Here is a 229781-nt window from a genome sequence, read left to right as displayed (position 1 = left end):
GCATGTTCTCGTCATTGATGATCCACACGCGCGCGTCCTCGCCGGTGAGGGCCGCATGCACGGCGAAGGCCGCGCGGCGCCCGTCGCCCACGGCCCGGGCGATGGAGGCCGGCCCGGCGGACACGTCGCCCGCAGCCCAGACGCCCGGGCGCGTGGTGGCCTGCTGCTTGTCCACCACGATCCAGCGGCGCGGGTTGAGCCCGATGCCGCCGGCGTTCTCGCCGAGGAAGCCAAGGTCGGTCTTCATGCCCACGGCGAAGATGACCGTATCGCAGTCAAGGGTGTGGCTCCCGCCGGGCAGCGGCTCGAAGACCGGACGCCCGGCGTCGTCGAAGCGAAATTCCTTCACTTCATAGAAGTCCACGCCGGTCACCTTGTCGTTTTCCGTGCGGATGCCGGACATGGTGCAGCAGTTGTGGATCTCAACGCCTTCCTTGGCGGCGAGCTCCAGGTCTTCGGCCGGGGCGCGCATCTCGCCGGCCTTTTCGAGGCAGATGACGTGCACTTCGTCGGCGCCGAGGCGTTTGGCCGTGAAGGCGCAGTCAAAGCCCACGCCGCCGCCGCCCATGACCACGACCTTCTTGCCAATCTTGCCGGTATTGCGCCCAAGGGCGGACTCGCGCAAAAACTCCACCGCGCGCACGGCCTTTTCCGCGCCGGGGATGGGCAGGCTGTTCTCGGCCGGCACCCCCGTGGCGACGATGATGGCGTCGAAGCGGTCGCGGATCTCGTCCATGGTGATGTCCACGCCCACGCGGGTGTTGACGTGGGCGCGCACGCCCGTCTCCAGCACGAGGCCCACCTCGCGGTCGACCACGTGGCGCGGCAGGCGGAAGTTCGGCACGCCGTAGCGCGGCACGCCGCCCAGCATGGGCTCGGCCTCGTAGATGGTCACGGCATTGCCGAGCAGCGCGAGGAAATAGGCGCTGGTGAGGCCGGCCGGGCCGCCGCCGATGACGGCCACCTTCTTGCCCGTGGCCGGCCGGTTGCGGAAGAGCACAGCCCCGCGCTCGGCCATGTCGGCGCAGGCGCGCTCAAGGGCGCGGGTGTTGACGGCGCCCTCGAGGTTGTTGCGGTTGCAGGCGCCCATGCAGAAGTGCGGGCAGACCCGGCCGGTGACCCCGGGGAAGGGATTTTTGGCCCTGAGATAGCGCAGGCCCTCGGTGAAATCGCCCTTTTCGGCGAGGGCCTGCATCTTCTGGATGGAATTGCCGGCCGGGCAGGCGCCCTCACAGGGCGAAGTGCGGAACTGTTCCTTCAGGCGCGGCCCCTGGGCGACGGGCTCGCGCAATTCTCGGCTGTACTTGGGAGGCATCTATGAACTCCTTGCGGCAGGGATGGTTACAGGAGCGGCGCCTTGCCCCACTGGAAGCGGGGGCCGTCGGCCTCCTTGATGAGGAGGAGCGGCTTTGCCATTTCGGGATTGAGGCCCGGGAACTCGCGCACGCGGTAGACGCAGCGGCCCGACTCCTTGCGTTCCATGGTGGCCTGGATGGCCAGCTCGCAGACGGCGAGGATGTCGCGGCTCTCGTGGCAGCGCATGAGCTCGCGCAGGCTCGACGCATGCAACCGGTCGGCCTCGCCGGAGAGGAAGCGGATCTTTTCGAGCGCGCGTTCCATGCCCGCCATGGAGCGGCGGAAGCCCATGTAATAGTCCATCACGTTGCGGGTGGCCTGCTCCAGCTCCTCATAGCTCACGGAGTCGCCCACCGGGTCGGCCATGGGCTTGAAGATCTTGTCCTTGACCGATTTCGCCATGTCCTCGTCCACCTGGCCGGCCTCGTTCATGCCGGCGGCGCGCATGGCCGCCTGGCTGCCGGCCTCGTAACCGCCGCACATGGCGCCGGAACAGTAGAGGAAGACGCTGCCGTTGAAGAGGTTGGGCACCGAGGACTCGAACTGGTCNTTGACCGCGATGGCNCCGCCNAAGATGAGNTCGCCGATCTCGACCTCNAGCAGCTTGTGCTGGAAGTCCGTGNNNGTGCAGTCGGCCCAGTCGCCGAAGGTGGCCTTGTCGCCGGGCATGAGCACNTACTGGAGCTCGTGNACNACGGCCGGGTCCACATGGCGCATGTCCATGTAGAACGGCGGNCCCGCGCCCTCCATCTGCTCCTGNAAGGTGCCCTGGATNTGNTTGTTGCGCACGCCGTTNTCGCACATGGGGTCGTANTTGCACATGAAGCGCTCGCCNAGCGCNTTGAGCTCGTGCGCGCCGGAGCTGTTGATGCCGTTCATGCCNGGGCAGCCGNAGCCCTTGGGNAGGAGCGTNGCGCGCTGGTAGGTGTCGAGCTCGGTGACGGCNGCGCCGGCCTCGTAGCCGAGCACCACGCCCGCGCTGGTGTTGTAGGGATACATCCANACGTTNTAGGCGTTGTGCGTGGAATTGTCCGTGCCGCGGGTGGCCGAGCGNCCNTGCGTGGAAACCACGGTNTTGGCGCGGATGATGACATATTCGCCGGTGCGCACGTTCCAGCCGAGGCAGCCGCAGGCCTTGCCGTNGTCGGTGAGGATGCGCATGGCCATGATNCGGTCGAGCACGTTNACGCCGCTCTCGCGCACGAGGCGCGCCATGACGCGCTTGATGGTCATGCCGTTGGAAATGTGNACCCACCAGCGCCCNGGCTGGCCGAAGCCCTGGGTGCGCACATAGGTGCCGTCNGGGTTGCGGCCGAAGTCCACGCCCGCGGCCCCGAGNATGTCGAGGAAGTGCGGCATGTGGTTGTACCAGCCGTTGANGAGCATGGNNGGCGTCCAGCCGTTGAGCGGCTTGGCGTAGAATTTCACAAGGTCGTCGGCGGTGTCGAANGGNTCGCCCTCNTCNTTGAGAACGGCCATGTAGTGATCGTTGCCGCCGCCGATACAGCCCGAGCTCTCGAGCTTGCCCTTGTCGATGATGACGACATCCTGNCCCTGGTCGCGCGCGCCCAGCGCGGCGCCNCAGCCGGATGCCCCGGAGCCGATGACGAGCACGTCGGTTTCNACGAGCGTGCCCAGACTGTGCCTGGTCGTTCTCATGCCGGTATCCTGGTGTGAAGGTGTGCGGACACTTCNTNGNCCGGGCTTGGGCTGGCCCCCCAGCGGGGCCGCCCGGNCTNNNNGANTTTGTGAAGGAAAAATCATACGCCGGNGCTGTATTGTCAAATCAATAAAAATCACGCATTGTGGAAAAAAATCCAACAGGGGGCNCCCCGTGATCGACGAGCTCAANGGCGATTTTCTCCAGTGGCTGCGCGGNTTTTACTGGGTNGCCAAGACGGGCAGCGTGCGCCGNGCCGCNGAGCNCATGCACCGCAACCCCTCNACCATCAGNTANCAGNTCCGCTCGCTNGANGAGGCNCTNAACACCGTCCTCTTCGACCGCTACAAAAAATCCCTGCGNATCACGCCCGAGGGCACCAANCTCCTCGANTGGGCCATCACCACCTTCGAGGCNNTGCANAGCATGCGCGCCTCGGTGGGCAGCGCNGACGGCGAGCTCAAGGGCNCNGTCACNGTGGCGGNGACGCTNCCCATCGCCAGNCTNTCCGTGCCCACNACNGTGGANTTTTTGCGGCGTNACCCCGGNGTGCGAGCTNTCGCTNGAGCGNGGNCTCTCNTCNGANGTNCGNNCNAAGGTNGCCGAATCCCGCGTGGATTTCGGCCTTCTGCCGGTCATCGAAAAACCGGGGGACGACCGGCTCGAAGTGGTGTTCAAGGCGAGGCCCCTGCTCGTCATGCACCGCGANAACCCGTGGAACATCCCGCCCGTGCCNGAAATCGAGGATTTGCGGCGCCTGCCCTATGTGGCNTTCGGCAACGACGAGGACCCGGACGACCTNGGCTGCTGGTGCCGCGATNCGGGCATGGGCGACTTCATNCANAAAAANGCGGCCATCCGCGTCAACAATTACCACCTCATCATGCGCTANGTNTGGCAGCGCCTCGGCGTGGCCNTCATGGACGANCTNTGCCTCCAGGNCACNAATTTNGGCGCCGAGTGGGAGCAGATCGGCGCGCGCCCGCTGGATCATCTCTTTCCCAACCGGCTGTACGGCATCCTTGTGCGCCGCCACAAGCATGTCAGCCCGCAGGCGCAGGCCTTCATCGAGGCCCTGCAGAGTTTCTTCCTCTCCCTGCCCACGCTGGACGCGGAGACCATCTGGCGCAATGCCCGCCAGATCTCGGCCGTTCAGGAGGGCGCCAAAGAAAAGGCCGGGCGCAGGGCCCGGCCTGAGAAACGGGGCGCACGGGAAGGCCGGGCGCGCCCCGTGGACGCCTAGAAGACCGCCACGCCGAGGGTGACGACCACAAGCGCCGTGGCAAGCCATGACACCAGGATGACCACCGGCGCGGTGCGCCAGATGGACTTGGCGTTGGCCCACTCGTTGCCGTGCAAGAGAGCCGCGCTGGCGCTGGCCGCCGGCGTGAGGAAGGCGAAGTGGCAGCCCATGACCACCATCATCAGGGCGAGGTCGGGCGCCGCGCCCGAGGCCTGGCAGTAGCTGAGGACGATGGGCATGAGCGCGATGCCCGTGGCGCCGTTGTTCATCACCTGGGTCAGGGCCGTGGCCACGAAGCCGATGATGATGGCGAAGGTGAGCGGGGTGCTGCCGCTGAAGATGGGCTCCATGGCGTTCATGAGGAAGGCGGTGATGCCGCTGTCCGTATGGGCCATGGCCGCGGCGAGCGGCTGCACGATGGCGAGCAGGAGGATGATGCCCCAGGTGACGCCCGAATCCACCATGATCTTGAAGTTGAGCAGGGGCTTGCCGTCCACCCTGATGGCCGCCATGACCGTGACGAGCAGGATGACGATGCCCGTATTGCCGATGGAGCGCAGGAACTTGGTCACAAAGAAGCCCTTGGGCAGGAAGTTGGGCGCGAGCAGCAGGATGACCAGCAGGAAGAGGAAGACGAGGACGAGCTTCTGCACCCTGTTGAGCTTGAGCGCGCCCTCGGTGTCCAGCTTTTCGGCCTCCAGCTTGAGCAGCTTGCTCATGTCGGGCCGGAAGAGATACTTGCCGAGGAGGATGAAGGCCCCGGAGCAGAGCGCGCAGATGGCGAGCGCCACGAGCATGTAGCTCGCGTAGTCGATGGAGACGCCGCTCATGTTCTCGTAGGCGCCGAGCACGGTGAGCGGCACCTGCTTGAAGGGGATGAGCGACATGCCCACCTGGGCCGCGAACACGATGCCGAAGACCATCATGGTCGGGTAGCCCTCGCCCTTCTTGTAGCCGCAGGCGTCACAGACGCCGTAGAGGATGGACCAGCCGATGATGGCCGCCGGCGAGGCCGAGGTGAGGCCACCGAGGATGAAGATGGAGCCCATGAACACATAGGTGAAGAGCCACGGGCGCCCGGCCAGGCACTTGCGGGTGATGAACCAGAGCGAGATGAACTTGGAAAGCCCGTAATAATTGATGGCGGCGCAGAAGACGAAGATGAAGAACATCATCTGCACCATGGGGTCGCCGAAGCTCTTGTTGAGCAGCTGCCCCGGCTTCATGCCGCCGATGAGCATGAGCGCGAGCAGGCCGAGCAGGCTGGGCCAGACGATCTCGATGAATATCCAGCCGTAGAGCACGCCCAGAAAGATGCCGATGAGGTTCATGCCGAGCGGCGTGAGCGGGCCGAAGGGCGTGAGCTGACCAAAACCGAAGGTGATGATCAGGCAGATGGCCGTGTGCACCAGATACATGGGCGAGAGCGGCTTTTTGGCAGCCGCCGCGCCCGCTTGGGGAACGGTTTTTTCTGTCATGAAGAAGACCCTCGCTGCTTCCGCCCGGGGGCGCCGCCGCTGTCCGCATGACGGGGCGCCGCGCTCCGGGCAATGCGCCGGCCGATGCCCATTCGGCCCTGATTTTGTGAAATCCGTATCATGCCGCAGGGGCTGTTCTGTCAAATCGAAAAAAATCCAATGGTGTTTGATTAAATCAAATACTGCGATGGGCGCCCGCGAGGGGGCGGAAAAAACGCCAGACGGCGCTCTTTCGGGGGGGGGGGAAAGAACGCCGCCTTGGGAAATGAGAGACAAGCGCGCTGAGGGAGATATTCCTTAAGCCCGTCTGGAGCGAAGCGGAAGACGGGTGCCTCCACTGGCGCCCGTCACGCGCGGGGATGCGATGCCATGAAGTCGGCGAGCCACTGGTGCCGCTCCAGCACGAGGTTGCGGCCCTCGGCTTTGGCGCGGCGCACTTCCTCGGCATAGAGCGCCAGCGTCTCGGGCGAAAGCGTCTCCAGCTCGCAGCGCAAATAGCGGCGGAAGATGTCCGAGCCGTTGCGCTGGATGCGGTCGGGGCGCTCCCTGGCGGCTTCTTCCAGAAAGGCGTTTTCCGCATCCGCGATCTCGTCGAGCAGCGGGCTCTCCGAAAGCGGGGGCATGCGGTCGTCCATGCGCGCGTATTTTTCGAGCATGAAGTTGCGGCCGCTTTCCTCGGCGGCGCGGAGGTCGTCGAGGTAGGACTTCAGGGTCGCGTCGTCATGGGTGATATGCGCCATGCGGCGCATGACGCGGAAGGTGTCGGGCCGCTGCTGGCAGTCGGCCGTGCCGCCCTCGTTGGGCGTTGCCAGAAACATGGCGAGCTCGCGCTCGATGATCTCGTTGAGCAGTGCCTCGCGTTCGGGGCTCGTTTTCATGGCAGTCTCCTAAAGATTCCGTTCTTCAGCGAGGGCGCGGCGACAAATGTCGAGATTGGCCGCATAGCCGCGGGCTTCGCGGCTTTCGCCCTTGCCGATGGCGCCGTAGATTTCGAGGGCTTCTTCCAGCGCGGTACGGGCTTCGCGCCATTGGCCGTCCTGCGCGAGGGCCACGCCGAGATTGCCGAGGGAAAAGGCGAGGTCTTCCCGGTCGGGCAGCGTGCGGCGAAAGGCCACGGCCTCCCGGTGAAAACCGATGCCGCCCGCCATGTCGCCAAGCTCTTCATGGATGCGGCCGAGATTGTTGAGGCAGGTGCCCACCTGCTGCGGCACCGGGCCTGCCTGCGCCTCCCAGATGGCCTTGGCGCGCAGGATGAGCGCCTCGGCGCGGGCGAAGTCGCGCGCCCGGTATGGCGCGGCGGAAAGCCGGAAGAGCGCGCCCGCAAGCTCGGGCGACTCTGCGCCGTAGAGCCTTTCGGCGAGCCTCGCCGCCTCCTCCCCCGCGGCCGCGCTTTCGTCCGTGGCGCCCGTTTCCGAAAGGGCGAAGCACAGGTTCTGGAGCACATGGCAGCGGAGCGGCAGCAGGGACGCCTCAGCGCCGTTGAGGCTGCCCGCGGCCTCGCGCAGGGCGGCGATGCCCCCGGCCGCATCCCCGAGGGCCACGCGCGCGCGCCCCAGGCCGTCCAGCGCCAGCGCCCGCAGCCGCACGGCCTCGGGCGTGGCATCCCACGCCCCGGCGGTCAGCGCGCCGAGTTCATCGGCTGACTCCCGGAGCTTGCCCTCGCGCATGAGGTCAAGGGCGCTCCGTACGGCCTGCGCCCGCGCTTCCGAACTTTGCTCTGCCATGGCGCTCAGGCTCCTTCTTCCAGCAGGTTGAGGCGGCGGATGTCCGGCTCCCGCACATGGGCCATGATGGCCGGGCCATGCGCCCAGAGCCACGCGCCCGGGGCGTCGCTCACGCCGATGAAGCGCAGGTGGTCGGCCACGTCGGCGCAAAAGGCTTCCACGGGCTCGGCCGCGGCCATGTCTTCCGGGCCGCGCAGTGGATGGGCGGCAAGGCCGTCCAGCACGCGCCCGAGGGAAGCCCCGAGGAGGGGCAGCTCGCGCCCGACCTTGGGGGCCCACTTGTAAAAGGGCATGTAGCGGCGGTTGAGCAAGAAGACGAGGCCCAAGGCCGCTTCCGCAAAGCGCGCGGCCGCCAGCATGGCCGAAGGGCCGTCGCCGCGGCCGAGGGCGCGCGGTAAGTTGTATTGCCCGGCCTGGGCCGCGAGCATGGCCTTTGTCGCCAGCTTTTTCAGCCAGACATCGCGCGGGTAGTAGGCGAGCAGGGCCTCGCGCCAGGCGGTGAAGCGGCCGTCCGCATCCTCGAACACTTCGCCGCTGGTGGCCGCGGCGAGCCTGTGCTCGGGGATGGCGAGCCACTGGCGCCACGTTGCGGGCGGCGTGTCAAGGCCGGTGAAAAAGGCGTAAAAACCCTCGACGGAAAGCGGGCCCACACGACCCTGCCGCGCCTGAGGGGGAAGGCGCGAGGGATAGCCCGTGAACTGCGCGGGCAACGCCGCGAACGCGCGCTCGATGCGCTCGCCTTCGGCGCGCAAGACCTCCCCGGGCAGCCAGAGGCAGAAGGCGGCGCCAAAATCGTGATCCTGCGAGACGGCATCATCGCAGCCGAGGCATTCCGAGCCCTCGCCCGCGAGGCCGGCCGCGGCCTTTGCCATCACATCCGGCATGGCGGCCACGAGCGCCGGGCGCGAGGCCGTGTAATAGGCGCGCGCCAGTTCAAGGCCTGTCATCTTCTGCGCTCCTTTCCCGCTTTTTGCGGGCCCTGCGCGCCGGCTTGGCGCCCCCGCCGAGGCCGCGCACCTTGCGGAAAATGGTGCTCCTGTCCATCTCAAAATGCCGGGCCAGCTCGCCAATGCTGCCGTAACGCCGAAGGCCCGCCTCGAGCACCTGGGCCTCCACTTCCTTCATGATGCTCTTGAGCGAGCGGCCCTCGATGTCGGGCAGGCGAAAGGGCGCGGGCGCGGTGTCGGGCGCCGGCGTTTCCGGTCGGATGCCCGCGAGGTCGGCGGCCTGGATATAGCCGCCCTTGCAGGTGACGAGCAGGCCCTGGATGAGGTTTTCCAGCTCGCGCACATTGCCCGGCCACGCATAGCCGCGCAGGATGTGCTCCACCTCTTCCGAAAGGCGCGCCTTCTTGTGGAAGCGCTTGCCGTAATAGGTGAGGAAGCCCTGGGCCAGCGGCAATATGTCGGCCTTGCGCTTGCGCAGGGGCGGCAGGGTGAGCACCGCCACCTTGAGGCGATAATAGAGGTCGGATCGGAAGCTGCCGCGCTCCAGCTCCTTTTCCAGGTCCTTGTTGGTGGCGGCGATGACGCGCACGTCCACCTTGCGCGGCACGGTGGCGCCCACGCGCAGCACTTCCCAGTCCTGGAGCACGCGCAAAAGCCGCGTCTGCATGGGCATGGGCAGCTCGCCCACCTCGTCGAGGAAGAGGGTGCCGCCGTTGGCGGCCTCCACGAGGCCGGCCTTGCCGTTCTTGCTCGCGCCGGAGAAGCTGCCCGGCACATAGCCGAAAAGCTCGGTCTCGATGAGGTTTTCGGGGATGCTGCCGCAGTCCACCTTGATGAAGGGGGCGTCGGCGCGGCCGCTCAGGTGGTGGATGTGGCGCGCCATGACATCCTTGCCCGTGCCCGTCTCTCCGAGGAGGAGCACCGTGGCGTCCGTGCGGGCGATGTCCGCGGCCTCGCCGTAGAGGCGCTGCATGGCCTGGCTCTGGAGGACGCGCGGATACTGGATGGCGTCGGGCACCGCCGCGTCGCTGTTGAGGGCCTGGAAGGTTTCGAGCAGTTCCTTCTGGGCGGTCACTTCCTCGCGCAGTTCGCTCAAAACGGTGATGTCGCGGATGATGGTGACGACGTAGACCACCTCGCCGGCGTCGTTCTTGATGGGGTAGCCGTCGAGGATGAGGATGCGCCCGTTGTAGAGATGCTGGACGCTCGCCACCTTTTCGCCGCTGTTGACCACCTTGGCGTTGAGCACCACGTCGAAGATGCCGTTCTGGACCATGTCCTGCACGCGCTTTCCGAGAATGTCCTCCTTGGGGATGCCGGTGAGCTCGGAATGGCGCCTGTTGACAAGAACAACGACACCGCGGGCGTCTGTCACGCAGACAGCGTCGCGGAAGGTGTCATAGAGCTGTTCGATGTAGTCCGTAAGCATGGGGGGGGTTATACATGTATCCGGCCTTGCGGCAAAGCCTTTTTCGGGCCGGGCCGTCCGGGTCTGCGGCCGGCGCGCGGCCGGGCACCCCCTCGTGGTGGAGGGGATGCCCGCCGGCCGTGCGCTAGCCTCCGTAGCCGAGCACCCTGGGAAGCCAGGTGGCGATGGAGGGGAAGAAGGTGAAGATGAGGATGGCCACGGTCAGCGCGCCGATGTAGGGGAGTACGGCCACCGAGACCTTTTCCACGGGCAGCTTGGAGAGCCTGGACGCCACAAAGAGGTTCACCCCGAGCGGCGGCGTGAGCATGGCCACGTTGTTGGTGACAACGAGGATGATGCCGAAGTGGATGGGGTCGATGCCGAGCTTGAGGATGAGCGGCAGAAGCACCGGCACGAGGATGATGATGGTGGCCAGCGTCTCGAGGAACATGCCGAGCACATAGAGGATGGCGATGATGAGCAGGAGCACCACTTCGGGCGTGGTGGAGAAGCCCAGCACCAGCGAGACGAGCTTTTGCGGCGCCTCCTCATAGGTGAGAATCTTGCCGAACAGCGTGCTCGCGCCCACGATGAGCAGCACGCCGCCGCAGATGATGGCGCCCTCGATGAGCGACTTGTAGATGTGCTCCCACTTGAGGGCGCGGTTGATGACGATGCCCACGAAAAGCGCCCACACGATGCCCACGATGGAGGCCTCCACCGGGGTGGCCATGCCCGTGTAGATGGAGCCCAGGATGAGCACCGGCGTCAAGAGGGCGAAGATGCACTTGCCGCAGGTGCGCAAAAAGGTGGGCAGGTGGAAGGGCGGGGCGTCCTTGTCGCCGGCGAAGCCGTTTTTCCTGGCGAGCAAATAGGCCGTGCCGCACATGAGGAAGGCCACGATAAAGCCGGGGATGAAGCCCGCGGTGAACATGGCCGTCACCGAGAGGTTGCCCAGGATGGCGTAAATGATCATCGGGTTGGACGGCGGGATGAGCACGCCGATGGTGCCGCCCGACGAGGCCACGGCCGCCGAGTATTCCTTGGAGTAGCCGTTGCGGATCATGGCCGGGATGAGGATGGTGCCCACGGCGGCCACCGTGCCCGGGCCGGAGCCGGAAATGGCCGCGAAGAAGGTGGAGGCGAGCACCGTGGTGATGCCGAGGCCGCCGTAGGAGCGGCCCACGATCTGCTTCACCACGTCCACGATCTGGCCTGTGATGTTGCCGTATTCCATCAGGGTGCCGGCCACCACGAAGCAGGGGATGGCCAGCAGCGGGAAGAGGTTGAGCCCGTCAAAGAGCGTGTTGTGGATGATGGAGAGCGGCAGGATGTCGCTGCACAGGATGGCGGCGATGGCGGAAATGATCAGGCCCATGAAGATGGGCATGCCGATGAGGAAGCACGCGAGCAGCGCGAGCAGGGCGATTTCAAGCGGCGACATCAGACCATCTCCTCGAANTTGACGAGCTCGCTCATGGTGCCGNCCTTCCAGTGNACNTAGTACTGTTCAATGAGNCGCCAGCTCATGAGCGCGAAGCTGAAGGGGATGATGGCCTCCACCCAGGACTTGACGATGCCGAGNGTCGGGGACATCTCGGGAAATTCCAGCCCGTCGAGGATGACCTCNACGCTGTTGATGACGATGAAGATATTGAAGGCGANCCAGATGGCGTCGCANANGGTGAGNAAGAAGAGGCGCCCNCGNGTGTCGAGNTTCAAAAACTGCGCGGTGATGCGCACATGGATGCGCCGCTTGACGCACAGGGCCGCGCCCACATAGACGGCCCAGATGAAGGAATAGCGCGAAAGCTCCTCCGTCCANGCNAGGGCGGAGCCGAANATGAAGCGGATAAAGACCTGGATGATGAGGCAGANGATCATGAGCCCCACNAGNNAGGCGGAGNNCCACTCCTCNAAATTNTCATAGAACAGTCGCAAAAAGNCCATGTNGACATCCCCCNGGGACTCCGCNCGNCNNCCGNCGGCGGACTGAGAAAGGATGCGCGCGGCCGGGNCNNCCCGGTCGCGCGCGGANNCNNCTCTATTGCACGGGCTGCTGGCCCATGGCCTTGAGCGCGGNGTTCACCATGTCCTTGCCGCCNACCTTGTCNTAGAACTGCGGCCAGGTGGANCGNGCCTGCTTTTCCCACTTGGGNAGGTCNGTGGGGGTGCCCTTCACCATGCCGTGCTCCTCGCACTGCTTGAGGGCGAGCTGTTCCTGCTCGGCGATCCAGTTCCACTCATGNTCCAGCGCTTCCTTGGCGGCGCGGTCNACGAGCTCGCGGGTCTTGGGGTCGAGCTTCTNGTACCACTGCTCGGAAACGAGCAGCGGGCCGGTCCAGAGCAGNTAGGGCACGTCGGTGATGTANTTCTGCACTTCCCAGAACTTCTGGTCGCGGTTCACCGCATGNGGGTTTTCCTGGCCGTCGATGACGCCCTGCTGGAGGCCGTTGAAGGTTTCGGACCAGGCNAGCGGATGCGGCTCAACGCCCCAGGAGCGGAAGGCGGCGAGCTGCATTTCCACGGGCGGNACGCGCATCTTCAGNCCCTGGAGNTCNTCGATGGTGTTGATNGGGTGCTTGGAATTGGTCAGNACGCGNTANCCGCCNAGCAGCCAGCCGAGGGGCCGGGTGCGGCTTTCCTTGGCGATCTGGTCNGCNAGCTTNTNGTTGAATTCCTNNTCGCGGAGCAGNGTCTTGGCGTCATCCGTGGTGGGGAAGAGATAGGGCAGNTAGAAGATGCCGGCCGAGGGCGCGAAGGGCGTGACATTGCCCGTGCTCATGACGCCGAGCTGGATCTCGTTGTTGCGCAGCTGNTTCACGTTGGCCTGNTCGTCGCCCATGGANCCGCCGTAGANGGTCTGGACGGTGATCTGGCCGTTGGAATCGCGCTCGACGATCTCCTTGAACTTGTTGATGGCCGTGGTCATCTGGCTGCCTTCGGGGTTGGCCGTGGCTGCCCGGATGGTCTGCTTCTTGTACTCTTCCGCGCCNGCCGTGCNGACGCAGAGGCCGATGACCGCCAATGCGCAGAGAAGAAGNGAACAGCGTTTCATGGGAACCTCGTTTCGGCCGGTCANTTATCCGCCGGGGGAGGAGGCCGTTCCNGGCCCCGGCGGTTTGTGGGCAGGGGCTATTCGAGGCCGAGCAGCCGGGCCGCGTTGTTGTACATGATGTCCTCNCGCACGGCCGGCTCGAAGGGCAGGCGCTTGTACAGNGCGATCTGCTCCTGAAAATCCATGAAGGGCGCGGCGCTGGCGAANAGCAGCTTGTTGCCGATGAGCGTGTTGGCCGCCTTGATNTAGCCTTCGGAGAAGGGCTGCTCCTCNTATTCCGCCAGGTCCATNTAGACNTTGCGGTTGCGGTGCACCACCATGATGGCGTCGTTCACGAAGGGGTAGCCGCCNTGGCTGATGACGATCTTGAGCTGCGGGAAGTCCGCGGCCACNCGGTCGATGTGNCNNGGGTGGGCGTCGTCCATCACNGCGTCGCGCACGAGGGTGNCCGGNCCGGTGGTGATGACGATGGGCACGTCGAGCTCGCAGCACTTGGCGTAAATGGGNTAGTANNTGGCATGGTTGGCCGGGATGCGCGCGAGATAGGGGTCGATGGCGGCGCCGCGCATGCCNTGNGCNACCACCATGTCGGTGAGGGTGGCGAGCGCGTCCATGCCCTTGTGCGGGTCAAGGCCGGCAAANCCGATGAAAAGGTCGGGATAGGCGGCCATGAGNTCAAGGATGCCGGGATTGCTNGACTTGAGGCCATAGGTGGTCTCGGCNTCGCGGCCGGTCACCACGCCCTTGACCACNCCACACCGGCGCATGTCGGCCACGATCTTCTCGATGGGCTCGGGCTTGGCGCGGTCGGCGAACTTGAAGAGCTCGAACATGGGGCTGAACACCCCGTTCTTGGCGAGCATGCCCNGCACGGCCNCGGGCGTGCTGGGGCGGAAGCGAAAGTCAATGATCTTCNNGGCTNTTCCCTGTNTNNGGCNNGCGCCGNGGCCNGNNGGGGCGGATGGGACGAGCGCGAAGCCCTGTGTGTTTGTTCCTTCCCAAGCAGGATTCATGCCTGTTGTGAAAACGCGAACAATTCCTAAGAAGGCTCGCCACGCAAGTCCGCTCCCGTCGGGGAAAATTCGCATCCCGCGCGGGTTTCGGGGCATACGCAGCCACGACGCCCCCACCCGCGCAGATGCCCATGGCAGCAAAACACTCACCGGCGGCGCAGGTCAACCACAGTACCGCATATTCGTGTAACCAATTGAAATAAATTGCTAAAAATACGAAAGCCCCGTGCCCGGGAGTGGCTTTTTTGCACAAGGGAAGTTTTTTATTTTTCTTTGTGATTCAGGAGGGTTGCTTAATAAAACTGGCTGAATGATGCAAAAAAGCACAAACAGGCAGCCCGAGTGTGGAAGAATGCAACATCCTTCCCGCAGGGGTGCCAACACGGCGCCCCAAAATGAATAAGCGCCCGGGAGGGTGCCGCGGGCGCAAGGGGCGGGGAAGGGAAAGGGTGTTTACTGCGCGATGTCGCGCAGGCGGCGCATGATGTCCTCCACGAGGTTGGCGCCTTCCATCTCGTAGATGCGGCCGAGATAGCCGTACTTGGGCTGGCCCATGCGGTGATAGGTCAAAAGCTCGTATTCCACATTGGGGCGGCGGGGCACGAATTCCCGGATGGCCTGGATCTCGGCCTCATTGTCGTTGAAGCCCGGGATCACCGGGGTGCGCGCCCGGATGGGCAAGAGGGGGAAGTCCTCGCAGACGCGGCGGAAATTGTCGAGGATGCGCGCGTTGTCCACGCCGGTGAACTTCTTGTGCAGCGCGGGGTCGAAACACTTGATGTCGAAGATGAGCGCATCCAGCGAGGCGCAGGCTTCGGCGAGGCGTTCATACGGGTAATAGCCGCAGGTCTCGATGGTTGTCTTGATGCGGCGCCGCCTGGCCTCGCGCAGCAGGGCCAGGGCGAAGTCGGGCTGGGCCAGGGCCTCGCCGCCGGAGAGAGTGAGGCCGCCGCCCGAGCGGTTGTAGAAAACGCCGTCTTCCTCCACCTTGTTGAGCACGGCGTCCACGGTCATGCGCTCGCCGTAGACGCTCTGCGAGCCCGAGGGGCAGGCGTCCGCGCAGGCGAAACACTGCTCGCAGGCGCGCGGGTCAAAGGCGATGAGCCCGTTCTTCAGGGTGAGCGCGCCGCTTTTGCAGGCATTGACGCAGCGCCCGCACACCTCGGCCGTGAGGCAGCGCATGGGGTTGAAGGCGTGCTCGGGCTCGTGGCGCTGCGATTCCGGGTTGCTGCACCAGCGGCAGCGCAGGGGGCAGCCCTTGAGGAAGACCAGGGTGCGGATGCCCTTGCCGTCATGGACGCTGAATTTCTGGATATTGAAGACGATGCCGGTAGTTTGCGCGTCGTTCATGCTCGGGCTCCACAGATTGAACGAAGGGGCGCCCCGGGAGCTGCCGGGCCGGCAATCCGCAGGGCGCAAAAGCGGGGGGAGGCGAACCTCCCCCCGGCTGTTGGGAGGACTAGAAGGCGCTGTGCTCGGTGCGGTCGATGATGTCGTTCTGCAGATCGCGGGAGAGATCGCAGAAGTAGGCGCTGTAGCCGGCGATGCGCACGAGCAGGCTGCGGTAGTTGTCCGGCTCCTTCTGGGCGTTGAGCAGGGTCTGCCGGTTGACGATGTTGAACTGCAGGTGCCACAGTTTGAGGTCGCACCAGGTCCTGATGAGGTTGATGATCTTTTCCGTGCCCTCGTCGCCCTCCACGCACTTGGGCGAGAGCTTGATGTTCAGGAGGCGCGAGGCGCGGTTGGTCATGCCGTAGTTCTTGGAATGATAGTTGGAGAGCAGGACGGCGGTGGGGCCGTTCTTGTCCGCGCCGTGCGAGGCCGAGGAGCCGTCGGAAAGGGCGGTCCAGGCGTGGCGGCCGTTGGGCGTGGCCGAGACCACCTTGCCGAAGGGCACATGCGAGGTGATGGGCACATAGCGCACGTCCACATGGACGCCGCGCTCGCGGGTGCTCTTTTCCGCCTCCACCTGGGTGAAGCGGTCAACATCCTTGGCGATGCTGTCGGCATAGGGGTCGTTGTTGCCGTAGCAGGGGGCGTTGCGCAGCATCTCGCGGATGGGCTCGTAGCCCTTGAAGTCTGCCTTGCAGGCGTCGATGACTTCCTTGAGGGTCAGCTTCTTGTCATCGAACACGAGCTTCTTGATGGCCGCGAGCGAGTCCACCACGGTGCCGTAGCCCAGGAACTCGAAGTAGGAGTAGTCCACGCCGCCCGGGATCTTCTCGGTGTGCAGGTCGAGCATGTTCTCCATGCACAGGTCGTGCAGCACGGAGGAGAAGGGCGCCGCGAAGTGCTGGGGCCGCAGGCGGTCCACCACATGCTGCTGCTGGAAGGCCTTGCGCAAGAGGTTCAGGTGCTGGGTCTTGTAGGCGTCGTAGAACTCTTCCCAGGTCTTGAATTCCAGCGGGTCGCCGGTCTCCACGCCGATGAGCTCGTCGCCGTAGTGGAGCATGCGGCCGTTATAGAGCGTCATCTCGAGCGCCGTGGCGAAGTTCACATACACGCAGCCCGAGGTGTAGGTGTCGCGGTTGGGCATGCGCGTCTCGGTGCAGCCGGAAACGGCGTAGTCGAGCGCCTCGTCCATCGGGCAGCCCTTGACCGTGTTCAGGAAGACCACTTCCTCGTCGTTGATGAGCTTGGGGAAGCCGGAGCCGTCCTTCACGGTCAGCGCCACTTCATAGAGGAAGCGCTCGGGCGAACGGGAGTGGATGCGCGCGGCGAGGTCGGGATAGTTGAGCGGGAACTCGCGCTTGGACTCAAGGAAGAGGTAGGTGAGGTCGTTGGTGGCGTCCTCGCCTTCGCGGGTCTGCCCGCCGATGGTCACGGCCTCCCAATGGGCGTAGCCTTCCTGGAATTCCACGCCCGTGGGGTTGATGTAGAGGTCGATGAACTGGGCCATGTCCACCCACATGCACTCCAGCAGCTCCTTGGCCTGCTCCCGGGTGAGGCGGCCTTCCTCGATGTCCTTCTTGTAGAAGGGATAGAGGTACTGGTCCATGCGGCCGTTGGAGATGATGGCGCTGGCCTTCTGCTCCAGCCGCGAGAACATCTGCACGAACCACTGGCTCTGCACGGCCTCGCGGAAGGTGCGCGCCGGATAGGCGGGCACGCGGTCGCAGACCTCGGCGATCTCGAGCAGTTCCTGCTTGCGCTTGGGGTCGGTCTCGTTGGCGGCCATGTTGCGGGCGAGGTCGGCGTGGCGGCGCGCCCAGATCATGATGGCGTCGCAGACGATGATCATGGCTTCGAGGAAGGGCTTTTTCTCCCACAGGTCGACCGAATTGTTGAGGTCGAGGGTGGCGAGCTTGTCCTTGGCCTCCTGCTGGATGGCGAGCATGCCCTTGGTGATGACCTTCTCGTAATCCGGCACCCACTGGAGGGCCGAGCGGTAAGAGGAGGTCTCGCTGACCACGAACTTGGACTTCAGGCCGCGTTCGTCATGGTAGGTGACGTTGCGGATGTCGGCGGGGAGCACGCGGTTGAGGTGTTCGTGGTAGGTCTTGCCCTCCCAGTAGGGGGCGATGTCTTCCATGACCGTCTTGATGTCTTCCTTGGAAATCTGGAAGGGGCTCTTGTCGCGGTGCTCGAGGTCGGCGAGCACTTCGCGGTAAAAGTCGCCGTCGATTTCGGGATAGAGGATGCCGTAACGGCCGAGCTTGCCCACGCGGCCGGCGAGCAGCTGGTCGGGCGTGATCCAGACCGTGATCTTCTCGGCCACGTTCTTGAGCGCCTTGGCCCAGCGCAGGGTGAGCAGCTCGCCCTCGGTCTCGCGCATGGACTCGGTGAAATACTTGGCCCGCTCCACATCCACATGCGGGAGGGTGAACTGGTTGCGCTCAAGGATCTTGTAGATGCGCTCGCGGCCCTCGCGGTTGACGTTCTTGTTGATGACGCGTTCTTCCTGCGGCGACATGCAGCTGCACTGGCTCATAATGGCTTTCTCCTCAGCAGTATCATCTCTGAATACGAACATCCCGGGCGCTTGTGAGAAAACGCCCATGCGCCTCCTCTAAGCATCAGCCATGCCAAGAGGATAACTTGTTGATTTTTCAGGGAGTATGCAGAAAATTCACCGAAAGTGGGCCGCAAATCCACAGGGGGTGGATGGCAAAAAAACACAAAATTTTGTGAATATCCTTATATTCCCCTATGTTATTTCCTGTAGTGCATTTTTACAACAGTTTTTCTGCAACAGTGCGCCGGATGGGGAGGGCCGGCCCCTCAGGCGGCAAGGCCGCGCACGAGCAGCATGACGGCCGAGAGCGCGATCATGAGCAAAAGCAGGCGCCGGAAGAGCAGGGCATCGACCTTGCGCACGATGGGCACGCTGGCCACGATGCCGAGAATGCCGAACAGGCCCCCCAACAGGCCGTCGCGCAGGATCTCCGGGGTATACAGCCCGGCCGCCCACTGCGCCGGCAAGACGCCGAGCATGGTGATGAAGGCGGCGAGATTGGCGCCGCCGATGGTGTTCTCCTTGCTCCAGTGGCGAAGGTAGGCATAGAGCACGAGGGGCGGGCCGCCCATGCCCACGGCGCTCATCATGATGCCCGAAAGAAAGCCGAAGGGCGCGCTCCACCAGCGGGCGAGGGGCGCCTGTGCCACATGGAGCCGCCCGGAAAGGAACTGCCAGAGGAGAAAAAGTACAAGGCTCGCGCCGGCGGCCAGCAGGAGCAGGCGCGGGCCCGCGTGGTTGAGAAAGGCGTTGCCGAGGGGCACACCGGGAAGGCCCGCCAGCCCGAGGCACACTGTTTCCCGCCAGCGGATATCCCGGCGGTAGACGAAACCGAGCCCGAGCAGGATGGCCGCGCCACTCAGGCAGCCGAACAGGATGGCCTCCCGCGCGGGCATGGCGAGGGTGAGCAAGGGGATGGCGAAGAGATTGCCCCCGAAGGAAGTCAGCCCTGTGAGCAGGCCGCCAATAAACCAGATGGTGTTGAAATAGAGAAAGAGCAGGAGAGTCATGGATGCCTCAACGCGCGTGAAAACACGGCCGCCCCCCGGACAGCCCCTCATGAGGCGGCTAGCGGGAAGCGCCGTTATGTGCGTGATGCCGGGGAGGGGTCTCTTCTTCTTTTTTAATTCGCAGCCTTGAACACGGCGCAGGCGTCCTCGCCGCCCAGGCCCTCGGCCTGTGCTTTTTTGAACATGCCGAGGGCATCCTCGGTGAGGCGCGGCTTAAAGCCCCAGGCCCGGGCCATGGCGCAGCCAAGACGCAGATCCTTGGCGGCGAGGTCCACGGCGAAGCGCGGGCTGAAATCATCGGCCGCCATCCATGGGCCGCGCACATCCATCTGGAAGCTGCGGGCGCCGGTATCCTGCAAAAGGGGCAGCAGGGCGTCAGGTTTCATGCCCGCGGCCTGCCCGATGCGCAAACCCTCGGCGAGCACGGCCAGGTTCGCCATGCCGATCATGTTGCTCAAAAGCTTCACTGCACAGGCCGCGTCCACGTTTTCCACGTCATGCGGCTGGCCGATCTTTTCGAGCAGGGGCCAGAGCGTGCCTACCGCAGCCCTGTTCCCGCCCACGAACAGCGGCTCCTCGCGCTTCATGGCCATCTGCGGCGTTTTTCCCACCGTGGCCTGCACATAGGCCACGCCCTTGGCCCCGGCCGCCGCGGCGAGGCTGTTGGCCGTGGCCGGGTCGATGGTGCTGAACTCGAGATGGATGCTGCCCGGGCCCATGGCCGCATACAGGCCCTCTCCCGTGCCGTTCGCGCCCAGCACGGCCTCGCGCACATGCTCGGGCAGGGGCAGGCAGGTGCAAAGCACGTCGCAGTGGGCGAGTTCCTGCACGCTCGTCGCCACTGTGGCGCCCTCCGCGGCGAAGGCGGCGGCGCATTCGGGGCGGCGCGTGAAGACGGTGAGCTCTTCGCCCGCGAGCAGGATATTCCGCGCCAGCGGCGCGCCCATATTGCCAAGACCGAGGAATGAGAAGCGCATTTCCCCTCCAACAAAGAGCCCGCCCGGCGGCGGGGTTGGCGGCCTTCCGCGGCCAGTTGCGCGCAGGCGCGCACGCTCGCCCACGCGGAGGCAAGGGCCGCATGGGGGCGCGGAAAGCGAGCGAGTTTTGCGCAAACCCATGTGCACTATCCATGCCAGTTCGGGGCCACGTCGGGGACAGTGCGGGCGCCGGCAAGGCGCGATTTTTCCTTTTGCCCCTCCCCCTGGCCTCTTGGCACGGCCTATGCTTTATCCTGTATACCGCGGGTGAAAATTTCCCCGCGCCGGGCAAAAAATTATACAGGGAAACAGGCCGGCCGGCCGGGGGCAAGAGGGAAGAGGCAAGCCCCGGGCCGCACAAACCGGCATGGTTGGAGGAAATATCATGAGCAGCTTTGTGTTTTGTATGATTTTTATACAGGTGAGCATTTTTTTTATAGCCGGCTTTCTCGGGCTCACGTCGCTCTATTATGTGCTGCGTGACCGGCGCCAGGCTGTGGCCCTGTCCGCGCGCAGCGTGAGCCGCAACCGCTTCCGCCAGCGTCGCACCGGCCTTCTGCCTTCGGATCTTTCACTTTCCGGCCGCCCGTAGACGGCCGTGATATAAAGGAGCACCCCATGCGCATGGACGCTGCATACAGTGCCACCACGATGGATACCGGGAGAAGGGCTTTTCTCGCCGCTCCCGCCATGAATACCGATCTCACTCTGGAAGCCATTGACCGCAAGCACGCACGCCGGGAGGGCGCCATGTTTAAGAGCAACGACGCGTCGCGCAGGCTGCGGAGATATACCCTCGGCGCCGCTCTTGCCGTATTGGCGCTGTTCCTGACGCCCGCCCTGCTCGGGCAGCAGTCGGTCGCCGCCGGGCATGCCGCGATGACGCCCCGCATCGAGCAAAGGGCCGCGGCTCCGCAGACCGCTCCGGCGCCCCTTGCGCCGGCCACCGCGGCGCAGGAGGACGCCACGCAGGCCCCGGCGGCTTTTTCGGATGCCCTGGCCGCCGCCCCCGCGGGCGCGCAGTGCAACATGGAAGCCCATTCGTGCAGCGTGCCCAGCGCTGCGGGCGTGCAGGCCCTGAACCCTGGCGAAACGGCCGTTGCCTTCGGTTTTTCGCAGACCATGCGCGGCGCCAGCCATAACGAGCGCCTGTAATATCTCAGGTTTTCGGCACAGATATACAGAAAGGGCCGTCCCTTGGGGCGGCCCTTTCACGTGCGCGGCGCCGGCGGACCGCTCAGTTTTCTTTATGCCCCGCGGCCACCAGGCCGAGCCCTTCAAAAATCTCGTAGATGCCGAAGCCGTACCAGAGCGTATAGAGCACATAAAAGGCCAGAAGCCCGCAGACGAGCAGGATATGCGCGGACATGTCCGCGGGCTCGATGCCGTAGAAGTTGTTGCCCGGCTCGATGGCGCGGGTGAGCACCTGATCCACGGCCTTGGCGTCGGCCACGCGCTGCTGCTTTTGCAGTTCCTGGATGCAGGGCTTGAGCAGATACCACCACGCGGAGGCCACTTCGAGCGCGGGCGCGCCGCCGCTCCTGTCGCTCACGGCCTGTCCGTCATTGCGGTAAAGGAGGTCCGCGTCGTCCGTGGCCGCCAGCAGGATACGGCCGAGATCGCCCGTGAAGGCGAGTGTCGCGCCCTGCGCCTCCACCGGGGATGCCCCGGCACCCGCGAGCAGGCTTTGGGCGAGCGGCGCGAGCCCGGGCCTTTGCAGCGTCACCCGCAGGCTGACCACGCTGCCCATGAGCGGCACTATATCCTCCCGCACGGCCGGTATAAAATAGGAAGAACCCTTGGACAGTTCGTTGAAAGTCTTGTCCGCGTACTGCAGCCCCGTGAGGCGCTGCCCGTGTTCGCCCGGCAAAAGCGGCGTCAGGATGAGCCAGAACAGCACGGCAAAGCTGCCGAGCAGGGCGGTCCCTTTCAGGAAAGGCTTTTTGTTTCTCACAATGCCGGCCATCACGCATCCCCCCGCAGTTTGCCCATGTTCAGGAAGAACTTGCTGCATACCCACAGGCCGAAAAAGGCCACCACCGCCCAGAACACCACATTGCCCACGGCCTCGATGCCGTTGACGAGGGCGCCCGGGAGGCTCAGGAACTCCAGCTCTACCAGCTTCTTTGGCAGTGTGGCGGCGCGGTTGATGAAGCCCGCGATGATGGAGACGGCGTAAAAACCCTTGATCTGGTTCGCCTTGACCACCGAGGTGGTGAGCGCGCCCACCTGGATGCCCAAAAGCGAGCCCAGGAGCATGCCGATGGCGAGCGTGTAAAACACATAGCCGTAAACGGCGTACTGCCCCACGGCCGCGAAGCCAGCGGTGAAGATGATCTGGAAAATATCCGTGCCCACGGTGGTCATGGACGACACACCGAACACATAGACGAACATGGGGAAGGTGACGAAGCCGCCGCCCACGCCCATGATGGCCGCGAGAAAACCCACAAACACGCCGCCGCCGGCGACGATCCATGCGGAGATGCGCCTGCCGCCCGGGGTGGCGTGGCCGTCAAAGGGGATCATGGGCGGCAGGATGATGGCCTGCATTCGCCGCGCGATGCCGGTGAGGCCGGTGTTTTCCGCCGCGCTTTCTGCCTGCTGCGAGGGCGCCGTCCGGCGGCAGCGCAAATAGTCCGTCAGGGCGTAAAAGCCGAGGAAGCCGAGCAAAACCGCATAGATCGAGCTGATGAAAAGGTCGGAGAGCAGGGGATTGAGGTCATAGAGGCCCTTGTTGAGAGCCCCCCCGATGAAGGTGCCCAGAATGGAGCCGGCCAGGAAGCTGAAGGCAAGGCTCATGGAGACATTGCCGAGCTTCCTGTGGATGGCCGTCCCCATGATGGCCTTGGCGAAAATATGGAAGAGGTCCGTGCCCACGGCCAAAATGCCCTTGACGCCCACGGCCATGAGCGCGGGCGTGATGATGAAGCCGCCGCCGGCGCCGATGCAGCCGGTGATGAGCCCGGCGGCCACGCCCACGCCGATGGCCGCGAGGAAGATGGGCAGCGTGTAGAAGGCCGGGGCATAGGCGGCGTGCCCGCCAAGGATCTCATGCGGGTCATACGCCTCCGCGATGCAGCAGAGAAAGATGGGCGCGGCCAGCGCAAGAACGAGGAGCAGCTTCTTGCGGTTTTTCAGGATGGAGGTGGAGACTTCAAAATCCCAGCGGGCATAGGCCGCGCTGCCGGCAAGGAGAAATTCATAGAGTTGTCGCCCAAAACCCATGATGCCAGGCCCTCCCTGCCGCAAATGGATGCGGTGGCGGATTCGCAGGTTTTTTAACGCAAGGGTATGTGCTTTTCATCGCAAGCCTAACAGGCGAAAGGCTTTTTGTCAGCAAGGGGTGAGGGCTGCACGGGACAGGCCTGCGGGATTTTTCGCGCAGGGTATTGATAATTCTAGAAAAAATAAGTTTTGAAATTTCAGGGCTTGCCAGCTGGTCGGCGCTGCGCTGTGGGCAGGGGGGCAAACTGTTGATGTGCCGGTACACGCAGGAGGAAATTTCGGCAATCATCGCCTCGGTCTCGGCGTCGGAAGCCCACGAGTCCTTGATGAACACGGCGATGACATAGTGGCGCCCGTCAGGCAAAAGGACAAAGCCCGCGTCATTGAGGGCCATAAGGCGCCCGTCGGGGTCCCGGTCGCTGGTGCCGGTTTTGTGGCCCAGACTGGCGCCCGTCCCGGCCAGCGGACGGGCCAGCCGGTTCGCGCCAGTGGTGCAGCCAATCATGGTGGCCTTGATGAAGTCATGCTGCGCCGCCGGCAGGATGTTCTCCGTGAGGAAGCGCTCCAAAAGGCGCGCCATGGCGAGCGGTGTTGTCCAGTTATCGCGGCAGCGTGTGAGGTCGGCGTGCATGTCGGCCTCGGTGGCGCTGATGGCGCAGTCACGGATGCCGAGTCCGTGGATATAAGCCTCGGTGTCTTTCACCGAACAGATGCGGTCGAAGAGGATGTCGCAGGCATTGTTGTCCGACTCTTGGAGCGTGAGGCGGAGGAGTTCCTCAACAGGGATGGCGAAGTTTCCCTCCGGGCGTGCGTCTCGCAAAGGACTCCAGGTATTTTGGGGCAAGTCCCTTTTTGTGACCCAAATTTCCGTTTCCAGCGGCATGCCCTGTGCCGCCATCCGGTCGGCCAGCGCCAGGGCCTGATGGAACTTGAACACGCTCATGAGCGGGAAGCGCTGGTCATTGTTGACCGTGACAGTCTCCGTGCCGTCGATGATGACCGCCACCCCGACGGTAGCGGGCATCTTTGCCGTCAGAGTTTCCAGTTGCCGCTTCAGGTCTGTCTCGGCCCGCGGGGCGAGCGGCTGGAAGAGGACGAGCGCAAGCACGAGGAAGAAACGGAACATGACGATTCCCTTGCGGAGTTCTGGCAGGCGTGGCCGGCTTTTCCCGGCCACGCCTGTGAGGGAGGAGAAGCTAGATCTTGTTGGCCTGCTTGCCGTCGAGCCATGCGAAGAGGTTGGCGAAGGCGATCTTGGCCCGCTCCTCCAGCGATTCCTGCGAATAGAAGGCGAGATGCGGCGTCAGGATGATGTGCTTGCAGTGCAGGAGCGGATAGTCGGGCGGCAGCGGCGGCTCCATGTCGAACACGTCGCAGGCCGCGCCAGCGATGGTGCCGGCGTTGAGCGCCTCCGCGAGGGCCTTGTTGTCCACCACCGGGCCGCGCGCGGTGTTGATGAGCAGGGCGGTCTTCTTCATCATGGCAAGTTGCGGCGCGCCGATAAGCCCCTTGGTCTCGGGCGTGAGCGGGCAATGGAGCGAAACGATGTCCGAGCGGCGCAAAAGTTCGTCAAGGCTCACGCTTTCGTCGATGGCCGGGTCGGCGACCGGGCGGCGGTTGTGGGCCAGCACCGTGCAGCCGAAGGCCTTGCAGAGCGCGGCCAGCCGCTTGCCGATGGCGCCCGCGCCGATGATGCCCACGGTCTTGCCCTGGAGCAAATTGGCGCCAAGGCCCGCCTTGGTGCCCCCTTCGCGCACGCGGCGCTCGGCCTCGCCCAGGTGGCGCAAGAGCTGGATCATGAGGCTGATGCAAAGCTCTGCCACGGACTCGTCGGCATAGCCCGAGGCGTTGGAAATGGCGATGCCGCGCTTTCGCGCGTCCGCCACCGGGATATGGTCCACCCCGGTGAAGGCCACGTCGATGAACTTCACGTCCGGCGCAGCCGCCAGCACTTCGGCCGGGAGCGGCATATTGGCGAGCATGAGGACATCCGCGTCCCGCGTCTCGGCCTTGAGCCGCTCCGCGTCGGTGGTTTTCTCAAAGCTGGTGAACTCATGCCCCAGGGCGCGCAGCCTGGCGGCATTTTCTTCCACAAGCTCGGGGGAGCAGCCGAGGTTTTCCATAAGGACGATGCGCATGTCGCTCTCCTTCAGTTGGGGTTGATGGCGTAAAATCTGTCGGCGTAGCCGGCCACGAAGAGGATGAGGATGAGGCACGGCAAAAGCCACGTCAGGTAGAAGCGCAGGCAGCGCGGGAATTTCAGGCCCTGGCCCTGGTCGGCTTCGCCGATGAAGTTGTTCCAGCCCCAGCCGCGGCGCCAGCAGCAGAAAAAGAGGAAGAGGAGGCCGCCCAGCGGGAGCACATTGTTGCTGACGAGAAAATCCTCGAAATCGAGGATGGTGCTCCCCGCGCCCAGGGGCTGGATGCCGGAGAGCAGGTTGAAGCCCAGCGCGCACGGCAGCGAGAGCAGCCACATCACGCAGGCGTGAAGCGCGGTGGCGCGCTTGCGCGGCATGCCCCACACGTCCACGCTGTAGGAGATGATGTTCTCGAACACCGCGATGACCGTGGAGAGCGAGGCGAAGGCGAGGAAGATGAAGAACAGCGTGCCCCAGAGGCGGCCGCCCTCCATGTGCTCGAAAATATTGGGCAGGGTCACGAAGACGAGGCCCGGGCCGGAACCCGGCGCCACGCCGAAGGAGAAGCACGCCGGGAAGATGATGAGCCCGGCCATGAGGCCCACCATGGTGTCGAGACCCATGATCCACAGGGCTTCGCCGGTGAGCGAGCGGTCCTTGGGCTGGTAGCTCCCGAAGATGGTCATGGAGCCGATGCCCACGGAAAGCGCGAAAAAGGCCTGCCCCATGGCCGCGTTGCAGACATTGAAAAAGCCCACCTCGCGGAATTTCTCCAGGTCCGGCATGAGGTAGAAGCGCACGCCGCTCCCGGCGTCGGGCAAAAGCAGGGCGCGGACGACGAGCACCACGAGGATGAGCAGGAGCCCGAGCATCATGCCCTTGACCACGCGCTCCACGCCCCTGCGCACGCCCATGGCGCACACGGCGAAGCCGAGCGCCACGGCCACGCTCATGCCGATGACCTGGGTGGCCGCGTCGCCGAGGGCGCCGTTAAAGAAGGCCCCCACGCCCTCGGGCGTGAGCCCGGCGAGCGAGCCCGACACCTCGAACCAGCAATAGGAGAGCATCCAGCCCGTGACCGTGGTGTAAAACATCATGAGCAGGTAGCTCCCCACAAGCGCCACCCAGCCGAAGCGGTGCCACGAGGTGCCCTCGGGCGCGAGCTTTTTCAGGGCGAGGCCCATGTTGAGGCGCGAGGCGCGGCCGACGGCGAATTCCATGATCATGATGGGCAGGATGGCGAAGAGGAAGAAGATATAGACGAGCACGAAGATGGCGCCGCCAAAGGCCCCGGTGATGAAGGGGAAGCGCCACACGTTGCCGAGCCCTATGGCGCAGCCCGCCGAAAGCAGGAGAAAGCCGAGGCGGCTCCCGAGCATCTCGCGGCCGGCGCGGCCGCCCGTGCCGCTCCCCGCGGCGTTGCTGTCCATGATGGAGTCCCCCCTTGATACTGAAAAGCGGTGCCCGCGCCCTACTGGAGCCTGAGGGCGAAATTGACGGCGAAGCAGACCGCGATGGCGCACATGACGGGCTGCACGTCCCGGAAGCGCCCGGTGAGGGCCTTGAGGCCCACGAAACTCACGAAGCCGAAGCCGAAGCCCGTGGCGATATTGAAGGTCAGCGGCATGGAGATGATGGTCAGGAAGGCGGGCAGCGCCACGGTGAAGTCATTGAAACGGATGCGGCCGACCTCCTGCATCATGAGCGCGCCCACGATGATGAGCACGGGTGCCGTGGCGAAGGCGGGCACGAGGCTCACCAGCGGCATAAGGAAGAGCGAGAGCAAAAAGAGCGCTGCGATGACCACTGCCGTGAGCCCGGTGCGCCCGCCCGCGGCCACGCCCGCGGCGCATTCGAGGTAGCTCGTGGCCGTGGTGGTGCCGAGGAGCGCGCTCGCCATGGTGGCGCAGGAATCCGTCATCAGGGCGCGGTCAAGCCCGCGGATATGGCCGTCCGGCTGCATGAAGCCCGCCTTTTGCGCAAGCCCGATGAGGACGCCCATGTTGTCGAAAAGGTCCACCATGGTGAGCGTGAAGATGATGGAAAAGAGCCCGTGGGAGAGCGCGCCCGGAAGATCCATCTGAAGGAAGAGGCCGCTTGGGAAGAGCGCGCCCGTGCCCTGTGAGAAGGTGGCCGCCGAGGGCGCGGGTGTCACCCCGAGGGCCATGCCGGCCACTGTCACGGCGAGGATGCCGATGATCATGGCGCCCGTGACGCGCAGGGCCATGAGCGCCCCGATGAGGAAGATGCCGGCCACGGCCAGCAGGGTGGCGGGCTGGCTAAGGTCGCCCAGGGTCACGAAGGTGGAGGGCGAGGCCACCACCATGCCGCAATTCTTCATGCCGATGAAGGCGATGAAGGCGCCGATGCCCACCACGATGGCGTATTTCAAGTCCATGGGCACCGCGTCGATGATCATCTGCCGAAGGCGCGTCACCGTGAGCAACAGGAAGATGACGCCCGAGATGAACACCGCGCCGAGGCCCGTCTGCCAGGTGTAGCCCGCGGGCCCGCACACATAGTAGGCGAAAAAGGCCGAGATGCCGAGGCCCGGCGCCACGGCCACGGGAAAGCCGGCCCACAGCCCCATGGCGAGCGTGGCGAGCACGGTCACCCAGACCACGGCGGGCGCGGTCTCGGCCACGGGGATGCCGGCGTCGGCCAGCATGCCCGGCACCACGAAGAGGATGTAGCACATGGCCATGAAGGTGGTGAGCCCGGCCAGGCATTCCGTTTTCACGGTGGTACCGTTTTCGCTGAGATGAAACAGGCGTTCGAGCAGCTGCATGGGGCCTCCGTCAGTCCCGGCGCCGCGCCTGGCGCTCGGGGGTGTCGCCCGCGGGCTCGCGCAGGCGCTGGGAACGGGCGGACTGCGCCGCCCGGGCGCTCATGGCATCAAAAAAGGCGCAGCCCCGGCGGCCGCTCTCCTTGACGTGATAGAGGGCGCTGTCCGCGTCGCCGTAGAGGCTGTCGGGGAAACCCTGGCGGGAGAAGGCCACCCCCACGCTGATGGAAAGCGCGGGCACCCCGTCCTCGGGCTGGCCCAGAATATCGTTGATGGCCGCGATCTTGTCGGCGATGACGCGCTCGATGCCCGGGGCGCGGTCGGAGATGATGACCGCGAATTCGTCGCCGCCCAGGCGGATGCAGAAGTCATCGGCGCGAAAGGCCGTGCGCAAAAGCCCGGCCACGCGCCTGAGGGCCGCGTCGCCCGTTTCGTGGCCGTGGGTGTCGTTGACTTCCTTGAAGCGGTCCACGTCGATGAGGATGAGGCCCACGGGGTGCCCCTCGCTGTTGAACAGGCTGCGCAGGCCGTCGAAGGCGCTCCTGTTGAGCAGGTCGGTGAGCGGGTCGTGCTCGGCCTTGTGGCGCAGCATCCTGTCCTGCTGCTGCTGGAGGGCGAACATCTCGTTATAGGTGCCGGCCAGCTCGCGGAACTCGCGCGCCCCGGCAGGCGCCAGCGGCCGGCCCTCGCGGATGCAGCGGTCAAAGAGCCGGAGCGGCCGGATGACGAGCAGGATGACCATGGCGAAGGTGAGCACCCCGAGCAGCCCGAGCCCCACGAGGGAAAGGCGCTGGCGCGCCAGCACCATGCCGAGCTCGGCGGTGCTCTTCTCCTGCGCCTCGTGGGCTCTCGCGAGCACTTCCTCCTGGAAGTGCGTGACCGCGTTGAAGATCTCCTGCTTGGCCTCGCGGTACTTGCGGTCATAGACCAGTTCGCGCGCATGGCGCACCTTGTCCGCCGGGGAGAGGTAGCGGTCGTCGGCGTTCAGGCGCGCCTCGCGCACCTTGGCCGGAAATTCCGAAAGGTCGAGGTGCGCGCCCTCGGCGGCGAGGCGGATGGCGTAGATCTCGCGGAAGGTGAGGGCGTTGGAGAGGTCGACGCCGGTGTGGATGCAGTTGTGGTCGCCCGCGCGCACATGCTCGCCGGCGAGCTTTTCCAGCGCCTTTTCGCGGCTCTGGGTGGAATCGAGCTCTTCAAAATAGCGGTCGGCATAGTCCTTGTCGAGGGTCTGCACGAAGAGGCGCACCTGCTCGGTGAGATAGTCCGAGCCGCGGCGCACGCGCTGGCCCGCGTTTTCCCAGGAGATGTAGTCCTCCATGGCGTCGGTGGTGGCCTGATACTCCTCGGCCACATGCATGGTGGTGTGGATGAGGAAGACGAAGAACAGCAGCGTCAGGACAAGGATGACACTGCTGACGAACACGAGCCTGAGGCCGCTGTCGTGCGCGTTGCCCCTTGCCGGGGCATGGTTGTCGGTGCCTTGGCTCATGTGGGCTCCTTATCCGAGAAAGCCGCGCACTCCCGTAAAGATGACCTGCGCCGCGATGGCCGCGAGCAAAAGCCCGGTGAGCTTGGCGAGCACCGCGATGCCCGTGGCGCGAAGCACCCGCCCCACCAGGGTCGCCATGCGCAGGAGCAGGAACATGCCGAACGCGGCCAAAAGCAGCGAAAACACGCCGAGTGTGAGCTCGTGCGAGCTCCTGGCCGAGGCGCCCATGACCATCACCGCGCCGATGGAGGCCGGCCCCATGCCCAGCGGGATGGCCAGCGGCACCACGCTGATGTCGCCGTCGGTGTGGACATGGTCGGTCTCGCCGTCGTCGCGCATGAGGGCGATGGCCGTGAGCATGAGCAACACGCCCGAGCCGATGCGGAAGGCGTCCAGCGTGAAGCCGAAAAGCTCGAACAGGCTGGAGCCGAAGAGGTAGAGCACCACGCCGATGACGAAGATGGCCGTGGAGGTCTTGAGCGCGGTCACGTGCTTCTTGCGCGCGTCGTAGTCGCGCGTGTGGCCGAGAAAGGCGCTGAGCACCGCGGGGGGCGTCATGAGCGCGTAGAGCTTGATGCTGGTCCCCACCACATCGCTGATAAGGCCGTCCATGCCGTGTGTGTCCTTTGTGCTTGACCCCTGGGGGCCTCTTTACTGCCGAAGAAAGCCCTGGATGCCCGTGAAGATCACCTGCGCCGCGATGGCCGAGAGCAGAAGCGCGGTCAGCTTTGCCATGACCGCGATGCCCGTGCGCCCGATGAGCCGTTGCACCGGGTCAGCGAGGCAGAGCAGCGCCGCCATCCAGATGGAGGCCAGAAGCAGGCAGAAGGTATCCACGAGCAAATCGTGCGCCCCGGTGGACTGGGCGCCCAGCACCATGACCGCGCCGATGGCCGAGGGGCCCATGCCCAGCGGGATGGCCAGCGGCACCACGCTGATGTCCGCGCCGCGCTGCACGGGCGGGGCCGTGTCGTCGTCGTTCATGAGGGAAATGGCCGTGAGAAAGAGCAACAGCCCCACGCCGATGCGGAAGGCGTCCAGCGTGAAGCCGAAGAGCCCGAAAAGGCTGGAGCCGAAGACCAGCAGCACCTCGCCCACGATGAAGATGGCGAGCGAGGCCTTGCAGGCCACGAGATATTTCTCGCGCTTGGTGTGGCCGCGCATGTGCGAAATGAAGGCGCTGAGCACGGCGGGCGGCGTCATGAGCGCATAGAGCTTGATGGCGAGGCCCACGAGCCGGCCGACGGTGAGTTCTTCCATCATTTCTCCCTGCCGGGCGCGGCGGCGATGCGTTCGGTCCAGCCCGGCGCGCCGGCGGTGTGCAGCCCGTATTTCTTCGCCTTGCGCACCACCGAAGACTGGCTGATGCCAAGGCGCCGCGCGGCCTTGTAGGTGCTGCCCGTCTCGGCGAGGGCAGAGGAGAGCATGTCCCGCTCGAGGCGCTCCACCGCGGAAGTCATGGATTCGCGGGGCGCCGCCGGCTCGGGCAGTTCCTCGGCGGCCTCGCGCATGTAGGAGGGCAGGTCGCCGGGGAGGATGTTCTGCCGCTCGCAGAGCGTGAGCAGGGACTGGATGACGCTCTGGAGCTCGCGCACATTGCCCGGCCAGCCGTAGGCGAGGAAGATCTGCTCGGTGCGCGGGTCAAGCCTCTTGGTGGTGCCGGTCTCCTGGCCGATCTTGCGCAGGAAGTGCCAGGCGAGCAGGAGGATGTCGTCCCGCCGCTCGCGTAAGGGGGGCATCTCCACGCAGAGCACGCGCAGGCGGTAAAAGAGATCTTCGCGGAAGCGCCCCTCGGCCACCATGCGGTCCAGCGGCTTGTTGGTGGCCGCGATGAGGCGCGCGTCGGCCGTGATGGGCTGGGTGCCGCCCACGCGGTAGATGGGCTGGCCGTCCAGCACGTGCAGGAGCTTGGCCTGCATGGGCAGCGAGAGCTCGCCGATCTCGTCGAGGAGCAGGGTGCCCCCCTGGGCCAGCTCCAGCATGCCGCGCTTGCCGCCGCGCGCCGCGCCCGTGAAGGCGCCGCCCTCGTAGCCGAAGATCTCCGATTCCATGAGCGCCGGCGGGATGGCGCCGCAGTTGACGGCCACGAAGGGCTTGTCCGCGCGGGCGCTCATGTCGTGGATGAGCTTCGCCGCCAGCGACTTGCCGGTGCCCGTCTCGCCGAGGATGAGCGTCACGGCCTCGGCCTGCGCGGCCTTGGCGATGTCCTGGCGCACGCGCTGGACGAGCAGGCTCTGGCCGAGCAGCCCGCTCGCCGTCTCGCCCTCCAGCCCCTGGGCGCGCAGGCGGTAGGCCAGCGCCTCCACCTCAAGGTTGGAGAGCTTGGTCTGGAGGTTCTCAAGCTCCGTGATGTCGCGGATGGCCGCGATGACGCGCCAGACCTTGCCGTCCGCGTCAAAGATGGGCGTGCTCGTGTTGAGGCAGCGCTTGCCGTTGGAATAGTCGTCGAAGAGCGTCACCGTATGCCGCGTTTCCAGCGCGCGCAGGGTGACGCAGGTCTTGAAGCGGCCCTCGCGCAAAGGCTCGCTCACGTGGCGGCCCACCACCTCGCAGGCGCGGATGCCGGCGATGCGCTCCATGGCGCGGTTGATGCGCCGGGTCACGCCCTGGCCGTCGATGACCCAGATGCCGTCATGGATGGATTCCAGCACATTGTCGAGCTCGCGCAAGGAGTGGCTGGCCGCCTGCTCGAGGCCGCCGGGCGGCAGCTCCTGCACGGTGAAGCAGCGCAGGGCCGCGTGGCTGCCGCCGCTCCCGTCTCCGGTGTCCGCTTCGCCGTTGCCTTCCTCGCTGCCCGCTTCGTCCGGGGCGCCCGCCTCCCACCAGTGGAGAAGGTAGGTGGAGCCGCCCCCGTGCCGGAACAGGAGGCGCCCGCGCTGTTTCGCGTCCTCGCGGGCATCGCCGTGGCCGTCGAAGCCCTCAAGGGCGCCCTGGCCGAGCCAGGTGGCGAGGGCTTCTGCCGGCGGGCTGCCTGCCGCATCCGTCGCGCCCGTGAGCTTCGCGCCGATGCCCAAAAGCGCGCGCAGGCCGGCATTGGCGTAGAGCAGGCGCCAGCCCGGAGCGCAGACGCCGCCCGGGAGCTGGTCCAGAACGGCGTGGAGGCGGGCCTCAAGGTTGGCGTTGGCTGTCATGGCAGGTTCAGGTGCAGGGGCGCGGGGCCGTCCCCTCTGGCGGGCTCAGCGGCCCAGGGCCGCGGCCTCGTCCACGATCCAGATGAGGTCGCCTACGCGCGGGCGCACGCGCTGGGCGGGCAGCACCGGCTCGGTGAGCAGGTTGAGCGCGTCCGCGAGGGCGGCGTGCTTTTCCGCCCCGGCCACGAGGAACATGCAGAGCCGCGCGTTGTTGATGACCGGCAGCGTCAGGGTGATGCGGTCGGCCTTGCGTTCCGGCACATACACATCGGCCACGAGGCGCCGCTTTTCCTCCGGCTTTTTCACGCCCAGAAGCGGCGAGCCGGGGAAGATGGAGGCCGTGTGCCCGTCCGCGCCCATGCCAAGCAGGATGAAGTCAAAGCGCGGCAGCTGCCCCTCCGCAAGGCCGAAATCCTCGCGGATCTGCGCCTCGTAGCGGCTTGCCGCCTCCACCGGGTCGGCCTCGCCGCGCATGCGGTAGAAGTGGGTAGCCGGCACGTGGGCCAGAAGCTCGCGCCGGGCCATACCGTAATTGCTTTCGGGGTGGTCGGGCCCCACGCAACGCTCATCCACCCAGAAAAAGACCATCTTGTCCCAGGGCAGGCGGTCGGCCCAGTCGCTCTTGGCGAGCAGCTGGAAGAGCGCGACCGGCGTCTGGCCGCCGGAAAGGGCGATGCGAAAGACGCCGCGCTCGCTCACGGCCTCCTCGCAGGCCGCGGCGAAGATGTGGGCGGCGCGCTCCGCCATGGCCTCGGGCGTTTTGTGGATATGGAGCGAGAGATGGATGGAACGGCTGCGGCCCGGCATTGGCGGCTCCTTGCGTTTGGGCGCCCCGAAAAGGGGGCGGCGCAGGGAGTATGCCACAGACCACGGCGGGAGAAAAGCCATTTTTGCCCCGGCCGCGGGGCTGCGCCCGCTTGACATTTTTGCCGAAGCGCCTACCATGGGGCCATCCGAAGCCATCTTTCGGAAGAGTTCCTGCCGACCCTGGAGCTCGACTGTATTGGCGATGTTCCGGCCACGCCGGCCCCGCATGGGGGCGCGCCCCGCCGGAATGCCCGCTTGCGGTGATGTTTCGCCCGCGCGGGTCCGTCGCTTCTCAACGGTCACGGCAGGAACGGAAAATGCTCGCTCCCTCCACTCCTTCTCCCTCTCCCGAGTCCAAGCGCCCGTGTGGCATGGGCGCGGCGTTTCGCGTGCCCGATGGCAATGCTCCACCGCCCTGAGACAGCGCTTTTGCGGCGTTTTCGGGGCTTTCTGTTTTGGCCCCGTGCCCGCAGGAAAAAGGAAAGGACGCTCCCATAACCAATACACCGCAACCGAATCATTAAAAAGAACCAGAAAGGGGACAAATCATGGCCGACATCCGCCTCGCCAAGCCCGCCGCCGGTGCTTCAGAGTCCGTCCAGTGCGCGCCCGACGCCCGTTTCGTCTTCGACTTCCCCACCTCGGACGCCACCCTCGCCCGCGACGGCGACAACCTGAACATCAGCTTTCAGGACGGCTCACGGCTCCAGCTCGAGGGCTTTTATCAGGAATACAACGGCGACAACCTGCCCTCGTTCAATATCGACGGCACCGAAGTGGCCGCGGCGGACTTTTTCGAGGCCATGAACGAGCCCGACCTCATGCCGGCAGCCGGCCCCGGCACGGGCACCGTCGCCAACGGCGCGCGCTTCCACGAGTGGGGCGATTCCGCCCTCACCGGCGGCATCCAGCATCTCGACGGCCTTGACTGGGGCTTCTCCCGCGCTTTCGAGTGGGAGGACCACCCCAATGCCGTGGGCTACACCCACGATGACGACGGCGGCAACAATCCCGTCACCCTCACGCCCGAAGATCCCACGCCCGTGCCTCCCGGCACCCCGGGCATCCCCGGCATCCCGGGCGTCCCGGACGGCGGCGAGCCCGGCAATGCGGGCATCGTGCCCCCCGGCGACGTGCGCCTGGTGAGCGAGGGCGGCCTGCGTGACGGCGATTCCGTCTCGGTCAACGGCGCCATGCGCGTCTCCGCCCCCGACGGGCTCGCCAGCATCGAGATCGGCGGCCAGGTTATCTGGCAGAACGGCCAGATGGTTGGCAAGCCCGAGTTCCACACCGACGAGGGCTATTTCCACAACTTCGCCTATGACCCCGCCACCGGGCGCCTCACCTACACCTATACCCTCACTGAAGCCACGCAGGAGCACGGCCAGCCCGGGCAGGACCACATCGCCCACTCCCTGCCGCTCACCGTGCGCGACACGGACGGCGATGCCGCCTCCAGCAGCATCACCATCATCATCCGGGACGATGTGGCCGCGAGCGTGGCCGACACCAACACCCTCGCCGAGGGCGGGAAGACCGAGGTCACGGGCAACCTGCTCGCCAATGACACTGCCGGCGCGGACGGCTGGATGACCGGCTCGCTCACGCTGACGGACGCCGACGGCAATGCCCTCGGCGCCACGGTGGAGGGCACGTACGGCACCCTGACCATCCAGCCGGACGGCAGCTATACTTACGCGCTCAAGGATGGGTTCAAAGATGACAACGGGAAGGCCGTGCTGCCCGAGGGCGTGGAGGACGAGGTCTTCCACTACCAGGTGAAGGACGCGGACGGCGATGTCACCAGCAACACGCTGACCATTGACCTTGTGAACACGCCGCTTAAGCCGGTCGATCCCGGTTCGGAAGGCCCCAAAGCCACGGGCATCGCGTTCACGCTCAAGGATGGGGACGCCGCGGGCGAGAAGGTAGCGAGCGAGCAGAAGTCCGCCGACCTCTTCGACGGGCCGCAGGACGTGACGACGGTGGTTTTTGCGGCCGACCAGGCCATCACGGTTGAAGGAGCAGCCAATAACAACTTCACATGGACGGGACAGGGCACGGATACGCTGGTCGGCATCAATGGTGACGGCGTGACCCTGACGGTGACCATCGGCGAGGTCAAGCCCGATGGCACGGTGTCCATGACGGCGAGCATGACTGACCCCGCCGGCCATGCTGTGGACAGCGACTCCATCAGCATCACCGGCATCGCCGTGACGGGCACGGACAAGGGCGGAAGCACGGCCACAAACAACAACGTGTCCATCACCATTGAGGACGACGGACCGAGCATAAGAGACGCGCCCTATGAGCTCGCCGGCGTGGACAGCAGGGACGATGTCGCCTTCCTGCAATTCAACACCCCAAACAGCCTCACCTCGTCTGCGAAGTACTTCGAAGATCAGGGCTGGGACTTCAAGTATGTTATGGGAAGCTCTGGCAATCATCCCATATTTGATCCCGAGCACCCCGGGAATTATGCCAGTTATCTCCCGACTGCCAACGCCTATATGGGCACCTATGGCGGCATCCAGATCATTCCCACCTTTGTGGAATACACCTTTACCGAGAACGGGTACACGGTGGATTACTCAAAGGATATCAATAATGCATATAACGGGGGTGCGTCCAAAGCCGACAAGATACTGGCGATGGGGGAGAATGGCCTGACCGTCGGGACGTGGGGAGGAAATTACGATCAAAACGGCTTGAGCATGCCGGATGCGAAGCACTCCGAAGCGCTGGTCTTTGAAAACACCGAAGGCACCATTTATTACGGTACGAATATCGAGTTCGGTGGTCTCGGAGCAGGCGAAAAGGCGCTCATCTGCTTCTATCTCACGCCCAAGAACAACAATGATGACAGCCTGGTCAAGATGGTGGAGATAAGCTCCAAGGATCTCGATGCCTCTGGCAAGATACATATCGCCGTGCCGGACGGCTACACCAAGGTGATCATTTCCGCTGCCCCCGATTCTGTGCACCATACGGCCTCCGCCTTCGGCATCAAGTCGCTGGGCTTCACCCACACCGCGCAGGAATACAAGGGCCAGGTTGACGTTGATTTCGGGGCGGACGGCCAAGCGACAGAGAATGCCATCACCTGGGACTGGAGCCAAGCCGAGCTGAAGGAATTCAACATCCTCACCGGCCCTGATGCGGGGGAATATGTGGCACAGCTGACATCTACCCCAACCACCGTCACGGCGACATTTGATCTGCACGGGCAGACCGTCACCCTGTTTGAAGGCAGCCTCAATCAGGACGGCACCTGGACCATCAAGCAGTTCTACGAGTTTGCGAAGAAGGGTGAGAACACCAAGGCCGACTTCAATGTGACATTCAAGGTCAAGGATGCGGACGGCGACACGGCGAGTCTGGTTAAAAACATCGACATGTCCAACCCGAGCGACCTTGAGCGCTTCCACAATGTGGAAACCGGCTATTACGAAACCGACTGGGGAACCGATTCCAACACCGTGCTGTTTGACAATGCGTATGACCTGCTGCGCGGCCATGAACGCAATGACCTCATGTACGGCAAGGGCGGCAACGACCTGATGCTGGGCGACGGCCTGGACAACGGGGAGGACAGTCCCCTCGGGGAGCTGCTCGATGGCCTTGGTCTCGACGTGGCCTTCAAGGAAGGTATCGGAACCGGGAAGGAGAATATCGGGAACGGCGTGAACAGCCTGGGCCAGAACAAGGGCGTCACCGGCGCCAACAAGGCTGCCTTTGAGCAGGTTCGGGACGCGTTGCTCGATAAGTCGCCCGAAGAGCTGAATGCGCTTATGAACGCAATGGAGAAGGGCGAGCAGGGTAATGACGCGCTTTATGGCGGCGTCGGCAACGACATCCTCTTCGGCGGCGGCGGTGACGACTACCTGGACGGCAACGGCAAGCCGGTGGACGGCTATACGGACAAGGACATGCTGTTCGGCGGCTCCGGCAATGACATCATCGTTTACGACCAGAACGACCTGATCATCCACGGCGGCGACGGTATCGACATCCTGCTGGCGGGCGGCAAGGACGCACCAACCCTTGCGGAAATGATTGAGGGCGGCAAAGACAAGCCGATGGTGGCCGGGGTGGAGGTGCTCATCACTTCCCTGCATACCACCCATGTGGAAAACCTGGGCATCACGAGCCTCGCGTCCCTGGCGTCGTACGGCGTGGTCATTGACGGCAAGAGCCACATCATGACCGTTGACGACCGCTGGACGACAAAGGACGGCGGCAAGACGTTTGAATATGAAAAGGACGGCGTCCATCTCCGCCTTGAGACCAATCTTGACCCGCATAAGGTTGGCGACAAGTATGTCTTCATCGACGCGGCCTATGACAAGAACGGCAAAAGCACCCCGAAGGGAGACGCCGCGGACAATATCCTCTTCGGCGATGCTGCCGCCTTCATCGGCGCGCTTGCGGCCAATGGCTACGGCATTGACGAGGTAAAGACGCATGCCGATGAAATCGCCGCCAACATGCAGACGAACAAGGCGGAGGACACCCACAGCAATGTACACGGTCTCGCGGGCAATGACCTGCTCTTCGGCACCAACGGCACCGATGTCATGATGGGCGACGGGGACGGCACCGATGCGGCGAAGGGACAACTGCGCGACCTTCTTGAAGTCAGCCGGGACAAGGACCTCACTGCCAACGCTGAGGAGCTGGCGGGAAAGACGGCTGACGAGCTGCATACTATTGCGAAGAACCTCGAGGCTGCCGAGCAGGATCTCGAAAAGGGCGCGGGCGGTGACGACACCCTCTACGGCCTTTCCGGCAGCGACCTTCTCCACGGCGCGGGCGGCAATGACCACCTGGACGGCGGCAATGACGATGACATCCTCATCGGCGGTTCCGGCGACGACACGCTCATTGGCGGCGCGGGGGATGACCTCCTCTTCGGCGGCTCGGGCAACGACTTCCTGGACGGCGGCGCGGGCAAGGATAGCCTCTTCGGCGGAAGCGGCAACGACCTCATCGTTTATGACGCCGATGACTACCTCGTGGACGGTGGAACGGGCATCGACTTCCTGCTCTCGGACGGCACCGGGACCCAGCACACGTTGGCGGACATGATAGGCAACTGGCAGAACAGGAATGGCGAGGGCCATGACGACCAGATGCCCATGGTCAATGACGTGGAGGTGATGATCAGGGGCGTGGATACGAGCCTGCAGAACATGGACGCCCTTGCCGCCAAGTATGGCTTCAGCGTGGAAGGCAACAAGCTCATCCTGGGCGACCAGTGGCACAAGGTCGAGGGCAACGACAAAACCACTACCTATGAAAATGGGGATGGCGTCTCACTCGAAACCACGCTGACCGTGGACAGCACCGGCGGCACTGATGCCGGCGAGCAGGCCGCGCAGAATATCGTGTTGAGCAACGGCTAAGAGTGTACAGGCACACGGGGCACCGCGCCCCGGCACCTCAAAAAAAAAAACGGCGGCGCCCTTCCGGGCGCCGCCCTCATATCCCCATGCGCATCCTCTTCATCAGCAACTATTTCCCCGGCGATCTCGGGCCGCTGGCGCGCGAGCTTGCGGCCGCGCCGGAAAACGAGGTGCTCTTCGCCTCCAACCGGCAGCGCAAGGACTTCGCGCTCCCCGGTGTGCGGCGGGTGCGCCTGAAAAACGCCCCGCTCTTCGGCGAGGTGGCCCCGGAAGTGCCCGCCCTGTGGGAGGAGACCGTCAGGCGCGGTTCCTGGGGGCTGCGTTCCCTCACCTCCCTGCGCGAGTCCTGGGGCACGCCGGACATCATCTTCGCCACGCTGGCCGGGGGCGCGGCCCTGTTCGCGCCGCAGGCCTTTCCCGGTGCCTTTCTCGCGGGCTATGCGGAAACCGGGCTCAAAAACTTCGCCCTCCTGCCCGGGGAGGCGCGCCGGGCCTGGACCATCCTGCAAAGCGCGCTCTTTTTGCAGGCCGACCTCTGCTTCGCCATGAGCGAGCGGCAGCGGCGCCTCTTCCCGAGCCCCCTACGGGAGGCCCTAAGCCTCACCGAACCCTGCGTGGATACGGAGCTTTTTTCGCGCGCGGCCGCGCGCCCGTGGTTCGAGGGGCACGAAGCCCCGCCGGACGGCCCACTGCTCACCCTCGACGCCACCGGCCTCGACGGGGCGCCGCTTGCCACCTTGCTGCGCCTCGCGCACGCCGTGCTGCGGTCGCTCCCCGCGTGCCATGCGGTCATGCTGACGGAAAACAGCCGCCTTCGGGAGGCGCTGGAAGCCGCGGCGAACACCTGGGCGGACGGCTGCCGACCGCGCTTTGCGGCGCATGCTTCGCTGCCCTTCGGGCGCTATCGGGATCTTCTGGCCGCGTCCTCGCTCGTGGTCTGCCCCGGGCAGGGCGACGCGGCCGAGCGGGCCATGCTGGAGGCCATGAGCTGCGAGGCCCTGCTCATGGCGCGGCCGGAAACGGCAAATTTTTTGCGCCCCGGCGTCAACATGCTGGAATTTCCGGCCAACGATGCCCCGGCCGCCGTGCTGGCGGCGCTTGAGGCGCGCCCGCGCGACGGCGAACCCGCGCCGCAGGCCCGCATGGCGCGGCGCAATGTGCTCGCGCACTTCAGCGAGGCCGTGGTGGTGCCCCGGCACTTGGCCGGGGTCATGCGCGCGTATGCCGCGTGGAAGAAAGAGCGCGGCGCCTGACGGGCACTTCAGCGCGCCGCGTCGGCTCCTCTCCCGTTATTCCTGAAAAATCGGCAGTTTGCAGAAGCCCACGGGGTGATCGTGCCCCGGGATCTCGCATTTTTGCGTCAAGTCCGCCGTGTCGGCCACATGCAGCACTTCCGCGCTCGAAAGGCCCATGGTGCGCCACACCGGGCGGCAGGTGAGGGGAATGCCGCCGAGCACGGCCTGCCCCTCCGGGCTTTGCGCGTCGAGCTCGATGCTCCAGCGGTGGCTGAAGGCCGCGCCGGGATAGACGGGCTCCGCCGCGTTGAGGTGCCGCGTGAGCACGGGCTCGCCGTGGGCGCCGTAGATGGTGGTGTCGAGGTCCATGTTGTTCACCTGGATGCCGCCCTGGTTCTGCCCGCGCATGAGCACCATGAGCAGCAGGGTCTCCCCGTCGGAGAGCAGGCCGGCCTCGGCCTCGCAGCCCTGGATGGGCAGGATGCTCTCCATGCGCTTCAGCGTGGCCTCGTTCTTGGCAAGGACGATATCCGCCGTGGCCTTTTGCCGCGTGACAAGGGCCGCGCGCAGGATGCCGGCCACCTCGGCGGCATTCACGAGGTGGCGCACCATCCAGCCGTCCGGCCCGCGCCGAAGCTCAAATTCCAGCGGGAAGGCGACCTGGAGCTGGGGGTGCGTGATCTCGGTCCTGATGCGCGCGGTGTCGCCCTTCGTTTCCATAAGCGTGAGCCCGGCCGGGAGCTGCGCGAGAAAATCCGGCGGAAAGAGCACCAGCGGCTGCCGCAGCTTGGCCGCGGCGTCCGGCTCCTCCCCCTTGGCGGGGCCCGCGTCCTTTTCGCGCAGGCGCCGCAGAAGGGCGGTCTGCAACTGCTGGCTCAGCACATGTTCCTGGTCAGGGCCGGCCTTGTAAAAGGGAAAGGCCCCGGCCACGGCGCGCGAAAGCTCCGCGAACAGCGTGCGGAAGTCCACCCGCTTGGCGAGCTCTTCCGTATTGGGCGGCGTGAGCGCCGCCTTGAGCTGTTCCACGGCGTATTCGCTGGTCTGGCGATATTGCCAGGTGCGCCAGCCAAAATAGCCGCCCGCGCCGAGGGCGCCCACGAGCAGCAGCACGGCGAGCAGGGTGACGAGCTTGTGCGCGCGGGCCTTGGCCGCGAGGCCCGAGAGGAATGCGGGCATCATGCCCCTCCTTCGTCCCTCCCGCCCGGGGCGCAGGAGGTGAGCGGTTTGCGCCCGCACTCCAGCACCGGCTCCGGCGCGGAAAGGCGCTCATCCATGCCGCGCCCGAAACGGGCGCCGAGACGCAGGGCCAGCGGAGTGACGCCGCCCGCGGGCCCGAGCGTACAGCGGAACACCGTCCACGCCCCCACCGGGAGCGCCGTGACGAGGCGGCTCCCCGGCGCGAGGGGGCTTTTCGCGCGCCAGGTGTTCACAGGCCCGGCCAGCGTGCCCAGGCTCGCCGTATTGCCGGGCGCGGGGGCGCCCTCCATGCGGCGCAGGGCCCCGCGCACCTCCCACCAGGTGGTGACGTGCCCGGGGAGGCGCGTGTGCGCCACGCGCGCGCAGAGCCCGGCGAGGGAGTGGCGGTTCCAGAAAGTGACGGCAAAGCCGCGCCGGGCCACGCGCCGCGCTTCGGCAAGGGCGGCGGCGAGGCGCCTTGGCTCCCGCAGGTGGAGGAGCACCCAGTCGTAGGCGTCGTCCTCCACGGGCAGGCCGTCGTCCCTGCCGGCCATGACCGTGGCCGCGGGGCAGCGTGTTTGCGCGCGCGCCCGGGAGGCCGGGTCGGCCTCCACCGCGTCCACCTCAAAGCCGCAGCCCCAGAGAAAGGGCAGCACCGCGCCCGTGCCGCAGTTCACGTCCAGCAGGGCCGCTTCCCGGCGCGGCCACGCGGCGAGGGCGCGCTCCAGGAGGCGCAACTGCGCCGCCAGCACGAAGCGGGCGGTCGCCACGTCGCCGGGGCGGGGCGGGGCCGCGCCGGGAGAGGCTGAAGATCGGGCTATGTGGGGCGCGTGAGGGTCGTCCATGTCCTTCCCCGCTTGCGGCTGCGGAGCTCTTCCGCCCCGCGGGTCAATCATACATGGGCAGGAGCTGAAACACAAAGAGCGTATGGCACACGGCCACGAGGATGCCGTAACAGAGCAGCAGCGGCGTGAGCAGCGCACCGCCCGGCGCAGTGTATCCGCCCGGGCTGAAGCGCCGCCGGCACGCGCGCAGCAGCAGCGCCGGCACGATGACCGACCACACCGAAGCCGCGAGGCCGGCCCAGCCGATGGCCGCGAGAAAGCCGTCCGGCCACAGGAGGCCGCAGGCCATGGGCGGCACGAAGGTCACGAGCAGGGTCTTGGTGCGGCCGAGGCGGCTGTCGTCAAAATTGCAGAGGTCGGCCATGTAGTCGAAGAGCCCGAGCCCGGCGCCCAGGAAGGATGTCGCCACGGCGAGCAGCGAAAAGGCCTCCAGCAGGCTGAGCACGAGGCCGCTACCGAGGTTGTGGCCGGCGGCGGCGAGCAGGTCGCCCACGTTGCCGCCCTGTGCGATGACCGCCTTGAAGCCCTCGCGCGGGATGACGCCGTCCGAGGCGGTGATCCACGCGAAATAGCAGGCCAGCGCGATGATGGTGCCGTACCTGAGGCAGGCGTTGATGCCGCGGCCGTCCTTGCCGAGATACTTGACGAGGCTCGGCACCGACGCGTGGAAGCAGAAGGAGGTGAGATAGGTGGAGAGCGCGCCCCAGATGAAGATGGCCTCGCCCCCCGCGCCGCCTGCGTCCAGCAGCACGTCGAGCCGGAGGTGCCGGAACATGCCGCTCATGGAAAAGAGCAGCGCCAAGACCATGCCGCCCATGAGCACGATGGAGAAGCGGTCCACCGCGCGGGAGCTCCACCAGATGCAGGCCGCCAGCAGCAGCGAGAAGATGAGGCTCGTGAGCAGGCGCGGGGGCTCGCTCCCCAGCACGGGCGTGAGCGCGTGCTGCACCACCGAGCCGCCGCCGCTCACATAGGCGTAGACGAGGATATAGAGCACGAAGGCCACGGAAAGGCCGTTGACGGCGCTCCACGCGGGGCCCAGCAGCTCGCGCACGAGGGTGTGGAAACTGTCGCCCGGCTGGAAGTGCAGGTTGACCTCAAGCAGGGCCTGGCTTGAGCGGAACATGAAAAACCAGGAGCCGAAAAGCACCACCATGGACCACGAGTACCACATGCCCGCGGAGATCATGGGCAGGCCGAGCATGCCCGCGCCGATGGCCGTGCCGGCGACCACCATGGTGCCGCCGAAGAGGGGGGAGAATCGAAAGGCCATGGCCGCTCCGTTCAGCAAGGGGGGAGGGCCTGCGGACGCATGCCGGGCGCCGGCGACCGGGGCTCCCCAATGCCCGCATAGTGGCAGAGAGGCGCGGCCTTGGCAAGCCGGGGCGGAGCGCGGCGAACGGGAGAGGCCGGGCGCCAGGGGGCGGAAGCGTCAGTCGTTGCGCGCCGCGGGCTCTGCCGCAAGCTCCAGCACGAGCGCCAGCGCGTCCTCAAGGCTTTCGCCGCCCGTGAGGCGCAGGTGCGGGGCAAGCGGCAGTTCCGCCTTGACCTCGCCTCCGGCCATATGGCGCACATTGCCGGCATACAGGCCCTTGGGGTCGCGCCCGCGGCGCACAGCCTCCGGCACGTCCAGGAATATCTCCACATAGCCGGGCAGGTTGGCGCGGTTCCAGGCGTGGAGCTCGTGGAAGAGCGAAATGGTGGCCACGATGACCGTGGCCCCCTGCCGCGCCAGAAGGCCGGCCAGCCGCGCATAGCTCAGGGCCAGGCGCCGGCGGCTCTCCGCGTCGAAGCCCTGGCCGCTGGCGCCCAGGGCTTCGCGCAGTTCGTCGCCGTCCAGCCGGAGCGAGCCCGGGAGCGCCTGCTGGAGCGCCCGGGCCAGGGTGGTCTTGCCGGCGCCGGAAAGGCCGGTGATCCAGAACACGCGGCCATTTTTCCGGGAAGTTTGCATTTCAGTCCTTGCGGCGCGCGATCCAGGCGCGTGTGGTGTAAGGGATGTGGAGGGTATCGGTGCCCAGCGAGCGCAGATGGGCGGCCAGCTTGTCCACGATGGGGCCGAAGGCTTCGCCCGCCTGGCGCTGGAGCGTGGCGTGCGAGCGCCAGGCCTCGATGGCATCGTCGACGCTCTGCGTCTGCACGGTGGCGCCTTCCACCCTCACCAGATCCTCAAAAAGCCCGGAGGCGGTGATGACCGCCGACTGGTCCTCGCGCCGGGTGCCGTAGCCATAGCCCGGGATGCTCTCGCGGATGATGGTCTCGATGGCTTTTTGCACCGGGTCGTCCAGGTCCCTGTGGTTCCAGAGGCAGGCGAAATACCCGCCCGGCTTGAGCAGGCGGTGGCTTTCGCGCAGCGCCGCCTGCCGGTCGCAGACATTGAACGAGGAGCCGAAGGTCACGAAATCATAAACGCCGGCAGGGCGCCCCGTGGCCTCGCCGGTACCCTTGCTCCAGTGGACGGTGGCGAGGTCGGCCGTACGTTTCATGCCGTTGGCCCGCATGGCGTCATTGGGCTCCACCGCATCCACCTCGCAGCCATAGGCCGCCAGCGGCAGGGTGAGGTGAGCCACGCCGGCGCCGATGTCGCACACCTTGTCGCCCGGCTTGAGGCAGGCGATACGGAACAGCGCCGTGAGCGCGGCCGGGGAATAGTCGGGGCGTTTCAGGTACGCATCCGCCAGTGCCGTGTAATCCCATTCAACCGTCATAGCTTCTCCCGTGTTCCGGCGCCTCCGCCGAAACAGGGAGAACGCCGCCTAGCGTTGCGGTTATTCGAGTATCAGTGTGGCCGCAGCTACCACTGCCGCCAGTCATGCGACCAGGCGCCCCGTGCGAGCGCCTCTTCATAGGTCTTGAGGTCCGTGCCGCTGTCGGCCTCGCACCAGCGGCCGGCCACGGGCACGGCCTCGATGGCGATATTTTGCGCGAGCAAAAGGCGCAGCAGGCCCGTCATGTCCAGCTTGTCCACGGCCTCGGGGCCAAGGGCGGCGCATGCTGCCTCCAGGCGCTCCCAGCCGGCGCGCGAGAAGGAGAGCAGGCCCATGTACTGCCCGTGGATCTCTTCGAGCGTGGCCGCCCTGCCGCCGATCTCGCGCAGGATGCCCCCCTCCTGCCGGAAGGTCTCGGCATCCGAGAGCACGTCTTCAAAACGCAGCTTCCAGAGGGCTTCCCATTCCGTATCGTAGGTGATGGCCATGTCTTCCGTGGCGGTGAGCAGCCTGCGAACATGGTCGGGGTGGTACACGATGTCGGAATAGGAGACGACGAGCCGCTTGCCCCCCCTGGCGAAGAACTCGCGCGCGAAGGCGCCCGCGCACAGCAGGGAGGCGACCATGTTGGTCTCGGCCCAGCGCGGATTCTCCGTGGTGGCGAAGTCGCCGGCGAGGCACTGGGCGGCATAGCCGCGCACCACGAGGATGCGCCGGATGCCGGCGCCGCGCAGGGCGTCGAGCTGCCAGTGGAGGAGGGGGCGGCCGGCGAGCTCCACAAGGCACTTGGGCCGCTCGGCCGTGAGCTCCCGCATCCGCGAGCCGCGGCCCGCGGCGAGGATGACGGCCGCCGTACCGTCGTTCATGGTCATCGTTCTCCTGCTGTCTCGCCGAAACCTCGGCCCAGGCATGCGCGCAGAAGCGCCGTGTCCAGAGGCGCCGGCTGCGCTTCGCGTTCGGGGTGCCACATGACGGCGGCGATGCGGCCGTCCGCGCTGGTGAAGGCCTCCACTGTGCCGTCCGGGGCCAGGGCGAGGGCTTCGAGGCCCGGGGCCAGCCCCCCCCGGAGTATGCCCTGAGCATGGAAGGAATTGACCTCATGGCGCGGGCTCCCGGCAACGGGGCGCGCCAGCTCCACCGCATGCCGCACAGCCACATGCCCGTCGCAGCCTGTGAGCCGGCCGCCCATGAGCAGGTTGATGGCCTGCGCGCCCCGGCACACGCCGAAAACCGGCAGCCCGGCCTCCCGCGCCCAGGCGAAGAGCGCGGCCTCCGTGGCGTCGCGTTCCGGCACGAGGCCCCAGTCCTCCCCGCCCGAAAAAATGAGCCCGGTGAGCCCGGCGCCCGCGGCGAAGCCCGTGATTTCCGCGCCCATATTGGGGAGATAGAGGACCGGCTCCTGCGGAAACACCTGGCGGAGAAAGCGGGGCCAGTCCCGCGCAAGGGCGTCGCGTTCCTCCACGGCGCCCCCGGAATAGGTGTGGCGCATGACGCGCATGGTGATGCCGAGCATCAGCGCGCCTCCAGGATGGCCGCCGCCGGCTTGATATAGAGCGTCTCCGCCGCCTGTGCCATGTCGAACAGCCTTTCGCCCGTGCCGATGGCCGCCGGCAGCCCGTATTCCGCGCAGCGGATGGCCATATGCGAATTGGCCCCGCCGAAGCGCGTCACGAGGCCCGCGATATGGCGGGTGAAGATCCAGTCAAAGCCCGGGTCGGCATTTTCGATGCAGACGATCTTGCCCGTGAGGTCCACATCGCAGGGGCTGCCGGCAAAAAGGCGCGCCACCGGGGCCAGCGCTTCGCCCGTGCCCACGAAATTGGGCGCGGCGCGGTGCTGCGGGGCCACATACACGTCGCGCACCGAGCGGATAAGGTAGCCGAGCTTGAGCCCGGAGGCGCGGGCCAGAAGCTCGCGGTTGGCCGCGACGAGGCGGCCGAAATGCTCCTGGGGCGTTTCGGGTTGCGCGCTGACCGTCCAGTCGAGCAGAGGCTGGATTTCGAAAAAGGAGGCCGCTTCGCGGTCAAAACCGGCGCGCTCGCCGAAAAAGGCGATGATCTCCAGCGCGTCCGAAAGATTGCGGCTGAAGATGAACTTGGCGTGCTCGCGGCCGGCGATGGCCCGGCGCGCATATTCCAGCAGTTCTTCGGGGCTGACGCCGAGCCCGGCTCCGCGCAGCAGGGTCTCGAGGCTCGCGCGTTCGGCCGGGGTGAGCGCAAAGGGCGCGCCGGGTCTCGGGCGTTGTGGGCGGCCGCCCTCCCCGAAGATTTGCGGCCGGTCAAGGTAGCGGGGCGAAAGGATGTCATAGCTGCCGGGCCGCAGGTGCCCGTATTTGCGCATGAAGGCCGCGGCGTCGCGCCGGCCTTCGCAGACATCCTGAAATTCGCGCGAGAGCTCGCCGGAGATGGTGCGCACCGTGGCCTTGAACGTCTGCACGCGCTCAGGCGCAAGCGCGCCGGCCGTCACGGCCGAGCGCAACAGGCTTTCGGCGATGAAGGCATGCCGCGCCAGGATGGAGAAGGGGAGGGTGCCGTACTTGCGGCATTCGGCCAAGAGGGGCGGGAGGTCTTCGAGGCGCCCGGGCTCGGCGGCGCTGACGAAGGGCCGCGCCGCCTGGCGCCCGCGCAGTTCGGCCACGGCGTCCATCGCGCCGGCCAGAGTGCCCGCGGGGGAAAGATCGAGGCAGGCTGCCGTCAGGCGGGTGAGGGCGGCGCGAAACTCCTCCCGGCGGCGCGCCGAGAGCAGCCCGGGATAGCGCGCGTCCAGCGCGGCGTCGAAGTTGAAGTCGAGAGCGGTCTGGGCAATCTCAAACTCGATCTTGTCATGAAACTGCGGGTTGGCCTCCAGTCGTTCCAGCCACGCGTTGACGAGGATTTCGCATGTGCCGGCGTCGAGCCCCGCCGGCAGGAAGGAATTGAAGCTCGCGCGCACATCGATGTAGGGGCGCCCGAAGATGAGCGGCATGAGCTCGGTGGGCGGCAGCGTGCGATAGCCCATGCGCTCCCGCGCCTTGGCCCAGACGCGGCTCGTGATAAGGTTGCGGTAGAGGGAGGCGGCCAGCGGCCGGGGGAGGATGCCGATCATTTCCGCCGGGTTCCAGTCCGGCATCACCCCGAGGATGGAGCGCTGCCCGAAAAGCCCGGGGCACGGGCCGGTGCGGTCGGCCACGAATTCGGCCACGCGCCCGATGCGCGCCGCGGGGATGGAGTCCGGCCATTGGCTCCCGGCGCAGATGGGCCGCACCTGAAGCAGATGAAGGGTATTTTCCGCATCGAGGCAAAACTCGATATCCAGCGCGTCCGTACCGCACAGGGCCTCAAGCCGGCGCGCCAGCCCCACGAAGGCGGCGAGCCGCGGGGAGTCGAAATCGCCTTCCCGTGCCTCGCGGTAGACATAGACCGTCTTGCCCACATGGGTGCCGCCGGTGACGGTGTCGGTCTTGCCGGATTCGTCGTCATAGTTGATGACATACCAGGGCGCGCCGTCGGCAAGGGCGCGGGTCATGATGACCCCGGTGACGGCCGGCTCGCGGATCATGGGCTGCACGAGCACCTGGTCGTCCGGGGCTGCCCCGCCATAGGAGGCGATGACCTGTTCGACCGCATCGACAAAGGCGTCGTCGTCGTCCAGCGGCACATCAAGGCGCGAAAGGAAGGCGCCGGCGCCGGAACAGGCCGCCGAATCCTCCCGCCGGCAGGAGGAGCGCACGGCCGCGCGCAGGCCCGGGGCAGTCCCAAGCGCGGCCACGGCCCCGGCATGCACCGCCCCGGCATCGGCGCGCCACTCCGCCACGGTGAAGGCGAACACCGTGGGGATGTTGAGTTCCGGCCAGCGGGAGAGCGCGGCCAGAGTGTCGGCCTTGGAGGAAAAGGTGAAGGGGGTGGCGCTCATCTCGGGGGGGACGTCCTTTGCACGGCGTTTTCCGAGGGGCCTCTTCAGTGGGCTTTGCCGGATTTGCTCCGGTATTGAGGGATTTGCAGGCATTGCTCTGGAGGGGGAAGCGCGCGTAAGGGCTGCCGATATTTTTTATTCATAGCATGCTGTGGAATAATTTGCAAATATTTCTCCCTGGCGTGGCGGATGCTAGGGCGATGCACCGGGCCGCGGGCCGCTGGCGCTCCAGCCAGGGGGGGTGTGCCAAAGCCCATGACAGCCCGCGGGGCATGCCCCCAGCAGAGTCATGCGGTTTCTTTTATCCCCCCGGCAGGAGGAACGCCGTTTGGACATCCGGGGCGTCCCTCTGGCAAAAAGCATCCAGGCGCTCCAGGAGGGCTTGCGCCAGTGCGAGTCCGTCTGCATCCTTCTTTTTTAACATTTCCAGGATAGCCAGGGAATAGAGTGTCCGGATGTCATGCACATCCACATCTTTATACGAGCGACAGGAAAACTCCTTCCTCAGCAGGTGGCTGGCGGCGCGTTCAATTGCCTCACGGAAATAGAACCCTGCCTCGGGGATGAGTTCATGGCCGGAGTGCAACGCAAGGGCCGTCAGCAACGGACTGAGCGGACTGTGGCACATGAGCGCGCTGGCGGAAATGTTGGGGAGCGCCTCCCTGGGCTGCTGCAGCATGCGCTGGACAAGTTCCGCTTCGCTTTGGACAACGGCGCCGTCACGCTGGATGGTGAGCCAGTCCGGGCGTGGCTTGTCCTCCACGAAGTCGCGGATGAAGCCAACAATATCGTCAAGGGCGGTATCAAAAGGCATTGTCAGCCTTTCACGCCGGTCACGGAGAGCTTTTTCCCAAAAGTCCCTTTTTTCCAGGCACTCCTTGGCAGCACTTGTCAAGCCGGTAAAGGAAGTGGCCCGGAACCCGCATTCCCATGGCACGAAGGCTTGCCGCGTGTTCTCCCCTCGCCCGCGTGAGTTCGTCGGCCCTTTGGGCGAACTCGTGGCCGACGGGTGCGGAGGCAGTGCCCAAGGCTGGAAATAGATCGCCGGACGGAGGGTTGAAAATGCGAAAGACCAGGCGATATGGGACAGGTCAGTCACAAGCAGGGCACCGCGGGCGAAGGAAAAATGCCGTTCTCGGGCCGTGTCAAGGAGAAAGCGGGGCTCGCCGGCAAAAGCCGCGCATATCTCCCGGACCTCGGGGGAATCCAGGTCAAGTTTGTAAGGGCGGAAAATCACGCGGTAGTCGGGGAAGCTGCTGAGAAGCGTCCTCACCGTGCGGACGCCGTAGCGCCTGAGCCGGTTGCCCCCGGAATCCGGATAGGCGCTGCGGCCCACGGGCGCATAGACGATGGCGTCCGGGACGGACCTGGTGGTGCGCAGGCGCTCAGCGAGAACGGCGAGACCGGGATAGCCCACGGGAATGATATGAAAGTTGCCACTACGCCGTGTCCCTGCCGGAGTGGTGAAGCCGGACCAGAGCTTGCTGATGCCGGCCTTTGTGTCTGCGCTCAGAGGAAAGGGCACCATCCAGCCGTCCAGGCCTGCCGATTCGGCCGTGGACCAGGGCAGGTCATCATTCGCCACGCTGAACGCGTGTATACAGCCAAGTATCTTTGCGGTTAGCGGGTATATCGCATTACGTGTATCCATATCGGATATGATGATGGCATTGATTCTGGTGAGTGGGGAGAGATCGGTTTCCGCGAGCACCGCGGTAAGATCGGCCTCAAGCCGGATCTTGTCCACATTTTTCGGGGTGCAAATCGCCAGGGACAGGTAGCCTGCGGCGCGCATACGCGCCGCCAGGGGGTTCATCCAGATGTCCTGTGATACGCTTGTGGTGGAGATGTAGAAGGCTACGACGAAAACGTCAGGAGGAAGTGACGAGAGCGCCACCTGCAGATCTGGGAGCCCATATATAGGTGTATCCTGCATCGTGTCAGTCCCCGGGCGTGGCGCCCGCCCCAGCGGCAAGGATCGAGGCCAGCGCTGTGGAAAAGTCTTGCGTGGCTTGCCAAGAAGAGGAAGCGTCTCGGCCGCAGGCTGTAAGGCAATGCTCATGATTCTGGAAGAACTGTCGGAGCGCGGAGCCGAACTGCCGATCCGAGCGGGCGAAGTCCAGCAGGCCATCATTGGTCAGGGCCACGCAGTCTGCCAGTTTCTGGGCGAACGCATGCCTGCGTGAAATATCCGCACAATAGTCAAGAAGAAGTTCCGGCTCCTGTTCCAGCCTTTGACGAACAATATTCATCGCATTGGTGCGCGAGTGGTGGTCGTACTCACAAAGCACAAATGCCAGCTCGCCCTCGTAGTCGCCCAGTGAAAAGCCATAGTCAGCCGGGTCGCGGAGCAGGACGATGTCCTGCTCCAGCCCGTAGGAAGAGCAAAATTCATATGGACATGGCTTAATGGCGAACCAGGCATCGCCATGACGCAGACGAAGTTTTTTTATAAAACGGACAAAGCTGTTTTCTTTCCTGTACACCAACGATCGCGGTATGGAAAAACCGGGGATGCTCCCTTGGGGGAGCTTTCCCTTTTCCAACAGGGCGAGGAGAGAAAGCAGGCTTCTTTCCGCATTTTCAGGGTAAAGCTCCCGGATGTCGAAAACAAGGAAGTTGTGCATTCGGGGCGCCACCAGGGGCAGGAGTTTCCAGCTCGTGTTCATGTTTGGCGCGTCGAGCAGTGTTTCCGTCATGGTTTTCACATCGGCGCACCCATAGAGCTTGGTCGCGTGCCCTGGGCGGTCGAAGACTCCCGCTGTTGCTTCAGCCCACCAAAGAACGTGAGTGTTGACGACGCTTTTGAGGCGCTCCAGAGGGTCGCGGCTCAGGACGACCAGCGTGCATTGCGGGCTGCAGCGTGCGAGGATCGCGTCCAGGAAGCCCTCGTCCAGGGCCGGGGTATCGAGGATGAGCCCCTTGGCGGTGTGTCCTGGGTTTCGGAGGAATTCCCTAATCGCCTTCTCGCTGATGCCATGCGAAAGACAACTGATGCCGGGCAGCATGTTCGCATAGGTGTGGAAGGCATGGATTCCGGTGCCGTGCGCAGCGAGGACAAGAAAATCAATGGTGTCCATGGGTGGAAGATTCTTTACAGAGGAGTTTTGCCGATACCGCCAAAGGGCGCTTCTGTGCCCGTCGGGCCCCCAGGCTGGGGAGATCTGGATTCCGCTTTCAGTTTTTTCAGGTTTTTCAAAAAGTTGAGCGTGAACTCAGGATATTTTTTGCTGGCCTCGTCCAGAAGGTTCGAGGTGCCGTCCCTGGCCTGAATTTCAAGAAAGTCTGCGAAGACGCCATTGGCCAAGGTGGAAAAGGCGCGAAAATACCTGTTCTTGAAGTGCGCGTTCATGGCCGCATAGGTCTCCAACTCCTCCATACCGTGCTGGCGGCGCAAATTCACATGGGAAATGAAGGAATCGGCATAGTAGGAGGCAGAATGGCGTCTGTAGACGGACATGATTTCCGGAATGAAGCCGATCTTGCCGGTCTCCGCATGAAGGAGGTGCCAGTACCAATCGCCCGGACAAAGGTCGGGGCGGAACCAGTCCGGGAGCCCCTCGCGGAAACGCCAGCGGTAGACCACGGAGTTGGTCTGGATGAGGTTGCCGTTGAGCATGTCGGCCAGATAATACTTCTTGCGGAGGCCCCGCGGGAGCATATGCTGCGGCGGATGAACAAAGGGGGGATACTTCTTGTCCTCAAAAACCGCCAGCACGGGATGAAAACAGAGGGCGCAATCGGGGTTCTCCTCGAGGAAGTCCACCTGTTTCTGGAGCTTGGTCGGCTCTGTAAAGTAGTCATCGCCGTCGCACAGCGCAGCGTATTTTGTCCGGCAACGTGAAAGCAGGCCCCACGTGTTTTCGTAGGGAATGTGCTTTGCCAGCAAGACGGGGCGGATAGAAGGGTGCTTTGCCGCGTACTCGGCAATGATCGCCGGGGTAGCGTCCTCTGAACAGTGGTCGAGAACGATATGCTGGACGGGAAATTCCGTTTTTTGCTCCAGAACGCTATCCATGCATTGCGCGATATATTTTTCCTGGTTATAGGCCATGGTCAATACCGTGAGGAGGGCAGGTTCCTCCGGTTCGCCCACCTGGCGAAATTCCGCAGGCGCATCCTCGCTCAGCACGGTGTAGAGAGCCCGCTGATCCTCGTTGAGGAGGACTTCGTCGTTATGCAGCCTGGCAAGCAGCGCACGCCGCGTTTCCGGCTCAAGCTCGCGGGCGAAGGCTCTTATGCTGGCCGCGTCCGGCGTCGCGAACCTGTCTGCAACAGAGGTTTCGGAAAACCAGGGGGGAATGCCGAGCGAGCCTTGCGGCAGCGCAAGCATTGTTTCGAGGCGAGTCGTTGCTGGCCCGCACTGCTCCAGGTACATGGCCTTGACATCCTCCGGGGTCATGACATCGTTGGCGCGTCCGGCGTCCAAGGCCTGAAGTGACGCCATGAGCTTGGCATCATCGATAGGCGGCCATGCGTTATAGGCGACACTGGGAACCCAGGCAAGGCGCCTCGCCGCATGCGAATGGAGGAAGAGCGACGAATATGGAGTCCCCAAGGGGGCCTCAAGCGGGGCATGCCCGAGGAAATCGGCGACCACATCCAGGAGCGGGAGATTGGCCACGGCCTCCGTGGGCGCCGACGTATCCGCCACAAGGCGGTGGCCCGCGGCGCCAAAACGGCTCTCCATGCCGGTGAGCAGGTCAGGGAGCTGACCGCACAGGGAAACCATGTCCTTATAATATTCTTCGAGCCCTGCGAAATACGAGCCCTTCCACTCACGCCAATGGTATTCAAGAAGAAGTGAAGGGCGCCCCACGATGGTCAACGCCTTCACTTCATGCTGCGAAAAATCGACGCGTTCCTTCAGCGCCTCCCAGGCTTTCGCATGGGCTGTCTCCGAAAAGGTCGGGATAAGGCACAGCACGTCCTTGTTTTTCCCGAGTTCTTCCGCAATGGTGGTGAAATGCTGCTCCTGCAGGGCGCTGAACGTATCCTGAGGGAAATAGGGCCAGAGATGGCGATGAGAGGGGATGAGATCGTTATACGCGTTGTCGAAGGGCGCAAAGACCATACCACGGGCGGCAAGCCGTTCCCGGTTGGCAAGAAGGGCTGCGAAAAGCCATGCCCGTGAGGGGCCCAGATCGGTATAAAGCAACAGACGTCCCATTCATCTCCCCACATGAGTTAGAAGGCACAAGCCTCAGTAAGTAATCATTTGCGGCAGGCGAGCAACATGGTATGCGGAAAAATACGATTATAAAACATCAGGAAGGGGTTGAAAGGCACAGGAGGCGGGTATGAGCAGATAAGCCGCACTTCTGAAAAATATTTTGCAGCAAGCTTCTTCATATCATTATTATAGGTGTAGCATGTCGCCGTATCAACGAAGTCATAGGCATGGCTTGCGCGATCGAATGCCGTGTCTCCTTTTATCGAGTTGTTTTTCGAGAGCAAGAACCAGAGATAGAAGTACCACCTGAAGTGAAGGCGGTGCCCCAAGGGAACGTGGACATGGCGCTCCATGAAGCAATTCTTCGGAGGATAGACATGCAGCGATATCCCCCCTGGCTTGAGCACTCGCGCCATTTCCGCAAATGCGATGTCTAGGTCGAACACATGCTCGATAACCTGCTGCGAAAAAACTATGTCAAAAGTATCGCTCGGGTAGGGGAGATGCCACTTGCCGGACTTAAGCTGATAGTTGGAGACTCCGGCGTGGCCCCGCTCAGCGTCAACGGCCCCCATTCCATCACGGAAAAATTCCCTGAATGGCGCATATTGGGGCGCGATCCGTGGCTCAAGGTCGTAGCCATAGGCATCGAAGCCAAACGCGCGCAGGGCCACGACCATGTGTCCGTCCCCGCAGCCGAAATCGAGAATTTTTTTTCCGGGCGGGAAACGCAGCCCGCTTTTTGAGCAGGTGATAAAAAAATTATGGACACGTGTGCACTTCTCGGCGACGCCGGGCCTGTAAGCCGCAAGGGGATACGGCAGGAGCGTGACGCCCTTTTCCTGGGCGAGGATGTGGTGAAGAAGGGGGGCTCGCCGGTCGCCCGGATGCATGTTGGAAGGAGGATATCGGTAAGGATCAAAGGCGGCGTTGGGTTTCAGCCCGTAATACATGCCCCGGCGCACGTAGTGTTCCAGCGGATCAATGAGCAGGGGCCCACGGACGTATTTGGCGATGTAGAACTCCCGGTCAAAGCCCTTGCTTGTGGAGGCGAGCTTTTTCTTGAGCCAGGGAAGATACACGTGACGGCAGAGCTTCGCATGGCGCCATGTCCAGCGCCAGCCTTTTTGCCGCACAAGTGGCAGGAAATATGCGAACTCCCGGTTGAGGAATTGGGCGTGTATACGTAACTTCGTGAAGATGTTATTGATTTTTTTTGCGTCCATGTATTTTCCATCCTGGTCGCTTGGCGCCATCGTGTTCGCGTCACTCAAGGCCCCGCGAAGGGCAGAGCCCCACCACGGCAGCGTGGGCTTTAGTCCGTCCCCTGGCGCGCAGGCTGCGCCCGTCCCGTCATCAGCGCGTGCAGCAAAGGATTTGTGGGGTCGGCAATGCTCATATACCTGCGGCGATAGAGCGCGGGATCAAAGTCGGGGTTGGGGCGGTAGCCCTTGGTGGCGCCGAAACGGACAAAGTGTTCCAGGGGGTCCATGATTTCGGGGCCGCGTACATAGGTTTTACGGTACCAGTCCCAGTCGAACAGACCGGAGTGGAAGAGGGTCTCAATGGCGGGCTGGACCATGCTTTCCGGCAGGGGAAGGACGGGCAGCGGGCGCCGAGCGGGCACCATGCCACACCGATGCGCGAAAACATAGACGCAACGGGGCACCTCCTGCAGGGATGGGAGGGCAGCCACGATCTCGAAACCGGCCTTGGCGGCGCTTTGCGCCACCTGGAGCATCCCCAGCCGTGGGCTGCGGTATTCCGAAGGTTTCGTCCTTTCGCTCTCAGGCAGTTCCCATTGGGGGGAATACCACCTGTTGCGCGGATTGCCGTTGAACGATGCGTCCACCTGATCGATGAGGACGCATCCTCCCCGCCTGAGCCTACCCGCGCAGGCCTGGAGAAAGTCGGACAGGACAAAGTCCGCATGATAGATCGCGCAGTTGATCGCCATGATCAGGGCCTGCCCGCCGGGAACATGCTCTGGTTCGAGAAGGCTGCCGCGCATGAGGTTCCAGTCCGCGTCCAGCGAATCCGCCATGCCCTTGGCAACGGCAAGGGCCTTGTTGTCCACATCGCTGCCGCCGAGCGCGGTATAGCCCCTTGTGGCGAGCCAGACGAGATTGTTGCCGCTGCCGCATCCCAGTTCAAAGATGGGGGCGTCATGTTCCAGATGGGCGTATATCCAGCCCATGGCCAACTGGAGTTCCCGGCGGTTAAGCCGGTTTTCGGCAGTGCTCACAAACCACGGCTGCGCCTCATGTTGTGCCACGAGGCGCTTGAGCAGCCTGATGTCCCCTTCGTAGTCGAAAGAAGGCATGGGCAACGGTGTTGCCGCGTCCCCCTGCCCCCCTGACGCGAGTGCGGTTTCCAGCCGTTCGAGGCTCAGCGGAAATGTGTCAAACGTACTCCCAGGATAAAAACGGTGATGATGGTATCGGTACCAGATGCCCGGTTCCAGCGTCAACGTTGCCAGCCGCTCTTCCAGATGTACGCCTTCGTCACCAAGCACCCGCAGGCCGAGGACGTTGGCGGCGCGTCTTGTCGCAGCATTGCTTTTATTGAAGGGGGGGACGAAAAAACGGATATTCTTGCCCGGGAAAAGCTCCTGCAGGAGGCGCAGCCCCCGCTCCATTTCCGTCAGTTGTTCCTCATACTCCATGGCCGCATAATTGGTATGGTAAAGCCCGTGCAGAGCGATGTCATCCGGGCTTTCGGCCAGATAGCGCACCAGCGCCTCGTTGTTTTCCAAACGGTACGGTTCGGACAGGGAGCGGATGAGGTCATTGGAGAGAAGGGAAAGTGTGGGCCTGTCCGCATACACGCAATATTTGCCGTTATGCCTGTGCGCATAGTTGCAGAGGCCACGCAGGGTCACGGCGTGCAGCTGGCGATAGCCGCGCCGATGAAAAATATCGCAAAAGCGGGGAAAACAGGACATGTCCGTGTCATAGGCGACATCGTCATTGCGAAAAAGCGGGCCGGCGGTCATCTGGGGTTCTCTCTTTGCTCGGTGGTCATCAGTTTTTAATGCGGCGGCATTTGCCAAGCAGATTGCGCCAGAACCAGGCGGCGCGTTCTTTCCACCATTGGATGCTGTAGGGCATGGGTTGTCCAAAGTTGCGAAACAGCCACTCCCGGCGCGCAGCCGAGGAAAGGCGCGCCATGCTGGCGAAAGGCTCGGCAGCATACCCGTCCATGACCGTATGTCCCTTGCTTGCGGCCATTTCACGAAAGAAATTTTCCCACTGGTCAAATACGGCGCGCCGTTCGTAAAGCCGTTGGCACAGCTCCAACGATTTTTCCCCCATTGCCTCGCGCACCCGGGCGGAGGACATGAGGGGGCGCAGGGTATCGGCAAGGCTTTCCGGGGTGGCATCCGGCGCAAGCACGCCGTTCTCGCCGTGATGCACCAGTGAAGTCATGGCCGGGCAGTCTGCGATCCCGACCACGGGTAACCCGGCCGCCATGGCCTCCACAACGGTGTTGGGAAAGCCTTCGACCCGGCTCGGGAGGCAGTAGATGCTGGCCTCGGCGTAATCCTCGGCCACATTCTCGCGGGAGGGGCGAACTGTCACCCTCGCGTCCACGCCAAGGGACGCAGCAAGGCGCCGGAGCCGCCCGCGCTCGGGCCCCACGCCGACGAGCGAAAGCGTCCATCCCGGAAATTCCGGCGCCAGGAGGGCGAAAGCCCGCAGGAGCGCGTCCGCACGTTTCCCCTTGATGAAGCGCCCCAAAAAGAGGATGGCGGGATTTTTGTGCAGTCCGGCCTGGCTTTCAGCCCGCGCGGCCGTCCCGGGGCAGGCGTTGGGAATGAAGCGCACCTTGCACCGCCACTGTTCGGGTACTGTCTCCATATGCACTGGCAAAAGCTCATGGACGGCATCGGCAGCCGCGAGAACCGCATGCCGCCCCGGCCTGTTCCACGAAACCGCCTCGGTGAAACGCGGATCGGAACGTTCGGAACAGATAAAGGGAATGCCCGTTCCCATGCATGCCAGCGCCCAGAGCATGTGGGTGGATTCTGACTGGAGGGAAAGGAAGACATCGGTGCCCCTGCATTTGAGGAGGGTGCGCACATCCGCGATGGCTTTCTGGCTGCCGCGGAAAAAATCGCGGGACAGATGAATGTATTGCGCGCGCGGATCCAGCGTGAAGGGCGGCGGCTTGTGGTAATCCCTGCAGAGGATGAAGACAGTATGGCCGCGCCGGATCATTTCATGGGCAAGATCAGTGGCTACCCGCTCCGTACCACCTTTGCCTATGCAGAGTGTCAATGCGCCAATGGCGATGGTGAGTTTTTTGTCTATAGCCATTGCTGGAGTCGCCACCTGAAGATATACCAGGCCTCCCGGAGCCTGCCCGCCAGGCTGTCGCAGAGCGGTTGGCCGAAATCGCGCAACGCCCATTCCTGGCGCGCCCGGGAGGACAGGCGCGCCATGCTGGCGAAGGGCTCCCTCGAAAAAGCATCCATGACGGTGGCGCCTTTTTGGGCCGCCGCTTCGCGCAGCATCCCTTCCCAGGCGTCAAACACCGCCGTTTCGGAGAAGCGGGCCATGGATTCGCGCGCCGCGGCCCCCAGGCGCTCACGGAGGGGCGCATCAGCCAGCAGGCGTTCCAGTTGCCCCGCAAGGCTTGAAGCATCCATGGCTTGCGCCAAAAGGCCGTTTTTTCCGTGAGTGATGATATCCGCCACACCAGGGCAACCTGCAAACGCCACGCAGGGGAGGCCGGCTGCCATGCCCTCAAGCAACGCGTTGGGCATGCCCTCCGTTCTGGACGAAAAGCAATAGGCCTGTGCTGATGTAAAATGGGCGGGCACATCGCCGCTCTCACCCAGGAACTGTATCCGGCCTTCAAGATTGTGGCGCCCCGCAACCTGCTTCGCATGGGCGCGGATGAGGGGGCCATCAGGGCCGTCGCCCACAATGTGCAGGTCCCAGTCCGGAAATTTTTGCGCTATCAGGGCGAAGGCATCCACGGCCATGCGGCATTGCTTGAGCGGCTCGTGGAGGCGCCCCAGCCAGAGCAGCGTTTTCCGGGCGCCGGGCGCACCCGCCGGGTCCGCGGCGCGCCCGGGAAGTTTCACGGCGTTGGGGATGGCGCGGGCGCGGCCGCGCAAAAAATCCGGCAGGCTGTCCAGGTAGGAGGGCAGAAGCAGGTGGATGGCGTCTGCGCCGCTCATGGCCGCCAGGCGCCCCTTGCGGTTCCAGAACTCGTTTTCGATGGTCTGCGGGCTGTGGCGTTCGGAATACACATAGGGCACGCCCGAACCGAGCAGGGTCACGGCCCAGACAAGATGTGCGCCGTCGGCCATCGGGCACACGCAGACATCCGAATCGAGCTGGCGAATCCTCTCGCGCAGCTGCTGGACCTTAAGGTTCCTGTCCGTAAACTGGAAGTGGAGCACACGGATGCCTTCACGAAGGGGATAATCCCGGGAGATAGGCCTGGTTCCCTGAAGCGGGGCCGGCACGGGCGCAGGCGGATAACTCATGTCGCGCAGAGCGCGCCACAGGCGATACAGCGGGAAGAGCAGCCGGGGCACCGGCCGCTGGTTCAGAATGGTCACGCGATGCCCGCGGTCGGTCATGGCGTTGGCCAGTGCGGCCACGGCCTTGGGGATACCGCCCCGGATCGTGTAGTTGTTGGCGATAAGGATATGCAAGGAGTCCGCGGCCACGGTGTCAGTTCTCCATCGCGCCGATCTTGAGGGCCGGGTTGCCGGAAAGGCGCGCATTGTCGCCGGAGCCTTTGTAGAGCACGCTGCCTGGTGTCAGCAAATTGCCGCTGCCCATGCGCGCATGTTCGAGCAGGACGGCGTGGGGCCCCAGGTGGTTGCCATCACCCATGCTCGCCCCGCCGAGCACGATGGCGTAAGGCGCAAGAAAGTTGAAATCGCCGATGCGCGCGTCGTGCGAAAGATTGGCGGCGCCATTGATATAGTTGCCGTCGCCGATGACCGCATTGGCATAAACGGTGCAGCCCCGCTGGAACACATTGCCTTCGCCCATGACAGCCGAAGGGCAGATGGCCGTCCAGGGGTGGATGAGGTTCATGAGCCTGGCGCCGCGTTCCTTGAGGTGACGAAAGATGTCCCGCCGAAGGTGCGGCGCCCCGACCCCTATGATGTAAAGCTCGTCTGCGCCGACGGCATGGTCTTCCAGCGGCCCGCGGAAAAAGCCGGAAAGTTCCTTCAGGTCGCCCGCATAGCCCCGCCAGCTCAGAAAGCCGCCAAATTCATAATAGGCGCTCAGTCCTGGCGACGCGGCCTGAAGGTCGCGCAAAATCCAGTAACATTCCCGGGCCGCCCCCGAATTGCCGGCAATGAACACCCCTGGCATGTCAGTAGCGCCCCCCGGCAAGGACAAAGTTCTGCCCGGTTATCCAGCGGGCCTGCTCCGAAAGCAGAAAGGCCGCCATGTTGGCCACATCCTCCGGCTGCCCGAAGCCCAGGGGATAGGCGGCAAGCTGTTCTTCCCGGTAGCCCGGCCCCATCATGGCCTCCGCGGCTGCCTCCATGGGCGTTTCCACGATGCCTGGGGCCAGGCAATGCACCCGGATGCCGCGCGGCGCGAGCTCCTGGCTCATGCTCTTGGCCGCGCAGGCGAGGGCAGACTTGGCGGCGCCATAGAGCAGATGTCCCTTTTCGGGATACACGGCAGAAGCTGAGGTCAAAAAACACATCGCGCCCCCGCGCAGACCCACCCGGCGATCCGCGAAGCCCTTGGCGAGCAGGAGCGGCACATGGAAATTGAGGTCGAAATAGGCGCGCGCGCTGTCGAGCTCATACAGCTGCAGGCTGTCCATGATACCGCTTCCGGCCGCATGCGCCAGGCCGAAGAGTTTGCCGTGTTCGGCGGACAGCGAGCGCAACCAGGCAGGGATGGCGTCCATCTGCGAGGTGAAGTCCCGCTCAAGGCTTATCCAGCGGGCCGGCTCGGCGGCTTGGGCCCTTGCCTCGGCGAGTCGCCCGGCGTCACGGCCGACCGCGAGGACCGTCGCGCCGAGCGCCACGCACTTTTGCGCGATGGCCCTGCCGATGCCTGAGCTCGCGCCGGTGACGAGGATGCGCTGCCCTGGCGAAAACATCAGGCGATGGCTCCAGCCGCAAGAGTGATGAGGTCGGCGGGGGTTGTGCAGTTCTTCAGGTCGTCAAAGGTCACGCGCTTGCCGAAGTGCTTGTCGAAAAACGCGATGAGGATCATGAAGGCCAGGGAGTCCCACTCCTCCATCTCCATAAGCGCCGTGTCTTCGGTGAGCGCGGCGTCAGTCTGGAGCATCTCCTGCAACTGGGCGAGAAACTCTGCCCTTGCCATCATGTTACTGCTAGCTGTCATGACGTGAAATTTCTCCTCGAAGGATTTTTTGCCAGCGCTCAACACGCGCGGCGCGTGTGGGACGGTCCGGATCAGGCGTGAAGTCGAGCGTGGGGGAGCAGTTCCAGTGCTCCAGATCGCATAGGCAGGAGCCCCAGGCAAGGCCGATGCCATAGCCGCACATGAGGATCTTCCCCGGGGACGCGACATGACCGAAGGCGTCGCACAAGGCGGCGGGGATGGACGCCGCGGCGAGGTTCCCGTAGCGCGAAAAGGAGTCACCCGGAGCTTTTTCGGGTGGGAACCCGGCCTTTTCGGCAATGGTCCGCACTATCTGGGTATTCGCCTGATGCAGGATCAGCATCGCTATATCGTCGGTCGACAGGGAGGCATGGTGCAGGGCTGCTTCAATGTGCGGCGGTACCACATCCATGGTAAAGTTGAACACAGCGCCGCCGTCCATCCAGGCATCACCGAGTTGCCAGGGATTGCCCATGGGATCAAGGATGTCTTCCGCGAGAACGGCATTCGCCGCCGCATCGCGCAGCAGCGGGATGCGTGCCTGCCCGCCGGGAGTGATGATGGTCTCGAATTCCTGCCCGTTTGTGCCGAAGCCGAATTGCAGGGGAGGGGCGGTCTCGTCGCGGACAAGAAGGGTCGCACTCCCTCCATCGCCAAAAACGGGGGCCATGACGCGGTTGCGCGGGTCTCGCCCTCCCGCGTGCGCGTCGCCCACCAGGAGGAGCGCCTGGCGGGCAGCCCCGGCGCCCACCAGCGAAGAGGCGATCCATAATCCGTAGACGTATCCGCTGCACCCCTGGTTGACATCAAAGGTGGCGCAGCTTGTGGGCAGCCCAAGCCTGTGCTGGAGCTCACAGGCGGTGGCGGGCTGCTTCCAGTCCGGGCTTTGTGAAACAAAGACCAGGGCGTCAATGTTGTCGATCACGCCGGGCATATCGTTCAGAAGCGCCCGGGCCGCATGGGCACAGAGGTCCGAGGCGGTCACATCCGGCGGGCAGACCCGGCGCCTGTCCATCCCGAGAGTAGCGCGCATACGCGCCACTTTTTTGAGGCTGCCGCCATAATAGGCGGCCTCGTCCTCAAGGCGGATCTCATTGGCAGGCACCGCGGCCCGCAAGCCGGCGATGCGTATGTGGTGCAGCTCGTGGAACATTCTTCCCTCACGGCTTTAATTAATGCAAATTACATGCCCTACCAAAATGTTGTATCAGAGGACAAATTGTCAACTAGGGGAGCCCGGATACGGTTTTTTGGCTTAAAAACTGCCATTGTCTGCGACTTGGGCCAAGTATGCAGACTCGTCGCCGTTGCCTGCGATGGCGGCAGTATAGCTGAGAGGAGTTTGAAGGAAAAGTCTTAATTGCGCGGGGACTTAGGAAAACTTTGTGTGCTTGCGGGGCAGAAATGGCGATTCCGCCGGGCATGGGGAAATGCCCGGAAAACAGGGGACCGAGTAATCGGGGTACTTTACCGACACACGCCACCCGGTTGAGCTGATGGAGTGGGAAAACTCCCCGGCAGCCACTCCGCGGGGTCGCAGCGCAGGGGAAAAATCGGGCCCGTCTGGCGCTGGCGATAGATCGCAGTTCAAGGTAACTGTAAAGTGCCGGGAGGTCATGTGCCAGGGCCGACCGCCTGCGGAGCCCACACCCGAATGGCGCCCTGCCAGGGGACGGGCTTGCGCTCAGGGGCTGCTTTGATATAGTGGCTCTCGCGCATTCCGCGAAAACGCACGGCACGGGCAGGCCCATGCCGGGGAGTGCTGTGCCCGCGCCCGGGGGAGGTCCTGTGGGGGGCGGGCAGCCGCACAATCTTTGCCAAGGGCAGCCATGCGCCGGATCTCCCAGCTACCTGTCATCATGCAGCGCGCCGGAATGCCGGTGCGCTCTGTTGCGCTCGCTCTGTCGGATCTGGCGGCTTTTGTCGGCACCATGTTCGCCCTGCTCATGGCGCGCGCGGCCTTTGGCGGGCTCGACCCGGCCCTCTACCATTGGGTCTTTCCGCTGCTTTTGGTGGCGCCCTTCCTCGGCAGCTCCCTCGGCCTGTATCGGAGCATCAGCCTCCCCCCCCACCGGGAGATGAAGGCCGTCTTTCTCTTTGTCAGTCTGCTTTATGCCCTCATCCTGCTCGTGCTCTTTCTTTCCAAGACGGGCGACCTGTATTCGCGGCTCGTCATATTCGGCGGCTGGGCCGCGACCCTGGTGACCTTGCCCCTGCTGCGCGCCGCGTGCATCCGCATTTTCTCGCGCCTGCCGTGGTGGAGCAGTCCGCTGATCATCCTTGGCAGCGGCGCCCGCGCCAAACGCCTGTGGCACTATTTGCGGCGCCACCCGCAACACGGCCTGCGCCCGGTGGCCATGCTCGACCTCTCCGGCGAGCCGGAAGAAGTGGATGCCCTGCTCGGCGCCGCCGCCCGGAACTGGCCCGGCGGGGTCGCCCTGCTCATGCACGGGGCGGGGGAGCGGCCTTCCGCGGATTATGTCAGTGCGGTGAGCCGCCATTTTGCCAAGGTCCTCGTGGTGCCGGATCTTTCGGCCGGCTTCCGCCGCTATTGGCTCACCCCCTGCGAGCTCAGCGGCGTGACCATGCTCCTGCTCACCCAAAACCTGCATGACTGGCGGCGCCTTGCCGTCAAGCGGGCCATCGACATCCTGTTCTGTATCCTTCTCGCCCCGCTGGTCGTGCCGCTGGGCCTCGTGCTCGCGCTGCTCATCCGGCTGGACAGCCCCGGCTCCCCGCTGTACCGGCAGACGCGTCTCGGCCGGAACGGCCGGCTCATGCATGTCTATAAATTCCGCACCATGGTGGCTGACGCGGACGCGAAGCTCAAGGAATGGCTCGCGCGGGATCCGGAACTTCAGGCCGAGTGGGAGCGCGACCACAAGCTCAAGCATGACCCGCGCATCACCCGCATGGGCCGTTTTTTGCGCAAGACGAGCCTGGACGAGCTGCCCCAGCTGCTCAACGTGGCCCTGGGCGACATGAGCCTCGTTGGACCCAGGCCCATCGTGGGCGCGGAAGTGAAGAAGTACGGGCCTGTCTATGACGAATATCGCCGGGTGCGGCCGGGCGTCACGGGCCTGTGGCAGATCTCGGGCCGCAACAACACGACCTACGCCGAGCGCGTGGCCTTTGACCACTACTATATCAATAACTGGTCGGTCTGGATGGATCTCTGGATACTGGCGAAAACCGTCCCGGTGGTTCTGACCGGCTACGGTGCCTATTGATGGCGGGCGAGCGTGGCAACAGGCTCCTGCGCCGGCTGGACTGGTACGCGGGCATCCCGTTGGCGGCGGTGACGGCGGCGGCGCGCGCGGCGGAACGTCCACGGGCATGCGCGGCCTCGGAAGCGAAGCGCGTGGGCGTCATCTGCCTGGGCGCCATCGGCGACCTCCTGCTGCTCTCCGGGCTTTTGCGGGGCCTCAGACGTCAACTTCCCGGGGCTGAGCTCGAGCTCATCGTTTCCACCGGCAATGCCGAGACGCTGCCGCTCATCGGCGATACGGACGCCGTGGCCGTGTTCAATGTGCGCCATGTGGGCGCCATCGTGCGTCACCTGCGCGGCCGACGCTATGACCTTCTCTTCGACAGCACCCAATGGGCGCGGCTCGGCGCCATCGTCTCCAACCTCTCCGGGGCCCGGCTCACCGTGGGCTTTTCCACGGCCGGGCAATGGCGGGGCCTGGGTTATGACCATGTTGCCACGCACAGCGGCCAGCAGCATGAAAAGGAGAATTTCCTCGCTCTTGGGAGAACCCTCTGGCCGGACTTTTCCGCCGAGCCCGTGCTGTGCCTGCCCGACACGGTGCCGGCGCTGGCCGCGGAGCTGGCCGACGGGCGGCGCCACGCCTTTCTGCATATGTGGCCGGCAGGCTACAAGTGCCATCTCAAGGAGTGGCCGGCGGCGCACTGGGCGCGGCTTGCGCGCGAGCTCACGGCGCGGGGCTTCAGCGTCTGGCTCACAGGGAGCGCGGCCGACATCGAACACAACGACGCCTTTCTTCGCGAGCAGCTGGCCGGCGCGGAGCATGTCCACTCCCTCGCCGGGCGCACCACCCTGCCTGACCTGGCGTGGCTTTTGGCGCGCGCCGACGCCGTGGTTTCGGTGAACACCGGCATCATGCACCTCGCCGCCCTCACGGGCGCGCCCACCGTGGGCCTGCACGGCGCGACCAATCCGCGCCGCTGGGGGCCCGTGGGGCCGCGCTGCGTGAGCCTTTTGCCGTCCAAGGGGCAGCGGGCCTATCTTGACCTGGGTTTTGAGTATCCGCCAGGGGCCGAGCCGGCCCTCGTGCATCTCTCGGTGGAAGAGGTGCTCGCGGCGCTGGCCTCGCTGGGCGCGCTTTAAGAAAGAAAAAATGGCGCCCCACCACACGATGCGGGCGCCATTTCTCATGGCTTCACGGATTTCGCCGCCGTCTCAGTCCAAGCCCATGGCCTTGCCGATCTTCTTGGCGGCGTTCTTGACCTTGGCGAAGGGCGTTTCCTCGCCGGCGCGTTCAAATTCGCGCAAAAGTTCCTCCTGGCGGGCGCTCAGGCGCGTGGGCGTGACCACCTTCACGGACACGAGCAGGTCGCCGCGCTGCTTGCGGCCAGGCCATGGCATGCCCTGGCCCGCGAGGCGCAAAAGCGCGCCGGACTGCACGCCCTTGGGGATGTCCATGCCCAAGGGGCCGTCGATGCCCGGCACCTCCACGCGACAGCCGAGGGCGGCCTGCACGAAGCTGAGCTCCTGGGTGAAGATGAGGTCCTGGCCGCGCCGTTCCCAGCGGGCGTCCTGCTCGACGGTGAGCACCACATAGAGGTCACCGGGGGGGCCGCCATGCCCGCCGGCCTCGCCCTCGCCGCGCACCCGAAGACGCGTGCCGTTGTCCACGCCGGCGGGGATGCGCACCTTGATCTCGTGTTCATCCTCCACGCGGCCTTCGCCCTTGCAGCGGGGGCAGGGCTTTTTGATGATGTGGCCCGTGCCGCCGCAGGCGGTGCAGGGCATGGCGAGCTGGAAAAAGCCCTGGTTGCGGCGCACCTGGCCCGTGCCGTGGCACTGGGGGCAGGTTTCCGGCCTGGTGCCCGGGGCTGCGCCGCTGCCCTTGCAGTCGGGGCATTCCACATGGTGCGGCACGGAAAGGCTGATCTCGTCGCCGTGGGCGGCCTGGGCGAAGCTGATGGTCAGGTTGTAGCGCAGGTCGGCGCCGGCCTGCGCGCGGGAGCCGCGGGCGCCTCCCGCAAAGCCGAACAGGTCGCCAAAAATGTCGCTGAAATGGGCGAAGATGTCTTCGGCATTGCCGAAGCCGCCGGCGCCGCTGCCCTGCACGCCGGCATGGCCGAAGCGGTCGTAGCGGGCGCGTTTTTCCGGGTCGCGGAGCACTTCATACGCCTCGGCCGCTTCGCGGAACTTCACCTCTGCGTCGGCGTCGCCCGGGTTCCTGTCCGGGTGATAGCGCATGGCGAGCTTGCGGTAGGCGTGTCGGATCTCCTCGGTGCCGGCGTCGCGCGAGACGCTGAGCACTTCGTAATAATCGCGTACTGTCATGATCTGGCGTACAGTCCTTGTGGGCGGCGCGACACCGGCGCGCCGTCATCCGGGCTGTCAGTTCCCGGAAGTTGCCTCGTCGCCGTGAGTGGCGGCGGGCGCTTCCCCATCGCTCGGAAGCGGCGTATAGAGCGACTTGTCGTCGGGAAGGATCTTGCCGGCCGCTATCTCGCGCAGCGCGGTGACGACTTCCTTGTTGCGCGAATCCAGCAAGGGCTCGTAGCCCTCACGGTACTGGCGCACGCGCTTGATGGCCATCTGCACGAGCAGGAAACGGTTGTCCACGCGCTCCTGACAATCTTCCACGGTGATGCGGGCCATGCTGCCTCCGTTTGCGGCGGGATCGCGCCGGAAAAATAATGCCGCCCACGGCGTTGTAAAGGGGCGGCCCAGGGCCGGGCATGGTGCGCCGGCCGAAACACGCTACTTTAGACGAGGGCGGGGCGCCCGTCAAGCGCCGCGGCGCAGGTCAAAGCCCTCCGGGTGTGCCCCCACAGGAGCCCCATGGCACGCGAAAAACGAACTTATGCCCAGGAGGTCTGCGTCAAGGCGGCCGGCCTCGCCATGCAGAAGACGGGCATGCTGCGCCCGGGCTGCCGCATCGGCGTGGCCGTCTCCGGCGGGGTGGACAGCTTCGTGCTCTTGAAGACCCTGAAGATCCGGCAGGGCATCGTGCCCTTCCGCTTCGAGATCATGGCGCTCCACTGCAACCCGGGCTTCGAGCCAGATGCCCATGCGGCGCTTTTGCCGTGGCTCGCCGCCGAGGGCATCCCCGGGCACCTGGAACTGACCGACCACGGCCCTGAGGCCCATTCCGAGCGTAACCGCAAGCGCTCGGCCTGCTTCCGCTGCGCGTGGCTCCGGCGCAAGCGGCTCTTTGACCTCTGCCGCGACTACCGCCTGACCCACCTCGCCCTCGGCCACACGGCCGACGACCTCGTGACCACCTTCTTTCTCAACCTCTGCCGCAACGGCCGCGTGGACGGCCTCGCCATGCGCGAGAGCTTTTTCCGCGGCGGCCTCACGCTGGTACGGCCGCTCCTGCTCGTGGAAAAGAAATATGTCAGCGCCGCGGCCCGGCAATGGGGGCTGCCCGTGTGGCGCAACGCCTGCCCGTCGGCCGGGCATACGGCGCGAAGCGAAATGGAGGCCACCCTGCGGCAGCTCGCCGCCGGCATCCCGGACGCGCGCCGCTCCATCCTGCGCGGGCTCACCCGCTGGCAGCTCACGCGGGATACGGCGGGGGAGGCGGCGGAAACTAGCCGTACAGATGGCGCGGCAGCGTCTGATTGAAAAAGTTCTCCAGAGAATCCGCGAGTTTGGTGATGGCGCCGTTGCGCTGCTCGAGGTAGTAGACGGTCTCGTCGTTGGGGAGCATGAGCAGCCGGTCGCCGTCATTGTGCAGATAGAGCTCGCCGATGATCAGCGCCTCGGAGCTGGGCATGACGATGGGCCCGAAGTGCGCCGCGCGCACCGAGAGGCCATTCATGGAGATGGCCGCGCACTGCCGGACGAGCCGCTTGAGTCCTTCGGACAGGCGGAAGTCCAGCCTTTGCTCCAGGGCGGCGATGTCTTCGTCCGAAAGGCCCGGCTCGGCCTTGAGGTCGGGAAATTCGCCGACAGCGGCGAAAAATTCCGGCAGGTAAGCGGCGAGCGCCGTCTTGCCGGCCTCTTCCGCGCTGCCCGGTTTCGGGTCCTGCTGCGTCATGGTGTCCCTCCTGTGGGGAGTGAAAATGCCCCGCAAGCATACACGCGGGCGCCCCGCCTGTCAGCTGCCGCCGGCCCGCCGGGGCGTGATTGACAGGGCGCCGGGCGCCCTCTAGACTGGCGCCCCATGCTCTTCGGCAAGTACCATATCGTCATCTTCAAGGAAGGCCGCAGCGGCAGCCGCAATCTCTACCTGCGCGGCTGGCTCGGCATCGCCGCGTGCCTTTTGGTCGCTGCGGTGGCGGGTTGCAATATCTGGCTGTGGAAGGAATGGCTGGACGCACGCCATCTTGAGGAAGACCTGGCCCAGGCCCGGCGCGTTGCCGAGGAGCAGCGCCGACAGACCGTGAACCTCGCCGAGCGCATCACCGAGGTGAGCCGCGACCTTTTGCGCATCCAGCGCTTCGACTCCAAGCTCAGGCTCATGATGAACATGGAGAAGGAGCCCGCCGAAGTGGGCGACGGGCCCGGCGATTTTTCGCGCACCTATCTGCCCCTGCACCGGCAGGAGCTCGCCGCGCGCAAGATGCAGGACTTTCTGGGCCAGCTCTCCGAGGCCACGCGCCTCGAGGAGGTGCGCCAGCAGGATCTTTTGCGCGCGCTGCGCGAAAACCGCAACATCCTCGCCTCCATGCCCTCCATCTGGCCGGTGACGGGCTTCGTGTCCTCCAGTTTCGGGGGGCGCACCTCGCCCTTCGGCAGGGGCGGCCAGTTCCACAAGGGGCTCGACATCAGCAACCGCATGGGCACGCCCATCGTGGCCCCGGCCGAGGGCACGGTCATCATGGCCGGGCGCGACGGCGCCTACGGCAACAGCGTGGAGATCGACCACGGCGGCGGCATCGTCACCAAGTACGCCCACCTGCAAAGGGCCACGGTCAAGCCGGGCCAATGGGTGCGCCGCGGCGAGGTGCTCGGGCATATCGGCATGACCGGGCGCACCACCGGGCCCCACCTGCACTATGAGGTGCGGCTCAACGGCGTGCCCGTCAATCCCATGCGCTATATCCTCGAATAAGGCCCCCGGCGGAAAATCCCGGCCCCACCTCCTTGCGCGCAAGCCCGCTCGCGCCTATAGTGGCGGGGCGTCCCGGTGCGCCGCGGGGGCACAGGCGCCGGGCAAGACCGAGCCATGAGGAGGTTGACCATGGCAAAGATCGGAGACCTTTCGCTCATCATCAAGCTGATTGCGGGCCTTGTCATCGGCGCCCTGCTCGGCTTTGTGGTCAACGAGCCCATCATGGACGTGGTGGTCTCGGTGCGCCACATCCTCGGCCAGATCATCTTCTTCCTCGTGCCGCTCGTCATCGTGGGCTTCATCACCCCGGCCATCGTGCGCCTCGGCAGGAACGCGAGCAAGATCCTCGTGGCGGCCGTGGCGCTGGCCTACGCCTCCTCGGTATGCGCGGCGCTCTTCTCCATGGTTTCGGGCTATCTCGTCATCCCGCACCTCTCCATCGCCACCGAGGCGGAATCGCTGCGCAAGCTGCCGGAAATGGTCTTCCGGCTCGACATCCCGCCGCTCTTCAGCGTCATGAGCGCGCTCATCACCGCGCTCTTCCTCGGCCTCGGCATCGCCTGGACGCGCGCACAGACGCTGACCTCGCTTTTTGAAGAATTTGAAAAGGTCATCAGCTGGCTCGTGCTGCATGTGCTCATCCCCATCCTGCCCTTCTTCGTGGGCCTCTCCTTCATGGGGCTCGCCTACGAGGGCTCGCTCTCGCGGCATCTGCCCATCTTCGTGACCATGGTGGTGCTCGTCATCATCGGCCAGTTCATCTGGCTCGGCGTGCTCTACGGCATCGGCGGCATCGTCTCCGGGCGCAACCCGTCCCAGGTGTTCCGCTACTACGCGCCCGCCTACCTCACGGCCGTGGGCACCATGTCCAGCGCCGCCACCCTGCCCGTGGCGCTCGAATGCGCCCACCGCTCGCCAGTGCTGAGCCGCACCATGGTGGAATTCATGGTGCCCTTGGGCGCCACGGTGCACCTCTGCGGCTCGGTGCTCACCGAGACCTTCTTCGTGATGACCATCAGCCTTATCCTCTACGGCACCCTGCCGTCCCTGGGCACCATGGTGCTCTTCTGCATCCTGCTCGGCATCTTCGCCGTGGGCGCGCCCGGCGTGCCCGGCGGCACGGTGGTGGCCTCGCTCGGCATCGTCACCGGCATCCTCGGCTTCGACCAGACGGGCGTCGCGCTGCTCATCGCCATCTTCGCCCTGCAGGACAGCTTCGGCACGGCCTGCAACGTCACGGGCGACGGCGCGCTGACCCTTATCCTTGACGGCACCTTCAACCGCCACGGGCAGCTCGGGCCGCTGCAGCACAGCGGCGGGGCGGACGCATGAGCGATCACGCGGCCTTTCTCGACCTGCTCCACCGCGAGGTGGTGCCGGCGCTCGGCTGCACCGAGCCCATCGCCGTGGCCCTGACGGCGGCGCGCGCCGCCGAGGCTCTGGGCGCGCCGCCAGAGCGGCTCGACGTGGCCGTGAGCGCCAACCTGCTCAAGAACGGCATGGGCGTCATGGTGCCGGGCACCGGCGAAATGGGCCTCGGCATCGCGGCCGCGGCCGGCGCCTTGGGCGGCAAGAGCGAGCTCGGGCTGGAATGCCTGCGCGACCTCTCTCCGGAGCTGGCTAGGCAGGCCAAGGCCCTGTTGGCGGACGGCAAGGTGGAGCTCCACCTGCCGGCCGACAACGAGCTCTTGCTCTACTGCAAGGTGGTCGCCCACGGCGGCGGCCACACGGGCGCGGCGGAGCTGAGGGACTCGCACGCCAATATTACCAATGTCTGGCGCGACGACGAACTCGTCTTCTCGGCCGGCAGGGCCGAGCCGGCCGAAGGCGCGGCGGCCGAAGAAGAATGGCCGCTGAGCCTCGCGGCCATCCATGACTTCGCCACCACCACGCCGCTGGAAAACATCGCCTTCATTCTCGAGGCCGCGCACATGAACCGCACCGTGGCGGAGGAGGGGCTTTCGCGCCAGTACGGCCTCGCCGTGGGCAAGAACATGGACGCGCAGGTGCGCCGCCACATCCTCGCCGACGACATGCCCACCTTCGCCGTGAAGCTCACTGCGGCCGCGGCGGACGCGCGCATGGCCGGCGTCATGATGCCGGTCATGAGCAATTCCGGCAGCGGCAACCAGGGCATCACCTGCACCATGCCGGTGGTGGCCTGCGCCATCAGGCTGGAAAAGAGCGACGAGGAACTGGCGCGCGCCCTCATCATGAGCCATTTGACGGCCATCCACATCAAGCACCACCTGGGGCGCCTCTCCGCCCATTGCGGCGCCATGGTGGCCGGCACGGCGGCCGCCTGCGGCATCACCCTTTTGCTCGGGGGCGGCCTGCGCGAAATGGAAATGACCGTCCGCAACATGGTGGGCAATGTGGCGGGCATGATCTGCGACGGCGCCAAGAGCTCCTGCGCGCTCAAGGTGGCCTCGGCCGTGGGCGCGGGCATCCAGGCGGCCATGCTGGCGTTGGAAGGCTCGGCCGTGCCGGGCAACGAGGGCATCGTCTCGGAAGACATCGAGGCCTGCATCGCCAACCTCGGGCGCCTCGGTTCCACGGGCATGCGCGAGACGGACAAGGTCATCCTCGACATCATGCTGCACAAGCAGTGAGGCGGCAGCCCTATTGCCGATGGTTACAGCTTCCCGTGCAAAAAGGCCCCCGCGAGGGGCCTTTTTGCTGACCGGGCTGTGCGCGACCGTACCGGGGCCGGTCGCCCTTAGTGACTGGCGGGGATGCCGGGCGAGCCGATACGCGGCAGCGCCTGCTCCACCACATGCCCCACGCGCAACAAGGTGCTCTCGTCAAAGGCCTTGCCGATGAGCTGGAGGCCCACGGGCATCCCGCTTTCACTGCCAAGGCCCACGGGCAGCGACAGGCCGGGCAGCCCGGCAAGGTTGACCGGGATGGTGTAGGCGTCCATGAGGTAGGCCTGGAGCGGGTTGGTGGCGTGGCTCCCCAGCGGCCAGGCCGTCACCGGGGCCACGGGCGTGGCGATGGCGTCGCAGCCCTCGAGCACGGCGCACCATGCGTCGCGGATGAGGCGGCGCGTTTGCGCGGCCTTGCGGAAATAGGCGTCATAATAGCCCGAGGAGAGTACATAGGAGCCGAGCATGATGCGCCGCTTGACCTCCTCGCCGAAGCCCTGGCTGCGCGATTCCACATAGAGCTCGTCCAGCGTATGCACATCGGGCGCGCGCCGCCCGTAGCGCACGCCGTCATAGCGCGCGAGGTTGGAGCTCGCCTCGGCCATGGCGATGATGTAGTAGGTGGCGCTGGCGATGTCCGTAGGGGGCAGCTCCACGTCCACGAGCTCGGCCCCGAGCTCGCGCGCGCGTTCAAGGGCGGCCTCGCAGGCCTCGCGCACCTCGTCTGCCAGTCCCTCGCCGAAAAAGTCCCGCGGGACGCCGAGACGCACGCCGGCGAGGCTCTTGCCCGCATGGCGTATGGCCAGGGTGAAGTCCTCGTCCGGCTTGGGCTCGGAAGTCGTGTCGCGCGGGTCATGGCCGGCGATGACCGTGAGCACGCGGCCGCAGTCTTCCACCGTGCGCGTGAGCGGGCCCACCTGGTCCAGCGAGGAGGCGAAGGCGAAGAGGCCGTAGCGCGACACGCGCCCGTAGGTGGGCTTGAGGCCCACGCAGCCGCAAAAGGCGGCGGGCTGGCGGATGGAGCCGCCCGTATCGGAGCCCAGGGAGGCGAAGCACTGGCGCGCGGCCACGGAGGCGGCCGAGCCGCCGGACGAGCCCCCGGGCACGCGGCCCGTGTTCCACGGGTTGCGGGTGGGCTTGAAGGCGGAATTTTCCGTGGAGGAGCCCATGGCGAACTCGTCCATGTTGGCCTTGCCGAGCAGGATGGCGCCCGCCTTGCGCAGGCGCTCCACCACGAAGGCGTCATAAAAAGGCACGAAGTTTTCGAGGATGCGCGAGGCCGCCGTGGTGGGGATGCCCTTCGTCGAGAGGGCGTCCTTGACGGTCACGGGCACGCCCCACAGGGGCTGGTCGGCACGGGGGCCCTGCGCGTCCAGCTCCTCGGCGCGGGCGAGGGCGCCGTCCGCATCCACGTGGAGCAGGGCGCCGATAGCGGGTTCCGTGGCCGCGATGCGGTCAAGGCAGGCGCGCACCGCCGCTCGGGCCGTGAGTTCCTTCTTTTGCAGCGCGGCGGCCGCCTCGGTGAGCGTCATTGAGCAGATGTCAGTCGTCATGGAAATGTCCTGCGGGAGATGGCGCGATACTTCAGGGGGAGACTACACGATGCGGGGCACCACGAAATATTCGGTATTGGGCTTAGGCGAATTAGCAAGCACTTCCGCGCGCGTGCGCACGCGCAGGGCTTGGTCGGGCCGCGTGGCGGCCGCATGGGCGAGCGGGCTGTACAGCGGCTCCACGCCTTGCGTATTTACCTTTGAGAGCAGGTCCATGTGGGCGAGAATGCCGCTGAACTGGCGCGCGAACAGGCGTTCTTCCTCTTCGGTCACGGCCAGGCGGGAAAGCTCGGCCATGTGGCGCACTTCTTCGCGGCTCACCTGCCGCGGCTGTTCCTGTGTCATGCTATCCTCTCTGGATCAGCGGCTGCCGGGCAGACGCAGCTTGTAGGAGGGGCGGGGGGTGGTATCGAGCACCGGCGCCCCGGGCGTTGCCGCGGGCGCGGCGACGGGTGTGGCGGCGGGCAGCGCGCCCGGCTCGCCGGTGGTAAGCGCGGGCGTTGCCGGCGCGCCCGGAGCGCCCGGCACCAGCGGATTGCCCTGGGCGTCCACGCTGGGGAGGCCCTGCATGCGCAGGGCGGCGCGCTCGAGCACGGCCGCGCGCGTATCGCGGAACTGCGCCGCATCGAGGGGCTTCATGCCCGAGGGCGAGACCTGGAAGAGATAGAGCTTCTGGTGGGCCACGCCCGCGTCATCATAGGTGAGGGGCGCCATGCCGCGCACCGCGGTGGCCGCACGCTGCGCCATGGCCGTGATCTGCGGCGTGGAGAGGCGCGATTCCAGGGCGAGCGCCGTGGCGAAATTGACGAAATCATAGCCAAGCGCGGTCCAGAAATCATGGCCCTGGCCCTTGAGGGCGCCGGGCGCGTGCTGCGCGTTCCATGCGCCGGGAAAGACCGCCAGGGCGAAATTTTCCGCGCGCGGCACCTGCCTGCCCGAAAGGCCCTGCTCCCAGAGGGTGGTGCCGAGGAGCACCAGGCGGTCCTCGCCGTTGTAGAGCAGGCTCTGGGTGATCATGTCGACGTTTTTCCAGGAGTCGGGCAGGAAGAGCGCTTCAAATTCCGTCTGCGGCACCGGGGTCGAGCTGCCCTCGGCCACCACAGGATTGATGAGCGGCTGCGCCGCGTCGCTCCACGAGGTCGGGTCGGCCGCGTTGTAGGAGGCCTGGCGCAGCGGGATATGCCGTTTTGCGAGGTTTTGCGCGAGGATGCCGGTCATGCGCGTGGCATAGGCGTCGCCCGGGTGGAAGGTGCCGTAGGAGCGGATGCCAAGGTCATCCGTGGCAAAGGCCACGAGGGCGTCGACCTGGTCCTGCGGGCTCGGGAAAAAGCGCCAGGCCCGGGCGCCTTCCTCGCCGGACTTGAGGTTCGGCACGAAGGCGAAAAAGGCGCGCTGCTCAAGGGCGCCGGCTTTCTGCGCCTGTACGTAGGCCGCGTCGCGCAAAGGCCCGCCCACAACCGCGCAGGAGGGGGGGAGCGCGGCCAGCGTGGTCAGCCAGTCCGGGGCCTCGGTATTGACGGTCTCGAGCCGCAAGGCCGCGCCGGCGCCCGTGAGTTCCTGCCGGGCGGCCTCGGCGCCGCGCTTGATTTTGGTGGCGATGGCCGCATAAGGGCCCGAGGCCGGCAGCGCCAGCACCACGCAGGCAGGCTGCGGCGGGGCTACGGGCTCGGGCGCGACAGCGCGCTTGGCGCCGAACGGGAACTGGCAGCCGCAGAGGGCCAGCGCCAGCATGCAGAGCAGCGCGCGGACGGCCGTGGGCTTGCGCACAGGAGCAGAAAACAGGGAAGTCATGGCGCGGGCGGGCATGGCGATTCCTTGTGGACGAAATGTCGAATGCGGACGGCGCACTTTAATACAGGCCGCGCGGCGTGGCAAGCTGCCGGGACTGTTCCTGCCCCGGCATTCACCCCTTGAGAAACGGCCCGTTTACGAACCAAAAAACTCGCTATCAGCGCCTTATACCTCTTGCGGGCCAGCCGATGAATCTGGTGGCGCGACCGGGGCAGAGATGTATGTTCTATGGATTTGAACGGCACAGCCAGCCAGGCCAGTCACCCGTGCGTCGGCAAAACCGCTTGAAGTTGATTTTCTGGCACGATAGGCTGGGAATAGGGCAAACCCTGTAATCGGAGGACGGGCATGGCCAAGACACTCTGGATACGCGCATCGATCAAGGGGTATTCCGTCGCGGGCGAAAAGATCGTTCCTGAGCTGCGCTGTGGCAACTATCACACCGTTGGCGACGCCATCTCTGCCGAACCGCTGAAACTTCAGGATCTGGAGCAGGCAGTCTGCTTCGTCAAGGGCATAGTCAATTCCAGCCAGAATGCGCTAGCCAAGGTTGCCGATGGCTGGGGGCCGCTGGGGCGCGTTTCGACCCGTTTCACCTACAGATATGGCGTCGCCGTTCACAGCATCAGCAATGAGTTTTCCCGTGATGGGGACATTGAATGCGTGATGACCCGGGACGATGCGGAAAAACTGACCCTGCTCTCACAGGGATTTCCCTGCTGCCCCTTCACGCTGCTGCAAATTGCCGAGAAAAATGATTTTGATGTTGAACGCCTCACCGTTCGCGACTTGAAGACCCTGAAAACGGCTGTGGGCACGGTCATTGCCCGGCATGAAGTGGGGATGGAGGAGTTGCGTTTCGATGGCACGGTACGCAGCATGATCACTGGCAAATAAAAGTCAGGAAAGCCTGGTGCTCCGCAACCGGGCGCGGCGCGGAACGCGACATCACCCTCATCCCGACAAAAATGGCGGAATGGAGTTTCCCGTCTCCGTTATCTTGCGGCACATCGCGCTTCGGCTTCCCGCAGGGCGCCCCCAAAAAATTGTATGGAGACTCGCCTGTACCGGCGCCCTTGCACGCTCTGAAAGCTCGGGCTCCAAATGTCCCATACCGTGCCCTCTGCATAAAGAAAGCCTCCCGCTAGCGGGAGGCTTTCTTTATGCCTCGCAGAGGTCGGGCCGTTTTCCCCCCCTCCTCCAAAAATGCTCACCGCGTCAGGGCAGCACAGAGACCTGTTCCTTCAGGCTCTCGGGATATTCGGGCATGGCACCATGTTGGGTGCAGACAAAGGCGGAATAATACACCGCATTGTGATGCGCCCTGGGCACCGAACAGCCTTTGAGCAGGCTCGAAACAAAGACCGCAGAGAAGGAATCCCCGGCGCCGATGGTGTCCGCGACCTGCACGTTCGGCGTCGGGAGGAAGGAAACGTGCCCGGGCGTAAAGACATAACTCCCATTGACGCCGCAGGTGAGCACCAGCACCTTGAGATTATGGCGCCCAAGCAGGAGCCAGCATTTGTCTTTCAAATCAATGCCGGGATAGCCGAACATGCGGCTCACGGCGATGAGCTCCTCATCATTGATTTTCAGGATATTGCAGCGTTCCATGGAGCTTTCAAGGCATTCCGGCGTATAAAAATTCTGCCGCAGGTTCACGTCGAAGACGATGAAGCGGTCATTATCCTGCGGCATGGCGTCCAGAAAGGCGTCGATGGTGTTGCGCGTCACCACGCTGCGCTGCGCCAGCGAGCCAAAGCTGACGGCGCGGGTCTTGCGCGCGAGCTCCTCGATGCGCGGGGTAAAGGGCAGGTTGTCCCAGGCCACGCCTGACTTGATCTCATAGGTGGGCACACCCGTGGGCGACAGCTCGACCTGCACGGTACCGGTGGGGTAGGGGACCATCTCCATGATATAGTTGACTTTCTTTTCGCTCAACTGCTCCGCGATCTCCTCGCCGAGCTTGTCCTCCCCGATGGCGCTGACGGCCCAGGAATCGAGGCCGCAACGGGCGCAGTGATAAGCGAAATTGGCCGGCGCTCCGCCAAGTTTCTTGCCGTCAGGAAGGATGTCCCACAGGGCTTCGCCAATGCCCACAACGATGTCATCATTGGTCATCTGCATGACAGTCTCTCCCTTTTTATACGTTTTGTGAGCGGATCACCATCGTATAACACAGCAGATAGACGGCCCCCGCCGCCATGACGAGGATGGCGCCGGTCTGGCTGGCCAGCATGTCGCTGGCGAATCCCATGGCCAGCGGGAAAAGCGTGCCGCCAAAAAGGCCCATGATCATGAGGCCCGAGACTTCGTTGGCCTCATCAGGCAAACGCAAAAGCGTCTGGGCGAGGATGATGGAAAAGATGTTGCTGTTGCCAAAGCCAATCATGCCGATGCAGATGTAGATGGCGATGCGGCCATCCACAAAGAAAAGGCCGAGAAGCCCCAGTGCCAGCATGGACGCACTGATAAGGAAGAAGAGCCTGGCCGCCATCTTTTGCAGTGCGCCAGCGCCCACAAGGCAGCCCAGGGTCCTGAAGATAAAATAGACGCTCGTGGCGATGCCGGCATCCTCAAGGGCGAGGCCGCAGCGCTCCATCAGGATACGGGGCGCCGTGGTGTTGGTGCCCACGTCGATGCCCACATGGCACATGATGCCGATGAAAGAGAGAATGACGAGGCCCTTGCCGAGCAGCACAAGGCACTCACGAAAGCCGGAGACCTTGTCTGCCTTTTCCTCGGCAATGGGCGTTGCGCCGAGCCAGAGCATGGCGAGCAGCGAGACGCAGGCATAGATGAGGAACAGCGCGCGCCAGCCCAGGCCGAAAGAAGGAATGACGGCGGTGGCGCCCCACATGGCGAGGATGGGCGCCATGAAGGACGCAATGGCCTTGATGAACTGGCCGAAAGTGAGCGCGCTCGGCAGCTTTTTTGGGTTGACGATATTGCTTACCAGAGGATTGAGCGAGGTCTGCATGAAGGCATTGCCGATGCCCAGCAGGGAAAATGCCGCCAGCATGACCCCGAAGGAGCTGCCAAACAGCGGGATGAGCAGGGAGACAAAGGTGATGATGAGGCTCACCAGCACCGTGCGCCGGCGCCCGATGCGGTTCATGAGCATGCTGACGGGAACGGAAAAAATGAGAAACCAGAAAAACACCAGAGAGGGAAACATATTTGCCTGTGAATCAGGCAGGGCCAGATCTTTTTGCACATAATTTGATGCAATGCCCACCAGATCCACAAAGCCCATGGCGAAAAAACAGAGCAGAACGGGAAGAAACTGCTTTATCGGAGTCGTGCGCACGGGTTCAGCCTGTCCCATAGTATCCTCCACTTTTTCCTGCCAGTTGTTCAGACCAGTTATACCTGCATGCCCCTTCCATCCTGAAGTGAAGTGCTGCCCCGCTCCAGCCGCGGAACATGTGCTTACGGAGATTTCGCTCGTTGCCGGGAAAAACGCAGTAGAGAGACACGCTGCGGGCTGGCGCCCACCTGTGCCACATCCAGCGTCCCAGATTAAAAAAAGGCTGTCAAATGTTTTCGGGGCAACGATGTTTGCGGATGTGTCTCTGTTTTGGTGCGGGCAGCGGACTTCGCTGGCGGCGGACCAGAGTGCCTTCACGTGATGGGGAGTGGGGGCGGAGGCGTGGAGAGATTTTGAGCACGCACTGCATACGGCGAAAGCAGAGGGCGGAAAATGTTTGCCGCCGGCTGAAGGAAAGTGATTAACTTTTGGATCCAATAGGTTAGCAACAAAAAGATTATAGGAAAATATTTACAGTGAAAATAGGAAATGCAATAATTCGCAAAAATCTTGTTACCCTCCAAGAAGTTCCGCCCTGCCGCCGGAAAGAAATCTGGGGAAATTGGATCCGACTTCATTGAGCTGAACCGCGAATACCGCGCGAGGATGCCAGGTCTGACCTGACGCCTGATCTCATGGAAGCGGACGCCGCCAGCGACCCTGTTGCTGCACGTTCAGAAACGCCCGCGCAAGACACTGCCGCCGGCGCAAGCACCGGGGGCCATGTCTGCACAGATCCCTCGCACGGGCAGCATGGCAATGGCAACGGCTATGGCCACAACCATGGCGGCGACGCCACTTCCCCCGAGGGGTCGGTCGATTACGGCGGCAAGGTCAACAAGCAGGAGATTTCCTCCAGCGTACATTTCAATTATGGCTGGCTTCCCGAGGGCAATGACAATGCCAAGCATGTGAAAGGCGGCTATGGCGGTGAGGCGTCAGCCTCTCCTTTGGGTGCGGCCAGCTTTGTCTGGCTCGAGCCCGGGCTGGACAAGAAGGGCGAGGAAATGGCCTATAATGACGGCTATTTTGCCTCCTTTTCCTTTGCCCCAGCCTCGGAGCCAACGGGAAGCACCGGCACATTTTACACGGGCAATGGCCAGCGCTGACCGACGGCACTGTTATTGAAGACACTTTCGGCAATACATACAGCATTACTGTCGCGCCTGATGGCAAACTTACCATCAACATAGATCCCGCGGCCCATTCCCAATGGCTGCCTGTGGACCTTTCCGGCCCGGGCGGCTTCACCGTTGATCACAACAGCGATGATCCCGTCCTCGCGGGCGGCGTCCTGCATATCTCGGGCGAAGGTTCTTTTGAAGACACTGCCGACGGCGCCGAAGCCCACTTCCTCCTGCTGGAGATCCAGGACGGCTATTACCCCGACGCCGTTACGCTGATGTTCGAAGGGCGCAGCGTCACCCTCCCGGTCACGCATTACAGCAGCGACGGCCCCGCCAACTACAAGCCTGTAACAGCTCGTCACGGCGGATGACGGGCGCCCGCACATGTTCATGAAGCTCCCGGTGGACGGCTCCTTGCCGAACTCATGGGCGGCGCCACGCTCGAGCGGATGGACGGCATTCAGCTGGATGTGGCCTACCAGACGCGCGAATGTGCCGCCGAAGGTACGGCCCTGCACTTTGCTGCCATTTCCACGGAAGATGTGGAAGCCGTGCGCCAGTATGATGCGGACTGGAACATCGTCAACGATGAACTGCCCTTTGACCGACAGCTCGAAAAGCATGTCCCGGGCCTTGTGGTCATGGAAAACAACATCGCCATCGCCGTTGCCGCCCAGGGCGCCTATGTGTACTGGGACGCGCTGGATTTCGGCGAGGTGAACTTCCGGGGCTTTGTGTTTGAAAATGACCGCCCGGCGGACCATCAGCGCGTGCCCGCCTATGTCATGCACAGGCCGCCCGCAGACAAGGTGCAGCCCTCCCCGGTGCACCCGGCGCTTCTGCTGAGGATGCGGAGAGTGGGCGCGATTTCGGCACGGGCTGGCAGCTCACCGTGCCGGAGCATGTGTATTCCTTCACACTGACGGAAAGCGCGCCCACTCAGGGCCGGGGCGATTTTTACTATCTCCCGGTCACCGTGTGGGCCGGCCGCATGGCTTCCGGCGCCGACGAGGCCCTTTCCGCCTATCGCGTCGTGATGGGCGAGACCACGGAAGGCCGGAAGGGTTTCGTGCTCGTCTTCATCCCGTCCAATGAGGCCTATACCGAGGCGCATCAGGAAAATGCCCCCGAGGGCATCGCCGCCCACACCGACGCGGACTACCGCTTCAGCTACGAGATCGTGGCCTCCCAGTACAGCCCCGGGCGCACGCTCGGGGGCTACAAGCGCTATCTCGGCGAGGACAAGGTCATCCGCATCGACGCCGTGGCCAACCGGGCCGCCTTCCTCAGCGCGGAAACCAATGTACCGGCCAAGCACTTCTCGCTCAGGAACGTGAAGGACAGCGTCAGTTCCTTTGAGCTCGCCGTGGATTTTCATGACATGGATGCCACGGAAGACCATTATGTGCTCGTGGAGATGGTGCCCAACTTCGCCTTCCATTGCGGCAGCGACTATTATCGCCCGCATGGCGGGGGCAATGTGACCGAAACGGACAGCAATGCCATCTACACCCACATTTTTACGGATGCGGGCGGCAACCAGCAGTTCATCCGTTACTGCAAGATCCCGGTGAGCAACGCGGCCATCGACCCGGCCACGGGCGAGGTCACGGTGCACGTGGAGTTCCAGCGCCTGCCCGGCATGCCCCAAACGGCGGACTATCCCAGTTCCGGCATGCTCACCTATGGCGCCATGACCGTGGACAAGACGGCGAGCCGCTGGGATTCCACGGACCCGACCTCGCCCAGCTTCGTCAACCGCAAGGGCGCGGATGGCGAATACAGCTACGACAACAACACTTCGGTCATCATCCGCAACGGCATCGGCGACGGGCGGAAGATACCGGCTTCAATCCGGGCTGGACGCCCCCGGGAACGGGCGGCCGCCTGCCCAACATCGTCATCGGGAATCCGCACGGCACGGGCGAGCCTATCATCAGCACGCCGGACGACCCGCGCTATAATCCCAACGTCGTCCTCCCGGGCCCCAACCATGCCGCGGCCGAAATCATCAAGCCCTGGCTCGTGGTACCGGGCTGGGCGCCGACGCATGACCCGGGTTCGCCCGCTGACCCCTGGGGCATCCCTGCTCCCGACAATCCCTCTACCCCCTGGACGCCGCCGCAGGGTGGCGGAACGCCGGGGCCATTGCCCGACCCGGACGACCCGGCCCAGCTCAATCCCTGGATCGCCAGCCGCGCCCAGGGCCTGGCCATGGAGTGGGTGTTTGAAAACTCCACGCCGTATGGGAATACCGAGGCCGGGCAATATCGCGCCGGGTACTGGCGCGCGGCCATCTATTTTACCAATAACAGGCCCCACGATGCAGCCTGTGTGAAGATCACGGTGCGGGGATCGAGAGTCAGCGGTGTGGGTTCCATCGCCGAGCCAACCCAGTTATTTATACGCATTGACAAATAAATCATAATGAGTGAAAAAAGTGTGTGGGCTTCAGCGCTAACACTATTCGGACTGAAGTTTTCGGCCCGTCCGCATGAGGGAATCTTCCATACTAAGCCACACTCTGCAGCATGATTTTTGAAGCAAGTCAAACTCGTGGTAGATATAATTTATATCAATGCACAGGTAGTTATTCTCATTAAGCAATAGAAGGAGTTTTTTTATGGATAAAAATTTTGATAGAAAGATTTTTGAAGCAGAAGTAGATTTTGATTCGTGGGGATGTATTCCATTTATGGTTCTCAGTAGCCTTATTTTTGCTATAGGCTATCCTATATTGTATTATGCCGCTATAAATTTTGATATTTCACGCTTAGAAGGAATCATATATACTGCACTTGTTGTTGCCATACTCGAGTATTTTGTACTTAAGTATAAGAAAATTGCAAAAGACAACTATTTCGATATTAAAGAGTCTACTACCCCTACAACTTCTTGCCTATGGGGCTACAGGGAAAAAAGACGGATATATTTGAAAGCCAAGCGTCAATTATTGATTGCTGAAACAGCACCCTTTAGTATACTATTTTCTGGATTACTAGCAATATTATCACTTATTACATGCATCCCAACCAATAGGGAACATTTAGTGCTATTAAGAGATATAACACCCTTGGACTATACATTATACTATATTTTTATTGGATTGGTAACTATATTTATTGTTGTACCTGCCATGTGGTATTATATATATCATCTCGGAGCGGATCTCCTTGATTTATATTTATGTAAATACGAGTATAATATTTATGAAAAAGAGAATAATGTATGTAGTACATCATCTACGTGTCCCGTTCAGCCTTTACCAACTATCCGTCAATACAAAAGACATGGATATCCATTTAAAAAAAGATATATAAGAAACATATATAAATTTCGTAAAAAGATATTATAGGGTATTCTTATAAAACTATTACGAAAAATCCAATTTTATATACTTTATTATTCATGAGATTTTAAAATCAAGAGAAATATTTTATGCAGATAATTATATAGCGTGAATATATAAGAACACACCAATGCACGAATTCCTCGCCCTTTGCCGTCGCTACTTTGTATATGCTCTTGTTTTCAGTATGTTCATCCATATCTTGCAGCTCACGTTTTCCATCTACATGTTGCAGGCCTATGACCGGGTTCTCACCAGCTACAACGCCTCCACGCTGTATGTCATCACCTTTGCGGCCGTCATTGCGCTCATGGCGCTGGCCGTGCTCGAATGGATACGCTCGCGGCTGCTCAGCAGGGCAGGCGTGGAATTTGAGCAGCGCCTGAGCTCGTCCATCCTCTAACTTGAGCTGCGCTCGGCCGCTGACCTGCAAAAAGCGCCGGACCGCGGCGAGATACGCGATGTGCAGATCTTGCGCGCCTTCCTTGGCAGCAATGCGGTCTTTGCCTATTTTGATATTCCGTGGATGCCCATCTATTTCGTTCTCATCTTCGTGCTGTATCCGGCCTTGAGCGGGGGGGCCCTCGCCGGCGGTCTGCTGGTGGCGGCTTTTGGCGTCCTCCCCCAAAAGATCGCCCGGCCGAAACTTCAGGGGGCCAATGAGGCCGACCGCCGCGCGGCAATCCTCCTTTCCGGCGCCGCGCGCAATGCCGCCGCGCTCAAGGCCATGGGCATGATGCACGCCATCAGCGCCCGTTGGCACCGGCACAATGCGCAGGTGATGCGCCTGCAGACGCGGGCGAGCCGCCGCGTGGGGCTGATCCATTCCGTCAGCAAGTCCACGCGCATCGGCCTTCAGGTGGTCATTTACGCCGTAGGCGCCTACCTCGCCATCACGCACCAAAGCTAGGCGGCCATCATGATCGCGGCGTCCATCATCATGGGCCGCGCGCTCGCCCCCACCGACCAGGCGATGGCGGCCTGCAAGCAATCGCTGGAGGCGAGGAGCGCGCACAAGCGCATCGTGGCCTCCCTCAAGGCCGCGCAGACGCAGGAAGCCATGCCGCTGCCGTGCCGCACGGGGCCGTGGCCGTGGCGGACATGGCATTTTCGTTCGGTGAGACGGGCATTCTCAAGGATATTTCCTTCCGGGTGCGCCCCGGCACTGCGCTCGCCATCATCGGCCCGAGCGGCTCGGGCAAGTCCACGCTCTGCAAGCTCCTTCTGGGCATCTGGCCTGCGTCGGCCGGCATGATCCAGCTTGACGGCGCCGACATCCGCAGCTGGGATTCGGAAAAGCTGGGCGCGTATCTCGACTATCTGCCGCAGGATGTGGACCTCTTCGCCGGGACCGTGGCGGAAAATATCGCCCGCATGGGCGAAGTGGATGCGGAACAGGTGGTCAGGGCCGCGCAGCTTGCCGGCGTGCATGAGCTCGTCCTCAAGCTGCCCAAGGGCTATGACACGCCCATCGGGACTATGGACAGGGGCTCTCCGGGGGGGGCAGCTCCAGCGCATCGGCCTTGCGCGCGCCCTGTACGGCGCGCCCTGCGTGATGGTGCTGGACGAGCCCAATTCCAACCTGGACGAGGAGGGGAAGCACGGCTCATGCAGTGCCTGAAACGGCTGCGCCTGGCGGGGAAAACGGTCATCCTCGTGGCCCACGAGCCCGCGGTGCTGGCAGCCATGGACGAGATACTGGTGCTGGACGAGGGCGGCCGCATCTAGCTCTACGGGCCGCGTTCCTCCGTCCTGCAGAAGCTCGCGACCTTGCGGCAGCCGCGAGGCATGGGCGCGGGCCAGTCTCTCCCTGTTCGCGGGTTTTGCGCACCTGAACGGCCTTCAGCGCTCGCTCATTGAAAAGGAGAGGGTCGCTGAAGAAGTGCGCCAGGCGGAACTTGAGCTCATCGTCAATGTGCAGATCCAGTTCTTTTTGCTGCTCCAGTCGCGGCGCGACTTGCGCTATGTCCATGAATCCATCCGGCGTATACGCACGCAGCTCGAAGCGGCGGAATCTTTTGTGGATGTGGGGGTGGCGCCGTATGTGAACGTGCTGCAGAACAAGGTGGAGCTCGCGCAGGCCAGGGAACAGCGGATACTCACGGAAAACACCATCCGTACCTGTGAGATCCAGTTGAACCAGTATCTTGGCTATGCGCCGAACGAGAAAGTGACCTATGCCGGCGCTCTGGAAGAGTATCCCCAAAAAGTCGAATAAATGTGGGCACCATCACCGAACTCATCGACGCGCAGGCCCGGCTCACGGAAGCTGAGGTGCGCATAAGCAAGTCCCCGGCGGATTTCCAGACGGCGCGCGCCAGGCTGCTTTTCATCTGGGCGTGAAGAATGTGTCGCTGAAATAGGCAACGCGGGGGGAAGAAGCCTCGCCGGGCAACTGCCCTTCCGGGCGCCACATACACAGTCACTCGTCGCCCGCATCTGCCGCGAGGGACGCGCGGCCGCCCGCGAAGACGACGCGCGCCCCGCCGAAGGCTTCCACATCCGCCGGGTCGTGGGTGATGATGATGGACGGGATGACGAGCTGCGCCAGAAGCTCCCGGATCTCCGCACGCAGGGCCTCGCGCAAGGGCACGTCCAGCGCCGAGAAGGGTTCATCCATGAGCAACAGCCGCGGCGCCGCGTTGAGCGCCCGCGCGAGCGCTGCCCGCTGGCGCTGGCCGCCGGAAAGCTCGTGCGGATACCGCCCGGCGAGGTTGCCGATGCGGAAGCGCCCGAGCATCTCCCGGGCCTCCTCCCGCTCCCGCCTGCCCACATGGCGGGCAAAGGGCCCGGTATGGGCATAGGCCACGTTCTGGAGCACGGTGAGATGCGGGAAGAGGGCGTAGTCCTGCGGCACATAGCCAAGCCTGCGCTTGCGCGCCGGCAGTCGCACGCCCTCCCGGCTGTCAAAGAAGACCGTCTCCCCCACGGCGATGCGGCCGTTGTCCGGCATCATGAGGCCCGCGATGCACTGCATGGTCACGGTCTTGCCCGAGCCCGAAGGCCCGAAAAACACGGCGTTGCGGCAGTCCTCCGGCAAGGTGAAGCGGGCCGTGAGCCGGAAGGGCGCGGGCCCGCGTGAGACCTGCTTTGTGATGTCGACGGAAAGCATCAGCGCAAACGCCATTTGAGCAAGAGTTCCGCCCCGGCCAGCAGGCCCACGCACAGCGCAGAGGTCACGAGGGCGAGCAGGGCCGCGCGCATATCCTCCCCGGCCTGGAAGGCCGAATAAATGGCGAGCGCGAGGGTCTGCGTCTTGCCGGGGATGTTGCCTGCGATCATCAGGGTGGCGCCGAATTCGCCCATGCCGCGGGCAAAGGCCAGCATCACCCCGGCGAAGACGCCGCGCCAGGCGAGCGGCAGGGAAACGCTCAGGAAGACGCGCACTTCGCCGGCGCCGAGGGTGCGGGCCGCGTCCTCATAGCGCGCGTCCACGCTTTCCAGCGCGGCGCGGGCGGATTTGTAGATGAGCGGAAAAATGACCACCGTGGCGGCCACCACCGCCCCCTGCCAGGAAAACATGAGCTGGATGCCCATGTCGGCCAGCGCCTGCCCGAAGAGCCCGCGCCGGCCCACCAGCAGGATGAGATAATAACCTAACACCGTGGGGGGCAGCACGAGCGGCAGGGTGCAGAGCGCGTCCAGCACGGCGGGCAGCGGCCCGCGCCGCCGCGCAAGGCCCCAGGCGGCGAGGATGGCGGTGAGGAAAGCGATAAGGGTCGCCACGCCGGCCACGCGCAGGGAAATGCCGAGCGGCTCCACCACAAGACTGGAAAGGGGATCGTTCATTCTGGCTCTTAAGGCTTGGAGAAGCCGTAGCGGGCGAGCACCTGCTGGCCCTCGGGCGAGAGCACGAAATCGATGAATTCCTGCCCGGCCTTGGGGTTGGCGCCCGTGGTCGCCACGGCTATGGGATAGAGCACGGGCTCATGGTCGCCGACCACCAGGGCGATCTCCACCTTGTTGCCCATCTGCTGGGCGTCGGTGCGGTAGACGAAGCCGGCGTCGGCCTCGCCGCGCGCCACATAGGCGAGCGCCTGGCGCACGCTGGCCGCCAGGACGCATTCCGGCAGCAGCGCCTCCCACAGGCCGACGGCCGTGAGGGCGTCGCGCGTGTAGCGCCCGGCGGGCACGGAATCCGGGTTGCCGATGGCGATGCGCTGCATGCCCTTCAGGTCCTCAAGGCTCGCGGGCTTTTGGGCGCCCTTGGGCACGATAAGAACGAGGTCATTGAGGGCGAAGTTGCGCCGCGTGGCCGGGTCCACCACCTTGGCCGCCACGGCCTTGTCCATGGTCTGCTGGTCGGCGGAGGCGAAGATATCGGCAGGCGCCCCTTCCTCCAGCTGCTTGAGCAGCGGGTTGGAGGCGGCAAAGTTGGTGTTGACCACAAGGCCCGGATGCGCCTTTTCAAAGAGGGTCTTCATCTCGCCAAAGGCGTCCGTGAGGCTGGCCGCCGCCGAGACCGTCATCTCCGCCGCCACGGCATTGACGGCAACGCTCGCCGCAAGGACGGTGCCCGCGACGACGCGGCAAATTTTTTCCACAGGTTTTTTCATGGCGCTCTCCTTGCTGGAAATGGATTTTTGCTGATAGTATCGCGTTGCGGCGCCCGCGCAACATGGGCACACTTTTGACCAAGACGTGCCCATGCGGCAGGGGAAGCGCATGATTCATGACGGCGGAGAGGGAGAAACGGCAACGAGGGAGATTGTGCCGACGGCTGCGCCACAGCTTCCGTGCCCCGCGCCGGGCGCCCCGCCCCCGCGCGGGCTCACCGATGCCGGTCTTGCGGCCGCGGAGCTGTGGCTCGAGGAAAGGCTCTATGCCAAGGCGCAGCCGAGGCTCCGGCATCCGCGCGTGCGGCTCTGGTTCATCTTCATGCTGCTGCGCCATGCGGGCCTCAGGCTGGTGGAGATTTTCCGGCTTCGCGGAGACTCCCTTGATTTCGGGCGCGGCCTGCTGCGCGTGCCCGGGAGCGGGGAAGGCACGACGCGGGAAGTGCCGCTCTCCCCGTCGGTGGCGCGGAAGCTCGGCACCGTGTGGGCCGGCTGGGAGGGACGGGAGCTGCCCCTGCCCTTCCTGTGCGATGCGAGCCGCGTGCGCCGCAACCTCGCCCAGTGCGCCCGGGCCTGCGGCCTCGGACCGGAGCTTTTCACCGCGCGCGAGCTTCGCCGCCATCGGGGCCTTGAGCTCGTGGCCGCCGGCCTCCCCCCCGCGCTGGTGGACATGTTCCTCGGCAGGGAGGCGGCGGAAAAGAAAAGCCTCGTGCGCTTTGACGCGGACGCGGCGAAAGCGCTCCTGCGCGAGCGCATCCAGGGGCATGCGCGCTCGAGCGCGCGCAACCATTTTCGCGGGCGCGTCACCCGGGTGCGCCCCATGGGGCTTTTGGCCGACGTGGCCTTTGCCACGGCATCGGGGCTGGAGGTGCGGGCGCGCATCACGAGCCGCAGCCTCCGTTCCCTGGGGCTCGCCCCGGGCGTCATCGTGAGCGGCGCGGTCAAGGCCTTGTGGATCGAGGTGCATCCGGCGGCCAACGCGGGCACGGCGGCCGAAGAGCTCAACCGGCTTCCGGGAATTGTGGACGCCCTGCGCCGCGAAGACGGCTTTGCCGAAATCCTCATCAGCCTTGACGGCGGGCTCCTCGCCTGCGCCGTGCGCCCCGCCTGTGAAGTGGACTGGCTCAGGGAGCCGGGGCAAAAAGTCGGTATCGTCTTCAGCCCGGCCGCGGTCATCCTGACTGTGGGCTAGGTGCTTCTCAGGAGAACGGGTGGAAATCTTGGAAAGCGCGTGGCCTAAAACAGCCGGGGCCGTGCTCGCCGGCGGCCGCTCCACGCGCATGGGCAGGGACAAGGCGGAAATCGCCCTTTCCGGCGAGACTTTGCTCGCCCGCGCCTGGCGGCTTGTGGCCGGCCTCGTGGCCCCGGCCTGGGTGTGCTGCTCGCAGGCCTGTCCGCGAGCCGGCTATCCATGCCTTTTGGATGAAGAGGAGGAGGAGGGGCCGGCCCGCGGCGTGGCGGCGGCGCTTCATGCGGCGCAAGGGCACGGGGCCCGGCGCGTCCTCATCCTCGCCTGCGACCTGCCTCTGCTGACGCGGCAGCTGCTTGTCGCCCTGCTGGAGGCCAAGGGGCAGCCCGGGAGCCTCGCCACCGTCTACGCGAGCGCGGCCACGGGCAGGGCGGAAATGCTCGTCGGGGTGTACGCGGTGGCGGCGCTGCCGTATCTGCAGGCCGGGCTCGCCCGCGGGGAACGCTCCCTCTTCCGCCTGATTCCCCCGGAGCGGCTCCAGCGGGTGCTCTATCCGCCTTCAGCCGCGCCCCATTTCCTCAACTGTAACGCCGCTGTCGACCTTGTGCGCCTGCAGGAATTGGAGTGCGGCGAATAAACACCATTTTCGTACCTTTTCCAAGGCACAAAAATCCCCTATGACTGTCAAGGCGACTTTTTGCTTTTTTCTGCCAACGCTCCAGCGAGGAAACCAATGCTTCTCGACAGACACGGACGCAGCGCGCGCTATTTGCGCGTTTCCGTGACTGATCGCTGCAACTTCCAGTGCAGCTATTGCCGGCAGCCTGACAGAGAGCGCCCGCTCTCGCACGAGCGCATCCTGCGCTACGAGGAGATCCTGCGGGTGGTGGGCATCGCCGTGGCGGCAGGCATCGGCAAGGTGCGCGTCACCGGCGGCGAGCCCTTCATGCGCAAGGATTGCGACGCCTTTCTCGTCATGCTGCGCAAGCGCTTCCCGGAGCTCACACTGGCCGTCACCAGCAACGGCAGCCTTCTTGCGCCGCATATCCCGCTCTTGCGCGCGCTTGGCGTTTCCTCGGTCAACCTCTCGCTGGACGCCTTCGACCGTGAGCTCTTCGCGCGCATCACCGGCCGCGACGAAGCGCCAAAGGTGCTCGCCGCGCTGGAGGGGCTGCTGCGGGCCGGACTGCGTGTTAAAATCAACGCCGTGGCGTTGCGCGGCGTGACCGACAGCCAGCTGGACGACTTCATCCATGCGGCCATGACCATGCCCGTGGATGTACGCTTCATCGAGCTCATGCCGCTCGGGGGGCAGACCGGCGAAGAGCTCTTCTGGCCCATCGGGGAAGTGCGGGCCGCGGTGGAAAGCCGGGTGCGCCTCATCCCCGTGCCCGAAGCGCCGGCCGGGGCCATTCCCGGGCCCGCGCGGATGTTCGCCCTCAAGAAGGGCCAGGGGCGTATCGGCTTCATCGCCGCCGCCAGCGACCATGCCTGCGGCCGCTGCAACCGGCTGCGCCTGACCAGCGACGGGGCGCTGCGCACCTGCCTTTTTTCCGGCCGCGAATACCGCCTGGCCGGGCTGCTGCGCCACAAGCCCGGCCTCCCTGACGAGCGCATCGCCCGCGTTCTCAACCGGGCCTGCCTCGACCGCCCCTTGGGCGAAACCCTCCTGAAGTCCGGCGCAGCCCCGCCGCGCGGGAAGCGCCCCATGAACGCCCTTGGGGGCTAAGACCGGCAAGCGCCGCGAAACTCCGCTTTTTCCGTAAAAAACAGCGCGCATGGGGGATTTTGATGTTTCCCCCATGCGCGCTGTTTTTATGGCTTATTCCGCTGCAAGCAGCGGCTCTTTATGCTTCCTGCTTCGCCCCCTCCGCACTCTCCCCGGCGTTTTCCGTCACGGGCTCCGCAGCCTTGGGCGCGCCCTCACGGATGTAGAAGCTCCACGTCTTCAGGGCCGCGATAAAGAAGGGGATGGCGCCGAAGATGATGAAGATGAGGTCAGCGGGCATCCTGAGCCAGCCGATGAAGGCCATGAGCGGGCTCTGCGTGAACTCGGGCGAGCGCGCGTGCCAGTAGCCGTTGGCGAACACGTCCCCGAGCTGGAGGAAGCCGGCCGGCAACAGCGAGAGCACGAGCATCAGCAGAAGGCCCACGTTGAAGCCCCAGAAGGAGACGCGCACGTATTTTTCCACATGCGCCCAGCTTTCATCGCTGTTGGCCTGGCGCAGCACGAGCAGGCAGAGCGAGAGCGAGAGCAGGCCGAACACGCCGAACATGGCCGCGTGGCCGTGGTTGGGCGTCAGGTAGGTGCCGATCTCGAAATAGCTCACCACCGGCATGTTGATGAGGAAGCCGAACACGCCCGCGCCCACGAAGTTCCAGAAGCCCACGCTCATGATGAAGCGCAGGGGCCAGCGGTAGCGCAGGGCCATGGCCTGGGCGTAGGGGTTTTCCGTGGTCTTGATGAAGCGGCCCGCCTCCATGCAGAGCAGCACCAGCGGCACGAGCTCCAGCGCCGAGAAGCAGCCGGACATGGTCATGTTGAAGGAGCCCATGCCCGAGAAGTACCAGTGATGGCCGGTGCCGATGATGCCGCCCGTGAGCACGAGGATGCCGTCGAGGAAGATCATGCGGAGGCCCATCTGCTTGGTCACGAGGCCGAGCTCGATGAAGATGAGCGCCACCATGGCCGTGGCGAAGAGCTCGAAGAAGCCCTCCACCCAGAGGTGGATGATCCAGAAGCGCCATGTGTCGACGATGGTGTAGTGCGTCTCGCCCGTGTAGAAGATGGCGGGCAGATAGAAGAAGGGGATGGTGAAGGCCGAGATGAGGAACATGATGGTCAGCGCGCGGGTGGCCTGGTTCTCCAGGCTGGGCCACGCGTTGCGCACCACGAGCACGAACCAGCCGAGCAGCCCCGCGATGAGCAGGAACTGCCAGAAGCGGCCGATCTCAAGATATTCCCAGCCCTGGCTGCCAAGCCAGAAGGTGAGCTTGGGCCAGAGGCCGACCATGCCGCCCCAGTCGCAGAGCAGGCTGCCGAAAATCACCACCGCGAAGGCCGCGAAAAGCAGGTTGGTGAGGTTCTTCTCGCAGTCATATTCCTTGCCGCCGAGCACCCGCGAGAGGAAGAGGCCGCCCACTACGAAGCCCGTGGCCAGCCAGAAGATCATGAGCTGCAAATGCCAGGTGCGCAGAAGCGAACTCGGGAAGATGACGCTCAGGTCAAAGCCGTAGAAGTTGCCCGGATCGGCCCTGAAGTGTGCCACGCCGCCGCCCACGAGCGTCTGGGTGAGTAAAAGCAGCGCCACCACGACGACGAACTTGACGAGCGCCCCCTGGCTCGGGGAAACGAGGTGCCCCGGCACCGCCGGGAGCAGCTTTTGCGCCGCCGGCGTCCAGTCCCACGAGGGGTTGCGCCCGAGCACGAAGAGTGCCAGGCCAATGCCGCCCAAAAGGAAGAGCAGGCTCGCCGCGCTCCAGATAAAGGCCAGCGTGGGCGTGTGGTTGCCCACCAGCGGGTCATAGGGGAAATTGTTGGTGTAGGACACATCCGAGCCGGGGCGCGGCGCCACGCTGGCCCAGGCCATCCACGAGAAATAGGCGGAGAGCTTGCGCAATTCCTCCGGGTCGGTGATGAGGTGGGCCTTGAGGCCGCCGTTGTTCACCGGGCTCGCCAGGTATTCGCGCCAGAGCGCCGGGCTCATCTCGAAGATGATGGCTTCGGCCGGCGTGAAGGTGAGGGTGCCGCTTTTCGCGTCATAGCGGTTCACGCGCAGCTTGCCGGGCACCAGCGCCGTGATTTCATCGCGCTGCTCCTCGGTGAGGCTGTCAAAGGGCTTGCCGTGGATGGAACGGGCAAGCAGGTCGGCCTGGGCCTCGCCCACGCGGTGCAGGGTGAGCGCCGGAAAGTCGGGCCCGAGATAGGAGCCGTGGCCCCAGACCGTGCCGTTGCTCATGAGGCCCTTGTCGAGAAAGACCTCCTGGCCTTCCTTGATTTCCTGCGCCGTGAAGAGCGGCCGGCCGTCCGGAGCCGTCACCTGCGCCGGGATGGGCGGTTTTTCCACAAAGGCGAGGCCCGTGATGGTGAGCAGGATGGTGAAGCCGAAGATCATAATCACCGCGAGGCAGATGATCCACCAGCGGGAGATGCCCGCCGCGCCCTCCTGCGAACGCAATACCTGGCCGAACTGGCCGTTTGTCTGAGCCGACATCAGAATTCCCCCATAAGGTTCCAAAAATTCCCGTTTGACCGGGCAGGCATCCGCATAAACCTGTCCGGCAACTCTTGCAAGTGCCTTGTGAGGGGCGTGGAACAGGAGCGCCGGGCGCCGGCACAGAGGTAGCGCGCGCGAAACCGGGGTTTACAGCAAAAGAACTCCCTTGCGGGCGCCACAATGCCGGTGAGACAGGCTGCCGGGCCTGCTCCTCCTGGCTATTCCGCAGGGAGGCCGTCGGCAAGGTGCTCCTGCTTGCTTACGGCCTCGCCCTTGGCGCGCTCCAGAAATTCCTCCATGGCCGCCCGCACGTTTTCGCGCACGTCGCCGGCTACCACCAGCAGCAGGATGTCGTCTCCGGGCTGGAAGGTGCCCTCGCGGCCTTCGCAAGCGGCGGCGAAGATGCCCGGCCGGCCCTCAACCTCGCGGCGGATGGCCTCGAGTTTATCGCGGTCAAGCGTTATGGAGACGGACGAGACCGCCTCGTGCCCGGCGCGCGACCAGCCGCGCACCACGCCGTTATGCACGAGCAGCATGCCCACATGCTCAGCAAAGCCGGGGCGGCCCTTGATTTCCGCAAGCATCGCATCGACGTTCATCAGCGTTCCTCCTCTTGCGCGGTATTCGTGAAGCCCGCTCCCCCTTGGTATGCCGCCTTGACGCGGATGGCAATCTGGCGGATTTTCGCCGCAACGGCGCTTACGGCCGCTCACCGGGCGAGCGGGAAAAATTCGGAGGGCATATGAAAGAGAAGGAACAGGCCGGCTTCACTCATTTGGACGACGAAGGCCGCGCGCGCATGGTGGATGTGGGCCAAAAGCCCGTGACGAACCGCGTGGCCGTGGCCGAGGCCGTGGTGGAGCTTGCCCCGCGCACGCTCGAACTATTGCGGGAAAAGGCGCTCCCCAAGGGGGACGCGCTGGCCTGCGCGAAAATCGCGGCCATCCTCGCGGCCAAGAACACGGCGAGCCTCATCCCGCTCTGCCACACCTTGCCCCTCGACAGCGTGGACGCGCGCTTCGAGCTTGGCGACACGCCGCCGCAGGTGCGCATCGAGACCGAAGCGCGCTGCACCGGCCGTACCGGCGTGGAAATGGAAGCCATCGTGGCCGCGCAGACGGCGGCGGCGGTGATTTATGACATGTGCAAGGCCGTGCAGCGCGACATCGTGATCAGCCGCGTGCGCCTGCTCTACAAGAACGGCGGCAGGAGCGGCGAATTCCGCGCGCCGGGCTTTGAACGGGCGGTGGAGTGAGAAAGTCTATTCCGAAGGTACAGGTATCCGGCATCGTTGACGGACATTCCATAATTCCGTCTGGAGCGAAGCGAAAGACGGGGGCTAGTGCCGGAAGAATCCTAAAAAATAAGATTTTTAGGTTCCGGCGAGGAAGAAAATAATTTCCGAAGGGAGTGTACTTAAGTACTCGACCGAGGGAATTTTTTTTGACGAAGCCGGAAGCTAAAAGGCTGTTTTTGACGGATACTTTCGGCGTTACTCAGGCAGCACAAGCGCCCCACCGAGGCATGGCACGCCTTTCCCTTACCCCTCACCGCAGTCGGCCGCATCGCCCGCGAGCTTGGCGAGCGCATGGGGCAGCGCGGGCAGGAGCGCGCTAAGATTCTCGCGCACGGCCTTGGGCGAGCCCGGCAAATTGACGATGAGGCAGCGCCCGGCAACGCCTGCCACGGCGCGGGAAAGCATGGCGCGCGCCGTGGCAGCGAGGCTCGTCTGCATCATGGCCTGCGCCATGCCCGGCACAAGGTAGTCCAGCACCTTTTCCGTGGCCTCGGGCGTGCGGTCACGCGGGGAAAGGCCCGTGCCCCCGGTGGTGCACACAAGGTCATAGCCCTGATGCAGGGCGAGGTCCGAGAGCAGGGCGCGCAAAAGCGCAGGCTCGTCCGGCAAGAGATAGCCCCGGCACAGGGCTACGGGCAGCGCCTCCCCGAGCATGCGGCCGATGAGCGGGCCCGCCTCGTCCGCGCGCGCGCCTCGGGCCCCCTTGTCCGACAGCGTGACCCACGCCGCCGCGAAGCTCTGCTTATCCGCAAGGAAGCTGCGCGCTGTTCCGCCCTCAACGGGCTTGAGCGCCGTGAGCATGGGGCAGGAACGCGCTGCTCCCCCGGCATCCTCGAGCCACGCGCGGCCCACGACCCGGAAAAGCGGCTCCCCGGGGGCTTCCGGGGCTGCCAGGGTCCAGCCCGCGCCGAGCGCAGCGGCCGCCCCGCAGAAGGCCGCATCCAAGTGGTGCACGGCTGCGACGTCCCCCGACGCGAGCGCCTTCTCCTCCCCCTGCTGACAGGACATCGGCGTGAAGCGTATTTCCACCTTTCCCCCATGACTTCGCAGAAATTGGCGCATGCGCGCCAGAATGTGGCACTCCACTCTTGTAATTATTTCGCGCCTGAAATACAATAAGCACTGCCGCATATGACCTGCTGCACGTCCCGGCCGGGCGCGTGAAGCCGCGCGCCTGAGGGAGCCCGTTCATGGAAATCGGGGCCTATACCTTTGAGGAATTCCGCACCCTCGCGGAGAACTTTCACGGCTACGCCGCGCCCGGCGTGCTCGTGGGGGCCTACATGGTGGAGTTCGGCAAGCGCCGGCTCCCCGAGGGCACGCTCTTCGAGGCCGTGGTGGAATCCGCCAAGTGCCTGCCGGACGCGGTGCAGCTTTTGACCGCATGTAGCACGGGCAACCAGCGCCTCAAGGTGCTCGACCTCGGCCGCTATGCCGTGACGCTCTTCGACAAGCACACGGGCGACGGCGTGCGCGTGAGCCTTGATGCGGACAAAATGGCCGCATTCCCCGAACTTCACGCCTGGTTCTTCAAGGAAAAACCCAAGTGCGAGCAGGATTCCCGCCGCCTTGAGGCGGAGATCCGCGCCGCCGCCGACAGCATTTGCGAGGCAGAGCGCGTGCGCATAGCCCCGCGCTTCCTCGGGCGGCGTCACGCCGAGGGCATTGTCCGCTGCCCGCTCTGCGGCGAGGCCTATCCCAAGGAGGACGGCCCCATCTGCCGGGGCTGCCAGGGCGAGGCCCCCTATACGGCGCTGGCGGGCATTGAGCACCCCGCGCAGGTGCCCCAACCGGGCATCCGCGTGGTGCCCGTGGAGGAAGCTGTCGGCAAGACGGCGGCCCACGACATGACGCGCATCGAGCCCGGCCAGTTCAAGGGGCCGGAATTTCGGGCCGGGGAACGCATCAACGCGGGCGATGTCTGCCGCTTGCAGAAGATGGGCCGCTTCCGCGTGGCCGTGGTGGACGAGGCCGTGGAAGGCGGCGCGGACGCGCCCGTCCACGAAAATGCGGCGGCCGAGGCCTTTGCCCGGCGCATGGCCGGCCCCGGCATCACCTACGCGCTTCCCCCCAAAGAGGGCAAGATCGACTTCAAGGCCGAAATCGACGGCGTTTTCTGCGTGGATACGGAGCGGCTGTTCCGCTTCAACCTCGTGCCCGAGGTCATGGCCGCCTCGCGCCATGACGGGGCGCGCATAAGCCCCGGGACGAATGTGGCGGGCACAAGGGCTATCCCGCTCTTCATTTCCCGCGCCAATTTCGGCCGCGCGCTCGAGGCGCTGGCGGGCGGCCCGCTCTTCCAAGTGCTCCCCATGCGGCGCGCGAAGGCGGGCATCCTCGTGACGGGCACGGAAGTCTTTCAGGGCCTCATCGAGGACCGCTTCATCCCCGTCATTTCCGCCAAGCTCGCGGCCCTCGGCTGCGAGGTNGTGGCNACGGACATCGTGCCCGACGACCGCGCGAAGATGCTCGAGGCCATAGGGGCCATGCGCGAGGCCGGGGCGGACCTTCTGCTCACCACGGGNGGCATGTCCGTGGANCCGGACGACGTGACGCGCGAGGCGCTCATGGANGCGGGCCTCACCGACGCGGTGCACGGCGTGCCCGTGCTGCCCGGGGCCATGAGCCTTGTGGGGCGCATCCCCGCCGGGGAGCAGGGCGGCGACATGCAGGTCNTGGGTGTGCCCGCCTGCGCGCTCTTTGCCAGGACGACTTTCCTGGACCTCGTGCTGCCGCGCCTGCTGGCCGGGCGGNCCTTCACCCGCGCCGAGGCCGCGCGCATGGGCGAAGGCGGCTATTGCATGGGNTGCAAGATCTGCACATGGCCCAAGTGCCCCTTCGGAAAATAGGCCCCCCGGGCAGGTACGCGGCCCCGGGNCAGCCGGGGCAAAGATTTTCCCGGTTTTCGGTTTTCTCAAGCTTCCTGGCTTTTAGGAGACGCCGCGCACGGACGCGCTGCACGCAAACGGGCCCACGCCCGCACAAGGAGTGCTTCATGGCCGACATCCAGGACGTGCTGAGCGCACGCACCCACTTCAAGTGCAGCCGCCTCCGGGGCGCAAGGGTGGGCTCCGCCGTGTGCCAGTACTGCGCCGTGGGCTGTTCGCAGCTTGCGTTTTTCAAGGATGACGTGCTCATCGACGTGGAGGGCGACCCGCGAAGCCCGGTCAACGAGGGGCGCCAGTGCCCCAAGGGNGCGACCATCTTCGCGCTNAACGACAATCCCTACCGCGCGACCANGCCNCTCTACCGCGCGCCCGGCGCGAAGGAGTGGAAGGAAGTCAGCATCGACTGGATGATCGAGACCATCGCNCAGCGNGCCTGGCACTCGCGCGAGCGCGGCTTNNTGGAGAANGACGAAAACGGCACGACCATCAACAAGGTCGGCAATATCGGCTTTGTGGGCGGCTCGGCCAACGACAACGAGGAGTGCTACCTCTTCCGCAAGCTCATGACCGGGGGCCTCGGCATATTGCCCGTGGAAAACACGGCCCGCTACTGCCATTCCACCACGGTGGCGGCGCTCTCGCCCTCCTTCGGCTTCGGGGCCTGCACCAATCCGCCGCGCGACCTTGTGAACAGCGACTGCATCGTCATCATGGGCTCCAACATGGCCGAGGCCCATCCCGTGGCCTTCCACTGGCCCATGCAGGCGAAAAANAAGGGCGTGCCCACCATCCACATCGACCCGCGCTTCACCCGCACNAGCGCGGCCTGCGACCACCATGTGCCCATCCGNCCGGCCACGGACATCGCCTTCCTNTNNGGNGTNATCCGCTACATCCTTGAAAACGGCCTCTGGTTCAAGGACTATGTGCTCGCCTATACCAACGCCTCCACGCTCATCGACGAGCGNTTCCATTTCGACGACGTGACGGGCCTNTTCAACGGCTGGGACCCGGCCACCAACACCTANGCGCTCGAGCCGGATTCCTGGGACTACCAGTATGANANGAACGCGGACGGCACGCGCGGCAAGCCCNGGCGCGACCCCACGCTNGAGGACCCGCACTGCGTGTTCCAGCTCCTCAGGCATCAGGTGGCGAAATACACCCCCGAGACCGTGGCCGAGATCTGCGGCTGCCGCCCGGCGGANGTCATAAAAGTCGCCGAGTTCATGGGCCGCAATTCGGGCCCGGACAAGACCACGGCCTTCTGCTACGCCACGGGCTTCACCCAACATTCCACTGGCACGCAGATCATCCGCACGGTNGCCATNCTCCAGNTNCTCCTCGGCAACATCGGGCGNCCCGGCGGCGGCATCCTCGCGCTGCGCGGGCATTCCAACGTGCAGGGCGCGACCGACATCCCCACGCTCTACGGGGCNCTNCCCAACTATATCCCCATGCCCGAGGCCANGCCCGGCAACGCCACGCTCGCCGACTACCTCAAAAACGGCCACGGCTTCAGCGCCGCGCGCGACAAGAAGNAAGGCATGTGGNANCTGGAGACCGAGCGCGGCTCCTGGGCGGCGCTNCCNANCTACATGGTGAGCCTGCTCAAGGCNTGGTACGGCAAGGACGCCACGGCCNNGAACGAATACGGCTANCANTGGATGCCCAAGCTCGGCCGCGACGACTCGCTCACCGTGACCATGGAGCGCATCCTGAAGGGCGAGGTGGACGGNCTTTTCGTGTTCGGCCAGAACATCGCCGTCACCAANCCCAATACCGGCTGGGGGCGCGACGCGGTGCGCAAGCTCAAGTGGCTCGTGGTCTGCGACCTCTTTGAAAACGANACGGCCTCGGCNTGGTACGCCGACCCCACGGCCCCNNACGCNGCNAANGACTGCGAGACCGAGGTCTTTTTGCTGCCNGCGGCCACGGTGCTCGAGACGGAAGGCTCNGTCACCAATACCGAGCGGCTCATGCAGTGGCANGAGCGCTGCAAGCCCGCCCCGGGCTCCTGCCGCTCGGACGGCTGGTGGGTCTANCAGCTCGGCAAGGCCTTCAAGAAGCTCGCGCTGCGCTCCGGCGAAGCGCGNGACGCGGGCCTGCGCGCCCTCACCTGGGACTATGACCCGGAACCCGGCAAGGTGAACGCCCANGGNCTNGCCCCCATTCCCGGCGANGTGGACATGGACAAGGTGGCNCTNGAGATGAACGGCTATGACCTTCAGACNGGCGCGCCCTGCCAGGGCTCGAAAGACCTGCGGGCGGACGGCACGACGGCCTGCGGCTGCCGCCTGCTCTCCGGCTTNATNGANGCCGANGGCAACAANCTCATGAANCGCGTGGAGCCGGGCGAGGTNGACCACGCCATCGACCTTGACTACCGCTTCGCCTGGCCCGCCAACAGCCGCATCCTCTACANCCGCTGCTCGGCGAGGCCCGACGGCGAGCCGTGGTCNGAGAAAAAGCGGCTCGTNTGGTGGGACAAGGCCAAGGCCCGNTGGGTGGGCTACGACAAGCCGCAATTTGACGAGACCAAGCCCCCGGACTACGAGCCCGCGCCCGGGGCCACGGGCGAGGCGGCCCTCGGCGGGGCCGAGCCCTTCACCGTGCACACGGACGGCCGCGCGTGGCTCTTCGTGCCCTACGGCATCAAGGANGGNCCCTTCCCNGTCCATTACGAGCCCGTGGAATCGCCCTACCACAATATCCTCTGGAAGCAGGACCGCGACCCGGGCGTGCANATCATCGACGACCCGAAAAACCCCATCGCCAAGCCCGCGGACCCGGACTATCCCACGGTGATGACCACCTANCACATGGTGGAGCACTGGCTCTCCGGCTCCATGACGCGCCACATCCCNTGGCTCGCCCAGCTCCAGCCCGAGAGCTTCCTNGANATGTCNCCGGAACAGGCGNAANCNGCGGGCATCCGGCCGGGNGCGCTCATCGCCGTGACGAGCCCGAGGACGAAGCTCCTCATGCGCGCGCTCATCACCCCGCGCCTGCGCATCGGCAAGGTGGACGGCCGGGAGGCCAGCGTGGTCGGCGGTTTTGTCAATTCCGGCTACAAGGGCGTCGTCTGCGACCCCGTGACCAATGACCTGAGCCCGGCCATCATGGCCCCGGACGGCCTCATCCCGGCGTCCAAGGGCTTTGTGGTGCGCGTGGAGCCGGGCACGGAGGCCGAGGCCGAGCGCCTCACGCCCGAGCCCGTGAAATATCCNGAATCCATGAAAAAACCCGTGCCGGACACCCCGTGGCCCGCNCAGCCGGAAGGGAGGAGCTGAGGCATGAGTTCGCTGAAAGACCGTATCTTCGCCGTCATCAGGCGCGCTTATCCCGGGGGCGAGCCCGGGCCCAACGGCCGCCTCGACCCTGTCTATGCGCTTTTCCGGCGCTACCGGCCGGAGCCCACGGAGCGGGAGCTCGCCTATTTCACCGACACCTCCATCTGCAGCGGCTGCAAGTCCTGCGAGATGGCCTGCAAGCAGTGGAACCAGATAGAGAGCGAGCCCATCCGCTGGTCCGGGGACAGCTATGACAACACCTTCGACCTCTCGGCCAAGAACTGGCGGCATGTGAAGTTCATCGAGCGCTTCCCGGAGGAGAACCCGGCCAACCGCCCCGCGCCCAAGACCATCGACGGCCTGCTCAAGGAGCAGAAGGCCGGGGAATGGCGCTTCATGAGCGACCAGTGCAAGCATTGCCGCACCTCGCCCTGCCATGAGGCCTGNCCCACCGGGNCCATCATGCGCAACGAGTTCGGCGGCGTCTATTACCAGACGGACATNTGCATGGGCTGTCGCATGTGCATGGCGGCCTGCCCCTTCGGCGTGCCCGANGTGAGCCCCGAGACCGGGCACTCCATGAAGTGCGCCGAATGTTATGACCGCCTGCGCGACGNCCTCACCCCGGCCTGCCAGCTCGCCTGCCCCACCGGGGCCATCGACTTCGGCCCGCGCGAGGCCATGCTGGAAAAGGCGCGGGCGAGGCTTTGCTTCCTGCACGAGCACGGCCATCCCGAGGCGCGGCTCTACGGGGCGGAGGAATTCGCCAACTATTCCGGGCTCGATTCCTTCTACCTNNTCATGGACAAGCCGGAAGTCTACGGCCTTCCGGCCGCGCCCGTGACCCCCACCACCTTCATGCCCGGCGACTATTTGCGCGGCATCGCCACCCTTGTGGTGTGCGCGGCCGCCGTGGCGGCCTGCCTCATGGGGAGCGTGCTATGAACGACATGACCTGGGTCAAGGGCCAGCCTTCGCCCTATGAGCTCCATGACCTCACCCACTTCCCGGACTGGCGCGGCCTCATCGTCAGCGACGCCTATTTCAACAACCTCACTGCAGGCTTCATGATCATTACGGCCCTGACGGCGCTGGGGACGCCTCCGGTGTTCCGGCTGATTTTTCCCTTCGCGCTTATTCTCGCTTTCCTCATCCTCGCCGTGGACCTCGTGCTGCTCGTGGCGGACTTGGGCGACCCGTGGCGCTTTATCCATTCGCTGCGCGTGTTCCGGCCCACCTCGCCGCTTTCCGTGGGGGTGTGGGCGCTTTCGGGCTATGCCGTGTGCCTCTTCCTCTCGCTTGTCACCAACTGGATGCCCCTGCTTTTTGACGTGCCCACCCTCGTGGCCGGGCGCATGCACATGGCGGCGCGCATGTTCCCCACGCTCGCGGCCCTCTGCGCGGCCGTGGTCATCTGCTACAAGGGCGTGGTGTTCAGCTGCACCTCNCAGCCNGGGGTGAAGGACGCGCGCTGGCTCACGGCCTTCATGGTGAGCGATTCGCTGCTCATGGGCTGCGGGCTCTACATGTGCCTCGCGCTCTTCTTCGGCCTGCCCGTGGCCGCCATGTGGCTGCTCGTGCCCTTCCACATCCTCCTCATCATCCGCATGGGCGCTTTCTGGCTGCTCTGGCTCGACGTGGCCCCGCGCGCCCGCAGGATGCACACATCCAACGCANNNATNTTCGTCATGGTCTATATCGTGGGCGGCGTCATCGCCGCAGGCCTCGCCTGCTTCGGCGGCATTGCGGGCATGGTCGTGGCGGCCGCGCTCGTGCTCCTGACNGGNGTCTGCGAGCGNGCCTGGATCATCGGGCTCACAAGGCCCCTNTAGGACGNAACACGGCGGGCCCGGCNNTCCNGTCACGGNCCGCCACCACTCACCNCAGGCCCCGCNCATTTCCCGGGGCNTGCGACAAACCGCGCGTCCCGGCCGGGATGTGGGGGGAACCATGGAACACTACGATTCCAAGACCCTGCGCCATTTCAAGCTGCGNACCGNGGACCTTCTCTCGGACATGCATGACCACAAGGGCTACACCGTCCACAAGGGCTGCCGCAGCTGGGAGAAATTCTACCACGGCCGCTGGGGGCATGACCGTATCTCGCCCTCCACGCACGGCGTCAACTGCACGGGCTCCTGCCGCTGGGACGTATATGTGAAGGACGGCATCGTGGTGTGGGAGGCGCAGGCCACGGATTACCCCACGCCCCACCCCGACTTCCCGGACTATGAGCCGCGCGGCTGCCCGCGCGGGGCCTCGGCCTCGTGGTATGTCTACAGCCCCCTTCGGGTGCGCTATCCCTATATCCGGGGGGCGCTCCTCGAGCTCTGGCGCGCGGCCCTCAAGGAAAAGGGCGACCCCGTGGCCGCCTGGGAGNACATCCAGAACGACCCCGAGCGGCGCGCCGCCTACCAGAAGGCGCGCGGCATGGGCGGCTTCGTGCGCTTCTCNTGGGACGAGGCCATGACCCTCATCGCGGCCTCGCTCGTCTNCACCATCCGCCGCTACGGGCCTGACCGCATCTTCGGCTTCACGCCACTCCCGGCCATGAGCATGGTGAGCTTCGCCTCGGGCGCGCGCTTCTTCTCCATGCTCGGCGCGAGCATGATCAGCTTCTACGACTGGTACTGCGACCTTCCGCCCGCCTCGCCGCAGGTATGGGGCGAGCAGACGGACGTCTGCGAAAGCGCGGACTGGTATAATGCGGGCTATATCATCTCCTGGGGCTCCAACCTGCCGCAGACGCGCACGCCCGACGCCCATTTTTACACCGAGGCCCGCTACCAGGGCACGAAGATTGCCGCCGTCTCGCCGGACTATGCGGACTTCACCAAGTTCGCGGACACCTGGCTCCCCGTCCGCGCGGGCACGGACGGCGCGCTCGCCATGGCCATGACCCATGTCATCCTGCGCGAGTTCTTCATCGAGCGCAAAGTCCCGTATTTTCAGGACTATGTGCGCCGCTTCACCGACCTTCCCTTCCTCCTCGAACTGGAGGAAAAGGACGGGGCTCTTGTGCCCGGGCGCTACCTGCGCGCCTCGGACTTCGGCCATGCGGGCAACAACCCGGAATGGAAGCTCGTGGTCCTCGACACGAAGCGCGGCGGCCCGGCCGTGCCCAATGGCTCCATCGGCTCGCGCTGGGGCGAGAAAGGCACCTGGAACCTCGAGATGCGCGACTGCTATGACGGCAAGGACCTTGCGCCGGCCCTGAGCATGGAGGAACGCGAGGGCGCGGCGTGGGAACTTGTGGACTTCCCGGTCTTTTCCGAAACCACGCCCAGCCTGCGCAAGGGTGCCGTGCCCGTGGTGGAGATGGAAATCGGCGGCGTGAAGAAAAAAGTCACCACCGTCTTTGACATCCTCGCGGCGAGCCTCGCCGTGGACAGGGGCCACGGCGGCGACGTGGCGCGCTCCTACGAGGACGGCGTCTATCCCACGCCCACCTGGCAGGAGGGCGTGACCGGCGTGGCCGCGGCCGACGTCATCAAGGTGGCGCGCGAATTCGCCGACAATGCGGAAAAGACGCGGGGCCGCTCGCTCATCATCATGGGCGCGGGCATCAACCACTGGTACCACAACGACATCAACTACCGCGCCATCCTCAACCTGACGAGCCTTTGCGGCTGCCAGGGCGTTTCCGGCGGCGGCTGGGCCCACTATGTGGGGCAGGAAAAGGTGCGCCCGCAGGCNGGCTGGGCCACGCTCACCACGGCGACAGACTGGTTCCCGGCGCCGCGCAGGAGCCAGGGCACGACCTTCTATTATTTCGCCACNGATTCNTGGCGGCATGAGCTCATCAATATCGCGGCCGCCTGCCCCGAGACCCACAAGGGGGAATTGCCCGANCACCCGGCGGACTGCTTCGCCATCGCCGCGCGCCTNGGCTGGATGCCCTATTATCCGCAATTCCGCCAGAACCCCATCCANGTCTGCGAGGACGCGGCNAGGGCCGGGGCCACCACGGACGAGGCCATCATCGACTANGCNGTCNNNGGCCTCAAGGACGGCAGCATCCAGATGGCCATCGAGGACCCGGATGCCGAGGAAAACGTGCCGCGCTTCATGATGTTCTGGCGCGCCAATCCGCTGGGCTCCAACGTCAAGGGNCACGAGTACTTCCTNCGCTACCTNCTCGGNACGCGCTCCTCCNCCCTTTCGGAAGAGACGGAGCGNAANCCGCAGGAATTCCACGCGGGNNNNGCCATGCAGCAGGGCAAGCTCGACCTCATGGTCACGGCCGAGATACGCATGAACACCTCGGCCCTGTATTCCGACATCGTGCTGCCTTCCGCGCACTGGTACGAATACAACGACCTCTCCACCACGGACCTGCACCCCTTCATCCATCCCTTCACCGAGGCCGTGAACCCGCCGTGGGAGGCGCGCGACAACTGGTCCATGTTCGCGCTGCTGGCGCAGAAGTTCTCCGCGCTCGCGGCCACGCACCTCGGCGTGCGCAAGGACCTCGTGGCCTCGGCGCTCGAGCACGACTCCCCCAACGAGGTGGCGCAGCCGCTCGGCGAGGTGAAGGACTGGACAAAGGGCGAGACCGCGCCCGTGCCCGGCAAGACCATGTTCAACCTCAAGGTGGTGGAGCGCAATTACGCGGACATGTACAAGATGTATTCCGCGCTCGGCCCCAATGTGCAAAAGCCTGATGGCGTGGGCACCAAGGGCGTGAAGTGGTGCTGCGCCACGGAATACGAGATTTTGAAGCGCATCCTCGGCGTGGTGGACGAGCCCGGCATAAGCTACGGCATGCCGCGCATCGAAAGCGGCAAGGCCGCCTGCGACGTGGTGCTCACCCTCTCGCCGGAGTCCAACGGGCGCGTCAGCGTGCGCTCCTGGGGCGGCCTTGAGGAGAAGACCGGGCAGGAACTCGCCGACATGTCCAAGCCCATCGAGGGCATCCACCTCACCTTCCAGGACGTGTCCGCACGGCCGCGCCGGGGCTTCACCGCGCCGGAATGGAGCGGCATCGAGGCCGACGGCCGCACCTATTCGCCCTTCCAGATCAACGTGGAGCGGCTCGTGCCCTTCCGCACGCTGAGCGGCCGCCAGCACTTCTACCTCGACCACGCCTGGATGCGCGCGCTCGGCGAGGCCCTGCCCGCCTACCAGCCGCCGCTCCCGCTCGCGCAGATCGGCGAGACGAGCGGCAAGCTCATCCCGCGCGGGCCCAATGACCTTGTGCTCAACTTCCTCTCCGTGCACAGCAAGTGGTCCATCCACTCCTCCTATTCCGACGTGCACCTCATGCGCGTGCTCTCGCGCGGGGGCGGCGAGGTGTGGATCAACGACGAGGACGCGGCCCAGGCGGGCATAAAGGACAATGACTGGCTCGAGTGCTACAACGCCAACGGCGCTTTTGTGGGCCGGGCCGTGGTCACGCACAGGCTTCCGCGCGGCAAGACCTTCATCCACCATGCACAGGAGCGCCTCATCAACGTGCCCATGTCTTCCGTCACCGGCAACCGGGGCGGCACGCACAACTCCCTCACCCGCGCCCTTGTCAACCCGGCGCAGATGATCGGCGGCTACGGGCAGTTCAGCTACTCCTTCAACTACTACGGGCCCACGGGCTGCCAGCGCGACGAGATGATCGTGGTCCGCAAGGCTGAAAAGGTGGTGTTCGATGAAAATTAAAGCCCAGATGGCGATGGTGATGAACCTCGACAAGTGCCTCGCCTGCCATACCTGCACCATTCCCTGCAAGAACGCCTGGACCACGCCCGCAGGCTCGGAATACATCTGGTTCAACAATGTGGAGACCAAGCCCGGCATCGGCTACCCGAAGCAGTGGGAAAACCAGGAGCGCTACCACGGCGGCTGGGTGGTGAAAAACGGCAAGCCGGAGCTTCGCGCGGGCGGCAAGATGAAGAAGTTCCTGAGCCTCTTCGCCCAGCCGGGCCTCCCGGACATCAAGGACTATTACGAGCCGTGGAACTACAATTACCGCTACCTCACCACGGCCCCGGACTCGAAAGTACAGCCCGCCGTGGGCCCGCGCTCGGCCATCACGGGNGAGCCCATGAAGGTGGAATGGGGCCCCAACTGGGAGGACGACCTCGCCGGGGCCAACGTGACCGGCCTTGAGGACGTGAACTTCAAGGGCATGGAGGCNAAAGCCTACCTNCAGTACAAGAGCGTCTTCATGTTCCANTTGCCGCGCATCTGCGAGCANTGCCTGCACCCGGCCTGCGTGGCCTCGTGCCCCTCGGGCGCGCTCTACAAGCGCGACGAGGACGGCATCGTGCTCGCGGACCAGAGCCGCTGCCGCAGCTGGCGCATGTGCATGAGCGCCTGCCCCTACAAGAAGGTCTATCTCAACTGGAAGACNCACCGCTCGGAAAAGTGCATCTTCTGCTATCCGCGCATCGAGGCGGGCGAGCCCACGCTNTGNGCCCANTCCTGCCCGGGGCGCATCCGCTATGTGGGCGTCATGCTCTACGACGCGGACAAGGTGCGCGNGGCCGCGGCCTGCGAGGACCCGGCAAAGGTCTATGAGGCGCAGCTTTCCGTCTTCGTGGACCCGGANGACCCGGAAATGGANANGCAGGCNCTNGCNGACGGCATCCCCTACCAGTTCGTGGACGCGGCGAAGCGTTCGCCCATCCGCAAGCTCGTGTGCGAGTGGCGGCTCGCGCTGCCCCTGCACCCGGAGTTCCGCACCATGCCGATGGTGTGGTACATCCCTCCCCTGAGCCCGCTCGTCTCGGGCGGCGTGGCGGCAGCGAGCGACCTCGACAACATGCGCATCCCCCTGCGCTATCTCGCCAACCTGCTCGCCGCAGGCGACGAGAAGCCGGTGCGCGAGGCGCTCCACAAGCTCATGGCCATGCGCGCCTTCATCCGCGAGGAGCGCTTTGCNAAAAACGNNGCGGCAGGTGAGACGGGCAACGAGCCCGGAACCGAGGATGACTTCGCGGCCAATGCCTTCGCGGCAGATTCTTTCAAGGCGGACAGGGTGGGCCAGCCGGACGCGGCCGCAAACGCTGCCACAGCCGCTGCCACAAACGCTGCCACGGACGCGCTTGCCGCCGTGGGGCTCACCCCGGCGGACGCGCGCGCCATGTACCGCCTGCTCGCCATTGCCCGCTTCGAGGACCGCTTCGTCGTGCCCACAGTACGCCGGGAGCTCGGCGGCGGCGACCTCCAGNCCTTCAAGGGCTGCGCGGGCTTCCCGGAGGAGGTCTCATGACGGTAAACGAGCGCAAGGNGCTTGTGCGCNTCTCGCGCCTGCTCGATTATCCGGGCGAGGAGTTTTTCGCGGACATCCCCGAGATGCGCGCGGACATCCTCGCCAATCTCGAGGGCCGGGAGGCGGCGGAGCTTGCGGCCTTTCTCGACGCGCTTGAAGCGGCAGGCCCCAAGGCAGCGCAGGAAGCCTATGTGCGCGTTTTCGACCATGACCCGCAGGCGAGCCTCTACCTCGCCTGGCACCGCTACGGCAACGACCGGGGGCAGGGCAGGGCCATGGCCGCGCTCAANGGCCTCTACCGCGCGGCGGGCTTCGAGCCCGTGCCGGGCNTGCTTCCCGACTATTTGCCGCGCGTGCTGGAATTCCTCTCCGTCTGCGAGGACTGGGCGGCGGAGGCANTGCTCGACGGTTTCGGGCCCGAGCTCGCGGAGCTCNAAAAGCGCCTCTTTGCGCTCGACTGCGCGCAGGCCCCGCTGGTGCGNCTGGCGCTTGCGGGCCCCCGGCGCGACTGGCCNGNACGCTTCAAGCCCCGCGCCCACGACCCNACGCGCAGGCCCCTGGCCTCCCCGGAGCCGGAATTTTCCCCGGCGACGCATCCGGCNATGGATTCCGNNNGTGNTACATATAGAGCGATTTNAAAGGAGCATACAATGGACCTCCTGCTTTTCGGCGTCTACCCCTATGTGTGCCTGACNCTCTTCACGGCNGGNCTCATCTTCCGCTATGTGGCCACGCCTGGCGAATGGAACGCGCGCTCGAGCAACCTTTTTGCCAAGAAGTCGCTGGTGGCGGGCTCCTTCCTCTTCCACTACGCCATCATCTTCACCTTNTTCGGCCATGTGGNCGGCCTGCTNCTNCCNGTGGCGCTNTTGCGCATGGTGGACTTCACGGGCCAGGTGCACTTCGAGGTGGCGACATGGTTCGGCAGGCTCCTCGCGCCCTGCGTCTTCGCGGGGGCGGGCATCCTGCTGCTCCGCAGGCTGTGCAGCCGCAANGTNTGGGCGAGCACCGTGCCCATGGACATCGTGGTGCTNCTNTTCATCCTGNTNCAGGCCTGNACNGGCGGCTACCAGGACTNNACGGCGCACGAGGACGTGCTGCCCNTCATCGGCGCGTGGGCGCGCGGCNTCNTCACCTGCCNGCCCGAGCCCTCCCTNATGGCGNNTNTNCCGTGGTTCATGCAGTTGCATGTGGTGAGCGGGCTCGCCATNTTCGCCATGGTCCCCTTCAGCCGCCTCGTCCACTTCATGAGCCTGCCGCTGACGTGGTTCGCCCGGCCCCTTATCCTGTACCGGAGGCGCTATGACCACGCCTGAGAGCACGTTCGGCAGCCGCTTCTGGACGCTCAACGAAAACCTGGCCTCGGCCAACTTCGCCATGGTCATGTCCACGGGCATCGTTTCCGTGGCNCTGCACCTTCTGGGCTTCCCGGAGGGGGCCACGGCCCTCTTCTGGATCAATATCGCCATGTTCGTTGCGCTCTGGCCGCTCTACCTGCTCAAGCTCGTGCGCTTTCCGCGCNGGATNNTNGCCGATTTNTGCGGCCACGCCTCGGGCCCGGGCTTTTTGACCATCGTGGCGGGAACCTGCATCCTCGGCAACCAGTATGCGGTACTCGCGCATGACTATGTGCTCGCGCACGCACTCTTCTGGCTCGGCGTGGTGTGCTGGGTGTTCATCCTCTGGGGCGTGTTCTACGCCATCTTCACCGTGGAGGAAAAGCCGCCGCTCGCCAAGGGCATCAACGGCGCGTGGCTCGTGGCCACCGTGTCGACCCAGTCCATCGTCATCCTCGGCGCGACCATTGCCGACAAGGTGGGCTGGGACCTTGAGATTGCCTTCTTCCTCTTCTGCGCGCTCTTCCTCCTCGGCGTGATGCTCTATATCTTCGTCATCACGGTCATTTTCTTCCGCTTCTGCTTTGCGAAGATGGAGCCCGCCGAGCTCGATCCCACCTACTGGATAAACGCGGGCGCGGTGGCCATCTCCACCCTCGCCGGGGCGACCCTTATCCTCAAGAACGGCGCATGCCCCATGCTCGACCACTTCATGCCCTATATCAAGGGCACGACCCTGCTCACCTGGGCCACGGCGTCGTGGTGGGTGCCCATGCTGCTCATGCTCGGCGTCTGGCGGCATGTGGTGCGCCGCTATCCCTTCACCTATGTGCCCGCCTTCTGGGGCATGGTCTTCCCCATGGGCATGTACACGGCCTGCACGGCGACCTTTTCCGAGGCGCTCCACTTCGGCTGGCTCATGGTCGTGCCGCGCTGGTTCCTCTATGTGGCGCTTATCGCGTGGACGGCCACCTTCGTGGGAATGCTCGTTTCCCGGGCGCGGCTCCTGTTTGTGGGGCCGAGGCAGTCGTAAGCGCCGGACGCACCCCAGCGGGCGCAAGAGAGGGCGAGAGCAACCCACAAAAGTGTGGAGGGTTTGGGCGACAAGACGCGCGGGGTGTGGTCATTGTCTGCCTGCTGTGAGGAACAATTCCCAAGACAGGCAGGCCCGTACGCCCTATGCCCGTAGCCGGTGATGCGGCGGCAGTATCCGTGCACATCCTGGCCGGCATTGACAGACTGCACAAGCAGCAAGAAAAAGCCCCGGCACGCCGTTCTCGGCCGGAGTGCCGGGGCTTCCCTTCATGTGCGGGGTTGCTCAGACTGCGTGCTTACTTGTTTTTCCTGATAAAGTACTTGAATTTTCCGGCGTCACGCAAATAAAAAATCGGCATTGTAGTCCACGCAGGGGCGCCAATAGTCAGGCTGAAGCGCGAAGCCCAGGCTGTCCAGAGATGGGGATGCCTCGTCCGGCAGCACGTAGGAAGGCAGGACTTTTTGCGAACGGTTGTCATACCGGGGGTTGTTCCCCAGATTGGTCTGCGAGATTTTCTCCAACATATCCCGCAGTTCCTGCGGGTCGCGCTTCGGAAGAGCAAAAGGGATGATGTCGTCCTTTTCCTGCAGAAGGTTATCCGGCGACGTCGTTAGCCGGACGTCATTGATGGTATTGTAGATAAGCGTCGGGTAAGCCTTGATGCCGATTTTTTTCCGACCACGAAATCGAGAAGCGCGTTCGTATCCGCGGCTAACTTTTGAAAGGCCGTGTCTTCCTTGCGCACGCCCTTGGCAAACTGGCTGAAGGCTTCGGGCAACGGCTCGATCATGATAAAGCCGGTCCGCGGGATGGTGTAACGCTCAGACCGGTATCTGTCGATGGCGTATTGCACGGTGCCGCCCTTGCCGTTCTTGCCGATGCCGGCCCGGAGGATCTTGATGAGCGAGCTTGTCACGCTCCACGAGTCGCTGACGGTGCTGCCCACCGCGTCGAGGATCTCCGTTTCGGACTTGCCCTCGGAAGGGGCCGCCTTGCCGGCGAGTCCGCCGACGATGATGTTCCGCAAGATGCCCGCCTGCGCGCTCACGGCGGACAGGCACAAGAGACAGACCAGCGCTGTGCAGGCGCGTTTTTTTATCGCTGTTTCCCAAAGCTGTGCCCCCTGCCATACGGCCGGAAGGCGGGCCCGTGTTTGTCAATAATCAGCGAGCCACGGGGCGCTTTGGGCGGCTCGGGCGCCTTCATGGCCGGGTCGAAGCGGGGCTTTTCCACCTCCATCTTCAGGGCCGGCGTTGGGGCGGATCTTTCCGCCGCCGACTTTGGCGCCTGCCCCGCGCCCTGGTCCCCCGAGCAGCCGCCGAGCCCCACTGTCCAGCGCGCGAGGCGGCTCAGGCGGCGGGAGGTCTCCATGTCTGCGGCGGTGAGGATGGCGCCGGAAAGGCTGATGTGCCAGAAAATGTAGAGGACCGTGAGGCCCAGCAGCAGAAGCCGCATGGGCGTGAGCCCCGGGGAGAGTCGGGGCGGGCGCATCACAGGCATCTCTCGGCGTTTGCGGGGCATGGGCTGAGCTTTGCGGAAGGGCCGGGCAGCGAGGGCCCGGGGTTTGCGCCGCCGTCTCACCGGCAGGGGCGGGGCGCGCAGCCCCGGCCGGTGTCATTAACAGCCCTGCCAGCGGCTCACATCATCGACTTGCGTTTTTGCGAAGCCGCGTTTTCCTGCTCCTGCTTCGCCTTTTGCTGCTCGTCGATTTTTGCCTTCACAAGGGAAAGGACCTGCTGGAAGGCCTCGCGAGTCAGGTCCGCGTCGAGCAGCATGGCGGCCGTGAAATCCTTGGTGATGACGGCGCAGTCGCCGTTTTTCTCCCAGCAGTCGGCCTCGGGCGTGCTGGGCTCCACGCGGCCGGCCAGCCGGTTGCTGAAGGTGTTGGCCTTCAAATTCCTGAGTATGGTATTGGCTGAAATGGCGCGCGGGGTCCTCCGCCGGCTCTTCGGGGACCTTGGAGGGCATGGGCGCGCCGTAGCGCTCCATGAACAGGCCCTGCATATCCTTGAGATACACATCAAGACCGCTCACGCCGTGTAAGTCTCAATGGCAAAACACTTCCACTGGCCGTCTTTACTGGCGAAATAGAGATAGAGTTGCGGAACTTCCTGGCTGTAAGTGCGGATGACGCAGAGCAGCAGCTCCCCATAACTGGCAAGCGCCACCAGATTCTTGTCCACCAGATACAGGTCATTGCTCGGGGGGGATGCCGGGCTGCCCGGGCACTGCGGAGTGTGCGGAAAGGAAGCGCTGAAACGGGTCGTTCAGATTGGTGGGGAGGGCCTGCTGGTGCATGCCCGAAGCCTGGCCGTATCGCTCGGGCAGGTTGAACCCCTCCATGGTCACGCCCTTGGCGCGGGCATTCTGCAGGGGCTGCTCCGGGCTTTGGTCAAGGGTGAAGCCGTAGAGGCTGAAGCCCTCGGCCGCCATGGCCGGGCGCAGGGGCAGGAGCAGGGCGCCGAGAAGCGCGAGCAGCAGGACGGTTTTTTTATATCCTTTCCCTCGGGGTGCTGGAGGTGGGGCCGGAGTCCCTATATGGCATTACTGGCTAGCAATATAGGCTAATCGACTAAAATACAAGCATGCTTGGGGGATTTTTGCGTTGACCCTGAACGGGTACGGAGGGGCGTGCGGGATGCGGTGCGAAGAAGGGGCAGGCCGTGGCGGGGAGCGTAATGGCGCGGCGCCGGAACTCTTCGGGCCTTTTCGGGCAGCCCGCGGCGCTCTTGCCAAAATATGGCAATCGACTACACTCCTTGGCAAAAGGGCGGGAGACCCCCGTCATTCCTGGGACGTTCCGGGCGCCCGCATCCGCGCCGCCGTTGGAGGCACAGCATGGCAAGACACGTCGCCGGGGCCAAGCGCATCGCGCTCATCGCCCATGACAACATGAAGGCCGGGCTCATCGACTGGTGCCGCGAGCACAAGGCCGCCCTCGAGGGCCACGAGCTCTGCGGCACGGGCACGACCTCGCGCCTCATCCGGGAGGCCACGGGGCTGCATGTCAAGTCCTTCCTGAGCGGCCCCCTGGGCGGCGACCAGCAGGTGGGCGCGACGCTCGCCGAGGGGCGCCTCGACATGGTCATCTTTTTTTCTGACCCGCTCACCGCGCAACCCCATGACCCGGACGTGAAGGCGCTTTTGCGCATCGCGCAGGTGTATGACGTGCCCATCGCGCTCAACCGCTCCAGCGCGGATTTTTTCGTGACATCGCCGTTTTTCGCCGAGGAATACAGCTACGAGCCACATATCGTGGACGGCCGGCGCCCCTAGGCCCGCGCCTTTTGCATGAAGAGGCCCCCGCCGGGGGCGCGAGGCTGCACTGATGAAAAACTTCGCCGCTTGCGCACTGCTCGCGCTCCTGCTCGCCGCCTGTGCGGAAACGCCGGACGGCACCATCGTGCTCAATGAGGAGACGGTGGAAAATTTCTTTGAAGGCGGGGCGCTCAAGGCCTGGAACCCGCCCTCGGACCTCAACCTCGTCATGGATCAGCCGGTGACGCGGGCCGACATCCCGCCGGTGCCCACGGGTGCGGTGCGCCTCTGCGGTACGCTGGATTCCGCAGGGCGCTATACCACCAGGGCAACCCCGCAGGCCGACTTCCCGGGAGCTTCGCAACGCGGCTCCACCTTCAGCAACAGCGTGTACGGGATGCTCGGCGCTGCCGGCACTGGCGGCAATGCCTGGTTTTATGCGGATATCGACCCGGCTAGCGGGCAGATAACCGACGCCCGGGCCTACCTCTATGGCTTCAATGGCGGCGTCTGCGACCTGCGCGAGAGCGCCGGCGGCTCCTGGGGCGAGGTCGGGCCGGAGGGCTTCCTGCTCACCATTGACGGCTATTGCGCCTTCCCGGCCGAATCCGGCTCCACGGCGGCGTATGCGCTCCTCATCAAGGGGCAGGGCAATGTGCTGGCAGGCACGGCGCCGGTAACGCTGGATGTGAGCTATATCGTTGACAATAACGGCAAATTTAAGACTATCCCGGCCGACCCGCGGGCGTACTGGGAAATTTATGACTACGGCACAGGGCGCGTCCGCGTGGAGCGCTGAGGACTACGCCGCCCCGGCGTCACACATGCGCTGCGGGCGGCAAGGGCTTGGGGGACGCCGCCGCGGGTTGACGGACGCTGTTGTCACGCGCCGGCCGGTCGCCCGGATGCGCGCAGGGTGAGCCAGATACCCGCGAGGATCATAAGGCCGCAGAGCACGAGGCGCAGCGAAATGGCCTCACCCAGCAGGACAAGGCCCAGTACCGCAGTTATGGGCGGCACGGCGAGCTGGCTCGCGGATGCCGCCATGATGCTGAGCCTGGGCTGCACCGCATACCACACCGTATAGCCCAGCGCCGAAGCTCCCGCGCCGGAGGCGATGGCGCAGAGCAGCGCCTGTTCTTCGAGCCCCGTACGGGGGGCGCCCTCGTTCATCAGGGAAAGCAGCAGCACGCCCGCGGCTGGCAGGGAGGCACGCAGGAAGTTCCCCGCCGTGGCGAGCCCCGGGTCGGCCACGGCCCTCCCGGCCATGGTGTAGGCGCCCCACGAGATCCCCGCGAGAGAGATGAGCAGGGCATTCATCAGGGGCGGCGAGCTGAGGCCGGGAACGAGCAGCAGCGCAAGGCCCGCAAACGCGAGCGCGAGTCCCGCAAGTTGCCGACTGCCCGGCCTGAGGCCGCAATGCATGCCCCAGCCGATCATGCTGACCTGGATGGCGGAATTTTGGATCAGCGTGCCCGTTGCCGAGGGCATGTTCACATAGCCGCAGGCGAAACAGAGCATATAGCAGAACAGAAAAATGGCGCAGGGCCAGGAGCTTTGGGCCATGAGCTCCCGCCAGAGGCGCACGGGGCCCACAGGCCGGGCAAAGGCCCAAATGGCGAAGAGCATGGCCGCCCCCGAGAAGCAGCGCACCGCCACAAAACACAGCGGATGCATGCCACAGACCGCCAGGGCGGATCGGCACAGGATGGCATTGAGGGAGAAGCAGAGAAAGCAGAACAGCGTCAGGAGCGCGATGAGAATAGCGCCTCCCGGGCGTGCAAGATACTGCGTCAGCATGGGCAAAGCATCCTCGTGGACTCTCCGTGCTTCAGGCGCCAAGGTTACCGTACGCGACGGCAGCAACGCAAGCCGGCGGGCCATGCTTTCCATTTCCGCAGTCCACCAAAAGAGCCTCCGGCAGCCGCAATTTCCCCCAGGAGGGCATGAGCGAGAAGGCGCATGGCTCTCGCGCGTCGGGGTTGATACGATTCGAGGCGGGGCAGGGCGGTGCGCCGCCGCCATTATTGTGGCGGAACCAGCCGTCGCGTGCCTGTTGGGGCACTGTGCCGGGCGTGGCGCGCCGATGCTTTTGGGAAGGCTTTGTTATACTTTTGAGTTGGTGGTGCGCCTGTGCTGCATCTGTAATGCCGAAATTATCCGTCAAAAACAGCCTTGCTCCAGCCGTTGCGACGAAGGAAGCTACGGATGGAGACAGCAGTTAGCCACCGCGTAGGACAATCTGCGAAACCGCTGTCGCTATCCGTAAGCAGGCAGAGCCTGCTAACGGCTACCGCTTCGGCGCTGGCTGCGTCAGAGAAAAATTTCCTCGGTCGAGTACTTAAGTACACTCCCTTTGGAAATTTTTATCTTCCTTGCTCCAGCCGTTGCGACAAAGGAAGCTACGGATGGAGACAGCAGTTGGTTACCCCGTCAGCCAGTCAACGCAACCGCTGTCGCTATCCGTAAGGCTCGCAGGCTCGCCAACGGCTAGCGCGCCAGTGCCGAAAAATCTTATTTTTAGGATTCTTCCGGCACCAGCACCCGTCTTCCGCTGCGCTCCAGACGGATCTAAGGAAGATTCGTCAACCGCTCAGTATAACAAAACTTTCGGGGAAGCGTGGACCGGTAGGCGGCCATGCGGGGGGACGTCCCGGAACTTCAGAGCGGCAGTTCCACCGTTTTGTTGAATGCCGCGGGCAGAAAGCCGCCGTGCCCCTTATCATCCCGGAAGTTCCGGCCGATACGGTCTTTTGCACCTGCGCCCTGCGCCGCTCCACAGAGCGCCTGTTCCTTTGACGGGGGGCGGCGCGCAGGATATAAGGGGCCAAGAAATGTCTTGGCTTAATAAGGCAGGGGGAGCATGGAAAGCGTTTGGGGCAAAGGCGGCCGCAAAAACGGAAAAAGCCCCCGCGAGGCTTCCCGCAGGGGCTTGAAAAGCTGGTGGGCCATCAGGGACTCGAACCCCGAACCAACTGATTAAGAGTCAGCTGCTCTACCAATTGAGCTAATGACCCGAACGAAAAACAGCCTATGCGGCTGCCGCGGACTTGTCAAATGTTTTTTTCGCCCCTCTGAAAAAAGCAGTTTCCGCCGGCAGCAGACGGCTTTTTGGGCTATGCCGCACATATTTTTCCTTGCGCTCTTCCTCTCCTGCTGGAGCCTTCTCGCGTGGGCGCCGTGCGCGTGCGCTACCGACGTGGCCCCGACCCTCGAATTTGCGAGTAAGGGCGACGGCGTGGTGGCGGCCATGCGCTACCGCATCCCCGAGGGCTATCACGCCTACGCGCACGAGGCCGCGGAGACCGGGCGCCCGACGAATCTTGCCGTAACGCTGGAAGGCAAGGGCGCCATGCCGGTGCTCTACCCGTCAGGCTCGCTCCAGCGCGACCAGTTCGACCCGGACAGCACGGTCTCCACCTATGAGGGGGACGTAGTCGTGGCGGTGCTCCTGCCGGAGGAGGCCCGGGGGCGCATGTATGCGGCCGAGCTCACCATGCTCCTCTGCTCCGACAGGCATTGCCTGCCCGTGAGCCAGAGCCTCAGCGGCACGGTGCCCGAACTGTTGCCCGACTTTTCCGGGCGCGACTGGCGCGAGGCCGTTGTGTCCCTGCTGGAGAAGGCGGGGCTCCCGCAGGCTTCGCGCGGTGGTGTGCCCGTGGACGTGCTCGTGGAAGAAGAGGGCGCGGCGCCGCCCCCGCGCACGTCAGCCTCCGCCGCCGATGCGGAGCCGCAGGAAGCTGCCGCCGGGGAGGAGGCTTCGCTGTTGCCCACGGACGGCGCCGCCCTGCCCCCACCCGAGGATTTCGACCTCAAGCTCACGCCGCGCTACGCCGACGCCGCGCTCGAGATTTTCGGCCTCGGCAAGGCGCTCTTTCTCGGGTTGCTCGCCGGGCTCATCCTCAATGCCATGCCCTGCGTACTGCCCGTGCTGACCTTCAAGATCAGCGGGCTTTTGCTCATGGGCGGCGGCACCGGGGCGAACCTGCGCCAGTTCCGCGAGCACAATCTCTGCTTTGCCGCGGGCATACTCACGCTCTTTACCGGCCTCGCCCTGCTGCTGGGCCTTGCGGACCTCATGTGGGGCCAGCTCTACCAGAACCAGGCCATCCTTTTGGTCATGCTGCTCCTCGTGTTTCTCATGGGGCTCTCCATGCTCGGCGTGTTCTCGCTGCCGAGCTTTGACCTCAAGCCCGGGGCGGCCGTGCACAATCCGCGGCTTCAGGCCTATCTCACGGGGCTTGTCTCCACCTTTCTCGCCACGCCGTGCAGCGGTCCGCTGCTCGGCGGCGTGCTCGGCTGGGCCTTCACGCAGCCGCTCTTCGTGCTGGTGGTGGTGTTCTGGTCAGTGGGGCTCGGCATGGCGCTGCCCTATCTCGTGTTCAGCATCTGGCCGGCGCTCGCGCGCATCCTGCCGCGGCCCGGGCCGTGGATGCACGTTTTCGAGCACCTGGTCGGCTTTTTGCTGCTCGCCACGGCGCTCTACCTGCTCTCCATCCTGCCGGTGGAAAAGCACATGCAGGTGCTGAGCGTCCTTTTGGTGGTGGCGCTCTGCGCGTGGCTGTGGGGGCGCTACTGCTCGCTGTCGGCGCCCCCCATGCGCCGCCGCATCCTGGGCGTGGCGGGCTGCGTGCTCCTTGGTCTCGCTGTCGTCTGGGTGCTTCGGCCGGTGACGCCGCTGCCGCAGTGGCGCGACTTTTCGCCGGAATATTTCACCGCCAATCTTGGCAAGAAGCCGCTGCTGCTGGAATTCACCGCGGACTGGTGCCCGAACTGCAAATTCCTCGAGGCCACGGTGCTCACCGGCGAGCGCCTGCGCGAGTGGCAGGCGAGGCACGGCATGGAGCTCGTGCGCGTTGACCTGACGCGCCCCAACGCCTATGCCGTGCGCCTTTTGGAAATGCTCGGCAGCAAGAGCATCCCGCTCACGGCGCTCTTCCCGGCCGGGGAGATGGCGGAAAAGCCGCTGGTATTGCGCGATCTGTATACTGCGGAAGACCTGGGGCGCGCGCTTCACCAGACCTTCCCCGAGCGCCTTCCCGCGCCAGGCGAGCCCCTGTTCTGAAGCGTTTTTTTCATAAGGCCCCTAGGGAACTTTACGCTTGGGACGATAAGGCTTAGTGTGACCAAGCATGTGCGGCGCGGCCGGCGGCAGCCTCCTGCCGCGCAGGACACCAGTGAGACGAGGGAGCGGATATGGATCCAACTCTGAAAAAGCAGGATGACGAGCTCCTGCAACTGGTGACGTTCAGCATCGGCGACGAGGAATTCGGCGTGAACATCCTCAAGGTGCAGGAGATCATCCGCACCATGGAAATCACCAAGGTTCCCCGTGCGCCGGAATTTGTGGAAGGCGTCATCAACCTGCGGGGGAAGGTGATCCCGATCATCGACCTGAGGCGCCGTTTCGGTCTTGCGCCCAAGGCGCACGACAAGAACACGCGCATCATCGTGATCGAGATCAACAATATCATTGTGGGCTTCGTGGTGGACGCCGTCTCGGAGGTGCTCCGCATCCCGGCGAGCACGGTGGAACCGCCGCCGCCCGTGGTGGCCGGTGTCGAGTCCGACTATATCAGCGGCGTGGGCCAGCTCCAGGACAGGCTGCTCATCATGCTCGACCTCGACAAGCTGCTTTCCAGCGAAGATGTGGAAATGCTGAGCGCCATGTAGCGCCGGCGCGCACTCCGCAACAGTTCCTGCCGTCCGTGGCCCGGGGCGCCCTTCTGGCGCTCCGGGAGCGGGCGGGAAATCCTCCTTTTCAAGATCGGGCGCAGTTTGCCCCTCCCACCGGCGGCACGGCCAGCGCGGGTTTTCGTTGCTGTCGCCCGGCGCTTGCGGTGCCGGCGTGGCCGGGCTATGCTTCGGGCGCCGGTGGGCGGTGTGCGTCCCGTTTCCGGCCAGCCTGTCCCAAGCGGAGGTCCTGAGCGCGCATGCCCCCCCCAAGCCTGCCCGGTGTGCTGCTCCTGTGCGAGAGCGAGGCTCTCGGCGCGCTGGACAAGCGCGCCCTCAGGGAGGCCGGGGCCTCGGAGGTGCGGGTCATGACTTCCGGGGTGGCGGCGGCGCGCATGCTGGCGGGCATCACGCCCGACAAATCGGGCTTTTCCCCCGAGATCATCGTCTGCACGCAGAAGCTGGAAGACATGGATGGCGAACAGTTCTGCGCCATCCTGCGTCTGCACCCGCGCCTTCTCGCCATGCCCGTGCTGCTCATCCTGCCCAACGACAGCGAGGCCGAGCAGCTCAAGACCCTGGGCAGCGGCGCCAGCGCCCTGCTCGGGCGGCCCTATTCGGTGCCCGCGCTCCAGCAAAAGCTCACCGCGCTCCTGGCCGAGCGCCCCAGACTCGACCAGCTCCGCCTCGCGGCGCAGCATACGGATACGAGCGCCTTTGACGCGGCGCTCACCACCTACGGCGTGCTGCTCAGGCCCGAGCGCCAGCCGGAAGATTATTTTCGCGTGGGCATGCGCTGCCTAGGGGAGAACCGCTGGAACCACGCCATCAGCGCTTTCCAGCGCGCCCTGCGCAGCGCGCAGATCAAGGGCGAGGCCGAGCTCGGCATGGCGGCGGCCTGGAAGGGCAAGGGCGACATGCCCCGCTTCCACGCGTGGCTGGCGCGGGCGGCCGAGACCTTCGTGCGCGCGCGCCGCTGGCACCGCGCCCGCACCGCGTATGCGCGGCTGTTGCAGGATGACCCCGCCGCGAGGAGCCCCTTCCTTGCGGAGGCGCATCGCCTTATCCGTGAAAACGCCTATGACGAGGCGGCAGAAGCCCTGGCCCAGAGCCTCGAGGTGACGCCGCAGGCGCAGGACAGGTTCGCCCGCATCTGCCTCACTGCGCAAAGTCCCGAAGCCATGCTGGCCGCGCTGGAGGCCGGGCTTGGCAAGGCCATGGGCGAGAGCGCGGGCGACGCCCTGAGCCAGGACATCCGCGAAAGCCTCAACGCCTTCGCCAAGGAACGCGAGGAGCGCCAGCGCCAGGTGGCGGCGGAACGCCAAAGGCAGCTCAGCCGGGTCATGGCCGCCCGACGCGGCGCCAGTGCGGAAGGGGATGGCGGAGCGGTGGAAGGCGCGGAAGCTGAAGCGGCGGTCGGGCAGGACGCCGGCGCCGAAGCAGAAACTCAGGCCGCGGCCTCACGCCGGGAGCGGCCGGGCGCAAGTGCAATGCCCGGAAAGGTCGCGCCCGCCGCCGGGGAAATGGATGCAGATCAGGGTGCGGAAGAGGACGAAAGCGCGAAAACGCCGCCTGCTCCTGCGCTCAAGCCCCTCACCGAAGCCGACGCCACCACCAGCCTTTTCTCCGGCGTCCCCATGCTGAACGAGCTCATTGCCGTCATCAAGCTCACCTGGAAGCTCATGCGCCGCACGCGCTAGCGGAAAGCGCCCCGCCGCTCCACCTACGAAAGCCCGAGCAAACGCGGCAGGAAGGTGGAAAGCCCCGGGAAGAGCACGATGACGATAAGCGCCAAAAGCGCCGCGCCGATGAGCGGGAGCGCCGCCTTGCTGATCTGCTCCATGGTCAGGCCGCTGATATTCGCCCCCACATAGAGGTTGACGGCCACCGGCGGCGTGACCTGCCCGACGGCGAGGTTCACCGTCATCATGATGCCGAACCAGATGGGGTCCCACCCGAAATGGGCCATGATGGGGAGCATGAAGGGCAAAAAGACATAATAGATGGAGATGGCGTCCAGCAGCATGCCCGCGAGCAGCAGGATGATGTTGATCATCAAAAGCACGATCCACGGGTCGCTGGAGACGGAAAGCAGCAGGGCCGAGCCGCGCTCCACCAAGCCTACCGTGGACGCCACCCACGAATAGAGCCCCGCGCACGTCACCACGATCATCACCACCGCCGTGGCCTGCATGCTGGCGGAAAAGATCTCGAACAGTATCTTCACGCTGTTGATGGTGCGATAGATGAAGATACCCACGAACAGCCCCCAGAACACGGCCACGGCCGCGGCCTCGGTGGGGGTGAAGATGCCGCCGTAGATGCCGCCCAGGATGACCGCCGGGGTGAGCACGCCCCAGAAGGCCTCCCGAAAGGCCTTGCCCACCGGCTTGGTGCCGCGCTTGCCGCGATAGCCCTTCCTGCGGGAGATGAGGTACACCGCGCCCATGATGCACAGGGCCACGATGAGGCCGGGCACGAAACCGGCGGCAAAGAGCGCGGGAACGGACACGTTGGCGATGCCGCCGTAGACGATGAAGGCGATGCTCGGCGGGATGACGATGGCGAGGCCCGAGGTTACGGAGACCGTTGCGGCCGCGAAGTCGCGGTCATAGCCCACGCGCGTCATGCCCGGGATGAGGATGAGCCCGAGCGCCGCCACCGTGGCCGGCCCGGAGCCGCTGACCGCGCCCCAGAAGGTGGCGACCGCCACGGTGGCGATGGCGAGGCCGCCCGTCATGGTGCCCGTGAGCGATTCCATGAGGGTGACGATGCGCGAGGCGATGCCCGCGCGCTCCATGATATAGCCCGCGAGGATGAAGAAGGGGATGGCGAGCAGCGGAAACTTGGCGATGCCCGCGAAAAAGTTGTAGGAAAGCATGTTCAGGCCCATGTCCCACTTCCAGACGACCACCAGCGCCGCCACGCCCAGCGAGAGCGCGATGGGCACGCGCAGGATGAGCGGCACGAGGAAGAGCGTCAAAAGCCAGAAGGCGGGGTCCTGAAAAAGCGTACTTTCCATGGCAGGTTTTGGGGCGCGCTGCGGCGCTGGCCGTAACGCGGGCGCGGGGCTTCGGCCGCGCCGTCGCTAAAAGTTGCCCGTGCGCAGGTCAAGCCAGGAGCGCTGGCACATGCGCACGATGATGAGCAGGGAAAACAGCGGCGTCGCAATGGTATACCACCACACGGGCACGCCGAGCGATTCGGAAATGGAGTCAAGCTCGTACTCGTCGAGGACTTCAAGCGTGCCCGTCCAGCAGAGCGCGCCGAAAAAGAGCACGCACAGGGCGCAGCCGAACCAGTAGCATGCCTTGCGCGCCGGCTTGGGCAGCGCCTCGTACACGATATTCATGCCAAGGTGCGTCCCCTGGCGGAAGGCGCGCGCCGTGCCGAGCAACACCACCCAGACAAAGAAATTCACCGTCAGCTCCTCGCTCCAGGCAAAGGAAAACGAGGTGCAGTAGCGCACGATGACATTGATGAAGGCCACCGTGGCCATGATGGCGAGCAGGATGGAGCCCAGCACTTCCTCGAAATGCTCGTTCAGGTAGTGGAGCGGGTGGCGCATGGCCTACCTCCCTGCGCCCCCGGACGCCGGGGCGGATGTCTGCGCGGGCGCCTGCGGGGAGCCGATGTCCTCATCGTTGATGACGACAAACACGATGGCCGAGCCGAGAATGATGAGCGCAAAAAGAAGCAGCATCTTGGGAATGGGGCGCATGGTTCGTTCCTCTCTCCATGCCCCGCGGCCGCCCCGCGAGGTGCGCGGGGGGCCGCAGGGCGCAAACGTCGCGCCGGGCTACTTGACGGCGGCCATGTCGCTTTCGGCCGCCTTCACGAGGTCGGGCCCGATCTTGGCCGTCCAGTCGTCACGCACCTTCTGCGTGGCCTTGTGAAAGGCCTGGATCTGCTCGGGCGTGAGGCGGGTGACGGTCATGCCGTTTTCCTTCATGGTGGCGTAGGGGTCGGCCGCTTCGGGCAGCTCGCCGATGCTCTTCAGGTAGGCGGCGGAAGCGCCGTCATCCATGCCGAGGCGCGAAAGGGCCTTGCCGTACTTTTCCGCTTCGGCCGCGCATTCCACGAGCAGCTTCTGGTCCTCGGGGCTGAAGCTCTTCCACACCTGCGGGTTCACGCCCATGAGCAGGGGGTCGATCATGTAGTGCCAGTCGCTGTGGTGCTTGTGGAAATCCCAGATCTTGAGCGGGATGTTGATGCCGTTGGTCGGGTTTTCCTGGCCGTCCACCACGCCCTGCTGGAAGCCGGTGGTGGCCTCGCTCCAGTTCATGTTCACCGGGTTGGCGCCCAGCTCACGGAAGGTCTCGATGAAGATGGGGCTGCCCACCACGCGGATCTTGAGGCCCTTCATGTCCTCGGGCGAGGCGATGGGGCCCTTGCTGGTGGTGAGCTCGCGGAAGCCGTTCTCGGCCCAGCCGATGATCTTCACGCCCTTGTCCTCGATGGCGTCCACCATCATCTTGCCGGACTTTCCGGCCTCGATGGCGTCCATGGCCTTGTAGCGGTCGGGCTGGGCGGCGATGAAGAAGGGCAGCGCGGGGAGGTTGAGTTCCTTGATCTGCGGCGACCAGTTGATGGTCGAGGCCAGGGCGAAGTCGATGGCGCCGTTGCGCAGCATGAGGAATTCCGAGGTCTGCTTGCCGGAGAGCAGCTGGCTCGAGGGATAGACCTTGATATTGATGCGCCCGTCGGAGCGCTTGCGCACGAGGTCCGCGAAATAGGTGGCCGTCTTGCCCCAGCCGGAGGTGGCGCCGGGCACCACGCTCAGCTTGTATTCGCCCTTGTATGGTTCCGCCTTGGCAGCCGAAAGCGGCGCGGCCATGAGGCACGCGCAGGCCACCAGGGCGAGAAAGAGTTTTCCGCGTTTCATAAGACCTCCTCGGGTGTTTGCGCCCGGGCCTCTTCCGCATGCGGCCCGGGCAAGTGCCCTACAGGGCGGGCAGAAGAAGCATCAGGAGCGGCAGCACGGCCACCAGCCCCAGTGTGCTGAAGATCCAGCAGGCATTGGCAAGGTCCACGTCAAGGTGGAAGAGGGTCGGCGGCACGAGCGCGGTCATGGCCACGGGCATGGCCGAGAGGATGGCCACCACCCTGAGCGGCAGCCCGCCCTCCATGCTGCCGAAACCGAGCGCCGCCGCGAGGCTGATGATGACCACCGGCACGGCCGCGAACTTGATGGCGCAGACGGCGAGGCTCGGCGCGAGATAGCACGAGAGCCGCGACAGGCGCAGGCTCAGGCCGATGGCGAAGAGAAAGAGCGTGGTCGCCACGATCATGGCGCCCGAGGCGAGCGGCCCGCAAAAGTCCGGCCTGGGCGCGCCCGCGAGATTGAGCACGAAGCCTGTGCCGAGCGCGCAGACGATGACACAGAGGATGGGGTCGAGCCTGAAGGCGCGGAAGGAGAGCTTCGTTTGCGTATTTTCCGGGCTGTACCAGCGCGCGATGGGGAAGGAGACGCTGAAATAGTAGAGCTCTTCGCAGAGGCGGTAGAGCGCCACCAGCGCGATGGAGTTTTCCCCCAGAAAGAGCAGGCTCGTGAGGCCGCCCACGGCGCCGATATTGGTGAAGGTGCCGCAGCAGTAGAGGCTGCCGGTCTGCGGGCGGTCGAGATGGAGTTTTTTCGCGGCCACAAGGGCGATGGCCCCGCCGAGCACCCAAGCGGCGAGCCCGAGGATGGGGAGGGCGATGAGGCGGGGCTCGGGCTTGGGCAGCCCCCAGAGCGAGAGCATGGCCGAAAGCGGGATGAGCACGAAGACGGCGAGCACCTGCATCTTCTTGCGGGCCTCCTCCATGCGGGCGACGCCCCAAGGGAGCTTCCCGGCCTCGACGGCATGGCGCGAGGCATAGCCCGCTGCCAGGCTGGCGAAGATGATGCCGAGAGTGAGGAGGAGACGTTCCATATTTCTCCCCGGTGACGGCCGGTGCTCCGGCGCCGCCTGCGGGGCACCGAAAAGGCGCGCCCGGCGCTTGCGATGCGGAAAGGGAACACATAGCCCCGGCCGCCGCTTTTGTCAAAAAAACCGCGCGCGTTGCCGGGGCATTTTCGGCTCAACTCCCCTTCGCGCCCTCGTGCAAGGTGGCGGAGATTTTTTCCAGCAGGCGGATGACCGTTTCCTCCTCTTCAGGCGTCATGCCCCGGCAGGCGCGGGCCACGGTTTTTCGGATGGCGCCGTCCAGCAGCGGCCGCAGCTCTTCGGCTTTTTGCGTCAGGAACACGCCCTTGGTGCAGCCATTGAGGGGCGCGCGGCGCACGAGGCCCTGCTTTTCCAGATAGTCGAGCGAGCGGCTGATGGCGGCGCCATCCTTGCCCGTTTCGCGCGCGAGGCCGTTCTGGCTTATGCCCGGCTTGCGGCTGACCGCCTGGAGCACGGAAAACTGCGGATGCGTGAGGGCAAGCCCGGCGGCGCGCAATTCCGCGTGCAAGGTCTCGGTGAGCGCGGCAAAGGCCCGGTGCAGGTGGTAACCCAGGGCGTTTTTTTCGTCATCGGCCTTGCGCATTGACACGCCTCCTGAAGTATTGATATATCAATAGTCACGTTCCGGCGCGCGGCAAATACCCGGAACCGGAGGAAAACATGAAGATCATCGCCCTGGAAGAGCATATCGTTTCCAAGCCCATTTCAAAAGCCACCGCCAAGGCGGTGGCGGACGCCTATCCCTACGCCGAGACTTTCCTGCACCCGGCGGCCGCCGACATGCCGGACGTGGCGCAGCTTTTCAGCCTGGGCGAGCAGCGCGTCGCCATACTGGACAAGGCCGGCATCGACATGGAGGTGGTCTCCTACACCAACGCCTCGCAATGGCTCACCGGGGCCGAGGCCGCCACGCTTACCACGCTGGCCAACGATGCCATGGCCGCGGCCATCAAGCCTTGGCCCAAGAGGTTCCGCGCCTTTGCCACTCTCCCCTGGGCAAGCCCGCAGGAGGCTGTGGCGGAGCTGAAACGTTGCGTTTCCGAGCTCGGTTTTGTGGGCGCGCTCATTTCCGGGCGCCCGGGCACGGGGTCGCTCTTTCTGGACGACCCGCGCTTCGAACCCGTGTGGCAGTGCTTTTGCGAGCTTGATGTGCCGCTCTACGTCCATCCCAACTTCACCTGCAAGGAGGTGTGCGCCGCCTATTACAGCGGCCTCGGCGACCAGGTGGACACCATCGTCAGCGCCTATGGCTGGGGCTGGCATGTGGAAGCCGGCGTGCAGGTGCTGCGCATGATCCTGCGCGGCGTGTTCGAGCGCTTCCCGGGGCTCAAGATCATCTCCGGCCATTGGGGCGAAGTGCTGCCCTATTACCTCACCCGGCTCGACCAGATGCTCTCCCCGGCGGTGACGGGCCTTCCGCAAACGATTTCCACGTATTACAAAGATCATGTCTGGATCACGCCCAGCGGGGTCTGGGATTATAACTGCCTGGAATATTGCCTGAAAAAGGTGGGCATCGGCCACCTGCTCTATTCCACGGATTTTCCCTACCTGCCAGAGAAGGGCGCCCGCGCCTTCCTGGAGGACGCCCCCCTCACGGAGGAGGAAAAGACCATGTTCGGCAGCGCCAATGCGGAGAAACTGCTGCATATCAACTGAGGTGGGAAAAGCTCCCCCCCGAGACTTAAGCTGGAGCATATCATGGCAGTCCTGAAAAGCCGCGGCATGAAGATCCTGAAGATAGTTCATCTTCTGGGCGTCGCCTGCTGGCTCGGCGGCGCGGTCTCCATGATCATGCTCAACCTCTCCAGCGTGGGGGCCGACCGCGAGGGGATGCTCTACGGCATCAATTTTTCCAGTCATGTGCTGGATATGTGGGTGGTCATCACCCTTGGCCTCGGGACTTGCGTGCTCACGGGCCTCATCTACGGCCTGCTGACGCCGTGGGACTTCTTCCGCCTGCGCTGGGTGGCGGTGAAATGGGCCGTCACCGCATTCTGTTTCGCCAGCGGCTGGCTGTTCCTCGGGCGCTGGGAAGCCGCCCTGCTCGCCATGAGCGAGGCGGCCGGCAATGGCGCCCTCCAGGAGGCGGCCTACCGGCAGGTCCGCGCGCTCCACCTCGCCGGCTCGCTTGTGCAGGTGGCCCTGCTCATCTTCCTTGTGGCCGTCTCTGTCATTCGGCCCTGGAAGCGGCGCTGACCGCTCCCCGGGGCGCGTCCTTTTTCTCTCCTCCTGTTTTTTCTGCACCGCCCCCGAAAGGGCGGTCATTTTTCTGGTCATGCGCCCTTTTTTGCGATAGGTGGAAAGGAAAGGGGCACGACAAGCCCGCACCGTTTTTGTTTCCCACCAAATCGAGCCGCAAGGAGGGCCCATGAATTCACGCAAGTACATCTTGGCTTTGGATCAGGGTACAAGCAGCTCCCGCGCCTTGGTTTTCGACAAGGGGGGCAATATCTGCTCCACGGCGCAGCGGGAATTTCCGCAGATCTTCCCGCGCTCGGGCTGGGTGGAGCATGACCCGCACCAGATATGGGCCTCGCAGGCCTCGGTGGTGGCCGAGGCCATCTCGACCATTGGCATCAACGGCCATGACATCGCGGGCATCGGCATCACCAACCAGCGCGAGACCACCATCGTCTGGGACAAGGAGACCGAGGAACCGGTCTACAACGCCATCGTCTGGCAGGACCGCCGCACCGCCGACTATTGCGACCACCTGCGCGAAGAGGGCAAGGTGGACTTCATCCGCGACAAGACCGGCCTCATCCTCGACGCCTATTTCAGCGCCACCAAGGTGAAATGGATCCTCGACAACGTGCCCGGCGCNCGCCGNCGCGCCGANGANGGCAANCTGCTCTTCGGCACNGTGGANTCCTGGCTCGTGTGGCGGCTCACCCGCGGCGAAGTGCATGTGACCGACGTGAGCAACGCCTCGCGCACCATGCTCTACAANATCCACACNCTNGACTGGGACCAGGAGCTGCTCGACCTCTTCGACATCCCNCGCTCCATGATGCCNGACGTGCGCTCNAGCAGCGAGGTCTACGGCCACACCACCACCACGCTCTTCGCGCACAAGCTGCCCATCTCGGGCATGGCNGGCGACCAGCAGGCCGCNCTCTTCGGNCAGATGTGCATCGAGCCCGGCTCNGTGAAAAACACCTACGGCACGGGCTGCTTNNTGCTCATGAACAGCGGCGACAAGCCCATCCGNTCCGAAAACGACCTGCTCACCACCATCGCCTGGAAGATCGGCGACAAGGTCACCTACGCNCTCGANGGCTCCATCTTCGTGGGCGGNTCGGTGGTNCAGTGGCTGCGCGACGGCCTCAAGTGCATCCGCAGTTCCGAGGAGGTGGAGGAACTGGCNGCCTCNGTGCCGGATACGGACGGCGTGTATTTCGTGCCGGCNCTNACNGGCCTCGGCGCCCCCTGGTGGGANCAGTANGCCCGCGGCTNCATCTCGGGCATCACCCGCGGCACCACCNNGGCGCANATCGCCNGNGCNGCGCTCGAGGGCATCGCCTTCCAGACCTATGACATCGTGCGCGCCATGGAGCGCGATTCNGGCCTCNCCCTCGCCAACCTCAAGGTGGANGGCGGCGCNTCGCGCAACAACCTNCTCATGCAGTTCCAGAGCGANATCCTCGCCTGCGAGGTGCTGCGCCCGCGCATCACCGAGACCACGGCNCTNGGCGCNGCCTACCTGGCCGGCCTCGCCGTGGGCTTCTGGGAGAGCATNGGCGAGATCCAGTCNCAGTGGCAGGTGGAGCGCGCCTTCTCGCCCTTTGGCGACACNGCNCGCGTGGCCNAGCAGATCGAGGGCTGGCACAAGGCCGTGGAAGCNGTCATCTGCCAGTATCCCAAGTAGGCGGNCGACNGCTTTTTTGCAACNCNCATCGGCGCNNGGCGGCCGCCCCNTTGGGCCGCCGCGCCGGGAAGACACCAGGCACATATCCGACGCGAAAACAAGGAGCGCGCTATGGAAACCAGCCTGTTCGTGAAATGCATTTTCGAGCTTCTCGGCACCTTNGTCATGATCCTTCTGGGCTGCGGNGTGGTGGCCTGCTGTAATCTCCAGGGCTCCAANGGNCAGGGNGGCGGCTGGGTGGTCATCACCCTNGCGTGGGGNCTCGCGGTCATGTGCGGCGTGCTCATCGCCGGGCCCTATTCCGGGGCGCACCTCAACCCGGCGGTCAGCATCGGCCTTGCCGCGGCCGGCAAGTTCCCGTGGGGCTTTGTCATCCCCTTCATCATCGCCCAGATGCTCGGGGCCTTNCTCGGGGCCGTGGCCGTCTATGTGTTNTACAAGGANCACTTNGACGCCACNGATGANNAGCCCACCAAGCTCGGCGTCTTCTCCACNATCCCGGCCATCCGCAANTACNGGCGCAACCTNGTCTGCGANGTGCTNGGCACCTTCGTGCTCGTGCTCGTCATCCTCTACATGAGCGAGACCGGCAACACCGCCGAGGTCGGCCTCGGCAGCATCGGGGCCATCCCCGTGGCGCTNCTCGTGGTGGTCATCGGCATGTCGCTCGGCGGCACCACGGGCTATGCCATCAATCCCGCGCGCGACATGGGCCCGCGCCTCGCGCATGCGGCGCTGCCCATCAAGGACAAGGGCAGCAATGACTGGGAATACAGCTGGATCCCCATCCTCGGCCCCATNCTCGGCGCCGTGACCGCGGCCATCGTCTTTGCTGTGGTGAAAAGCATGATGTAAGNCCGCNCNNNGGCNAGTTAAACGAAAAGGCTGTCCACTCCCNNANGNGNGTGNACAGCCTTTTNGTTTTAACGNATGCCCCNGNCGNCAGGGCNGGGAACGGCTAACGCCTAAATCCCCTGGGCGATCATGGCGTCNGCCACCTTGCGGAAGCCGGCGATGTTGGCGCCCATGACGAGGTTGCCGGGCTCGCCGAATTCCTTGGCGGTGTCGGCGGCGTTCTTGTAGATNTTGTCCATGATGCGGTGCAGCTTTTCGTCCACCGTGGCGAANTCCCAGCTCTGCATGCTGGCGTTCTGCGCCATCTCGAGCTGGCTCGTGGCCACGCCGCCCGCATTGGCGGCCTTGGCCGGGCCGTAGGCGATGCCGGCCTTCACGAAGGCATGCACCGCATCCAGCGTGGAGGGCATGTTGGCGCCTTCGGCCACGCACTTGCAGCCGTTGGCAAGCAGGGTCTCGGCGTCGGCAAGGTTGAGCTCGTTCTGCGTGGCGCAGGGGAAGGCGGCGAAGCAGGGCACGCTCCACACGGCGTTGCGGCCCTTGGGATAGTCGGCGACGGCCGTGTACTTGGCCGAGGGCACGAGCTCCGCATAGCGGGTGAGCGACGCGCGCTCCACTTCCTTCACCTGCTGGAGCACATCCACGCGGATGCCGGAGGGGTCATATATCATGCCGCGCGAATCGGACACGGTGACGGGCTTGGCACCGATCTGCTGGAGCTTCTGGCAGCAGTAGATGGCCACGTTGCCCGCGCCGGAGACCGCGCATTCTTTGCCTTCCAGGGTTTCGTTGCGCGCCTTGAGCATGGCCTGCGCGAAGTAGACCACGCCGTAGCCCGTGGCCTCGGTGCGCGCGAGCGAGCCGCCGAAGAGCAGGTTCTTGCCGGTGAGCACGCCTTCATAACTCTTGGTGAGGCGCTTGAACTGGCCGAAGAGGAAGCCGATCTCGCGGCCGCCCACGCCGATGTCGCCCGCGGGCACGTCGATGGTGGCGCCGATGTGGCGGAAGAGCTCGGTCATGAAGGCCTGGCAGAAGCGCATGACCTCCATCTCGGACTTGCCCTTGGGGTCAAAGTCCGAGCCGCCCTTGCCGCCGCCGATGGCCAGGCCGGTGAGCGAATTCTTGAAGATCTGCTCGAAGCCGAGGAACTTGAGGATGCCGAGATTGACGCTCGGGTGCAGCCTGAGCCCGCCCTTGTAGGGGCCGATGGCCGAATTGTACTGCACGCGGTAGCCGCGGTTCACCTGGATCTGGCCCTTGTCGTCCACCCAGTCCACCCGGAAGGCGATGATGCGCTCGGGCTCGGTGATGCGCTCAAGGATGCGGTATTTCTCGTATTTGTCATTCCTTTCCAGGATGGGCGTCAGGCTCTGCAAAACCTCCTGCACCGCCTGGAGGAAGACCGGCTCGCAGGTGTAGCGTTCCTTCAGGTTGTCCATCACGCGCTGCACATATGTCATTCTCTGCTCCTTTGCTCGGGCGCCTTGGCGCCCGGTTCACAAATCCGGCAAATTTCTTAGCCACATTCCGCGCCGCTGGCAAGCGCGTCCGGCGCGCCTCAAGCTGGCGCCTAAAGCGCCGGCTCCCAGCGCGGGCCGCCAGGCAATGCGCCGTCGCCTTCGCCACCCTTGGGGATCTCCGGCGTGTCGCCCACGCCCGGCGCTTCGGTGGAGAGCAGGTGCGCCGGCACCTCGCCGGGGCCCGGGATGACAAGGGTCTCGGGGTTGAGGCTGTACCACGCGAACCACATGGAATAGACCCCGAAAAACTCCTTCATGGAGGCGCCGCGCATGTTGCCGCCCGTGGCCTTGCCGGTGGCAGGGTCCCAGGTGCTTTTGGTGTTGATGTCCGTGAGGCTGCCGTCCTGCATGACGAACAGGAAGGGCTCGGCCCAGACCTGACGGCTGTAGATGCGCACCACGTCGAGCCTCTTGTCATGCACGGCCAAAAGCGGCGCCGGCCCGAGAAAAAAATTCACCGCGCCCTTTTTTTTCACATAGGCGATGTCCACGGCGAGGAGGAAATGGTCGTACTCCAGGCAGAGCATGGCCGTCTTGCGGTGAAAGCGCCTGTCCAGCCAGCGGGGCTGGTAGGCGAGGGTGTCGTTGTCGTAATAGGTGTCCTTCTTGAGGTAGCTGCCGTAGGGGTCGCGCCCGTAGGGGCGCCTGCCGCGCGGCTTTGCGAGCACGGGGGCGTCGGGATAGACGTGGCTCGCCGCGCCCCATGTGGTCCAGAACACGGGCAAGGTGGGCATGCCGCGCCCGAGGAGCGGCCCCTCGAAGGCCATGCCCATCTCCTGCAGCCAGAGACTGCCGGAATTGCGGTCGGTGAGGATGCTGTTGCCGTCATAGAGAAAGCCGGCCGTGCCGCCTGTGCCGCTGTGGCTCTCCACATCGAAGATGAGGTTCAGGCCCTGCATGGAGGCGTCATAGGCCATGAAGGTGCCCGTGATGGGGCAGTAGGTGACGGCATAGGCATGGTCGTTGATGAGCTCGTTGACCACCTGGTGCCAGACCAGATAGCGCTGCGGGTAGATGCGCGGGCCGTCCGGGAAGATGACCACGAAGGCCGGCTCGTTGTGCGTCATCTTGAGGTCGGCCTCGGCTACTGTATCATAGCGCGGCCGGTAGAGCGAGGTGATGGCCCCGGGCATGGGCACATCGACGAGATAGCGGGTGATGTCGGCGAGTTGCTCGAGGTTCTGGGGGCGCGCCTGCACGGGGGCGCCCCCAAAAAGGAGGAGCAGCAGCGCGGCCGCCCCGGCGAAGAGACCGGCCGGAAGCAAGGGCGGCCGCCGCATCAGCCGGCGCTCCCCCCTTCGGCGCCGGCGTATTCGCTGAAAAGGTATTCCCGAAGCGCCCGGGGCCACGGCCGGGGCTTTTCGCCCAAAAATTCAGCGAGTTTGCTGTTGTCGAGCGCGGAATTGGCCGGCCGTTCCGCGGCCTGCGGCCACTCGCTGCCCGGGATGGGCTCCACCCGGCAGGGGCCTGAGGTGAGGGCGATGGCTTCGCTCGCGAGCTCGCACCAGCTCGCCACGCCGCTGTTGACCGCGTTCCAGATGCCGGTGGCGCGAGCCCGGGCCAGCTTCTCGGTCCAGCGGGCGAGGTCGAGGGTATAGGTGGGCGAGCCGATCTGGTCATGCACCACGCTCACGGCGTCGCGCTTGCGGCAGGCATTGAGGATGACATCCACGAAGTTGGCGCGCCCGGGCCCGAAGAGCCACGCCGTGCGCAGCACGCAGCTCCGCTCCGGGAGCGCGCTCAGCACGGCCTCCTCGCCGGCGAGCTTGGTGCGCCCGTAGACGCTCTTGGGGTGCGGGGTGTCGGTTTCGCGCCAGGGGCCGTCATGGGGGCCCGAAAAGACAAAATCCGTGCTGAAATGGACGAGGTGCCCGTGCCCGAGGGCGGCCAGCGTGCGCGCCAGCGCGTCCGGCAGGGTGCGGTTGGCGATGAGCGCCTCTTCGGGATGCTCCTCGGCGGCGTCCACCCGCGTCCAGCCGAGGGCGTTGAACACCACGTCGGCGCCGGTCTCTTCCAGCAGGCCGCGCAGAAACTCGAGGTCGAGCAGGTTGCCGTCCGTGCGGCTGAAGACGCGCGTTTCCCAGCCCGCGTCCGTGAGGGTGCGCGTCAATGCCTGCCCCACAAGGCCGGTGGCCCCGCCGAGAACCAATGCTTTCGCCATGCCCGACCTCCTGCCGTTCCATGGGCGTTCGCACGCCTGTGTTCCGTATGGCGCGACTCTAGCCCCAAGCCACAGCACGGTCAACATGGCCGGGGCGCCCGCCGCGGCTTGCGGGCGGGGGGCAAGTGACGTACAAAGAATGCGCATGAGAAGGGCGATTCTTCTGGCGGCGTTCGGCGCGGCCACTCCGCAGGGGCGCCAGGCCCTGCACGCCTTTGACGCCATGGTGCGCGAGAGGTTCGCCGGCTGGTCCGTGCGCTGGGCCTTCACCTCGCCGCTCTTGCGCGAGCGCCTTGCCAGGGCGCGCCAGAAAAGCGATTCCGTCCGCAAGGCCCTTATGCGGCTCAGCTTCGAGCGCTATGAGCGTGTGGCCGTGCAGCCCCTGCAGGCCATCGCCGGCGCGGAGCATGAAGAAGTCTGCGCCGCCTGCGCCGAGGCCGTGCAGGATCTGGGCCTTTGCTGCCGTGTGGGCGCGCCGCTTCTGGCGGAGCCAGCCGACGTGGAGGCCGCGGCGCGGGCCTTGGCCACGCATCTCCCCGAAGGGCGCCTCCCCCATGAGGACGTGGTGCTCATGGGGCACGGCGCCCGGCATGCCGGGGGCGCGCGCTATGCGGACCTCGCGGCGGCCATGCGGAAGCTGGACGCCCGCGTCCATGTGGGCACCATGGGCGACGCCATGGCGCTTACGTCCATCCTGCCGAGACTCACGTCGGGCAGGGTGTGGCTCATGCCCCTGCTTTCTGTGGTGGGGCAGCACGCCCTGCGCGACATGGCGGGCGAGGGCGCCGGCTCCTGGCGCTCGCGTATCGAGGGCGCGCAGCACGAGTGCGTGCCCGTGCTCAGGGGCCTTGCGGAATATCCGGGCGTGGCCGGGATCTGGCTGCGCCATCTGGAAACCGCCGCGGCTGAGGCCTGCGGCGAAACCTTGTAGTACTTCAGCAACGAGGTGGAAGATGCGCGGGAAACTTGTGTCCACACTGGTGATGACGCTCATGCTCCTGGGCTGTGCCGCGGGCGGCAGCGGCGGCGGGAGCGAGCAGGCGGCAGCCGCGCCGGAGCAGGTGGCGCTTTCCGGGGGTGCGCCCGGCGGCGGGGTCAATGCCTTCAATCCCTACATGCAGGCGAAACTCCCCAATACGCGCGAGTTCACCAGCGAGGGGCAGCAGATGCTCGGCGCCATGGGCGGCGGCCAGCCCACCATTGAGGGCGAGGCGGCGCACCGCAAAAACTGGCGCGAAGAGATCTATCCCGTGGTCTTCGGCGAGCGCACGGCCCCGCACGAGATTTTGGTGCTGCTCAATTTCGCCAATCCCAAAAGCGCCGAGGTGTGGAAGGCCGTGACCACGGCAAGCCGCTCCCTCTCGCCGAAGGAGTGCAAGATCGCCGTTTTCGCCAACAGCACGGAGAATTACGGCACCGACCTCATGGGCCTCGCCATCTGGATCGCCCATTCCCGGCCCGGGCAGGCGATGCCCTACCTCACCTACGCGCTCGACCGCTGGAACGAGGTCAAGGCGGCGCAGCGCCGCGCGGGCTCCGTGAAGACCTTTAAAAATGAATACGACGCCACGGTGCAGCCCACGGACTATCCCATCCACTACGCCTATCTTTCGCGCGTGAAGCCGCCGGTGCCGGCGCAGGACGAGCTCAAGGTGGCCAAATATTGCTACGATGCGGGCAATGTGAACATGTACCAGACGACCCAGCTCTGCCAGTATTACGGCGTGGGCGAGCTGCCGGCGGTCATCGTGGACGGCAGGGTTCTCGGCAAGGTGTCGGCCGACGCCATTCTCAAGGCCCTGAAATAAGCTCTTGCGGACAATTCCGCCAAAAAAACGGGCGCTCCGGGAGTTCCAGGGCGCCCGTTTTTGCGTGCAGGCTGCGGCCGCTTAGCGCGAGAAAAAGCGCAGCGGCGGCACGGCGGCGATGATTCCGGCGGCCGCGAGTTTTTCATAGAAGAGGTGAAGGCCGCGCAATTCTTCTGCCCCCAGGCTGTAGACAAGCCCTTCGCGGTAGTAGAAGGCGAGGTCCTCGCGGCTCAGCGGGCAGCCGTGCCCCGTGAGGTCGAGGATGACATCCATGTGCGCGAGGCCCCAGTCGCGCCCGCGGCGCAACAGCTCGCCCGGGTCGTCGTGGAAGAGGCCGCGCTCGGCGGCGTCCCGGCTCACCACCCAAAGCCCGAAAATGAAGGGCAGGCCCGTCCAGTCGCGCCAGGCCTCGGCGAGGTCCACGCGGTAGGGATAGTCGGGGTGCTGCCTGAGGCGCAGGGCCTCGTCGCCGATGGCGAGAAAGGCCGTGGGCGGCGACGCCGAGCGCAGGGCCGGGGAGACCTGGCCCGTCCTGTAGGTTACGGGCTGCCGGTAGCGGTCGCGCATGAGCAGGCGCAGAAGGGCCACGGAGGTGTGGCTCTCGCCGCTGATAAGGATCTCATGCCCGCCAAGCTCCTCCACGGGCACGCGCGAGAGCAGGAGCACGCTCATCACCGGCCCGCGCGAGCCGATGGAAAGGTCGTCCACCAGATAGTACCGCTCCGGCCGGCGCGCGTATTCGAAGCAGGAGCAGGAGGACACGTGCAGCTCGCCGCGGCCCATCATATCATTGAGCAGGGCCGGCGGGCCGGCGACAAGCTCATAGTCGTGCGGCAGGATGCCGGCCTCGAGCGGATGGTAGATGGGCAGCACGTTGAGATAGCTGATACGCCCCATGCGCAGCACGGTCTCAGGCATGGGCGGCCGCCTCGCCCACAGGGCGGTAATCCATGGTGCGCTGCACCGGCGTGAAGCCGGCCGCGCGGATGACGGCCTCGATCTCCTTGCGGGTCATGCGGTAGGAAACGCCGGCCGCGGCGACCACATTTTCCTCGATCATCAGCGAGCCGAAATCGTTGGCGCCATAGAAGAGCGCCAGCTGCGCTATCTGCGGCCCCATGGTCACCCAGGAGGCCTGGATATTGGGGATGTTGTCGAGCACGAGGCGCGAGATTGCGAGCAGGCGCAGATATGCCGGCGCGGGCAGGCTCTGGCAGCGGATGCGCGTGTTGGCCGGCTGGAAGGTCCAGGGGATGAAGGCGGTGAAGCCGTGGGTTCTGTCCTGCACGGCGCGCAGGGCGAAGAGGTGGTCGAGCCGGTGGCCCGGCTCCTCCTCATGGCCGAACATCATGGTGGCCGTGGTCTTCATGCCGAGGCCGTGCGCGGCCTCCATGACGGAAAGCCACGCATCGGCCGAGCATTTGTTGGGCGAGACCTGGCGGCGCACGTCATTTTGGAGCACTTCCGCCCCGCCCCCGGGCACGGAGTCGAGCCCCGCTTCCCTGAGCCTGCGCAGGACCTCCACGACGGGAAGACCGAACTTTTCCGACCAGAACCAGATCTCGGGCGGCGAAAACGCGTGGATATGGAGGTTCGGCCAGGTGGCGCGCATCCAGCGCAAAAGATCCTCGTACCATTCCAGCGGAAGATCCGGGTGATGGCCGCCCTGAAGCAGGATCTGCGTGCCGCCGAGGCGCAGGGTCTCCTCGATTTTTTGCGCCATCTCCTCCCGCGTGATGACATAGCCCTCGGGATGCTCCGGCGGGCGGAAAAAGGCGCAGAAGCGGCAGCCGCACACGCAGACATTGGAATAATTGATATTCCTGTCGCCCACATAGGTGACGACAGGCTCGGGATGCAGCCGAAGGCGCATGTCATTGGCGAGGCGCGCCAGGGTGAGCAGGCTCGCGCGGTAATAGAGGGCTTCGGCGTCCGCGCGCTCGAGGCGTTCCCCGGCGGCGGCTTTTCGGGCGGCGCGGGCCACGTCCGCATAGGCGGGCGTGTCGTCATCAAAGGGGCTGTGCGCGGGGGCGAAGTCCATCAGCATGTCTCCTTGCGGGGGCGCGCCGCCGTGGCGGCATCCCCTCCGTTCCCGGGCATGGCCTCAAAAACGGCGTTGCGGCGCACCGGCCTGAAACCGGAGGCGCGGATCATGGCTTCGAATTCGTCGATGGTCAGACCCTGGGCCGAGGCCGCGCCCGCCATGTGGCCGATGCGCTCCTCCACGATGGTGCCGTCGAGGTCGTCCGCGCCGTACCAGAGGGCCGTCTGCGCGAGCTTGGGGCCGAGCATGATCCAATAGGCCTTGATATGCGGGATATTGTCGAGCAAGAGCCGCGAAACGGCCACCGTGCGCAACTGGTCGAGCCCGCGCACCGGCCCCGAGCGCTCCTCGGGGAGTTCAAGACGGCTGTTTTCCGTGAGGAAGGGCAGGGGGATGAAGCAGGTGAATCCGCCGCTCTCGTCCTGCTGGGCGCGCAGCCGGAGCAGGTGCTCCACGCGCATGGCAGGGGTCTCGAGGTGCCCGAAGAGCATGGTGCAATTGGTGACGATGCCGAGGCTGTGCGCCTCGGCCGAGATGCGCAGCCAGGCCTCGGCGTCAGCCTTGTGCGGGCAGAGCTGCGCGCGCAGGTCTGTATCAAAAATTTCCGCGCCGCCGCCGGGCATCATCCGAAGGCCGCAGGCCTTGAGGCGCCGGAGCACCTCAAGGGTGCTGATGCCTTCGAGCGCGGCGAAATGCGCGATCTCCACCGGGGTGAAGGCCTTGAGCGGCAAGTCGGGCCAGCGGTCGGCCACGGTGCGCAGCACGTCCTCGAACCACGCGAGGCCGAGCTTCGGGTGGCAGCCGCCCACCATGTGCATCTCGTCAAGGCGCAGGGTGCCCCCCTGCGCGCCCTCGAGCCGGGCGAGGATGTCCTCCTTGCTGAGCTGGAAGGCCCCGTCCTCGTCCGCATGGTCGCGCCTGAAGGCGCAAAAGAGGCAGCCGTTGACGCAGACATTGGTATAATTGACCTGCCGGTTCACCACATAGTAGGCCGCGTCGCCGTGCAGGCGGAAGCGCACCTCGGCCGCCAGCGCGCCCACGGCCGTGAGGTCGGGGCAGGCGAAGAGGGCGAGGCCGTCCTCGTAGGAGAGGCGTTCGCCGGAAAGCACCTTGTCAAGGATGGACGAAAGGCCGAGGGCCGCATAATATGCTTTGTCTGGCATGGATGTCCTTGTGGCCGCGCGCCCGCAAGCCCCGCCGGCGGATTCCGGCGGCGCGGCTGCCGGTGGGCCGGCAGTCGGGAGCATCCGCCAACATATCGCCGCGCAAGCGGCATTGTCAACGTGAGGTGGAAATGTCCGCTCAGGAGCTTGTGCTTTCCCTGGGGCTCTCGCCGTGCCCCAACGATACCTTCATCTTCCACGCCCTGCTTGAGGGTCTCGTGCGCGTGCCCGCGCCGGCCCCGTGGAGCGGCCATATACGCTTTGTGCCGCACTTCGCCGATGTGGAGGAGCTGAACGCCATGGCCGTGGCCGGGCGCCTCGACGTGACCAAGCTCTCTCTCGGCGCCGTGGCGCGCATCATGGAGGGCTACGCGCTCTTTTCCTCCGGGGCGGCGCTCGGCTGGGGCTGCGGGCCGCTCGTGGTGGCAGAAAGGCCGCTCACGCCGGAGCAACTGGCAAGCGCCAGAGTGGCAGTGCCCGGCTTCATGACCACGGCCAACCTTTTGCTCGACCTGCACGGCGGTTTCGGGGGCCCGCGCCGGGAGATCCTTTTCAGCGACATCATGGATGCGGTGGCGCGAGGCGAGGACGAGGCCGGCGTCATCATCCACGAGGGCCGCTTCACCTATGCGGAGCATGGCCTTGTCAAGATACTGGACCTCGGCGAGTGGTGGGAGGGCGCCTTTCACCTGCCACTGCCGCTGGGTGCCATCGCCGGCAAGCGCAATCTGCCGCTTGCCGTGGGGCTCGCCGTTGAGGCGGCCATCGCCGAGAGCCTGCGCCACGCCTGGGCGCATCCCGAAGTCTCGCGCGCCTTTATCCGCGCGCACGCGCAGGAACTGGACGACGCGGTGACCAGCGCGCATATCGAGACCTTCGTCACGGCCTACAGCGAAGACCTGGGGCCGGCCGGCCGTGAGGCCATCACCACGCTGGTGCGGCGCTCGGCCAAGCTCCTCGGCGTGCCCATGCCGGCGGCCGGACTGTTCTGGCCGGAGGCCGCGGCATGAAGGGCGCGGGCCTGCTGCGTCCCGCATTGAGGAGGGGCGCGTGAAGAGCATCTTTTCCTGGGCCGAGGCCCGGCGTTACTTCGTCATCGGGCTGCCCATCTTCATCGCCCAGCTCTCGCAGACGGGCATGAACTTCGCGGACACCGCCATGACCGGGCAGTACAATGCCGAGGACATGGCGGCTGTGGCCGTGGCCGGCTCCATCTGGGGGCCGGCGGCGGTGTTCGGCATCGGCTGTCTTTTGGCGCTCCCACCGCTGAGCGCGCAATTCGTGGGCGCCGGCAAGCGGCGGCGCGCCGCGCACCTGCTGCGCCAGGGCATCTGGCTCACCGTGGGCCTCTCCCTCGTGCTCATGGCCTTTTTCTACGTCATTTCCTGGCATCTGGAGGCCTTCGGGCTCGCCCCGCAGATGGCCGACCTCGCCGGCGGCTATCTGCGCGCCCTCCTGTGGGGCCTGCCCGGCTTCATGTTCTTCGTGAACCAGCGCAGCTTTCTGGAGGGCTTCTCGCGCACGCGGCCGGCCATGATCATCGGCCTGCTGGGTCTCGCCCTCAACGTGCCCTGCAACTACATGCTCATTTACGGGAAATGCGGCTTCCCGGCCATGGGCGCCGTGGGCTGCGGCGTGGCCTCGGCCGTCTGTTACTGGTTCATGGGCCTCGCCATGATGTGCTTTTTGCGGCGCGACCCGCAGTACCGCGACTTGCGGCCGCTCTTCGCGCCCTGGCTCTCTAGGCGCAAAAAAAGAGCGGAAAACGCGCCCGCGGGGGAGGGCGCCCAGGCCCGCGAGGAGTACGGCCCGGTCTTTGACTTCCCGCTCATGTTCCGCGCCCTGCGCATCGGCTTCCCGAGCGCGCTGGCGCTCTTTTTCGAGGTCTCGCTCTTCGCCCTGAGCGCCATTTTGCTGGCGCCGCTCGGCACGGTCATGGTGGCGGGAAACCAGATCGCCATGAATTTCAGCGCGCTCATCTTCATGGTGCCGCTCGCCATCGGCATGACCGCCACCATCCGCGTGGGCTATTGCCTCGGCGCGCGCAAGGTGGCGCAGGCGAAACTTTCCGCGCTCACGGCCATGACCCTCAGCGTGGTCTTCGCCCTCCTCATCTGCGCGGGCACCGTCCTCTTCCGCGCCCATATCGTGCACATTTACAACGACGACCCCGCGGTGACCAAACTCGCCATGCGCCTCTTGCTCTTCACCGCGGCCTACCAGATCGTGGACGGGCTCCAAATGGCGGGCATCGGCGTCTTGCGCGGCTACAACGACACGCGCATCATCTCGGTCATCTGTTTCGCAGCCTACTGGATCATCGGCCTGCCGCTCGGCTATGTGCTCGCCCGCACCGACTGGATCGTGCCGGCCATGGGCGCCGAAGGCTTCTGGATATGCTACCTGGCGGCGCTCGGCTTCAGCGCCGCGGCGTACTGGCTCAGGGTGCGCTATCTGCACTCCCTGCCGCCGGAAAAGGTGCTCGCCCGGGTGCGTAGGTAGAGCCGCAAGAGTACGTGGACTCGGGGCGCGGAAAAAGAAGGTTTGTCCCGGTGTTGCAGGAAAAATGCGTGGTTTTGCATCATCTGTGCGCCCTCACGCGCTCTTGAACCGGTTCAGCACCATGGTGAGGAACGTCTGGGCCGCGGGGGAAAAGAGGTTCTGCTTTCTCCAGGCAAAATAGAGGGCCACAGGCAGGGCCGGCTTGCAGGGGCGAAAGCAGATTTCGGGGTCATTGCTCACATTGATGAGCCTGTCGAGGCCCAGGGCGATGCCGAGACCCTTGCGCACCAGTATTGAAGCATTGTAGAGCAGGTTATAAGTGGCGGCGATATTCAGCTCGGAAAATTCCCTCCGCATCCATTTCGAGATATGCCATTCCATGTAGGACTGCTTGGAAATGATGATCGGCTCGTGCCACAGGTCTTCAGGAGTGATGGCATCTCGCAAGGCAAGGGGGCTTTCCTTGCGCATCAGCGCGCCCCACATGTCGACTTCAGGCAGCCGGATGGACTCATAGGCCGATACCCGGGCGGGCTCGATGAAGAGCCCGAAATCGAGCAGCCCGTTGTTCAGGCGTTCTGAAACTTCGTCGCCGTCGCCGCTGAACACATGGAAGCGCACGCGCGGCGAAAGCTCGCGCAGTTTTTTCATGACTTCCGCGACCATCCCCAGGACCCAGCTCTCCCCGCTGCCGAGATAGATATCCCCGGAAAGCTCGTTTTCCGGCTGCCGGAATTCGCACTGCGTCTTGTTCACGAGTTCCAAAATCTCTTCAGCGCGTTTTTTGAGGCGCACGCCGGCGGCGGTCAAGGTGAGCCGCCGGCCGCCGCGCTCGAAGAGCTGGGCACCCAGCTCTTCCTCAAGGGCCGCGAGCTGCCGCGAGAGGGTGGGCTGCGTCAGGTGCAGGAAGTCCGCCGCCGCTGTCATGTTCGCCATGCGCGCGAGCACAAGGAAGTTATGCAAAATCTTTATTTCCATAGCTGTTATCCATGTATTTTTTGTATATATTAGCATAAAAAATAAGTATTGTACATAGTTCGCAGGAATGGCTATTTCAATAGCAATCACCTTACACGCATTGCGCATCGGTTCGCGCGCCTTCCACCGCGGAAATCAAACCAAGAGGCAAGAGCCATGAAATTTTGCAGCAAAACACTTCCTCTCGTCCTTGCGGCGCTCCTCTTTCTGTCTGCTCCGTGCGGTGCGGCAGATGTTGCCGCGGTGGCGCCGGCTCCGGGGCATGCGGTGAGGATACTCTTCGAGGGCCGCGAAGCCGTGGCGACCCTCCTTGACAACCCCCTCGCGGACGCATTTTTGCGGCTGCTGCCCCTGGAGGTGGAGTTCAGCGACTTTGCAGGGGAGGAAAAGATCTTTTACCTGCCGGAAAAACTGCCTGTACGCGGCACGGCCAATGCCGACGAGCAAAAGGGCGACTTCTGCTATTACGCGCCGTGGGGGAATATGGCGGTATTTTACAAGGGCTACGGGCACGGGAAGAATCTTTATGTCGTGGGGAACCTCATCGCGGGAAAAGAAAAGCTCGCGGCCATGAAACAGGATTTTAAGGCCCGCATCGAAGTGCTGGATGCAGGGAAGAGCAAGAATTAAGGCGCGTTAGCAGCGGCATTTTAACTTTTTCTCCAAACCAAAGAGAACTGAATATTTTTTCCATGGTTCAGAACTGTGGTAACAATGCTTTACATGAAGATACAAGGCTTCTGGACAGGGTGCCTTCAAAAAAGAAGGAGGGAGATATGAAGAAAATTTGGCGTCTTTTGCTTTGCCTGGCGGCTCTCTCCATGCCGCTGGCGGCTTCACAGGCCCAGGGAGGTGACACAGCCATGGAGAAAGTCAATATCGGAAAAAAACTGGCCCTCTACCCCAGCGTCGTTACCGTGGTGGGCGCCGAAGTCAAGGGCAAGGTCAACTGGCTCACTGTGGCCCACACCGGCACCATAGGGCACAACATGATCATGGTCAGCATGAGCCAGTCCCACTACACCAATCAGGGCGTCATCGAGAGCGGCAAGCTGTCGCTCAACCTTGTGGAAAGGGACATGCTCCCCCAGGTGGATTATGTGGGCACGGTGAGCGGGGCCAACGCCGACAAGTCGGGGGTGTTCGCCTGGCACAGGGGCGAGAACGGCTCGCCCATCATTGACGCCTCCCCCGTGTCCATCGAGCTCAATGTGGTGGACAATTACAAGGCCGGGGGTTTTGACAATTTCATCTGCACTATCGCCAATACCTACGCGCGCAAGGATGTTTTGGATGCAGCGGGCAAGCTGGACTACCATGTGCTGAAGCCCGTGCTGTTTGAATTCCCCACCTATTCCTATCTCGCCACGGGCGAGATGCTGGGAAAATGCCGCCAGTATGCGCAAAAGCCCTCCATGGGAGCCAAGCTGCCCATGACGGAGAGCGGCATCACGCGGCTTTCGCGCATCGAGGTGGACCCCCAATATCTGGAGGAATACAAGAAATTCGCCGCGGAAGTGGGGGAAGTTTCCCTGCGCACAGAGCCCGGCGTGCTCACCATGTATGCCGTGGCCGACAAGAAAAACCCGTGCCTTATCACCATCCTTGAGACCTATGCCAGCAAGGAGGCATATGAGAAGCACATCGCGTCGCCGCATTTCCAGAAATACAAGCAGGGCACGCTGAAAATGGTCAAGGATCTGGTGCTGGACGACCAGGCGCCGCTCAATGAAAACAACAAGCTGACGAACTACATGGTCATTCCCTACTAAGTGAAGCATATCACGGAAAGGAGGCGCACGATGCCCGCGATCATCATGGAACTCGCCCCGCTGGAAAAAGAAAAGAAGGCCCGGCTCGTCCGCGAAGTCACCGAGAGTACTTCCCGGGCCACCGGGCTCCCGCCCGAGGCGATTTTTGTGTTCATCAAGGAGAACAGCCTGGAAAATATCGGGGTGGGAGGCACCTTGCTCGCCGACCGGCGCTGAGCCCGGCCGGTGGGGACAATCGGCAGCACTCAGGGAGAAGATGGAACAGGAGCGGAACCCGGGCAGGAACCTGATTGTCGAAGACGACAGCAGCCCCTTGATGCGCAAGGGGCTGCTGTTGTTTTAAAACCCGGGCCACAGCCCGGTACGCGTCAGGCCTTTTGCGTCTCCTGCTCGCCGTCCTCCTCCGGCCCGAGCGCCGCGGCGTCCAGCGCGCGCCACAGCTTGTCGATGCCCTGGCGGTGCGAGGCCGAGGTGATGATGGGGGCCACCCCCAAGATGTCACGCCATTCCCGGCGCCGGGCCTCGCGCTCGCGCTGGCTGCACTTGTCGGCCTTGGTCAGGATGGGCAGCACGGGAAGCCCCTTGGACGAGGCGAAGGCCGCGAGGTCCATGTCCAGCTTCTGCGGGGGCAGGCGGCAGTCGAGCAAAAGCGCCAGCGCCCGGATGTGGCGGTCGGTGCTGAGATAGGTCTCCAGCGTTTTTGCCCACTGGCGCCGCTCCTCGTGGCTCGCGCGGGCATAGCCGTAGCCCGGCAAATCGACGATATAGTAGTCCTGCGGGCGCACGCGGTAGAAATTGACCGAGCGCGTCTTGCCCGGCTGCGCGCTCACCTTGGCGAGCTTCTTGCGGCCGGCGAGGGCGTTGATGAGCGAGGACTTGCCCACGTTGGAGCGCCCGGCGAGCGCGATCTGCGGGCGGTCGAGCGTGGGGAGCTGGCCGGTCACATAGGCCGTGGTTTCCAGTTCAAGGGTGCTTTCCATACATATTCTCCGGGAGAGGGGCCGGCCGCCTTCCGCGCGCCGCCGGGCGCGCCTTGACAGCAGGGCGTTTTTGCATAGACTGGTGAACTCGGATTTTCGGGACGATGGTCCACCCCTGCCAGGGTAGCTTTCGGCGCCCGTCCCTGCAACCGCCATGACAGGAATTTTCGCGGCAGGCCCCGCCGGCCGCAGGAGGAAGCATGTACTCTACCACGGACTTTCGCAAGGGGCTCAAGATCGAAGTGGAAGGGACCCCGTATGAAATCGTCGAGTTCCAGCACTTCAAGCCCGGCAAGGGCGGCGCCATGGTGCGCACCAAGCTGCGCAACATCCTCACCGGGCGCATGCAGGACATCACCTTCCGCTCGGGCGACAAGGTGGGAAAGCCGGACATGGAAACCCGCGACATGCAGTTCCTCTACCGCGAGGGCGACGACCTCATCTTCATGGACATGACCACCTATGAGCAGCTTTCCATGCCCGTGGCCACCACCGGCGGCAAGGAGGGCTTCCTCAAGGATGGGCAGGAATGCCGCGTGCTCCTCTATCAGGGGCGCCCGCTCGACATCGACATCCCGCTCTCCCTCGTGCTCGAGATCACGGACACCGAGCCCGGCGCCAAGGGCGACACGGTGAGCAATGTGACCAAGCCCGCCACCCTTGAGACCGGCCTTGTGGTGCAGGTGCCCATTTTCGTCAATATCGGCGACAGGATCAAGGTCGACACCCGCACCAAGGAATACCTGGGCCGGGAATAAGCCCCCTTGCCGCTGGAGGAAAAGCCCACGGATATTCGCAAGTTCCTGCGCGAGCTGTTCGGCCTGTTCCTGCTCTTCTGGGCCCTGCTGCTGCTTTTGAGCCTGTTGAGCTTCGACGCGGCCGACCCGAGCTTCAACCATGTGGTGAGCTCGCAGGGCCCGGTGCACAACAAGGCAGGCCTGTTCGGCGCCTACGCGGCCGGCTTCCTCAACGACATCTTCGGCGTGGCCGCCTTCCTGTGGCCCCTTGTGTTCGGGGCCCTGGGGGCGGCCTACGTCTCTTCCGGCTATGCCCTGCACTGGTGGCGCTGGTGCGGCTTCTTCCTGCTCACCCTCTGCCTGCTGGTGGCGGGCTCGTGGTGGGATCTTTCCGCCGGCGACCTCGCGGGCGGCGGCATGGTGGGCAGCGCCCTCTACGACAACGCGCGCCACTACCTGAGCCCGGTGGGTTCAACCATGCTCTGGGTGTTCGTGCTCCTCGTGGGCCTGCAACTGGCCTGCAACTTTTCGTGGTTCAGCCTCGCCGCAAGGTTAAAGGACTGGGCCGCGGCCCTGCTGGAGGAGCGGAAGGAGCGCAGGCTCGCGAAAGCCGCCGAAACGGCGCCGGAATACCTCATCCCGGGAGAGGATGGGGGAGAGGACAAGGGCGGCGGTGCCCCGTGGTGGAAGCGCCTCGCCGCGCGCCTGCCCCTCCCTGATACCAAGGCCCTGAAAGAACGCCTCGCCCGTTGGCGCGATGCACTGGGCAGCATCCGGCCCACCGCCGGCAAGATGCCCGAGCTGGACTTCCCGGAGGCGGAAGGGGCGCCTGGCAGGGACGAAAGCGTCGAAGGGCAGGGCGCAAGCGAGGTTTCGGACGGCCGCGAAGAAGAGCCCCGGCCCGCGGCCCAGCCGCCCGCGCGACAAGCCGCGCCCGCGGCGCCGGCTCCCGCGCCGGCAGCTGACAAGCACGACGCCCCACGGCCCGCGCACGCTGCCGAGCCGCCCAAAGGGAGGCGCGCCAAGATCCCGCTGCCCGGCCTCGACCTGCTCACGCCGCCGGCCTCCGGGGGCGCCCGCGCCCGCGAGGATCACGAGGCCAGGGGCGCGGCGCTCATGGGCTGCCTCAAGGATTTCGACATTCAGGGCGACCTTGTGCGCGTGACCCCGGGACCCGTGGTCACCATGTATGAGGTCAGGCCCGCGCCCGGCATCCGCGTCAACCGCATCGCCAACCTGAGCGACGACCTGAGCCGCGCGCTCAAGGCGCCGGCCGTGCGCATCCAGGCGCCCATACCCGGTTCGGACACCGTGGGCATCGAGATCCCCAACGAGCAGCGCGAGACGGTCAATTTCCGCGAGCTCGCGGCGTCCGAGCCCTTCCGCCGGGGCTGCGGGCCGCTGACCATGATCCTCGGCAAGGACATCGCCGGCCGCCCGGCCATGGCCGACCTCACGCGCATGCCGCATCTGCTGGTGGCCGGCGCAACGGGCGCGGGCAAGAGCGTGTGCCTCAATTCCATCCTCGTGAGCCTTCTCTACCGCACCCAGCCGCAGGACCTGCGTCTGTTGCTCATCGACCCCAAGCGCATCGAGATGGCGGTCTATGCGGACGAGCCGCACCTCGTGCACCCGGTGGTCACGGAAATGGCCGACGCTAAGAACGCCCTCGAGTGGGCCGTCCACGAAATGGACGAGCGCTACCGCTCCATGGCGCGCCTCGGCGTGCGCAATGTGGCGGCCTACAACCAGAAGCTCGCCGCCTTCAGGAATGACCTGCCGCCGGATCTCGCCGACCTTGAGCGCCTGCCCTATCTCGTCATCGTCATCGACGAGCTGGCCGACCTCATGATGACCGCGGCCCGTGAGGTGGAGACCAGCGTGGTGCGCCTGGCGCAACTGGCGCGCGCGGCCGGCATCCACATGATCCTCGCCACGCAGCGGCCGAGCGTGGACGTGGTGACGGGCCTCATCAAGGCCAATTTCCCCTGCCGCATCTCCTTTCAGGTCACGTCGAGGCACGATTCACGCACCATCCTCGACCAGATGGGCGCGGAGCAGCTCCTCGGCCGGGGCGACATGCTCTTCAAGCCCAGCGGCGGCCGCCTCCAGCGCCTGCACGGGCCCTTCCTCGCCGACGAGGAGGTGCAGGCCGTGGTCAACCACTGGAAGCGCCAGCTCGCCCCCACCTATGAGGTGGACTTCTCGCAGTGGAGCGCCACTGCGGGCGCCGGCCCGGGCGGCGGGGGCGACGCCTCGCAGGACCCGCTCTATGAGGAGGCCCGCGCCTTCGTGCTCGAGTCGGGCCGGTCATCCATTTCCACCTCGCTGCTCCAGCGCCGCCTCCAGGTGGGCTATAACCGCGCCACGCGGCTCATGGATCAGTTCGAGGCCGAGGGGCTCGTCGGGCCCGCCAACGGCAGCAAGCCCCGGTCCATCATCCGGGGCTAGTTGCCCCCGGCGCTCTTTTGTCCGAAACTGCCAATGCTTCACCCGTGAAGGAGTGCGCCATGCGAACGAAAACGCTGACCGCCGCCGGCGGCCTGCTTGCCGCCCTGCTTCTGCTCCTTGCGCAGCCGGGCGCCTGCGCCGACGACGCCGTGCGCTACGCGGACCTCATCCGCACCCGCTACGAGGCCCTGAAATCCTTTGCAGCGGACTTCGAGCAGACACTCACCCACAAGGAAAGCGGCGCGGTGGAAAAGCGCAAGGGGCGCCTGCTTTTTCAGAAGCCCCTGCTTATCCGCTGGCAAACGGAAAAGCCGCACGAGGAAACCCTTGTCGTGACCGGCAAGGAGATTTGGGACTATCTGCCCGACGAGGACATCGCCTACCGCTATCCCCCGAACCTCGTGCAGGATTCGCGCAGCATCATCCAGGTGCTCACCGGCCAGTCGGCCATGAACCGGGATTTCGACGTCAAGGTGGCGGGCAGGGAGGGGGGCCTCGTGCGGCTTCTGCTCTATCCGCACGAGCCCACGCCGCAGATGGTGGAGGCGGCCATCTGGGTGGAGCCGGAGACCGGCTATATCCGCCGGGCCGACATCGTCGACTTTTACGGCAACGCCAATGACGTGCGGTTCACGTCTTTCAGGCCGGACGCGCGCGTGGCCCCGTCCGAGTTCCGCTTCACGCCACCGGCCGGCGTGGAGGTGGAAGACCGCATCGACCGCACCATCGAGGAGCGGGAACTTTTCAAGTAGCCCAGTACTAGTAGCCCAGTAGAGGAGGGGGGCCGCCCCGCGCGGCCGCCCTCACGCCAGCGCCCCGGAGCCGCCATGTCCGACTTTGTTCATCTTCATTGCCATACGGAATACAGCCTTCTCGACGGCGCCATCCGCATCCGGGATCTCTGCGCCCGCGCCAAGGACAACGGCATGGACGCCTGCGCCATCACGGACCACGGCAATCTCTTCGGGGCGGCCTATTTCTACTCCGCCTGCAAGGATTTCGGCCTCAAGCCCATCCTCGGCTGCGAGGTCTATACCTGCGCCGACCACACGGACAGGTCGCCCGAGACCGGCAAGCTGCGCAACCACCTCATCCTGCTGGCCCAGAACGACACGGGTTACCACAATCTCGTCAAGCTCGTGAGCCACGGCTTTCTTGAGGGCTTCTACTACAAGCCCCGGGTGGACAAGGCGCAACTGCGCAAATATTCCGAGGGGCTGGTGTGCCTTTCGGCCTGCATCGCCGGCGAGATACCGCGCGCCATCCTCGCCGATGACATGGACAAGGCCCGCGCCCTTGCCGACGAATACGCCGCCATCTATCCGGGCCGTTTTTATCTTGAGCTCCAGTCCAACGGCCTCCCCGAGCAGGAGCGCGTCAACACGGCCCTCATGGAGCTTGCCGAAAGCGCGCGCCTGCCGCTCGTCGCCACCAATGACTGCCACTATCTCGAGGCCGGGGACGCCGACGCCCATGAAGTGTTGCTCTGCATCCAGACGCAGACCACCATGGACGACCCCCGGCGCATGCGCTTCGAGACGCGCGAGCTCTATTACAAGACCGCGGAAGAGATGGAGCGCGCCTTCAGCCATGTGCCCGAGGCGCTGGCCAATACGGCGCGCATTGCGGAATCGTGCAACGTGGAGCTGGATTTCGGGCACCATTATTTCCCGGTCTATCCCCTGCCCGAGGGTGCGAGCATGGAATCCGAGTTTCGGCGGCTCGCCGAGGAGGGGCTGGAAAAGCGCCTCGAGGCCCACCCCGACCGCGCCCATATCGACCCAGAGCGCTACCGCGAACGCCTCCAGCACGAGATAGCGGTCATCCTCGAAATGGGCTTCCCGGGCTATTTCCTCATCGTGCAGGAATTCATCAACTGGGCCAAGAACCACGCCATCCCCGTGGGGCCCGGGCGCGGCTCGGCCGCGGGCTCGCTGGTGGCCTGGGCGCTCAAGATCACCAACCTCGACCCCTTACCTTACAACCTGCTTTTCGAGCGCTTCCTGAATATCGAGCGCGTCTCGCTGCCCGATATCGACGTGGACTTCTGCGAGCGCCGCCGCGGCGATGTCATCAAGCATATGGTGGAGACCTACGGCGAGGGCTCCGTCGCGCAGATCACCACCTTCGGCACCATGAAGGCGCGCGGCGTGGTGCGCGACGTGGGCCGGGCGCTCGGCATGAGCTTTGCGGAGACCGACCGCATCGCCAAGCTGGTGCCCGAAAGCCTGAAGATGACCATCGACAGGGCCTTGGAGGAAGAGCCGGAGTTGCGTCGCCTGCGGGAGGAGGACGAACAGGTGCGCCGCCTGCTCGACACGGCCAAAAGGCTGGAGGGGCTGGCGCGCCACGCCTCCACGCATGCGGCGGGCCTTGTGGTGTCGGACAGGCCCATGGAGGAGTATCTGCCGCTCTATCTTGGCAAGCGCGGCGAACTCGTGACCCAGTTCGACGGCCCCATGACCGAGAAGGCCGGCCTCGTCAAGTTCGACTTCCTGGGCCTCAAGACCATGACCCTCATCCAGGACACGCTGGACAACATCGCGCGCCAGGGCGCCGAGCCGCCGGACCTCGACACGCTGCCGCTCACCGACGCCCCCACTTACGAGCTCTACGCCCGCGGCGACACGGACGGCATCTTCCAGGTGGAAAGCTCGGGCATGCGCCAGTACCTGCGCATGCTCAGGCCCACCTGCTTCGAGGACATCATCGCCATGCTGGCCCTCTACCGGCCGGGGCCGCTGGGCTCGGGCATGGTGGACGAGTTCATCAAGCGCAAGCACGGCCAGGTGCCCGTGGTCTATCCGCATGACTCGCTCGGGGAGTGCCTGCGCGACACGTACGGGGTCATCGTCTATCAGGAACAGGTCATGCAGATCGCCCAGATCATCGCCAGTTACACGCTGGGCGGGGCGGACCTGCTGCGCCGGGCCATGGGCAAGAAAAAGCCCGAGGCCATGGCCCGCGAGCGCGTGACCTTCGTAGCCGGCGCGGAGAAGAACGGCATCCCGGCAGAAAAGGCCAACGAGATCTTCGACCTCATGGAAAAGTTCGCCGAATACGGCTTCAACAAGTCCCATTCGGCGGCCTATGCGCTCATTTCCTATTTCACGGCGTGGCTCAAGGTCCACCACAAGGTGGAATTCATGGCCGCCCTGCTCACCTCGGAAATGGGCAACCAGGACAAATTGCTCAAGTATGTGGCCGCCTGCAAGGACATGGGCATCGAGGTGCGCCAGCCCTCGGTGAACGAGAGCGAGCGCGAGTTCTCCGCGCGGGAGGGCTCGGTCGTCTTCGGCCTCGGCGGCATCAAGAACGTGGGCGACGAGGCCATCCGCGAGATTATCGAGGCGCGCCGCGAGGGCGGCGCCTACGGCTCGCTCTTTGACCTCGCCTGCCGGGTGAGCCTGCGCAAGGTGACGAAGCGCGTGCTGGAATCGCTCATCAAGGGCGGCGCCTGCGACTGCTTCGGCGTGCCGCGTGCGGCCATGCTCGCCGCGCTGGACCTCGTGGTGCTTCGCGCGCAGAAAAAGGCCAGGGCCATGAATTCGCCCCAGGTCTCGCTGCTGGCCATGGCGCCCGCGCAGGAAAGCGCGCCGCTCCCCGGGGTGGGCCTCGACTGCCCGGAGGCGGCGCTTCCGGAAATGGCCGATGACCTCAAGCTCAAGGCGGAAAAGGAGGCCCTGGGCTTTTTCCTCACGAGCCACCCGCTCCAGCCCTTCCACAGCGAGATACCGCGCCTCGGGCTCACCACGCTCGAGGCCCTGCACGAGCTGTTTGCCGGCGCGCGCGTCAACTGCGCCGTCCTCGTGACCAGCGTGCGCGAGGTCGTCACCAAGCGCGGCGACCGCATGGCCTTCGTGGCCGTGGAGGACTTCACCGGCCATGCGGAAGTGACCTTCTTCCCCAGGGATTACGCCGAGGCACGTGAGCTCATCAAAAGCGAACAGCCGCTCTGCCTCACCGCGCGCCTGGAGAGCCAGGGCGAGACCAACAGCGAAAATCCTGAGATGGAGGACGAGGCGGAGGCGCCGGCCCAGGAATGCAAGCTGCTCGGCCAGCGGGTCCGGCTGCTCGCCGATGTCTGCGCCGAGAGCGATTCGCCCATCGAGGTGGAAATCCCCGCGCACAGGCTCGGCCGGGCGGACATCCTCGCCCTGCGCAATATCCTCGAGAGCCATGCCGGCGAGGTGGAAGCCCGGGCTGTGGTCTGCCTGGACGGTTGCCACTGCCACCTGCGGCTGGGCGACGCCCTCAAGGTGCGCCCCGGGCCGGAACTCACCCGCGCCCTCGCTGCCTGGGCCACTGGCGAGCAGAACGCGGTGGCATAAAGGGGCGCCGGGGCGCACCTGTTTTGTATCGGTTGAAATATTTTCTATATAGAGTTTTTTATTCAATGCATGTGCCGTTGTGCGGGCCAGCTGCACAGTATCACTACTTATGGAAGAGGTTGGACTTGGTGTGGCTCGTTCCGTCAGGATTTGAGTTTCTGTCCGGGAGCGTGACGGCCTGCACATCCCGGGATGTTCCCGATGAGGACGCCTGCTCGTTATCACCTGCTAAAAAAGGTGCCGCTCCGCACTGTCCCAATGAACGAAACGGAAGTGCTCTGCTGTGCAGCGCGGCCGAAAAATTCCAGTATGGCGTCCTCCATACTTCATCCGTCAAATATTTTTCCTGAAAGTCAGAGAGAAGTATTGACGCTGCGGGGAAGGTTGTGTAGCCTCTTCCGTGTCGAGTGGTAAATCATGCCCGCGCGGTTGTCAGAGACATGTCGTTTTTCCGTGCTCAGGTTGCCGCACATCGTTTTTTCCTTTTAAAGACTGAGGTGATCACCATGGACGATTATCTGAAAGAAGCGCTTGAAATTGCGCGTGCCCAGGCCGGTGTGCGTATCATGAGCGAAGAGGAAATCACGGCCTATATCCAGAAGCTCGCTGCCGGCATCCGCGCCATTGCGGAAGATGTCGTCCCCGATGAGATGGACTGTGCGGAAATGGCCCAGGAAGCCCGCAAGTCCATCAAGGAAAAGTCCGTCACCTGCCTTGAATGCGGCAAGAGCTTCAAGATCCTCACCCGCCGCCACCTGGCGAGCCACGGACTCGACAGCGCGGCCTACCGCGAAAAGTGGGGCCTGAAGAAAGACACGCCCCTCGTGTGCAAGTCGCTCCAGCGGGAACGCCGCAAGAAGATGAAAGACATGAAGCTGTGGGAAAAGCGCCGCAAGGCCAGCTAGGATACATCGGCAAGCCCGCCCCACGGCGGGCTTTTTCGTTTTCGGGGCTTCCCCGCCGCTTCCAGCAGGGGCGCCGGGGAAAGCCGCCGGTCAGGTTTTCCGCTTATTGCAGAGTTGCATCCCTGGATACTGCATGGTTTCTTTCTCCGTCACGTCCCCTGAGGAAGCGCTGGAACTGCTCTCGTTGCCCGATGCGGAACTCTTTTCCCGCGCGGAGCAGCTTCGGCGCGAAGCCAGCGGGCATTCGGTGCATCTGTGCGCCATCATCAATATCCGCAGCGGCCATTGTGGCATGGATTGCCATTTTTGCGCCCAAAGCCGGCATAATCCCGTGCCGCAGGCCGGCTTTCCGCTGCTCAAGGATGCTGTGTTGCGCGAGCGCATCCTCGCACTGGCGGAAACACCGGTGCGCCGCATCGGCCTTGTGGCGAGCGGCGGCGCGCTGGACGGTGAGGATTTCGAGCGCGTGCTCAGGCTCGTGACAGCGTTGCCCGCCGCCGTGCGCGGGCGGCTTTGCGCCTCCTTCGGGCGGCTGGACGACGAACGCATGGCACGCGTCGCCGCTTGCGGCATCACGCGCTACCACCACAACCTTGAGACCTCGGCCGGCTACTATCCGCAGGTCTGCTCCACCCAGCGCTGGAAGCAGAGGCGCGATACGGCGCGCCGCGCGCAGGCCGCGGGCCTCAGCCTCTGTTGCGGGGGCATTTTCGGCCTTGGGGAAACGTGGGAGGACCGCATCAGCCTGGCCTTCACCCTGCGCGAACTGGGTGTGAGGCATGTGCCGCTCAATTTTCTCCATCCGCAGGCGGGCACGCCGCTCGCCCGGCAGGAACCGCTCACAGCGGAGGAGGCCCTGCGCATCATTGCGGTCTTCCGGCATATCCTGCCCGGGGCGGCGCTCCGCATCTGCGGCGGGCGCCCGCTGGTGCTCGGGCGCCGTCAGGGCGAGATATTCACCGCGGGCGCCAATGCGCTCATGACCGGCGATTACCTCACCACCAGCGGTGAATCGCTCAAGGATGATCTGGCCCTGATCGCCGCCTGCGGCATGGAGGTGCCTCAGCATGCCTGAGCGCGAGGCGCCCTTGCGTGCCGTCTTTGTGGCCGGTGCGGGCACGGATGTGGGGAAGACGGTGGTCACGGCCGGCCTTTTGCGTGCGTTGCGCGGCCTCGGCGTGGCGGCGCAGGCGGTCAAGCCGTTGCAGACCGGCGTGGCGCCTGTGGATACGTCGCCCGGCGCGCCCCTCGCCGGCGATGCCGCGGTCTATGCGGCGGCCGTGGCCGACCTGCCCGGTGGCGCTCTGGCGCCGGCCGCGGTACTGCGTACCTTTGCCCTCCCGGCCTCGCCCTTTTTGGCGGCTTCCGAAGAGGGCGCTGTGCTGGACGCTGCCGGCCTTGCGCGTGGCATCCGCGAGCACTGGACGCGTGTGTCGCCGCCCGCCGAACTGTTGCTTCTGGAGGCCGCCGGCGGCCTGCTGGCGCCGCTCAATGCGCGCGAGGCCATGCTTGACCTCATGGCCCGGGTGGGCGCGCCGGTGGTCCTCGTCGTTCGCAACGAGCTGGGCGCGCTGAACCATGCCCTGCTGTCACTGGCGGCCTTGCAAGGGCGCGGGCTTGCGCTGGCCGGGCTCGCCGTGGTGGAACCGCCCCGCGAGCTGCGCGAGGCCAGCGGGGCGCGCATCCTGGAAGATAATATCCGCTTTTTGCGCGCGCGGCTGGCTCAGGACTGGCCCGGCGCCGTGCTCTGCCCCGTACCGCAGGCGGAACTTTCCGCCCCGCAGGGCTGGGAACGCATAGCCCGGGCCCTCCTGCCGCTGGCGCGGGCGCTGTATGAGGCGGTGAAGGCGCCGGATGCGGGAAAGGCCGGCGACATGGAGGCGCGCGACCATGCCGCGCTCTGGCATCCCTATGCCTCGGCCACGCGCCTGCCCCCGCTGGAGACCGCGGCCCTGAGCCATGAGAACCGCATCGTCCTCGCCGATGGCCGCGAACTCATTGACGGCATGTCTTCGTGGTGGGCCGCCGTGCACGGCTATAACCACCCGCGCCTCACCGCCGCCCTGCGCGCTCAGGCCGCCCGTATGCCGCATGTGATGTTCGGCGGGCTCACGCATGCGCCGGCGGTCACGCTGGGGGAACGGCTGCTCGCCGCCATGCCGCCCGGCCTCGTGCGGCTCTTCTTCGCCGATTCCGGCTCCGTGGCCGTGGAGGTGGCCCTCAAGATGGCCCTCCAGTGCCAGCAGGGCAGGGGGGAGCGGCGGCGCACCCGTTTTCTCGCGCCGCGCGGCGGCTATCATGGCGACACGCTGGGGGCCATGTCCGTCTGCGACCCGGTGACGGGCATGCACAGCCTTTTTGCCGGCCTCGTGCCGCAGCAGCTCTTCATGGAGCGCCCGGCCTGCCGCTTTGACGCGCCCTTTGCGGAAAGCGCGCTTTCCGACGCGCGCCGCATTTTTGCCGGGCATGGCGACGAGATAGCGGCCGTCATCCTCGAGCCCGTGGTGCAGGGCGCCGGCGGCATGTGGTTCTACCATCCTGACTATCTGCGGGGGCTTGCCGATCTCTGCCGCAAGGCCGGCGCGCTGCTCATTTTCGACGAGATCGCCACGGGCTTTGGCCGCACGGGCCGTTTCTTCGCCGCGGAGTGGGCCGGCGTCACCCCGGATATCCTCTGTTGCGGCAAGGCGCTCACAGGCGGCGTGCTGACCCTGGCGGCCACCGCCTGCACGGCCGCCGTGGCCGAAGACATCTGCCGCGAGGGCCGCGTCTTCATGCACGGGCCCACCTTCATGGGCAATCCGCTGGCCTGCGCGGTGGCGGGCGCCTCGCTGGACATACTCGAGGAAGGTCACTGGCAGGAGCAGGTGGCGGCGCTCGAGCGCCAACTTGCCCATGGGCTCGCGCCCTGCCGTCAGTTCGAGGGCGTGTCCGACGTGCGCGTGCTCGGCGCCATCGGCGTGGTGGAAATGGAGGCGCCGGTCAACGGGCGGGCCCTGCAGCGCTTCTTTGTGGAGCGCGGCGTCTGGATACGGCCTTTCGGGAAGCTCATCTACCTCATGCCGCCCTACATCACGCCCCCGGAAGACGTGGCGCAGCTCTGCAGCGCCGTGGCCGAGGCGGTGGCGGCGGGCGTCTGGCGCACCGGCGACACTCAGGGGGCGGCCTAAGCCTCGCCGCCCTTTTCCGGCATGAAGGCCGGGTTGAGCCCGCGATAAATGAGCCTGGTGGCCGCCTCATCGGCGAGCTCGCCTATGTCCATGAGCTTTTCCAGCAATTCCAGCAAATAGTGGCGGTCGTTCTCGCAGCCGTCGTGAAAGTCTTTTTCCAGCTCGCCCGAGCGGATATAGTTTTCCAGTTCCTGCAATTCTTCCATTTTCAGCATGGGTTTTCACTCCTTGTATGCCGGGAGGAGAGGCATTCCTCCACCAGCCGGGCGCCCAGCTTTTCCACCGCGGCGATCTCCTGCCGGGTGATGGCCTCGAAGTGGATGCCGCAGCTCACGCTCACCGCGCAGCCGAGCCCCGCGCAGAGCCGCCCGGCCACGAGGCCGGCCAGCGCCCCTTCGCGATGGCCGGGGCGCTCGCTGACCAGTGTCGCCTCCCCGGGCGCGGCCAGGGCCGTGGCCCCCGCATGGCCGTCGCCGCCAGTAAGGATGGCATGGAGGTCGCGTCCCTGGGGGCAGAGCCGGAGGGTGAGGTCGAGCCGCCCTTCCTTCACGTGAAATTCCTGCGCGGGTGGGGGGCAAGACGGTGTCCTTTCATCCATGCCCAAAGTGTAGCGAAATCGCGGCCCCGCGGAAAGGGCCGGGCGCCCTCTAGGCTCAGTCCCTGGCACGCCTCCGCGCCACCATGAGCCACGCGGCGAGGCACAGGGCGGAAACGACCGTGGAAATGCAGCCCACGGCCAGGATGGCGCCGGGCCACACAGAAAGGCTCGCCAGCAGCATGGAGAGCGCGCCGAAGAGCAGCCCCATGCAGTTGATGAGCGAGGAGACGACGCCGTTGTCGCCCTCGATGCTCTCCATCATGAGCACAGTCGAGGGCGCGCGCAGGGCGCTGCCGAACAGGGTGAGGAGCGCGAACAGCAGGGCGAAGGTCCACGGGCCGCGTGCGCCCCAGAAAATGACGCTGATGCCCGCAAGGCACATGGCAGAGAGGTGCCCGGCAAGAACGCGGTTCCTGTTCCAGTGGCGGAAAATCCCCATGTGCAGGAAGGGCCCCAGCAGGGAAGCACCGGCGTTGAGCGCGAAAAACAGGCTGTATTCCTGTGCCGAAACGTGAAAGGTGTCCTGGAAGATAAAGGCCGACACGGCGAGGTAGGACATGAAGGGCATGGACATGGCCGAAAAGATGAGCAGCGGGTAAAGAAAGTTCCTGTTGCCGAGCGCCACGCCCATGCGCCTGAAGGTGGCCCCGAGGGTGAGGCCGCCGCGGCGGGGATTGGTCTCCCTGAGCCAGAGGGTGCCGATGAGCGCCGCCACGCCGCACAGGGCGAGACAGAGGAAGATGCCCCGCCAGTCCACCATGAGCAAAAGCCAGCCCCCGAGCACCGGAGCGGTGAGCGGCGCGATGATGACCGTGGCCTGCATGATGGTCACCACCTTTTCCATGGAGCCGCCGCGCAGCACATCCTTGACGATGGCGAGCGACATGGCGCTGGCCGCTCCGCTGCCCACTGCCTGCACGCCGCGCCAGGCGAGAAAGGCCCCGATGGAGCCCGTGAGGCAGATGGCGACGCTGGAGGCGATGTAGAGCAGGGAACCAGCAAGGAGCACGGGCTTGCGGCCGTATCTGTCGCTCACCGGCCCCCAGAAGAGCATGGAGACGGCAAAGACCAGCATGAAGGTGCTGATGGTGGCGCTCGCGAGTTCGTTGGTGGTGGCGAAGGCGCGCGCGATGGAGGGGAGCGCCGGCAGGTACATGTCCGTTGAGATGGGGGCGAAGGCGCTCAAGAACGACAGGTAGAGGATGAGGAAACGGTTGCCCGGGTAAAAGAGACGGCGGTTTTTCATGGCGCGAGCTTATGCCCCAAGCGCCGGGGTGGCAATGGCGGGGGCGCGTGCGCGCTGTTCAGCGCTCCGCATATTTTCCCCTGCGGGGCAGGCTGAAGCGGCGCATGTCCACGCCCTCCAGCTCCAGGAGCCGTATCTTCCGCGCGATCCCCCCGCCATAGCCGGTGAGGTTGCCCCGCGCCCCCACGACCCGGTGGCAGGGGATGATGATGGAGAGGGGATTGCGGCCTACGGCGCCGCCCACGGCCCGGCTGGACATGCGCTCCTTGTGGAGTGCCAGCGCGGCCTCACGGGCGATGGCGCCATAGGTTACGCATTCGCCGTAGGGGATGGCGCGCAGGAGGCTCCAGATGAGCTGCTGGAAGGGCGTGCCCGCGGGAGCCAGCGGGAGGGCGCCGATGCCGGGCCTTTTGCCCGCGAAATAGGCGTCGAGCCACTGGCGCCCCAGCTTCAGGAGGGGGGCGTCCGGCTTTTCCTCCACAGGGGCGCCCCCCATGGCCTCACGCGCTGTCTCGCGCTCGAGCCACAGGCCCACCAGGGCTTCATCATCGCAGGCGAGGGTCAGTTCGCCGAGGGGGGAGGGACAGGAGCTTGTGTACAACAAATCGCCTCCTTGCGCGCCGGGGGGGGCTGCGAGCGTCCCCCAGCGCGCTTCACCGAGCATACAGGTTTTTTGCAGGGCCATCCACCTCCCCGCAGGGGCCCGGATGGCGCTCCGGGCCCGCGGCGCCTCCTTCCATTGTCTTTCGGCGTGAGGTGCGGTAGCATCAGCGCCTTCATTCTCCACTGCGAGTTCAAGGAGCACAGCATATGACCACAGAGGAACAGCGCAACAGCCCCGCGCCCGAAGACGGCGGCGAAGATTTTGCCGCCCTCCTGGCCGCGCATGACGAGGCCTCGTCCGGCCAGGTGCAGCCCGGCCAGAAGGTGAAGGGCACCATCATCGCCGTGACGGGCGAGAATGTTTTTGTCGATGTGGGCCTCAAGGAAGACGGCATCATGGATCGCAAGGACCTTCTGGATGCCGACGGCAAGGAGATCGCGGGCCCCGGCGAGACCGTGGAGGCCTGGGTGGTGGCCGCGAGCCCGCAGGGCATCGTGCTGTCGCGCTCCATGAGCGGCAGCGGCGTCGCCGCGCTGGAAGAGGCCCGGGACGCCGGCGTGCCCGTGGAAGGGCGCGTCACCGGCACCTGCAAGGGCGGCTACCTTGTGGAGGTGCTGGGCAAGTCGGCCTTCTGCCCGGGCAGCCAGATGGACGCCGCGGCCTCGGACGGCGAAGGCCCGGTGGGCCGCACCCTCCAGTTCCTCGTGACGCGCGTGGAAAATCGTGGCCGCAATATCGTGGTCTCCAGGCGGGCTCTACTCGACCGCGAGCGGCGCGAGAGCCTGGAAAAGCTGCTCGAGACGCTGAAGCCCGGCGACATGGTGGAGGGCCGCGTCACGAGGCTCGCGCCCTTCGGCGCCTTTGTGGAGCTGGCCCCGGCCGTGGAAGGCATGATCCACCTTTCGGAGCTCGCGTGGTCGCGCGTGGCAAGCGCCGATGAGGCCGTCTCCGTGGGAGACCCGGTGCGCGTCAAGGTGCTCGGCATCACCACCAATGAAAAAGGCCAGACGCGCATCTCGCTCTCGCGCAAGCAGGCCGAAGGCGACCCGTGGCAGGATGTGCCGGCGCGGCTCGCCGCGGGCAGCATCGTGCAGGGCAAGGTGCGTCGCCTCGCGCCCTTCGGCGCCTTTGTGGAAGTGCTGCCGGGCGTGGAGGGCCTTATCCATATTTCGGAAATGTCCTGGGCCAAGCGCGTGAACAAGCCGGAAGACGTGCTCAGCGTGGGCGACGAGGTTTCCGTCAAGGTCAAGGACGTGAACCCGGAGACGCGGCGCATCGCCCTGAGCCTGCGCGACGCCGAGGGCGACCCCTGGCAGGACGCGGAGCAGCGCTTCCCCGTGGGCGCCACGGTGGAGGGCACGGTGGAGGGGCGCAGCCAGTACGGCCTTTTTGTGACGCTCGCCCCGGGCATCACGGGCCTTTTGCCGGCCGGCGTCATCAAGAACAGCAAGAAGCCCGAGCTCGCCAAGCTGGACAAGGGCGACAGCGTGACCCTCGTCGTCCAAAACATTGACAGCGGCGCGCGCCGCATCAGCCTCACCTATGAAGGCGCCGACAATGACCCGCAGGCCGCGGGCGCCGGCCCGCGCGGGGCGGGCGGCGGCGGATGGAAGCAGCACGCCGTGTCGGGCGCTCCTGTTACGGGAATCATGGCACAGGCTTTGCAAAAGGCCATGCAAAAATCTTCCAAGGAGCGTTCATGAGCATGAAAAAATGCCTTGCAGCCCTTCTGGCCGTGGCCTTTCTGGGCACGGCCTCCCTGGGCCTTGCGGCGGATCTCCCGGATTTTAGCGAGCTTGCGGCCAAGTGCGGCCCGGCTGTGGTCAACATCGGCACCGAGCGCAAGGCTTCGGCCGCCGGCGCCGAAGACTTTTTTGGCGAAATGTTCCGCAACATGCCGCCAGGATTTGAAAAATTCTTCGACCAGTTCGGCGACCGCAAGGGCCGCAAAGCCCCCGGCGGGAAGCGCCCCCAGCGCAAGCAGAAGTCGCTCGGCTCGGGCTTCCTCGTTTCAGCCGACGGCTATATCGTGACCAACAACCATGTGGTCGCCGAGGCGGATGTCATCAACGTCACACTTGACGAGCGCAACGGCAAGGGCCAGCACTTCAAGGCCACCCTCATCGGCTCCGACGAGGAGACGGATCTTGCCCTGCTCAAGGTGGAGTCCAAGAACCCGCTGCCCTATCTCGTGTTCGGCAATTCCGACGACCTCAAGGTGGGCGAGTGGCTGCTCGCCATCGGCAATCCCTTCGGGCTCGACCACACGGTGACGGCGGGCATCCTCTCCGCCAAGGGCCGCAATATCCGCTCCGGCCCCTTTGACAACTTCCTCCAGACGGACGCCTCCATCAATCCCGGCAACAGCGGCGGGCCGCTGCTCAACATGCAGGGCCAGGTGGTGGGCATCAACACGGCCATCATCGCCAGCGGCCAGGGCATCGGCTTCGCCATCCCGAGCAACATGGCCGCCAAGATCATCGACCAGATCAAGAACGGCAAAAAGATCAGCCGCGGCTGGATCGGCGTGACCATTCAGGACGTTGACGAAAATTCCGCCAAGGCCCTGGGCCTCAAGGAGCCTGCGGGCGCGCTGGTGGGCTCCGTCATGGAAAATGAGCCTGCGGCCAAGGCCGGCGTGCAGGACGGCGACGTGATCATCGCCGTGGACAAGAAGAATATCGACGATTCCGCGGCGCTTCTGCGCGCCATCGCCGACAAGGCCCCGGGCAGCACCGCGGTGCTCACCGTCTGGCGCGACGGCAAGACCCAGGAGATCACCGTCACCCTTGGCGAGCGCAAGAGTCCGCAGGCCATGGGCAAGGACGGCAGCGGCCAGAAGCAGCAGGATGAGAGCCTGCTCGGCCTCTCCGTGCGCCCGCTCAAGAAGGAGGAGCGCAAGGAGCTCAAGATCGCCAAAGACGAGGGCCTGCTCATCGTGAGTGTTGACCCGGAAAAGCCCGCGGCCGAGGCTGACCTCCAGCCAGGCGATGTCATCCTCAAGGCCAACCAGGTGCCGGTCCACAGCGCGGCCGACCTCTCCAAAATCGTCAAGGAGGTGGGCGTGCAGCGCGGGGCGGTCATGCTCCAGATCCAGCGGCACGGGGACACCTATTTCCGCGCGGTGCCCATCGGCAAGTAGCGGTCTTTCACCCGAGCCATGAATCCAGGGGGGCGCCCGGTGGGCGCCCCCCTGTGTATTTAAGGGCGCGGGCGCCGCCTCTTGCGGCTGGCGGCTTTCCGGCGTAAAATTTGACAGCGTCTTCAGAGCATCTTCAGGAGGTGGACCATGCCCGTTGTTCATTGTGATGCCGGTCATCTGCCCGCGCCCGAAAAACTCGAGCGCATCCCCGCGCTGATGAGCGCCTATTATACCGAATTTCCCAATCCCAAGATCCCGGGGCAGCGCGTGTCTTTCGGGACTTCGGGGCATCGCGGCTCCTCGCTGCTCCATACCTTTAATGAGGAGCATATCTACGCCATCACCCAGGCCGTGTGCGACTATCGCGGCGCCAAGGGCATCGACGGCCCGCTCTTCCTCGGCGGCGATACGCACGCCCTTTCCGAGGCGGCCTTCCGCTCGGCCCTCGAGGTGCTGGTGGCCAATGGCGTCAATGTGCGCATTTCCAAGGACGGCGCCTATACGGCCACGCCGGCTGTGTCGCACGCCATCCTGCGCTGGAACGCCGGCCGCGAGCGCGGCCTGGCGGACGGCATCATCATCACGCCCTCGCACAATCCCCCGCGCGACGGCGGATTCAAGTACAATCCGCCCCACGGGGGCCCGGCGGAAACGGATGTCACCACCTGGATCGAAAAACGCGCCAACGAGTATCTTGAGTCCGGCAACCGCACGGTCAAGCTCGTCCACCTGCGCGAGGCGAGGAAATCGCCGCTGGTGGAGGAGTTCGACTACACCCGCGCCTATGTGGATGACCTCCCCAAGGTGCTCGACATGAAGGCCATCGCCGCCTCGGGCCTCAAGCTCGGCGTGGACCCGCTGGGCGGCGCGAGCCTGCCCCTCTGGGAGCCCATCGCCGAGACCTACGGGCTTGACCTCACCGTGGTCAACAAGGAGGTGGACCCCACCTTCCGCTTCGTGCCGCTGGACAAGGACGGCCAGATCCGCATGGACTGCTCGTCGCCCTATGCCATGAGCCGCCTGCTCGAAATGCGCGGCAACTTCGACCTGGCCTTCGCCTGCGACCCGGATTCCGACAGGCACGGCATCGTCACCCGCCAGGAGCTGATGAACCCCAACCACTCGCTCACCGTGGCCGCGTGGCACCTTTTCCGCACGCGCACCGGCTGGCCGGCCGAGCGCGGCATCGGCAAGACCGTGGTCACGAGCGCCACGCTGGACCGCGTGGGCAAGCACCTGAACCGCCCGGTGGTGGAAGTGCCCGTGGGCTTCAAGTGGTTCGTACCTTACCTCTTCAGCGGCCGCTGCGGCATGGGCTGCGAGGAGAGCGCGGGCGCGTCCTTCCTCTGCTTTGACGGCGCCCCGTGGAGCACAGACAAGGACGGCCCGCTCATGTGCCTTTTGGCCGCGGAAGTCATGGCCAAGGAAGGCAAGTCGCCGAGCGAGATCTACAAGGACCTGACGAAGATCGTGGGCGACCCCATCTACCAGCGCCTCGACGCCCCGGCCGACGACAGGACGCGCGCCCTGCTCAAGGCGCTCACACCGGAGCAGGTGAAGCTCAAGACCCTGGGCGGCTCGCCGGTGACGAGCGTCATCACCCGCGCGCCCGGCAATGACGCGCCCATCGGCGGTGTGAAGGTGAGCAGCGAGGACGGCTGGTTCGCCGTGCGCCCCTCGGGCACCGAGGCCATCTGCAAGGTCTATACGGAGAGCTTCAAGGGCGAGGACTACCTGACAGCCCTGCAAAAGGACGCCATCGACTTCCTCGAAAAGCTGCTCAAGGAAGGCGAAGGCGCTGAATAGCTGACCTTTCGGGGATACAATGCAAAAAGCCGCCCGGACATGGCGCCGGGCGGCTTTTCTGTGCGCGGTCAGCGGTCATTTTTCTGTGGTATCCGGCCTTTCGTCTCCTGACATCTCCGCAAGAAGGCCCGCGAGGCGGAGGAAGTCCGCCACGGAAAGCGCCTCGGGCCGCAGTTGCGGCGAAAGGCCAAGTCCCGGGAGCGCCCTGGCGAGCTCAGTCCGGCCCGCGCGGGCGAAAATGCCGCCCAGTTGCTTGCGGCGCTGCTGAAAGCAGATGCGTAACAGGCGTTCCAGCGCGGCCGGGTGACGAGGCCGGGCCTCCTGTGGCAACGGTGTGAAGGAGACCACGCCCGAATCCACCTTGGGCGGCGGCGCAAAGGCTCCCGGGCTAAGGCTGAATTCGAGGCGCGGCCGGCTATAGGCCTGCACCCATACGGAGAGCGCGCCATACTGGCGCGAACCCGGGGCGGCGCAAAGCCGCTGGCCCACTTCTTTCTGCACCATGAAGACGCAGCGGGCGGCGCCGCTTTGCGACACGATGTCCCAGATAAGCGGCGAGGCCACGTTATAGGGCAGGTTGCCCGCGATCTTCCAGCCGGCCCCGGGTGTCAGGCGCCGCCAGTCGAAGCGCAGAGCGTCCATGAGCACGGCCCGGGTTCCCGCAGCCGCCTCGCGCTGGCGTTCCGCTGCCCAATGGCGGTCTTTTTCCAGCAGCAGCAGCTGTGCATGCGGCTGCGCCTCAAGCGCGCGCGTGAGGGCGCCTGGCCCCGGGCCGATCTCGAGCACCTTGTCCTCTGCCTGCGGGTGCAGCAGGGCCGCGATACGCCGGCAGACCCCCTCGTTGCGGAGAAAATGCTGGCCAAGGCTTTTCTTGGCGCGTGGCGCTTCAGGGGCGGCAAGGCTCATGCGGCAGGATGTCCGTAGTGGGGTCTTAAGAGCGGCGCGCCCGGCGGCAAAGGCACGTGGCAGGCCGGAAATACCATGCCGCCCCGGTGCGCGGGCCGTGCAAAAACGGCGGGCGCAAGCCGGGGCGGCGACAACGGGAAGCGGGCCGGATGCCAGGTGGCATCAAGCGGCGCGTGATCCCCGGGGCGGGTGGGAACCTTTCGGTTCCGCCGGGGCGCCCCCATGGCTGAAAGGGGCGGACCGCGCCTTGCTTATGCTCTCCTATCGGCGCCTTCCAGAAAAAGTTGAGAGCTTTTGGCGAAAAATTTTCAGCTCTGCGTGAAAAATTTTTTCGCGCTGCCCATACGCGCCTCTTACCCTCTGGCATCGCGCTCCGCCTGCTCCCGCACCTTGTAGTGGAGGAGCTTGCCCGTGGCCGTGTGCGGCAATTCCTTCACCAGAGTGTAGAAGCGCGGCCGCTTGAAGGGCGGCAGCATGGGGTGGGCGACGCAATGGGCGCGCAGCTCCTCCACGGTCAGGCTTTCGTCCGCGGGCACCACATAGGCGGCCACACATTGCCCGTGCAGCCGGTCAGGCCGGCCCACCACCGCGCATTCGGCCACCTTGGGGTGCTCGTTGAGCGCGGCTTCCACCTGGGTGGGATAGATATTCTCGCCCGCGCAGATGATCATGTCGTCCTTGCGGCTGACCACGGTGACGAATTCGTTCTTGTCCCAGGTGCCGATGTCGCCCGTATAGTGAAAGCCCTTGTAAAACTTGCGGCGCGACATCTCCTCGTTGTTCACATAGCAGCCGGCGGACTTGGCCGGGGCGCGGATGATGATCTCGCCGATCTCCAGATTATCCTTGGCGACCATGTCATCCGGCTCGGCATGGCCGCCGTCGGGCAGGATGCGCACGAGGCGCACGTCATCGTCCGTGCAGGACATGCCGGCGCTGCCCGCCTTGCCGGGCAGGTCATAGGGCCGCAGGAAGGTGTTCCAGAAGGTCTCTGTGGTGCCGTAGCCGTTGAAGATATTGGGCGTGAAGAGCTCCATGTAGCGCTCGCAGGCGGCTTTCTCAAAGGGGCTTCCCATGGTCACGATGCCGCGGAGGGAGGAAAGGTCCACCGGGGTGTGCTCCTGCGCGCGGGCCAGAAGCGCGATGATGGAGGGCACCCCGATGAGGAAGGTGACGCGCTCCTTCGCCGCAAGCTCGAGGCAGCGGCGCGGATTGAATTCGCGCAGGATGACCACCTCGCCGCCGGCGTAAAGGGTGGGGGTCGGGCCGCCTGAGTGCAGACCGCCGCGGTGGAACCACGGGGTCATGTTCATGGTGCGGTCATTGGCGTTGAGCGGAAAGTGCATGAGCACGTCGTGGGCCGAGAGCACTTCGTTGATGTCGTTGATGGGCACGGCCTTGGCCCGGTTCGTGGTGCCCGAGGTGTAGAGGCGCGTGGTCTCGTCATAGATATGCTTGCGGTGGGCAGGAACGGGATCGGTTTCGGGCTGCCCGGCTACATAGTCGGCATAGGCGGTCGCGCCGGGGGCCCCTTCAGTGCCCGCAGTCTCAGAAACAAGCACCACGCGCCCGGGCTTGTATCCGGCCATGGCGAGGGCCTGCTCCGCCACCGGGGCGAAGGCGGCGTCATAGATGAAGACCGCGGGCTCGCTGTCATCGATGAGCAGGGCGAGCTCGCCGGCGGAGAGCCGGTAGTTTACCGGGCAGCCGATGGCGCCCAGCTTGTGCCCGGCCAAGTAGGCGAACACGAATTCCGGGCTGTTGAACAGCATGTACATGATGACGCTGTTCTTTCCCACGCCGTCGGCCTTGAGGGCATGGGCGAGCCGGTTGGCGTCCGTATTGAGCTCGCGGTATGTCCAGCGGCGGTCATCCTCGGGCGAATACAGGGCCGGCCGGTCACCAAAGCGACCCACATTGCGCATAAAGCCGTTCAGCCAGGTGAATTCATGCTCAAAATTGTCGCGGAACTGATCCACGTCATAGGTATGCGTCATCGGGAAATCTCCTCTGCGGGCCGGGTAACGATGATGCTCGAATTCTGGCCCCCGAAGCCCAGAGAATTGGACATGGCCGCGTCCACCCGCGCTTCCCGCGCCGTGCGCGGCACATAGTCGAGGTCGCATTGCGGGTCGGGCGTGTCAAGGTTGAGGGTCGGGGGCAGGATGCCTTCACGCAGGGCCATGATGCAGGCGATGATCTCGGTGATGCCGCCCGCGCCCATGAGGTGCCCGGTGGCGCCCTTGGTGGAGCTCACGGGCGGGGCCGTGTCAATGCCGCCAAAAACCTTCTTGAGGGCCACGGTCTCGGCGATGTCGCCAAGGCCCGTGGAGGTGCCGTGCGCGTTGATATAGCCGATGGCGGAGGGCGCAAGCCGGGCCCGGCGCAGGGCCGCGCGCATGCAGGCGGCAGCGCCTTCGCCCGTGGGGTCGGGCGCGGTGATGTGGTGGGCGTCAAGGCTGTTGCCCCAGCCGGCCAGCTCGGCGAGCACCTGGGCGCCCCGCGCCCGCGCGTGGTCCAGCGTCTCAAGGACGAGCGCGCCGCCCCCCTCGCCGATGACGAAGCCGTCCCGGTCGCGGTCAAAGGGGCGGGAGGCCGCCTCGGGCGCGTCGTTGCGCCTTGAGAGGGCGCGCGCCTGGGCGAGGCTCGAGACCACGCTCGGGCAGAGGATGCTTTCGCCGCCGAGCACGAGCATGGTGTCCGCCTCGCCGGCCCTGAGCAGCATGGCGGCGGTCATGATGGCGTCGCCGCCGGCGGAGCAGGCGGTTTCCAGCGTCATGCCCGGGCCGTGGATGCCGTAATGGATGGCCAAGTGCGCGGCCGCCATGTTGCCGATGATCATGGGCACGAAGTGCGGGCTCACCTTGCCGGTCTTGCTCCCGAGAAAGGCCGCTTCGCCGGCGCTGGCCTCGGCGATGCCCGCAAGGGCCGTGCCCATGGTGATGCCCACCCTTTCGGGGGCGGCCGCGATGTCAAGGCCGCTCTGGGCGAGGGCCTCCGCGCCGGCCACGAAGGCATAGCGCATGAAGCGCGCGGCATTGCGGGCCACGGCGCGCGGGAGGTCATCCTCGGGGAGGTCTTGCACCTCGGCGGCGATGCGCACGGGAAGCAGGGAAGCGTCAAAGCGCGTGAGCACGTCAACGCCGCACTCGCCTTCGATGAGCGCGCGCCAATAGTCGCCCACGCCGATGCCGAGCGGCGTGACAGCGCCCATGCCGGTGATGACGAGGCGGCTTGCGCTCATGGCCTGCCCCCCGAAACCGGAGATGTTTGAACCGCTGCGGCCGGCGCCGGGACCTGGGCCACGAGGTCGCTCAGGGCGAGGATGGTATTGGCGTAAGTGCGGGAGTGATTGTAGGTCATGAGCAGGGCGTGCTGGCGTTCACGGGAGAGCCCGGCCTTCCAGCCGTGGCGGGCAAGATAGTGGGCGAGGCTCGCGATGGCGTCCGGCGCGGTGAAGAGGTCCACGCGGCCGTCACCGTCGCCATCGGCGCCATAGGTGGAAATGTTGGAGGGCATGAACTGGCACAGGCCCACAGCGCCGTAAATGGAGCCCGGCAGTCCCTCCGGGGCGATGTGGTCACGGAGCATATGCTCCACGAGGGCCTTTGTTTCCTTATAGGCCCAGTCGGCGCGCTTGTGCAGGGTCTCGGTGAGCCAGGGCATGTGCTTCTCATAGCCGGGGAGTTGGGGAAGCCACTGGCTGATGTCTTGCGGCGTGGTGCTCACCGCCATGCTGGCGAGTGTGTAGAAGGCGTTTTCCGGCACATCGCCGAGCACCTTGCCAAGGCGCGTCTCCACAAAGAGCAGGGAGGCCGCGATGGCCGGCGGCACGCCGTAGCGCGCGTCGGCGGCGGCGAAGGCGGCCTCGTGCGCGGCGATGAAGTCACGGCAGAGCGCGGCATTGGCCTCGGTGACCACGCCCTTGTAATAGAGGGGCGCGGGCTTGGCCGTGGCCGGGCGCGGCAGGAAGCGGCGGCGGTACAGCTCGCGGATCTTGCGGCCCATGGGCGACTGCGTGGGCGTGGGCGAGAGCCTCGCCAAGAGGGCGTCCACGCGCGGGCCGGAAAGGCCGTCAGCCGCAAGGCGCGCTGCCAGCGGCTGCCAGCGGGGCGCGACTTCTCCGGCTGGTTCGTCTGCGGCAAGAGTTTCCGTAAGGGGCCTTGCCTCGTCGGCAGCGGCGGAGGATGCAGCCGCCAGAGCCTCTCCGGCCGGGTCGGCCAGATCCGGTGCCTTGGCTGTGCGCGTGCTGCCGCAGGCTGCCAGAAGCAACGCGCAGGCGAGGATCAGGGTGAGCAGGTCAGCCGGACGCCGCGCCGCCGCAAGGCGCTCAGGCGCAGTGGGCGCAGGGCGCAGGATGTGCCGGAAGTGCGGCGCCGCCATCCTAGAACTCCTGCAGTGTCCAGACCACGCGCCCGAGGAGCCGCTGGCGCAGGAGCTCCGGCGCAAGCACCGTCTCCGGGAATTCGGGAGATTCCGAGCGCAGCAGGTAGCCCGTCTGCGCGCCGTCCAGGAAGATGCGGCGGAGCACCAGGCCCTCGTTGGGCGCGAACAGCGCATAGATCTTGCCGGAAGTGATGGCGTTCTCCCGCGTGTCCACGCCGAAGTGCGCCCCCTGCGAGATGAGCGGGGCCATGTTGACCCCGCGCATGCGGAACACGAGCACGCCCGGGCGCACCAGGGAAAGCGGCAGGGAGATCTTGCCCCGCGGCGTGAATTCGGGGCGGTCGCCGCCGTCGTCCCAGACGGCGGGCATGGCAAATTCGGTGCACACAAGGTGCTTGGCCTGGTCATCGCCGTAGACGGCGGTGTTTTCCGCGAGGAAGGCCGGCGCGTCCTGCGGGGCATAGCCCTCTTCGGTGCGCAGATACATGGGACCCATACCCTGCTTGAGCCAGTCGGGATTAAGGCCGAACTTCTCAAAAAGTTTCATGTACCAGTCGCCCGGCACGGAATTGCGTCGCTTGGCGTCAGAAATGCTGGACTGGCGGATGTCGAGCACTTCCGCCAGTTCCATTTGCGTCCGGCAATTGGTCGCAAGGGTAATACGGCCATATATTTCCGCAAATGAAGACATGCCAGAACTCCTGACGCCGCTACTGTTGCAGGTTGAGCAGCGGCGCTTCGTTGGTGAGGACCATCTTGCTATTGTCCTTGAAGGATTTTCGCATGGCCTCCAGCCAGCGCTGGTAGGCGTAGAAATCCGGCGACTTGCTGTAGGCGCCCGCATAGGTGGCGGCCGCCTTGGCGTCGCCGCGGCCGCGCTCCACCTGCGCTTCGCGGGCGGCCTCGGCGAGGATGAGGGCGCGCTGGCGGTCGGCGTCGGAGCGAATGCGGGTGGATTCCTCCTCGCCCTCGGAACGGTACTGCTTGGCCTGGCGTTCACGCTCGGCGCGCATGCGCTCGAAGATGGCGCGCTGGTTTTCCTGCGGAAGGTCGGTGCGCTTGATGCGCACGTCCAGCACCTCCACGCCAAAGGGCTTCATGAGCTCCGAGACCTTGTCGGTCACCTCCTTCATGATGTTGGCGCGGTGCGACGAAACGACCTGCGTGAGCGTGTAGGCGCCCACGAGCGCGCGCAGCTGCGAATACACCACGTCGTCGAGGCGCGCCTGCGCGCCGGGTATGGTGCGCATGGTGCGGTAGAACTGGAGCGGGTCGATGATGCGCCAGCGCGCGTAGTTGTCGAGCACGATGGCCTTCTTGTCCACCGTGAAGGCCTCGCGGGAGCGGGCCTCGTAGTCGAGCACCCGCGAATCGAAATAGACCACGTTCTGGACGAAGGGCAGCTTAAAATGCAGGCCCGGGCCGTAGACCTCGGGGAGCGGCTCGCCGAGCTGGAGCACCAGCGCCTTCTGCGTCTGGTGCACGGTGAAAAAGCACTGGCTGCCGAGCGCCGCAAGCGCGAGGATGAGCACCACGAGGAGAAAAGGGTTCTTTTTCATGGCCGTTCTCCTGCGGGGGCCGCGGCCGAGGCGGCGGGGGCCGGCTGCGCCTGCTGGCGCACTTCGGGCGCGGCGCGGCGCTCGGGGCTCGCGGCCTCGGGCAGCCTCGGCGCGCTCAGGCTCGGGAGCGGCAGATACGGCAGCGCCCTGGAGGCCGCGGCGCCGTCCATGAGCACCTTTTCGCCGGAACCGGCGAGGATATCTTCCATGGTCTCGTAATAAAGGCGCTGCTTTGTCACTTTGGGCGCCTTGTCATATTCCACGCGCAGGGCGTCGAAGCGCTCGGCGTCGCCCTCGGCGTGGCGTACCCGCGTGGCGCTGTAGGCCTCGGCCTGGTTCTTCATGGCTGCGGCCTGGCCGCGGGCCCTGGGCAAAAGCTCGTTGCGGTAGGCCTCGGCCTGGTTGATGATCCGGCTCTTGTCCTCGCGGGCGCTGGCCACGTCCTTGAAGGCGTCAATGACCTCCTTGGGCGGGTGCACGTCCTGCAACTGCACCGCGATGATCTGGATGCCCGCGCCGTAGCGGTCGAGGATATGCTGGAGCAGCTGGGTGGCCTCGCTCTGGATCTTGAGCTTGCCGTCGGTGATGGCGGAATCTATCTCGCTGTTGCCGATGACCTCGCGCATGGCGGCTTCGGCCGCATTGCGCACGAGGGCCGTGGGCGCGCTGACGTTGAAGAGATATTGCACCGGGTCGCTGATCTTGTACTGCACGCTGAACTGGACATTGACGATGTTCTCGTCGCCGGTGAGCATGGAGGCCTCTTCGGCGATGGTGCGCACCTGGCCCTGCTGGAAAGTGGCGGACTGCCCCACGGAGCGGAAGCCCACCTCGCTGCGCAGCACCTGCGTGACCTGCGGCTTGTAGACCGTTTCAAAGGGGGCTGGCAGCGCATAGTGCGGGCCCGGATCCACCGTGCGGTCATAGCGGCCAAAGCGGAGCACCACCCCCTGCTCGTCGGGATTGACGATATAGATGCCGGAGAGCAGCCAGAGGACCACGGCGGCGATGCCGATGAGCAGCACGAGGCGCCCGTTGGGCAGCTTGAAGCGGGAAAGGCGCTCAAACGGGTTGTTGGGGCCCCCCCCGCGGCTTTCATTGAGCAGATAACGCTGGTTGCGCGGCTTTTCGCGGCCGGCCTCCACGTCGTCGCCGTCGGGCTCTTCCGGGCGGCGCGGCGGGCGTTGGGCGCCCTGCTGGCGCTGCCGCTTTTCCTGTAGCTTGTCCCAATCCCAGTTCATGATGGAGATGATCCTTGGCTGCTGGTGGGGCGGCGTCGGGCGCCGCAAAACCGCTGCAAAGAGGATTATTTATAGGCTACACGGCCCTGGCGGTCAAGACGCAAGCCGCCTTGCGGGCCCGGGCGTCATGATCACGCCTCCGGCGCGCACAGCATGTCCTCGGGGATCTTGCGTCCGCGCGGGATGGTCTCCATGGCAAGATCATGGAAATAGCCTTCCTTCCCGAGCAGCCAGCCGGCATAGGCCGTCATGACGGCATTGTCGGTGCAGAGCCTCGGCGGCGGCACGAGGCAGCGGCCGCCGTGTGCGCGCATGAGCTCCGCCGCGCGCTCCCTGAGCAGGCTGTTGGCGGCAGCACCGCCCGCCAGGACGAGGGTGCGGATATCGGGGTTTCGCCGCAGGGCGCGCTCCGTCTTGGCGCACAGGGTATCGACAACGGCCTTGTTGAAGGCGGCGCAGAAATCGCGCAGGGCCTTTGGGGCTGCCTCCGGGGAGGGCAGCGGCCTGGGCCAGCTCTCCGGGCACGACTTTTCCAGCCAGAGTGCCGCGGCGGTCTTGAGGCCGCTGAAACTGAAATCAAGGTTGTCGTTGTCCAGATAGGGCCGGGGCAGCGCGAGGGCGCCCGGCTCCCCCGTGCGGGCGAGCCTGTCAAGCTGCGCGCCGCCGGGATAGGGCAGCCCGGCGAGCTTTGCCGCCTTGTCAAATGCCTCGCCGGCCGCGTCGTCCAGGGTGCGCCCCAGGGTGATGAAGCGCCACGGCGCCTCCATGCGGTAGATGTGAGTATGGCCGCCCGAGACCAGCAACCCGAGGGAAGGGAAGGTCAGTTCGTTGTCGATGCCGGCTGCCAGCAGGTGCGCGTGCAGGTGGTCGATGCCGAGGAAGGGCACCCCGAGGCCCAGAGCCAGGGCCTTGGCAAAGCCCACGCCCACGAGCAGGCTCCCGAGCAGCCCGGGCCCGCGCGAGGCGCACACAAGGTCAATGGCCTGGGGTCCAACGCCCGCGCGCCGCATGAGTTCGTCAAAAAGGGGGCCCATGTAACGGTAATGCTCGCGCGAGGCCAGTTCCGGCACAACGCCGCCGAACAGGGCATGGATGTCGGCCTGGCTGGCGAGCACCGAGGCCAGCGGGCGCCCCTCGTCAACAAGGGCGAGGGCAGTCTCATCGCAGGAACTTTCGATACCGAGAACGAGCATGCTCAACCGAAAATGCGCGGGCGCGGAAAATCCCGCCCCGCCCCGGCGCCTCATGGCCGGGAGGGGGCGGAAATCCGCTCAGGAAAAGGTGAGATCAGCTAGGACTGTTCGGCGTAGATGCGCTCCACGGCCTCCACATCCTTGCGCGAGCCGATGAAGAGCGGCGTGCGCGCGTGCAGGCGGTCGGGCTTTTTCTCAAGGATGCGCTGGCGCCCGTCGCTGGCCCTGCCACCGGCCTGTTCCGCGAGGAAGGCCAGCGGATTGGCCTCGCACATCATGCGTAGCTTGCCCTCGGGCTTGCGCTGGTCGGCCGGGTACATGTAGATGCCGCCGCGAAGCAGGGTGCGGTGGAAGTCCGCCACGAGCGCGCCCACATAGCGGGCGGAATAGGGCTTGCCGTCAGGGCTCTCGCAATTGTGGAACCACTTGACCACCTCGCGCGTGGGCTGGTCCCAGTAGCGCCAGTAGCCTTCGTTGACGGAATAGATATAGCCCTGTTCGGGAATCTGCATGTCGGGGTGCGACAGCAGGAACTCGCCCACGCCCGGGTCGAGCGTGAAACCGTGGACACCCTGGCCGGTGCTCAAAACGAGCATGGTGGAAGGCCCGTAGAGGATGTAGCCCGCGCCCACCTGCTGGATGCCGGGCTGGAGCACCTCCTCCACGGTCACTTCGCCGGTGTTGCCGGCGGGACGGCGCAGGATGGAGAAGATGGTGCCCACATCCACATTAATGTCGATATTGGAGGAGCCGTCCAGCGGGTCAAAGATGAGGATGTAGTCGCCGCGCGGAAATTCCGGCCCGACGCGGATAAGTTCGGCCTCTTCCTCGGAGCTCATGGCGCAGAGCGCGCCGCAGCGCTCCATGCGGTAGATCATGATCCTGTTGGCGATGGCGTCCATTTTCTGGACGTCCTCGCCCTGGACATTGACTTCGCCGGTGCCGCCCAGGATGTCTAGCAGGCCGGCCTTGTTGATGCGCCGCGCGATGGACTTGCCCGAGAGGATAAGGTCGTAGAGCAGGCCGGTGAACTGGCCCGTGGCGTGGGGCGAACGCTTCTGGTGCAGGAGAAGGTGCTCGGTAACCGTAATGTCAGCCATGAGAGCCTCCTTGGTTGGCCGGGCGCCTAGGGCCCGGCATGGCCCGCGCGCAGGTGGGCGTGCGGGCGTCCTTGACAACAGTTCCTCAGTTGCGCGGCCCGAAGGGGCTCGGCCTGCCTCCGGGGAGCAGCGCCGGCCCGGACTCGGACCCGGAATTTTCCGCAGGCGCGGCACTCTTTGCGGGCGCCTCGGGCCTTGCTTGCGGAGCCTCCGCGGGCCGAGGCTCGGGAGCGGGCGTTTCGGGGGCTGCGGGCGCTTCGGGCGCGGGCGAGATCTCGGCGGGAGCAGCCGGCGCCGCATCCTGCGTCGTTGCCGCCTCCCGCGGGCCGAAGGGGCTCGGGCGTGCGGGCGCCGCCTGTTCCTCGTCGCGCGGGCCGAAGGGGCTGGGCCTGCCGCCCGGCAGGCTCGGCATCTCCTCGTCCGGGATGAGCTCCAGCGCCGGGGCCTGGGGCTGCGGCTTGGGCGCCGCCGGGCGCCGGGGCCGCTGCACCCGCTCCACCTGCACGTTCTCGCCTTCAAGCTGGCGCTCCTGGACGCGCCGGCGCTCCCGGGCCTTGCCCTTGAGCAGCACGCTGTCGCGGCTGCCGGGCTCGATGTCGTTGGGCGCCTTGCCCGTGCGGGGCGCGGTCTCGCCGCCGGACACCGCATCGGCCGGCGTGGGGGCCGGTTCGGCGCCTTCCAGGGCCGAGCCGCCTGCCAGGGCCGCGTCGGGCGCCTGCGGCTCGAAGGCGGGCACGGCGCCTTCGTCCTTCTTGGTGCGTTCGGGCATGGGCGGCGGGGGCAGCTTTTCACGCTCCTGCGGGAAGAACTGGGCCCCCTGCTGCACATCGCCATTGCCTTCGGGGAAGTCGCCCTTCTCGGGCACCGCAAAGATGAGCGGCAGGTTGCCGAGATAGCGCACGAGATAGAAGAAGGAGCCCGTGGCGTTGGTGCAGGTGCCGGCGGTGCTGTGCTTGACGATCTCGCTCCAGTCGAGGCCGGCCAGTGGCGTGGCCGCGAATTCGTACTTGCCCGGCCAGAGCAGGGCCGCGGGCGAGAGCACCACCATGTCCTCCGGGTGCTCGGAATAGCGCATGAGGGCGCGCATATCGAAATACGCGACCACGATGCCGAGGAAATCCACCCCGTCATAGAGCGGCGTGGCGAGCATGATCTCGGGCCCGAGCGGGCTTGGCTGCACATCGGCCCTGAGCGCGCGGCTGTTCTGCTTCTTGTCTTCGTAGAGCAGGGGGATGAAGTCCAGCTCCTTGAGGGCGTCCGCCGGCTCCTGGCCGAGGATGGTGCCGTCGTACTTGACGCCGGCGAAGCCGCTCAGCCAGGGGAAGGTGGCGAAGAGATTGCTGAGCCATTCGCGGGTCGGCGGCTTGTCGGCGTTCTGCATGACGCGCTCAAGTTTGCCCAGCTCCACGTCGATGCCGATCATGCCGGTGGAAAGCGCGAGCGCCTGCGGCGGCAGGCTGCCCTTTTCCTCATAGTCCACGCTGGCCGGCGGGCTCACATAGGTGTTCCAGAGCCCCTTGGTGGTCTTCCAGACGTTCTTGGTGGGCTGGTAGGCGTTGCAGCCGCACAGGACGCCCACCGCGAGCAGGATGAGCAAAGCGCGCATACAGAAATGTGACACCGTGATTCTCCGATTCTCCCGTACCTTGTGCGTCAGGGAGGGCCGCTCAGCCCCGGGCCCTGGCCTCCACCCGTTCCGCAAGGGCCTCAAGCATGCTGATGAGCCGGTCGGTGCTCCTGCCGTTCTCTTCCTCCGGGGGGGCGGGCGGCTGCGGGGCTTCGGCCTGATGGCCGAGGCGCGCGGTGAGGGTGGCGATGCGGTGCTGAAGGTCCGCGCATTCTTCGGGGAGGGTGGCCGCGGCCGCGAGCTCATTGTAAATATCCAGCGCGCCGCGGATGTCGCCCTGCTCGGCCAGCACTTCGGCCATGGAGCGCGTCCTGAGCGAGAAATGCTCCTCGCCGTCATCCTCGGAGTGCGCGCCGTCAGCCGGGAGGGCGCTGGTGGCATCGGCGGGCGCTTCCTCCCACAGCGGAGCGGCCGCGGTTTCCTCAAGGGCCACTTCGCCGGGCGCCGGGGCCGCTTCCACCCGCTCTTCCACGATCTCTTCCGCAGGCGCTGCAACAGGCGCAGGCGATGCTTCAGGCGCGGCTGCCGCGGGCTTCACGGGCTCGCGGGCCGGGGCTGCCGCCCGTGGGGCGCGGCCCTGCTCCAGACTGTCCAGCCCGCGGTTGAGCACCTCGTGCAGCGAAAGCGGGCCGTGAACGAAGTGGGCCGCCAGAAAGCGCAGCACCGTGGCCGTGTCCGCCTCTCCATCCACCTCGGAAAGGCAGGCCGCCCAGGCCTGCCAGAAGCCGGCATAGGCGGAAAACATGGCGCTCAGCCGCTCTATCTGCCGCGCGCAGGCATCCTGCCGGCCGGTCCTGTACAAGAGCTCGATGAGGAAGAGCCGGGCTTCCAGAAATTCGCTGTGGCGCTCGAGCCCGTGTTCCAGCGCGGCGATGGCTTCGTCATCGCGGCCGGCGTCGGCGAGCAGCCGGGCGAGCGGGAAGAAGACCTTGGAATTGGGCTCGAGCTCGAGCACCTCTTTATACCATTCAATCTTTTCCGTCATGGGCCGGGGCTCCGGGGCTGGTTTGGGCCGAGCTTCCAAAGAGGTAGAGCACCTCGTTGTCCCGCATGTAGTGCAGGCGCTGGCGGATCATTTTTTCCACATACTGGCTGTCGGACTGCAAGAGCCGGATATCCTTACTGAGCGCCCTGTTCTGGGCATCGAGGTCGCTTATCCGGGTGAGCAGGGCGGCGTGCTGGCGCTTAAGGTCGCGGTATTCCACAAGCCCCGTCGGACCCCATATCATGCGGCTGAACAGGGCGAGGTTGAAAACACCCAGAATGAGCAGGATGGTGACGCGCCAGAACATTATTGCAGCAGCCGCTGGCCGTGGGCGTTCCAGCGGGGGGAATGCCCGAGTTCTGCAAGCAGGGTGCCGGTGACGCCTTCGAGCCGCCGGACATCTTCCTCCGCCAGGTTCATGCTGTCGATGCGCGTAAGGAAGCTCTTGAGGGAAGCGAAGTCCTCGTCAAAGCTGCGGCCCGCGCCAGCGGCGCGCATGCCCGGTTCCAGCTCGAGGATCGTCTGGATGCAGTTCTTGAGGCGGATCTGCAACCTGCTCATGCCGATTTTCCCGAAGTGACGCTGGCAGCGGCATGCCGGTAGAAATACCGGCAATAGTTGACGCCCGAGAACACGGCCACGGCCATGGAGGCATAGAGCAGCGCCTCGCCGATGGGCCACAGTCTGAGTCCGAAAAGAGGATAGTGGAGCGTGATGGGGATGATGGCCGCGATCTGGAGCACCGTCTTGGCCTTGCCGAACTTGTCGGCGGCGAGGACGATGCCCTCGTCGATGGCCATGGCGCGCAGGCCCGTCACCACGAGCTCGCGGCAGACGATGACGATGACCACCCATGCGGGCGCCCAGTCGAGCTCCACGAACATGATGAGCACGGAGCAGATGAGCACCTTGTCCGCCAGGGGGTCGAGGAATTTGCCCATGCTCGTGACCATGCCGGCATGGCGGGCGATATAGCCGTCCATCCAGTCGGTGATGGCGGCGAAAATAAAGACCAGCGCGGCCACGATGCAGAGCTTCGGCCCCTGGAAATACAGGAGGACGACGACGAGCGGCGCCATGAGGATGCGCAGCAGGGTGATTTTATTGGCAAGGTTGAGCATTGCCTCTCGCTCGCGCTGATAGGGGGTGTGCCTTCCTTTGAGGCATAGCATAAAGCCACGCAGGAGAAAAGAGGAAAAACGCGGGCAAGAGTCGGGCGTGCATGGAGTTGTGGGGTGGAGGACATGGAACCCGACCCTGTGACGTGGAAGCCGACCATATTGTGAGGCAACGGCGTGTGAGGGCGCCGACACAATGCGGCCTGCTGTCGTCCGCTTCTTCAGGGCTTTCCGCCGGTTGCGTTTCGCCCAAAAGTAGACCACTCTGACGCGTGACGCCGGCGCGAGGGTTTTCGCAGCTCGCCCCGGGCGTCCCTGTGCGGCCGGCCATCACTGTCTTCCCCACCGCATTTCCTGAGGAGCTGCTTTTGGACCGGGAAAAATATATTTGCCGCGTGACCCTGGCGGGGAGCGCCGTCAACCTGCTCCTCGTGGTCTTCAAGTTCATTGCCGGCATCCTCGGGCACAGCTCGGCCATGGTGGCCGACGCCGCCCATTCGCTCTCCGACTTCGCTTCGGATGTCATCGTCCTTTTGTGCCTGCGGGTGGCGGGCAAGCCCGAGGACGAAGACCACGCCTACGGCCACGGCAAGTTCGAGACCCTGGCGTCCGTTGCCATCGGCCTCCTCCTGCTTGCCACCGGCATCGGCCTTTTTTGGGACGGCGCGGCCACCATCCTTGCCTTCGCCCGGGGCGAAATGCTCATGGCGCCCACCTGGCTCGCGTTGGCCGCGGCGGTGATCTCCCTTGTCGTGAAGGAAGCGCTCTATCACTATACCATGGCGGCGGCCAGAAAGGCCGATTCCTCAACGCTCAAGGCCAATGCCTGGCATCACCGCAGCGACGCGCTGAGCTCCATCGCGACGCTCGTTGGCATCGGCGGGGCCATGCTCCCGGGCGAGGGCTGGCGCATCCTTGACCCGTTGGCTGCCTGCCTCATCAGCATCTTTATCGTGGTGATGGCCTTTTCGCTCATGAAGCCGGGCATCGATGAACTCATGGAAAAGTCGTTGCCCGATGCGGAAAGGGTGGAGATCGAGCACATCATTGCCTCAACAGAGGGCGTTCTCGGTTTCCATCGCCTGCGTACCCGTCGCATGGGTGTGAACCGCGCCGTCGAGGCACATATAAAACTGGATGGCGGCCTGTCCTTGCGCGAGGCGCATGACATCGCCTCGCTGCTCGAGAAGCGCCTGAAAGACCGCCTCGGTGAGAAGACGCATGTGGGCATCCATATGGAGCCCGCCGCTGCACAGAAAGCGCAGGCAGAGCACGAGGATGGAGAATCCGCGCGCGTGTGAGAACCCGGGTTAGAGCAACGCTGGCCCGATACTGTTGAATATCCAGCCAATGAGCGTGAATATCACCCACAGGCAGCCGATGAAGAGCGCCTGAAGCCGGAAGGTCATTATCTGCCGCAGAAGCATGACTTCCGGGATGCTTGCCGCCACCGCGCTCATGCAGAACGCGAGCGTGGTGCCGAGCGGCAGCCCCTTCATCAACAGGCTCTCCATCACCGGCACGATGCCCGTAACATTGGAATAGAGCGGTATTGCAAGAAGCACGGCCGCGGGCACTGTCCACCATTGGCCCGCGCCGAGGTGTTCGGCAAACCAGTTGTCGGGCACAAAGCCGTGCAGCGCGGCCCCCACGGCAACGCCGAGGATCACCCACTTCCAGACGCGGCCGAAAATCGACCGCATCTCGCCCCAGGCAAAGACATGGCGCTGGCGAATGCCCAATCGCGGGCTGTTGCCACCCACAGCCAGCAGGGGCCGGGGGAGGCGCCCGGCATCGAGGATGAAGCGCTGGAGCCAGCGCTCCGCCCGCATGGCATCTATGGAAAAGCCCCCAGCCATGCCCGCCGCCATGCCGACCAGCACATAGAGAAGTGTGAATTTCCAGCCGAGCAGACCCCACAACAGCACCACGGCGATTTCATTGATGAGCGGCGATGTGATGAGAAAGGCCATGGTGATGCCGAAAGGAATGCGCGCCGTGGTGAAGCCCAGGAAAAGCGGTATGCTCGAACAGGAGCAGAAGGGCGTTATGGAACCGAACAGGGCTCCGAGAAAATACCCGAGGATGCGTCGCTTGCCCGCAAGATACGCGCGTACACGCTCCACGGGGAGCGAGGCGCGCAGCCATGCAATTACATAGATGAGCGCAAAGAGGAGCAAGAGGATTTTTGCCGTGTCATAGAGGAAAAATTCGAGCGCTTGCCCGAGATGCGAGTCCGCTGAGAGCCCTGGCACGGAGAAGACGAGCCAATGGGCAGCCGGCTCAATGGCGACATAGGCCAGAACACAGACGAGGGCGACCACCGCGGCCTTGAGGATGTACCGGCGCTCCCAGCCTGCAACCTGCGGTGCATCCGCTTGGGGTATCGTTGGTCTTGAACAACTGCATGTCGCCTGTTCCCTCCCGAGCGGTGCCGATTTTTTGCCAGGGGCGGATGAACCCGGGATAAGCGGCTCCATGAGTACCTCTACTGTTTTGCTTTTTGGCTAAATTGCAAAATATTGAGGTGCAAGTCAAGCGCGTGCGCAGCCTAATCCCGCACGCATGAGCCCACTCCTGTGGCAGCGACCTCCCCCCGAAGGATCGAGGGATTTGTCTTTATCGAAAATGGCCCGGATGCCGGGCCCGGTAAAAGAGCGGGCAGCCCTAACGCGATTGCACTATCTCGAGATGTTCCCGGGCCTTCTGCTGGACCGCGGCGGATGTGCATTGCAAAAACTGGTTCAGGCAGCCCAGCCTCAGGCGGTAATAGATGCTCGTCCCGCGTTTTTCGCTCGTGACCACGCCGGCTTCACGCAAGACGGCGAGATGCCGGGATATGGTGGACATGTCATCGCCCACCAGGTCCTTGAGCTCGCAAACGCATTTCTCGCCATCGCGCAGGGCGTCGACCATGAGCAGGCGGCTCGGGTGCCCGAGAGCCTTGAAAATTTTTGCCTGCTCGGCGATGGAGCGCTTGTGCTGCTCTCGTATAGAGACCACGATGCGCCGCCTCTCAGCCAGAAGGATTGGGAAATTGCTGCGCCTTGGGAAGAACGCGGGTGTCTGGAACAGGAAGCCGGGAAGAATGGTGCGCCCGGCAGGAATCGAACCTGCGGCCTACAGCTTAGGAGGCTGTCGCTCTATCCAACTGAGCTACGAGCGCACGCTGGAAGAGGTAGGCCGGAAAGGCCCGACTGTCAAGGTTTTTGTGAACCGCCGGCTCACGCGAGCCGCCTTGCCGCGCACTTGGGTTGCTTGGGCACATGATGTTGGTCACATTCCCCGCGGGACTGGCTCTCCCCGCTTTGGGAAGGCCAGCACACACAAGCAAGGGCGTCGCGCCCCAAGGATGTAACGCCCTCATTGTATGCAGAAAAACTCCTTCCTGGAGGGCGGCTCAAAAACGCTTATAGTATAAGTAGCTTATGAAACGCATTTTGATTGGTTTCAAGGTAGATGCAGTCTGACAGTTGCACTCTGTCAACAAATCAAAAGAAGGTCACAACGGTTAGTGCAAAGAGTTTATCGTACACGAAATGGAATTTTAACATCATCTTGTATTCGCCATATCGCCGACAGGCATTCTCTGGAAAAAAACGGACACCAGGAGAGATTTTACGCAAACTCTCTCAATGGAAGACAGGAACAGTTCTTGAAGCCGGGTGTTGCCCTGACCATATCCACATGTTGCGGGAAATACCGCGGAAGATGAGTATTTCCCGTTTTTATGGGGTATCTGAAGAGCATGAGGAGTCTGATGATGTATGAACGATTGGGCGACATGAAATTCTGATTCAGTAACCGGGAGTTTTGGTGCCGTGGCTCTCGTATCAACGCCGTGAGGAAAATACAAAGAAAATTCAGGGATACATCAGAGGACAGATCGGTCGGGTGAAGCCGGCAGACCAAATACGTATACCGACCCCGGGTAGCCCGTTTGCGGGGGGCAAGTACCAAAAATGCAGATAGCAGAACGGATATGTGCCTGTAAGGCTCTCTTGCGAGGAGCGCCTTACAGGCACATATACGAATCCTTGCGATGCCGGGGGGATCAGTAAGCGACGGGCGCGTCCCCGTCCGCCCTACGCCGTCTGTGTACGCGCATGGCTCGCCGCATGGTGGATCCGGTGCTGGTGCGGGCGGCAGAGCTTGCTCATGAGGCGCAGGTACTGCATGTGCTTGCTGAGGAAGAAGGCCAGCGGCGGCGAGAAATTGCGCCCCAGCAGGCCGTCCACCAGCATCTGGCTTATCTCGCGTTCGCGCGTGAGCACGAGCTGCGCGCGCGCGAGCACATGGCGGTCGGCGTCGGGCATGGTGACGAGCATCTTGCGGAACGCATCCTGCGCCCTCGGCTGGTAATACCAGAAATACATGAGGTCGAGGGCGTTGATGATGAAGGCCTTTTCGAGCTCGCGCCCCCGGGAGCCGCCATGCCCCTTGAGGCCGCCCGGCCGCGCAAGCATGACGAGGGCGTCTTCCTGCGGGAAGAGCAGTTCGAGGCGCGTATAACAGGCGAAGACATTGGCGATCTTGCTCTTGTAGTCCCAGCGGCGCATGCGCAGGTTCACCTGGCTGTCCGCATAGCCTTCGATGATGGCGGCCACCGTGTCCGACGCCATCTTGGAGACCACGGCCGCGCTCGGCACGAGGTAGATCTCGGGCTGGGCCACCCCCACGGCGAGCAGGAGCTGGAACAGCAGGAAATCATAGAGCGACGACACAGGGATGGCGAGGCCGCTGCGGAAGAAGTTGCCGATGGCCGCTTCCTTGGGGAAGCCGCGGAAGACATTGTGCGCGCAGATGTAGAAACCGTTGACGATGTTGAGCACGGTGAAGACGAGGGTGGAATGGTTCTCCACCGAATAGCCAAGCCAGTCCTGCAAGAGCCACACGCGCACCATGACTTCAAGGAGCAGGACGGAAATGCCCGTATACATCAGCGAATCGCAGATTCTGCTGATGCTGACCTGATCCTTCCAGTGGATGAGTGTGCCCCGTGAAAAGCCGTTGGCCGCGAACATCATCTGCACCACGTTGCGCACGCCCGTGATGCCGAACCAGATAAAGGTGCCGAACCAGGCGAGGAACCACCAGTCCTGCGTATAGATGAAGGAGAAAAAGGCCGGGATGAAGCCCAAAAGCACCTTGAGCCAGTTGCTGATGGAGCTGTTGAGATAGGTGAGGCCGAGGCGCGTGTGGCCGCCGGACTTGCTCTTGCCGAGCAGGTCGTTCTGCCGGGCCTGGTTGAGGCCGCCCAGGTTGGCGATATTGCCGTGCTTGCAGATGCGGCAATACTCACTGGCCGTTTTCCATTCGCTCTTGCGCTCCATGCCCAGATGCCGGCAGCCGGGGATGCGGCGGAAATGCGCGGCCAGCCGCTGCCAGAAGGTCGGGTTTTCCGGCTCGCGGAAAATTTCCGTCTCCTCCACCGGCGAGCAGAGGGGGATGGGCCGCGCCTGTTGCGGCTTGCGCCTGAGCTCGGCCAGTGCCCGCGGGGAAAGGGTCTCCTTGAGCACCAGGCCCATGCCGTAAGAGCGGCGGCCGCCCGAGCTCGTGCCCAGGCGCGACTTGAGCGGGCTGTGGCGGTAATGCTCCCAGAGTTTGGGCACATTGCGCAGGATATTCTTGAACTTGGCCGCGCGCGCGTCGTCGCCCTCGCGCTCGAGGTGGCGCCCCATCTGGCGGATCATCTGCTTCACGCGGGGGCCGAGGCCGAGGTTGAGGGCCCGCTGCAATTCGCCGATGGCTTCGAGGTCGTGCAGTCGCCCCTCCAGCCAGGCACGCATGTTGAAGATCTCGAGATGGGTGATGGCGCCGTGGCAGTCGGAAAGTATCTCGGCCACGTCCTCCACGCGGAGGTCGGTGAGGCCGAGCACGAGGCGGTAGCCGGGGTTGAGCTCCTGCAGCTCGCGCACCAGCTCGTGCGGGGAGAGGCGCAACAGCTCGGGCACGTCCCCGAGGCCCGGCTGGAGGAGTTCGCGCACTTCGGGCAGCGCCTCGGCGCTCAGCCATTCGTCAGCGATGATGTCCGCGCTCAGGTTTTCCAGCGCCTCGATCTCTTCCTTGGCTGCGCGACCGTCGGATTTGCCCTCGGCGATGTCCTGCGCCAGGCGTTCCGCCCTTTCCCGCGCCGCGGGCAGGACATGGCGATGCAGGAATTCGGAAAGATGGTGCATGGAGGGCTGCCCGCGGCCCACGAAATCGAGAAAGTCCTGCTGGTCGAGGGCGGGCACCTCGACGCCCCAGGCTTCGGTCAGGCGCGGGCGCTCGCGGTCGTTCCAGGCGTTGAGGATGCGCAGGATACGCGCCTTTTTCCAGGTGAGGACCTCGCGGCCCTTCTTCATCATGTCCGCGAGCTTGGGGTTGTGGAGAAATTCCAGAAAGTCCTCGTTGGAGCTGAAACCGCGCGGGATCCAGAACAGGCGCGCATAATGCCCGTAATAGGGCACCTGGTACTCGATACCGATACGCACGGTGAGCCCGGTGATCTCCGAGGCGCGCAATATCTCCCGCGCGGCGTCCGGGGGCACCCAGTATTCGTAGCCGATGGTGATGTCGCGGATGCCCTTGATCCAGGCGTCCATGATGAGGTGCGTGGGCGTTTTGCGGCCCTTGGTGTTGGCGTCGTAAACGTGATCGTCAAAGGCGATCTGGTTCCATTCCTCAGGCATTTCCGGCAAATGATAGCGCGCCAGCATGTGCCGCACGATGCGCGGGGTGCCCTGCACCGTGCGCCGAAAATCATGGGCCAGCTTGAGCTGGGTCAGGCGGTCGCCGTGGGCGCGCACCATGTCTTTCATGATCTGCATAAGCACGCGCGCTGTATTGCGCCGAAGCAGCGAGTGGGCGCTGTTGAGCACCTCGTCGTAAAGCACTTCGAGGGCGAGCAGCCTGTCCCTGGCCTGCGCGTCGCCCGCCTCGAGGTTGCGGAGCAGGTTGATGACCGCCGAGGCCATGCGCGCCACCGGGCTCGCCGCCAGCTCCTTGATGCCGTGGGGATGGAGATTCGGGTCAAAAAGGCCGTTGTCGGACGGGCCGGTACGCGAATCAAGGATGTGGTTGACGAGGGCCAGGATGTCCCTGTCCTGCTTGTCAAAATAGATGTCGCTCCAATGTTCCGCCACGCCGCGCCCCCTTGCTGGCCGCCGTGTTGAATCGCTCACCGGCAAAGGCCCGCCAGGGCGCGGAAGACTTCCCGCCCTCGCGCGCCCCGGGAGCCGTGTCCTGCGCTAGATGAATTCGTCCATGCGGCCCGAGCGCACCTTCTGGAGAAGGCGCTCCGCCGCGCCGCGCTCATGCTCCGGCAACTGCTCCAGCTTTTCGGCGATGACCTTTTCGCCAAGCTGGCGCGTGTAGGGCGTGGCGTAATTGATGAGGAACTCCATGAAGCCGGCCATGGAATTGGGCCCGCACTGGGACTTGATGCTGCCGTTGCGCACGAGGGAGATGAATTCCTGGCCGCTGCGGCCAAGGCGCGGGCAGGCCGTGCAGAACGAGGGCAGGTGCCGCGCTTCTTCCAGAAGGAAGCGCACCACCTCATCGAGGTGGCACTCCTCGCCGATGGGGAAGGGCGCCTTTTCGCCGGGCGCGTCCGTCCAGCTCTCATAGGGATTGGCGACGCTGCCGGTGAGCAGTTGCGAACAGCCGATATTGCACGCCTCGCGCCACACGCCGGCGGGCTCGCGCGTGGTGAGCAGGATGCCCGTATACGGAATGGCCAGGCGCGTGATGGCGACCGCGCGGAGGAATTCGTCGTCGTTCAGGGCATAGGGCGCCTGGAAGTCGCAGCCGGGCGCGGGGCGCACGCGGTGCAGGTTGACGGTGCGCGCGCCGGCGCCGTAGGCCTGCGCAAGGTGCGCGGCGTGGGCGGCGAGGCCCAGAAGGTCGAATTCCCACGGGCCGAGGCCGAGCGCGAGCCCGAGGCCCACATCGGGCATGCCGGACTCAAGCGCCACGCTCGGGCCGGCGAGGCGGCCGGCAAAGTCGCTCTTGGGGCCGCCGGGGTGGGCTTCGTGATAGCTCTTTTCGTGGTAGGTTTCCTGATAGATGTTGACCGTGCCTGCCTCGGTGCGCTTGAGCACCGCGTATTCGTCCGGCGTGAGCACGCCGAGGTCGAAATTGACGCGCCTTATCTCGCCCATGCCGTCATAGAGCCTGAGCAGGGCCTCGGTGGTCTCGGCCCAGTATTCCACATCGGACTCGGTGCTCTGCCCGCTCACGAGCACCACGCGCTTGTGCCCCTGGCGGATGAGCTTGCGCGCAGCCTCGCGGATCTCCGCCGGGTTGAGGCGCTTGCGTTGGACCGCGGTATTGCCCTTGCGCGAGGCGCAATAGCGGCATTCGCTGGCACAGGTGTTGCTGACGTGCAGCGGCGCGGTGAGCACGATGCGGTCGCCGTAGACCTTTTGCTTCACAAGGTCGGCGGTGCCGAAAATGAGGGTCAGGTCCTCGGGCTTCCGCACACGCAAAAGGGCCACGATCTCGTCCGGGCCCAAAGGTTCCAGGGCCACGGCCTTGTCGAGGATGTCGCGGACGACGGCGGTTTCGGGCGCGCTTTCACGGGCGAGTGCCGTTTCGATGGCAACGGGGTCCAGCCAGGAGGTAGCGGAAGTGCCGGGCATGAGTGCATCCTTCAGGTGGCAAAAGGTGAGCCCGCGGCCGTGGGCAGCGGTAAGGGACGGATGTCTGGATGGCGGAAATCTAGCATGTTGCGGAACAAAACGCCAGCCGCAAGGGGCTGCCCCCGCGTCCGGACGGGTTGCGGCCCGGGCGGGTGCGCCGTTTCTTGGTCTTTGCAGGTGCCGCGGGGGCCGGTTTTTCCGGCGCGGGCGGCGTGAGGTCGGGCGGGGGCGGGATGTGCGGCACATTAACGGCGCTCCCCAAATGCCGCAGGAAGAAGTCCGCCAGCGCGGCGTCGAGGCGCCGCCCCAGGGCCGAGCGCATTTCCGCCGAGACCGAGGTGCAGAGCTCGGGCAGCTCCGCGGCGATGGAGGGCGGGCACGGGGCCATGAGGGCGCCGGTATCGGCCGCTGGCAGCTCCAGCACGGTGGCCTTGAGCCCCGGGAGGCGCGCGATGGCGCCGGCATGATGCTCGGGCCTGTCCACCTTTTCCGCTCCGGCCACCACGAGCAGGAGCGGCGGATAAAAATGGCGGAAGGACGATGGCCCGAACAACAGCCCATAGCCGGGCGCAACGGAGGCCACGGCCTTGACGCGCTGGTCGGCGAGGCTGCGCGTGAGCGGGAAACCCGCGCAGATGGCGTCGATCTTGCCCCTCACCCAGGGATTGCAATAGGCGTCTCCGGCGCCTGCCCGCGCGCAATACTGGCCCCAGGGCGCGCAGTCGGGGAGCGCCCCCCCGAGCAGCAGGGCCGCGGCCCCGCCGGTGCCGAAGCCGAGCACGCCGATGCGCGCAGGGTCGATGGAGGCCGAGAGTTCCTTGTCCGCCAGCAGCACGTCGATGGTGCCCGTGAGTTCCTTCACCCGGTTTTCGAGCTGCGCCCAGGTGAAAAGGTCGTCCATGTTGTGCATGCTGTCCCGGGCGTGGGCCGGGGCCGCCACCACGAAGCCGCGCGCCGCGAGTCTGGCCGCCGTGTCGTGGTAGGAAAAGCGGGTGCCGGGCGTCGCGTGCGAGAGCAGGAGCAGGGGAAAGCGCCCCTCGGCCGGGCGCCCGTTGCGCGCGGCGTAGAGCGTCCATGGCGTGTAGCTGAGCTCGCGCGGCGCGCGTATGCCCGGATACCAGACATTGATATCGAGGCGCAGGGCCGGCTCGCCCGTGAGCTCGCCCAGGGTGCGGAAGGCCGGCTTGTAGGCATCGGCGGCGTTGGCGGGGCCGGCCAGCAGCAGGAAAAGGGCGGAGAGTGCGGCCGCGCAGAGCCGCGTCCAGTGATGGCAGCGCATGGCGCCTGTTGTGCCACAGGCGCCCGTGGGGTACAAGAGGCGGGCACGGTGCCGGGGTGGCATCGCACAGCGGGCGAGCGCCGGGCATGCACCCGGGCAGCCGCGGCCCCCGACAGGAGTGAGTGATGGAAACATTGAGCTTTTTTCTGGATTTCGTGCTCCACATCGACGTCCATCTCTTCGAGCTGGTGGACCAGTACGGCATGTGGATCTACGGCATCCTGTTCGTCATCGTGTTTTGCGAGACCGGGCTTGTGGTCACGCCCTTCCTGCCCGGGGATTCGCTGCTTTTCGCCTCGGGCGTGGTGGCCGGGGCAGGGCTCATGGGCTACCCCGAGATCATGCTCGTGCTGCTCGCCGCGGGCATCAGCGGCGACGCCGTGAACTATTGCATCGGCCGGCATGTGGGGCCGCCCATCTTCGCGCGCGACACCAGGTTCATCAAGAAGGAGTACCTGCTCAAGGCGCACCATTTTTATGAGCGCCATGGCGGCAAGGCCATCGTGCTCGCCCGCTTCATCCCCATCGTGCGCACCTTCGCGCCCTTTGTGGCCGGCATCGCACTCATGAACCCGGCGGTGTTTTTCTTCTACAACATCATCGGCTGCCTGCTCTGGGTGGGCGCGCTCGTCTCGGCCGGCTTCTTCCTCGGCAACCTCGCGTGGGTGCGCGAGAATTTCAGCCTCATCGTCTACGCCATCATCCTCATTTCCGTGCTGCCGGTGGCCATCGAGCTCGTGCGCGGCTGGCTCGGGCGCGGCAAGGAAGCCCCGGCGCACAAGGAGGACGGCGATGGCCGCCGCTGAGCCGCAGGAGGGCCGGGGCGCGCCCAAAGGGCTGCGGCCGCATATCGCCCTCGTGGGCCGGCGCAATGCCGGCAAGTCCTCCCTGCTCAACGCTCTGGCCGGGCAGCCGGTCTCCATCGTGTCGGAAACGCCGGGCACCACCACCGACCCCGTGGCCAAGACCATGGAGCTCTCGCCGCTCGGGCCTGTGGTGCTGCTGGATACGGCGGGCATCGACGATGAGGGCGCCCTCGGCGGCCAGCGCGTGGAGCGCACGAAAAACGCCCTGCGCGGCGTGGACGCCGCCCTGCTCGTCACGGACAGGGGCCGCTGGGAGACGCCCGAGCGCGAGCTTGCGGCCCTGCTTGAGGAACTGGGCATCCCCTTTGTGGTCATCCGCAACAAGGCGGACAGGGAAGGGGAGAAGGGGGGGGGAGCCCCCGCGCGGGATGGCGAGATCCCCGTTTCCGCCAGGACCGGCGCCGGCCTGGGTGCCGTCGTGGCGGCGCTGGCGAGCATCCTCCCCGAGGCGGCACTCACGCAGCCGCCGCTCCTCGCGGACCTGTTGCCCGCAGGGGCGCTTGCCGTGCTGGTGGTGCCGCTGGATTCAGGCGCGCCCAAGGGGCGCCTCATCCAGCCGCAGGTGCAGACCATCCGCGACTCCCTGGACGGCCATGCGAGCTGCCTCATCACCACGCCCGGGGAATATGCGGCCGTGCTTGGGCGGCTGGCCGTGCCGCCGGATCTGGTCATCTGCGATTCGCAGGTCGTGCGCGAAACCGTGGCCACCACGCCTGAGGAAGTGCCCCTGACGACCTTTTCCATCCTCATGGCGCGCCTCAAGGGCGACCTCGCCGAGCTCGCCGCCGGTGCGGCCGCGCTGGAAGGGCTTGCGCCCGGGGATACGGTCGTCATCCAGGAGGGCTGTTCGCACCACCCGCAGGCGGACGACATCGGGCGCGTCAAGCTGCCGCGGCTGTTGCGGGCGCTGGCCGGCGGCGAGGTGAAGGCGGTGGTCGCCGCGGGCACGGAATTTTTCGCCTATCCCGAGGGCGCGCGGGCCATTATCCACTGCGGCGGCTGCGTCATCACGAGGCGCCAGATGCTGGGGCGCATGGCAGCAGCCCGTAGCCTGGGCCTCCCCATGACCAATTACGGCGTGGCGCTCTCGCTCGGGCAGGGCGTGCTCGAGCGCGCCCTGGCGCCTTTCCCCGAAGCGCTTGCCGCCTACCGGGAGGCCCGGGCCAGGGCGCGTGGAGGGGAGCGTGGGGCGCGCCCGGCCGGCGGCTGAGGCTTGCCAGCGCGTGCGCCAGCGGCTATGAAGGGGCGAGAATGACGCGGGGCAAGTGCCCAAGCCAGAGGAGAAGCGCGTGAATATCGTGTGCCCGCAGTGCGGTTTCAGCCGTCGTTTGCCGGAGGATCGCCTGCCCGGCGAGGTGGTCATCGCCACCTGCCCCCAATGCGCCTGCCGTTTCCGTTTCTCCGTCCGCGACGGGGTGCTCGGCGTGCTGCCGCCGCGGGAAGATGCCGGGTCCCGGGCCGTTCCCCTGCAGCAGAGCGGGGGCGCCGCCGGCGCACCATCCGATGTGCCGCCGGGCGCCATTATCCCCGGTGCCAACAGTGAGCCAGCCGAGGACAAGCCCGCGCGCGGCGCGGGGCCTGAAACCGAGGAAGAGGAAGACATCCGCGAGACGGCGCGCCGCGCCTATGCCCGCGAAGCCGCCCGCTTCGCGCAGGGTGACGAGGAGGAGGCCCCCGCCCCGGGCGATACCGTGCTGCTGGACGTGAACCCCTGGGACGTTGCCCCGGCCAATGGCGGCTGGCTTCAGGCCTTTTACCAGACCGTTCTGCGGGTCATGTTCGCCGCGCCGCGCTTTTTTGCGGGCTTGAGGCCGCATGCGCGCCAGTTGCGCCCGCTCGGCTTCTATCTCGTCATCTGCGTCATCCAGACCGTGGTGGAGCGCTTCTGGGGCTCCATGCTCGTTTCCGCGCTCAGCCCGGCGGCCGCCACCGACCCGCAGCTTGAAAACCTGCTCACGCTGCTCGCCCCCAAGACCGACCTCGCCCTGAGCCTGCTGTTGCGTTGCGGCCTGCTCGTGCTCCAGCTCTATGTGTTCGCGGCGCTCATGTTCCTCGCCTACCGCATCGTGGCGCGCGAGCGCACGAGCTTTTCGCTCATCTTCCAGATCATGGCCTACAGTTCGACGCCGGCCCTGCTCTGCATCGTCCCGGCGCTGGGCTCGCTGGCCGGCATGGTCTGGGGCCTCGCCTGCCTGGCCGTGGGCTGCCGCGCTGCCCTGCGCCTCAACTGGGCCCAGACGCTCTTCGGCTTCGTGCCGCTTGCGCTCGTCTTCGGTCCTATCCTGCTCCAGGCCATGACGGCGCTTCAGGGTTGACAGCCGGGCGTCATGGGCGCTTCTGGCATGGATTTCGCAGTTTTTCCTCCAGGACGGTGGGAGCGGCCGCATGGCCGCCCCCGCCCCTGAGCGAAATCGACTGAAGCCGGGCGCCAGCGCCTGAGGGAGATACTGTCATGACTTCGACGCCAAACGCTTGCGCCTGCGCCAAAAACAGCCCCAAAACCCGCGGCAGGACCGTTGCGCGGGCCACCGCCTTCCCGCTGCTTGTCCTCCTTCTGGGCCTCGCCGCCGCGGGCTGTGCCAAATCCCCCGACGACAGCCGCTCGGCCGTCACCCTCACGGGCGATTTGAGCACACCCATCCAGATCCAGACGGACAATTTTGTGCGCCGCCAGCCGCCCGTGGCCTATGTTTCGCCCACGGCGCCGCTGGGGCACAAGCCGACAGCCCTCTTCGTGCCCCTGCGCATGGTGCAGCAGACCACCAATGCCGTGACCTTCAGCGACCTTCTCTCACGGCAGATATGGCAGGTCTGGCTTTCGCTCGGCGCCTTCAAGACGCTCGAATACGCGCCCTGGGCCGGCCCCTTCGAGCGGGAGCGCGCGCTCGCCATCGCGCGCCAGCAGGGGGCGGAGCTACTTGTCGGCGGCTATATCAATCATTTCATGGATGGCGGCTCGGGCGGCGAAAGCTCCGTCTCGCTCTCCATGGAGGTCTATGACGTGAAGACCGGCAACCTCTTGTGGTCGCTCGCCGAGGGCGGCAGCATGGAGGCCCGCAAGGTGCACGATTTCTACCTCTTTTCCATCACCGAGCGCAATCCGGCCGACCCCTCGGGCCTCATCACGCGCAGCCTCGCCTGGGACATGGGGCGGCTCATCCTTGGCTGGGTGGATCCCACGGCCGTCCAGTTGCAGGGCGAGCCCTCGCTCTGGGACAGGATCACGGGGAACGAGGCCTTCTAAAAGACTCGCCCGAAAAAGGGCGGCGTTCCTCTGCTGACGCACAGAAAAAACGCTCCCGGGGCGGAATTCGCCACGGGAGCGTTTTGCGATACAGTATGTGCTTTGGGGCGCGGGCCGGCTCGCACGCTCAGCTCTTGGAGCCTGTTCTCGTGCTTTCTCTCGATGGGGTGAGATTGTCCGTCTCCAGGGCGAGGTTGCGGTTCCAGGCGCGGATGGCGGCGCCCTGGGTCACGGACCATTGCTGGAGCGTCTGGCCGCAGGCGCAGACCACGCGCCAGACCTCCTGACGGCGCCCGGGCGGCAGCATGGATTCGAGATGGGCATCTGTGCCGCCGCAGGCAAGGCAGGGGCGAATGGCGTGCGGGTCGAGTTCCTTCATGCGGACCATCTTAGCAAGTTTGGGCCTGTCGCACAAGGGCACAGGCGCGCCGGAAGCGGGTGCTTCAAAAAAATCCTGTCATCTCATGAAGATGGAAAGGGCATTTCCTCTTCGGGAAGGCCCGGTGCCCGGGCGCCCAGCCTTGCGCGGGCCCGGGGCCTGTGCTAGTCTGCGGAAAAGCCGGTCAGGCGTGTGCGTGGCCGGGCAACGGCGCCCCGGGCTTCGGGGCCGCGGCGAAAACCCCTAAACGCGCCCGCGCGCGAGAAGGATCTCCCCATGGCTCTCATTCCTGAAGATCTGCGCTACAGTAAGAACCATATGTGGGTCCGCATGAAGGACGGCGTCGCCGTCATCGGCGTCACCGATTACGCCCAGGACCAGATGGGCGGCATCACCTATATGCGCATCCCTTCGGCCGGCTCCTACCTCGCCGCCGGCGAGGCCTGCGGCATGGTGGAATCCGTCAAGGCCACCACCGACCTCGTGTGCCCGGTCAAGGGGGAGGTGCTGGAAGCCAATGTGGATCTCGATTCCACGCCCGAGCTCTGCAACAGCGACCCCTACGGCAAGGGCTGGATCCTGCGCATCAAGACGGCCGAGGCCCCCAAGGACCTCATGGATGCCGCGGCCTACGAGGCTTTTTGCAAAACAGCCTCCAAGTAGCGTTACACCGCGCCCTGCGGGCCACCCCTGCGGTTCTGGCCTGCGGGGCGCGGGTTTTCCTTCACGGCAGGACTTCTTCTGCAAGTGCGCCCGCGAGCACGGCGCCGTCTTCATCGTAGAGCGTCAGCACCTGGCCCGGCGCCGTGGGGAAGCAGGTCTCGTTGAAGCGGACATGCAGCTTCTTGCCGTTTGAGCCTTCCTCAAGGCGCACCTCGGCTGGCACGACGCCCCCGCCATAGCGACAGCGGACAAGGGGGCGCCCCGGCCAGAAGCCGGGCTCGGCCAGCAGGTTCACGCCCCCCGCCACACAGCCGCGCATGCCAAGCCGGGAGCGCGGCCCCACCACGAGCGCGTTTTCCGCGGTATCCTTGCGCAACACATGCAGCGCCTCGTCATGGGCGATGCAGAGGCCGCGGCGCTGGCCCTCGGTATAGCGCCAGAGGCCGGCATGGGTGCCGATGCGCCGGAGGGCGCGCGCTTCGTCAGGCGTTTTCGGTGAACCTGGCGTCTCCGCCGCCTTTTCTTCAGAGAGCAGCACCGGGCCAGGCCCGGCAGGGGTGAGGCCCAGTTCTGCCCATTTCCGCTCAAGAAAATCCCGATAGGCGTTCACGCCGCCGGGCGCGAAGCAGATGTCATGGCTCTCGACGGGCACGGGCACCGCAAGGCCCGCTTCGGCCACCAGTGCCGCGCAGCCAGCCTTGGTGAGCTCCGCGAGCGGAAAGATCACGCGCGTGAGCCTTTCCTGCGGCACGAGGGAGAGAAAATAGCTCTGGTCCTTGGGCGTATGCGCGGCCATGGCGAGCAGCGGTCCGGGCGCCCCGCGCCTCGAATGCGGCACAAGGCGCGCATAGTGGCCCGTGGCCAGCGTCTCGGCCCCGAGCTCCAGCGCCGCATCCAGCAGGGCGCCGAACTTGATGTGCCGGTTGCACAGGGCGCAGGGGTTGGGGGTGCGCCCCTCGGCATAGGCGGCCGCAAAGGGGGCGATGACCTCGCGGCTGAAGCGGCCGCGCAGGTCCACCACATGGAGCTTTACCCCGAGGCTGCGGCAGGCGGCGGCAAGCCCCTCAAGGGGCGCGGGCGCGTCTCCCCAAGGCTCGGCCAGGAGCGCATGCAGGGCGAGCACCTGATGCCCGGCGCGGCGCAGGAGGAGCAGGGCGCAGAGGCTGTCCACGCCGCCGCTGACGGCTACGGCGATGCGCATGGGCGGCGCGGCAAAACCTAGAGGATCTGGTTGAGGAACTGGCGCAGGCGCGGATGGCGCGGCGCGGTGAACAGCGTCTCTGGCTTGCCGGCCTCCACGATTTGCCCGTGGTCCATGAAGATGCAGCGGTCGGCCACGGTGCGCGCGAAGCCCATCTCGTGGGTCACGCAGATCATGGTCATGCCTTCCTCGGCGAGCGTCACCATAACGTCCAGCACTTCGCCCACCATTTCCGGGTCGAGCGCTGAAGTGGGCTCGTCAAAGAGCATGATGGCCGGCTGCATGGCGAGCGCGCGGGCGATGGCCACGCGCTGCTGCTGGCCGCCCGAGAGCATGGCGGGATACACATTGGCCTTGTCGCTGATGCCCACCTTCTTGAGCAGGGTGAGGGCGCGGGCCTCGGCCTCCTCGGCGTGCAGGCCGAGCAGCTTGATGGGCGCCATGGTCAGATTCTGGAGCACGGTCTTGTGCGGGAAGAGGTTGAACTGCTGAAAGACCATGCCCAGGTTGCGGCGCACCTTGTTGATATTGTTCTTCGGGTCGTTGATGTTCTCGCCCTGGACGCAAATCTCGCCCTTGTCGATCTCTTCCAGCCGGTTGATGGAGCGCAGCAGGGTGGACTTGCCCGAGCCGGACGGCCCGATGATGACCACGCGCTCGCCGGGGGTCACGTTGAGGCTCACATCCTGGAGCGCGGGAAGCTGCCCGAAGTATTTCCAGACATGGCTGATGGTGATGATGGGGGCGGTCTCGCGGTCTTCCGTGGCGGTGCTCATGGTGCGGTCCGGGTGAGGGTGAGGGGGGCTTTCATCGGGGACGCAGGCTTTCGAGGCTAGAGGAATGTGGCATTTTCGTCAAGAAAGCGCGGCTGCACAGGGGCGCTCCGCGCCGTGATTTGCCAAAGAGGACAAAAAGCCCTAGCATAGCCTGTTGCGGAAAAGGTATTTTTCCGCTGACTCCACGCCGATTACCTCCTGAGGAGTTTCCATGGTCGGTTTCCTGTTCAGAAAAATATTCGGCAGCAAGAACGAGCGCTATCTCAAGCGCCTGCGGCCGCTCGTGGGGAAGATCAACGCCCTCGAGCCCGAGATGCAGGCGCTTGCCGACGAGGACTTCGCCGCGCGCATCGCGCAATACAAGCTGGAGGTGCAGGAGAACGGCAAGAGCCTGGACGAGCTTTTGCCCGAGGTGTTCGCCCTGGTGCGCGAGGCTTCGCGCCGGGTGCTCGGCATGCGCCATTATGATGTGCAGCTCGTGGGCGGCATCGTGCTCCACAAGGGCAAGATCGCCGAAATGAAGACCGGCGAGGGCAAGACCCTCGTCGCCACCCTCGCGGTGGTGCTCAACGCGCTCTCGGGCAAGGGCGTGCATGTGGTGACGGTCAACGACTACCTCGCCACGCGCGACGCCGAGTGGATGGGCAGGCTCTACAGCTTCCTCGGGCTCACCACGGGCGTCATCGTGCACGGCCTCGACGACGAGGAACGCAAGCTCGCCTACAATGCGGACATCACCTACGGCACCAACAACGAGTTCGGCTTCGACTACCTGCGCGACAACATGAAGTTCTATGCCAACCAGCTTGTCCAGCGCGGGCATAACTTCGCCATCGTGGACGAGGTGGACTCCATCCTCATCGACGAGGCGCGCACGCCGCTCATCATCTCCGGCGCCTCTGAAGAATCCGTGGGCTTTTACCGCACTGTTGACGACATCGTGCGCAAGCTCGGGCCCGAGCACTATACTGTCGACGAAAAGGCCAAGACGGCCATGCTCACGGACGAGGGCGTGGCCCGCTGCGAGGAGCTTCTCGGCATCGACAATCTCTTTGACCCGGCCAATATCACGGCACAGCACCATGTGTTGCAGTCGCTCAAGGCGCATCAGGTGTTCAAACGCGATGTGGACTACATCGTCCAGGACGACCAGGTGGTCATCGTGGACGAGTTCACCGGGCGCCTCATGGCCGGGCGCCGCTATTCCGACGGGCTGCACCAGGCGCTGGAGGCCAAGGAACACGTCACCATCGCCGCGGAAAACCAGACGCTCGCCTCCATCACCTTCCAGAACTATTTTCGCCTTTATGACAAGCTCTCGGGCATGACCGGCACGGCCGATACGGAAGCCGTGGAATTCCAGCAGATCTACGGGCTGGAGGTCGTCACCATCCCGCCCAACAAGCCCATGATCCGCAAGGACATGCCCGACCTCATCTACCGCAGCCGCAAGGAGAAGTTCGACGCCATCGTGGAGGCCATCGCCGACCTCTACCAGCGGCAGCAGCCGGTGCTCGTGGGCACTATCTCCATCGAGACTTCGGAGATGCTTTCCAAAAGGCTCACCAAGCTCGGTATCCCGCACAATGTGCTCAACGCCAAGCAGCACGCCAAGGAGGCCGAGATCGTCGCCCAGGCCGGCCAGAAGGGCAGAGTGACCATCGCCACCAACATGGCCGGCCGCGGTACGGACATCGTGCTCGGCGAGGGCGTGGTGGAACTCGGCGGCCTGCACATCCTGGGCACCGAGCGCCACGAGAGCCGGCGCATCGACAACCAGTTGCGCGGCCGGTCCGGCCGCCAGGGCGACCCGGGCTCCTCGCGTTTCTATCTCTCGCTTGAGGACGACCTCATGCGTCTCTTCGGCTCCGACCGCATCAAGGGGCTCATGGAGCGCCTGGGGCTGCGCGACGGCGAGGCCATCGAGAACAAGATGGTCACGCGGGCGGTGGAGGGCGCGCAAAAGCGGGTGGAGGCGCACCATTTCGAGATCCGCAAGACCCTCCTCGACTACGACAACGTGATGAACCAGCAGCGCGAGGTCATCTATGCCCTGCGCCGCGAGCTCATGGTGGAGGACGACCTCTCGCCCGTGCTCGAGGAGTTCCTCGGCGATGTGCTCGACGTGGTGTATGCGCCGCTGGACGCGGCCACGCCCGACACTCTGGCGGAAACGCAGGCCGCGGTCATGGCGCGCCTGCGCGACATCTTCAACCTTGACCGCGTGCTTGCGCCGGACGCGCCCCTGCCCGAGCGGGAGCAGACCGAAGCGCTGGTTCACGGCATGCTCGATGAGCTCAAGGCGGCCGCGGGCGAAAGCTACAAGGACATCGAGCGCTACTTCCTGCTGGAGGAGCTTGACCGCTGCTGGAAGGAGCATCTGCGCAACATGGACGCCCTGCGCGACGGCATCGGCCTGCGCGGCTACGGCCAGCGCGACCCCAAGCTGGAATACAAGCGCGAAGGTTTTGAAATGTTCCAGGACATGCTCTTCCAGATCCGCGAGAGCGTGTTCCGGGCGCTCACCCGGGTGCGTGTGCAGCTCGTGAGCCCCGAGGAAGAGGAGGCCAGGGCCCAGGCCGAGCGCGAGGCCATGGCCCGGGAGTTCCGGCACCGCGAGGAACCGGCCGAGCTTTCCTATTCCGGCGGCGGCGAGACCGTGGGCGAGGCGCCGGCGCGCAAGCCCGTGCGCGCGGCCCCGCGTGTGGGCCGCAACGACCCGTGCCCCTGCGGCAGCGGCAAGAAGTACAAGAAGTGCTGCGGAAGGACGCAATAAGGCCCGGTGCGGCGCAGGCGCCGGTGGAATGGATGAAGAAAACCCCGGGGCTTTTCGGCTCCGGGGTTTTTCGTCATTGGTGATGGGTGCGCCTCAGCGGCGGTGGCGCCCCACGGTGCAGCCGCCGTGCCAGGAGCAGGACTCGCCCGGATCCATGTCCACCCCGAGGTCGCGCATGGCGTCCTCAAGGCGCGCAGCCACGGTCTCATAGTGCACATAGCCGCGCGAGACCGCGTCGCGCTTGTTGCCGCGCACGAGAAACACGCTCGGATAGGCGCCGATCTCGCCCATGAGGGCCGCGGCCCTGGCGTGCGCCTCTTGGGCGGCCTCTTCGACGGGCCTGGACTGCACCGCATCCATGAGCGCGTCGGGCGCGATGCCCCAGCGGCGCGCGAGGGCCGCTATCGTCTCGTCAGTGAAGAGATCCTGGCCCTGGCCGTAGAAGACATCCTCGAGCGCCACCATCTGGTCGAGTTCGTGGCCGGGCGCCAGCGTCTTGAGGGCCGTCAGCACGAGGTCGGCCCCGGGGGAGGACATGCGGATGTCGCGCCCCTGCTCCACGGCCGCGATGGCGCCGGCGAGCGAGCGGCCCGAAGCATGCTCCACCTCGCGCCAGAAGTCGGTGAGGCCCGGGGAATTGGCTGCGTCTTCCGCAAGGGTGATGGCCTCGCTGATGAGGTTGCCGCCGAGCACATACACGGGAATGTCGGGATGCTCCGCAGCCAGTCTTTGCATGATGGGCGCAAAGGCATAGCACCAGGGGCAGTAGACGTCGGCGATATAGACGAAATGCGTTTCGTTCATGGAATCTCCCTTAGCGATGCGGGTTGTGCATAGCGGGCATGGAGTGCGGAAATGCGTTCCCATGATTTCCTGACCCGCTCCAAGGGTATGCTACCATCTTCCACAAGGCCGCGCAAGGTTTCAAAGACTTTTTCGGGAAGGCCCTCTTCCCACTCCATGTTGTTGCCGTAGAGCAGGATATCCACCCCGGCGCGCACGGCGAGCAGGATGCTCTCCCGAAGGCCGTAGCGCCCGCTGATGGCTTTCATCTGCATGTCGTCGCTGATGACCACGCCCTGCCAGCCGAGGCCCTGGCGCAAAAGCCCGGTCACCACCATGGGCGAGAGCGTGGCCGGGAGCTGCGGGTCGAGCCGGGCGTGGAAGAGGTGCCCGGGCATGACCATGCCCGGCCAGCCGGCCCGGAAGATCTCGGCATAGGGGAAGAGGTCGGTGGCGCCGTCCCAGCATTGGGTGATGTCCGTAAGGCCGAGGTGAGAATCTTCCCTGGCGCAGCCCTGTCCGGGAAAATGCTTGAGCACCGGCGCCACGCCGCGCGCGGCCAGCCCCTGCCCGAAGGCCAGCGCGTGGGTCGCCACGATGGCCGGGTCGGAGCTGAAGGCGCGCCCGAGGCGCCCGATGACCGGGTTGTGCGGGTTGCTGTCCACATCGGCCACCGGCGCCATGTCCACATTGATGCCGAGGCCGGCCAGCTCCCCGCCGAGGCGTTCGGCCGTCTCCCGCGTTTCGGGGATGCTGCCCTGCCCGAGGCGCTGGGCGGCCGGCAGGTCGAAAAAGCCCTTTTGCGGCTTGAGGCGGCGCACCTGGCCGCCCTCCTGGTCAACGGCGATGAACATGGGGCCCGGCGCAGCTGCACGCAAGGTTTCTGTCAGGCGACGCACTTGCTCAGGCGAGCGGATGTTGCGCTCGCCGCCGGTGGTCACGTCGCGGTCAAAGAGGATGACATTGCCCACGCGGCCCGTTTTCACGGCCGCAAGGAAGGGATCGTCGGGCGAAAGCTCCGCCCCGCGGAAGCCGCACATGAGCATGGCCCCGAGCATGCGTTCGAGGGGAGGCTCTGCGGGCGCCGCGCTGGCACCCTGAGCGAACGCCGCTCCCACCGGAACTAGCCCGAGCATGAGCAGGGCGAGGGCGGTGAGCCGGAGAAGGCCGCGCTTCAGCACGCCAGCCCCCGGGCGCGCCGCCGCGCCTTGAGCGCTTCCAAGGCGGCGGCGGGCACGCGCAGGGCACCGTAGCCCGTGCCGAGCTCAAGCCCGGGCTTGTTGGCGCCATGATAATCCGAACCGCCGGAAAGCCCCAAGCCGTAGCGCGCGGCAAGCTCCACGCAGTGCCGCGTGGCGGTGTCCGAGTGGCTGCTGTGCCATGCTTCCAGGGCGTCGAGGCCGCTGGCGGCGAGGCGTTCTGTCAGGGCATCCACGGCCTCCTCGGGTGGCGAATTGAGGCAGGGATGGGCGAGCACGGCGGTGGCCCCCACTTGGGTGAGGATGCGCACGGCCTCTTCCGGCGCTGGCACCCGCTTGGGCACATAGGCCTTGCCGCCTGAGCCGAGATATTCGCGGAAGGCCGTGCCCGTATCGGGCACATAGCCCTTGTCCACCAGCGCCGCGGCCATGTGCGGCCGGCCCACGCTGCCCGAGGCGCGGGCGCGGAGGTCTTCCATCGTGATGTCGAAGCCGAGCGCACGCAGGCGCGCCACCATTTCCGCATTGCGCTCGTTGCGGCCCCGAAGCACCGCCGCAAGCCAGTTTTCGAGCGCGTCGGCCTGTGGGGGCACCCAGAGGCCGACGATGTGGTGCTCGCCGGCTTCGGAACGCGTCGAGATCTCGCAGCCGCGGATGAAGGGGAGCCCAAGGTCGCGGGCCGCGCTCTCGGCCTCGTCGAGGCCGCCCAGGGTGTCGTGATCGGTGAGGGCGATGGCGGCGAGGCCCAGGGCATGCGCGCGGGCCATCAGGTCGGCCGGGCTGTCCGTCCCGTCCGAGGCGGTGGAATGGGTATGCAGGTCAACCAGAAGTGTCTCCATGCCCCCCTTGTATGCCCTGCCGCCCGCTCCTGCAAGCGGGCCAGCGGAAAGAGCATGCCTGAGGGGAGGCGGAAGGGCGGCCCTCCCGGGCGCGGCGCCTTCATTTCAAAAAGGCATTTTTCTTGCATAAAATTTCATGGAAAACTGCCGATACAGTTCAGGAACGCATGCCCGCCAGACGCATCCCCTGGGGGAGCTTTTGAGTTCCGCGGCGGATTCTGGTAGAAGTCTTGAGAGTGCTTCCTGCGGAAGGGCGCCCCCACGCCGGAGAGTCCGGCACCTTCCGCCGGGAAAGGATGTTCCATGTCGCAATTATCGCAACTTCTGGCGCGCTTGCCCGAGGGCAAGGATGTCCACATGAGCACCATGGGCCATGTGCTCTGGGTGTGCTGGCAGGGAAACCTCCCGCAGGCGGTGAACCAGACGCTGCTCAATTATGGCGGCATGCTCGTGGGCGAGGAGCACGGGCAGGCCATCTGGTTCTTCTTTACCGACGACGTTTTTCTGGCGCTGGCGCGCCTGCGCATCTGGGGCAATTTCAACGAGCTGCCCGTGAGCATCGAGCTCTTCCCCGGACGGCTCCAGCTGAGCAGCAAGCGCGAGGCCAGCCTGCTCGTGGACGGCATCCTCTCCTCCCAGGAGATCCACCCCCGCGAGACGCTGGATATCTGGATCCACCCCAAGAGCCGCGAGGGCCGCAACGTCCTGCCGGGCATCACCTTCGCCAACGCCACCGGGCAGCAGGGCATGGCCTCCGTGGCCTGGGCCGAGCCCGAGGTGGATGTGCGCATGCCCTATTCCTCCACCCAGGCGTGGTTCGCCGTGCTGCACCCGCTGGGCAGCCCTCTGGACAAGGCCTTCCAGGCCGGGTGGAGCAACATGTTCATCAAGCTGGAGGGCCTGCTCCAGGAGCTCAAGATCAAGTCCATCGTGCAGGAAGGCTTTGTCATGCTTGCCATGGACAATCTGCTCATGTTGCGCACCTTCATGCGCAAGTATCTCGAGACCTTCGACAAGGAAAAGCTCGACGAGGGCGAATACTGGCCCTGCGTCTGCGTCGTCGCCGACCGCAACAACCTCAATTTCAACAGTGACCTCCCCAAGAAGATCGGCCTCAAGTGGGACAATCTCATGCCGGATTTCCCCTACCTGAGCTACCGCAACGCCTATCTTCTGGGCGAGGGCTTTTCCGTGCGCGACCTGCGCTATACCGGCGGCCAGACCAGCATGGACAGCTGGTGCAATGTCCTTCTGGACGAAAACCGCATCAGCAGCCGTTCCATCCCGCTCATCATGTCCGGCCAGCTGGCCGCGGGCGCTGCTGGGGGCTCGTGCTTTTATTGCGGCCTTCCCAACCACTCGGCCGCGGAATGCCCCACGCGCACGTATTTCCCCTCCCGCGCCGAGACCTGGCAGCAGGTGGAGGGCATGGACCTCGAGGTCATCAACGAGGCCTTCCGGCGCATCGAGACGGTGCTGAGCGAAAAGGGCGTGGAGGGCTTTGACGAGCTGCTTGAGGGCGAGGAGCCCACGACCGTGCTTCTCCAGGCCATCTTTGACCTCAACGGGCCCTGCCAGCTCCGCAACGTGCCGCGCAACTGGCTCTACCGCATGCGCGAGCCCGACCCGGACGAGGACAAGCCCGCGCGCGACGAGAGCCCGGCCTGGGACCTGCTGGAAAAGCTCTCGCGCAGCGCCCCGGAGGAACTTTCGGAGCTGGACAAGGAAATCGTCCAGACCATCGCGCGCCACCAGCGCGACCCGCGGCTGCGCATGGTGCGGGCCTTCCTCCAGATCGAGCGCGGTGACACCACGCAGGCGCTCAACTCCTTCCGCGAGGCAGCGGGCATGACGCCGTGGCCCTCGCTCCAGGCCTGGAACGAGTATCTCCAGGGGCGCCTCCTCGAGGAGCAGGGCCAGCTCGCCCAGGCGAGCACCCTGTACACGCAGGTCTTGCGCGTCATGCCGCAATGGCGCGAGGTCATGTACCGGGGCATCATCTGCCGGGTGAAGATGGGCTTTGCGGAGCAGGTGCTCGACCAGGTGGTGGAGCTCGTGCGCGCCGAGCCGGAATATTTCAACCGCTTCCTCATCGACCCGGCCCTCGAGCGCGGGCGCCTGCTCGTGCTCTCCGCGCTGTTCGACCTCTGGGAAGAGGCCCGGAAGAACGCGGAAAACGAAAAAAGCGCCGTGCACGCCATGCAGGAACGGCTCATGGCCTGGTTCCCCGAAGACCATCCCGTGCAGGGGCGCCTCGGGCAAAGGGTGCATGCGCTCGACGCCCTGGGCAAGGTCGACAACTACATGGCCTTTTTCCGCATGGTGCGCCAGCGCCCGCAACTGGAAAAGGAACTGGAGGAGAGCATCCAGCGCGAGGTGGAGGAACTGCGCAACCGCTACAAGTCCTACCTCGACGTGCTGGAAGAGATCCGCGACGAAGCCTCGTGGTTCCCCTTCCCCTCGGCCCTGCGCGACTTCAGCGCGGATTTCAACTCGAGCGCGGGCATCATCAACTGGGCCTTTGCGAGCAATTTCAACGAGGCCGAGACCTTCAAGCGCGCGCAGAACGCCATCCCCCGCCTCGACGAGCTGCTCCAGAACCTCAAGACCCGGCTCAAGTTCCTGCGCACCGTGCGCGACGGCACCCTTTTTGGCCTGACCATGCTGCGCACCTTCATGTGGGTGGAGATCGTGGGCCTCGTGCTCTGCTTCGTGGGCGTGCCTGTCATCGTGTTCTGGGGCGAAAAAATGGGCCTGGGCTGGCTCAAGTACCTGCTCGGGGAAAACCAGTGGTCCATCCAGAAGGTGCTCGTCATCATCGTGACTATCCTCGCGGTGGGCGTGGGGGCCCTGCGCACCACCCTCGTCTTTGACCGCAAGCGCGAGAAACTGCTGGAGCAGGCAAGGGAGCAGCGCCAGAAGGCGCAGCAGACGCGCATCGAAAGTATCCGCAAGCAGCGCCTCGCCGAGGCGAAAAAACTGCGCCGCCAGCAGGAGGCCGCGCAGCAACTGGAAAACCGCCGCCAGCTCAAGGCGCGCATGCAAGGCTGACAGCCGGCGCCCAGGAGCGCGCCGCCCCAAGGAAGGAACCCTCCATGCCGACACTCAAGGATTTTGCGCTCTATCCCATCGACTGGAACCTGACGCCCGAACACGCCGTCACCATGTATCTGGAGTGGGGCAACAACGACTGGCAGGACGAATACCCGCCCGTGCGCTCCAAGGAGGACGTTTCGCATTATTTCGTGGTGGACAGCTGGCAGGACCCGCCGGTCATCCGCCTCGTGCGCCGCAATTCCGAGGCCGCGGAAGACCTCATCACCATCCCCCTGCCGGACGAGCTTTTGCCGGGCTGGCGGGAGGCCAATGGCGATCTCCGTGGCGTGAGCGCACCGACGCCGGCCATCAAGGCGTGGCTGAAAAAAGAACTTGGCCAGGACAAATGATGGGGACATGAGCGCGCCGCCGGCATGGCGGCACGAAAGAAAAGGCTTTTGGCGCCAGCCCGGGCGACTTCGTATAAGGAGCGTCCGGGCTGTCGTTTTCCCCGGCCCCGGGGGCGTTCCGCAGCCCGCAGGCAGCGGGCCCGCACGCAAGCATGAAACGGCAGTTTCAGCTGGCGGCTTACGATTCTTCTGTTGCGTTCCTTGGTGTGATGTCCCCACAGCGGAACATCACACCCGGGTCATGCTTCATGGGGATGTTTCATGCTGAGCCCCAGCTTTCGCACATGCGCGCGAAGGGTGGTATAGTGGATGCCCAAGATGTCACTGGCGCTTCCGGGGCCTGTCATTTTCCCGCGGGTATACTGCAGGACGGCTGCAATATAGCTTTTTTTCAATTCTTCCAGAGTCGGCCATCCGGCGGGCGGCCGGAAGCCGTCGGCCACGCCGGCGGGTTCCTCCGCCAGCGCGACTGACTGGAACGCCTCCTTGAGGTTCTGGCCGGTATCATCGTCGATCATGAGCCGCTCAACAGTGTTTTTCAATTCCCGCAGGTTGCCGGGCCAGTCGTGCGCATAAAAGGGCGCAATATCCGACCTGCTGATATCGGGCGGCACGTTCTTGCCCATGGTTTTTGCCGCCTCGCGCATGAAGTATTCGGTGAGGCCGAAGATATCCTCATGGCGATGGCGCAGGGGCAGGACGGAAATGGGGTACACCGCGATACGGTAATAGAGATCCTTGCGGAAGGTTCCGGCGCGGACCATCGCCTGCAGGTCGCGGTTTGTCGCGGCGATGAGCCGCACATCCACCCGCTGCGCCCTGGAACTCCCCACTTTCTGTATGGTATGGTCGTTTAGAACCCGGAGCAGCTTTACTTGGGCCCCCTGTGACAGCTCGCCGATTTCGTCAAGGAAAAGCGTTCCCCTGTCCGCCTGCTCAAAAAATCCCTCATGGGCATGTATGGCCCCGGTGAAGGAACCCCGCTCATGACCAAATAACGCGCTGTCCAAAAGGCTTTCCGATATGGCGCCGCAATTTACCTTGACCAGGGGGCCGCGAGCGCGTGCCGAGAGTTCGTGGAGGGCATCCGCCACGCATTCCTTCCCGACGCCGGTTTCGCCTTCGATCAGCACGGGGGCATCGGTGGGGGCAACGTGGGCGATTTTTTTCTGCACCTCGACCATTCCCCGGCATTGGCAGAGAAGGTCGTAGTTTGGCGTAAGCGGCGACCTGTTCTCCTCGGCCATATGTTTTTCATGGAGGGGAAAGCCGGCCTTTTTCACGCGTTCAACAAACGGCGCGAGCAGCTGGCGGATGGTGCGGACGCGCCGGGGAGTGAAGATGTGCGCGGTTTGCGACCAGAATTGCATAAGGTAAACGACATCGTCTTTTTTGTAAAATGGCATGCGCAGCAATGCGAGATGGCCGGAAAATGTCGTGCCTTTTTCGGAGAAATATCGCGTATAGGCGCGGATATTTTCAGAGATATCATTTAATACCAGTATGCTGTCCAGGGCCGAGTCCGGGCTTATGTCACAAACTCTGGAGCCATGTGGCGTTATCTCCCTGTGCGGGTGGCAACCTGTCTTGGTGCTACAAATGGGAACAAGGATACGTCTGTCAGATGTGATTGAAATGACATTTATATGTGATATCGACATTTTTTCCGCAAGGACAGTCCGTAGAAAGAAAATTGCGCACTCCAGGCCGTCACAAAGATAAATATTACGGAAACTGCGCCCCACTTCTTCAGTAGCACTAGTATTCAGTTTTTCGCGCATCTTCCCTATTTCCCTGGCTATGGTTGGTGAAGAAGGCCGATGACGACGTTCTTGTCCCGGTGTCTTGTCCCGAGAGCGAACGAAACTGTGATTTTCGGGCATACCCTGTGCGTATTCCTAGCAATCGCATATGCGATTTGCAATGCAGCGGGAGAGAAAATTTATAATTATTTGAATTTTTTGAAGATAATTTTAGCACAGTTATTGCTTTTCAGAAAGGGAGAACTACCACCAACAAGGGGGGAGTGCATGAAACGACCGTTTTTGTTCCCGGTGGCCGCCCGTATCTCCGACGTTCAGTGCGGTTGCAATTCTTTAACTTCATGGAGTGAGCGATGCCCCCTGTGATTGATGAAGAAAAATGTGTCCATTGCCAACTTTGCGCCGAGATCTGTCCTCTGGGTGTGTTCCTGAAACACCCCGATGAAGCGCCGCAAGTGGCCTTTCCCAATGAATGCTGGCACTGCAATGCGTGCGTGTTGGACTGTCCCTCAGGGGCGCTCTCCCTGCGCATGCCTCTGCCCTACCTGCTGCTGCATGTCGATGCGAAAAAACTTTTATCCAATCAGGAGTGAGCGATGCTTCCTATCAATAAAAGCCTAGAGACGGATATCCTCATAATAGGAGGCGGCATCGCCGGCCTCATGGCTGCCATTGCGGCGCGCGACACGGGGAGGCGTGTTCTTGTGCTGGAAAAGGCTGACACGCGCCGTAGCGGCTCGGGGGCGACCGGCAATGATCATTTTCTCTGCTATATTCCGGAAAAGCACGGGAACATCCAGGTGGTGCTTGGCGAACTCAAGAACTCCATGTTCGGCTCCAATATGGATTTTCCGCTGGCGGAACGCCTGCTTCGGGAAAGTTTTGACGTGGTGAAGGACTGGCATTCCTGGGGCATAAACATGAAAATCGCCGATGATGACTGGATTTTCATGGGTCATGCGTTTCCCGGTCGGCCGCGCATTTTCCTCAAGTATGATGGGCATAATCAAAAGAAGGTCTTGACGAGGAAAGCGCGGGAGGCGGGGGCCGAGATACTCAACCACCATACGGGTCTGGAACTTGTCCGCGATGAAAATGGCGTGACAGGGGCGCTTGCGCTCGATGTTTCGGGCGCAAAGCCCGAGCTTGTCCTCGTGCGCGCCCGCAGCATCATCTATGCATCGGGTTGCGGGTTCCGGCTCTATCCCTCCAGTCTGACGCCAGGCATGCTGTTCAATGCCACCTCGTGCCCGGCCAATACTTCCGCGGCGATTGCCCAGTCATGGAGGATCGGCGCGAAAATCGTGAATATGGAAATGCCCTACCGCCACGCGGGGCCGTCGTATTTCGCGCGCGGCGGCAAAGGAACATGGATAGGGGTGTACAGAAGGGGCGACGGCAAGCTGCTCGGACCCTTCGTTACGCGCGCAACCCGTGAACTTGGGGACATAACCGGGGATGTGTGGAATTCGGCCTTTACGGATCTGATGCTTGACGGCCATGGCCCCACCTATATGGACTGCACCGCGGACAGCAGCGAAGATCTGGCTTTCATGCGCGAGGGGATGAAGAGTGAGGGCCTGACGGGCCTCATCAACTACATGGATGACCTGGGGGTGGATCTGGCGCGCGATGCCGTGGAATTTCGCCAGTATGAACCCAAGACCATCGGCAAGGGCGTGGAGGTTGACATTAACGGCCAATCAAGCGTCCCTGGGCTGTACGCCGCCGGCGACACGGTGGGAAATGTCAGGGGTGAACTGGCCGCCGCCGCCGTGTATGGCCGCATCTGCGGCTATGAGGCGGCTGCCGCGTGCCTGGAGCGGCCACTGGTTGACGAAACCACCTTCTGGGCAGACGCGTGGCTTCGGGAGCGAATGGAGTTCTACAGCTCGCTTTATGAAAAGGGCGCCGGAGCGGCGTGGCATGAGGCAAACATGGCGCTCCAGAACATTATGGCCGATTATGCCGCGCCGGGCCCCGATAAGGTGCGTTCCGAAACGCTTCTTCGGGCGGGCCTCACCTATCTTGCGCAACTGCGGGAGCAGTCCTGCCGGCAGGTCTATGCCCCGTGTCCGCATACCCTGATGCGCGCTGCGGAAACTTTCGACCTTCTCGATTGTGGGGAAATCACCATGCACGCGGCGCTTGAGCGCAAGGAGACACGCGGGCTTCATGTCCGTTCCGATTACACGTTCACCAATCCGCTCCTCAATAACAAGTTCCTGGAAGTCTGGAAAGAAAACGGGCAAATCCGCACGCATTGGCGGGACAAGCAGATGGCCTAGAAAAACTGCCGCATGCCAGGGAGCGGGGTGCGCCGGCTGCCACGCATTCCGCTCCTTTTTGAGGGATGGTCGCTGAACGGAGGTCGCGCCACGGGCCCGGGTGGCAACCCGTCTATCCCGGCGCGGATGCCGGCATTTTCCCGGGCGTTGGGGCACTCTCCCGCCAGACCATGACGACGCTGTGCCCGCGCACAGGGCACGGCCGCATGGCGCGGAACTGGGCTTAAATGAACGACTTGGCGCAGGCGGAACTATTCAAGCCACAAGTCCATGCCGGCGCCCATGCTGCCCCCGGGTCGCTCGGTGAAGCCGAACTTCTTGTAAAAGCCCTCGTTGCCGGCCGTGGCAATGAGCACGACCTTTATCTTCCACCCCGGGCGCCGTTGTTCCTCCACCCAGGTCAGGGCAAGCTGGGTGAGCTTTTTGCCGATGCCGCGCCCCTGCCACGCGGGGAGCACCATGAGGTCGGAGAAGTAGGCGATATAGCCATGGTCCCACACGATGCGCACCGCGCCGACGACTTCGCCGTCCCGCCGGCAGGCAGCGATGAAGGCCGAATGGCGCAGTCCGGCTGCCGCCTCTTCCAGCGGCAGCTCGGGCCAGCCCACGGCCTTGCGCAAGCGGCAATATTCCTCAGGGGAAAGCGAAGCGGAATAGTCGAGAGCATCCATGGCGGCCTGCCTTGAAAAAGGTCGGGAGAGGTACGTCAGGAAAACTGGCGCCCGGCGCCCCAAAACGCCACAGGGCGTTCGCCCGGCTCGTGCGGGAAAACGCCCTGTGCAAAATCGGCAAAATCAGCTCAGGCGCCGGCCGGCGTTTCCACGCGGGCCTTTTCTTCCCTGGCGAGGCGCTTTTCCAGCGCGGCCACCCGGGCGCGCAGCTCGCGCGTGTGCTTCCTTACGCCCACATGGTAGAGCCAGAGCAGCCCGAAGATGAGCAGGCAGGCCTCCACGAAAAAGAAGAATACCCATTGCCAGTGCCGCTCCTGCCCGGCCGGGCGCTCCTGATGCAGCCATTTCTGCGCCAGGGCCTCGCGCTCCTGCGGCGTCACCTGCGCGAGGGCCGTGGTGATGACATTGAAGAGCTCGGGCCGGTCGCGGCGCACGGCCACGGCGTGCCCATAGGAGGAATCCACCTTGCCCGCGGTCTGCATCTGGAGGATGCCGCCGGTCTGGATCTTTTCCAGCAGGTTGAATTCATAGTCGAGCACGGCGTCGGCCTCGCCCGCGGCCACTTTCTGCAGGGCCTCGAGCGTGGTGGCCGAAGGGACGGCGATGACCTCGGGATGGAACTCCTTGAGGAAGTCGTGCCAGGAATAATCCTGCACAACGGCCACCTTCTTGCCGGCGAGCGCGCTCATGTCGGCCTTGTCGAGGCCGCTGCCGCGCCGGGTCATGATGATGCCGGGTTCGGTGATATAGGGCGCGGTGAACAGCATGTATTCGCTGCGCCGGCCGGTCTTGGCGGCGGCCATGAAGAGGTCGACCTTGCCCTGGCGCGCCAGTTCCTCTGTGGCGGCCCAGTCGCTCGTGGCCAGCGGCCGGAAGTCAAGGCCCGTCATCTTGGAGAGCAGGCGCAGATAATCGCCGCCAAGGCCGGTGTAGCGGCCGCGTTCGTCAAACATTTCCAGCGGATAGAAGTTAGGGTCCACACCGACGGTGACGATCGGGTTCGCCGCGAGCCACGCGAGATCTTCCGGGGCGATCTTGTCGAGCACGGAAGTTTTCTCTTCAAGCAGCTCGCCCAGCGTATCCTCCCGGCTGGCGAACGCCTGCGGGTAAAAGGTCTGCACGCCGAGCAGCACCTGGATGCCGATGATCGTAAGTCCGAGGCAAAGTAGCAGCAACTGTCGCATGTATTCTCCACAAAATTCCTGCGTTTGCCGGCGCCCAGTGCGGGCGCCGCGTTCGCGGCGCGCTCAGCGGTCGGCGGCGTTGGCCGTCTTTTCCTTGGCGGCTTCTTCCTCGTCTTCCTCGGGGTCGAAAAGGACGGGGCAATTGCTCCTGCCGAAGAGCAGGTAGCGCAGGCGCGAATGCGGGATGTGCAAAAGCTCGCCGCGCCGGTTGGCGAAGAAGATGCCGCCGAGCCCCACCCAGATGAAGAGCATGATCCACGAGGGCACGCTGATGGCGGCCGGGGAGCTCGGGAAGATGAGCAGGAAGAAACAGACGATGGACGTGGCCGAGCCGATGAGGCAGATGGGCTTGCCCCAGGCGGCTTCGGGGATGCGCGGATGCCGGTTCAGGTACTTGTAGGCGGTCATGCTGGTGAAGAGATAGGCCATGGCCGTGCCGATGGCCGACATGTCCACGATCCAGCCGAGTGCCGCGCGCCCGAACCACGGCACCACGAGGCAGAGCGCCAGGGTGAAGAGCACGCTCTTCCACGGCGTGTTGTAGCGCGGATGCACGGAGGCGAAAAACTCCGGCAAAAACTTGCTGCGGCCCATGCTGAAGAGCAGGCGCGTGGTGGCCATGAAAAAGCCGTTCATGCCCGTGAGGATGCCGGCGAGCACGGGCACGGTCAGCGCCACGCCGCCGAAGCGGCCGAACACCTGGTCGGCCACCCAGCCGGTGGCCCAGGCGTGGTTCTGGCTGAGCAGGTCCTTGTAGGGGATGTAGCCAGCGACGCACAGCGTCACCAGCGCGTAGAGGATGGCGCCGCAAATGATGGACAGGAGCATCAGGTCGCGCGCCTTGGCGGGCGAGAATTTGAATTCCTCGGCGGTCTGCGGGATGGTGTCAAAGCCCACGTAGAGCCACGGCGTGAGCGCCAGCACCACGAGGACGCAGGCGAGCGGCGAGCGGTCTTCCGCAAAGAGCGGCTGGAAGTTCTCGAGGCTCGCCGAATCGGTGAGGAAGGTGCCGGTGGCGAGCACGAGCACGCCGGCCGTGAGCGCGAGGGCGAGGATGACCTGGATGGTGCTCGCCGCGTTCATGCCGCGGTAGTTCATCCAGCCGAAGAGCAGGAGGATGGTGGAGACGAAGGCAAGCTCGCCCCCGTTGATGTCCCACCCGGCGATGGAATAGAGATAGCCCACGTCAAAGACGCCGGGCAAAAGATAGCGCGTGAGCAGGATGAGCGCCATGGCATTGGCCGCGATGACGCAAATATAGCTCAGCACCAGCGCCCAGCCGCACACGAAGGCCCCCCGCGTGCCGAAGCCCGCGTAGGCGTAAGCGAAGGCGCCGCCCGCCACGGGGTAGGGCTTCACGAGGAAACTGTAGCTCAGGGCAACGATGCACTGGAACAGCGCGCCCACGAAGAAGGCGATGATGGTGCCCATGGGGCCCGCATCCGGAAGGAAGCGGATGGCGGGCAGGATGAAGCAGCCCCAGCCCACGATGGCGCCGAGCGCGAGAGCGAGCACTTCGATGGGGTTGAGGGTTTTTTCCAGCTCTTCGCGTTCGTGGCCCTTGATTGCATGCTGTGGCGTCTCCCCCATGCTCCCTCCTTGATCCGGCGTGTGCGCCCAAGCGGCGCCATCCCGCAAAAGCAATCCTTGTGCCATAAGGCACATGGCGCCCCGGGCCTTGATTTTGGGGACTATCCCGGCCGTGGCCTCAAGAAACGACACAGAAAGCGCCCGCTTCCAAGTCAGATCAGACTTGACGGGGGCGAAAACGCCCAAAAAATTCGAGGCATTTTTGACTTATTGCGCAAAAATGACTCATGCGTTTTTGAGAACAAGGGAGCGCCGGCATCGTGTGTTTTTTCGTAAGGGCCTGGTGTCTCCCCTCCGGCCTCAGCCCAGGCGGATGATCATGGCGCCGGCCATGACGAGCAGGATAGCCGTCAGCCTAAGCACGGTGAGCCGTTCGCCCAAAAAGATGACAGCCATGATCATGCCGAAGATGACCGAGGTCTCGCGCAGGGCGGCCACCAGGGCGATGGGGGCCATGGTCATGGCCCAGATGGCGATGCCGTAGGAGCCGAGCCCGCACAGGCCGCCTGAAATGCCGGGCACCGCCCGGCGCTTCAGGTAGCGCAGGTAGTCGCGCCCGTAGCGGGCCAGGATATAGATATGGAGCGGAAAGATATTGAGGAAGAAGATCCAGCAGGTGTAGCTCACGCTGTCGCCGGCGAGCCGCGCGCCGTAACCGTCGGCCAGCGTGTAGCCCATGATGACGAAGGAGGTGCGCAGGGAATAGAGCACCCCCTTGAGGCTGCCCTTGTGGGCCAGCTTCTGCTCCAGCGCCAGCGTGAGGATGCCGGAGCAAAGCAGGATGACGCCGCCCCAGCCGGCAAGCCCGAGCGGTACCCCGATGAGGCAGAGCGCCAGCGCCGTGAGCATGGGCGCGGTGCCGCGCATGATGGTATAGCCGAGGGTGAGGTCGGCCACGCGGTAGGCGGCCGCGACACAGAGATAATAGGTGAGGTGGCAGCAGCAGGAGAGCGCGAGGAAGCCCCATGCCGCCCTGTCGGGAAAGGGGAAGAAGGGCAAGATAACGAGGGCCCCGAGGCCGCCGCCCAGGGCGTTCATGGCCGTTTCGTAGAGCTTGTTCTCGCCGCCCTTGACGATGATGTTCCAGGTGGCGTGGAGAAAGGCCGCGCCAAGCACCAGAAGGATGACTGTGCCGGACATGTTCCCCTCCGCGCGGTGATGCGCCCCGGCGCCGTACAGGCGTACGGAGCGGCCCCGCTATGCCTTCCCCGTCTCCGCGCCCAGGTGCCGCCTTGCCGAGCGCACGGTATTCTGCATGAGCATGGCGATGGTCATGGGGCCCACTCCGCCGGGCACGGGCGTGATCATGCCCGCCACCTCGCGGGCGGCGGCGAAGTCCACATCGCCGGCGAGGATGGCCTTGCCCGTTGTTTCATTGAAGCCCACGCGGTTCACGCCCACGTCGATGACCATGGCGCCGGGCTTGATCCAGTCGGCCTTGACGAGGCCCGGCACGCCCGCGGCCACGATGAGCACATCCGCACGGCGGCAGTGGGCGGCAAGGTCGCGCGTGGCGGTGTGCGTNAGCGTNACNGTGGCGTTGNCNCCCGGNCCCNTCTGGCCGAGCATCACGGAGAGCGGCTTGCCCACGATGTTGGAGCGGCCNACGATGACCACTTCGGCGCCNGCCGTCTCCACGCCGGAGCGCACGAGCATTTCCTGGATGCCGGCCGGCGTGCACGGGCGAAAGGTCACGGCATCGCCNCCGATGAGCAGGTTNCCGAGGTTGACNGGNTGAAANCCGTCCACNTCCTTNTTNGGNTCGATGGCGTGGAGCACGCGGGTCTCGTCGATNTGCNCAGGCAANGGNAGNTGNANNAGGATGCCGTGGATGTCCGGGTCCGCGTTATAGCNCTCGANGAGCGCCAGAAGCTNGGCTTCGCTGATGCTCTCCGGGCANTTCTCCTGCACTTCGTGAAAGCCGAGNNNATGCGCCGTGCGCGCCTTGCGCGTGACNTAGCTCACCGAGGCNGNNTCCTCGCCCACGAGGATGGTGACGAGGCCCGGCGCCTTGCCGAATTTTTGCCTGAGTTCCGCNGNTTCGGCGCCGAGGCTGTCGAGGATGTCGCGGCTCANGGCCNCGCCGTCGAGGATCTGGGCTGGCATGTGTCTCCTGTGGGTCGACNNTGGTGCGGGCCGCTNAAGCGGCGCCTAGAAAATGCCCTTGACGCGNCCGGTCTCGGTGTCCACGTCCACGCGNCGGAAGGCCGGGTTGGAGCCNGTGCCNGGCATNAGGGTGATCTTGCCGGAAACGGGCACCACNAAGCCCGCGCCGCCATAGATGAGCACGTCNCGGATCTTGAGNCGCCAGCCCTTGGGCGCGCCCTTGAGGTTGGGGTCNTCNGAGAGCGAAAGGTGCGTCTTCACCATGCACAGGCCGAGCTCGTCGGCNTCCTCGCGNTCCTGGATNTTTTTGAGCTTGGNCTCGGCCTCGCCGGAAAANTCCACNCCGTCCGCGCCNTAGATNTCGCGGGCCACGAGCTCGATGCGCTCCNTGAAGGGCATGTCCCAGCTGTANAGGGGCTTGAAGTCGGTCTTTTCGTTGCAGGCGTCCATGACGGCGTCGGCCAGCTCCAGCGCGCCCTCGCCGCCGAGCTCCCAGTGGCGCGACAGGGCNACGCGCGCNCCNGCNGCNTCGCANAGCTCGCGCACCCTGGNNATCTCGGCCGGNGTGTCGGTGACGAAGGCGTTGATGCANACCACCGGCGACACGCCGGACTTCTTGACGCTCTCNATGTGGTGCAAAAGGTTGCAGCAGCCCGCTTCCACATAGCCCACGTTTTCNTCGGAATATTCGCGGGGCAGCGGCCGNCCGGGCACNGGCACGGGCGCNCCGCCGTGGCTCTTGAGCGCGCGCACNGTGGCCACGATNACGGCCGCGTCCGGCGNAAGGCCGCTGTAATGGCACTTGAGGTTCCAGAACTTNTCATAGCCGATGTCCGCGCCGAAGCCGGANTCCGTCACNTGGTANTCGCTGAGCTTGAGGCCCACGCGGTCNGCGATGACCGAGCTCTGGCCNATGGCGATATTGGCGAANGGCCCGGCATGNACNAAGACGGGCTGNCCCTCGATGGTCTGGATNAGGTTGGGGTTGATGGCCTCCACCATCCAGGCGGTCATGGCGCCGTCCACCTCNAGGTCGGCGGTGGTGACGGGCTTGCCCGCGCGGTCATAGGCCACGATGATCNTGCCCATGCGNCGNCGCATGTCCGCNAGGTCGCGCGAGATGGCGAGNATGGCCATGACCTCGCTCGANACCGCGATGTCNAAGCGCGANCGCATCATGAAGCCGTCNGNCTTGCCGTTCACCCCGTCGATGCCGGTGATGATGTTGCGCAGCTCCTGNCANCAGAAATCCATGACCCAGCCCATGTTCACATTGGTGGGGTCGATGTTGAGCCGNGGCATCTTCGAGAGNGANAGCAGCTTCTCGTCNTCGTANTTGCGCTCGTGCTGCATGCGCGAGGTGAGCGCNACCATGGCGAGNTTGTGGGCGTTCATGACNGCGTTGATGTCGCCCGTGAAGCCGAGGGAATANTGCGTCAGCGGGATGCACTGCGAAAGGCCNCCGCCCGCCGCCGAGCCCTTGACNCCCATGGTGGGGCCNCCNGAAGGCTGGCGGATGGCCGCGGAGGCGCGCTTNCCGCGCCGGCCCAGCCCCTGCACGAGNCCGATGGTGGTGGTGGACTTGCCCTCNCCGAGCGGCGTGGGCGTGATGGCCGTGACATCGATNTANTTGCCGTTGNGCCGGTCGNCNAGGCGGTCAAGCACCTTGCGGAAGTCCACCTTGCCCATGTAGTGCCCGTAGGGCAGAAGCTCGCTTTCCTCGAGGCCCAGGTCGCGCCCGATCTGGGAAATGGTCTTCATGGTCTTTTCGGCTTCCTGGGCGATTTCCCAGTCGGCGTGGCCTTTCGGGTCAAGCATGGTCTGCTCCTCGGGGTTGCGGGGCGTCCCCGCCCGGCTCTGGCGGAAAAATTATCAGGGGCCTGCCGCGCGTCATGTGCACAACGCCGGGCAGGCCCCGGGCGGCTAGATCTTTTCCAGTTTGTATTCGCGGCTGCCGAGGCCGATGGCCTCGCCGTAGCTCAGCTGCACTTCGCCCTTCGTGTGGGGCCAGCGCGCGGTGAACTTGTCCGTCTTGGCGTCGGCGATCTTGGGGTCAAAGGCCGGGGCCTTGTTCACGAGGTCGAAACAGGCCTGGTCCAGCGCCACCGGGTCCATGGAGGCGAGGATGCCGATATCCGGCACGAGGGGCATGTCGCTCCAGCCCACGCAGTCGCAGTCCGGAGTGACGTTGAGCACGAAGTTGATATAGCAGACGTGCTTCTGCTTGCCCTTGACCGCGCCGTAGGCGTATTCGGTGAGGCGCTCCACAAAGGGCACCATCTCGGAGCTCCAGTCGATGCTGATGGCCTTGTTCGGGCGCACCGGGCAGACGGTGATGCACTCGAAACAGCCGATGCAGCGGCTCACGTCCACATGGCTCTTGCCGTTCACGAGGGAAAGCGCCTTTTGCGGGCACACCTTGACGCAGCGGCCGCAGCCCACGCAGAGGGAGTCGTCGATCTGCACATGGACGCCGTGCTGGTCGCGCTTGCCGGCCACCGAGGCGCCGCCCATGGCGAGGTTCTTGATGGCCCCGCCGAAGCCGGCCATCTCGTGGCCCTTGAAGTGCGAAAGCACCACCATGGAGGGCACGCGGCGGATGGCGGCGGCGATGCGCACCTCCTTGAAGTGCTTGCAGTTGATGCGCACGGGCACGTCCTCCTCGCCGTAGAGACCGTCGGCGATGATGACCGGCGCGCCCACGGTCTCGGGAGTGAACCCGTGCAGATAGGCGGTGTGGAGATGGTCCACGGCATTGTGCCGCGTGCCGGAATACAAGGTGGTCGTGTCGGTGAGGAAGGGCTTTACGCCCGCGGCCTTCATCTTGTCCACGGCCACGCGCGCGAACATGGGCTTGATGTGGGTGTCGTTGCCGTATTCGCCGAAGTGGATCTTGACGGCGGCGAGCTCATTGCGCTTGAGGACTTTTTTCAGCTGGAGCGCGTCGCAGAGCCGCGCCACCTTGGCGCACTTGTTGTTGTCCAGCGAGCGGCTGTGCATGCCGGTAAAGTAAACCGTGGATGCCATGACTTCCTCCTGAAGCTGTTTGAACCAAACCATCTGCGGCCGCCGCTACCAGCCCCGGCAGCGCGGCCACATAGCCTCCGTCTCGGCCCCGCGGCAGAGGTGGACGGCAGCAAATCCCGAAGCTGTGGCGCAGGCATGGACCGGCAGGATGCGCAACAGCGTTCCCACGGGGAGCGCCGGGACGGGCGCGCCCGGCGCCGTGGTGACGATGCCGTGCTCCTGGTTGGTCTCCGTCACGCGAAGGCCCGGCAGGAGGGCGCCATCCGCGTCCATGACGAGCCCGTAGCCGAACTCGGCGAAGCGGGCGGGAAGCCCGACGTCGCGGGAAAGGGCCGTCCAGCCCGCGTCCGTCACCAGAGCCCCGTCGCGCCCGCGCCGACCGATGACCGTGCAGAGCACCGAGAGGGCAATGTCCTCCACGGTGCAGACGCCGAGGCCGGCCATGACGAGATCCTGCACCATGTGGACGCCCGCGCGGACTTCCGTGACGCCCGAAAAATCTTCTCCAAAGAGGGCCGTGGGCGTGGAACCCACGCTCACCGTGGGGCAGGCGTGCCCGGCCGCGCGCAGGGCCTCGGCCGCCGTCACGGCCGCGGCGCGCTCCTGCTCGGACAGCGCCGCAAATGCCTGCGGCGAGGGCGCCGCAAGGTCATAGGCCGACCCGGCATGGGTGAGCACGCCGGCCACGCGCTGGCCGTGCGCCGCCAAAATGCCTGCCGCTTCCACGAGGGCGGCGTCCCTGGGGGCGAATCCTGCGCGGTGGCCGTCGCAGTCCACCTCCAGCAGCACATCGAAGGCGTGGCCCCGGGCCTCGCCGAACGTGGCCAGCGCCCGCGCGGTCTCCACGCTGTCGAGCAGCAGGGTAAGCGCCGTCCCGCGCCGGCGAAGAGCCAGGGCGCGCTCGAACTTGCCCGGCGCGATGCCCACCGCATAGCATATATCGGTGACCCCCCGCTCCGCAAACCATTCCGCCTCGGCGAGGGTGGAGACGGCGAGCGGGCCCACGGGCGTGGTCATGGCGCGGCGCGCGGCCTCCGCGCACTTGAGGGTCTTGCCGTGCAGGCGAAAGCCCACGCCCCGAGCGGCAAGGCGCCCCGCAAGGCGCCCGATGTTGCGCTCCATGCGGGCTTCGTCCAGCAGGAGGGCGGGGGTGGAAAGATCCCGGATATGCAAGCTCGCCTCCACGCACCGCCTACAGCAAAAGCGCCGCGCTGTAAACCGGCCCGTGCGTCATGCCGGGGGCTTTATCCCGGGCGGGGCTTTTATTCCGGCCGGCCTTCTGCTAGACTCGCGCCCGTGTGAACTGCCCCCAAAGGGGCCTAGCCGGGAGGCGGCATGCAGACCATCATCATGTGCGGCGGCAAGGGTACGCGCCTGCGCGAGGAGACCGCCATCAAACCCAAGCCCATGGTGGAGATCGGGGGGCGCCCCGTGCTCTGGCACATCATGTCCATCTACTCCCGCTTCGGCTTCAGGGACTTTGTGCTGCCGCTGGGCTACAAGGGCGATGTCATCAAGCAGTATTTCCACGATTACCGCAGCCGCAACGCTGACTTCACCGTGGAGCTCAAGACCGGCAACATCACCGTCCACCCCACCTTTATTGAGGACTGGCGCGTCACCCTCTGCGACACCGGGCAGGAGACGCTCAAGGGCGGCCGCCTCAAGCGCGTGGCGCGCTATATCGAGGGCGACCGCTTCATGGTCACCTATGGCGACGGCGTGGCCGACATCGACATCGACCGCCTGCTGGAATTCCACAAGAAAGCCGGCACCATCGGCACCTTCACGGGCGTGCGCATGCCCTCGCGCTTCGGCACCGTGCGCACCGGCGAGGACGGCAAGATCATCTCCTGGGAAGAGAAGCCGGTGCTCAACGAATATATCAACTGCGGCTTCTTCGTTTTCGAGCGCGCCTTCCTCGACTACCTGAGCGAAGACGAGGGCTGCGACCTTGAGAAAGAGCCTTTGCAGCAGCTGGCGGCCGAAGGGCAGCTTTCCATGTATCCGCATCCGGGCGAATGGCAGTGCATGGACACCCTGCGCGACGCCATCCACCTCAACAAGCTCTGGGACAGCGGCCGCGCCTTCTGGGCCTGAGCCGCCCGGGGCGCACACGCAGCACATCTGCATCAAAAGGACACAGCATGTTCGCTGACCTCTATGCCGGGCGCCGGGTCTTCGTCACCGGGCACACGGGCTTCAAGGGTTCCTGGCTCTCGGCATGGCTGCTGGCGCTCGGCGCGCGCGCAGCCGGCTTTTCCCTCGGCGTGCCCACCACGCCCTCGCACTTCGAGGCGCTGGACCTCGCCCGGCGCATGGAAGACCTGCGCGGTGACATCCGCGACCGGGCGGCCCTGACCCGCGCCATGCAGGGCTTTGCGCCCGAGGTGGTCTTCCACCTGGCGGCGCAGGCGCTGGTGCGCCGCTCCTATGAAGACCCGGCCGGCACCATCGAGGCCAATGCCCTCGGCACCATGAACGTGCTCGAGGCCGTGCGCGCCTGCCCCTCGGTGAAGGCCGTGGTGGTCATCACCTCGGACAAGTGCTACCGCAACGAGGAGTGGGTCTGGGGCTACCGCGAGACTGACCATCTGGGCGGAGCCGACCCCTATTCCGCCTCCAAGGGCTGCGCGGAGATCATCGCCCATTCCTATTTCCAGAGCTTTTTTGCAAACGGCCCTGCTTGCACCACCGTGCGCGCCGGCAATGTCATCGGCGGCGGCGACTGGGCGGCCGACCGCATCGTGCCCGACTGCGCCCGCGCCTGGGCGGAGCACAGGCCCGTCGCCATCCGCAGCCCCTGGGCCACGCGGCCGTGGCAGCATGTGCTCGAACCGCTCTCCGGCTATCTCTGGCTCGGGGCGCGCCTGCTCGACAACAATGCCGGGCTCCGGGCCGGGGCCGAGGCGCCCTTCGACCCGCGCGGCCAGGCCTACAATTTCGGCCCGGCGGCGGACGTGAACAACACCGTCGCCGAGGTGGTGGAAGCGCTGGCCGTGCACTGGCCCGGCTTCAAGAGCGAGATGGACGCCGCGGGCCACGCGGGCAAGAAGGAATCGACCCTGCTCAAGCTCTGCTGTGACAAGGCGCTGGCCGAGCTCTCCTGGAAGGCGACCCTCGACTTTGAAGAGACCATCCGCTACACGGCGGAGTGGTACGCCCGCTACTATGAGGGCGGCTCGGGCAAGGGCGCCATGTGGGACTACACGCAGGGCCAAATCACGGCCTATGGCGGAAAGGCGGCGCATCGCGGCCTCGCCTGGGCGCACTGAGGCCGCCATGGACGCCGAGGTCATGACCACGGGCATCGAGGGCGCGCTGTACCAGCCGCTCAAGGTCATCCCTACGCCGGGGGGGCCGGTGCTGCACATGCTCAGGGCCGGCTCGCCGCTTATGCCAGATTTTGCCGGGGGCTTCGGGGAGATCTATTTTTCCGAGGTGTTCCCCGGCGCGGTCAAGGCCTGGAAGCGACACACCCGGCAGACCCAGCTTTTCGCCGTGCCCATGGGCCTGTTGCGCATCGTCCTCTATGACGAAAGGCCCGCCTCGCCCACGCGCGGCGCTCTTGTGGAGCGGCGCCTCGGCCGACCCGACGAGTACGGGCTTCTGCGCATCCCGCCCCTGGTGTGGTACGGCTTCACGGCCGAGGGCGGCTCCCCCGCGCTCATCTGCAACTGCGCGGACATGCCGCACGACCCGTCGGAAGGCGAACGCCTCGCGCCGGACGACCCGGCCATCCCCTATGCGTGGCCTTCGCCCCGGGTTTCCTCCTCGCGTTCCTGAAGCCGCTCCCCGGCTTTTCCCGTTCCCCTTTCCGAGATCAGCAGGCCGGCGATGGTCAGCGCCATGCCCGCGCCCGAGAGCCATGTCAGGCGCTCGTGGAGAACCATGATGGACGCGAGCACCGTGACCACGGGCACGAGATAGATATAGAGCGAAGCCTTCACCGCGCCAAGCCGCCGCACGCAGAAGGTCCAGGTGACGAAGCAGAGCGCCGAGGCGCCGAGCCCCAAAAAGAGCAGGTTCGCCCAGTTGAGCGGCCGCAGCAGGGCCTCCGGCCGGAAGGAGATGCCCGAAAACGGCAGGATGGGCAGCATGCAGACAAGGCCGTAAAAAAAGATGCGCCGCGTGGCGGTAAGGCTGCCATAGCCCCGCGCCGCCAACAGGCGCACCACGATGGAATAGACCGCCCAGGCGAGTGCCGCCAGGAGGGCGAGGCAGTCCCCGGCCGGGTTGAGGGAAAGTTCGCTGCCGCCAAGGCTGATGCAGCCGATGCCGGTGATGGCCGCGGCAAAGCCGGCCATAAAGAAGGCTCCCGGGCGCGCGCCGCCGAGATAGCGCCAGGCGAGCAGGGCGGTGAAAAACGGGGCCACGGCCACGATGACGCCCACGTTGGAGGCGAAGGTCAGGGTCAGGGCTACGTTTTCCATGAGGAAATACAGGCTCACGCCCGAAAGCCCGGCCACGGCGAAGAGCAGTTCGTCCTTGCGGCTTTTGACCGCCAGCGCATGCGGGCAGACGGCCCAGAGCGCCAGCCAGCCGAGCAAAAAGCGCAAGAGCAGGATCTCCACGGGCGTGAAGTCCTCAAGAAGCATCTTGGTGGAGATGAAGGTCACGCCCCAGATGATGACCGTGCCCAGGGCCACGAGATGCCCGAAGAGCTGGCCGGGCGCGGGGGAGCTCACGGCGCTCACGGGCGCCTCCGGCAGGCGCCGGGTGTGACGCCGAGGCGCGCCCGAAAGGCGCGGGCAAGGTGGGACTGGTCGCTGAAACCCGCGGCCAGCGCCGCCTCGGCCGCAGGCAGCCCCCGCTCCAGCAGTTCCTGGGCGTGGTTGACGCGCGCGCTCTCCAGATAGCGGTAGGGTGTGGCGCCCGTCAGGCGTGCAAAGGCGCGCAGCAGCCGGAACTTGCCCATCCGCGCCATGCCGGCCATGTCCTCGAGGCTGAAGCGCTCCGGGGCGTGGCTTTCCAGATGGCGGCGCAGCGCCTCCAGCCCCGGTTCTGCCCTCTGTGGCGGCTGGGGAGGACTAGGCCTCTTCGGGGCCGTTAAGCCGGCACCCAGACGGCGCAGCGCCATGGCGAGGCGCGCCTCTTTTTGCGCGGTGGAGGCGCTACCGCCCATGAGCGCGTGCACCTCCAAGAGTTCGTCAAGAAGTTGCCCTGCCGGGAAGACCGGAGCGGCGCCTTGCGTCTCGGCCAGGATGTGTAACTGCTCCGCTCCGGTGCTCCCCGGGCGGAAATGGAAACCGCGCCAAACGAAAGGCGGGCTCCCGGCCGGCGCGCAGGCATGCACCTCGCCGGGCCTGAGGATGACCACATCCCCGGCCGAGGCGAGGTAGGTCCGCCCCTGCACCATGAGCGTGCGCCGCCCCGAAAGCACGCAGCCGAGCACCCAGGCCGGGTGAAAATGCGGCGCAAAGGCGCGGCCCGTGAGGCTGAAGCTGAACGCATCCGCCCCCATATCCGCGTCATGGGCCAGAACAGTCGTTTCCGCAGGCATGGTCCACTCCCTGTTGCGGCCACCTTGCCTGCGTTGCCGCGGCCTGTCTTGTACCATATTGCGGCCCCGGGCTGGCGGGCGCGCGTCAGGAGCGCCGGCGGCTGCGGCCAAGCTCCATGAGCCGTTCCAGCAGTTGCGCGAAGGAAATGCCGGCGGCGGACGCCTCCTGCGGCACGAGGCTCGTGGCGGTCATGCCCGGGAGGGTGTTGACCTCCAGCAGGGTGAGGCCGTCCTCGGCGTCGAGGATGAAGTCCGTGCGGCTGTAGCCGGAAAGCCCGAGGGCCCGGTGCGCGGCAAGCGCCAGCTCCTTGGCGCGGGCCGTGGCCGCCGCGCTGATGGGCGCCGGGCAGAGCTCGCGCGCGCCGCCCTTGGCATACTTGCTTTTGTAGTCGAAGAAGTTGCCGGCCAAAGGCTCGATGAGCAGCGGCGGCAGGGCTTCCTCGCCCAGCACCGCGCAGGTGAGCTCGCGGCCCGGGAGTTCCGTCTCCAGCAGGGCCTCGTCACCGGCGGCGAAGATGGCGGAAAGCGCGGCATCGAGCTCGGCCCGGTTTTCGGCCCGGCCGAGCCGGAGCGAGGAACCGCCGGTATTGCTCTTCACGAAGAGCGGATAGGGGAGGCGCGGCTCCCAGCCTGCGGGGGGTGGCAGGGGCAAAAATTCCCAGTCCGCGGTGGGGAGGCCCGCCTGGCGGAAGACCTGCTTGGCCGCGGCCTTGTTCAGTGCGAGGAACGAACCCTCCGGCCCGGAGCCCTGGTAGGGGCAGCCGGCGGCATCGAGCAGCGCCTGCACGAGGCCGTCCTCGCCGGGGGCGCCATGGAGGCCGATGAAGGCGAAGTCGTGCCTGCGGGCCTCCTCCATGAGGCGGTCAAATCCGGTGAGGAGGTCAAAAAAGGTGACATCGTGACCGGCCTCGCGCAGCACGCCCTCGACGATGCGGGAACTGTTCAGCGAGACCTCGCGCTCACTGGACCAGCCCCCGGCAATCAAAAGTATCTTCATGGAGATCCCATCCCAGTTGCGCCGCCAGGGCGCGTTCAATGGCGAGGGCCTGCTCGTGGGCCGCACGGATGCCGGCCCGCGCGCGCTCGTCGCGCCCGTAGCGGGCGAGCAGGTCCTCGAACCGTTCCTCAAGGGTCACGCAGGCGTCGTGGCGCACGCGCTTGTCGGCATAGATGACGAAGAAGGGGAGCGCGCAGATGCCCGGGCCCTCCGGCACGGTCCACGGCCAGTGCACGTGGAGCAGCACGCCCCGGGCGATGCCATAGTGCCGCGTTTCGGCGAGCACCCACGACGCGCCGAGCTGCGCGTGGCTGCCGCCGTGAAGCAGGCAATAGGTCTTGGCAAGGTCGTGGAGCAGCGCCGAGGCGCGCACGGCATCAACGCGTACGGGGAGGCCCCGCGCGGCAGTGCGCCTGGCGAGGGCCGTGGCCACCTGCGCCACCATGCGCGAATGGCGCTCCACATTGGGGAGCATGCCGTATTTGCGCCAGAGCGCGAAACAGGCCGCGTCATCAGGCGGCGCCGGGAGGCGTGCCTCGGCGCGCGCGGCAAGCTCGGGGAGTTCGGGCAGGCGCGAATACGGGTGGGCGTCAGGTTCGCAAGACCGGTCAGATGGCTGCATGCGCGCGACTCTACCCTTGATGTGCCGCAGTGGCAAGCGAAGGCGCCTGGGGGGTGACACGCCTCCAGACCAGGGGCTTCCCGGACTCTTCAAAGGCGATATAGGCGATGTCCCCGGTATTTCTCACCCCGGGAATGTGCAGGACGGCCATGCCCTCAGCCGAGGCAGCCGCGGCAACGGCATAGCGCGCCGGAACGCCGCCCGTTGCCGTAGCCGCATCAAGGGGAGCGATGCGGCGCAAAAGCGCCTGCAACCCGCCGGCGACACTCTGTTGCGACGCCGCTGCCGCCACATGGACCCTCCCTGGCGGAACGCCGTCCAGATAGACCATGTTACTGATGATGAGCCCTTTCACCGGGCGTGCATCCTCCACATCCAGCGGGACGGCCTTGTCCCAGGGTATCATCTGATACTTTATTGCGCCGCGGAAGGCGTTGATCTCAATGATGTCATAGGTCGGAAAAAAGTATTTGTCCGTTTTGGGGTAGGCGAAGTGCGCAGCCTGAAGCGTGCCCTGCTCCCGGGCCGCGTCCCGCAGGGCGATGGCCGGCTGCGCCTGAACGAAGACTACGGCTTCAGTGAGCACACTGAAGAGGAGCGCGCCGCAAAAGGCGCCAAAGCACAGTTTTGCGCCGCGGCCTTTGAGCTTTGCCGCCACGATGAAGGCGAAGGTGGAACAGGCGAGGTAGAAGAAGGTCGCCGACATGGCGCGGTAGGGCGTGGAGGGGCTGAAGAGAAAGGCGCCAAGGCAGGCTTGAGCCATGAAAAAGAAGAGGAGGCCCGGGAGGATGGCAGCGGCAGAGAGCCGGCGCTTGCGCCAGAGCAGCCAGACGCAGAAAAGGCTTGCGAGCACATAGGGCAGCATCTCCACCTGCTGTGAAGCCCAGAAGACAAGGAATTTTTGGAAGGCCGCCTGCGAAAATGCCGGGATCTTTTCAAGGCCGCCCAGCTTTGCAAGGCGCAGGGCATTCCCCGGGGCCGTCATCATCAAGATCCACCCGGTGAGGGCGCCCACAATGCCGGCAGCCGCCCACAGCGGCACCTTTTTGTGCGCACGGCAGCGGTACAGAGTGGCCGCGAGCGTCAGCAGCACCGCCAGCATCCCCGTGTTCTCGTTGCTCCAGCCGGCGAGAACGCCCCCAAGGGCGAGCCACGGCCCAAAAGCGGGGCGATAGCCCTTGTCATCGAGCCAGAAACGGTAGGGGAGCAGAAAGAGGGTGGCGAAAAAGAGGCCGTAGCCATAGTCGGCGGTGCCGGTGCGCCAGAAATACACGGTGCCGAACGCGGGCAGGGCGAACCACACGAGCCCGGCCAGCAGGATGAGGTGCCACGCCCGCAGCCTCTCGCGCCATGCGCGCCCGAGCGTCAGTACGGCACCGCAAAAAATGAGCCCGGTGAAGATGAGCGGCGAAAGCACGGGATGCAGCCATGCCGGGCCGAGCAGCAAGGCCCGCGCCATGAAATGCCCGATGAATTTTCCGCTCCATGTGCGGTGCTCCGCAAGCTGGGCCAGGAACCAGTCGGCCGGGGAGGTGCCCCCGGCCCCGTAACCGTAATCATCGAAGACCCATGGGGTCAGCGCGCAAAAAAATGCCATCACGCAGAATATGGCGAGGGCGGCAGCCAGTAATTTAAATTTGTTCATTTTTGATGATCCCGGTCACTCGACAAAGTGAGAACTATAGCTCCCGATTGGGTATTATAGTTCCCATTTTGGGTCAAGTTTTTATGTAGCCTTGAGGGATGAAAGAATATCCTTATCTGGCACAGGCTATGGGGAACATCATCGAAGTGCTGCGGAAAGACAGGCGCCTGACGAAATCGGCCCTCGCGGAGTTCGCGTGGCTTGAGAGGCGCTACTTGCGCGAAATCGAGCGGGGAGAGAAAAAGCCCACGGTGAACGCCATTTACAGCATTTGCGAGGCGCTCAGGGTGTCGCCGGTGGAGTTTTTCCGCCTGGTCGAGGACGAAAGAAAGAAGCTCGCCGGTTTGTAGCGCTTGAGATGTGCCGGCCGTCCGAGACGACGCCGCAGCGCAGGCGCCGTCTCTTGGCGGCTGGCCGGCTTGCGGGTATGCTGTGCCTCCGGGGTGCGGCAGGCGCCCGGTACTGTTCTTTTGCGCCTTGAGGAGAATCCATGCCCGTGTCACCGAACCATTCCGCCACGTTCCTCACATGGGCGGCGGCTGCCCTCGTGCCGCTTGGCTACCTCGTCCTTTACACGCCCTACGGCATGGACACCACGGATTTCGGCTATTTTTACGGCTATGCCTGGCGCATCCTCCAGGGCCAGGTGCCGTACCGCGATTTTTCCTATATCAAGCCGGCGCTCCCGCTCTACTGGCATGCCTTCTGGCTCTGGCTCACGCCGGAAAACTGGGGAGTCCTCGCCGGCAAAGCCGGCTTTCTTGCCACCATGCTGGGGGCGTCCTGGTGCGCGGCGGCCTGCCTCGGGCGCATTTTTAGCCTTGAGGCCCTGGGCCTCCCGCTTCCCCTGCTCGCCACCTGCGGCTTTGTGTGGGGCGTGCATTCCTTTCCGCATATGCCGTGGCACACGGCGGACGGCGTGCTCTTCGCCGGGGGCGCCCTGCTGGCCGCGGTCTCGTCGTGGCCGCTGGTGGCCGGTGTGCTCGCCGGCTGCGCCATGCTCTGCAAGCAATCCTTCCTGCTCGTGCCTGCGGCTGTGGTGCTCCTCGTGTGGGTGGAGCGCGCCTCGTGGCGCGCGGCCTTGCGCTGCATGCTTGGCTGGCTGGGCGCGCTTTGCGCCGTCTGGCTCTTCCTGCGGGCCGTGGGCGCGTGGGAAGCCTTTTCGCGCATGACCACTGGCCAGCTCGATATCCGTGAGGCGCTGGACGCCGGCATCCTCATCTATCTGCGCCAGAACTGGCTTTTGCCGGTGCTGGCCCTGGCGCCGTGGCTGCTCGGGCGCCTGGCCCGCAAAAAGCTGCCGGCGTGGCTCTTGCCCGCATATGTGTATCTCGCGCTGCTCACGGCCTGGTATGTGCGCGAAGTGCTCCTGAAGCAGGGCTGGATCGGCTACGGCACCTCCTGGCCCACGCTCTTTGTGCTGCTCGGGGGCCTGTGCGTGCTCTTCCCGCAGGTCTTTCTCGTGCGCTGGCTGCGCCATGCCAAGGGGCGCCTGCCGCGGCTGCGTGCGTCCGTGGGCCTCGGCGCGCCGCTCGTGGCCGCGTGGTCGGTGGCCATCAGCGGCGGGTACAAGATCCCGGCCTTTTTCGCGGTGCCGTTGCTGTTCTCTCTCTTTGCCGTGCACGCGCGCCTCGGCGGCCGCGTGCGGCCCCTCGCCTGGGCGGCGCTGGCCGTGGGCCTCATTATGTTCGGCACGGGCTACCAATACCCCTATGTCTTCCCCGAGCGGCCCATGCCGCGCGCAGCCCTGACGCATGACGCGGGGAGCGTCTATCCGCGCGCCACGGGCGTCATGGTGGACGCGGACATGCTCGGGCGCCTCGCCGAACTCAAGGAGCTGCGCGCCAAATACGGCCCCGGGTACAAGACGCTGCCCGGCTTTTCCTTCGCCTATTACCTCAACGGCGACAAACCGGCCTACAGCTCGGACTGGCTCATCGACTGGGAGATCAATGGCGAGGTCGACCGCCTCTATGAGGAATTGCTGAAGAAAAAACTCACGGTCTTCATGGAGCGCGACCAGATGGAGGCCGAGCGCGCGGACGCCTATGACCGCGCGGGCTACGGCGTGCCGCAGCGCGTGCGCCGCAACTGGCGCGTGGTGGAGGAAACGCCGCATTTTGTGGTCTTTCAGCCGCCGGAGGCCGCAGAGAAGAAGGACGAGGGCGCCCACGCGGACACGGCGCCCCGCTGATGGGAGCGGAACCTTGCCACCAGGGGCGCTCGACGGTAAACTGCGGGCATTGCACGAGCGCCCCGCATCCGCCCGAGGTTCCCATGCCGCCCTTTGCCGACAGCAGCGAAAGCACCCGCCTCATCCTCGATAGCCTGCCCATGGGCGTGCTCTTTTGTGACCGCGAGGGCGTCATCCGCTTTGTCAACAAGGCCTATGCGGCCCTTCTTGGCGAGGCGCCGGACGCGCTGCTCGGGCGCGACATCACCGAGGTCATCCCCCATTCGCGGGCGCAGGTGGTCATGCGCGAGGACAGGCCCGAAATGGGCGAGCTCTGCCAGCTTGGACCCGGCAGCGCGCAGCCCGTGGTGGTCAACCGCATCCCCGTGCGGGACAGCGCGGGCCAGGTGGCGGGCATGGTATCGCAAGCGCTGTTCAACGACCCGCAGGAGCTCCAGCGGCTTTCCGCCAAGATCGAGCGGCTGGACCGCAAGATCAGCCACTACAAGCGGCGCATCCAGGCGAGCCTTGCGCCGCAGCACAGCCTTGCGAGCATCCTCGGCGAAAGCGCTGTCATGCGGCGCCTCAAGCGGCAGGCGCAAAGCTATGCCCGCCTTGACGAGCCGGTGCTCATCCTCGGCGCCACCGGGGCCGGCAAGGAGCTGTTCGCCCATGCGCTCCACGCCGAGAGCCCGCGGGCCGAGGGCCCCTTCGTGTGCATCAACTGCGCGGCCATCCCCAAGGATCTCTTTGAGTCCGAGCTCTTCGGCTACGCGCGGGGGGCCTTTTCCGGGGCGCGCCAGGACGGCAAGATCGGCCAGATCGAGCTGGCGGACAAGGGCACGCTCTTCCTGGACGAGATCGGCGAGATGCCGCCGGAGATACAGGCCAAGCTCCTGCGCGTGCTGGAGAGCCGAAGCGTCTGCCGCGTGGGCTCCGTCACCGCGCATACCGTGGACTTTCGCCTGGTGGCGGCGACCAACCGGCACATGACGGCCATGCTCCACGCAGGCTCCTTCCGCGAGGACCTGTACTACCGCATCAATACCTTCGTCCTCGAGATACCCCCGCTGTGCGACCGTGCCGAAGACATTCCGCTCATCGCCCGGCACACGCTGGCGCGCATGGGGCTTGAGCAGGTGCGCTTCTCGCCGCGCGCAGAGGAGGCCATGCTCGCTTTTTCCTGGCCGGGCAATGTGCGTCAGCTGCATAATGCCGTGGTGCATGCGGCCACCATGCGGCAAGGAGAGGTCATTGAGATCGAGGACTTCCCGCCCGAGACCCTGCCGGGCATGGCAGCGGCGCCCCCGCGCATGGCTGGCCAAAACCGTGCCGTGGCTCCCAGTCAGGAGGGGGGCGCCCGCGGCGGCGCGGACATCGAGCTCCACGGCATCATGGCCGACGCCGAGGCCGTGGCCATCCGTCAGGCGCTCGCCGCGCATGGAGGCAATGTTTCGGCCACGGCACGCACTCTCGGCATTGCCCGGGGCACGCTCTATACCAAGCTGGCGCGCCACGGCATCGCGCCGGACCGGGCTGGCGCGTTCCGCCCCGGGGAACGGTGAGGGGCACGGAGCATATAGGTACACACTGCCTCAAGCGTGACCTGTGTTCAGTATAGTTAAATAATTCATGCAAAGAGTCGAAATGTAGTATTGTTTTTCTATGGAAATAGGCGAAAGAATGAGAAATGACTCTTCTCATAAATGCTGACATGGATAGAATAGGTGTAGATAGTGTCGTCATTTGATTTTAGCCCAAATGGCACCTTATATGCACAGCAGCCAGAAAAGAGGCCGTATTTTTCGCATACCGTGTGGCGATACCTCGCCAACGCTTCAATTCCAAGAAGGCATTTTCAATAAGGTGTCGGAGCCGATAAAGATACCTATCGTAATGGCGCAAAAATTTGCGACTTTTTCGAGGCCGGATGACAGGACTTACTCCAGCCTGTTGGAGGGATGTAACCAACGTGTCGCTATCATATCCCTTATCTGGCAAAAGATATTCGGCATCTATTCCTTCGACAAGCCTGCAAGCCGGCGAGCAATCTGCAGCGGGACCTGCTGTAATAAACATTCTGACCGGCATACCATGCGCATCCACGGCCAGATGTATCTTGGAGTTGAGCCCCCTTTTGTGCGCCCCATGTCCTGATTGCCACCCCGTGCTCCTGCAGCGTGCGGGTGAACCTTGATATGGCTTGCGTCAATCATAAGCCATTCAAAATCTGGGTCGGATACAAGAATTTCGAGTAGCCTTTCCCAAACCCCAC

The 229781-nt window shown here is 65.2% G+C and carries 200 protein-coding genes, 2 tRNA genes and 4 pseudogenes (1 of these 206 running past the window's edge); 79 read left to right on the top strand and 127 right to left on the bottom strand.

Annotation, left to right across the window (positions count from 1 at the left end; genetic code table 11):
• Positions 1–1315, bottom strand: the 5' portion of a protein-coding gene (locus HDR50_RS06530) for an FAD-dependent oxidoreductase (protein WP_291357054.1). 386 nt of this gene lie to the left of the window's left edge; only the first 1315 of its 1701 coding nucleotides appear in the window; its start codon is at positions 1313–1315; its stop codon lies off the left edge, out of view.
• Positions 1316–1341: 26 nt separating this feature from the next.
• The gene (locus tag HDR50_RS06525; RefSeq protein WP_291357052.1) at positions 1342–3015 is read right to left on the bottom strand and encodes an FAD-binding protein; all 1674 of its coding nucleotides are present in this window, start codon (positions 3013–3015) and stop codon (positions 1342–1344) included.
• Here HDR50_RS06525 and HDR50_RS12450 point away from each other — a divergent pair.
• Positions 2960–3334, top strand: a pseudogene (locus HDR50_RS12450) (LysR family transcriptional regulator); the annotation flags it as partial. The gene HDR50_RS06525 and the pseudogene HDR50_RS12450 overlap by 56 nt on opposite strands.
• 275 nt (positions 3335–3609) lie before the next feature.
• A pseudogene (locus HDR50_RS12445) lies at positions 3610–4259 on the top strand (LysR family transcriptional regulator substrate-binding protein); the annotation flags it as partial.
• Here the strand turns inward: HDR50_RS12445 and HDR50_RS06515 are convergent.
• The 13 genes from HDR50_RS06515 to HDR50_RS06455 form a co-directional block, all read right to left on the bottom strand.
• Positions 4256–5737, bottom strand: a complete 1482-nt coding sequence (locus HDR50_RS06515) for an SLC13 family permease (protein ID WP_291357050.1) — start codon at positions 5735–5737, stop codon at positions 4256–4258. The pseudogene HDR50_RS12445 and the gene HDR50_RS06515 sit on opposite strands and share 4 nt — an antisense overlap.
• Positions 5738–6084: 347 nt before the next feature.
• Positions 6085–6615 carry a DUF4125 family protein gene (locus tag HDR50_RS06510; protein ID WP_291357049.1) on the bottom strand — a complete coding sequence of 177 codons (531 nt, stop codon included), beginning with the start codon at positions 6613–6615 and terminating at the stop codon, positions 6085–6087.
• 9 nt (positions 6616–6624) lie between these two features.
• The gene (locus HDR50_RS06505) at positions 6625–7461 is read right to left on the bottom strand and encodes a tetratricopeptide repeat protein (protein ID WP_291357047.1); all 837 of its coding nucleotides are present in this window, start codon (positions 7459–7461) and stop codon (positions 6625–6627) included.
• Between the two features lie 5 nt (positions 7462–7466).
• Positions 7467–8408, bottom strand: a complete 942-nt coding sequence (locus tag HDR50_RS06500; protein ID WP_291357045.1) for a DUF4037 domain-containing protein — start codon at positions 8406–8408, stop codon at positions 7467–7469.
• Positions 8395–9837, bottom strand: coding sequence for a sigma 54-interacting transcriptional regulator (locus HDR50_RS06495; RefSeq protein WP_291357043.1), 1443 nt, complete (start codon positions 9835–9837; stop codon positions 8395–8397). The genes HDR50_RS06500 and HDR50_RS06495 overlap by 14 nt, the downstream gene beginning before the upstream one ends.
• A 124-nt stretch (positions 9838–9961) precedes the next feature.
• A complete protein-coding gene (locus HDR50_RS06490; RefSeq protein ID WP_291357041.1) occupies positions 9962–11260 on the bottom strand; it encodes a TRAP transporter large permease in 1299 nt (432 codons plus the stop codon).
• Complete coding sequence (locus HDR50_RS06485; protein ID WP_291357039.1) at positions 11260–11700, bottom strand: TRAP transporter small permease subunit; 441 nt, start codon at positions 11698–11700, stop codon at positions 11260–11262. Before HDR50_RS06485 ends, HDR50_RS06490 begins: the two co-directional genes overlap by 1 nt.
• A gap of 160 nt (positions 11701–11860) precedes the next feature.
• Positions 11861–12874 (bottom strand): TRAP transporter substrate-binding protein, encoded by a 1014-nt coding sequence (locus HDR50_RS06480; protein ID WP_291357038.1) that lies wholly within the window; start codon positions 12872–12874, stop codon positions 11861–11863.
• Positions 12875–12951: 77 nt separating this feature from the next.
• Complete coding sequence (locus HDR50_RS06475; protein WP_291357036.1) at positions 12952–13737, bottom strand: amidohydrolase family protein; 786 nt, start codon at positions 13735–13737, stop codon at positions 12952–12954.
• A gap of 603 nt (positions 13738–14340) precedes the next feature.
• Positions 14341–15237, bottom strand: a complete 897-nt coding sequence (locus HDR50_RS06470; RefSeq protein WP_291357034.1) for a glycyl-radical enzyme activating protein — start codon at positions 15235–15237, stop codon at positions 14341–14343.
• Between the two features lie 109 nt (positions 15238–15346).
• On the bottom strand, positions 15347–17818 hold the full coding sequence (locus tag HDR50_RS06465; RefSeq protein WP_291357032.1) for a glycyl radical protein: 2472 nt from the start codon (positions 17816–17818) through the stop codon (positions 15347–15349).
• A gap of 290 nt (positions 17819–18108) precedes the next feature.
• Positions 18109–18852: a sulfite exporter TauE/SafE family protein gene (locus HDR50_RS06460; protein ID WP_291357030.1), complete on the bottom strand. Its 744-nt coding sequence runs from the start codon at positions 18850–18852 to the stop codon at positions 18109–18111.
• Between the two features lie 113 nt (positions 18853–18965).
• Complete coding sequence (locus HDR50_RS06455; protein ID WP_291357028.1) at positions 18966–19829, bottom strand: NAD(P)-dependent oxidoreductase; 864 nt, start codon at positions 19827–19829, stop codon at positions 18966–18968.
• Positions 19830–20214: 385 nt separating this feature from the next.
• Between HDR50_RS06455 and HDR50_RS06450 the strand changes: the two genes are divergently transcribed.
• Positions 20215–20421 (top strand): hypothetical protein, encoded by a 207-nt coding sequence (locus tag HDR50_RS06450; protein WP_291357026.1) that lies wholly within the window; start codon positions 20215–20217, stop codon positions 20419–20421.
• A gap of 26 nt (positions 20422–20447) precedes the next feature.
• Complete coding sequence (locus HDR50_RS06445; RefSeq protein ID WP_291357024.1) at positions 20448–20984, top strand: hypothetical protein; 537 nt, start codon at positions 20448–20450, stop codon at positions 20982–20984.
• Between the two features lie 82 nt (positions 20985–21066).
• Here the strand turns inward: HDR50_RS06445 and HDR50_RS06440 are convergent, their stop codons facing one another.
• From HDR50_RS06440 to pgl, 11 genes are all read right to left on the bottom strand, one after another.
• Positions 21067–21795 (bottom strand): hypothetical protein, encoded by a 729-nt coding sequence (locus tag HDR50_RS06440; RefSeq protein ID WP_291357022.1) that lies wholly within the window; start codon positions 21793–21795, stop codon positions 21067–21069.
• Positions 21795–23057 carry a sulfite exporter TauE/SafE family protein gene (locus HDR50_RS06435; RefSeq protein ID WP_291357020.1) on the bottom strand — a complete coding sequence of 421 codons (1263 nt, stop codon included), beginning with the start codon at positions 23055–23057 and terminating at the stop codon, positions 21795–21797. Before HDR50_RS06435 ends, HDR50_RS06440 begins: the two co-directional genes overlap by 1 nt.
• Positions 23032–24183 carry a class A beta-lactamase gene (gene bla / locus HDR50_RS06430; RefSeq protein ID WP_291357018.1) on the bottom strand — a complete coding sequence of 384 codons (1152 nt, stop codon included), beginning with the start codon at positions 24181–24183 and terminating at the stop codon, positions 23032–23034. The genes HDR50_RS06435 and bla overlap by 26 nt, the downstream gene beginning before the upstream one ends.
• A 70-nt stretch (positions 24184–24253) precedes the next feature.
• A complete protein-coding gene (locus HDR50_RS06425) occupies positions 24254–25195 on the bottom strand; it encodes an NAD(P)-dependent oxidoreductase (protein WP_291357016.1) in 942 nt (313 codons plus the stop codon).
• Positions 25196–25206: 11 nt separating this feature from the next.
• Entirely contained in the window at positions 25207–26625 is a 1419-nt protein-coding gene (locus HDR50_RS06420) for a sodium-dependent transporter (RefSeq protein ID WP_291357014.1), read from the bottom strand.
• 41 nt (positions 26626–26666) lie between these two features.
• The gene (locus tag HDR50_RS06415; RefSeq protein ID WP_291357012.1) at positions 26667–27983 is read right to left on the bottom strand and encodes an NCS2 family permease; all 1317 of its coding nucleotides are present in this window, start codon (positions 27981–27983) and stop codon (positions 26667–26669) included.
• A gap of 10 nt (positions 27984–27993) precedes the next feature.
• Positions 27994–29469 (bottom strand): GGDEF domain-containing protein, encoded by a 1476-nt coding sequence (locus HDR50_RS06410; protein ID WP_291357010.1) that lies wholly within the window; start codon positions 29467–29469, stop codon positions 27994–27996.
• Between the two features lie 9 nt (positions 29470–29478).
• Positions 29479–30081: a MarC family protein gene (locus HDR50_RS06405; protein ID WP_291357008.1), complete on the bottom strand. Its 603-nt coding sequence runs from the start codon at positions 30079–30081 to the stop codon at positions 29479–29481.
• A 39-nt stretch (positions 30082–30120) separates the two neighbouring features.
• Entirely contained in the window at positions 30121–30729 is a 609-nt protein-coding gene (locus HDR50_RS06400) for a MarC family protein (RefSeq protein ID WP_291357006.1), read from the bottom strand.
• Positions 30729–32600 carry a sigma 54-interacting transcriptional regulator gene (locus HDR50_RS06395; protein ID WP_291357004.1) on the bottom strand — a complete coding sequence of 624 codons (1872 nt, stop codon included), beginning with the start codon at positions 32598–32600 and terminating at the stop codon, positions 30729–30731. Before HDR50_RS06395 ends, HDR50_RS06400 begins: the two co-directional genes overlap by 1 nt.
• Before the next feature lie 45 nt (positions 32601–32645).
• Positions 32646–33407: a 6-phosphogluconolactonase gene (gene pgl / locus HDR50_RS06390; protein ID WP_291357002.1), complete on the bottom strand. Its 762-nt coding sequence runs from the start codon at positions 33405–33407 to the stop codon at positions 32646–32648.
• A gap of 548 nt (positions 33408–33955) precedes the next feature.
• Between pgl and HDR50_RS06385 the strand changes: the two genes are divergently transcribed.
• Positions 33956–38815 carry a VCBS domain-containing protein gene (locus tag HDR50_RS06385; protein ID WP_291357000.1) on the top strand — a complete coding sequence of 1620 codons (4860 nt, stop codon included), beginning with the start codon at positions 33956–33958 and terminating at the stop codon, positions 38813–38815.
• A gap of 86 nt (positions 38816–38901) precedes the next feature.
• Positions 38902–40068, top strand: a complete 1167-nt coding sequence (locus tag HDR50_RS06380) for a hypothetical protein (RefSeq protein ID WP_291356998.1) — start codon at positions 38902–38904, stop codon at positions 40066–40068.
• Positions 40069–40104: 36 nt separating this feature from the next.
• Here the strand turns inward: HDR50_RS06380 and HDR50_RS06375 are convergent, their stop codons facing one another.
• The 19 genes from HDR50_RS06375 to HDR50_RS06285 all read right to left on the bottom strand — a co-directional run bounded on the left by HDR50_RS06375 (position 40105) and on the right by HDR50_RS06285 (position 62336).
• Entirely contained in the window at positions 40105–41229 is a 1125-nt protein-coding gene (locus tag HDR50_RS06375; RefSeq protein ID WP_291356996.1) for a translation initiation factor IF-2, read from the bottom strand.
• Entirely contained in the window at positions 41226–42071 is an 846-nt protein-coding gene (locus HDR50_RS06370) for a methyltransferase domain-containing protein (protein WP_291356994.1), read from the bottom strand. Before HDR50_RS06370 ends, HDR50_RS06375 begins: the two co-directional genes overlap by 4 nt.
• Positions 42072–42114: 43 nt before the next feature.
• Positions 42115–43344: an aromatic amino acid transporter gene (locus HDR50_RS06365; RefSeq protein ID WP_291356993.1), complete on the bottom strand. Its 1230-nt coding sequence runs from the start codon at positions 43342–43344 to the stop codon at positions 42115–42117.
• Between the two features lie 159 nt (positions 43345–43503).
• The gene (locus HDR50_RS06360; protein WP_291356991.1) at positions 43504–44022 is read right to left on the bottom strand and encodes an adenylyl-sulfate kinase; all 519 of its coding nucleotides are present in this window, start codon (positions 44020–44022) and stop codon (positions 43504–43506) included.
• A gap of 1 nt (position 44023) precedes the next feature.
• The gene (locus HDR50_RS06355) at positions 44024–44776 is read right to left on the bottom strand and encodes a class I SAM-dependent methyltransferase (protein ID WP_291356989.1); all 753 of its coding nucleotides are present in this window, start codon (positions 44774–44776) and stop codon (positions 44024–44026) included.
• Positions 44777–44862: 86 nt separating this feature from the next.
• Positions 44863–45642 carry a phosphocholine cytidylyltransferase family protein gene (locus tag HDR50_RS06350; protein ID WP_291356988.1) on the bottom strand — a complete coding sequence of 260 codons (780 nt, stop codon included), beginning with the start codon at positions 45640–45642 and terminating at the stop codon, positions 44863–44865.
• A 2-nt stretch (positions 45643–45644) separates the two neighbouring features.
• Positions 45645–46289 (bottom strand): gamma-glutamyl-gamma-aminobutyrate hydrolase family protein, encoded by a 645-nt coding sequence (locus HDR50_RS06345; RefSeq protein WP_291356986.1) that lies wholly within the window; start codon positions 46287–46289, stop codon positions 45645–45647.
• Positions 46289–48667, bottom strand: coding sequence for a PEP-utilizing enzyme (locus HDR50_RS06340; RefSeq protein ID WP_291356984.1), 2379 nt, complete (start codon positions 48665–48667; stop codon positions 46289–46291). Before HDR50_RS06340 ends, HDR50_RS06345 begins: the two co-directional genes overlap by 1 nt.
• 301 nt (positions 48668–48968) lie before the next feature.
• A complete protein-coding gene (locus tag HDR50_RS06335) occupies positions 48969–50603 on the bottom strand; it encodes a hypothetical protein (RefSeq protein ID WP_291356982.1) in 1635 nt (544 codons plus the stop codon).
• 4 nt (positions 50604–50607) lie between these two features.
• On the bottom strand, positions 50608–51747 hold the full coding sequence (locus tag HDR50_RS06330; RefSeq protein ID WP_291356980.1) for a hypothetical protein: 1140 nt from the start codon (positions 51745–51747) through the stop codon (positions 50608–50610).
• A 14-nt stretch (positions 51748–51761) separates the two neighbouring features.
• Positions 51762–53837, bottom strand: a complete 2076-nt coding sequence (locus HDR50_RS06325; protein ID WP_291356978.1) for a glycosyltransferase — start codon at positions 53835–53837, stop codon at positions 51762–51764.
• 44 nt (positions 53838–53881) lie between these two features.
• A complete protein-coding gene (locus HDR50_RS06320) occupies positions 53882–55066 on the bottom strand; it encodes a class I SAM-dependent methyltransferase (RefSeq protein ID WP_291356976.1) in 1185 nt (394 codons plus the stop codon).
• An 89-nt stretch (positions 55067–55155) separates the two neighbouring features.
• Positions 55156–56784 (bottom strand): polysaccharide deacetylase family protein, encoded by a 1629-nt coding sequence (locus HDR50_RS06315; protein ID WP_291357228.1) that lies wholly within the window; start codon positions 56782–56784, stop codon positions 55156–55158.
• A 79-nt stretch (positions 56785–56863) separates the two neighbouring features.
• On the bottom strand, positions 56864–58159 hold the full coding sequence (locus HDR50_RS06310) for a glycosyltransferase (RefSeq protein WP_291356974.1): 1296 nt from the start codon (positions 58157–58159) through the stop codon (positions 56864–56866).
• Entirely contained in the window at positions 58150–59526 is a 1377-nt protein-coding gene (locus HDR50_RS06305; RefSeq protein ID WP_291356972.1) for a glycosyltransferase, read from the bottom strand. Before HDR50_RS06305 ends, HDR50_RS06310 begins: the two co-directional genes overlap by 10 nt.
• A gap of 4 nt (positions 59527–59530) precedes the next feature.
• Positions 59531–60187, bottom strand: coding sequence for a transferase (locus HDR50_RS06300; RefSeq protein WP_291356971.1), 657 nt, complete (start codon positions 60185–60187; stop codon positions 59531–59533).
• A gap of 1 nt (position 60188) precedes the next feature.
• A complete protein-coding gene (locus tag HDR50_RS06295) occupies positions 60189–60935 on the bottom strand; it encodes an SDR family oxidoreductase (protein ID WP_291356970.1) in 747 nt (248 codons plus the stop codon).
• On the bottom strand, positions 60935–61183 hold the full coding sequence (locus HDR50_RS06290; protein WP_291356969.1) for an acyl carrier protein: 249 nt from the start codon (positions 61181–61183) through the stop codon (positions 60935–60937). Before HDR50_RS06290 ends, HDR50_RS06295 begins: the two co-directional genes overlap by 1 nt.
• Positions 61173–62336, bottom strand: coding sequence for a ketoacyl-ACP synthase III (locus HDR50_RS06285; RefSeq protein ID WP_291356967.1), 1164 nt, complete (start codon positions 62334–62336; stop codon positions 61173–61175). The genes HDR50_RS06290 and HDR50_RS06285 overlap by 11 nt, the downstream gene beginning before the upstream one ends.
• Positions 62337–63012: 676 nt before the next feature.
• Between HDR50_RS06285 and wbaP the strand changes: the two genes are divergently transcribed.
• Together wbaP and HDR50_RS06275 are read left to right on the top strand one after the other, a co-directional pair.
• Entirely contained in the window at positions 63013–64413 is a 1401-nt protein-coding gene (wbaP, locus tag HDR50_RS06280; protein WP_291356965.1) for an undecaprenyl-phosphate galactose phosphotransferase WbaP, read from the top strand.
• Positions 64413–65534, top strand: coding sequence for a glycosyltransferase family 9 protein (locus tag HDR50_RS06275; RefSeq protein ID WP_291356963.1), 1122 nt, complete (start codon positions 64413–64415; stop codon positions 65532–65534). The genes wbaP and HDR50_RS06275 overlap by 1 nt, the downstream gene beginning before the upstream one ends.
• 72 nt (positions 65535–65606) lie before the next feature.
• Here the strand turns inward: HDR50_RS06275 and dnaJ are convergent, their stop codons facing one another.
• The gene (dnaJ, locus tag HDR50_RS06270) at positions 65607–66719 is read right to left on the bottom strand and encodes a molecular chaperone DnaJ (protein ID WP_291356961.1); all 1113 of its coding nucleotides are present in this window, start codon (positions 66717–66719) and stop codon (positions 65607–65609) included.
• Between the two features lie 57 nt (positions 66720–66776).
• On the bottom strand, positions 66777–67040 hold the full coding sequence (gene rpoZ / locus HDR50_RS06265) for a DNA-directed RNA polymerase subunit omega (protein ID WP_291356958.1): 264 nt from the start codon (positions 67038–67040) through the stop codon (positions 66777–66779).
• A 183-nt stretch (positions 67041–67223) separates the two neighbouring features.
• Between rpoZ and HDR50_RS06260 the strand changes: the two genes are divergently transcribed.
• On the top strand, positions 67224–68012 hold the full coding sequence (locus HDR50_RS06260) for a tRNA 2-thiocytidine biosynthesis TtcA family protein (RefSeq protein WP_291356956.1): 789 nt from the start codon (positions 67224–67226) through the stop codon (positions 68010–68012).
• Here HDR50_RS06260 and HDR50_RS06255 read toward each other — a convergent pair.
• A complete protein-coding gene (locus HDR50_RS06255; RefSeq protein ID WP_291356955.1) occupies positions 67978–68427 on the bottom strand; it encodes an SMI1/KNR4 family protein in 450 nt (149 codons plus the stop codon). The two genes, HDR50_RS06260 and HDR50_RS06255, sit on opposite strands and share 35 nt — an antisense overlap.
• 126 nt (positions 68428–68553) lie before the next feature.
• On the opposite strand from HDR50_RS06255, the gene HDR50_RS06250 reads away from it, so the two are divergent.
• From HDR50_RS06250 to HDR50_RS06240, 3 genes are all read left to right on the top strand, one after another.
• Positions 68554–69444: a M23 family metallopeptidase gene (locus HDR50_RS06250; protein WP_291356953.1), complete on the top strand. Its 891-nt coding sequence runs from the start codon at positions 68554–68556 to the stop codon at positions 69442–69444.
• 129 nt (positions 69445–69573) lie between these two features.
• The gene (locus HDR50_RS06245; protein ID WP_291356952.1) at positions 69574–70776 is read left to right on the top strand and encodes a dicarboxylate/amino acid:cation symporter; all 1203 of its coding nucleotides are present in this window, start codon (positions 69574–69576) and stop codon (positions 70774–70776) included.
• Entirely contained in the window at positions 70773–72056 is a 1284-nt protein-coding gene (locus HDR50_RS06240; RefSeq protein WP_291356950.1) for an L-serine ammonia-lyase, iron-sulfur-dependent, subunit alpha, read from the top strand. Before HDR50_RS06245 ends, HDR50_RS06240 begins: the two co-directional genes overlap by 4 nt.
• A gap of 107 nt (positions 72057–72163) precedes the next feature.
• On the opposite strand, the gene gatA is transcribed toward HDR50_RS06240, so the two are convergent.
• From gatA to HDR50_RS06225, 3 genes are read right to left on the bottom strand one after another with little or no spacing between them, the layout of a single operon-like run.
• On the bottom strand, positions 72164–73645 hold the full coding sequence (gene gatA, locus HDR50_RS06235; RefSeq protein ID WP_291356948.1) for an Asp-tRNA(Asn)/Glu-tRNA(Gln) amidotransferase subunit GatA: 1482 nt from the start codon (positions 73643–73645) through the stop codon (positions 72164–72166).
• A 42-nt stretch (positions 73646–73687) separates the two neighbouring features.
• On the bottom strand, positions 73688–73990 hold the full coding sequence (gatC, locus tag HDR50_RS06230; protein WP_291356946.1) for an Asp-tRNA(Asn)/Glu-tRNA(Gln) amidotransferase subunit GatC: 303 nt from the start codon (positions 73988–73990) through the stop codon (positions 73688–73690).
• 15 nt (positions 73991–74005) lie between these two features.
• On the bottom strand, positions 74006–75451 hold the full coding sequence (locus HDR50_RS06225; protein WP_291356944.1) for a hypothetical protein: 1446 nt from the start codon (positions 75449–75451) through the stop codon (positions 74006–74008).
• 333 nt (positions 75452–75784) lie between these two features.
• Between HDR50_RS06225 and HDR50_RS06220 the strand changes: the two genes are divergently transcribed.
• Positions 75785–76333 carry a hypothetical protein gene (locus tag HDR50_RS06220; protein ID WP_291356943.1) on the top strand — a complete coding sequence of 183 codons (549 nt, stop codon included), beginning with the start codon at positions 75785–75787 and terminating at the stop codon, positions 76331–76333.
• A 321-nt stretch (positions 76334–76654) separates the two neighbouring features.
• Here the strand turns inward: HDR50_RS06220 and HDR50_RS06215 are convergent, their stop codons facing one another.
• Together HDR50_RS06215 and HDR50_RS06210 are read right to left on the bottom strand one after the other, a co-directional pair.
• Entirely contained in the window at positions 76655–77563 is a 909-nt protein-coding gene (locus tag HDR50_RS06215; RefSeq protein ID WP_291356941.1) for a carbohydrate kinase, read from the bottom strand.
• 16 nt (positions 77564–77579) lie between these two features.
• The gene (locus tag HDR50_RS06210; protein WP_365817004.1) at positions 77580–78764 is read right to left on the bottom strand and encodes an MFS transporter; all 1185 of its coding nucleotides are present in this window, start codon (positions 78762–78764) and stop codon (positions 77580–77582) included.
• Between the two features lie 617 nt (positions 78765–79381).
• Between HDR50_RS06210 and HDR50_RS06205 the strand changes: the two genes are divergently transcribed.
• The 7 genes from HDR50_RS06205 to HDR50_RS06175 all read left to right on the top strand — a co-directional run bounded on the left by HDR50_RS06205 (position 79382) and on the right by HDR50_RS06175 (position 84132).
• Entirely contained in the window at positions 79382–79855 is a 474-nt protein-coding gene (locus tag HDR50_RS06205; protein ID WP_291356939.1) for a hypothetical protein, read from the top strand.
• 113 nt (positions 79856–79968) lie between these two features.
• Positions 79969–80244, top strand: coding sequence for a hypothetical protein (locus tag HDR50_RS06200; RefSeq protein ID WP_291356937.1), 276 nt, complete (start codon positions 79969–79971; stop codon positions 80242–80244).
• A gap of 54 nt (positions 80245–80298) precedes the next feature.
• Positions 80299–80796 (top strand): hypothetical protein, encoded by a 498-nt coding sequence (locus HDR50_RS06195; protein ID WP_291356935.1) that lies wholly within the window; start codon positions 80299–80301, stop codon positions 80794–80796.
• Positions 80766–82211, top strand: a complete 1446-nt coding sequence (locus HDR50_RS06190; protein ID WP_291356934.1) for a hypothetical protein — start codon at positions 80766–80768, stop codon at positions 82209–82211. The genes HDR50_RS06195 and HDR50_RS06190 overlap by 31 nt, the downstream gene beginning before the upstream one ends.
• Before the next feature lie 285 nt (positions 82212–82496).
• Positions 82497–83228: a hypothetical protein gene (locus HDR50_RS06185; RefSeq protein WP_291356932.1), complete on the top strand. Its 732-nt coding sequence runs from the start codon at positions 82497–82499 to the stop codon at positions 83226–83228.
• A gap of 181 nt (positions 83229–83409) precedes the next feature.
• The gene (locus HDR50_RS06180) at positions 83410–83625 is read left to right on the top strand and encodes a hypothetical protein (RefSeq protein WP_291356930.1); all 216 of its coding nucleotides are present in this window, start codon (positions 83410–83412) and stop codon (positions 83623–83625) included.
• 60 nt (positions 83626–83685) lie between these two features.
• Positions 83686–84132, top strand: a complete 447-nt coding sequence (locus tag HDR50_RS06175; protein WP_291356927.1) for a hypothetical protein — start codon at positions 83686–83688, stop codon at positions 84130–84132.
• On the opposite strand, the gene HDR50_RS06170 is transcribed toward HDR50_RS06175, so the two are convergent.
• On the bottom strand, positions 84129–84284 hold the full coding sequence (locus tag HDR50_RS06170; protein WP_291356925.1) for a hypothetical protein: 156 nt from the start codon (positions 84282–84284) through the stop codon (positions 84129–84131). The genes HDR50_RS06175 and HDR50_RS06170 overlap by 4 nt on opposite strands.
• 9 nt (positions 84285–84293) lie before the next feature.
• Here HDR50_RS06170 and HDR50_RS06165 point away from each other — a divergent pair, with 9 nt between their 5' ends.
• The 3 genes from HDR50_RS06165 to HDR50_RS06155 all read left to right on the top strand — a co-directional run bounded on the left by HDR50_RS06165 (position 84294) and on the right by HDR50_RS06155 (position 85565).
• Positions 84294–84950, top strand: a complete 657-nt coding sequence (locus HDR50_RS06165) for an ATP-binding cassette domain-containing protein (protein WP_291356923.1) — start codon at positions 84294–84296, stop codon at positions 84948–84950.
• Positions 84951–85032: 82 nt separating this feature from the next.
• Positions 85033–85440: a TolC family protein gene (locus tag HDR50_RS06160; RefSeq protein WP_291357224.1), complete on the top strand. Its 408-nt coding sequence runs from the start codon at positions 85033–85035 to the stop codon at positions 85438–85440.
• Positions 85441–85442: 2 nt separating this feature from the next.
• On the top strand, positions 85443–85565 hold the full coding sequence (locus tag HDR50_RS06155; protein WP_291356921.1) for a hypothetical protein: 123 nt from the start codon (positions 85443–85445) through the stop codon (positions 85563–85565).
• A 79-nt stretch (positions 85566–85644) separates the two neighbouring features.
• On the opposite strand, the gene HDR50_RS06150 is transcribed toward HDR50_RS06155, so the two are convergent.
• Genes HDR50_RS06150 through modA form a run of 3 tightly spaced genes read right to left on the bottom strand, consistent with a single transcriptional unit; the run spans position 85645 to position 87778 of the window.
• Positions 85645–86334 carry an ATP-binding cassette domain-containing protein gene (locus tag HDR50_RS06150; protein ID WP_291356919.1) on the bottom strand — a complete coding sequence of 230 codons (690 nt, stop codon included), beginning with the start codon at positions 86332–86334 and terminating at the stop codon, positions 85645–85647.
• Entirely contained in the window at positions 86334–87011 is a 678-nt protein-coding gene (modB, locus tag HDR50_RS06145) for a molybdate ABC transporter permease subunit (protein ID WP_291356917.1), read from the bottom strand. The genes HDR50_RS06150 and modB overlap by 1 nt, the downstream gene beginning before the upstream one ends.
• A gap of 8 nt (positions 87012–87019) precedes the next feature.
• On the bottom strand, positions 87020–87778 hold the full coding sequence (gene modA, locus HDR50_RS06140; protein ID WP_291356914.1) for a molybdate ABC transporter substrate-binding protein: 759 nt from the start codon (positions 87776–87778) through the stop codon (positions 87020–87022).
• Between the two features lie 154 nt (positions 87779–87932).
• Here modA and HDR50_RS06135 point away from each other — a divergent pair, with 154 nt between their 5' ends.
• The 3 genes from HDR50_RS06135 (at position 87933) to moaA (ending at position 90696) form a co-directional block, all read left to right on the top strand.
• Positions 87933–88970: a TOBE domain-containing protein gene (locus HDR50_RS06135; RefSeq protein WP_291356912.1), complete on the top strand. Its 1038-nt coding sequence runs from the start codon at positions 87933–87935 to the stop codon at positions 88968–88970.
• 19 nt (positions 88971–88989) lie between these two features.
• Entirely contained in the window at positions 88990–89604 is a 615-nt protein-coding gene (locus HDR50_RS06130) for a molybdenum cofactor guanylyltransferase (RefSeq protein WP_291356910.1), read from the top strand.
• Positions 89605–89700: 96 nt separating this feature from the next.
• The gene (gene moaA / locus HDR50_RS06125; protein ID WP_291356908.1) at positions 89701–90696 is read left to right on the top strand and encodes a GTP 3',8-cyclase MoaA; all 996 of its coding nucleotides are present in this window, start codon (positions 89701–89703) and stop codon (positions 90694–90696) included.
• 118 nt (positions 90697–90814) lie between these two features.
• Here the strand turns inward: moaA and HDR50_RS06120 are convergent, their stop codons facing one another.
• Both HDR50_RS06120 and HDR50_RS06115 read right to left on the bottom strand, forming a co-directional pair.
• Positions 90815–93181, bottom strand: coding sequence for a cbb3-type cytochrome c oxidase subunit I (locus HDR50_RS06120; RefSeq protein ID WP_291356905.1), 2367 nt, complete (start codon positions 93179–93181; stop codon positions 90815–90817).
• A gap of 221 nt (positions 93182–93402) precedes the next feature.
• Positions 93403–93783 (bottom strand): molybdenum cofactor biosynthesis protein MoaE, encoded by a 381-nt coding sequence (locus tag HDR50_RS06115; protein WP_291356903.1) that lies wholly within the window; start codon positions 93781–93783, stop codon positions 93403–93405.
• A gap of 143 nt (positions 93784–93926) precedes the next feature.
• Here HDR50_RS06115 and moaC point away from each other — a divergent pair, with 143 nt between their 5' ends.
• Positions 93927–94439: a cyclic pyranopterin monophosphate synthase MoaC gene (gene moaC, locus HDR50_RS06110; RefSeq protein WP_291356902.1), complete on the top strand. Its 513-nt coding sequence runs from the start codon at positions 93927–93929 to the stop codon at positions 94437–94439.
• Positions 94440–94724: 285 nt separating this feature from the next.
• Here the strand turns inward: moaC and HDR50_RS06105 are convergent, their stop codons facing one another.
• Positions 94725–95435, bottom strand: coding sequence for a MogA/MoaB family molybdenum cofactor biosynthesis protein (locus HDR50_RS06105; protein ID WP_291356900.1), 711 nt, complete (start codon positions 95433–95435; stop codon positions 94725–94727).
• 236 nt (positions 95436–95671) lie between these two features.
• Here HDR50_RS06105 and HDR50_RS06100 point away from each other — a divergent pair, with 236 nt between their 5' ends.
• From HDR50_RS06100 to HDR50_RS06070, 8 genes are all read left to right on the top strand, one after another.
• Positions 95672–97330: an FmdE family protein gene (locus tag HDR50_RS06100; RefSeq protein ID WP_291356897.1), complete on the top strand. Its 1659-nt coding sequence runs from the start codon at positions 95672–95674 to the stop codon at positions 97328–97330.
• Between the two features lie 146 nt (positions 97331–97476).
• Positions 97477–100662 carry a formate dehydrogenase-N subunit alpha gene (gene fdnG, locus HDR50_RS06095; RefSeq protein ID WP_291356895.1) on the top strand — a complete coding sequence of 1062 codons (3186 nt, stop codon included), beginning with the start codon at positions 97477–97479 and terminating at the stop codon, positions 100660–100662.
• Between the two features lie 3 nt (positions 100663–100665).
• Positions 100666–101607 (top strand): 4Fe-4S dicluster domain-containing protein, encoded by a 942-nt coding sequence (locus tag HDR50_RS06090; protein WP_291356893.1) that lies wholly within the window; start codon positions 100666–100668, stop codon positions 101605–101607.
• Complete coding sequence (gene nrfD, locus HDR50_RS12440) at positions 101604–102494, top strand: NrfD/PsrC family molybdoenzyme membrane anchor subunit (protein ID WP_365816989.1); 891 nt, start codon at positions 101604–101606, stop codon at positions 102492–102494. The genes HDR50_RS06090 and nrfD overlap by 4 nt, the downstream gene beginning before the upstream one ends.
• 118 nt (positions 102495–102612) lie before the next feature.
• Positions 102613–106314 carry a nitrate reductase subunit alpha gene (locus HDR50_RS06085; RefSeq protein ID WP_291356892.1) on the top strand — a complete coding sequence of 1234 codons (3702 nt, stop codon included), beginning with the start codon at positions 102613–102615 and terminating at the stop codon, positions 106312–106314.
• On the top strand, positions 106304–107869 hold the full coding sequence (narH, locus tag HDR50_RS06080; protein WP_291356890.1) for a nitrate reductase subunit beta: 1566 nt from the start codon (positions 106304–106306) through the stop codon (positions 107867–107869). The genes HDR50_RS06085 and narH overlap by 11 nt, the downstream gene beginning before the upstream one ends.
• Positions 107866–109185: a respiratory nitrate reductase subunit gamma gene (gene narI, locus HDR50_RS06075; RefSeq protein ID WP_291356888.1), complete on the top strand. Its 1320-nt coding sequence runs from the start codon at positions 107866–107868 to the stop codon at positions 109183–109185. Before narH ends, narI begins: the two co-directional genes overlap by 4 nt.
• Positions 109172–110239 (top strand): tellurite resistance/C4-dicarboxylate transporter family protein, encoded by a 1068-nt coding sequence (locus tag HDR50_RS06070; RefSeq protein ID WP_291356886.1) that lies wholly within the window; start codon positions 109172–109174, stop codon positions 110237–110239. The genes narI and HDR50_RS06070 overlap by 14 nt, the downstream gene beginning before the upstream one ends.
• A 338-nt stretch (positions 110240–110577) precedes the next feature.
• Here HDR50_RS06070 and HDR50_RS06065 read toward each other — a convergent pair whose 3' ends face one another.
• The 6 genes from HDR50_RS06065 to HDR50_RS06040 all read right to left on the bottom strand — a co-directional run bounded on the left by HDR50_RS06065 (position 110578) and on the right by HDR50_RS06040 (position 112675).
• On the bottom strand, positions 110578–110766 hold the full coding sequence (locus tag HDR50_RS06065) for a hypothetical protein (RefSeq protein WP_291356885.1): 189 nt from the start codon (positions 110764–110766) through the stop codon (positions 110578–110580).
• 86 nt (positions 110767–110852) lie between these two features.
• A complete protein-coding gene (locus tag HDR50_RS06060) occupies positions 110853–111269 on the bottom strand; it encodes a hypothetical protein (RefSeq protein WP_291356883.1) in 417 nt (138 codons plus the stop codon).
• Positions 111270–111337: 68 nt separating this feature from the next.
• Positions 111338–111733: a hypothetical protein gene (locus tag HDR50_RS06055; protein ID WP_291356881.1), complete on the bottom strand. Its 396-nt coding sequence runs from the start codon at positions 111731–111733 to the stop codon at positions 111338–111340.
• A gap of 146 nt (positions 111734–111879) precedes the next feature.
• Positions 111880–112137, bottom strand: coding sequence for a hypothetical protein (locus HDR50_RS06050; RefSeq protein WP_291356879.1), 258 nt, complete (start codon positions 112135–112137; stop codon positions 111880–111882).
• Between the two features lie 135 nt (positions 112138–112272).
• Entirely contained in the window at positions 112273–112425 is a 153-nt protein-coding gene (locus HDR50_RS06045) for a hypothetical protein (protein WP_291356877.1), read from the bottom strand.
• Between the two features lie 10 nt (positions 112426–112435).
• Positions 112436–112675, bottom strand: coding sequence for a hypothetical protein (locus HDR50_RS06040; protein ID WP_291356875.1), 240 nt, complete (start codon positions 112673–112675; stop codon positions 112436–112438).
• A gap of 405 nt (positions 112676–113080) precedes the next feature.
• Between HDR50_RS06040 and HDR50_RS06035 the strand changes: the two genes are divergently transcribed.
• On the top strand, positions 113081–113518 hold the full coding sequence (locus tag HDR50_RS06035; RefSeq protein ID WP_291356873.1) for a methylglyoxal synthase: 438 nt from the start codon (positions 113081–113083) through the stop codon (positions 113516–113518).
• Positions 113519–113570: 52 nt separating this feature from the next.
• A complete protein-coding gene (locus HDR50_RS06030; protein ID WP_291356871.1) occupies positions 113571–114299 on the top strand; it encodes a hypothetical protein in 729 nt (242 codons plus the stop codon).
• A gap of 83 nt (positions 114300–114382) precedes the next feature.
• Here HDR50_RS06030 and HDR50_RS06025 read toward each other — a convergent pair whose 3' ends face one another.
• A complete protein-coding gene (locus tag HDR50_RS06025) occupies positions 114383–115300 on the bottom strand; it encodes a DMT family transporter (protein WP_291356869.1) in 918 nt (305 codons plus the stop codon).
• Between the two features lie 1141 nt (positions 115301–116441).
• Positions 116442–116517: transfer RNA gene (locus HDR50_RS06020), tRNA-Lys, on the bottom strand.
• A gap of 101 nt (positions 116518–116618) precedes the next feature.
• Between HDR50_RS06020 and HDR50_RS06015 the strand changes: the two genes are divergently transcribed.
• The 3 genes from HDR50_RS06015 to HDR50_RS06005 all read left to right on the top strand — a co-directional run bounded on the left by HDR50_RS06015 (position 116619) and on the right by HDR50_RS06005 (position 120873).
• On the top strand, positions 116619–118565 hold the full coding sequence (locus HDR50_RS06015) for a cytochrome c biogenesis protein CcdA (protein ID WP_291356867.1): 1947 nt from the start codon (positions 116619–116621) through the stop codon (positions 118563–118565).
• Positions 118566–118696: 131 nt separating this feature from the next.
• The gene (locus HDR50_RS06010; RefSeq protein ID WP_165076580.1) at positions 118697–119173 is read left to right on the top strand and encodes a chemotaxis protein CheW; all 477 of its coding nucleotides are present in this window, start codon (positions 118697–118699) and stop codon (positions 119171–119173) included.
• A 260-nt stretch (positions 119174–119433) separates the two neighbouring features.
• Positions 119434–120873 carry a histidine kinase gene (locus tag HDR50_RS06005; protein WP_291356865.1) on the top strand — a complete coding sequence of 480 codons (1440 nt, stop codon included), beginning with the start codon at positions 119434–119436 and terminating at the stop codon, positions 120871–120873.
• 23 nt (positions 120874–120896) lie between these two features.
• On the opposite strand, the gene HDR50_RS06000 is transcribed toward HDR50_RS06005, so the two are convergent.
• The 6 genes from HDR50_RS06000 to HDR50_RS05975 form a co-directional block, all read right to left on the bottom strand.
• Positions 120897–122195, bottom strand: a complete 1299-nt coding sequence (locus HDR50_RS06000; protein WP_291356863.1) for a TRAP transporter large permease — start codon at positions 122193–122195, stop codon at positions 120897–120899.
• A 66-nt stretch (positions 122196–122261) separates the two neighbouring features.
• Positions 122262–122741 carry a TRAP transporter small permease gene (locus HDR50_RS05995; protein ID WP_291356861.1) on the bottom strand — a complete coding sequence of 160 codons (480 nt, stop codon included), beginning with the start codon at positions 122739–122741 and terminating at the stop codon, positions 122262–122264.
• Between the two features lie 3 nt (positions 122742–122744).
• Entirely contained in the window at positions 122745–122894 is a 150-nt protein-coding gene (locus tag HDR50_RS05990) for a hypothetical protein (RefSeq protein WP_291356859.1), read from the bottom strand.
• Positions 122895–122972: 78 nt separating this feature from the next.
• Positions 122973–124058 (bottom strand): DctP family TRAP transporter solute-binding subunit, encoded by a 1086-nt coding sequence (locus HDR50_RS05985; protein WP_291356858.1) that lies wholly within the window; start codon positions 124056–124058, stop codon positions 122973–122975.
• Between the two features lie 58 nt (positions 124059–124116).
• Complete coding sequence (locus tag HDR50_RS05980) at positions 124117–125088, bottom strand: hypothetical protein (protein WP_291356857.1); 972 nt, start codon at positions 125086–125088, stop codon at positions 124117–124119.
• 148 nt (positions 125089–125236) lie between these two features.
• Entirely contained in the window at positions 125237–125686 is a 450-nt protein-coding gene (locus tag HDR50_RS05975) for a MarR family transcriptional regulator (RefSeq protein ID WP_291356855.1), read from the bottom strand.
• Between the two features lie 77 nt (positions 125687–125763).
• Here HDR50_RS05975 and HDR50_RS05970 point away from each other — a divergent pair, with 77 nt between their 5' ends.
• The 4 genes from HDR50_RS05970 to HDR50_RS05955 all read left to right on the top strand — a co-directional run bounded on the left by HDR50_RS05970 (position 125764) and on the right by HDR50_RS05955 (position 129829).
• On the top strand, positions 125764–126762 hold the full coding sequence (locus HDR50_RS05970) for an amidohydrolase family protein (RefSeq protein WP_291356853.1): 999 nt from the start codon (positions 125764–125766) through the stop codon (positions 126760–126762).
• A 42-nt stretch (positions 126763–126804) separates the two neighbouring features.
• Positions 126805–127302 carry a hypothetical protein gene (locus HDR50_RS05965; protein WP_291356851.1) on the top strand — a complete coding sequence of 166 codons (498 nt, stop codon included), beginning with the start codon at positions 126805–126807 and terminating at the stop codon, positions 127300–127302.
• A gap of 172 nt (positions 127303–127474) precedes the next feature.
• Positions 127475–128974, top strand: a complete 1500-nt coding sequence (gene glpK, locus HDR50_RS05960; protein WP_291356849.1) for a glycerol kinase GlpK — start codon at positions 127475–127477, stop codon at positions 128972–128974.
• A 111-nt stretch (positions 128975–129085) separates the two neighbouring features.
• Positions 129086–129829, top strand: a complete 744-nt coding sequence (locus HDR50_RS05955) for an MIP/aquaporin family protein (protein ID WP_291356847.1) — start codon at positions 129086–129088, stop codon at positions 129827–129829.
• Positions 129830–129939: 110 nt separating this feature from the next.
• Here HDR50_RS05955 and gdhA read toward each other — a convergent pair whose 3' ends face one another.
• From gdhA to rfbD, 3 genes are all read right to left on the bottom strand, one after another.
• Complete coding sequence (gdhA, locus tag HDR50_RS05950) at positions 129940–131289, bottom strand: NADP-specific glutamate dehydrogenase (protein ID WP_291356845.1); 1350 nt, start codon at positions 131287–131289, stop codon at positions 129940–129942.
• A gap of 110 nt (positions 131290–131399) precedes the next feature.
• Complete coding sequence (locus HDR50_RS05945; protein WP_291356843.1) at positions 131400–132614, bottom strand: DUF3179 domain-containing protein; 1215 nt, start codon at positions 132612–132614, stop codon at positions 131400–131402.
• A gap of 14 nt (positions 132615–132628) precedes the next feature.
• Positions 132629–133510: a dTDP-4-dehydrorhamnose reductase gene (gene rfbD / locus HDR50_RS05940; protein WP_291356841.1), complete on the bottom strand. Its 882-nt coding sequence runs from the start codon at positions 133508–133510 to the stop codon at positions 132629–132631.
• A gap of 145 nt (positions 133511–133655) precedes the next feature.
• On the opposite strand from rfbD, the gene HDR50_RS05935 reads away from it, so the two are divergent.
• Positions 133656–134441 (top strand): sirohydrochlorin cobaltochelatase, encoded by a 786-nt coding sequence (locus tag HDR50_RS05935; protein WP_291356839.1) that lies wholly within the window; start codon positions 133656–133658, stop codon positions 134439–134441.
• A gap of 22 nt (positions 134442–134463) precedes the next feature.
• Positions 134464–135318 carry a hypothetical protein gene (locus HDR50_RS05930; RefSeq protein WP_291356837.1) on the top strand — a complete coding sequence of 285 codons (855 nt, stop codon included), beginning with the start codon at positions 134464–134466 and terminating at the stop codon, positions 135316–135318.
• 81 nt (positions 135319–135399) lie between these two features.
• Here the strand turns inward: HDR50_RS05930 and HDR50_RS05925 are convergent, their stop codons facing one another.
• From HDR50_RS05925 to mqnE, 3 genes are read right to left on the bottom strand one after another with little or no spacing between them, the layout of a single operon-like run.
• The gene (locus tag HDR50_RS05925) at positions 135400–136236 is read right to left on the bottom strand and encodes a menaquinone biosynthesis protein (RefSeq protein ID WP_291356835.1); all 837 of its coding nucleotides are present in this window, start codon (positions 136234–136236) and stop codon (positions 135400–135402) included.
• A complete protein-coding gene (mqnC, locus tag HDR50_RS05920; RefSeq protein WP_291356833.1) occupies positions 136229–137359 on the bottom strand; it encodes a cyclic dehypoxanthinyl futalosine synthase in 1131 nt (376 codons plus the stop codon). Before mqnC ends, HDR50_RS05925 begins: the two co-directional genes overlap by 8 nt.
• The gene (gene mqnE, locus HDR50_RS05915) at positions 137359–138525 is read right to left on the bottom strand and encodes an aminofutalosine synthase MqnE (protein ID WP_291356831.1); all 1167 of its coding nucleotides are present in this window, start codon (positions 138523–138525) and stop codon (positions 137359–137361) included. The genes mqnC and mqnE overlap by 1 nt, the downstream gene beginning before the upstream one ends.
• 131 nt (positions 138526–138656) lie before the next feature.
• On the opposite strand from mqnE, the gene HDR50_RS05910 reads away from it, so the two are divergent.
• On the top strand, positions 138657–139535 hold the full coding sequence (locus tag HDR50_RS05910; protein ID WP_291356829.1) for a 1,4-dihydroxy-6-naphthoate synthase: 879 nt from the start codon (positions 138657–138659) through the stop codon (positions 139533–139535).
• A 40-nt stretch (positions 139536–139575) separates the two neighbouring features.
• On the top strand, positions 139576–141027 hold the full coding sequence (locus HDR50_RS05905; RefSeq protein WP_291356827.1) for an MATE family efflux transporter: 1452 nt from the start codon (positions 139576–139578) through the stop codon (positions 141025–141027).
• Positions 141028–141120: 93 nt separating this feature from the next.
• On the opposite strand, the gene HDR50_RS05900 is transcribed toward HDR50_RS05905, so the two are convergent.
• Positions 141121–142005: a LysR family transcriptional regulator gene (locus HDR50_RS05900; protein ID WP_291356825.1), complete on the bottom strand. Its 885-nt coding sequence runs from the start codon at positions 142003–142005 to the stop codon at positions 141121–141123.
• Between the two features lie 156 nt (positions 142006–142161).
• Here HDR50_RS05900 and HDR50_RS05895 point away from each other — a divergent pair, with 156 nt between their 5' ends.
• From HDR50_RS05895 to dmpI, 3 genes are all read left to right on the top strand, one after another.
• A complete protein-coding gene (locus tag HDR50_RS05895; RefSeq protein WP_291356823.1) occupies positions 142162–142635 on the top strand; it encodes a cyclophilin-like fold protein in 474 nt (157 codons plus the stop codon).
• A 146-nt stretch (positions 142636–142781) separates the two neighbouring features.
• Positions 142782–143777, top strand: a complete 996-nt coding sequence (locus HDR50_RS05890) for a flavin reductase (RefSeq protein ID WP_291356821.1) — start codon at positions 142782–142784, stop codon at positions 143775–143777.
• A gap of 30 nt (positions 143778–143807) precedes the next feature.
• Positions 143808–143993, top strand: a complete 186-nt coding sequence (gene dmpI, locus HDR50_RS05885) for a 4-oxalocrotonate tautomerase DmpI (protein WP_291356820.1) — start codon at positions 143808–143810, stop codon at positions 143991–143993.
• Between the two features lie 152 nt (positions 143994–144145).
• Here the strand turns inward: dmpI and yihA are convergent, their stop codons facing one another.
• Positions 144146–144757 carry a ribosome biogenesis GTP-binding protein YihA/YsxC gene (yihA, locus tag HDR50_RS05880; protein WP_291356818.1) on the bottom strand — a complete coding sequence of 204 codons (612 nt, stop codon included), beginning with the start codon at positions 144755–144757 and terminating at the stop codon, positions 144146–144148.
• A gap of 200 nt (positions 144758–144957) precedes the next feature.
• On the opposite strand from yihA, the gene efp reads away from it, so the two are divergent.
• The 7 genes from efp to bioA all read left to right on the top strand — a co-directional run bounded on the left by efp (position 144958) and on the right by bioA (position 156351).
• Positions 144958–145515 (top strand): elongation factor P, encoded by a 558-nt coding sequence (gene efp / locus HDR50_RS05875; protein ID WP_165076654.1) that lies wholly within the window; start codon positions 144958–144960, stop codon positions 145513–145515.
• Between the two features lie 6 nt (positions 145516–145521).
• Positions 145522–147945: a DNA translocase FtsK gene (locus HDR50_RS05870; protein WP_291356815.1), complete on the top strand. Its 2424-nt coding sequence runs from the start codon at positions 145522–145524 to the stop codon at positions 147943–147945.
• A 59-nt stretch (positions 147946–148004) separates the two neighbouring features.
• Positions 148005–148697: an outer membrane lipoprotein chaperone LolA gene (gene lolA / locus HDR50_RS05865; protein ID WP_291356813.1), complete on the top strand. Its 693-nt coding sequence runs from the start codon at positions 148005–148007 to the stop codon at positions 148695–148697.
• A gap of 75 nt (positions 148698–148772) precedes the next feature.
• Positions 148773–152276 carry a DNA polymerase III subunit alpha gene (gene dnaE, locus HDR50_RS05860; protein ID WP_291356811.1) on the top strand — a complete coding sequence of 1168 codons (3504 nt, stop codon included), beginning with the start codon at positions 148773–148775 and terminating at the stop codon, positions 152274–152276.
• A gap of 506 nt (positions 152277–152782) precedes the next feature.
• Positions 152783–153181, top strand: a complete 399-nt coding sequence (locus HDR50_RS05855; RefSeq protein ID WP_291356809.1) for a MucR family transcriptional regulator — start codon at positions 152783–152785, stop codon at positions 153179–153181.
• 133 nt (positions 153182–153314) lie between these two features.
• Positions 153315–154256, top strand: coding sequence for a biotin synthase BioB (gene bioB / locus HDR50_RS05850; protein ID WP_291356807.1), 942 nt, complete (start codon positions 153315–153317; stop codon positions 154254–154256).
• Complete coding sequence (gene bioA, locus HDR50_RS05845) at positions 154249–156351, top strand: adenosylmethionine--8-amino-7-oxononanoate transaminase (RefSeq protein ID WP_291356805.1); 2103 nt, start codon at positions 154249–154251, stop codon at positions 156349–156351. Before bioB ends, bioA begins: the two co-directional genes overlap by 8 nt.
• On the opposite strand, the gene HDR50_RS05840 is transcribed toward bioA, so the two are convergent.
• The 4 genes from HDR50_RS05840 to HDR50_RS05825 all read right to left on the bottom strand — a co-directional run bounded on the left by HDR50_RS05840 (position 156348) and on the right by HDR50_RS05825 (position 158799).
• Positions 156348–156566 carry a hypothetical protein gene (locus HDR50_RS05840; protein WP_291356803.1) on the bottom strand — a complete coding sequence of 73 codons (219 nt, stop codon included), beginning with the start codon at positions 156564–156566 and terminating at the stop codon, positions 156348–156350. The two genes, bioA and HDR50_RS05840, sit on opposite strands and share 4 nt — an antisense overlap.
• Positions 156560–156901 (bottom strand): hypothetical protein, encoded by a 342-nt coding sequence (locus tag HDR50_RS05835; RefSeq protein ID WP_291356801.1) that lies wholly within the window; start codon positions 156899–156901, stop codon positions 156560–156562. The genes HDR50_RS05840 and HDR50_RS05835 overlap by 7 nt, the downstream gene beginning before the upstream one ends.
• A gap of 103 nt (positions 156902–157004) precedes the next feature.
• Positions 157005–158195, bottom strand: coding sequence for a Bcr/CflA family efflux MFS transporter (locus HDR50_RS05830; protein ID WP_291356799.1), 1191 nt, complete (start codon positions 158193–158195; stop codon positions 157005–157007).
• Positions 158196–158253: 58 nt separating this feature from the next.
• The gene (locus HDR50_RS05825; protein WP_291356796.1) at positions 158254–158799 is read right to left on the bottom strand and encodes a methylated-DNA--[protein]-cysteine S-methyltransferase; all 546 of its coding nucleotides are present in this window, start codon (positions 158797–158799) and stop codon (positions 158254–158256) included.
• A 206-nt stretch (positions 158800–159005) separates the two neighbouring features.
• Between HDR50_RS05825 and HDR50_RS05820 the strand changes: the two genes are divergently transcribed.
• The 3 genes from HDR50_RS05820 (at position 159006) to HDR50_RS05810 (ending at position 163747) form a co-directional block, all read left to right on the top strand.
• A complete protein-coding gene (locus tag HDR50_RS05820) occupies positions 159006–160502 on the top strand; it encodes a 30S ribosomal protein S1 (protein ID WP_291356794.1) in 1497 nt (498 codons plus the stop codon).
• Positions 160499–161941, top strand: a complete 1443-nt coding sequence (locus HDR50_RS05815; RefSeq protein ID WP_291356792.1) for a DegQ family serine endoprotease — start codon at positions 160499–160501, stop codon at positions 161939–161941. The genes HDR50_RS05820 and HDR50_RS05815 overlap by 4 nt, the downstream gene beginning before the upstream one ends.
• A gap of 147 nt (positions 161942–162088) precedes the next feature.
• Complete coding sequence (locus tag HDR50_RS05810; protein WP_291356790.1) at positions 162089–163747, top strand: phosphoglucomutase; 1659 nt, start codon at positions 162089–162091, stop codon at positions 163745–163747.
• A 75-nt stretch (positions 163748–163822) separates the two neighbouring features.
• Here HDR50_RS05810 and rsmA read toward each other — a convergent pair whose 3' ends face one another.
• From rsmA to pgsA, 14 genes are all read right to left on the bottom strand, one after another.
• Entirely contained in the window at positions 163823–164653 is an 831-nt protein-coding gene (gene rsmA, locus HDR50_RS05805) for a 16S rRNA (adenine(1518)-N(6)/adenine(1519)-N(6))-dimethyltransferase RsmA (RefSeq protein WP_291356788.1), read from the bottom strand.
• 353 nt (positions 164654–165006) lie between these two features.
• A complete protein-coding gene (locus HDR50_RS05800; protein ID WP_291356786.1) occupies positions 165007–166650 on the bottom strand; it encodes an AMP-binding protein in 1644 nt (547 codons plus the stop codon).
• The gene (gene fabF / locus HDR50_RS05795; protein ID WP_291356784.1) at positions 166647–167897 is read right to left on the bottom strand and encodes a beta-ketoacyl-ACP synthase II; all 1251 of its coding nucleotides are present in this window, start codon (positions 167895–167897) and stop codon (positions 166647–166649) included. Before fabF ends, HDR50_RS05800 begins: the two co-directional genes overlap by 4 nt.
• Entirely contained in the window at positions 167894–169036 is a 1143-nt protein-coding gene (locus HDR50_RS05790; protein WP_291356782.1) for a lytic murein transglycosylase, read from the bottom strand. The genes fabF and HDR50_RS05790 overlap by 4 nt, the downstream gene beginning before the upstream one ends.
• Position 169037: 1 nt before the next feature.
• The gene (locus HDR50_RS05785) at positions 169038–169730 is read right to left on the bottom strand and encodes a helix-turn-helix domain-containing protein (RefSeq protein WP_291356780.1); all 693 of its coding nucleotides are present in this window, start codon (positions 169728–169730) and stop codon (positions 169038–169040) included.
• Positions 169731–169749: 19 nt separating this feature from the next.
• Positions 169750–170598: a protease modulator HflC gene (locus HDR50_RS05780; RefSeq protein ID WP_291356778.1), complete on the bottom strand. Its 849-nt coding sequence runs from the start codon at positions 170596–170598 to the stop codon at positions 169750–169752.
• Entirely contained in the window at positions 170595–171839 is a 1245-nt protein-coding gene (gene hflK, locus HDR50_RS05775; protein WP_291356776.1) for an FtsH protease activity modulator HflK, read from the bottom strand. Before hflK ends, HDR50_RS05780 begins: the two co-directional genes overlap by 4 nt.
• A gap of 131 nt (positions 171840–171970) precedes the next feature.
• Positions 171971–173032 (bottom strand): tRNA (adenosine(37)-N6)-threonylcarbamoyltransferase complex transferase subunit TsaD, encoded by a 1062-nt coding sequence (tsaD, locus tag HDR50_RS05770; RefSeq protein WP_291356773.1) that lies wholly within the window; start codon positions 173030–173032, stop codon positions 171971–171973.
• 98 nt (positions 173033–173130) lie between these two features.
• Entirely contained in the window at positions 173131–174132 is a 1002-nt protein-coding gene (fbp, locus tag HDR50_RS05765) for a class 1 fructose-bisphosphatase (protein ID WP_291356771.1), read from the bottom strand.
• Between the two features lie 85 nt (positions 174133–174217).
• Positions 174218–175753, bottom strand: a complete 1536-nt coding sequence (locus HDR50_RS05760) for a hypothetical protein (RefSeq protein ID WP_291356769.1) — start codon at positions 175751–175753, stop codon at positions 174218–174220.
• A 46-nt stretch (positions 175754–175799) separates the two neighbouring features.
• Entirely contained in the window at positions 175800–176744 is a 945-nt protein-coding gene (locus tag HDR50_RS05755) for a hypothetical protein (protein ID WP_291356767.1), read from the bottom strand.
• Positions 176728–177051 (bottom strand): septum formation initiator family protein, encoded by a 324-nt coding sequence (locus tag HDR50_RS05750; RefSeq protein WP_291356765.1) that lies wholly within the window; start codon positions 177049–177051, stop codon positions 176728–176730. Before HDR50_RS05750 ends, HDR50_RS05755 begins: the two co-directional genes overlap by 17 nt.
• Complete coding sequence (locus tag HDR50_RS05745; RefSeq protein ID WP_165076731.1) at positions 177051–177305, bottom strand: hypothetical protein; 255 nt, start codon at positions 177303–177305, stop codon at positions 177051–177053. Before HDR50_RS05745 ends, HDR50_RS05750 begins: the two co-directional genes overlap by 1 nt.
• Positions 177302–177865: a CDP-diacylglycerol--glycerol-3-phosphate 3-phosphatidyltransferase gene (gene pgsA / locus HDR50_RS05740; protein ID WP_291356762.1), complete on the bottom strand. Its 564-nt coding sequence runs from the start codon at positions 177863–177865 to the stop codon at positions 177302–177304. Before pgsA ends, HDR50_RS05745 begins: the two co-directional genes overlap by 4 nt.
• 365 nt (positions 177866–178230) lie before the next feature.
• On the opposite strand from pgsA, the gene HDR50_RS05735 reads away from it, so the two are divergent.
• Positions 178231–179163 carry a cation diffusion facilitator family transporter gene (locus HDR50_RS05735; RefSeq protein WP_291356760.1) on the top strand — a complete coding sequence of 311 codons (933 nt, stop codon included), beginning with the start codon at positions 178231–178233 and terminating at the stop codon, positions 179161–179163.
• Positions 179164–179172: 9 nt separating this feature from the next.
• Here HDR50_RS05735 and HDR50_RS05730 read toward each other — a convergent pair whose 3' ends face one another.
• The 3 genes from HDR50_RS05730 to HDR50_RS05720 all read right to left on the bottom strand — a co-directional run bounded on the left by HDR50_RS05730 (position 179173) and on the right by HDR50_RS05720 (position 181028).
• A complete protein-coding gene (locus tag HDR50_RS05730) occupies positions 179173–180342 on the bottom strand; it encodes a permease (protein WP_291356758.1) in 1170 nt (389 codons plus the stop codon).
• A 187-nt stretch (positions 180343–180529) separates the two neighbouring features.
• Positions 180530–180865, bottom strand: a complete 336-nt coding sequence (locus tag HDR50_RS05725) for a metalloregulator ArsR/SmtB family transcription factor (protein WP_291356756.1) — start codon at positions 180863–180865, stop codon at positions 180530–180532.
• Between the two features lie 86 nt (positions 180866–180951).
• A tRNA-Arg gene (locus HDR50_RS05720) sits at positions 180952–181028 on the bottom strand.
• A gap of 293 nt (positions 181029–181321) precedes the next feature.
• On the opposite strand from HDR50_RS05720, the pseudogene tnpA reads away from it, so the two are divergent.
• Positions 181322–181834: pseudogene (gene tnpA / locus HDR50_RS05715) on the top strand (IS200/IS605 family transposase).
• A gap of 113 nt (positions 181835–181947) precedes the next feature.
• Here the strand turns inward: tnpA and HDR50_RS05710 are convergent.
• The 3 genes from HDR50_RS05710 to HDR50_RS05700 all read right to left on the bottom strand — a co-directional run bounded on the left by HDR50_RS05710 (position 181948) and on the right by HDR50_RS05700 (position 187765).
• Positions 181948–184989, bottom strand: a complete 3042-nt coding sequence (locus HDR50_RS05710; protein ID WP_291356754.1) for a hypothetical protein — start codon at positions 184987–184989, stop codon at positions 181948–181950.
• 105 nt (positions 184990–185094) lie between these two features.
• The gene (gene hydG, locus HDR50_RS05705; RefSeq protein ID WP_291356752.1) at positions 185095–186486 is read right to left on the bottom strand and encodes a [FeFe] hydrogenase H-cluster radical SAM maturase HydG; all 1392 of its coding nucleotides are present in this window, start codon (positions 186484–186486) and stop codon (positions 185095–185097) included.
• A 79-nt stretch (positions 186487–186565) separates the two neighbouring features.
• Positions 186566–187765, bottom strand: a complete 1200-nt coding sequence (locus HDR50_RS05700; protein WP_291356751.1) for a dienelactone hydrolase family protein — start codon at positions 187763–187765, stop codon at positions 186566–186568.
• Between the two features lie 125 nt (positions 187766–187890).
• Between HDR50_RS05700 and HDR50_RS05695 the strand changes: the two genes are divergently transcribed.
• From HDR50_RS05695 to HDR50_RS05680, 4 genes are all read left to right on the top strand, one after another.
• Positions 187891–188571, top strand: coding sequence for a DedA family protein (locus HDR50_RS05695; protein ID WP_291356749.1), 681 nt, complete (start codon positions 187891–187893; stop codon positions 188569–188571).
• Entirely contained in the window at positions 188558–189841 is a 1284-nt protein-coding gene (gene hydF, locus HDR50_RS05690) for a [FeFe] hydrogenase H-cluster maturation GTPase HydF (RefSeq protein WP_291356748.1), read from the top strand. Before HDR50_RS05695 ends, hydF begins: the two co-directional genes overlap by 14 nt.
• A gap of 79 nt (positions 189842–189920) precedes the next feature.
• Positions 189921–190946 carry a zinc-ribbon domain-containing protein gene (locus HDR50_RS05685; RefSeq protein ID WP_291356746.1) on the top strand — a complete coding sequence of 342 codons (1026 nt, stop codon included), beginning with the start codon at positions 189921–189923 and terminating at the stop codon, positions 190944–190946.
• A gap of 137 nt (positions 190947–191083) precedes the next feature.
• Positions 191084–191875, top strand: a complete 792-nt coding sequence (locus tag HDR50_RS05680; RefSeq protein ID WP_291356744.1) for a hypothetical protein — start codon at positions 191084–191086, stop codon at positions 191873–191875.
• A 127-nt stretch (positions 191876–192002) separates the two neighbouring features.
• Here the strand turns inward: HDR50_RS05680 and HDR50_RS05675 are convergent, their stop codons facing one another.
• Positions 192003–192254 (bottom strand): hypothetical protein, encoded by a 252-nt coding sequence (locus tag HDR50_RS05675; protein WP_291356742.1) that lies wholly within the window; start codon positions 192252–192254, stop codon positions 192003–192005.
• 276 nt (positions 192255–192530) lie between these two features.
• On the opposite strand from HDR50_RS05675, the gene gcvH reads away from it, so the two are divergent.
• Complete coding sequence (gene gcvH / locus HDR50_RS05670) at positions 192531–192917, top strand: glycine cleavage system protein GcvH (RefSeq protein WP_291356740.1); 387 nt, start codon at positions 192531–192533, stop codon at positions 192915–192917.
• A gap of 61 nt (positions 192918–192978) precedes the next feature.
• On the opposite strand, the gene HDR50_RS05665 is transcribed toward gcvH, so the two are convergent.
• Both HDR50_RS05665 and HDR50_RS05660 read right to left on the bottom strand, forming a co-directional pair.
• A complete protein-coding gene (locus HDR50_RS05665) occupies positions 192979–194118 on the bottom strand; it encodes a tRNA methyl transferase PRC-barrel domain-containing protein (RefSeq protein ID WP_291356738.1) in 1140 nt (379 codons plus the stop codon).
• A 17-nt stretch (positions 194119–194135) separates the two neighbouring features.
• The gene (locus HDR50_RS05660) at positions 194136–194894 is read right to left on the bottom strand and encodes an amino acid ABC transporter ATP-binding protein (RefSeq protein ID WP_291356736.1); all 759 of its coding nucleotides are present in this window, start codon (positions 194892–194894) and stop codon (positions 194136–194138) included.
• A 211-nt stretch (positions 194895–195105) separates the two neighbouring features.
• On the opposite strand from HDR50_RS05660, the gene secA reads away from it, so the two are divergent.
• On the top strand, positions 195106–197670 hold the full coding sequence (gene secA / locus HDR50_RS05655) for a preprotein translocase subunit SecA (protein ID WP_291356735.1): 2565 nt from the start codon (positions 195106–195108) through the stop codon (positions 197668–197670).
• 93 nt (positions 197671–197763) lie between these two features.
• Here the strand turns inward: secA and HDR50_RS05650 are convergent, their stop codons facing one another.
• Genes HDR50_RS05650 through HDR50_RS05640 form a run of 3 tightly spaced genes read right to left on the bottom strand, consistent with a single transcriptional unit; the run spans position 197764 to position 200491 of the window.
• Entirely contained in the window at positions 197764–198474 is a 711-nt protein-coding gene (locus HDR50_RS05650; RefSeq protein WP_291356733.1) for a DsbA family protein, read from the bottom strand.
• Positions 198471–199634, bottom strand: a complete 1164-nt coding sequence (locus tag HDR50_RS05645) for a glycoside hydrolase family 3 N-terminal domain-containing protein (RefSeq protein ID WP_291356731.1) — start codon at positions 199632–199634, stop codon at positions 198471–198473. Before HDR50_RS05645 ends, HDR50_RS05650 begins: the two co-directional genes overlap by 4 nt.
• Positions 199628–200491, bottom strand: coding sequence for a PHP domain-containing protein (locus HDR50_RS05640; RefSeq protein ID WP_291356729.1), 864 nt, complete (start codon positions 200489–200491; stop codon positions 199628–199630). The genes HDR50_RS05645 and HDR50_RS05640 overlap by 7 nt, the downstream gene beginning before the upstream one ends.
• Positions 200492–200794: 303 nt before the next feature.
• Between HDR50_RS05640 and HDR50_RS05635 the strand changes: the two genes are divergently transcribed.
• Positions 200795–203542, top strand: coding sequence for a hypothetical protein (locus tag HDR50_RS05635; RefSeq protein ID WP_291356727.1), 2748 nt, complete (start codon positions 200795–200797; stop codon positions 203540–203542).
• 44 nt (positions 203543–203586) lie between these two features.
• Entirely contained in the window at positions 203587–203937 is a 351-nt protein-coding gene (locus tag HDR50_RS05630; protein ID WP_291356725.1) for a DVU0772 family protein, read from the top strand.
• A 239-nt stretch (positions 203938–204176) separates the two neighbouring features.
• On the opposite strand, the gene HDR50_RS05625 is transcribed toward HDR50_RS05630, so the two are convergent.
• A complete protein-coding gene (locus HDR50_RS05625) occupies positions 204177–205718 on the bottom strand; it encodes a sigma-54 dependent transcriptional regulator (protein WP_291356723.1) in 1542 nt (513 codons plus the stop codon).
• Positions 205719–206053: 335 nt separating this feature from the next.
• On the opposite strand from HDR50_RS05625, the gene HDR50_RS05620 reads away from it, so the two are divergent.
• Positions 206054–206293 (top strand): 4Fe-4S binding protein, encoded by a 240-nt coding sequence (locus HDR50_RS05620; RefSeq protein ID WP_291356721.1) that lies wholly within the window; start codon positions 206054–206056, stop codon positions 206291–206293.
• Positions 206294–206296: 3 nt separating this feature from the next.
• Positions 206297–207988, top strand: a complete 1692-nt coding sequence (locus HDR50_RS05615) for an FAD-dependent oxidoreductase (RefSeq protein WP_291356719.1) — start codon at positions 206297–206299, stop codon at positions 207986–207988.
• A 251-nt stretch (positions 207989–208239) separates the two neighbouring features.
• Here the strand turns inward: HDR50_RS05615 and HDR50_RS05610 are convergent, their stop codons facing one another.
• From HDR50_RS05610 to HDR50_RS05575, 8 genes are all read right to left on the bottom strand, one after another.
• Entirely contained in the window at positions 208240–208659 is a 420-nt protein-coding gene (locus HDR50_RS05610; RefSeq protein ID WP_291356718.1) for a GNAT family N-acetyltransferase, read from the bottom strand.
• A 128-nt stretch (positions 208660–208787) separates the two neighbouring features.
• Complete coding sequence (locus HDR50_RS05605) at positions 208788–209843, bottom strand: transporter substrate-binding domain-containing protein (RefSeq protein ID WP_291356716.1); 1056 nt, start codon at positions 209841–209843, stop codon at positions 208788–208790.
• 63 nt (positions 209844–209906) lie between these two features.
• Positions 209907–211433, bottom strand: coding sequence for an APC family permease (locus HDR50_RS05600; protein ID WP_291356714.1), 1527 nt, complete (start codon positions 211431–211433; stop codon positions 209907–209909).
• 300 nt (positions 211434–211733) lie between these two features.
• On the bottom strand, positions 211734–212573 hold the full coding sequence (locus HDR50_RS05595; protein WP_291356712.1) for a DMT family transporter: 840 nt from the start codon (positions 212571–212573) through the stop codon (positions 211734–211736).
• Positions 212574–212630: 57 nt separating this feature from the next.
• The gene (locus HDR50_RS05590; protein WP_291356710.1) at positions 212631–213539 is read right to left on the bottom strand and encodes a tetrahydrofolate dehydrogenase/cyclohydrolase catalytic domain-containing protein; all 909 of its coding nucleotides are present in this window, start codon (positions 213537–213539) and stop codon (positions 212631–212633) included.
• A 45-nt stretch (positions 213540–213584) separates the two neighbouring features.
• The gene (locus HDR50_RS05585) at positions 213585–215357 is read right to left on the bottom strand and encodes a formate--tetrahydrofolate ligase (RefSeq protein WP_291356708.1); all 1773 of its coding nucleotides are present in this window, start codon (positions 215355–215357) and stop codon (positions 213585–213587) included.
• Between the two features lie 105 nt (positions 215358–215462).
• Positions 215463–216566: a DUF362 domain-containing protein gene (locus HDR50_RS05580; RefSeq protein ID WP_291356706.1), complete on the bottom strand. Its 1104-nt coding sequence runs from the start codon at positions 216564–216566 to the stop codon at positions 215463–215465.
• A 45-nt stretch (positions 216567–216611) separates the two neighbouring features.
• Positions 216612–217739, bottom strand: coding sequence for an alanine racemase (locus HDR50_RS05575; RefSeq protein WP_291356704.1), 1128 nt, complete (start codon positions 217737–217739; stop codon positions 216612–216614).
• A 162-nt stretch (positions 217740–217901) separates the two neighbouring features.
• On the opposite strand from HDR50_RS05575, the gene rfbF reads away from it, so the two are divergent.
• From rfbF to HDR50_RS05560, 3 genes are read left to right on the top strand one after another with little or no spacing between them, the layout of a single operon-like run.
• Positions 217902–218666 carry a glucose-1-phosphate cytidylyltransferase gene (gene rfbF / locus HDR50_RS05570; protein WP_291356702.1) on the top strand — a complete coding sequence of 255 codons (765 nt, stop codon included), beginning with the start codon at positions 217902–217904 and terminating at the stop codon, positions 218664–218666.
• A gap of 47 nt (positions 218667–218713) precedes the next feature.
• Positions 218714–219841, top strand: coding sequence for a CDP-glucose 4,6-dehydratase (gene rfbG, locus HDR50_RS05565; protein WP_291356700.1), 1128 nt, complete (start codon positions 218714–218716; stop codon positions 219839–219841).
• Positions 219842–219848: 7 nt separating this feature from the next.
• A complete protein-coding gene (locus tag HDR50_RS05560) occupies positions 219849–220352 on the top strand; it encodes a dTDP-4-dehydrorhamnose 3,5-epimerase family protein (RefSeq protein WP_291356698.1) in 504 nt (167 codons plus the stop codon).
• On the opposite strand, the gene HDR50_RS05555 is transcribed toward HDR50_RS05560, so the two are convergent.
• From HDR50_RS05555 to HDR50_RS05535, 5 genes are all read right to left on the bottom strand, one after another.
• Positions 220310–221263, bottom strand: coding sequence for a DMT family transporter (locus HDR50_RS05555; RefSeq protein WP_291356696.1), 954 nt, complete (start codon positions 221261–221263; stop codon positions 220310–220312). The two genes, HDR50_RS05560 and HDR50_RS05555, sit on opposite strands and share 43 nt — an antisense overlap.
• On the bottom strand, positions 221260–222069 hold the full coding sequence (locus tag HDR50_RS05550; protein WP_291356694.1) for an AraC family transcriptional regulator: 810 nt from the start codon (positions 222067–222069) through the stop codon (positions 221260–221262). The genes HDR50_RS05555 and HDR50_RS05550 overlap by 4 nt, the downstream gene beginning before the upstream one ends.
• Positions 222070–222154: 85 nt before the next feature.
• Entirely contained in the window at positions 222155–223066 is a 912-nt protein-coding gene (locus tag HDR50_RS05545; RefSeq protein WP_291356692.1) for a D-alanine--D-alanine ligase, read from the bottom strand.
• Complete coding sequence (locus HDR50_RS05540) at positions 223029–223688, bottom strand: HDIG domain-containing metalloprotein (RefSeq protein ID WP_291356690.1); 660 nt, start codon at positions 223686–223688, stop codon at positions 223029–223031. Before HDR50_RS05540 ends, HDR50_RS05545 begins: the two co-directional genes overlap by 38 nt.
• Positions 223689–223698: 10 nt before the next feature.
• Positions 223699–225333, bottom strand: a complete 1635-nt coding sequence (locus tag HDR50_RS05535; RefSeq protein ID WP_291356688.1) for a DUF6056 family protein — start codon at positions 225331–225333, stop codon at positions 223699–223701.
• 128 nt (positions 225334–225461) lie between these two features.
• On the opposite strand from HDR50_RS05535, the gene HDR50_RS05530 reads away from it, so the two are divergent.
• The 3 genes from HDR50_RS05530 to HDR50_RS05520 all read left to right on the top strand — a co-directional run bounded on the left by HDR50_RS05530 (position 225462) and on the right by HDR50_RS05520 (position 229071).
• Positions 225462–225683, top strand: a complete 222-nt coding sequence (locus HDR50_RS05530) for a helix-turn-helix transcriptional regulator (RefSeq protein WP_291356686.1) — start codon at positions 225462–225464, stop codon at positions 225681–225683.
• Positions 225684–225823: 140 nt separating this feature from the next.
• Positions 225824–227527 carry a hypothetical protein gene (locus HDR50_RS05525; RefSeq protein ID WP_291356684.1) on the top strand — a complete coding sequence of 568 codons (1704 nt, stop codon included), beginning with the start codon at positions 225824–225826 and terminating at the stop codon, positions 227525–227527.
• 83 nt (positions 227528–227610) lie between these two features.
• A complete protein-coding gene (locus HDR50_RS05520; protein ID WP_291356682.1) occupies positions 227611–229071 on the top strand; it encodes a sigma 54-interacting transcriptional regulator in 1461 nt (486 codons plus the stop codon).
• Positions 229072–229248: 177 nt separating this feature from the next.
• Here HDR50_RS05520 and HDR50_RS05515 read toward each other — a convergent pair.
• Positions 229249–229781, bottom strand: a pseudogene (locus HDR50_RS05515) (IS5 family transposase); the annotation flags it as partial.

Origin of the sequence: Desulfovibrio sp. (genome assembly GCF_014803725.1) — a bacterium.
Taxonomy (GTDB): Bacteria; Desulfobacterota; Desulfovibrionia; order Desulfovibrionales; family Desulfovibrionaceae; genus Desulfovibrio.
This window is presented reverse-complemented; position numbering and strand designations above follow the sequence as displayed.

Coding starts and splice junctions, on each gene's coding strand:
- HDR50_RS06515 (WP_291357050.1), bottom strand. CDS start 5,737: ATGACAGAAAAAACCGTTCCCCAAGCGGGCGCGGCGGCTGCCAAAAAG.
- HDR50_RS06510 (WP_291357049.1), bottom strand. CDS start 6,615: ATGAAAACGAGCCCCGAACGCGAGGCACTGCTCAACGAGATCATCGAG.
- HDR50_RS06505 (WP_291357047.1), bottom strand. CDS start 7,461: ATGGCAGAGCAAAGTTCGGAAGCGCGGGCGCAGGCCGTACGGAGCGCC.
- HDR50_RS06500 (WP_291357045.1), bottom strand. CDS start 8,408: ATGACAGGCCTTGAACTGGCGCGCGCCTATTACACGGCCTCGCGCCCG.
- HDR50_RS06495 (WP_291357043.1), bottom strand. CDS start 9,837: ATGCTTACGGACTACATCGAACAGCTCTATGACACCTTCCGCGACGCT.
- HDR50_RS06490 (WP_291357041.1), bottom strand. CDS start 11,260: ATGTCGCCGCTTGAAATCGCCCTGCTCGCGCTGCTCGCGTGCTTCCTC.
- HDR50_RS06470 (WP_291357034.1), bottom strand. CDS start 15,237: ATGAACGACGCGCAAACTACCGGCATCGTCTTCAATATCCAGAAATTC.
- HDR50_RS06465 (WP_291357032.1), bottom strand. CDS start 17,818: ATGAGCCAGTGCAGCTGCATGTCGCCGCAGGAAGAACGCGTCATCAAC.
- HDR50_RS06460 (WP_291357030.1), bottom strand. CDS start 18,852: ATGACTCTCCTGCTCTTTCTCTATTTCAACACCATCTGGTTTATTGGC.
- HDR50_RS06455 (WP_291357028.1), bottom strand. CDS start 19,829: ATGCGCTTCTCATTCCTCGGTCTTGGCAATATGGGCGCGCCGCTGGCG.
- HDR50_RS06450 (WP_291357026.1), top strand. CDS start 20,215: ATGAGCAGCTTTGTGTTTTGTATGATTTTTATACAGGTGAGCATTTTT.
- HDR50_RS06445 (WP_291357024.1), top strand. CDS start 20,448: ATGCGCATGGACGCTGCATACAGTGCCACCACGATGGATACCGGGAGA.
- HDR50_RS06440 (WP_291357022.1), bottom strand. CDS start 21,795: ATGGCCGGCATTGTGAGAAACAAAAAGCCTTTCCTGAAAGGGACCGCC.
- HDR50_RS06435 (WP_291357020.1), bottom strand. CDS start 23,057: ATGGGTTTTGGGCGACAACTCTATGAATTTCTCCTTGCCGGCAGCGCG.
- bla (WP_291357018.1), bottom strand. CDS start 24,183: ATGTTCCGTTTCTTCCTCGTGCTTGCGCTCGTCCTCTTCCAGCCGCTC.
- HDR50_RS06425 (WP_291357016.1), bottom strand. CDS start 25,195: ATGCGCATCGTCCTTATGGAAAACCTCGGCTGCTCCCCCGAGCTTGTG.
- HDR50_RS06420 (WP_291357014.1), bottom strand. CDS start 26,625: ATGGACAGCAACGCCGCGGGGAGCGGCACGGGCGGCCGCGCCGGCCGC.
- HDR50_RS06415 (WP_291357012.1), bottom strand. CDS start 27,983: ATGCAGCTGCTCGAACGCCTGTTTCATCTCAGCGAAAACGGTACCACC.
- HDR50_RS06410 (WP_291357010.1), bottom strand. CDS start 29,469: ATGAGCCAAGGCACCGACAACCATGCCCCGGCAAGGGGCAACGCGCAC.
- HDR50_RS06405 (WP_291357008.1), bottom strand. CDS start 30,081: ATGGACGGCCTTATCAGCGATGTGGTGGGGACCAGCATCAAGCTCTAC.
- HDR50_RS06400 (WP_291357006.1), bottom strand. CDS start 30,729: ATGGAAGAACTCACCGTCGGCCGGCTCGTGGGCCTCGCCATCAAGCTC.
- HDR50_RS06395 (WP_291357004.1), bottom strand. CDS start 32,600: ATGACAGCCAACGCCAACCTTGAGGCCCGCCTCCACGCCGTTCTGGAC.
- pgl (WP_291357002.1), bottom strand. CDS start 33,407: ATGCCGGGCCGCAGCCGTTCCATCCATCTCTCGCTCCATATCCACAAA.
- HDR50_RS06385 (WP_291357000.1), top strand. CDS start 33,956: ATGGCCGACATCCGCCTCGCCAAGCCCGCCGCCGGTGCTTCAGAGTCC.
- HDR50_RS06380 (WP_291356998.1), top strand. CDS start 38,902: ATGCGCATCCTCTTCATCAGCAACTATTTCCCCGGCGATCTCGGGCCG.
- HDR50_RS06375 (WP_291356996.1), bottom strand. CDS start 41,229: ATGATGCCCGCATTCCTCTCGGGCCTCGCGGCCAAGGCCCGCGCGCAC.
- HDR50_RS06370 (WP_291356994.1), bottom strand. CDS start 42,071: ATGGACGACCCTCACGCGCCCCACATAGCCCGATCTTCAGCCTCTCCC.
- HDR50_RS06365 (WP_291356993.1), bottom strand. CDS start 43,344: ATGGCCTTTCGATTCTCCCCCCTCTTCGGCGGCACCATGGTGGTCGCC.
- HDR50_RS06360 (WP_291356991.1), bottom strand. CDS start 44,022: ATGCAAACTTCCCGGAAAAATGGCCGCGTGTTCTGGATCACCGGCCTT.
- HDR50_RS06355 (WP_291356989.1), bottom strand. CDS start 44,776: ATGACGGTTGAATGGGATTACACGGCACTGGCGGATGCGTACCTGAAA.
- HDR50_RS06350 (WP_291356988.1), bottom strand. CDS start 45,642: ATGAACGACGGTACGGCGGCCGTCATCCTCGCCGCGGGCCGCGGCTCG.
- HDR50_RS06345 (WP_291356986.1), bottom strand. CDS start 46,289: ATGCTCGGCATCACCATGCGCGTCATGCGCCACACCTATTCCGGGGGC.
- HDR50_RS06340 (WP_291356984.1), bottom strand. CDS start 48,667: ATGAGCGCCACCCCCTTCACCTTTTCCTCCAAGGCCGACACTCTGGCC.
- HDR50_RS06335 (WP_291356982.1), bottom strand. CDS start 50,603: ATGCAGGATACACCTATATATGGGCTCCCAGATCTGCAGGTGGCGCTC.
- HDR50_RS06330 (WP_291356980.1), bottom strand. CDS start 51,747: ATGGACACCATTGATTTTCTTGTCCTCGCTGCGCACGGCACCGGAATC.
- HDR50_RS06325 (WP_291356978.1), bottom strand. CDS start 53,837: ATGGGACGTCTGTTGCTTTATACCGATCTGGGCCCCTCACGGGCATGG.
- HDR50_RS06320 (WP_291356976.1), bottom strand. CDS start 55,066: ATGGACGCAAAAAAAATCAATAACATCTTCACGAAGTTACGTATACAC.
- HDR50_RS06315 (WP_291357228.1), bottom strand. CDS start 56,784: ATGTCCTGTTTTCCCCGCTTTTGCGATATTTTTCATCGGCGCGGCTAT.
- HDR50_RS06310 (WP_291356974.1), bottom strand. CDS start 58,159: ATGGCTATAGACAAAAAACTCACCATCGCCATTGGCGCATTGACACTC.
- HDR50_RS06300 (WP_291356971.1), bottom strand. CDS start 60,187: ATGCCAGGGGTGTTCATTGCCGGCAATTCGGGGGCGGCCCGGGAATGT.
- HDR50_RS06295 (WP_291356970.1), bottom strand. CDS start 60,935: ATGTTTTCGCCAGGGCAGCGCATCCTCGTCACCGGCGCGAGCTCAGGC.
- HDR50_RS06290 (WP_291356969.1), bottom strand. CDS start 61,183: ATGACAGCTAGCAGTAACATGATGGCAAGGGCAGAGTTTCTCGCCCAG.
- HDR50_RS06285 (WP_291356967.1), bottom strand. CDS start 62,336: ATGTTCCACGAGCTGCACCACATACGCATCGCCGGCTTGCGGGCCGCG.
- wbaP (WP_291356965.1), top strand. CDS start 63,013: ATGCGCCGGATCTCCCAGCTACCTGTCATCATGCAGCGCGCCGGAATG.
- HDR50_RS06275 (WP_291356963.1), top strand. CDS start 64,413: ATGGCGGGCGAGCGTGGCAACAGGCTCCTGCGCCGGCTGGACTGGTAC.
- dnaJ (WP_291356961.1), bottom strand. CDS start 66,719: ATGACAGTACGCGATTATTACGAAGTGCTCAGCGTCTCGCGCGACGCC.
- rpoZ (WP_291356958.1), bottom strand. CDS start 67,040: ATGGCCCGCATCACCGTGGAAGATTGTCAGGAGCGCGTGGACAACCGT.
- HDR50_RS06260 (WP_291356956.1), top strand. CDS start 67,224: ATGGCACGCGAAAAACGAACTTATGCCCAGGAGGTCTGCGTCAAGGCG.
- HDR50_RS06255 (WP_291356955.1), bottom strand. CDS start 68,427: ATGACGCAGCAGGACCCGAAACCGGGCAGCGCGGAAGAGGCCGGCAAG.
- HDR50_RS06250 (WP_291356953.1), top strand. CDS start 68,554: ATGCTCTTCGGCAAGTACCATATCGTCATCTTCAAGGAAGGCCGCAGC.
- HDR50_RS06245 (WP_291356952.1), top strand. CDS start 69,574: ATGGCAAAGATCGGAGACCTTTCGCTCATCATCAAGCTGATTGCGGGC.
- HDR50_RS06240 (WP_291356950.1), top strand. CDS start 70,773: ATGAGCGATCACGCGGCCTTTCTCGACCTGCTCCACCGCGAGGTGGTG.
- gatA (WP_291356948.1), bottom strand. CDS start 73,645: ATGACGACTGACATCTGCTCAATGACGCTCACCGAGGCGGCCGCCGCG.
- gatC (WP_291356946.1), bottom strand. CDS start 73,990: ATGACACAGGAACAGCCGCGGCAGGTGAGCCGCGAAGAAGTGCGCCAC.
- HDR50_RS06225 (WP_291356944.1), bottom strand. CDS start 75,451: ATGCCCGCCCGCGCCATGACTTCCCTGTTTTCTGCTCCTGTGCGCAAG.
- HDR50_RS06220 (WP_291356943.1), top strand. CDS start 75,785: ATGGCCAAGACACTCTGGATACGCGCATCGATCAAGGGGTATTCCGTC.
- HDR50_RS06215 (WP_291356941.1), bottom strand. CDS start 77,563: ATGCAGATGACCAATGATGACATCGTTGTGGGCATTGGCGAAGCCCTG.
- HDR50_RS06210 (WP_365817004.1), bottom strand. CDS start 78,764: ATGGGACAGGCTGAACCCGTGCGCACGACTCCGATAAAGCAGTTTCTT.
- HDR50_RS06205 (WP_291356939.1), top strand. CDS start 79,382: ATGGAAGCGGACGCCGCCAGCGACCCTGTTGCTGCACGTTCAGAAACG.
- HDR50_RS06195 (WP_291356935.1), top strand. CDS start 80,299: ATGGGCGGCGCCACGCTCGAGCGGATGGACGGCATTCAGCTGGATGTG.
- HDR50_RS06185 (WP_291356932.1), top strand. CDS start 82,497: ATGGATAAAAATTTTGATAGAAAGATTTTTGAAGCAGAAGTAGATTTT.
- HDR50_RS06180 (WP_291356930.1), top strand. CDS start 83,410: ATGTTCATCCATATCTTGCAGCTCACGTTTTCCATCTACATGTTGCAG.
- HDR50_RS06170 (WP_291356925.1), bottom strand. CDS start 84,284: ATGGCTTCCTGCGTCTGCGCGGCCTTGAGGGAGGCCACGATGCGCTTG.
- HDR50_RS06150 (WP_291356919.1), bottom strand. CDS start 86,334: ATGCTTTCCGTCGACATCACAAAGCAGGTCTCACGCGGGCCCGCGCCC.
- modB (WP_291356917.1), bottom strand. CDS start 87,011: ATGAACGATCCCCTTTCCAGTCTTGTGGTGGAGCCGCTCGGCATTTCC.
- modA (WP_291356914.1), bottom strand. CDS start 87,778: ATGAAAAAACCTGTGGAAAAAATTTGCCGCGTCGTCGCGGGCACCGTC.
- moaA (WP_291356908.1), top strand. CDS start 89,701: ATGCTTCTCGACAGACACGGACGCAGCGCGCGCTATTTGCGCGTTTCC.
- HDR50_RS06120 (WP_291356905.1), bottom strand. CDS start 93,181: ATGTCGGCTCAGACAAACGGCCAGTTCGGCCAGGTATTGCGTTCGCAG.
- HDR50_RS06115 (WP_291356903.1), bottom strand. CDS start 93,783: ATGAACGTCGATGCGATGCTTGCGGAAATCAAGGGCCGCCCCGGCTTT.
- moaC (WP_291356902.1), top strand. CDS start 93,927: ATGAAAGAGAAGGAACAGGCCGGCTTCACTCATTTGGACGACGAAGGC.
- HDR50_RS06065 (WP_291356885.1), bottom strand. CDS start 110,766: ATGTTGGAGAAAATCTCGCAGACCAATCTGGGGAACAACCCCCGGTAT.
- HDR50_RS06055 (WP_291356881.1), bottom strand. CDS start 111,733: ATGCGCCCGCCCCGACTCTCCCCGGGGCTCACGCCCATGCGGCTTCTG.
- HDR50_RS06040 (WP_291356875.1), bottom strand. CDS start 112,675: ATGGCGGCCGAGGGCTTCAGCCTCTACGGCTTCACCCTTGACCAAAGC.
- HDR50_RS06035 (WP_291356873.1), top strand. CDS start 113,081: ATGGCAAGACACGTCGCCGGGGCCAAGCGCATCGCGCTCATCGCCCAT.
- HDR50_RS06030 (WP_291356871.1), top strand. CDS start 113,571: ATGAAAAACTTCGCCGCTTGCGCACTGCTCGCGCTCCTGCTCGCCGCC.
- HDR50_RS06025 (WP_291356869.1), bottom strand. CDS start 115,300: ATGCTGACGCAGTATCTTGCACGCCCGGGAGGCGCTATTCTCATCGCG.
- HDR50_RS06015 (WP_291356867.1), top strand. CDS start 116,619: ATGCCGCACATATTTTTCCTTGCGCTCTTCCTCTCCTGCTGGAGCCTT.
- HDR50_RS06010 (WP_165076580.1), top strand. CDS start 118,697: ATGGATCCAACTCTGAAAAAGCAGGATGACGAGCTCCTGCAACTGGTG.
- HDR50_RS06005 (WP_291356865.1), top strand. CDS start 119,434: ATGCCCCCCCCAAGCCTGCCCGGTGTGCTGCTCCTGTGCGAGAGCGAG.
- HDR50_RS06000 (WP_291356863.1), bottom strand. CDS start 122,195: ATGGAAAGTACGCTTTTTCAGGACCCCGCCTTCTGGCTTTTGACGCTC.
- HDR50_RS05995 (WP_291356861.1), bottom strand. CDS start 122,741: ATGCGCCACCCGCTCCACTACCTGAACGAGCATTTCGAGGAAGTGCTG.
- HDR50_RS05990 (WP_291356859.1), bottom strand. CDS start 122,894: ATGCGCCCCATTCCCAAGATGCTGCTTCTTTTTGCGCTCATCATTCTC.
- HDR50_RS05985 (WP_291356858.1), bottom strand. CDS start 124,058: ATGAAACGCGGAAAACTCTTTCTCGCCCTGGTGGCCTGCGCGTGCCTC.
- HDR50_RS05980 (WP_291356857.1), bottom strand. CDS start 125,088: ATGGAACGTCTCCTCCTCACTCTCGGCATCATCTTCGCCAGCCTGGCA.
- HDR50_RS05975 (WP_291356855.1), bottom strand. CDS start 125,686: ATGCGCAAGGCCGATGACGAAAAAAACGCCCTGGGTTACCACCTGCAC.
- HDR50_RS05970 (WP_291356853.1), top strand. CDS start 125,764: ATGAAGATCATCGCCCTGGAAGAGCATATCGTTTCCAAGCCCATTTCA.
- HDR50_RS05965 (WP_291356851.1), top strand. CDS start 126,805: ATGGCAGTCCTGAAAAGCCGCGGCATGAAGATCCTGAAGATAGTTCAT.
- rfbD (WP_291356841.1), bottom strand. CDS start 133,510: ATGGCGAAAGCATTGGTTCTCGGCGGGGCCACCGGCCTTGTGGGGCAG.
- HDR50_RS05935 (WP_291356839.1), top strand. CDS start 133,656: ATGAGAAGGGCGATTCTTCTGGCGGCGTTCGGCGCGGCCACTCCGCAG.
- HDR50_RS05930 (WP_291356837.1), top strand. CDS start 134,464: ATGCGCGGGAAACTTGTGTCCACACTGGTGATGACGCTCATGCTCCTG.
- HDR50_RS05925 (WP_291356835.1), bottom strand. CDS start 136,236: ATGCCTGAGACCGTGCTGCGCATGGGGCGTATCAGCTATCTCAACGTG.
- mqnC (WP_291356833.1), bottom strand. CDS start 137,359: ATGGACTTCGCCCCCGCGCACAGCCCCTTTGATGACGACACGCCCGCC.
- mqnE (WP_291356831.1), bottom strand. CDS start 138,525: ATGCCAGACAAAGCATATTATGCGGCCCTCGGCCTTTCGTCCATCCTT.
- HDR50_RS05910 (WP_291356829.1), top strand. CDS start 138,657: ATGTCCGCTCAGGAGCTTGTGCTTTCCCTGGGGCTCTCGCCGTGCCCC.
- HDR50_RS05900 (WP_291356825.1), bottom strand. CDS start 142,005: ATGGAAATAAAGATTTTGCATAACTTCCTTGTGCTCGCGCGCATGGCG.
- HDR50_RS05895 (WP_291356823.1), top strand. CDS start 142,162: ATGAAATTTTGCAGCAAAACACTTCCTCTCGTCCTTGCGGCGCTCCTC.
- HDR50_RS05890 (WP_291356821.1), top strand. CDS start 142,782: ATGAAGAAAATTTGGCGTCTTTTGCTTTGCCTGGCGGCTCTCTCCATG.
- dmpI (WP_291356820.1), top strand. CDS start 143,808: ATGCCCGCGATCATCATGGAACTCGCCCCGCTGGAAAAAGAAAAGAAG.
- yihA (WP_291356818.1), bottom strand. CDS start 144,757: ATGGAAAGCACCCTTGAACTGGAAACCACGGCCTATGTGACCGGCCAG.
- efp (WP_165076654.1), top strand. CDS start 144,958: ATGTACTCTACCACGGACTTTCGCAAGGGGCTCAAGATCGAAGTGGAA.
- lolA (WP_291356813.1), top strand. CDS start 148,005: ATGCGAACGAAAACGCTGACCGCCGCCGGCGGCCTGCTTGCCGCCCTG.
- dnaE (WP_291356811.1), top strand. CDS start 148,773: ATGTCCGACTTTGTTCATCTTCATTGCCATACGGAATACAGCCTTCTC.
- HDR50_RS05855 (WP_291356809.1), top strand. CDS start 152,783: ATGGACGATTATCTGAAAGAAGCGCTTGAAATTGCGCGTGCCCAGGCC.
- bioB (WP_291356807.1), top strand. CDS start 153,315: ATGGTTTCTTTCTCCGTCACGTCCCCTGAGGAAGCGCTGGAACTGCTC.
- bioA (WP_291356805.1), top strand. CDS start 154,249: ATGCCTGAGCGCGAGGCGCCCTTGCGTGCCGTCTTTGTGGCCGGTGCG.
- HDR50_RS05840 (WP_291356803.1), bottom strand. CDS start 156,566: ATGCTGAAAATGGAAGAATTGCAGGAACTGGAAAACTATATCCGCTCG.
- HDR50_RS05830 (WP_291356799.1), bottom strand. CDS start 158,195: ATGAAAAACCGCCGTCTCTTTTACCCGGGCAACCGTTTCCTCATCCTC.
- HDR50_RS05820 (WP_291356794.1), top strand. CDS start 159,006: ATGACCACAGAGGAACAGCGCAACAGCCCCGCGCCCGAAGACGGCGGC.
- HDR50_RS05815 (WP_291356792.1), top strand. CDS start 160,499: ATGAGCATGAAAAAATGCCTTGCAGCCCTTCTGGCCGTGGCCTTTCTG.
- HDR50_RS05810 (WP_291356790.1), top strand. CDS start 162,089: ATGCCCGTTGTTCATTGTGATGCCGGTCATCTGCCCGCGCCCGAAAAA.
- rsmA (WP_291356788.1), bottom strand. CDS start 164,653: ATGAGCCTTGCCGCCCCTGAAGCGCCACGCGCCAAGAAAAGCCTTGGC.
- HDR50_RS05800 (WP_291356786.1), bottom strand. CDS start 166,650: ATGACGCATACCTATGACGTGGATCAGTTCCGCGACAATTTTGAGCAT.
- fabF (WP_291356784.1), bottom strand. CDS start 167,897: ATGAGCGCAAGCCGCCTCGTCATCACCGGCATGGGCGCTGTCACGCCG.
- HDR50_RS05790 (WP_291356782.1), bottom strand. CDS start 169,036: ATGGCGGCGCCGCACTTCCGGCACATCCTGCGCCCTGCGCCCACTGCG.
- HDR50_RS05785 (WP_291356780.1), bottom strand. CDS start 169,730: ATGTCTTCATTTGCGGAAATATATGGCCGTATTACCCTTGCGACCAAT.
- HDR50_RS05780 (WP_291356778.1), bottom strand. CDS start 170,598: ATGAAAAAGAACCCTTTTCTCCTCGTGGTGCTCATCCTCGCGCTTGCG.
- hflK (WP_291356776.1), bottom strand. CDS start 171,839: ATGAACTGGGATTGGGACAAGCTACAGGAAAAGCGGCAGCGCCAGCAG.
- tsaD (WP_291356773.1), bottom strand. CDS start 173,032: ATGCTCGTTCTCGGTATCGAAAGTTCCTGCGATGAGACTGCCCTCGCC.
- fbp (WP_291356771.1), bottom strand. CDS start 174,132: ATGGCTGACATTACGGTTACCGAGCACCTTCTCCTGCACCAGAAGCGT.
- HDR50_RS05755 (WP_291356767.1), bottom strand. CDS start 176,744: ATGACGGAAAAGATTGAATGGTATAAAGAGGTGCTCGAGCTCGAGCCC.
- HDR50_RS05750 (WP_291356765.1), bottom strand. CDS start 177,051: ATGTTCTGGCGCGTCACCATCCTGCTCATTCTGGGTGTTTTCAACCTC.
- HDR50_RS05745 (WP_165076731.1), bottom strand. CDS start 177,305: ATGAGCAGGTTGCAGATCCGCCTCAAGAACTGCATCCAGACGATCCTC.
- pgsA (WP_291356762.1), bottom strand. CDS start 177,865: ATGCTCAACCTTGCCAATAAAATCACCCTGCTGCGCATCCTCATGGCG.
- HDR50_RS05730 (WP_291356758.1), bottom strand. CDS start 180,342: ATGGAGCCGCTTATCCCGGGTTCATCCGCCCCTGGCAAAAAATCGGCA.
- hydG (WP_291356752.1), bottom strand. CDS start 186,486: ATGCCCGGCACTTCCGCTACCTCCTGGCTGGACCCCGTTGCCATCGAA.
- HDR50_RS05700 (WP_291356751.1), bottom strand. CDS start 187,765: ATGCGCTGCCATCACTGGACGCGGCTCTGCGCGGCCGCACTCTCCGCC.
- HDR50_RS05695 (WP_291356749.1), top strand. CDS start 187,891: ATGGAAACATTGAGCTTTTTTCTGGATTTCGTGCTCCACATCGACGTC.
- hydF (WP_291356748.1), top strand. CDS start 188,558: ATGGCCGCCGCTGAGCCGCAGGAGGGCCGGGGCGCGCCCAAAGGGCTG.
- HDR50_RS05680 (WP_291356744.1), top strand. CDS start 191,084: ATGACTTCGACGCCAAACGCTTGCGCCTGCGCCAAAAACAGCCCCAAA.
- HDR50_RS05675 (WP_291356742.1), bottom strand. CDS start 192,254: ATGAAGGAACTCGACCCGCACGCCATTCGCCCCTGCCTTGCCTGCGGC.
- gcvH (WP_291356740.1), top strand. CDS start 192,531: ATGGCTCTCATTCCTGAAGATCTGCGCTACAGTAAGAACCATATGTGG.
- HDR50_RS05665 (WP_291356738.1), bottom strand. CDS start 194,118: ATGCGCATCGCCGTAGCCGTCAGCGGCGGCGTGGACAGCCTCTGCGCC.
- HDR50_RS05660 (WP_291356736.1), bottom strand. CDS start 194,894: ATGAGCACCGCCACGGAAGACCGCGAGACCGCCCCCATCATCACCATC.
- secA (WP_291356735.1), top strand. CDS start 195,106: ATGGTCGGTTTCCTGTTCAGAAAAATATTCGGCAGCAAGAACGAGCGC.
- HDR50_RS05650 (WP_291356733.1), bottom strand. CDS start 198,474: ATGAACGAAACGCATTTCGTCTATATCGCCGACGTCTACTGCCCCTGG.
- HDR50_RS05640 (WP_291356729.1), bottom strand. CDS start 200,491: ATGGAGACACTTCTGGTTGACCTGCATACCCATTCCACCGCCTCGGAC.
- HDR50_RS05635 (WP_291356727.1), top strand. CDS start 200,795: ATGTCGCAATTATCGCAACTTCTGGCGCGCTTGCCCGAGGGCAAGGAT.
- HDR50_RS05630 (WP_291356725.1), top strand. CDS start 203,587: ATGCCGACACTCAAGGATTTTGCGCTCTATCCCATCGACTGGAACCTG.
- HDR50_RS05625 (WP_291356723.1), bottom strand. CDS start 205,718: ATGCGCGAAAAACTGAATACTAGTGCTACTGAAGAAGTGGGGCGCAGT.
- HDR50_RS05620 (WP_291356721.1), top strand. CDS start 206,054: ATGCCCCCTGTGATTGATGAAGAAAAATGTGTCCATTGCCAACTTTGC.
- HDR50_RS05615 (WP_291356719.1), top strand. CDS start 206,297: ATGCTTCCTATCAATAAAAGCCTAGAGACGGATATCCTCATAATAGGA.
- HDR50_RS05610 (WP_291356718.1), bottom strand. CDS start 208,659: ATGGATGCTCTCGACTATTCCGCTTCGCTTTCCCCTGAGGAATATTGC.
- HDR50_RS05605 (WP_291356716.1), bottom strand. CDS start 209,843: ATGCGACAGTTGCTGCTACTTTGCCTCGGACTTACGATCATCGGCATC.
- HDR50_RS05600 (WP_291356714.1), bottom strand. CDS start 211,433: ATGGGGGAGACGCCACAGCATGCAATCAAGGGCCACGAACGCGAAGAG.
- HDR50_RS05595 (WP_291356712.1), bottom strand. CDS start 212,573: ATGTCCGGCACAGTCATCCTTCTGGTGCTTGGCGCGGCCTTTCTCCAC.
- HDR50_RS05580 (WP_291356706.1), bottom strand. CDS start 216,566: ATGGCATCCACGGTTTACTTTACCGGCATGCACAGCCGCTCGCTGGAC.
- rfbF (WP_291356702.1), top strand. CDS start 217,902: ATGCAGACCATCATCATGTGCGGCGGCAAGGGTACGCGCCTGCGCGAG.
- rfbG (WP_291356700.1), top strand. CDS start 218,714: ATGTTCGCTGACCTCTATGCCGGGCGCCGGGTCTTCGTCACCGGGCAC.
- HDR50_RS05560 (WP_291356698.1), top strand. CDS start 219,849: ATGGACGCCGAGGTCATGACCACGGGCATCGAGGGCGCGCTGTACCAG.
- HDR50_RS05550 (WP_291356694.1), bottom strand. CDS start 222,069: ATGCCTGCGGAAACGACTGTTCTGGCCCATGACGCGGATATGGGGGCG.
- HDR50_RS05545 (WP_291356692.1), bottom strand. CDS start 223,066: ATGAAGATACTTTTGATTGCCGGGGGCTGGTCCAGTGAGCGCGAGGTC.
- HDR50_RS05540 (WP_291356690.1), bottom strand. CDS start 223,688: ATGCAGCCATCTGACCGGTCTTGCGAACCTGACGCCCACCCGTATTCG.
- HDR50_RS05535 (WP_291356688.1), bottom strand. CDS start 225,333: ATGAACAAATTTAAATTACTGGCTGCCGCCCTCGCCATATTCTGCGTG.
- HDR50_RS05530 (WP_291356686.1), top strand. CDS start 225,462: ATGGGGAACATCATCGAAGTGCTGCGGAAAGACAGGCGCCTGACGAAA.
- HDR50_RS05525 (WP_291356684.1), top strand. CDS start 225,824: ATGCCCGTGTCACCGAACCATTCCGCCACGTTCCTCACATGGGCGGCG.
- HDR50_RS05520 (WP_291356682.1), top strand. CDS start 227,611: ATGCCGCCCTTTGCCGACAGCAGCGAAAGCACCCGCCTCATCCTCGAT.